The organism is Paenibacillus aceris (assembly GCF_017874035.1).
GTDB lineage: Bacteria > Bacillota > Bacilli > Paenibacillales > NBRC-103111 > Paenibacillus_E > Paenibacillus_E aceris.
On record NZ_JAGGKV010000003.1, the window covers coordinates 230,685 to 459,687 of the forward strand.

Genomic DNA, 229,003 nt, shown 5'->3' on the forward strand with positions numbered 1-229,003 from the left:
TCGTCATCGCTTTAGTTGCTATTCGGATTATTGACCATTTAATCATATCCGCCTAAGTCCTGTCAACACTAGCTTGCGGCTTGAGAATGCACACCCTCCTTCTCCTTGCGGAAACGCAAACGAAGCAGTCGCAGCCATTCATAAGCGCGGTCAAGCTCTTTGCCCTTCAGCTCCTCCGTACCGCCCATGCGCTGCAACACCGGTTTCAAGTAGCGGTCTCCTTCTGATTCAAAGGCATTCCAGGCTTTTATCTGTTCCTCCTCCGGGATCGAAGTGAGCTCCGCTTCCACCAGCGGATCCATATCGTAGCCTTCACGGTCCAATTCCTCCACCCACAGCAGGAGTTCTCTGCGAGGCATCGTTAAATCAGCTTGGAGATCCGCCAGGCTGCCTCCCCGGGAGGCAATCTCCAACAGCTTGCGCTTGCTGACCTCACGGTCCAGCTCCATGCGCAGCTTCTGTTCCTTTTGCGCGAGGAGCCATGCCTCGAACTTGACGTTGTCAACGCCCTTGGCAACCCAATCCAACGGGAAGCTGTTCGTCCGCTTGATCTCCGCGGTTAGCTTTAGTACATCCCCAGCATACATACTGGTCTTCTGCTCGCCAAAGCCGGGAATCTGCTGCAGCTCCTCCTTGCTTTGGGGCAAAAAGACGGAAATCATGCGCAGCACCCGATTCGTTGCGAGTATGTACGGTGCCTTTCCTTCGCGCGAGGCTTGTTCGCGTCTCCAGGCGCGCAGCTGCTCAAATACCTCCTCGTTGGGATGTTCCTCACAGTAATAAGTAAGCATCTGGGTCATCCTGGCTTTGCCGGAAAGTGCTTGGGCAGACTCCAAATCAGAGCTCACGATCGGTCGGAATCCGCCGCGAACCTTCTCTCGCAGGCCCTGCCGAAAAGTGCTCAGCATCTCATCCCAGCTCATTCCCTGATACCATTGCGCTTGCTGCGGCTTGCCTGTGCTGTCGGGCTCATTCCAAAAGACATTCCAAATGCCCTGTTCCTCAGCAATCGATACCTGTGCCGATACTACGCGATGCTCCCCCGTTTCTTTCTCCAATGTGTTTAGAAATACAATGTTCATGCTTTCCTCCTCCAGACATTCACGAATAATTATGTCAGAAAAACGAAAAAGCACCTCTTCAGCTATATGCTGAAAAGGTGCTTCCCTTTTTTCAATATCCAAATCATACCATGTTTGTCAGATGGGCGCAACCTATGTTTTGTTGACAAGCCCATTTGGGTTATAATGAGAGACATACCAGAATGAAATGAGGGCCCTTATGTCTGATTATGACTTTTTATACGACCATCAAGAAGAGACGACAACGCGTTTTGTGTGTTTCGTCGGTAACGCGCTGCACCGTTTTGATCTTGCCATTATGACAACGACCCGTTATTACGGCAAAAAGCTTGTTATTGATTTGCAATCAGGACGCAGCGCTGTTATTGGTCCCGATGACTTGGCGGAAGAAGGATATCTGGAATATGTGTTCAAGCTCAACGAAGAACAAGCACTAGAGCTTAACGAATTCTTATCGCAAATTATCGGTTCCATTCATTTCACGGATATTTAGTGAAGCGGCGGGGGACACTGGAAAAAGCATGCGCAACCCAAATGAGGAGGCATTTTCCATGAGTGTTGAAGAATCCGCGAATGACAAGTATACCGAAACAAAAGGGTTCATACCCGAGCAGAGAGATGTGTATGCCGATTTGGAGACGGTCGAGTCACAGCGAAATGACCTGATTCCAGAGGAATTTCCCGAAGGTCCCTATGGCACAAGCCTAAACACGGAATCGCTGGGAAAAAGCACTCCATGGCGGAAAGATCAACGCCCGCCGAACCAATTTTCCTATGAAAATCATGAGCTTCATGAAGGCATCAAACGGGACTATCCAGGCGCAGACGATACCAGGAATGAACCCAACAATCAGCAATAAACGAAAAAAGGGCTATCCACGAGTAGATGAACCTACTTGTAGATAGCCCCTCTTGTTTTTATTTACCCAGCAGCTCTAAATGTCTGCCAATATGATGGCGAAGACCTTCGGCAAAAGTATCTTCTTGCTCCGTCATCGTTTGGAAAAACTCGTCAGCGAATACTTTGCTGCCATCGGCATTTTTCGCCTGCAGCAGCAGACCGTACGTGATGTGCAGCAATTGGCGGGCATTGTTCTCTTCCATGTAGTCAGGCAGCTGCGCATCGGAAACTTCGGCAAGCGGAGCGATCGCCTCAATGTCTGTCGTAACATGGTAATACGCTGTCGCTTCTGTAAAATGATCCAATGCAAATTGGTGCATGCGGCGGTAAAGAGTTGGATTCACCTTCGCGATGACACGTACCGCTTCAAGCCAGTTTGTGCCGGCTGTTTTGATATGGAAGAGTCCGTTCGTGTATTGTCCGATCAGTGGGAATACACTAAATTTGTCACTGCCGGAGTGGATGCTTAGTTTGTATTCAAAATGCACAGCAATCGCTGCATGGCTCGCTAGCTCACGCTCAAATTGCGCGATATCGCCGATATAGTCGATGCCTTTTTGGAATTCCCCGCAGAAGCGTGGCGCCATACTGAAAATCGTAACTCCACGGTCACGCAGCTCGTTCGCAACCAAATAATGGGCTTCCGGCGAAGTCGGTGTTGCTGTTTCATCAATGGAAATTTCGAAATCAACAGCACGATCCAGAGGCGCGATATATTTGCGGAAAATCGCTTCCATGAAATTAATCGCTGCGTCGTAGATCAGCACATCCTTTTGGAGCGCTTCACGCGTATAGTTCAGTGTTGCGCCTGGAACGTTCGCAGGCGTTTCCAAATAGCGCTTCTCATAGTGCTCACGCAAGCTGGCTGGCAGAGCTGCATACTTCGCTGCGACTTCATCTGCGGACATCGTTTCAATCGTGTTGTCGATATTCTCGGAGCAATCGAGCGTCAACATCGTAAAACCAAGACGCAGCGCATACTCGATGTCTTCCTCTTTCTTCAAATGGTCGCCATCTGCGCCATAGCCATCTTTGTAGCCTTCTTGGAACACCGCAAATGCTGCTGCGTCCAGAACATCCTCATACGTTCTGCCTGTAAGCGCGAGCTCGCGAATACTTTGCTGTGCCAGTACCGGACGAATGTCTTTGCCGCGAATCGTTTGAATATGTCCAGGGCTTGCAATGCCAAGACGATCGCCTAGACCCATCGTAGCAACCTGTGTGCCAAATGCCTGAGGTGCTGTGTAAGGCAGATATTGATTAAGTGTCAAACGATTTTCGTGGGATAACGGGGTAACTTTAGCGCCGTCAACGACTTCCCCTTTCAATTGCTCGTACAAATCACTTTCGCCAACCGCAAGAAGCCGTTTTCCAGCTTCCGTCCGCACCATAAGAAGTGTTGTGTTCCCAACTTGTGTCAAAGATGATGCATATACTTTAACGCCAGGTGCCGATAGCGTCGATGTATTGCCTGATTGGATTGCGTTTATAAGCTCTTTCAATGTGTGAACCTCCCTTAATTTGCAAACGTTTGCTAAATTCCTATAAGTTTATCATATCGCAAGTTAGGAGCGTTTTCTCTTCATCTATTCCTATTTTCAGCTAAAACTATTCATATTTTTCACTCACTTTATGTTATACTTCCTTTAACTACGTTGAGAAATAAAGGAGTACTCCTATGCCCAGCACCGTCACGTTCGGCAATGAAGATGAAGGTCCTTTTTATATTCAGCATATTCATCGGTCCGGATCGTTCGAGAGGACTCAACACATGCATGACATGTACGAGCTCTATTATTTGTACGAAGGAGAGCGCATGTATTTCATTCGGGATCGCTCGTATCTTATCCTGCCAGGAGATTTGGTGCTCATTAACCGGCGCGAGCTTCACGCCACTTCCGATTCAGATAAACTGGGTCATGCGCGTGTCGTCATGAATTTCAGTGACACCTTCTTGGAGAGTGTGAAAGATGACGCCCCTTTCCTGCTCGATGCCTTCACGCATGCTACGCCTGTGCTGCGTCTGGATCTCCCAACCCGGCGATTTGTCGAAGACATTCTTGGCAAAATGATTCTAGAAGCGAAAGAAACCCATCTTGGGCAAACATTCGCCTTACGCCATTTTCTGATCGAACTACTGCTATTCACCGCACGGTTTGTCCGTTTGCATCCTGTCACATCGCCCGAGCACGTCTCTCCTTTGCATCGGAAAATATCGACGATCGTGCGTTTCATCAATACTCATTTTGCTGAATCTATGCGGTTGGAGGAGCTTGCGGAAAGGTTTGAAATCAGTCCTGCTTATTTAAGCCGAATGTTCAAGGAGATCACTGGATTTTCTCTCGTTGAGTATGTAAACCTCGTTCGTGTGCAGGAGGCGCAGAGGCTGCTGACTGAGACCAAAGTGAAAGTCATCGTGATTGCTGAGCAGGTCGGTTTCGGCTCCTTAGTCCAATTCGGCCGTGTCTTTCGGCAGATTACCAAAACGACGCCCCTTCGTTACCGGCAAACGGCAGTAACTTAACTATATGTAACTAAGTGTATAAATTGTGCGTCATTGTCAGCCATCCTCCCCCCCTCTTATAATGGCAGTAAAGCAGCAGAATAAGAGAGTGAGAGGATGAGAACGGTGAAATATAGAAACGTTGGCAATAGCGGATTAAAAGTGAGTGAAATTGCGCTCGGAAGTTGGCTAACTTATGGTACAGCCGCTGAGCAAAAAGCAGCCGACGCCTGTATTGAAAAAGCGTTCGAGAGCGGCATCAATTTTTTTGATACCGCCAACGCTTACAATCGAGGGGAAGGCGAGAAAGCGATGGGGGCGGCATTGAAGCCGTATACGCGCTCATCCTACGTGCTTTCGACGAAAGTTTTCTTTCCCATGGGCGACGGTCCGAATGATCGTGGTCTCTCTCGCAAACATATTTTTGAGCAATGCGAAGCAAGCTTGAAACGACTAGGCGTCGATTATATCGACTTGTACTTCTGTCACCGCTTTGACGCTCAAACACCGCTTGAAGAAACACTTCGCGCTTTGGATGACCTGACATCTCAAGGCAAGATTCTGTATGCCGCCGTCAGTGAGTGGACAGGTGCTCAAATTACCGAAGCTGCAGGAATTGCTGAACGTTTGAACCTGCGCCCGCTGATCTCTAATCAGCCGATTTACAATATGTTTGAGCGCTACATTGAGCGGGAAGTGCTGCCTGTCTCGGCAAAAAAAGGCTTAGGACAAGTGGTGTTCTCCCCCCTTGCTCAAGGCATTCTAACCGGCAAATACAAGCCGGGCGCACCATTGCCGGCTGATAGTAGAGCTGCCAACAATTCCGTCAACAGCATCATCACGAGCTATTTGAACGATCAGGTGCTCCATGTTGTTCAGGAGTTAGAACAGGTGGCCCGCCAGCTAGATATCTCCCTGGCACAGTTAGCACTGGCCTGGGTACTCCGTCAACCGGGGGTGAGCACAGCTCTCATCGGAGCGACCAAGCCTGAACAGATCGAAGAGAATGTGAAGGCAGTCGACGTTCAGCTTACCTCCGAGACGGTGGATCAAATTGATGAAATCCTGAAGCAAGTCGCACATTTCTCGCCAAAACGGTAAATGAGAGGGAACTATGGTCCCGCAGTCGTGGAAATAACAAGGGACTGTCTAAGAAGTAATAACAACTACTTCTGAGACAGTCCCTTCACTTTTGTTAACCGATTAATTTGATTAAACCTTTATAAGCGATTTCCTCGAACTTCGCAATAACCTTCTCTCGCTCCATCGCCCAACCGCAGTCTTCCAGCGCGCAGGCAACAGGCGCATCCAAGCGAATCGTTGCCAAATCACGGGATAAATGCAGCATGTCAAGCTCCGCTTCGATTTTCGCGCGAACACCTTTCGGCAGTGCCGCCAAATTTTCCAAAATGCCTCCGATATCCTGATATTCGTTCAGCAGTTTGGTCGCTGTTTTCTCTCCTATCCCTTTGACACCCGGATAGTTATCTGCCGTATCGCCGGTTAAGCCTTTCAGATCAATGATCTGCGCTGGTGTCAGACTTTTCTCTTCCATCAACGTTTCCAGTGTATACACCATATAGTTGGAGTGACCTTTTTTCATAATAATGACTTCCGTATTCTCATTCACAAGCTGGAGCATATCATGATCTCCTGTTAAAATCTGCACCTTCGTCAGAGGGCTGTATGTACGGGCAAGTGTTCCGATACAATCGTCTGCTTCGTATCCGACTACACCGATATTCGGGATGTTAAAGCTGGCTGTAACCTCTTTCACCAAATCGAACTGAGGAATTAACTCCTCCGGGGCAGGTCCGCGATTCGCTTTGTATGCTTCAAATTTCTCCGTGCGGAACGTTTTGCTCCCCATATCCCAGCAGCAAACCACGTGGGAAGGCTTGAAGGTTTGAATCGCATCGAGTAAATATTTTAGAAAACCATATACGCCATTAATCGGCACGCCGGTTTCTGTTCTCATGATGTAACCGCTGGATGAAGTCGCGTAATAACCGCGAAATAATAAGGCCATGCCGTCTACAAGCAGCACTGAACCAGATGAATTCTCTGACAACATAATCGCTCCTATCAAATAAATATATGTTCAGTATAGCACGGGAGCGCTCTCCCCGGCACGAAAAACCGCCATCAGTAAAAGTTACCAATGGCGGCTGTGTGATATCTATTCCCTTTTAGCGGCTGGTATGCCAGTTAATTTCTTGTACAAACTGCGTCAAAGACTCCTGCAATCGCGTGGAGATTTCATCATCCAAAATGGCTTGTCCCTGATCGCCCCAAGTCACTTGTTTATCCAGCACATACACGCCTTGCAAAATATTTTGCGCGCCTAGTGCGGACAGCACCGGCTTGAGGGCATAATCGATCGCGAGCAAGTGGGAAATCGTACCCCCTACGGCAAGTGGAAGCACAATTTTGCGTTCCAGCCCTTTTTGCGGGAGCAGGTCGAGGAAAGCTTTCAGCACACCCGTATAGGACGCTTTGTAGATTGGCGTTGCTACGAAAACAGCATCCGCTGCCGCAACAAGCGCATTCGCGTTCACAATGGCTTCGCTGTCAAACTTGGCATATAACAAGTCCTCTGCAGGGATATCGCGTACTTTGATCCAGTCCACAGTAAGTCCTGCTTGTAACAGTTCGCTCTTCGCTACTTCAATGACTCCATGCAAACGGGATGTGGGGGTTGGACTTCCTGAGATAATCACTACTTTCGCCATTTCATTCACTCTCCATTAAGGTTTTGATGAAAAAAGAGACCCCGCTTCCTTTGTTCGATAAAAGGTGGGAGTCTCCTGCTGTTAGGTCGACTTTTTAATTCATAGTAATTTACTTGGGATTATATTACCATTGCTTTTTGGGAACGTCAATAGCTTTCTTTAAAAGAAGTTCCAACCCGGCAGCCACCGGAGGAAAAAGGAATAGGTCGATGGAATAATCATCCCCGAAAGAATCGGATAGAATAGAGCAAACATCACAAACACGGCCAATAAATAGCCATAAACCCATCTTCTTTTATGAAGCGGTCCCTCTTCCAAATACTCTTTGATGTAGTAGGTCAGAATGAGCACGAGGAACGGCACCATGGCAAAATAGTGATAAATGAAAGTGAGCCTAGGCACCAGCATCCACGGCAAATACTGCGAGCAATAAGCGATCAGCAGCATGCGCAGAAGCTTATCCTTCCTCTTAATAGCGATGTAGAACGAGAAGAGCACAGCTACAAAGCCAGGCCACCAAACGAGCGGATTACCGAACGAAACAATGCTTGAAAGCATGCCTTGCGGCATGAATTTAGCTTGATAATACCAGATCGGACGCAGCATCATCGGCCACTCCCACCAAGGTGAGGAAAACGGATGCGTCGCTACCAAATCCTTATGATATTTGTACATGTGCACCTGATAGGTGACAACATCCTTCAACTGGTGTCCCGGTCCCGGAACCATCATGAACGGAATATAAGACAACGTGTAGATGCCTAAAGGGATGATGACAAACATCAATACACACCACATCAGTGTAAGGACGGTATTTCTTGCAAACAACTTCTGCACAAGCAGCAAGCGGCTTCGCTCCGACTCTGTGAGCGCTGGCTTCGCTTCCTCGGGTTCTGGAGGAGCCTCCTCCTGCAGCAACCGCCGAGCGAAGCGGTATTCGCTGAATCGTTCCAACAGGGATAAGAGCAGCAACAGCGCAAGGCCTGCGCCGCCATAGATCACAATCCATTTGGAAGCGGCACCGATCCCGAAGAAAAGACCGGACAACCCTAAAGGAATTAATGTGGTCCATAGCTTTTCGCGATAAAAGCTGAGTGTCGTGTAGCGGTACATGAAAAAAAACATCAGCATGATAAAAAATACGCCGTATACATCGATGGTCGCTATACGAGTCTGTGCAAAGTGCATAAAATCAAACGTTAAGAGGAAAGCGGCGATAAAGGCATATTCGGAGCGGCCAAACATCCGCTTCGCAAACACATAGATTACGGGAATCATGCCGATTCCAAACAGTGTTCCGACTATACGCCAGCCAAACGGATTAAGTCCGAAAATGTAAATACCGATGGCCATCAGCACTTTACCCAGTGGCGGATGCGTGCTTTCATAGGGCTCTATTTTGTGAAGATGCTCGTAGGCCGTCCTTGCGTGGTAAATCTCATCGAAATAAGTTCCGTTCATGTATGTAGGCGTGTACGGTACTACGCTGGATTCATCGAATAAATTCGCTGTTTTCCCTTCATCCGCCGAGTTTACATCCTGCTCCTTAACTTCCGTAACCGGTAAAATAGCCGGGCTGCCATCTCCGAAAATACCGATTTCATGCAGATGAAGCGGTGCGCTTTCCTGCCCGTCAATTACCATTTTAATATAGCGCGCATCCTTCTTTGGTTCCACTGTGTTCCAAGTGAAGACCTTGGTATGATCCGATTTCACGGCGATTTGATCCTGCCACTGCTGGCCGTCCTGTGAAAACCAGAAGGAATAAGAGCCTTCCCCAACACCTGCAAAGGTATTAATTCTTGTAATATTATGAGAGCTGCCCAAGTCAGCGATGACCGTTTCTCCCGCATTCGTCGGCTTCCAAAACGTTGTAGGCGCTTTGTGCCCGCCCAGATGGAATAAAGCGACGATGGTATAAATGACCACCAGCAGGCCGAGATACAGCACATCTTTTTTTGAGAAAAAACGTCCCTTCGGGCTTCGTTCTACCCCGTCCAAGCTTGGTTTGAAAATGGCATTCCAGCGCTCGGTCCACTTATCCGTGGTCGTCGAAACTATGGGTATCGGAACGGGTTCCTCTTGTAGTTTCTGTTCTTGTTGTGATTGCACAAAAAGCCTCCATCCCAAAATACATGCATAAACAAATAATATAACATTGATGGCTGAAACAGCCAGCATCAAAGGATCATAACGCGGAATATGATAATCTTGATGAAAGCTTCGCAGCAGCACATCCGCGATATTGATGAAATGTGTCAAACTAAACCCAATAAAGAGGCCCAGAATGCGGCGATCTTTAATATAAATAAAACTCATGAGAGCCAGCAGCAAGCCGTAGTGCAAATAGCGCTCATGCATTTTGGTCATGCACATAAAAACAGCCGTTATAAATAAGAAGGCCACATATAAAACAGCACCGCGCTGACCTTTGCTGCGGATATATAAATAGCAAGTGTACAAAACGGAAAGTATCATGAGCACTACACCCAATCTTTCGTAGGAAAGATACAGGAAGCTCGTTTTCATATCGATAAAATTGCCACCCAAAAGCGCCATGAGATTAAACGCATTCAAGGAAGCATAAGGATATGAGGCTAAAGTGCCTGAGTAAAGCTCGATCAACCACCCATACCCTCTTCCTATGGCAAAAGGCAGCGATACGACCGCGACCGTCGTCAAGCCGCTGAGCACACTCAGCAGGAATACCATCAGGTTGCGTTTGCGTATAACATCAATGAGCAGAAAAACACCGAAAAGAAGCGCCTGCGGTTTAAGCAGAAGAGCTAACGCAATAAACACGGATGCCTGAGGAAGTTTACCGCGCTGCTGCAGTAAAAATGTCGCTGCAATAAACAGCATGAAAAAGGAATCGACCTGTCCCCATATCGCCGAGTTCGACCAAATCGCAGGATTAAAAGCAAACAATGCAGCAATTCCTAAAGCTTGCAGCCATGTGCGTGCTCCGCCTTTCCAACTTGAAGCCAATCGAAACAACACGTAAACGGTTACGATATCTGCCAAAATGGCAGGAAATTTAAGCAGTAAAAGAGACTGGCCGCTCTCCCAAGGAATAGACAGCTTATGGTGCAGCCAACCTACGATATACAGGACATACATGTAGCCAGGCGGGTAATCCAGGAAGTAGTCCTTGGCATTGGTATACATGCCGGACAAGCCCACGGTATAGGCACGATCCGCCCATGCCAGGAAGGTTCGGACATCCGTATCGTAGCCCATCCAGATCGGTGCTAGATAAAGTCTTAGTAATAGCGCTGTCAGAAGCAGTAAACCCAGAAGTAAGAATTTATAGGGCGCTTCGCCCACTTGCTTGAACCAGCTTACCATGCGGCATCTCCTTAAAAATAGACTATTACCATTATACTCGTCCACTCTCTAGCAGAAAAGGAAAAAAGCACCGACCCTCTCGGTCAGTGCTTCGGTTCAATCTTTTCGATGCGCTCGCATATTTCGTGCAGCCAATCATAATCTCCGGTAAGCGATGCGCAAAGCGATAAATTTTCTAGTTTTAATCGGTTCCATACATATGTCGCGTTAGCTTCCATGCACAGCATTAACTCATCCTGCTCTGCTCGCGTCAACTCCCGCGCTCTGCGTAATGTCCATAACTCCGCCATGCGTTGATGAACGGCCAACATGGTTCCAAGACCCTCCTGCTTGATAAGTTGCTAACATTATGCAGTATGGTCAAAGTTGGGAAGACTGAAACAACCGGACTATCATAAAAATGTGTACCTGTTTTTGCGTTCGCTTTCGTCCGTTAGAAAGGGGTTGGGAATCATGTCCATTGTGATCGAGGCCGTCTACCATCGTCCAAAATTAAATTGGTCTTACGCCTATGACGAGAAAACCGTACATGTACGAATACGTACCAAGCGGAATGACGTGAATCAAGTGTTCGTACATGCAGGTGATAAATATGCCTGGGAGCGTACGGCTTCTTATGTAAAAATGCGTCTTCTCACAAACGATGCATCCTTTGACTATTGGGAGGCTGCCATACAGCCGCCTTACCGGCGCCTGCGATACGGCTTCAGGCTGGAGTCTGGCAAAGAAAGGCTGTGGCTTACCGAGCAAGGCTTTCAACGTAAGGAACCAATCGATTCGGCAGGCATGTTTGAGTATCCCTTTCTCAATCCTGCTGATATTCTAAAACCTCCGTCATGGGTAAAGGACGCTGTGTTCTATCAAATTTTTCCTGAGCGCTTCGCAAACGGCGATTCCGCTATCAATCCCCCGCAAGTGGAATCATGGGGCGCACAGCCGACAGCGACCAACTTTTTTGGCGGAGATTTGCTTGGCGTGATGCAGCATCTGAATCATCTCGTAGAGCTGGGAGTGACTGCGATTTACTTTACGCCGCTTTTTGAAGCGACGACCAATCATAAGTACGATACTCGGGATTATCTGAAGGTGGATCCCCAGTTTGGCACGAACGAGACATTAAAACAGCTTGTAGAGGCTTGCCATCAACGTGGCATCCGCGTTCTGCTAGACGCCGTATTCAATCATTGCGGCAAAACATTTCTACCCTTCATCGATGTGATGGAAAAGGGGGCTGACTCCCCTTACGCGGATTGGTTCCATATCAAGGAATGGCCGCTGCGGGTAAAAGACGGCATTCCAACCTATGAAACATTCGCTTTTGAGCCTATCATGCCTAAGTTGAACACGGAGAATGAAGAAGTGAAAGCCTACTTACTCGAGGTCGCGGAGTTCTGGATTCGAGAAATCGGCATCGACGGCTGGCGGCTGGACGTAGCCAATGAGGTCGATCACCGTTTCTGGCGGTCGTTCCGCGACAAAGTGAAGCGCATGAACCCTGATGCCTATATTCTAGGCGAAATCTGGCATGATGCCATGATGTGGCTGCAGGGCGATCAATTCGATGCTGTTATGAACTATCCCTTCACGACAGCTGTGCTCGATTTCGTGACAACCGGCAAGCTGGACGGCGCAGGCTTCGCAGATGCAGTTGGAGCGCAGCTGGCCAGCTATCCGCAGCAAGCGAACGAGGCTGCTTTCAACCTGCTGGACAGCCATGACACCCCCCGCCTGCTCACACAGTGTGACGGGGATAAAAGGCGTATGAAGCTGGCCGCGCTGCTTCAGTTCACGTTCCCCGGGACGCCGTGCATCTACTACGGCGACGAGGTTGGCATGAGCGGCGGCGGGGATCCCGATTGCCGCCGCTGCATGGTGTGGGACGCGTCCCTCCAGGACCGCGACCTGTTCGAGTTCTACCGCAGGCTCATTGCCCTGCGGAAAAGCAGTGAAGCGCTGCGCACAGGCGCATTACGCTTCTTGCACGCCAAGCCGGGCGATGCGCGGCTTGTGTTTGAGCGCGTTAACGAAAATGAGCAGCTGCTCATTTTCGTTAACGCAAGCAGACGCTCGGCGCAGCTGAGCGTCAATGCGGGCGCCGCGCGCAGCTGGCAGAGCGCGCCCCCCGGCGCAGCCGTGCCGGCGATGGCGCCGGCGGGCGGGAAGCTTCAGCTGAAGCTTCCGCCGTTCGGCTACGCCGTGCTCCGCGCGGAGTAGGCTGCGGCATGCCTCGCGCGCATGCGACGCTGCTCGACTCGGGAGCTCCTTCTCCTACTCCTTCTCCTACGCCGCCGGACGATTGCTCCTCTATGACACCAACTGCATCGTAAAGTTATTTTCAAAAAAAGAGACTATCCATTAGATCATTTCTGATCTATCAAGACAGTCTCTTTAAAACTTTTTAATTAAGGGATGTGGATAACGGCGATTCTATCAATCGGAAAGAAGAAGACAGTACCGTTATTACTTGCAAGCACGACGTTACCATGTTCAATACCAAGAAATCTACCAGTGTGGTTCGGAGTAGTACCGGCATGAATAGTAATGACTGTGCCAAGGCTGATACGAGACAATGTAGCAAATACGGAGCAACTCATCGTTTTCTCCTCCTCTCAAGCTTTATAGTATATAGTATTCTAGCGATAAGTTCTGGTATAGACGAATGATGGAAGGAATTCGTACATTTCGTAGATTAGGCTTTATGAAAAACTAGCAGCAATAACGCTGCAATGACGAACTTCGAACTTCCGAAAAAATACAAAAAAGCCTTTCTACTCTCAACATTCATTGAGAGAGAAAGGCTGGTATTCGAAGATTTATGCAGTAGATTCTTCTTCCCCTGATGCATTATCCGAATCTGTACCTTCGAGGAAAAATTGGACGAGCTTCGCATGCTTTTTCAATGACTTCTCATGAATAAGGTTGATTTTACCATTATCCAAAGCGCCGAAGACATAGATTAATTCCTCATTCTCATGCGACCAGTCAAAGCCTTCAAGAATTTGGAGACAATCTGTCCATTCCTCGTTATACTGCCCATTTGGGAATAAGAAACGGTTTGAATAAAGCGCGATACTTTCTTGGATAACCCGATTCGCTGACGTGTATTGCGCTAGTCCCGGCTGCTCCGGCATCATCGGCAATAAGGTATTGAAAAATTGGTGCAGAATCTCCACATACGTCGAAGGATCGTGGCGTATTTTACGCTGAAGCTCGTAAGACGGCTGCATTCTGCCTGAAAACAACATCGTTGCTGTTGCATATAACCAGCTGAAACATGTGAAATTCCGGTTAAATGATGTCAGGTTGCTGCGCCGCTCCACGCCGACAGCTTTGAGATACACGTTGTGATCAACAACCTGCTGAATAACCAGATTAAGCGGGTCGATGGAATCGAAGGAATGTCCAAGCTCCTTGCTCACCAGCTGTACTTTGGAGTTGATATCCCCGAACAACTGCTGCTCTTCTTCCTCCGTTAAGCCAATATAGATTTGAACAGCAAGCTGTGTCTCCATCAAATCAAGTCGTCTGCTCTCCAGTTGATTAATCGTGCCTTCCGTTTCCTCAACTTCTTGCTTAATATCCGCGTCTTGTGGCATTTTACGCTGTTTTATTTTCAGGAGGACAAGCTTCTTCTCGTAGCGTCTTACTTCCTTCTGCATTTGCTCATTAACATAACCAAGCGCCAGAATACGGTGCTGTCCGTCCAAAATAGAAAGTTTCGAGCCATGCTTCAGCAGAAACTCCTTCTCGCCTTTGGACAGTTGATTCACTTCGCGCAGCGATAGCGTAACAGGTCCGAAAAACACGTGATCCAACTCACGTTCTTGCAGGTAGGTGGAAATTTTGCGTCTTTGCATATTGCTAAGTTTCCGCTGCACCATTGGGTCGATCATCGTATAATTTAGCAAATCCTGGACACGCAAGGCAACGGTTGAAAGACCGAATTTCTCGCAAAACGGATGAATCGTCATTTTAAGGCGTAATCCTTCCATTAGCCAACGTCCTCCTTATCGCTAATTAGGAATGCATTCTGTTCGGTATAAAAGTTTTTGATGAAATTGTACGCTTTCATGATACGGGTACGTCTTGGTAAACGATCTTTCTCGTCACCCGCATAGATCCCGTTCCAGTTCACATGAGGAAGTATTTTCAGAGCATGTTCAAGCGCATAGCGATTGAACTTACCTGTTTTCGTAGCTTCTTCATGAATAAACAAGGCTAATGCAATTTGGATATTTTCTGTCCATACTAATTCGCCTTTAGCTGGGGCCTCTAAATAATTCAACAAGCCGTTGAAGTAAGTCCCGGCTAAGGACACAAGATCCTGCAGATCTTTATCCTCATATTGATAACCGTTATTCCGTGCAGCTGATTTCATTCTGCCTTCAAACAAAGCCACCAAAATTTCAATCAGCAAGTGATAGGAGAACAGATACTCCGGCGACTTGCCGCGTTCAGAGAACATATCAACTGTCAGCTTCTGCATGGCAGGCGCTTTGGAAGCAAGCTCCGTTGCAGCCACATGATAAAATCTGCGTTGATCGCGAAGTACAGCCAGATTACCGCCCAGTTTCCGTGGAAGCTTGTTAATGTCTGAGAACAGTTGGCGCTCTTGACGGGCGTTAATGTCCAAATACGTCATGGTCGAAATCGGGAATGCATACAGACGGCGCAACTTCTCCGTGATTTCTTCCATTTTGTCATATTCCCGGCGATCTTTGGCGCGGGCCATCTGACTTTGCAGCGTTTCCATAATACGCTGGAATGCCGCCAGCCTGTGTTGGCCGTCCACCACATACAATTTCTCAATCGGCTGCAAACGAAGCGCTTGTTGATCATCATCATATTGTCCTGCGCCTCTTGCCGAGAAAATAATCCCTGGGAAATAGATGGGTTGACGATTTTCTAAATACAGATTAACATAATCGATTAATTTAGAAAGATTGCGTGGAATAATCGCACGCTGAACTTCTAAATCAACTTCATAGAGTGAAAACAACTTGCTCATAGGTAATGTAGCTGCAATTGTCGCTTGCCCAAACGTCTGACCCAAGACTCCTGGAATTTCTACAAACGATGAAGGCTTCTGCTCAGCTAAAAGCTCTGATAATGAGGAAATGGCGTCCATATGCTTACCCCTTTCAACTATTAAGGTTTAATTTTACTGAAATGATTTAATATATCTCTCATTCTCCTATTTTTACCAAAATCTCTAACTTTCATTCTACGGTTCGAAGCCAATCGCCTATGCGCCTTGCTGCCTCAAGTAATCTGGCTTCATCTTGCACCAAAGCAATTCGCACAAAGCCTTCTCCTTCTGCTCCGAAAGCGTCTCCAGGTATAACGACTACACCTGCGCGATACAGCATTTCCCGGGAAATTTGTCGAGATGTCCATCCTTTTGGAATGGGTGCCCAGATGAACATGGTTGCCTTGGGGGGCGGTATCATCCAACCCGCATCCTTTAAAGCCGAAATAAATGCATTACGTCTTCTTTCATAAATGTCGGCAACAGAATGATCGTGTTCCATATCTTCCTCTAACGCTGCAATTCCAGCCGCTTGAATGGCTCCAAATACGCCATAATCAATATTTGATTTGAGCGTTCGAAGAGCCTTTACCGCAGAAGCATTACCGGTGAGGAAAGCGATCCGACAACCTGCCATGTTAAAGCTTTTGGACAGAGAATGAAACTCGACAGCAACCTCCTTAGCGCCTTCGATCTCCAAAATGCTGATGGGCTTATAGCCATCAAAAGCCATTTCAGAGTAGGCTAGATCGTGTACGACAAGCAACTCATGCTTTTTGGCATAGGCAATCAAATGCTCAAAAAAAGCACGATCTGCAACAGCAGACAGCGGATTGCTCGGATAGTTTAACAGGATGAACTTCGCCTTGGCAGCCACGTCTACTGGAATGTCATCTAGTTGAGGCAAAAAATCATTTACAGCGCGCAGTGGCAATAAGTAAGGCTCAACTCCTGCCAGCACGAGACTTGCCGAATATATAGGGTAACCCGGATCGGGAACAATCGCGATGTCCCCAGGATCACAGAGTGAAAGCGCCAAGTGAGCAAGACCATCTTGTGAGCCCATTAACGTCAAAATTTCATTTTCAGGATTAAGCTCTACACCAAATCGGTACTGGTACCATCTGGCCACCGCTTCCCGAAAGGCTAAGCTTCCTTCCGATGTTGGATATCCATAGTGCGCCGGGTTGCGCACAGCCTCGGTGATGGCGTTAATAATGCGTTCAGACGGGGGTAGATCAGGACTTCCTATACCTAAATCTATGACATCTACCCCTTGGTTCATAACCTCTCTCTTCCAATCTGCCACTTCCGAAAATATGGCCGATCCTAGCTGACTAAGCCGTTTTGATCCTATAAATGTCATGATAGTTATCCTCATTATGATGTATTGAACATTTAATCCATAATTCCTGCTTGATGAACCAGCCTAATCATAAAAAGCAGGAACAACACAAGTCCCAAATAAGCGGCTCCGAATTGCCAGCGTGTTTTGGCCGGAACCTCATAGTAACGCTCCCCATTGCCGATAGGTGAAAAATCGACCTGAACCTGCAGACCCAGATAAAATCCGCTTTCTTTCTGCACACGGTCTACTTTGACGAGCTGCACTCTTCGGATCAACGATTGTTGCGGTAAATAAGCATGACCCTCAAACCCAATCCCCTGCCAGTACATCACGATTGTTTGCCGTCCATCGCCTGCGCCCTGCAAATCCGTATATGTTGTAAAATCCAGCTCGCGAGTATGATTTTCTCCCGGGATTATGTACCCTTGCTGGAGCAAATGGTCAGCAGCAAATTCAAAGCGGGTAGAAACCGAAACTAACTGTTCTCTTTTTCTGTATTTCACGTATTTCTTATACAAATCCCAGGCAAACATCGCCCAGATGACAAAGAAAATAAGTTGATTGACATAATGATCCAAATAAAAGATAAAGACTAAACCGCCTATTAAGCCCACAATCCATAGCCATCGGGTCACTGCGGTAGCGATTCTCCCGCCATCCAGCGGATGAATCGGCAATAAATTAATTAAATTCAGGTAGAACGCAGCATAGGCTACTGAAACAATGACGGGGGAATTTGTATATACGCCCAAAGCAAAAGCGGCAACACCCCCAAGAGTTCCTAGAATGGGGCCTCCAATCCCGATGAAAGCTTCAGTTGCTGCATCGGTCGGATTCTTTTTCATTGTAATTAATGCGCCAAGGAACGGGATAAAGACAGGCGCAGAGACGGGCAGCCCTTTCAACTTTGCCGCAAAAACATGACCGAGTTCATGAATCAGGATCATCACAACAATGCCAATGGCAAAAGGAAGAGGGGCCAGGTACGCGTATGCCCAAATCGTAATAAACATCGATATGACAGCACCGCCGACTTTGCCAACTTTTAAAAATGCCAAAAGCAGCTTTCCTTGCGATAGCAAGACAGCCAGGAAGCCGCCTATGGCTAGAGGTGACTTTTTGCGTGATGGTTTCTGCTTCTCTTCCAACCGCACCTCACCCCTTTGCCCATGCTTCCTCAAACTCTGCTTCCTTAAAGCCAACCGTAACCTTCATGCCATCCGTCACAATTGGGCGTTTAATCAACCTGCCGTTTGAGGCTAAAAGATCAAGCATTTGGTCCTGCGACATGCCAGGCAGCTTGTCTTTCAAATTCATTTCCTTGTACACCTCACCGGATGTGTTAAAAAACTTTTTGATCCCGAGTCCGCTATCGCTTACCAGCTTGGCCAATTCTTTGGCGGAAGGCGGTGTCTCGAATAACGGTACGTTCTCTGCCACCTCTACGTTATGGGCTTTCAGCCACTTCAACATGCTGCGGCATGTCCCGCATTTATCATAACAATATACTTTTACTCCCATGATGTAAGGACTCCTTTATGTAAGTGTAAAGCTTATTTCATAATTAATTAAAATTTTGGGCTAATTCAAATGGAAAGTCAAGTTATTCGAAACAAAAACCACCCTAGAATTTGGATGGTTTTTGTAAAACTAGTCATTTTATTGTAACCAAGCTTGTAAAGCGGCCAAATCTGCCGGAAGCGGAGCGTTAAACTCCGTCCATTCCCTCGTACCTGGGTGAACAAAGCCCAGTTTAAAAGCGTGCAGCGCCTGGCGAGTCAGCCGTTCACCAGCCTCAGCCGCATCGGGGCTTGACTCAAATTCAGGCAATGTATACATCTTGTCCCCAATCAGCGGATGACCTAAGTGCCTCATATGCACGCGAATTTGGTGCGTTCTCCCTGTCTCTAGCCATATACGGACTAAAGCAGCTTGTGAGTATTGTTCCACAACCTCGTAATGAGTAACTGCCGAGTAACCCTCTGGCGTGACAATGCGCACATGCGGCTGCTCGGGATCCCGGTCGATAGGTTCATTTATCGTTCCCTTCGTATCCGTGAAACGCCCCCAAACAAAGGCCAAATATTCTTTTTTTACCTGGTGCTGAATCATCTGCTCGGATATTTGCTGGTGAACATAAGGCGTCTTAGCGATTGCCAATACGCCCGAAGTTTCTTGATCAAGCCGATGCACAGGGCGGAAACGGCAAGTAATGCCGGCCTGCTGCCAGTGATACACAACGGCATTGGCAATCGTATTCACGTAATGCCCGTGCGTGGGATGTACTATTACGCCTGCCTCTTTGGCTAGAATCAGCAGATGCTCGTCTTCATGAAGAATATGCAGAGGAAGGTCTTGAGGCAGTATATCCTCAGACGTTTCCTCCTCCATGCGGATCTCCACGCGGTCGCCGGCTTTCACCTTGATGTTAATGTATTGCCGGACTCCATTGACCGTTATCCCCTGCTCCGTCAATTTGATGCGTGACAGCAGCTTGCGCGACACCATCAATCTCTTTTGCAGCACCGTCTTCAGAATAAAGCCTTCTTCCTCCGGCGGTACGATATATACTAGCGGTTCATAATAGCTCATGATTTACGTCTAAACACCTCGGCGCTGCGCACATACTCCACATCAGCAATCCCTTCGCGGTGGTTCGCCGTGCGGGCAATCGTAAAGAATAAGTCGGACAGCCGGTTTAAATACCTGCGCACTTCCGGATTAATTTCCTGCGTGCGGGCCAGCGTGACGACCCTGCGTTCTGCTCTGCGGCACACTGTGCGGCATACATGAAGCGTAGAAGAAACACTTCCGCCACCCGGCAAAATGAATCGCGTAATATCCGGCGTTTCCGCATCGTATTTATCGATCCATGCCTCTAGCGCATCCACCATCGCTGCTGTAACTTTGTAGGGACGCAGCTCCTGCTTCAAAAGGGCAAGGTCCGAACCGCAATCGAACAGTTCATGCTGCACTTGAAGCAAATCCGGCAGTAAATCCGGATATTTCGCCGGGTCCATAAAGCTCATCGCCTGACCCACATAACAATTCAATTCGTCTGTCGTTCCGTAAGCTTCAACACGAGCATCGTCCTTATCCACACGACCGCCAATTACACCTGTCTGACCGGCATCCCCGGTGCGAGTATAAATTTTCATTCTTTGACGTCCTCCCTTTGACAAGGCTGTGATACCTTCATCATCTCATAAACGCGCTGCATATCCAAGTGACTTCTAACATGGTCAGCCAGCCTATCGAATGCGGCTTCTCTGCGCTCTTTGAAGCGTAGACCTCCGTCGACAGGCGCAAGCCCCTTCATTTTCCGAATGCGGTTTAACCAAGCCCTCCGGAAATCATCATTATGCAAAATCCCATGAACATACGTCCCCCAGACACGTCCCTGATCTATTGCCGCACCGTCTCCGTGCAGATCCTTATCTGAAGCAAATGCCTCATCATTGGTATACGCCTTGATTTGGAAAGGCATGACGATATCTTTCAGAAACCTTGTCCGCCCCATGTGGATTTCATAACCATCTATGAGAAGTTCAGGACTGCCTTCTTCTATAAAAAGCGACGAGCTTCCCCGCACTTGAACCGTGCGTTTGCTAGATGTAAACACCGTCTCCGTCGGCAAAAGACCTAATCCCTCAAGTTCAGGATGATCGGATTCGTAACCTTGCGGGTCAAGCAGCTTCTCGCCAAGCATCTGATAGCCTGCGCAAATGCCGGCGACCCATCCATTCTCATCCTGTGCGAAAGATTTAATACGCAGTGCCAAACCGGATTCGTTCAAGTATCGCAAATCATCCATCGTATTCTTGCTTCCCGGGAGTAAAACGACATCCGGTGTCCCCCAATCGGAGAGATGGGCAATGTACCTGAAATGAACATCCTGTTCTTCCTGAAGCGGATCGAAATCCGTAAAATTAGAAAGACGAGGCAAGCGGATCACGGCTACATCCAATTGATCCTGCGACTTCTCTGGCATACTCTGTGCCATCTTCCGCATGCGCTTTGAGTCCAAAGAAGCAGAATCTTCATCTTCGATACCTAGCTGAGGCAAATAAGGAATAACTCCAAGTACCGTCTTCCCTGTCCGCTCCTCAAGCCAGTCCAGGCCAGGCTTCAGCAAGCTGACGTCTCCACGAAATTTATTAATAATAAAGCCCTTCACGCGTTCTCTTTCTTCCGGCGCCAAAATCTCCATCGTCCCGACGATCGAAGCAAAAACACCTCCGCGATCAATATCCGCGACGAGTAGAACAGGAGCATCCGCCCACCCGGCTAAGCGCATATTGACGATGTCTCGATCTTTGAGATTTACCTCAGCGGGACTCCCTGCTCCTTCCAGCACCACAATGTCATATTCGTTGCGCAGACGATCTAAGGCATTTTTGACAATCACTTCCGCCTGCGGCAGGTACGATTCCCGATAGGTCCTTGCGTCTAAATCGGAGTATGGCTTACCGTGCACGACAACCTGTGCCACCATGTCCTGCTTCGGCTTCAGCAAAATCGGATTCATATCCGTTGTGGCCAAAATGCGGCAGGCGTCTGCCTGTACCCCTTGCGCCCGACCGATCTCTTTACCATCGAAAGTAACGTAAGAATTGAGGGACATATTCTGCGACTTGAATGGCGCAGTATGCCAGCCATCCTGAACGAGAATACGACATATAGCTGCCGTTAGAATGCTTTTGCCTACATCCGAAGCTGTCCCTTGAATCATCAGTGTTGCTGCCCGTGCCACCGCTTTAGTCATGATTTTGTCCTCGATTCTGCGCCAAAAGCTGCCAGCATGAGGCGCAGCCCTTCGATTAACCGCACATTGTCCTCGCGAAGCCGGATAGCAACACGGCAGTATCGTTCACTCAAGCCTTCAAAAAGAGAGGCGTCTCTAATGAGAATGCCCTGCTGTCCCATATACTTTTGCGCTTGTTTCACAGTTAAACCCATTGGCTCAGGAAATGAAAACAACACGAAATTCACTTCAGTAAACACAACATCTAAGCCCAATTGCCGAAGCTGCCCAGTGAGCCAAGCTTTCTCTTCCTGCAGCCAATGACGGCTGTTCCGCTCAAATTTTTCATCCTCCAGCACAGCCGTACCGATGCGCTGAGCCAAGTAATTGACGCTCCACTGCACTTGCTGCTGCTGGATTTCCCGAATCGCCTCCGGGTGTGCCACCATGAAACCTAACCGAATTCCAGGAATGGAATAAAATTTCGTCATCGACCGAATGACGAAGAGCTGCCTGCTCGTTGAAGCCAGTTTCAAGAGAGAGTGCTCCTGCTCATCCGCCACAAAATCCATGAAGGCCTCATCGAGCACACAGCTGCGACCGCTCTCTATAAGATTACTCAGAATGTGCCGAGGAATCAGCTTTCCTGTTGGATTATTGGGATGACCTAGAAAAAAGAGATCCACTGCCGAATATGCAGCTTCCATATCCTGTTGCTGCAGCTCAAATTGATGAGACGATCTCAGCGGAATATTGTAGATACCGCCGCCTGTTTTATGAATAGCTTCCTCATATTCGCTAAAAGACGGCCTCGCTAACCCCGTTACGGAAGGCTTCAGTACTCTCGCGATCAAATCAATCAGCTCTGCCGCCCCGTTGCCGACCAAGATGCTCTCCATCGGAATTTCATATTTCTGTGCGAGCTTGCTTCGCAATTCACGGACCGCAGGGTCAGGATACTTGACGATATCCCGCCATGCATCGCTCAAAATTTGTTGAACGACAAGAGGGGGACCTAAAGGGTTCATATTCGAACTAAAATCGAGAAATTGGTCCTTCGGCCAGCCGAACGTTTCTTCAGCAGTCCAGAGATCTCCACCATGTCCATAGCGTTCTAACATGAGTTCCTCCCCTTTCTTTATTGAGTTGCAAAAATGACGACGCCCAGCAGCAGAACAGCTTCAAGCAGCTCGTTTAGAGCGCCGTACGTATCTCCGGTCAATCCACCTAATTTGCGGCTTATGTAGGTTGCCATTAGCCAACCGGTTATAAATGTGCAGCCTGCAAAGCAGAGTAATACAGGCCAGATGGCAGTGGCTAAGCTTATATGTGTGAGCCCTAACACTATAGTAGTAGTTAACAGGGCTACTAAAAATGAGATTAGAACATGCCCCCTGCTCACTCCCTGAAAAAAACTGCCTAAGCCCGATTCTTTCCGAGCATAGGGCCATCCCTGAATCGCTGCCGTCATAAACCATCGACTCCAGATCGGAACGATGGCGAGCAGGAAGAAGCCGTCTCCGCCTCCATCCTTCTTATTGATCTCCAACATGGTGTAAAGGAGCGAAAATTTGAGCAGCAGGTGAAGGACCGCCACGATGACCCCCATGGCTCCAACTCTGCTGTCTTTCATGATTTCAAGCATTTGCTCACGCGGCCTGTGGCTAAGAATACCGTCAGCGGTATCCATAAGCCCATCCAGATGCAGGCCGCCTGTTAAAATGACCCAGAGCCCCAATAGCAGCACCGCTGCCGGCATAGCGGGCAAAAACAGGCTCAGGCCTTGCCCCGCCAGGACCAACAGTAGACCTATCACGCAGCCGGCTAACGGATAGAAGACCACGCTGCGCCGGAAAACAAGATTGGTATAATTAATTTGCACCGGAATCGGCAAACGGGTAAGAAATTGAAAGGCTGCGATGCAAGCACGCAGCCAGTCTAGAACAATACGAGCAGTACGCACAGCAATCCTCCCATTACTACAAAGCTGACGCCGTAGAGCATTCTAACGGCGTAGACAATATCCTGCTGCGTCCGCGGCCGCAGCGGCCAGCCCAGGCGAGCGCGCTCGCTCGCCACGCCGCCGTAGACGTTCAGCCCGCCAAGCTCAATTCCGAGTGCCCCGGCGACCGCCGACTCCGGAATTCCGCTGTTCGGGCTGGGATGCAGGTGCGCGAAGCGGCGAATCGCCGCCGCTGCGCGTTTCGCCGAGAGTCCGCGCTGCAGCATGGCGACGAGGATCAACAGGAGGCCGGTCAGCCGGGCCGGGATCCAGTTCATGACGTCGTCCCAGCGGGCCGACGCCCAGCCGAAATGACGGTAACGGTCATTTCGGTAGCCGACCATCGAATCCAGCGTATTCGATGCCCTATACAGCATCGCAAGCGGCGCTCCGCCGATCAGCGCGTAGAAGAGCGGCGAAATCACCGCGTCTACGATATTCTCCGCCACGGTCTCCACGACCGCACGTGTCAGCTCCTCTTCGCCGAGCGCATCCGTATCACGGCCTACGATGTAGCCCGTGTACTTACGAGCGTCGGCAAGATTGCCTTTACGCAGCGGATTGTACACGAGATAAGCGGCATCCTTTAGCCCTTTGATCGCAATCGTGGTTGAAATCAGCCATGTGCAGACTGCGTAGCCCAGCCATTCGTTGACCGCTCGTGCGGCCAGTATGATGGTTAGCACACTGCAGAAGCTTATCAACACAGTAGTAGTTGTAAGAAGAACTCCTTTAAGCCTCAAAGCTGTCTGCCGATCATTTTCTTTGCGCAGCATGCCTTCCATCCAGCGAATCCAACGTCCAATGAGAATAACCGGATGTGTCGGCCATCTCGGATCGCCAATGATCCAATCTAGTGCAATGGCAGCAGCCGTCATCCAGACGATCTCCTGCCAAGTATATATCCACATAGTAATCACCGTTCCATGGTCTTAAGACTACTTGCCCTCATCCAGATCAAATCGATAAGCCCGGCTTTTTAGCTCGATTGGGATGCCAACCGTTACCAGAAATACCTGCTCGCAAACCTCAGCTAAACGCTGATTCATGCGTCCTGCCAAGTCGCGAAAGCTGCGGCCGAGCGGATACTCCGGTACAATGCCGTCTCCGACTTCATTCGTAACCAGAATGAGCCGGCCGCTGTATCCGGACACGCCTTCTACCAGTTCCTCAATACGTTTCATGACCAGCGCAGAAGCCTTGTCATCTCCCTCATATTGGAGCAGCCAGTTGCTTAACCAGAGCGTTAAGCAATCGACCAGGACAACAGCCTCCTCGCCGCTCTCATCCAGCTGCTTCAAGAGCTCGCACAGCCGGAACGGCTCCTCCCGGGTATCCCACGGATACCCGGAACTGAGCCTCATCTGCTGGTGCAGATCAACCCGCTCCCTCATTTCCTCATCGTAGATGTGGGAGGTGGCAATATAAACCCCTCGCTCGCTGCCATGCATTGCGAGCTTCTCAGCAAAAGAGCTCTTGCCGCTGCGCGCGCCGCCCGTTACCAAAACCGCCATGGCGCCTTCGCCTCCTTCTCTTGCCGCCTACTCTCGCGACACGCCTGCGCTTTCGAATGTCGCCATCTCTCTCATGATCTTGCCTGCCGCCTCGATCAAGTTAAAGACAAGCACCGCGCCTGTTCCTTCGCCTAGGCGCATATCCATCTGCAGCATCGCAGTGAGGCCAACCGTCTCGAGCATCTTCGCGTGCCCCTGCTCCTGCGATAAGTGCGAGGCGAGCATGTAAGACGCGCTTAGCGGTGCTAATCGGCTCGCCACGAGCGCCGCCGCCGACGAGATGTAGCCGTCGACGACAACGGGACAACGATTCTTCGCTGCGCCAAGAATCACGCCAACTAGTCCGGCGATCTCCAATCCGCCGACCTTGCTCAACACCTCAAGCGCGTAATCGCCGCTTGACGTGTCTGCTGCGTTGTCCTTCGCCGGGCGAAGCCCGTTCACGTCCAACGCCTTATTGACAACCGACTGTTTATGCAGCATTTTCGCATCATCGATACCCGTACCACGGCCGACGGATATTTCAGCGTCTACGCCTGCCAGCGCGCATAGAATAGCTGCACTAGCCGTTGTGTTGCCGATTCCCATCTCGCCGGTAGCAAAGAGACGGTAGCCCTTTTCAGCGAGATCATCCACAATTTGGACACCTGCCTCGATCGCTTGTACCGTTTCTTCCAACGTTAGTGCTGCTTCACGCGCCATGTTGCGCGATCCTTTTCTGACCTTGCACGAAACCAGGTTCGGATGCTCCAGATCCGCGTTAACTCCCATGTCTACGCAGACTACGTCTGCTCCCGCGTGCCGGGCAAGAACGTTAACCGCCGCGCCGCCGTGCAGGAAGTTCAGCACCATTTGCGGGGTGACTTCCGCCGGGAACGCGCTAATGCCTTCTTCGCAAACGCCATGATCACCAGCCATCACAATGACTGCTTTTTTATCAAACAGAGGCTTTACCTCACCAGTAATCCCAGCAACTTGACGTGCAATATCTTCTAATTTGCCTAAGCTTCCCTGCGGTTTGGTTAATTGATTCAAATGATCATTCGCCTGATTCACCATCTCTGAATGAATAGGTTCGATAGCTCCGATAATTGCTTGCAAATTACTCACTTGTCATTCCTCCGTTGCCTAATCATTATTTTTCAGGCTGTAATAAAATCTGTGGTGCTTGGTTCACAGGGTGCTGAAGAACAATCGGCTCTGTTCCATAAACCTCTGTAATTAACTCGCTTGTAATGATCTCGTCAGGCGTTCCTATGGCTGCTAGTTCGCCGTTATGAACCACCATGAGTCTAGTGCAATATTGTGCTGCCAAATTCAAGTCATGCAGGACGGCAACTACCGTTAACTGTGATTCGCGCTGCCATTCCCGGATGTAATCCATCATTTGCACTTGATACCCAATGTCCAGAAAGGTCGTAGGCTCATCCAGCATGAGCAAACGCGGCTGCTGAGCCATGACTTTAGCAAGCGCTACCCTCTGGCGCTCCCCGCCGCTGAGGCGCTCAATCGTTCGTTCAACAAGCGGTTCCAAGTGCAGCTTCCGGATGATGCCCTCGATCAATTGCTCCGCCTCCGCCGTATCCTCACCCAGCCAATTTTGGAAAGGATAGCGGCCCATTTCTACGACTTCACGAATCGTAAAGCCAATCGGCGGCAGCGCATCCTGCTGCAGGACCGCCAGCCATCTTGCCAGTTCTTTTCGAGAATAGGAGGACGCCGGCCGGCCCTCCAGCTGGACGGACCCCTCTTTTACCGGATCAATCCCGGAAAGAAGACGAAGTAACGTCGATTTTCCGCTGCCATTAGGCCCAATAATGCCAAAAAATTCACCGTGTTTGACATCAAAGCTAATATTTTCAAGTACCTGCTGTTCATGAAAGCTTTGGGAAAGCTGCTCCACTTTAATCATTTTGTTCAACCTCTTAACGTTTTCTTATCCTTATGAAGCAAATAAGCAAAAAACGGTGCGCCCAAAAACGCCGTGATGACACCAAGCGGAATCTCTGTCGGACTAAGCAACGTACGAGCGAGCGTATCTGCCCACAAGACGTAGATGCCGCCGCCAATCGCAGACAAAGGAATAATGAGACGATAATCCGGACCCGCCAACAGACGCACCAAGTGCGGAACGATAAGTCCTACAAAACCTATAACCCCAGCTACGGATACAGCTGCAGCCGTAATGAATGTAGCGACAACCAGCACAATCAGCTTTGTACGCTCTACATTCACCCCAAGATGAGCCGCCTGCCGCTCTCCAAGCGCCAACAAATTCAATGATCTTGCATAACTTAGCAGCACTACTAATCCTATGATTAAATAAGGTGAAATAATCGTTATGTAAGGCCAACCCCGCATCGCCAGGCTGCCCATTAGCCAAAAAATAATCTCATTGATCACCTGCTTGGAAATGGACACCATGAAGGATACAATCGCCCCTAGAAAAGCCTGCATGACGACACCTGATAAAATAAGCGTCTCCATCTTCAGCTTTCCATCGATCTGAGCCAATCTAAGAACGAGAAACAATGAAATTAGCCCTGTCGCAAAAGCAACAATCGGGACAGACCATTGCCCAAACAAGGCCATCTGTAGCCCGAAGTAGATGAGAAACGCCGCTCCGACCGATGCACCCGAGGAGACGCCTAACGCATAAGGATCAGCAAGCGGATTACGCAAAACGCCTTGGAAGGCAGCCCCCGCTACTGAGAGGGACGCCCCAACGAGAATCCCGAGCAAAACGCGGGGAAAACGTACTTTGTTGATAATTTGCTCCGACGATTGCTGCCAATTGACGTCGATAAAGTCACCCACCCATGGAATATGTTTACCCAGGATGCCCGCAATTTGGAGAACCGGAAGATTGGCCGTCCCCAATGATAAACTTGCCAGAATAGAAAGAAGAAGGAGTATACCTCCTACTCCTCCCCACAGCATTAGTTTTCTTGTCATTTATTTCACCAGTTCAGGATAAATGCCTTTCGCCATCTCCAGCAATCCATCCGTCAGTCTTGGGCCTGGACGGCTCAACAGGTTCTGATCCAGACCGATCACCTGTTTATTTTTCACAGCGTCAATGGCATCCCAGCCGCTTCTTGTGCGAATAATTTCGTCAAGTGATTTCTTGCTTTTACTATCAACAACACCATTCGCGAAAAGAATCACCGCCGGGTTTTGACCGATGATTTTCTCTTCGCTGATCTGGTACCAGCCTTTCCCGTCGCCTGCTACATTAATACCGCCGGACAGCTTGATCAACTCATCCATGAATTCACCGCTGCCGACTGTCCAACCAGGGCTGAATTCAATATATACTTTTTTCTTATTTTCTTGTTTCACGTCTTTCACGGCATTGACAACCTTCTCGCGGTCAGCCTTCATCTTGGAGACCACTTTCTCCGCTTGATCTTGACGATCAGTAATTAAACCGTAAGTTTGAATGTTCGCAATGGCGTCATCCAATGTTTTGGGCTCCACTTTAAACACGTTGATATTCAGTTGTCGCAGCTTTTCCACCGTGTCAGTTTTCATCGAGACACCTGTAAATACAATATTCGCATTGGAGGCGATCAAGGCTTCTTCGTTCGGCTTCGTAATACTGCCTAATTTCGGCTTCGACTTCGCGGCTTCCGGATAATCATCAAAATCAGATACACCTACAATATTAGCATCTAGACCAAGGGCGAACAGACCTTCCGTTTCTGCCGGAGAAACAGACGCAATCCGCTCAGGCGCTTTGTCAAAAGTAAACTCTTTCCCCGTAGCATCTTTAATTTTCAAAGGATATGCCGTCTTTTTCGAAGCAGCAGGCGTTGCTGTTGCGGCAGGCGCCTTCGTCCCTTCTCCGCCGAGCTTAGACGGATTCGTTATCTCCGCCTCTTTCTTACCGCATGCCGTTAAACTGATGGCAGTTGTTAAGGCAACCGTAAGGATTAACGCTTTCTTCATCCATTTTTTTTGCATCAAGTAAACCCTCTCTCTAACATTTATTTCGATTGATCCTAATAAAAAAGCCCCTCTGCTCCTAAGGAACAAAGGGGACGATAAATCGCGGCGCTCAGCAACCTGTAAGTTGCCTCCTGATTTAACGCGATCCTTTTCCTCGAAGGATGTCGTAACGGCACCATGGCAGGTATCCTGGCTCTCCGGCATACGATGACCTTCCGGATTACAGTGGCGGGACCGCGCCGGACTTTAACCGGCTTCCCTTTTAAGCGGCAATTTTCTTTGCCGACACCAATGGCTGCAAATTTGACTATCAATCTATTTGTCGATTATAGACGTCTTACTACTTTTGTGCAATTACTTTGAGTACTTGTTTCGCTTCCTCCAGCTTCGGCGCATTGACAGGTATGAAAGCAACGAGCCCTTTCCCTTCAAAGCCTTGCTCCTTCATCCACTTATTCCCTGCAAGCGGAATCCCATACAGATGCTTCTGTGCGGGCTTGCCCTCTTCCGTAATCTCGATGACCCCATCCGGGTAATCTTCAGGCTTAATCGTTTCGTCCAATGAAACGAAACCTGCTTGATTGCTCAATGATTTGAATTGCTCATCAGCAAGAATAAAGATCCCGTTGCCTCCGGCCGCCAGCTCAACGATCATTTTCTCCATGGAGAAAATAGGTGATGTATTCAGCTTGACGGTAGGAACCTCACCGATCTTCGATTTTAACGATGCCTCCAGCTTCTCTCCGGCATCACTCGGGAAACCATTTTGACCCATAACAAATATAGAAACATCAGGCTTCGGTCCGCCGCAACCTGCAAGCATTACCATAAGCGCCGACACCAGCATTACCAACAACAATTTCAATTTCATGTTGTAAAAGTACCTCCGTATATGATCTAAATATATCGATAGTCGCGAGAAAAGTCGGTTTTCACCGACTTTTCTTTCCGTTATTCATATATTCATTTATTTTGAGATCAAGCATCGTGCTGAGCTCCACAACGGAGTCCGATGTCATTTCTTCCCCGTCAAGAACCATTTGCTCCAGCCTACGCCGCAGAGAATGTATCTCTTCTTCTAGTAAGTTTAGGGAGTTACGTTTCTTAGCATGCTTAGTCAACCAACGTTGTCCGAAATCTTGTTCATTAATTTGCATATGTTTTCGATAGGTTGATAGTTGGTATTCCAGAAAAGCCATGCTCATCCCTCCTTACTACAAGAATACCAGTTTTCAAGCATAATTAACATAGATTTTTCGAGCAGAATTACAATTTTCTCAGAAATTTTCCTATTCTCTCCAATGCTTCGTTCAATTGAGAAACGCTATAAGCATAAGAGCAGCGCAGGAAGCCTTCTCCGCCTAAGCCAAACACATCACCAGGTACGGCAGCGACCTTAGCTTCGAACAAAAGCCTCTGAGCAAATTCATCTGATGTTAGTCCAGTAGCAACTATACTTGGGAATGCATAGAACGCGCCCTGTGGTTCATGGCACTCAAGCCCAATGTCACGGAAGCCTTTGACGACCAGACGTCTCCTTTGATTATAGGACTCTATCATACGGTCCTTCTCTTCCAAACCATTCGTCAAAGCCTCGTGTGCGGCTACTTGACCCATAACCGGTGCACACATGACAGTGTATTGATGGATTTTGGTCATAGCCGAAATAAGTTCTTGATGGCCGCAAGCATAGCCCATTCTCCAACCTGTCATTGCAAAAGCCTTGGAGAACCCGCTAACCAGGATCGTGCGGTCTTTCATGCCAGGGACAGCCGCAAAACTCACATGCTTCTGACCGTAAGTTAATTCCGCATAAATTTCATCCGAAATGACAATGAGATCATTCTCTTCCACTACTTTTGCAATCGGCAGCCAATCCTCATAAGTCATAATTCCGCCTGTCGGATTGCTAGGATAGCATAGGATTAAAATTTTGGAACGCGGTGTAATCGCATCGCGGAGCGCCTTCTCCGTTAGTTTGAACTGATCCTTCGCGAAGGTTTCGATCCCAACGGGAACACCGCCGCTAATACTCGTAATTGGCGAATAGGAGATGTAACAAGGCTCCGGAATCAGAATCTCATCCCCGGGGGTGATCAAGGCACGCAGTGCCAAGTCAATGGCTTCACTGCCTCCGACGGTCACTAGGACTTCATTCGACGGCTCATATTTCACCTTGAATGACGTATACAAATACTCGGCAATGGCTTCACGAAGCTCTGGGATACCTGAGTTTGGCGTGTATTTTGTTCTGCCGCGCTCCAAGGAATATACCGCTGCTTCGCGGACGTGCCACGGAGTTGAGAAATCCGGTTCGCCAACGCCGAGAGAAATAATATCGTCTTTGCTGTTGCTCACCAAATCAAAAAACTTCCGAATACCTGAAGGCTTCATTTCGCGTACGGCAGGAGCGAGATAATTCTGCATCGATTTTTCTTTGCTCGGTTGGATTGTTGTCTCATTATTGATCATGGCGTTACCTCTTCCTTACGGAGAGACCAGCATCCGATGATCATCTGCTTGATCCTCGAAAATGATGCCGTCTTGTTTGTATTTTTTCAAAATAAAATTCGTTTTGGTTGAAAGCACGCGATCAATCGGTGATAGCTTGTTAGATACGAAAGAAGCGACTTGTTTAAGCGAATTTCCTTCGACTTCAACAAGTAAATCATAAGCGCCAGACATAAGATACACTGATTTGACTTCGGGATATAAGTAGATCCGTTCCGCAATAGCGTCGAACCCGCGTCCGCGTTCAGGCGTAATTTGCACTTCAATCAGGGCGGTAACCTTTTCGTCATCCACTTTACTCCAGTTTACAACTGTGGCGTACTTGACGATGACCTTATCCGCTTCCATCTCGCTTATCGCTCGCGCCACCTCGGCCTCCGCCGTTCCTAACATTGTGGCGATGAGTTCCGCACTCCGGCGGGCGTCTTCCTTCAGTAGTTCGAGAATTTTAAGCTTCAAAGCATCCATGGTTAACCAACCTTTCTGAGATCATAATCGTTCATCCTTTAATCTTACAATGAATTGCTGTCCTAATTCAATTACTCCGCTTATCTAATTTTCAGATAATTTGTGTATAGACGAAATTTCCTGGCGTACAACAAAGAAAAGCCGCCTGAGACACAGGCAGCTTAAAATTTTAAAGCGTTAGGATTGTGCGTCAACCATACCAAACTTGGATTCGGCTTTCAGCAGTTTGGACACCATATGCTCGATTTCACGATGCTCATACGTAGGACGCACATGAATATTAGGCTCCCCAGCCATACAGCCAATTCCGACAAGCGTATTTTCATCATAAACTGAAATTACATTCTTGGACTGTAGACGGTCCCAGTTAACTTGACTTTGTGCCCCTGACGATATGCATTCTTTTGTATATGATTGTATGAACTCATGTAATTGTTCATTTTCCGGATATGCATTAATATAGGCTAATTTCAAGATAATCCACCTCTCTGCATGCGTGTTATTACTTCTATAATTATACTCAAACATGAATTTTTATTCAACATTTTTCTTGATTTGTATAAAAAAAATACGGCCGCCGGATGTTAAATCCCTTTAGCCATATTCTATGCATACCGATTATTCAAAAAGGTCCATACTCAAATATCTTTCACCTGTATCCGGTGCGATGCATAGCACCCTTTTTCCTGCTCCCAGCTTGCGGGCAACCTGCAGCCCCGTCCATACCGATGCACCGGCAGAGGGCCCAACCAGGATGCCTTCTTTGCTTGCCAAATCTCTCATAATTCGAATGGCGTCTTCATCGGCCACTTGAACGATTTGATCGTAGACGCTTGTGTTCAAAATAGCCGGCACGAAGCCAGGGCTCGTACCAACAAGCTTGTGAGGCCCCGGGCTTCCTCCAGATAAAACGGGAGAACCCTTCGGTTCAACCACATAAATTTGGATGTCCGGCAGCTTCTCACGGAGCACCTCCCCCGTTCCGGTGATGGTTCCTCCGGTGCCTGAGGTTGCGATGAATGCATCCAACCGCCCCTCCATTTGCTCCAAAATTTCAGGAGCGGTCGTGACTCGGTGAATGCTCGGATTCGCCGGATTCTCAAACTGCTGAGGGATAAAGCTATTCGGTATTTGATCCCTCAGCTCTTTCGCTTTGGCGATGGCGCCCGGCATTCGCAGCGCAGCGGGAGTAAGATAAACCTCTGCGCCATAAGCCTTGAGCAAATTAATTCGTTCTTTGGTCATATTATCCGGCATGATGAGAATGGCTCTATAGCCTTTGGCTGCGGCATTCATCGCCAAACCAATGCCAGTATTGCCGCTCGTTGGCTCAATAATAGTTGCGCCAGGACGGAGCAATCCATCTTTCTCCGCCTGCTCGATTAGATTAAAAGCCGCCCGGTCTTTCACGCTGCCGCTTGGGTTAAAATATTCAAGCTTTACATACAATTCCGCATCGCCAGGCTCAACCAAGCGATTAATACGCACCGCAGGCGTATCACCGATTAGCTCGGTTATGCTTTTCACCATTTTTTTATGTGTCAAGGGTTTCCCCCTCCTCTTCCCAATGACCGACTCTATCCACATTTTTATCGGGAAGCACTTGAGATGTCAAGGTTTAATTACAGATAACTGCTTTTTCATAAAATACCAACTAAAAAGCGGCGAGCTGCCAATTATCAACAAAAGCACATTAATGACAAATGGCGCCTTGCTCCATGAAATCACACTAATGAACAGGAGAACACCACAAACCCTGCCAACATTCAAGGCAAGCTCACGGAGCACAATGTACTCCTCCCTTTGCTTAGCGCTTTCTTCCGTCGAACCAATTAGATCGAATACGGCTGAAACCATAGGCACGGAGTACATCGGAAAGAAAAGCGCAGAACCCAACCCGAAAATAAGCAAAGTGCTATATCCCATTTTCCAGAAAAAAGGAAGAATGATCGCTACAACCATAGTTGAACCGATAAACATGCTAACTTTGCGAAACCGCGGTTTTATAAACCGGCCCGCTGCCCAAAAACTAACTAATGACACCGCAGAGGTAATCAACACAAAGTTCCCTAAGCTCGCTTCACTCGATGTGGATATATAGACGAGGAGTGCAATCATGAAACCGAAGACTCCCTCTCTAACACCTTGAAAGACCAAAGCTAAGCTTACGCGCTTCCATGGTGTTTCCGCTTGCCGCAGGCTTCGAATGGGGAACATCCACTCGTAACTGCCTTGAACTTTTCTCTTTTTCAAGAAAAAGCTAATGATAACACCTAACAGAAAGATGCCCAATGAGATTGAAAAAATCAATCGGTAACCCGCCACGTCCCCCAAGCTTACGATGAGTAAGCCAGAAATCCATGGGGCGATAATGCCCGCGCAAGCACCAAGCAGTCCGACTGAGCCGTTAAATCGATCGCGGTTGTCGGGGTCTGTCACTTCAAAATAAACAACATTAAAAGCAACCCAGAACAACCCCGCTGAAATTCCTTGCACGATCCCCAACCAAACAAAATAATGAAAACTGTTAGCACCCAGCCACAAAACCAGCATATAAAAGACAGCTGAAACCGCGACACCGATCCGCAAACAGTTCATTTTATTATGTTCCTTCACCCATTTCCCTGCTAGCCAGAAAGTGATGGCCATAGTCAGGTGGGTCGCTAACGTAAACCAGCCGATTAAAGCGTAGTCATTTTTTGCCTTCCACAAATAGACCCCTACGAAAGTTCCTGACAGGGCATTTGCGCTGCCAAATAGCGTATGAACAATAAGCAGGAGAATCGCCTGTGAATCTAGTCGGCCTTTTTTTTGCGGTTTATTTTCCTCAGCCGTTGGTGTATCGCGACCCTCAAAATAGTTATTTTTATCTGATTTTAATTTACCTGGATGCGTTCTCTGCATGCTCTGATCGTTATGCATACTTCTCCTCACCTTTCCCCGTGGATAGGAAACAGCTCTAGTTAAGCTTCCCCAATCGAGTGAAATTATGAGGTTTTTCCATATAAAAAACCGAATCCCTGAAGGACTCGGTTCTCGGCTTACTCTGATTTAATGCGTTCAACCATAAGTAAGCGGTCTGTATCAGATAAGATTTTTTCGACTTTGAAGCAAGACGGGCAGACATACACATTCATCGTGAAGGGAGCTGTAAGGAAAGCACTTCCCAGTGTTTTTGGGATTGTAGGCGTGAACGTAGCTTCACTTACAACCTCACTTCCCGCAAGAAGCAGCAGTTCGTGACAGCTCGAACATTCAGGTGCTTCTTCTTGCTCGTCAGTGATATGCTGCACTTTTTCGCCGTACTTATCAAGCGGCTCATCCGAGTCATCCCAAGCCAAAGATAAATCCTCATCGGAATCAGGATATTCCTGTTCTTGGAAACGGAGTGGTTGGCCTGTTAGTTTCACCTTTAAATCAATACTGCGATAATCATTCAACTCATTAAAACAATGTGGACATTCATCCTCAGGTCCAATTTCAGGATCCCAAACGATCTCCGTTTGACACCAAGGACAAACAATTTCTTCATTCGCGCTCATGTCATAATCCTCCACCTATTGCACTCAAGCAAATTTCATTAAATAATAAATCCCCGCCGCCATAAAAACAAATGCAATGGCAAACAAGGTGCCCCACAGGTATTTCATGTTCAAGCCTCCAAGACTATGTATGATTCTAAGTTACGCATGCACCCACTACATAAGAAAGAGAGACAGATAGCGTCAAGGACAAGAAACCTACAGCACGATTATCTTTTTTGATTTCTTCATCAATTTTAAAATAAGGCGTTAAGAACTCAAAAATAAAGTAGGCTGCCAGCAATAACAAAAATCCATAGCCTGCCCAAATGAGAGAATGCATCATCGTGTCATTGTTCAAAATAGCAAACCGGAACAAGTTACAAATCCCAAAAATCTTGCCGCCTGTTGCCATTGCGACAGAAAGGTTACCTTTCTTGATTTCTGCCCAGTCATCATATTTTGTGACCATTTCGAAAATCGTTAAAAATACGACCAGCGCGATGACCGCAACTGCAAAAAAAGCAAGCGTCGATAAATACGGATTACTCAGCAACACATCCACCTCTTCGTTCATATCGTCTCCTGCCTTCCTTCAATGTAGAGAGTTTAAACTTCGTTTAAAAATCCCTATATACGGTAGAAGAGACTGAGTTAGGCTCAGTCTCTCGCAGGTACTATTAGTATATCATTAAGATTGTTTTTTTTCAGCAAGCTTTGCTTTCAGAGCTGCCAATTCATCATCAATGCCGCTTTTACTAGTGCCAAGTCCATCAAGCTCGTCGTCTAAGCTGCGGTTTTTAGCGCGAATCTCACCGCTTGCCTGCGCTTCAGCTTCCATCTGAAGTACTTTCTCGCTCATGCGGTCAAAACCTTTAGCAGCGTTGTCCGTACCAAAACCTGACATCGCTTGATTGATTTGCTTTTGCGCTTTCGCTGTCTCAGCACGTGCAATCAGCAAATCTTTCTTGTTTTTCATTTTGTTGAACTCGTCTTTCATCTCCGATAACTGGCTGCGAAGTTGATCCGCATTCGTTTTGGCAAGATCATATTGACGTTTCAACTCATCAAATCGAACTTGATGTTCTTTCTTATCTTCCAACGCGCGGCGGGCCAAATCTTCATTACCCGCTTCAAGAGCTTTCATCGCTTGCTCCGTACGTTTTGTAACCATTTCTTCCGCTTCTTCGAACTGAAGCTTGAATTTTTTCTCGATTGCAATTTGCTTAGCTACAGCGGATTCTGCTTCCAAAATATCTTCTTCCATGTCGCGCAAAAACTGATTTAACATTTTAACCGGGTCTTCTGCTTTGTCCAGCAAATCATTGATCGAAGCCATAGTCATATCGCGAAGTCTTTTAAAAATACCCATTTTTGAATTCCTCCTAAGGTTTATCCATATTCTTATTTTTATAATTGGTGTTGCGTTTTCTTTTCTAATCACCGGTGCTTACACACATTAAATACGCAATCCCAAAGAATGAGTTTCAAAAAGTTGAAAATATTTTTAAAAGTTATTTCAGTTCGACAACCGTAACGCCGGCTCCGCCTTCATTGTAGTTCCCCATCCGGTAACTTTTCACGTGTTTGTGACGCCGCAAATATTCCTGCATCCCTGTGCGCAGCACGCCTGTTCCTTTGCCGTGAATTAAATACACTTGGCCCAGATTACTCAGAAACGATTCATCAAGGAATCGGTCAGCCTCAATCAACGCTTCCTCCATGTTCAGACCGCGCATATCCAGTTCCATTCGGATGCTGTCATCCCGTGTCCGTTTAACCGTTGTCGCCACCTGATGAACAGTCTTTTTCTGAGCAGGACTGCCGATTTTCTCGAGATTGGACAACTCGACCTTCATTTTCATAATCCCTAGCTGCACGGTAGCTTCCGTGGAGCTAACGATCTCAACAACGTGACCCTTTTGACCGAGGCTCACAACACGGACTTCATCACCGGCCTCAATTCTCTCAGGCCGTTTCTTCGCCGCGCGAACCTGCTTCTCGCGCAGTTCAGGTGCCGCCTGATCCAGGCGGCGCTTCGCTTCAACCAGCCGGTGGTCCTTGACCCCTCCGGCTTCTTCTTGCGCCATGCGCCGCAGGTCAGCGATGACTTCGTCCGCCTCGCGGCGCGCTTTGGCGACAGCCTCACGCGCGTCGCGCTCGGCTTTCTCGAGCAGCTTATCGCGCTGCTCGTCGAACTTGAGCTGCTGCGCCTCTAGTGCTTGTCGCATCTCTTCCGCCTCGCGCCGCAGCCTCTCCGCGATTTCACGCTCCGATTCGGCGATCAATCGGTTTTCTTCGAGCGATGCGATCATCGATTCTACGCGTTTTTCTTCTTCGCCAACCTGAGTACGCGCATGCTCAATAATACGCCGTGACAGACCAAGCCTTTCCGCAATCGCAAAAGCGTTGCTTCGCCCTGGAACGCCCACAAGCAAGCGATAGGTTGGACTTAGCGTTTGTATATCAAACTCCATACTCGCGTTAATCGTGCCACGTGTTTGGTATGCATATGCTTTAAGCTCTGAGTAATGGGTTGTAGCAATGATTCGGCAGCCGATTTGATGAATATAGTCTAGTATCGAAATCGCCAAAGCAGATCCTTCGGCAGGATCCGTACCAGCCCCAAGTTCATCAAGCAGCACTAAACTCTTTGGCGTCATATCCCGTAATATGCTGATGATATTCTTCATATGACTTGAAAAAGTACTTAAATTTTGCTCAATGCTCTGTTCATCCCCAATATCCGCGTAAATAGCATCGAAAACACATAATTGACTGCCTTCCTCCGCAGGAACAAACAAGCCTGACATCGCCATCAAACTTAACAGACCTACCGTTTTGAGAGAAACAGTTTTCCCTCCTGTATTCGGTCCAGTCACTATGATCTGCGAGAAATCATTGCCTATCTCCAAATCAAGCGGTACAACAATATCCGCCGCGATTAGCGGGTGCCGCCCCCGTTTAATTTTAATAAATCCACGGTCATTCAACCTCGGCATAGTTGCCTTCAGTTCCCTGGCCAGCCCTGCTTTGGCAAACGTAAAATCCAACTCAGCCAACTGATCCACATCAAACACAAGTACATCTGCCTGTTCAGCTACGAGCTCGGTTAAAGCACGCAAAATTTTCTCAATTTCCGCTTCTTCCTTAAACTTAAGCTCACGAATCTTATTATTCAGTTGAACAATTGCATCCGGTTCAATGTACAATGTCGCTCCCGAAGCTGATTGGTCGTGAATCATCCCGCCAAAGTTAGAACGATATTCGGCTTTTACTGGAATTACATATCGATCATTACGAATGGTGATTAGCACATCTTGCAGCATCTTCTGCACGGATGAATTGCGAAGCATTTGTTCCAGCCGCTCACGCACCCTGCTCTCGCCTGTGCGCAGTTCACTGCGTACACGACCAAGTTCAGGGCTTGCACTATCGACTACAACTGCATTCTCATCAATACAGCTATTAATTTTATCTTCCAAAGGCTTATTCTCTGTAAGCAGTTCAACCTGCTCCTTGAGCATCGGAATCGTATACTCTTCGTGAACAGCCAAAATAAATCGTTTTAATCTGCGGGTTCCAAACATCGTCGTGGAAATATCCAGCAATTCCGTCGGGTTCAACATTCCACCAATTCTGGCACGATGTAAAGAGCCTCTTATATCCCTGATCCCGCCGAATGGAGCATTTCCCTTTAAGCGTTCCACATTAACTGCTTCATCTGTCGCTTGCAAACGTAGCTTTACAAGTTCAAAATCACCGTTTGGTTCAAGTTTCTGGGCTGCATCCTTGCCCAGCGAAGTAGCTGCATGATGAGCAAGTTTATGTAAAATCTTCTCATATTCTAATGTTTTAATTATTTTTTTGTTCAACTGTCCCAACCTCATTTCTCTATCCTTTATTATAAACCAAATTGAGCATGATTAGCTACGGAGACAATTGTTATATGGGAGATGCTACCTGCCATAATCTTATCGACTGTTGGATACACTAAGTTGTGCACCTATTCCTTCTGCCAAAGGAATCGAAATAACAACACACCAAGCATTAAATTCAACAAAAAATCATCTTTTCTAGTCATGAGAGAGTTTTTCTCATAACAGAAAAAAGGAGGTTCTCGAATGCATCTTCTGGGACATCTGGTTAGGTTTATTGTATCTGCTTTGGTATTAATGTTTGTCAGCTGGCTAGTGCCTGGGTTTCAGGTCGGTGGATTCTGGAGTGCGTTTTTCCTTGCATTGGTCATTGCCGTTGCTGCTTGGATCATCGAAGGAATTTTTGGCAAACAGATCACTCCCTTTGGCAGAGGAATCGTTGGCTTTCTGGTAAGCGCACTAGTCATCTGGGCGGCCCAGTTTGTCGTAAGTAATGTATCGACGAGTGTTATAGGTGCGATTTTAGCCGCTTTAGTCATTGGAATAATCGACTTGTTCATTCCTGTGAAAACCCCTTTTGAACAAGGGATCACAGGAAGAGAAGATCGTCGATAACCTTATCAGTCTTTAACCTGATATCCATGATAAAGCCAAAAAAGATCGGTCTGCTGCGTATCCAATCGCCGGGCCGATCTTTTCTTTGTGTTCAAACCGTTTCGAACTCTTTCACTAGTTTGTCACTGTTTTTTCTAAATGGGTAATGTACAATTATTAAGAGGAAAACAAATACAATTTATATATCGGAGGGTAACATGAAAAAACTACTCGTTCTTTTAATGGGAGTTGCCATAGTCATTGCAATAACCGCATGCGGAAGTAAAGAAACAAAGCCTGTGGAAACAAATACTCCTGCCGCAACAACACAGGCTGCCGGTGGTCAAAACGTTGTTTTGAAAGCAACTAACTTCAAATTTGATCAGGCTGAATATCGCGTTAAAAAAGGCGAGCCTGTTACAATTACACTCGATAACTCACAAGGCATTCACGGCGCATCGATCAAAGAGTTCAATATGAAACTAGATAACAGCAATAAAACGTTTACTTTTACACCAGAAAAAACGGGCTCATTCCCAATTACCTGCTCCATCATGTGCGGAAGTGGCCATGCAAATATGAAAACAACATTGATTGTTGAATAACGAAAGCTATTCATTGCCTTATCGCGATAACCCGCGGTAAGGCATTTTTAATAATTAGAACAATTGGTGATACCTTAAATATACGGGATACAAATAGACGGATAAGAAAGCATTCATCCACTTCCTAAACAAAATTTCCTCATCGTACTTGATATTCTTGGAATTTACGAAAATGAATTTACAAAAATTCGTAATTTTTTTGCTTGTACTTCCTTGACTCTTACTTAGACGCTTGAACTGCTTATTTAAAGCTTGTTGGATTTTCTCCAACATTAACTTAGCAGTCCGATAATTTACATTTAACAGGCTCGCAAACGATCCAATAGTGTGCGTCTCTTTTTCTTGAATTAACGCTCTTATAGCTTTAAACCATAACATTAAGGGGAGCTTGGACTTATGCATAACAGTTCCAGCCGTTAAAGATATTTGAGTGCGGCATTCTTTACACTCCAATAAATTTCGGGTTTTTACTTTATAAAATAAATGATGGTCGCATTTCGGACAGCAAAAGCCATCCCCCCAACGTTTCTTCATCAAAAATTGCTCACAATCTTCCTCGGTTTTGAAGGTAACGTCCAAAGATTCAAAAGTAAATAGATTCACGGATTCCACCTCCAAATATTAAAACGAACATTTGTTCCTATTTATTATTATACAGAACATTTGTTTCCATGTAAAGGAAATTCTGTATTTTGGAGTTAGATATACCTTAGTGAGCTATTTTCTGTGTTATCTACAAAAATGGTAAAGGAGTCACGTACAGGCACGCGGGTTTGAGACGTTGGCTGTGCTCAGGGTCGAGGGTGAGTGTGCTGTCGGGGACATGATTGGGTCGGGGTGCGGGATTCGCAGGCAGTGGCGGGGCGGCTCACATTCGGGGTTCAAGGTCAGAAGCGCGGTCCGGTCGGGTTCGGAATTCGCAGGCAGCCGGCTTCGGGATTCGCGGGCGGGGGCGGGGCGGCTCACATTCGGGGTTCCCGGTCAGGAACGAGGTCCGTTCGAGGTCGGTATTCGTGAGCTGGAGGGCGGGGCGGCCCAAGTTCGGGCGGGGTTCCCGGTCAGGAACGAGGTCCGTTCGAGATCGGTATTCGTGAGCTGGAGGGCGGGGCGGCTCACGTTCGGGGTTCCCGGTCAGGAACGAGGTCCGTTCGGGGTCGGTATTCTTGGGCCGGAGGGCGGGGCGGCCCAAGTTCGGGGTTCAAGGTCAGACGCGCGGGCCGTTCGGGTTCCGAATTCGTAGGCCGGAGGGCGGGGCGGCGGGACTCTAGTTCGGGGTTCCCGGTCAGGAGCGCGGTTCGTTCGGGTTCGGAATTCGCGGGCGGCTCGGCTTCGGGATTCGTAGGTGGGGTTAGGTCGAGGGTAGTGTAATAACAGCGTGGTCGGGTATTTGTAGATACTTCAGAAAATAGGTTTTCGATATATAGAGGGGCTCAGGTTGGGTGGCTCGGCTTAGGGGCTCGGCTTCGGGACTCGGCTCGGGGGCATAATAAAAGCCACCTCTTTCTAGAGAACTAGAAATTGGCGGCCTTTATAGGGGGATTCCTTGTTTCCAAAGCTCTTGCAGTTTACCTGCAATATTGGGCAGTTCATTAATTAGGTATGGAGCTAATGTTGAACTTGAGAGTAGTTTTTGAAGTCCATCTGATGGAATGATGGTGATGACGTTTACTGCAATGATAATGATTAAAAGTGCTTCAGCTAATCCTAGTAATGCTCCACTCCAGCGGTTGATGAAGTTCAATCCTGGCGTTTTAGCTAAAATATTCAATGCTCTTCCTATGAATACCAATGCGAATTTTACACCAAAAAACAAGATCGCAAAAGCTAAAGCATTCAAGATGTAGGTGTCTAGATTGAGCCCTTTTACGATAAATTCGTACTTCTGATAATTCTGATAAGTGGGCAAGGAGACTGCGTTACGAAGCAGCGGCGCAAAATCCTTGTAGAAGTAAAAGGCGACTAAGTAAGCCAGTACAAAGCCTGAAATAGAAACAATTTGAGCTATAAAACCTCTAAAATAACCAAGCAGTAATCCCAAAGCGACTATAGCCAATAAGACATAATCCAATTTGTTCATTATCACTCGGATTACCTGATAGGGCTGTCTGTTTCAACTAGCTCGATCCATTCATTGTACTCATTTTGCAGTTTAGCGTATTCCTCGCGCAATTCTCTATACTCTTCTTTTATCTGTTGAAGTTCCTTTTGCTGAGCTTCATCATTCAAATTCTGACTCATTAATTCTTCTTTTTCTCTGGCGAATTGATCGAAAAGGCGCTCTTTTTCTTCTTCAAAATGTTGGTTCAACAACGTTTTTTCCTGCTGCTGCTGCTGAACTAAAGTTTGCATTTGAGTGTGGAAATGCTGAATAATAGATAATTTTTGCTCTTCATACTGCTGAACAATGTTTCTTTGTTGTTCCTGGAATCGTCCGACAAGGTCCTCTTTTTCTAGCGCTATGCGTTGAACACTAGCTCGAAGCTCCTCTTTATGCAAGCTTTCCGCAGACTCGATTTCCTCTTGATGCAGTTTGTGGACGGATTCTTTTTCCTGTAAATAACGCTGTACAAGCGCTTCTTTTTCTTGATGAAACTGTTCATTTAGCTTTTCTATAGCTTGTTCGTGGCGCTGAGATTCCATCATCGCTTCTTCATGATGCTGTTTATTCAGAGCTTGAACTTGCTGTACCAATTGTTGCTTTTCCTGCTCGAGTTTCTGTCTAGTTTGAATGTGCTGCTGTTTCTGTTCTTCGAATAGCTGACCTTCTTGCTGCTGCAGCTGTTTAATTTTTTCTTGCTGTTGTTTTTGTTGTTCAATCAGCTGCTTTTGTTGCTCAATCTGTTGTTTGTATTGTTCATTCTGCTGTTTGTATTGTTCATTCTGCTGTTTGTGTTGTTCAAGTTGTTGTTTAGCTTGTTGCAATTGCAGCTTTAGCTGTTCTTGTTGTTGTTTTTCTTGTTCGGATTGTTGTTTAATCTGTTGATGCTGCTGTTTTTCTTGGTTAAGCAGTTGCTGCACTTGCGTTGCCTGTATTTTCTCTTGTTCAAGCTGTTGTTTGATTTGCTCTTGAAGAAGAATAACTTCCTCATTCTGCTGACTAGCTTGTTGTAATTGCTGATCCAATTGTTCTTGTACTTGCTCGTATTGTTCTAATTGTTGTTGTAATTGTTGTTCCAATTCTAGATGCTGCTGATTTGCTTGCTGTAGTTGCTGTCTCAGCTGTTCTTGTTGTTGTTTCTCTTGTTCGATTTGTTCTTTGGCCTGTTGATATTGCTGCTTTTCTTGATCAAGCAATTGTTGTATTTGTGCAGTTTGCTTTTTCTCCTGATCAAGCTGTTGTTTGATTTGCTCATGTGCCTGTTTAGCTTGGTCTTGTTGCTGTCTAGCTTGTTCTTGCTGCTGTTTGGCTTGTTGTAATTGCTGCCTCAGCTGTTCTTGTTGTTGTTTCCCTTGTTCAATTTGCTGTTTGGCTTGTTGATTTTGCTTCTTTTCTTGATCAAGAAGTTGCTGTACTTGTGCAGCTTGCTTTTTCTCCTGATCAAGCTGTTGTTTGGTCTGCTCATGTACTTGTTTAGCTTGATCTTGCTGCTGTCTAGCTTGGTCTTGTTGTTGCTTAGCCTGCTCCTGCTGCTGTTTAGCCTGCTGCAATTGCTGTCTCAACTGTTCTTGTTGTTGTTTCCCTTGTTCGATTTGCTGTTTTGCCTGTTGATGATGCTGCTTTTCTTGATCCAGCAGCTGCCTCGTTTGTGCTACTTGCTGTTTCTCCTGATCAAGCTGTTGTTTGATTTGCTCTTGAAGTTGTTTAGATTGGTCTTGCTGCTGTTTAGCTTGTTGAAATTGCTGTTTGGCCTGCTCGTTCTCTTGTTTACTTTTTTGTACTTCCCGCTGAAGCTGTTCCTGCTGTTCTTTGGTTTGGTCTAGTTTTGTTTTTTGTTCAGTTATGACTGTTTGTTGTTTATCAAACTCATGCTTCAATTGGTTGTATGTAACGTTCACTTTCTCATAGGCGGCTTTGATCGCTTCTTGCTCTTTCTGCGCTGCGCTCAACTCTTCCATAACTTCGTTCATACGGAAGCACTCATCGGCCATGTTCACGGCAGCAAGTACAGCAATTCTCTGCGAATCTAGCCGCGGATACCCCTTGGCGATGCGGAACATTTGGTCATTCACGTATTCAGCGACACGCTTCATATAGTTGGTACTGGTGTCTGCTTTTAATTTGTATTGATTTCCATATATGTCAACGGTAATTTTCGTTTTGTCTTCAGCAGTCATATTATTTCCCCCTTAGATGAAAAGGCTGGCCTTATCGAGGTTAATTTCGATAAGACCAGCCTGTTTTCCTGCAACTTACGTGAAAGTTGCTCTATTTTCTTAACTCTGCCTCGTATTGCTGTTCAAGGGTTTGAACCACTTTGGCATGGAGCTCCGTTACCTCTTCATCTAGAAGCGTTCTTTCAGCGTGACGGTACACAAGAGCTATAGCTACGCTCTTGCGATTAGCCCCAAGACGCTCTCCTGTATAGATATCAAAAACTTGGATGGATTCCAACAAATCCCCGGCAACTTCAGTGATCGTTTGCTCCATGAGACCGACCGGTACGCTTGCGTTGACAACAACGGCAAGATCACGTCCAATTGACGGATAACGTGGCAGCAGCTTATAGACAATCGCATCGCCTGCGGCTTCAAGGATAGGCTCTAACTCAACTTCCAGCACATACGTATCATCCAAATCACGCTGCTGTTGGACAGTTGGATGCAGCTGCCCTATACGTCCAATAACCTTCTGACCTTCAGAAGAAGCTAACTGAAGCTCAGCTGTGCGCCCCGGATGGAAACCATCTGGCGACGCAGAAGTGTAGGTAAGTCCTTTGACACCTAAGTAGCTAATAAGGCGGTCAAAGATTCCTTTGATGTCATAAAAGTCAACATGCTCAGACTTCTGAGCCCAGTGCGCCCCATGTCGTTTGCCTGTCAATGCGATGGAAAGGAGAAGCTTCTCTTGAGGCAAAGCTGTAAGTGCAGACTCATCTGTGATAAACGCCTTGCCCATTTCGAAAATAGCTACGTCATCCATTGTACGGTTGCGGTTGTAGCTCACAACTTCCAGCAAATGCGGCAGCAAGCTGGTACGCAGTTGGCTGCGGTCCTCGCTCATCGGCATAGCGAGAGAGATCGGCTTCGCTGCTGGATACAAACCTGGCAGCGAAACGGTTTGATCCGGGTGCGTGAAGGAGTAGGTGATGACCTCATGCAGCCCGCTTTGGGTCAAAAGATTCCGAGTTATGCGACGAATCGCCTGCTCTTTGGACAAGGACCCGGGCGTTGTCACACCGGTCATCAAGGTTGTCGGGATGTTGTCGTAGCCGAAGAGGCGTGCCACTTCTTCAATCAAATCGACATCCCGTGTGATGTCTCCGCGGCGGCTCGGCACATGCACGAGCAGCTTGCCTTCTCCCGCTTGCTCGAAGGTGAAATGCAGGCGTTCGATGATTTGGCCCATCTCGGCCAGAGAAAGTTCTGTGCCGAGGTAGTTGTTCACGCGGTCTGCAGCAAGCTCGATGCTGACCGACTTGTGTGAACCGGCAACGGCTTCTACGATGCCGTCTGCGACTTTACCGCCAGCGTACTGCGCAATTAACGCAGCAGCACGGTTCAATGCCGGAAGCACCGCTTCCGGGTTTACTTCTTTCTCGAAGCGAAGACTCGCTTCGGAACGAAGACCTAGCTGGCGCGATGTACGGCGCACTGAGGAACCTGCGAACTTAGCGGATTCCAGTAAAATGCGCGTAGTACCATCGGTCACCTCAGAATTCGCGCCACCCATTACTCCAGCAATCGCTACAGGCTTCGTACCGTCCGTTATAAGCAGCATGTGCGGTTCAAGGGTACGTTCTACATCATCAAGGGTAACGAGCTTCTCGCCGGCCTGAGCGAGGCGTACGTCAATGTGACCGTTATTCAATTGCTCTGCATCGAAAGCATGCAAAGGCTGACCGTATTCCAACATCACGAAATTCGTGATGTCTACAATGTTGTTGATGGGGCGGATACCTGCCGCCATTAAGCGATTTTGCATCCACAGCGGAGAAGTACCCACACGCACACCTTCGATGAGTCGGGCTGCATAGTGCGAGCACTGCTCGGTCGCTGTGATCTTCACGCTAATGCGGTCTGCAGCTTTCACACCGGCTGTTCCAGCCGCTTTAAGCGCTGCTTCCGCATCAGGAAGCTTGACACTGCGGCCAAGGATAGCAGCGATCTCATAAGCTGCTCCGAGCATGCTCAAACAGTCAGAACGGTTAGGTGTCAGGTCGAGCTCCAGCACTTTATCATTGATGGCCAGAACATCAAGAATCGAACTACCGATTTCCGTTTCTTCCGGAAGCACCAAGATACCTTCTTGGATTTCTTTAGGCAGCAGCTTATCATTCAATCCAAGCTCTTTGGCTGAACAAATCATCCCTTGCGATTCAACGCCGCGCAGCTTGGCGCGTTTAATTTGCAGTCCGCCCGGCAGTACAGCTCCGATCATCGCGACAGGCACCTTTTGACCCGCATCGATATTTTTGGCACCACACACGATTTGCAAGTCTTCGCCTTGACCGGCATCAATGACACACACGCTTAATTTATCCGCATCCGGATGCTTTTCACGGGATTTGACAAAACCCACAACAACGTTCGTTACACCTTTATTTCGATCCTCCACGATATCCACTTCAATACCGCTTCGGGTTAATTTTTCTGCTAATTCTTCAGCAGTGAAGCCTGATACATCTACATATTCGGATAACCATTGGTATGAAACATTCATGCTTAACCCCTCCTTTTCCTGTTGCTTACAAATGTAAGAATTGCTTTAAGAAACGCAAATCATTGGTATAGAAATGACGGATATCTTCGATTCCGTATTTCAACATGGCGATACGCTCGACGCCCATACCGAATGCGAAACCTGTATATTCCTTCGGATCATAGCCACCCATCTCAAGTACGCGCGGATGCACCATACCAGCTCCGAGAATTTCTAACCAGCCTGTTTGCTTGCAGGTACGGCAGCCAACGCCTCCACACATGGCACAGCTGACATCGACTTCAACGCTCGGCTCTGTGAACGGGAAGAAGCTTGGACGCAAGCGGATTCTTGTTTCTTTGCCGTACATTTCTTGCACGAATTGCAGCAAGGTGCCTTTCAAATCGCTCATCCGTACATTGCGGTCAATAACCAGACCTTCGATTTGCGTAAACATATGAGAATGTGTCGCATCATCGTCGTCGCGGCGGTATACTTTGCCCGGACAAATGATTTTGATCGGAACTTCTCCTTTACGCTTCTCCATTGTTCTAACTTGAACCGGAGAAGTTTGGGTACGCATCAAAATTTCTTCCGTGATATAGAACGAGTCCTGCATGTCTCGGGCCGGGTGATCTTTGGGCAGATTCAGCGCCTCGAAGTTGTAATAGTCCTGTTCAACCTCAGGACCTTCCGCAACGGTGTATCCCATCCCGATGAAAATATCTTCAATCTCTTGAATAACTTTGCTTAAAGGATGCACGGCGCCTTGCTCAGACGGACGTCCCGGCAGTGTAACGTCGATCATTTCAGCACGAAGCCGGTTTTCCGTTTCTTGTTGTTGGTACGCTGCTTGCTTCTCTTCGATAACCGATTCAATTGCGGCGCGAACATCGTTCGCCACTTGCCCGATAATCGGTCTTTCTTCCGCACTTAACGCTCCCATGCCGCGAAGCACCTCGGTTAACGGCCCCTTTTTCCCCAAATACTTAATACGTAAATCGTTTAGCTCCTGCTGACTTTGTACGTCGCTTAGCTCTTGCAGCGCTTCCTGCTTTAAAGCTTCTAACCGCTCTTTCATTGCAATCCCTCCTGAATTAGGCCCCTCAATCAACCAAAATGAAAACACAAAAAAGACTTCCCGCTCCCTCGCAAGGGACGAAAAGCCGTGGTACCACCCTAATTAGATTCAATTCCTGCCTAATCGGCAAAGAAATGAAACTCACTTCATTCCAGATAACGGACGATGCGTCCGGTTCCCTCTACTTAAGAAGAAGCCAAATTGGACCACTTCTGTTCAAAGGACTGCTCGGGAGCGAACTTCTGCAGCCTGATTCTTGGGGCCAGCTCTCAATCATCGGCTTACCCTCCCTGTCAAGAAGCACTGCGTACTCTTCTCCGTCAAAGCATTTTCACGTATATGTACCAGTTATTATATGCAAGATATGACCTATATGCAAGTACGCACGCCACAGATCACGTATTTTTCCAGTTGACTTGGTAAGCAGATGAGCGTATATTTTGTTAAACAGTTTAAATATTAATATTCATAAACATTTTATTATTTAATATTTATATCATTTAATCAACCAAAAGGAGAATTGTCGATGGAAGATGAATTGATGGCCTACACCAATCGTTTCCGCACAACTTTTGAGACGGCCCATCGAAAAATCAGCAACATTGTACTCGCAGAATTGAAATCGGAGTTAACAGGACCGCAAATATTTATGCTCTTCATGATCGCCAAAATTGGAACTCCCAAACAGACTGTTCTCGCTGAAAAGATGGGCGTTAAACCCAGTGCGATTACAGTAATGATTGATCGTCTTGTCCAAAGTGGGCATGTTATACGTAAGCACCATGAAACAGATCGACGCATCGTATTGGTGGAAAATACGGAACGCGGAAATGCTGTTCTTTCCAAAGCGGAAAGTGTTCAAAAAGAAGTAATGGCACGCGGACTTTCCAAGCTTCCGCCGGATGAGTTGGACGTCCTTGTCAATGCTTTTGAAAAGCTGACAACCTATTATTAATTCATTTAATTTCTTAAAGGAGTGATTTACAAGTGGAAACTATTCAAAAAACAGCCTCTGATGAGAACCTCACCGAATCAGCGGCACCAGAACTTAAAAATCGCGGACTCCTGCTGACAGGACTTATCATTGCAATGCTATTTGGTGCTCTCGATGGTACGATTGTCGGAACTGCCATGCCGCGTATCGTGGGTGAGTTAGGTGGACTTGGACTCATGGCTTGGTTAACGACAGCTTACATGCTGACTTCAACCGTAGTTGTGCCAATTGCCGGTAAACTGGCTGACTTGATCGGGCGCCGCGTAATTTATGTAACGGGTCTTATTATATTTATCGTAGCTTCTGCGCTCTGCGGAATGTCCCAGAACATTACAGAGCTAATCTTGTTCCGAGGTTTGCAAGGTCTTGGCGGCGGCATCATGATGCCGATGGCGATGATTATTATCGGGGATTTGTTCACCGGTAAGCAGCGCGCCAAATGGCAGGGTGTCTTCGGTGCGATTTTCGGCCTATCCTCTGTGGTTGGACCTCAAATCGGCGGTTGGATCGTTGACGCATTAGACTGGCGCTGGGTATTCTACATCAACCTTCCGGTGGGTATCATTGCTGTTGTCTTAATTGCCATTGCTCTTCCTAAACACAAAGCTATCGGTAAAGTGAAATTCGACATTCCGGGTATTGCCACTATGGTAATTGGTGTGGTTTCCTTATTGTTGGCCTTGACTTTCGGCGGTAAAGATTACGCTTGGTTGTCTTGGCAAATCATTAGTCTTTTTGCAATAGCCATCATATCGTTGGTGTCCTTCGTTGTCATTGAAAGCAAAGCGGAAGAACCAATTCTTCCCGTTCGATTGTTCAAAAATAGAACTTTTACAACTATTAACGGTGTAGGCTTCCTTATGGCTGTAGGGATGTTCGGTGCGATTATGTTCGTTCCTCTCTTTATGCAAGGCATTGTGGGGATCAGCGCTTCCGCATCCGGTACTGTGATGACGCCTCTCATGATTACGATGATTGCAGCCAGTGTAGTTTCCGGTCAATTTATTCATAAAATCGGTGTGCGCAAACAAATGCTTACCGGAATGATCATCATGGCTGTCGGCTTCTATTTCCTCAGCACGATGGGCATAGACACAACGAAACTGACTGCTTCTGCCTATATGCTGCTTTTAGGACTCGGTATGGGGCTTGTTATGCCGATTCTGACACTTGCTTTGCAAGAAAGCTTTCCGAAATCTGAGCTTGGCGTGGTCACCTCTTCCAGCCAATTTTTCCGTCAAATCGGCGGTACATTCGGTATGACGATTCTCGGCGCGATTATGAACCACAAGTCAACTGTGCTCTTGGAGCAGGACCTGACGCCAGTCGTGAAACAGCTACCCGCGGAAGCGAGCGAGTTGTCTACACAGATGACAAACATGATTCATACCAACCCTCAGGGCTTGTATTCTTCATTGCTCAGTCCTGAAGCATTGGCCCAAATGCCAAAAGAATTCGTACAGCACATGCTTCCTATTTTGAAAAATGCATTGGTCTCATCTCTTCATCAAGTCTTCATTTTCGGTCTCGTATTCGTATTGCTCGGAGCCATTCTTACGCTATTTATCGGCAACATTAAAGTATCTGGCCGTAAATCCAAAAAAACAGGCACAGAGGATGAAAAAGACCTTTCCCCTGGGCTCGCTTAACCTATAATCCCAGCTCCCGCCTTTCCTACAAGGTTGGGAGCTTTTCTTATGCAAATGTTGGATTTATTTTTTTTGACATCAATCGGTCAATAGCGTTTAATGAGGTTGGATACTATAAGAGGAGAGTGATCGCCATGAAATATCGCAGACTTGGGAAAACAGACTTAAAAGTTTCCATTGTTGGTGTTGGAACTTGGCAATTCGGAGGAGAATGGGGACTTACGTACACACAGGCAGAAGCAGATGCTATTTTGGATCAAGCCGCTGATCTTGGCATTAATCTAATCGATACCGCAGAATGCTATGGCGACCATCTTTCCGAATCATTTATCGGCAATTATTTATCCAGACGCAATCGCGAGAATTGGGTTGTAGCCACTAAATTCGGCCATCACTTCCACGATCTGTTCACCCGTACGGATGAATTCAATGCTGACAGTGTCATCAAACAGTTGGATGCTTCGCTCAAAGCTTTGCAAACGGACTACATAGATTTATACCAATTCCATTCCGGACCTGATGCCGTGTTCGACAACGATGACTTATGGACAACATTAGATAAACAAGTCCAGGCAGGGAAAATCAGACATCTGGGAACGTCCATCGGCAGCAATGCCAACATTCATCAAACTGATGCTTCCACCAAAGTCAACTCCAAGGCGATTCAAGTCGTTTACAATCGTTTGGATCGAGCGCCTGAAGAGCTTGTCTTCCCTTCCTGTGTGAATCAGGATCTTGGCGTACTGGCACGCGTGCCTTTGGCGAGCGGCTATCTGAGCGGCAAGTACAAGCCTGGAGCGGTGTTTAGCAATACGGATGTCCGTCATCGCCATGACGCGGATAGCGTGAGACAGAAGCTGGAAGACGTGCAGCGCATTCAGAAGGAAGAAGTACCCGAAGGAATGGATATGGCGAAATGGGCGCTTGCATGGTGCTTAAAGCATGATGCCGTAACTACCGTCATTCCAGGCTGCAAAAATCCCGAGCAAGTCATCGCAAACGCAAGCGCAACGGAGCTTATCAGCGACAACCATCCGCAAGCCTGGAAAGCCTGAGCAACAAGGAAGGAATGACTTCTAGATGAATCAGAGCGAGCATACAACAACTTGGAAGCAGCTTAACGATCATTTGGCTGAGTGGGTTCTGGCAAGCAAAGCCCATACCGCAGATGGCCATGTTGCTTCCTACATTCCTGAACTTGCGAATGCTTCCGCTGATGTTTTGGGTATCTGCATCATGGATATGGATGGGAACACGGTTGCAGCCGGCGACACCGGCTATCACTTTACACTGCAAAGTATTTCGAAAGTGTTCACGCTCATTCTGGCTTTAATGGATAATGGCGAAGAAATCGTGTTTTCGAAGGTAGGCATGGAGCCTACAGGAGACGACTTTAACTCCATGTTGAAACTGGAGCTTGTAGAGCCTGGGATTCCGTTCAATCCGCTTATTAATGCCGGAGCCATCGCGATCTCATCTTTGATTGCGGGGAATACACCTGCGGAGCAGATTGAACGAATTCTAGCGTTTTTCCGGAATATCGCGGACAACCCGGCGCTTGATATCAATAAGGATGTATTCAAATCAGAATCGGATACCGCTCACCGCAATCGTTCACTTGCTTACTTTTTGAAAGACAACGGGGTACTTGACCAAGAGGTTGATGATGTCCTTCGGGTCTATTTTAGCCATTGCTCCATTCAGGTCAATTGTACGGATTTAGCCAGAATGGCCTTAGTTCTCGCCCATAACGGCGTCGATCCAATCCGCAACCAGCGCCTTATTCCGCGGCGCTTCGTGCAAATCGCGAAGACGTTCATGTTTACCTGCGGGATGTATAATGCGTCAGGCGAATTCGCAATGAACGTAGGCTTGCCAGCCAAGAGCGGCGTGTCAGGCAGCATTTTGACGATGGTGCCCAGACGCTATGGCATCGGCCTTGTCAGCCCTGCACTGAACCGCAAAGGCAACAGCACCGCAGGTGTTCACCTGCTTGGCAAGCTGTCGCAAGAATTTGATTGGAGCTTATTTTAACAACAAACAGCGGTATTCGTATGGAAACGAATACCGCTGTTTGATATATAAATCACAGGCTATTGGATAGCTTGTTTAATCCGCTGCAAGGCTTCGATCAATTCATCGATCTCATTTTCATTAAGGCGAATCGTCACATAGTTAGGCGATATTCCCCCATCGTTGACCTCCAGCAAGGCCATCTCATCCTTGTTATCCAATTTAACAGTCAATTGTTCTCTTTCGAGCATATTAATCCAAGCCATGACGGGCACCTACCTTCGGGCAATGTTTTAATAAACGATGAACTCTTTGCTGTATACCGTTTCATTATCCTCCGTATCCATCACACGCATTTCCAGCTGCCAGTTCCCTCTGAAAGGAAGATACGCTCCCTCTGCTTTATAGCTGAACTTGGCAAAGCCGTAAGACTCCTCTTCTTCCTTATCCTCATATGCCGCGATAGGCACATCAATAGGAGCAATGTCTTTATCGTCCAAATAATGCAAAATCATAAGCACTTGCTTCGGTTTCCCTGAATTTTCCGGAAGGAATACTTTCGCCGTGAAGGAATTATTCCCTTGAATTTTCGGTGTGATGTCCGCTGACACATGGACTTTCTCTCCCATCTGGTGCCACTGCAGCGGCTCATTGGCCGGAATTGGCGCCACATAGGTGATAATGCCGACCAGCAGCACTATGATCACCATCAGAGTCAGATCCACCCTCACTAACAGGAAGGATTGGGCTGCCTTCTTTTTGCGCATCATGAGTCGAATGACAAAAGCCGTAAGCACAACAAGGATAACGGCACCGATTTTAACAAGAAGCAGAATTCCCCATGCAGAGTATAGCAAATAGTGCAAATTCGGTAAAAATAGCAAAACGGATAAGGAACCTGATAGTGTGAGCACCAAAATGGAAATCAAAGCCATATTCGAAAATTTTCGCATATAGGTGTTAATCTCGTCATCCTTCTGGCGCCACTTCGCATAGAGCAGCACCAAGCCGCCCACCCACATGGCTGCGCCCACCAAATGAATCCAATCAAGCCCGATCGTCGCCCATACAGGTGAAAAGGAAGCGGCGTGGCCGCTAAAACTTTTGGCTGCGAGTAAACCTAATGGCCATAACCAATCTAACCAAGCCAGTCTGCCGATAAGGACAAACCCAAGGAAAGATAAGCCCAGTAGGATCAGCCAGGAAATACCGATATTCGTCGCACTAAATAGCTTCGCTATTTCTTCCACACCGCCGCCGCCAAGCAGATCCTCGATATGAGTAAAAATAAGCAGCAATAGTGCAACTAGTTGAGCACGCTGCAGATTCAGCGTCCATGAAGATAATACTTTTCTTGTTTCTTTCCCGCCATCCGTACCAAGTACTCTTAACCAAATCACCCATCCTGTCAATGTGAGCAGCATGAGATACCATAGACCGCGCGACGCATACTGCAGCAGGACCTTCGTCGTAAGCGGGCCTGATCCATGATCGTGATTGGCATGAGCAGAAGGTAGATCGAGTGCATCTTCTTGCGGCGGATTACCGATCGTCAGAGGATAGCTTCCGCCAATCGGGTGGCCGTCAGCCGAAATGACATGATAGCTAATCAAATAAACGCCCTCAGTCAGTTTCGGAAGATCTAGAAGCACACTTGTCTGTTCTTTGTTCAAATAAGCTTTGTTGCTCGTCATTTCGTCGCCGTCACGATTAAAAACTTTGATATAAAAGAGTCCTGAATCTAAAGATTCATTAAAAGTAATCGCGACTTGTGGCGGTGAGCTTTCCAGCTTCGCCCCCGCCTCTGGAATTGCCTGTACGAGTGATGCATGTGCCGAAGCGGATTGCGGGGCGACGAATGCGCTTAAGAGCATCATTGTTAATATACACACAAAAAATGCAGGCAAGAACCAAAAGCGTTGATAACCATTTTGTTTCTGTTTATTCATTGATAAGTTCCTCTAATCCGCAATCGGTCTACGCCCGGCAAAACCATCTTCTTTGCCGTGGTAGTAACGGATTCTGTCCTCTCCTTGTTTCCAACAGAGCAGTACCTCCTGGTCTCCGATTCGTGACGGGAAATCCACAAGACCTGTTTCTATATCCTTAAGCTCTACGCCGGTTTGCTGAAAATGCTGAATCAACCCGCGCGCTTCGATTTGCATAAATTCAAGCTCTGCTTCCTGCATAAAAAACGGATCCTTTTCCGAGCTGAGCTTCTCGGCCAATTCATTTTTCTTCCTGCGAAGCTCGGTGTATTTCTCCTCAAAAGCGCGCTTCATAGCTTGCATTTTCTTTAACTCCTGATCAACAAACGGAAGCATTTCATTGGCTTCCTCTAAGCTAAACCATTTTTTATCAGACATCTCGCACCTCCATGCCTAATTTTAACAAAAAAAGAGATCAACTTCGAATTCTACGCATGAGTATGCGGTTGCTCGTGAGTATGTCCATGTTCATCAACATGCGTGACTGACAACTCGGCATAACCGACACCTTTCAGCACCTGAATCCGCTGCTGCAGCTCTCTAAGCTTTTGTACCTTGCCCCTTACGACTAATATTTCCAAGCATTGTTGATGATTCAAATGAATGTGCATCGTTGAAATGATGGCATGGTGATACTCATGCTGGAGCTCCATCAACGTAATGGGCAAATCGCTGATATGATGGTCATACACCATCACAATGGTTCCCGCTACCGTTTCATCCGGCTGCATGCTGCTAGAGGTTAACAGCGCTTTGCGTGTGAGATCCCGGATCGCCTCAGAACGATTATCATAGCCCTGCAAGGCAATTAACCGGTCATACTGCTCAATTAACGATTGCGGCATAGAGATGCCGAAGCGTACTAGCGCTTCTTTCTCCGACATAGGACCACGTTCCTTTCTATCCAACCTTGTCCTTTACCTTTACCTTTACTCTACCAGAAAGTGACGGTGTCGCAAAATCTTTGCTCTAATTTAGGTTGAGACGGGCACTACAGCAAAAGGGAGCGGACATAAGCCCAACTCCCCTCCTGTTATATAAAGTTCATTAGTTTTTTCACGCGAACTTCCAGCTCAACGAGCGAAAAAGGCTTTGTCATATAGTCATGGGCGCCCATCTGATAGCCTTTGAGCAAATCGTCTTCCTTTTTCTTGCCGGAAAGCATAAGCACCTTCATGTCCGAATTCACTAAACGGGGATCCTTCTTAATCTGATCCAATAAGGAAAACCCGTCCAATTTCGGCATCATCCCATCGAGAATACACGCATCGTAGTTCTTGTCCTGCAGCAAACCGAGCGCCTCTTCGCCATCGGAGGCATGCGTAATGACAATCGGCAAATGCTCCAAATGAGAAGTGAGTATCGCCCTTAGAATGGGATCATCGTCAACGATAAGCAAATTCTTCTTCTCAGGAAGCGGCAGCGCTCTCCGCTTGCTTTGCTGAACCTCATGATCTGAAGATGACCCTAGAACTCGGTTCCTGCCTTGCTGCTTGGCTTGATACATTGCTTCATCCGCTTTAGAAACCCAATCGGCCACAGTCATCCCTTCCTGCCACTGGGCAATGCCTGCTGAGAAAGTGATGGAGAAGGTTTTCCCCTCATACTGAGCAACCGGGTTAGAACGAACTTTATTCAAGATGTTCTGCATGGTGGAGTGCGCCTGTTCCAACGAGGTATTCGGAAGAGCAATCACGAACTCTTCGCCGCCGAAACGGGCCAGCAAATCGGTCGATCGCAGATTGACTTGCAGCAAATGAGCCAAACCTTGCAGCACCAAATCTCCCACATGGTGTCCGTACGTATCATTAATTTTTTTGAAAAAATCAATATCTATGAAAACGAGCGAAATCGGCGCAGGATAGCGCTCAATCCGCTGCAGCTCTATACCAATTTGGAGGTCAAAATATCGCCGGTTGAATACACCGGTAAGCGGATCGCGGAAAGCAAGCTGCTCGAAATTTTTCGTCCTTTTGAGCACCCCATAGATCCTGGCGGCTAATTCTTCATACTGAAAAGGTTTCGTGACATAATCGTCAGCTCCCAGATGGAAGCAGCGAACTTTATCGTTCAAATCATTTCGTCCTGACAAAACGATGAGAGGCAGCCACTTCAACGTAGGATCTTCTTTCAGGTATTCAAACAGTTCATACCCCGATTGCGGATGCATCATAAGATCCAGCGTCACGAGATCATACGTATGGGTACGCAGAAGTTTTATGGCGGACTCCACATTAGCGGCCTCATCAACTATGCAATCATCAAGCTGCAGGCGTCGGGTCAAATAAGAGCGGAGCACTTCATCATCATCGACCAGCAGCAGACGGCTTTTCAGCGTTCTCAGCATGGAACCTCCGCTTTGATCCTTCTGTTCATCCATCTGGATTTCCGTTATGCCGATATCATATTCCATACTCATTTCGAGAAGAAGCTTTACACTTCGTTCTACACTTTCTTGAACCGGATTTGTAGTAGTAAACGACGCATCCTGCTCTTGATCGATAGCCTGCGTCCATTCCCACATGCGCACCAGATCTTCCGCCAACCTGCCGATCCGTTCATAATGAAAAATTGGCGCACTGCCTTTAAGTGTATGGATTATGCGATAAAACCGATTCAAGTCATCCACGGCCGGCATAGCGCGAATTGCATCCAACAAAGCTTCAAGCTCTTTCAGCTGCTTTTCGAACTCCCGGATGAACAGTTTTCTGCCTTGCCTAAGAATTCTTGCATCTTTATCCGATTCTGATCTGGAGCTCTTCCATGGCTCTAGATTCGTATTATTCATGACGGACAATCACCCTTTTTGCATATAAAATGAATATCTCTATAGGTTTCGAATCAACCTTCTAATAACTGTCCGACCGTATCTAGAAGTTGAAGCGGGCTGAATGGTTTAACAATATAGGTGGTGACGCCAGCGGCTTTGGCCTTCTCTTTATCTTTATCAAGGGCTTTGGCCGTTAAAAGAATGACGGGCAGCTCCCGATTCCCATTATCGCTTTGGCGAAGCCACTCACAAACCTCAACACCCGTGCGTTCAGGCATCATATAATCAAGGATAACCAAATCAAATGATTCCTTCTGAAGCTGTTCGATGGCTTGCTGGCCGTCTTCCACCTCTGTGATTTCATATCCTTCATCGGACAATGTTTCCGTCAGCAGAAAGCGGAGTGCGAATTCATCGTCAGCCAGCAGTATTTTATAAACAGACATAACGGTTCTCCTCTAATAAAATAAATTACTTTAATTATAACATCATGCCCTTAGGCGGGATAGAAATTTGTCGAAAAAAGTCAAAGTAAATCACTTGTTTCGCTCAGCATTATATTCTTTCCATGATGAACCGTTAATTACTTTGAGCCCTTCCACAGTGGGGTAGATATACACCCATCCTTCACGCAGGCCGCTCACATCGCGGATCCAGACACGGTCATATTCATTCGATCCGCCAGGGCCGTGATATCCTTCCAGGACGTCCATCGCTTGCAAGCCTTCTTCGTTTACTTCCAGCCACTCTCCAACCACGTGCCAGTCTCGATTCTCTTCGGTTAACAAGAGCGCAGGATAAGGCCCTACATCAAACAAACGTCCAAAAATCGCCCCAGGTTGCACCGACTGCACATAAGGAGCAGCTACCGAGTGGTTACTCTCTCCAACAAGCAATGTGCCATAGACGAATACAGATATCATAGTAACTCCCCCTGTCGAATTATGTAATCTCTTGATCCCTTTTATTTCGCTAACCCCTTCTTTGATCCCTTTTTGATTTGACCAACATTTTACAATTCACCGCAAAGAAAAAAGCAACATCGCAATGGATGCTGCTTCTATGCTTGATTAGCTGTTAGTTCGCGTGTCTTTACAATAATTTTGCGGATGCTGTCTTCCGACAGATGGAAAGTCTTGATCAATTCCATGACTGTGGAACCTGTTTGATACAACCGGAAAATTTCTTGATTTCTACGCTCAATAATAATACGTGTTCCGTTATTTTCTCCCCATCCGGCGCGTTTCTGCTCCTTCTTAGGGATATATACGATTTCACCTTGGATATATTCTTGTAATTGTTTTAATAGGTTAGGGGGAAGAACGTCTTTCCCGTTCTTGTAACTCATGGATGAAAACCTCCTCAAATTGTCGCAAAGATTAAACTTTGTTCGGATTTGCAGAGAGTAATCTCATCGCCCCTAAACCTCATACCATTCTTATCAAAATGGAATAAAAAAAACACGACCTAATCGTGCCTGTCGGTTGTATATGCATTTATACAAATTCAGGTGAACGGTTATTCCACGAATGATATTCAGTTAGGAGACGATTACCTCTGCGGCGGCCGCAACATTCATCGCTACTGTCATTGTCATTGTGTTCATTAAAAAGCACTCCTTTCACCTAATATTGGAATTTTTAAAAGTTGGGTTGGAGAGCAAAGCCTCTCCTTGTTGCCTGTGTTCACTTCGTGTTCACAATTCTCATTATATGTAAAAAGCTTCTCGCTGTCTACTCGCAAAGTTAAGAATATGCGGGGGCCCAGGAGCCCCCGGTTGTAACGATGATCTCTGCTTACGCAGAGACCACCTCCGCTTTTGTTGTAATCACCTTGATCACTCCTTTCCGAAGTCATTAGCCGGCCGGCTACATCTCTATTTACTCATATTCCCAATCCAGTCTCAAGTGAAAGAATCATTATAAGGATTCTTTCCTAGGCGGAGTTAATTTCCCAGCGCCATCACCGCGATGCCGCTGCGATCCAGCAGCTCGCGGATATCGCGCGCGAACGCCACGGCGTGCACACCGTCGCCGTGGATACAGATCGTGTCCGCGCGCATGCTCAGGTCCTCTCCCTCCTGGGAGAGGACCTTCCCCTCGCGGACGAGCCGCACTACCTGCGCCGCCGCATCTGCGGCGCTCTCCAGCAGCGCCCCGGGCTGATCCCGGGGCGTTAAAGCGCCGTCCCGCCGGTAGGTGCGGTCCGCGAACGCTTCGCTCGCGGTCCGCAGCCCCGCGGCGGCGCCCGCCCGCAGCAGCTCGCTGCCGGGCGGACCGAACAGCGTCAGCTCCGCGCTGACGCTGCGTGTCGCAGCCGCAATGGCCGCGGCGAGATCATGGCGCTTCGCGGCCATGTGATAGAGCGCGCCATGCGGCTTGACGTGCTGCAGGCGTCCGCCTTCGGCGTGGACGAACGCCTGCAGCGCCCCGAGCTGGTACAACGTCAGCTCGTAAGCCTCAGCCGGCGTGATGGCCATCTCGCGCCGGCCGAAGCCCTGCAGATCGGGAAGGCCCGGATGGGCCCCGATCGCGACGCCCTTGCGCAAGCACAGCTGCACCGTGCTGCGCATGGTGGCCGCATCGCCTGCGTGGAATCCGCAGGCGATGTTGGCGGAGCTGACGAAGTCCAGCAGCTCCGCGTCGCGTCCCAGGCGGTAGGCGCCGAAGCCTTCGCCCATATCGCAATTCAAATCTATACGCAGCAAGCTCACTTGCCTATCCCCTTCCGTGACTCCAACGACCTTTTTTGAGTTTATCGTTTGTCATATTTTTTGATCCTCTGGTTTTCTTTTCAGCTATGATCTTGATACCAAGCCTGCATGCCTGCTTCTAAAAGCCGCATATCCATTGCCTGCAGCAAAAGCTGCCCCTGCGCCTCTCTCAGGCTCACCTCACGGAAACGAAGCTTGCCTCCGGGTTTCACTTGAGCAATTATCGGTAGATGCGCCGTGATCACATGCGCAATTCGAGGATAACCTCCTGTTGTTTGGCAGTCGGAAAGCAAAAGAATAGGCTGACCGTTCGGCGGTACTTGAATCGTCCCTGGCACAACCGCTTCCGAGATCATCTCATAGGCAGTCCCGCCTTGCCTGACAAGGGGCTCCCCTTCTAAGCGATATCCCATCCGGTCTGACTGCGGAGTGACCTTATAGCTTTGTGTCAGAAAGCTGCGCTTCTGGGATTCCGTAAAATGGCCAGCCTCTTTGCCCCACACAACGCTTACAACCGGATTGTCTTCGTAGCTCGGGCGAATAAAAGCGCTCACAGCGGCAGAGGAAAACGGGCTTCCGGTGTTCACCGTTAATTTGCTCTCACTGCTTAGATTCAGTTCATCTCCGGCTTGAAGCGCTCTTCCTTCATAACCGCCTATTCCCGCTCGTAAATAAGTGCTTTTACTGCCCATGCTGACATTGGATGCGAAGCCCCCATGCACCGCTAAATAGGCTCTGCAGCCCTTCACCGCGTAGCTTATGTTCAGATGTTCGCCTTTGCGGATGAGAAAAGGCCGCCACAGAGGCACTTTTCTTCCCTCCACATCAGCCGCCATATCGGCTCCGCACAGCGCCAACAGCATATCCATCTGCGCAACCATACGAGGTCCGTGCAGCGTTATTTCTAAGACTGCAGCGTCCGCCGTATTCCCTACAAGAATATTAGCGGTCCGATGGGCAAAAAAGTCCATAGGACCTGAGACAATCACGCCATATTTACGGTATCCATAGCGTCCCTCATCCTGCAAGGTCGATAATAATCCCGGCTTGATGATTTTAAAGCCCATGTCCTTGATTCCTTTCAGCGATAAAATGGAATTGCTCCGGCGTGATGGAGACAAATTTCACTCGATCACCTGCTCGGAGTAAAGACGGCGGGTCGGAATCCGGCCGAAACAAAGCGATCGGCGTTCGCCCGATCAAGTTCCATCCGCCTGGCGTTTCAAACGGATAAATGCCGGTTTGCGCGCCGCCAATCCCTACTGATCCGGCAGGAATACGGGGCCGGGGCACCGATTTCCTTGGCGTGACTAGCCTTTCATCCATGCCTCCCATATAGGGAAAGCCTGGTGCAAAACCAATCATATAGACCGGATAAATTTGTGCGGTGTGCCGCGATACGATCTCTTCAACGGTCATATGGTGGTAAGCCGCTACATCCGCCAGATCGGGGCCGAACTCCCCGCCGTAACAAACGGGAATTTCGACGGGGGCGACAGCTTGGCCGGATTGGCTATGATTTTCGAGTTCAAAGCCCTCTAAACAGTGTTGAATATGTTGAATAACTTTGTCGTAAGGCAGCAGATAGTTTTCTTCAAATAAATACTTAATCTTGCGGATGACCTCCGCTTCTGAAAAGTGCTGATATACCGCGACGCTGTCATAATAAATCGTTATTGTTGTATAAGCGGTTACCATTTCTGTGAAGCCGGCAAAAGGATGCTTCTCCAGGTAGGCTGTTACCTGCCTCACCAGATCAAGTGTGGACGGCTCTATGCTCGAACCTAGCGTAAGCACAATCGCCGAATCTCCGAGGTGATGGCAATCGTAATGGAGCTTAGTCATGCGAACTGCTGCTTCTTCAGCCAATTTGCGCAGAGCTCCGGCCATAGATAAGCCTCGCCATGATCAACAGCCATCCCGATTCCATGGCGACCACTCTCAAAAATGTGCAAATCATACGGCACCTTATGGCGGCTTAGCGCTCCTGCGAACAGCAGGCTATTCTCAACAGGCACGGCCGCATCGTCTGCGGTATGCCACAGGAAGGTCGGCGGCGTGTCATCTGTGACCTGTTTTTCGGTGGATAACAGGGTAACCAACTGCTCATCCGGTGCCTCGCCCAGCAAATTACGTTTGGAACCCACATGTCCATACTCGTAGAAGGATATGACCGGATAACAAAGGATTAGAGCATCTGGACGGCTGCTCTGTCTCTCGATAAGATCGGCTGAATCTTGGTTCCCTGAATCGTAAAGTGTACCCGCCGAGGAAGCCAAATGTCCGCCTGCCGAAAAGCCAAGAATGCCCACTCGGTTCGGATCAATGCCCCATTGCTCCGCATGATGTCTTACCGTTCGAATTGCTCGTTGAGCATCTTGGAGCGGAACCGGATGTTCGTATGGAGCTACCCGGTAGTTTAAAACAAAAGCGGAAATACCCAATCCATTGAGCCACTTTGCAACGGGCTCCCCTTCGTGGGGCGCACGCCTAGCGTAGCCGCCGCCGGGACATACTATAACTGCAGAGCTCAAGCCTTCGCTTGCTACAGGATACAAGGTCAAGCTCGGACATCCTTGGTTTTCCTCACCGATGCTATCCTTGGATGCTCCGGGCCATAATTCAATCGTGGTTGCAGCAGTACTCAATTCAAAAAACCCCCTTCTTCAATGTCGTACTACGCTAATCATATCGAATCAGCACCCAGTTCGCATAGGTAGGATTTTACAAAAAAAAGAAAGTGGTCAAAGATATTGTTGATACAACAGAAATCGCAACTTAATCAAGAGTCTGCCCCTTGCTCATATCCCTCGACTGTAGTATCAATTTCCTGCAAAATAAGGGATCACAGTTCCCACTGGCACAATTTCGCCTATTATCGCCAAAAAATTAAGGCGATACAGGATTAACCCTGCACCGCCTTTGACTTATCATTTTGGCTCAATATCCCAAATAACTTCCCAGTTCGCATTTACTGTAGCTTCAATCGTGCCTCGCTCCATAATATACCCGGCAAGCAGCTCCGCTACATCCGTCGGAATATCCTTGATGACCGGCTTATCCTGGAACATGGCATAATTGCCCCCGCCCGCAGCCCGGTAATTATTCATCACCACGTCGTAGGACGCTCCAAGGTCGAGCGGTTTCCCCTCATAGTCGAGTTGTACGACCCGCTCGCCGATCGGACGAGAGATGTTCAATTTATACGTAATGCCTTCCCACATATCATAGTTGTAATGCTGCGGCTTCGGCTCTCTAAATTTGCTGCTGACCTGAACTTCACCCTCAGGTGTAAGTTCAAAATACTCCGCAGACTGCTCCAACGCTTCCTTAATGTCTTGTCCGGAAATTCGAATTACTTTGAGCGTATTCGGATAAATGTAGTTGGATACGATGTCTCTCATCGTAATATCGGAAGGAAAGCCCGGAGAAACGTTATCAAACAGCGCCGTATTCGATATGGACGCTCCGGACAACTCCATTTGCACTCGGTTGATGAACTCAATGAGGGCACTGTCTTGCAGACGCGTCTGCATGGGATCTTTCACTAGCATGTCGCCGGTGAGCTTACCGATAGGCTGATCCAGCCACTGCTGTGTTTTCTCTTCATATGCACTTACGAGTGCTATGAGTTTCTTGTCGGCTTCAACTCCCGCAACCGAGAGCAATTCCGAAGTTTTGTTGTCTATTCGCCATTTGCCATCAACCATAGAAAGCTCCAGCTTCACTTTCCCAAGAGTGACGCCTGCCGTTCCTGGTTGAACAATAGTGACGCCGCCAATGGCTTGTCCAGCAATGCTCCGGTGCTGATGCCCCGTTAGCAGCACATCCAACCCTTCGACTTCCATACAAAGCTGATAGCCTTGATTTTCCCCCGTCAAAGGTTCTGTCGGCTCGCCAGTCTCCAGATGTCTTTCGAAACCGCCATGATAAGCGATCACAACAACATCCGCCTGCTCTTCTTCCTTAAGCACCTTCACCCATTTCCGGGCTGCGCAGGCGGCATCTACGAACTGCAAGCCTGCGATATGAGCGGGATTCTCCCAATTTGGAATATAAGGCGTTGTTAATCCCAGAATGCCGATGCGCACGCCTTCAGGAAGTTGTTTAACGATGTAAGGCTTCCCTAAGAACGGCTCTCCGTTACCTGCATCAACGATGCTTGCGCATAACCAGGGAAATTCGGATTCCTTAACCGCTTTACCGAGCACTTCAAGGCCATAATTAAATTCATGGTTCCCGATGACAGCTGCATCATAGCCGATATAGTTGAGACCAAGCACCATCGGATCGATCGGCTCGTTATCCAGTCTGGCGTGATGATAAGCGAGAGGAGTTCCTTGGATGAGATCACCATTGTCGATTACAATCACATTGGTTTCCTTTTCCCGCTCATCTGCTATCAATGCAGCTACTTTGGCTAAACCTACATCGTTAGGCAAATTATTCGCGTAATGCAGAGGCATCATATTGCCATGTAAATCGCTTGTTTCCAGTATGGTTACTGTACATTTATGCACCTTACCAGGTTGAGTCAAGTTCCCCACTCCACAACTCTTATTTTGTTAATACATACATATCAATTGTCAGTTTAACAAATACTTCACACTATCTTCCATATCGTTTATGTTAATGTTATATTACATCTTAGATAAATAGCAAATTAAATTAAACGGAGGTCAAAAAGAAATGAAAAAGTTAACAGTAATCTCCCTTTCCATGGTTGTTGCAGCAGGTTTACTTGCAGGCTGCGCAAAGAAAGAAACACCGGCTCCAGCAACTTCCGCTGGTGCAGCAGCTACGGCTTCTCCGGCAGCAGCAGCAGGATTTGTTCCAAAAGAACTTAAAGTTCAATTCGTTCCATCCCAAAATGCTGAGACGCTTGAAGCGAAAGCAAAACCACTTGAAAAACTTCTCGGAGACAAGCTGGGTATCCCGGTTAAAGTTTCCGTTTCAACTGACTATAACGTTGTAATCGAAGCCATGGCTTCCAAACAAGTTGACGTAGGCTTCCTGCCTCCGAGCAACTACGTAGTTGCCCATGACACCCGCAAAGCGGCTGATCTGGTTGCGCAAGCGACACGTTTTGGTGTTGACGATGCAACAGGCCAACCAACCAAAGATCTCGTAAATTTCTATAAATCCGAAATCCTGGTTAAAGCAGATTCCCCTATTAAATCCGTTGCTGATTTGAAAGGCAAAAAAATGGGCTGGCAGGGTGTTACATCCGCGGCCGGTTATGTTTACCCAGGACTTTTGTTGAAAAAAGCTGGTGTTGATCCAGTGAAAGATGTAACAGGCGTACAATTCCAAGGACATGACAAAGCGGTTATCGCGCTTCTAAACGGTCAAGTTGATGCAGTAGGCGTATTCCAAGATATTCGTACGAACATGATCAAAGATTACCCGGACATCTTTAAACAAACCAAAGTTCTAGCTTTCTCCGATAAAATCCCTAATGATACAATCGCTGTTCGCTCCGATATGGATGCTGCTTGGAAAAAGAAAATCCAAGACGCTTTCATTGCGATTGGTAATGACCCAGAAGGTCAAAAAGTAATTTTTGATGTTTACACACATAAAGGCTATGTTGTTGCCAATGATGCAGATTTCAATATCGTTCGTGACGCTAACAAAGAAATGGGCTTGAAATAATCCATAGCCACCCCTTTTTCTAAGCAAAAACCTCTACATGAACTCTTTGGAGATCCTGTAGAGGTTTTTTCAATTCTAGCCTGTTTTACTATTGCATACTATGAGTGTGGCACGTCCGTGCAATTTTTTTTTACTTTTGCATGACAAACGTTTACCTGGACTTGTCATATATCATAGTGGGGTGAAAAGTCGATGTTCGAAAAGCTAATCAGCTGCAAAAGCGAAGTTTCCATCCGGTGCGGCCAAGATGAGATTAAAGGAATTATTACAAATTACTATTCAGCTTTTCGACTTTTGAAAATACGCAACATTTTGATTCCAATTGAGCTGATCGAACAAATTGAAGTCTTGGAACCGCCAAGCAGCTCTGCCGGGTTATCATCCATTAGGCGTGGATCGCTTCGTTTAGTGGCTCAAGAGAAAGTTTCCAACCAGGTGTAATAGATTTGCCTACATAACAAAACAGACGCCGCAGATGCGGCGTCTGTTTCTTTTATACGATGCGTTTACGAAGCGTCCCCGAGATGTAGTCAATGATAGAGACAGTAATGATAATCCCAATGAGGATGATGCCCACACGCGGCCATTGCCTTGCATTAAGGGCGAAAATCAGCGGCGTACCAATCCCACCTGCACCAATGACACCAAGAAGCGTAGCTGAACGAACGTTAATCTCAAAGCGATATAAGGTGTACGAAATGAAATCAGGAATAACCTGAGGCACGACGGCAAAGGCCATCCGCTGCCAAATGTTCGCACCAACAGCGTTCATCGCCTCTGTAGGCCCCATATCCATATTTTCGATTGCTTCCGCATAAAGCTTTCCGAGCATCCCTACAGAGTGTAATCCTAGTGCCATAACCCCGGCATAGGCGTTAGGCCCAACAGCTTTAATGAAGATCAAAGCCATAATAATTTCAGGAATGGTTCGAACAACGCTCAAAAACAATTTCCCTGTCCCCGAAACGGCGCGGAACCGGCTCATATTTGCTGCAGCCCAGAAGGCGAACGGCAAACACACAATCGCCGAAACGAAGTTACCTAAATACGAAATCGATAACGTTTCAAGCAAGGAGCGGAGCAAATCTTCGCCGTCGGGAATATAGACATAGGCCCAATCCGGATGAAACAAACCTGAAATCATCGCTTTTGTCAAAATCCAAGTCGTCGGCTGGAAGCCCGTCAGCTCCAGACCTGTCAACGACCAGATGAACAAAGCGATAACAGCAACCCATCCCACGATTTTGAGCGTACGTGCACGGGATACTGACATAGGCTTCGCGCTGCCTTTCAGCAGGTAGGAACGGAAACGTGTACTTACCAAATCGATAATGACAACAACTAGCAAGGTGTAGATAACAATCGCACAGGACTGATCGTAACGGAACAGATCCAGGGTGTTTTTGAGCAGCAAGCCAATACCGCCGGCTCCAACCAATCCAAGAATGGCAGATGCGCGGATACTGACCTCAAACGTATACAGGAAATGAGCCAGATACGTGGGAGCTACTTGCGGAAGGACACCGAAACGAATCAACTTCAGCTTGTTGGCGCCGACGGCAGTCATCGCTTCCAGCGGACCAGGGTCAATCGCTTCCGTTGATTCATATGAAAGTTTAGATAAAATGCCGAACGTAAAGAAAATCAGCGCAAGTGTACCTGCTGTTGGGCCAAAACCCACTAGCACCGCAAACAGTGCCGCATACAGCAGATCCGGAATCGTACGGAGCAGGTTCATGATCAGCCTAGCCGGATAAAAAAGCCATGGCGACGTTGTTACGTTACGCGCTGCAAGAAGGGCCATCGGATAAGCGAAAATAGCTCCAACGGTTGTACCAATAATGGACATTTGGATGGTTTGCGCCATCGGCTTCCAAATATCCGCGAAAAATGCCCAATCCGGGGGAAACATTTCCCCAATGAATTTGAAAATTTCCGGCGTACCCGTAACCAGCTTGGTAAGTGTCGCATCCGTCTGATAAATGCTCCCGATCAGGAAAAGCACCATGATGACGGCAGTAAGATAAAGCTTCGTTTTAGGAGGTCTTTTGACGGTCGTCACACTCATCCCTCCTGCACCCCCAACAGCTCATCCTTCTTAATGGCACGGCCATAAATTTCGGAGAACACTTCATCCGTCGCTTCTGCAACAGGTCCGTCATAGACGACTTTGCCGGCGCGAAGTCCAATAATACGGGTTGCATATTCACGTGCAAGATCGATAAAGTGAAGGTTAACAACCGTTGTGATACCCAGTTCCGTATTAATGCGTTTCAGGTCATCCATAACCTGTCTAGTTGTTAACGGATCCAGAGAGGCAACCGGTTCATCCGCCAAAATGATTTTGGCTTCTTGAGCAAGCGCCCTCGCGATGGAAACACGTTGTTGTTGACCGCCGGACAATTCATCGGCGCGTGAATAGGCTTTCTCCCGAATATTCACTCTTTCTAATGCTTTCAGGGAAAGCTCGATATCATGTTTTGGGAACAAGCCGAGAACGGTACGCAGAGTGGAATGATAACCTACACGTCCTGACAATACGTTGCGAAGCACGGTTGAACGCTTGACCAAATTAAATGTTTGGAAGATCATCCCGATATCTCTGCGCATTCGACGTAATTCAGCACCATTCGCCTTTGTGATGGATTTGCCATCTATTAATATTTCTCCGTCTGTCGTCTCATGTAAGCGATTGATGGAACGCAGCAAGGTCGATTTCCCGGCGCCTGAGAGACCAACGATCACAACGAATTCTCCTGGTTTAATGGTCAGGTTAATGTCGTTAAGACCCACAGTTCCGTTGGGATAGACCTTGGAAATATGCTTAAACTCAATCATATAAGTCCTACTTTCTTTAAATGGTATCAAAAGTTCAGACCAAATTAATTCAACGAATTTCGGCAAAATCCTTCTTTCTAGGATAACCTTTAGAAAATATTCATATTCCATTGTTCACCATAACAAAAAATGGCCCAGAAACTAGTTCTAAGGCCATCCTTCTTATGACTTATACTTTTGCCCGCCAGCGTTCCTCGATTTTCAGCCCTTTCCAGACCGCAATGGAGACGATCCACGCGACGACGAACAGAGCAACGAGAATAAAGCCTAAGGTTCCAAAATCAATGGCCTGCAACCAAGTCCAGAAGGAGCCTTCCATGCCGAATTCTTCCGAGAGAACTTGCCCAAGCTCAATGACGCCGATAATCAGCGCGGCAATTACAGCCAAAGCGGTTACAGTCAAATTGTAATAAAGCTTACGAACCGGCGTATGGAAAGCCCACTTGTAGGCCTTGGTCATAAACATTCCGTCCGCTGTGTCAAACAGACTCATCCCAGCTGCAAATAGCAGCGGTAGTGAAATGATACCGATGAACGGAATAGCTTCCTTTGCCGCATGGGCTGAGATCGCTAACAGCGCAATTTCGCTAGCTGTATCGAAACCTAGGCCGAATAGAAAACCTAACGGGTACACATGCCAGCTTTTGGTGATAAAAGAGAAAAGCGGTTTGATCATGCGAGCAATAAAACCCCGGGATTCCAAAAGCTCTTCAAACTCTTTGTCATCGTGCTTACCACCGCGAAATTTCACGAACAGTTTATATAAACTTATCAGGATAAGCAAGTTAATAATTCCGATGATCACAAGAAAAAGTCCGGATACCGAAGCGCCGATAACGCCTCCGAAACGCTGCATCCATGGAAGCTCCCGTTCCGCCCATTGCACAGAAAAAGCGGTCACGATTGCCATCAGGAAAACAACGGAGGAGTGTCCCAGCGAGAAATAGAAGCCGACGCCTAAAGGATTTCGCTTCTGCTGAACAAGCTTACGGACCGTGTTGTCAATTGCCGCAATATGATCGACGTCAAAGGCATGCCGCATGCCTAGCGTATAAGCAAGCAGCCCGATCCCCCAAAAGGCAGGAGACGATTTGGCTACCGTATAAAGTCCAATTAATCCTAATACATGGAGAAGCAGGATAAAGCCAACGTATCCTCCCCAGCTTTTTCGCTGCTGCAACAATGATTTCCACATGCGGTATACACACACCTCTCTCATTCGTGCTACGATTTATTAATAATGTAGCACACGTGTGCATGACTTGAGAAGCCTTTTGCCCATTTTTTTGTGAAGATAGCTAACATTTATTTGGTATAATAGTATCCGTTCCAAACTTTTGAGTCTTCATAAGGAGTGAAGTTATCTAATGTCTCTGCGCGTTTTTAAGCTTTTTACTATTTTCGTACCTGTGATCATCATTGGCGGCTTTGAATATATACGCCATGAATTTCTGCTAAATTATTTAACGATGGAAGCCGGCAACTTCTCCATTACCGTCATTACGCTGCTGCTCTCCTATTTATTTGCTTCATGGATGTTCCAGAGCATTGAACGCAGCAACGAACAGCTCACCATAGGAGAAGCCCGCAGAGCTGTCTATGAAGAGCGGGAACGTCTTGCCAGAGAGCTGCATGACGACTTAGCTCAGACGCTATTTTTTCTCAACGTCAAGCTGAAGCAAGGTGATTTGGAGGAAGCGAAAGCAGCCGTCTCAGAAATCGACAACTCGCTCCGGCAGGCGATTTTCAATCTTCGGACGCCGCCGGAGGAAGGCACAAGCCTTGAGCAGCGTATCCGTAAATTTCTGAAGGACTGGCGCTTGGTGACAGGCATTGAACTGCAAGAGCAGCTGGAGATTGAGGAGAGCAGCTTTTCCCCCGCAGAGGAGGTTCAGCTTTTCGGCATCATACAGGAAACCTTCACGAACATACGCAAGCATTCCATGGCAACAGAGGCTGCGATCCTGCTGGAGGCTCAGCCCGATTACTGGGTGCTGCAAATTACCGATAATGGTCGTGGACTCCAGCATGCGGAAGCCAAAGGCAAAAAGTACGGCATTGAGCTCATGCAAAAAAGGGCGGCTGAATTGGGTGCTGTATTCGAACTAAAAGCAAGGGGCCTCGGTGAAACCGAAGCCGGAAGCGGAAACGAAGCCCCTGCCGGAGCCGGAACCGTACTTACGGTACAAGCCGCAGACAGGGGGAACTAGCCATGATGAACACTCAACCTTTCCGCGTCCTCATCGTAGATGATCATCCTTTAGCGCGAAAAGCGATCCGAAGCATGCTGGCGAATGTAGCCGACTTCGAAATTGTGGGGGAAGCCAGCAGTGGTGAAGAAGCCATCCTCCTGTGCGGTGAAGTCGCGCCGGATGTCGTGTTAATGGATATTCACATGTCTCCCATGGATGGACTCGAAGCGACGCGCCGTATCAAACAAGCTTATGGGACGATCCGGATCGTCATGCTTACGGTTTCCGACGATGTTGCCGACCTCTTCACCGCGCTTCAGTTCGGAGCCCAAGGCTATTTGCTCAAAAATATGGATCCCGACGAATGGCTTACTTACCTGCGCGCCCTGCTCGACGACAACTCCGAGGTGGCCAGAGGGATGGCGGATAAGCTTTTTCAAAGGTTTCGCGCCCCTGTGGGCTCACGTACGGAAGGTCCGACACCAAGCATGCTAACTTCACGCGAGCAAGAAATTACCGCCTACGTTGCTCAGGGGCACAACAATCGGCAGATTGCCGAGAAGCTGCTGATTTCCGAGCATACGGTAAAGAATCATATGAAAAATATATTGGTGAAGCTCGGACTTGAGAACCGAGTCCAGCTCACCGGCTTCGCCATCAAGCACGGCCTGACACGAAAAGGACAAAACTAGTCGAAAAAATAGCCCAGTCGAGTCATACTCAGATGCTTACCAAACAGGTAACATGGACAACATGAGAAGAGTTGATTCGAAAGGGGAAAATGTTCCATGTTCAAAAAATTCATGTTAAATGCAGGTATTATGCTGATTGGTTCTATGCTGCTGGCTAGCGTCGCCAGCGCTCACGTAACGGTTTATCCGAAAGAAGCTACACAAGGCAGCTATGAGAAGTTTACCGTTCGTGTCCCATCAGAAAAAGATATTCCTACGGTAAAAGTGGAAGTGAAATTCCCGATGGATTCCGTTGCGATTTCCCGCTTTGAGCCGAAAGCAGGCTGGACTTACGAGCTCGCTAAAGATTCCGCAGGTAAAATTACAGGCGTTACCTGGAAAGCTAGCGGAGACGGACTTGCCAGCACGGAATTCGGCGAATTCAATATGCAGGGCAAAGTAGCGGATACAGCTACCCAAATCGTGTGGAAGGCATATCAAACTTACAAAGACGGCAGCGTCGTGGAATGGGTCGGCGCAGACGGTTCCGACAAGCCTGCTTCCGTAACGACGGTGAAAGCTAACGCTGGCGCTGTCACGGACAGCCACGGAAACGTAACAGCAGGCCAAGCTGCCCAAAGCAGCGGCTCAGGCTCCAAAACGCCGCTCTATCTCTCCATTGCGGCCGTCGTCCTTGGGGCATTATCTTTGATCGTATCGCTAACTAGAAAACGCAGCTAAGCTCATAAACAAGGATAAACGACTTCGTCGTCCTTTAGGACGAGCGCGTTTGTCAAGAAGGCCATGAGTTCTATGTCAAACTTGACGTAGAATTCATGGCCTTTGTTAATCTTATTTTCTTTGGTAAATGCGGAAGTAATATTCGTAAGGATTTTTCTCGTTCTGCTCCCCTTGCTCGCTGGAGATCAAGGTCCAATCCGACAAGTCCAGCTCCGTCATGAACGTGTCGGCTTCAAATTCATGCTCGATGAACGTAATGTACATCCGATCGACCTCCTGTGCGAACAGCCGGAATATTTCCGCCCCGCCGATCACGAAAAGCTCCTGATTCCGGAATTCTTCGGTCGCTTCATGAACCGAGTGAATGACTTCACAGCCCTCTGCCTGAAACTCAGGATTCTGCGTAAGAATGATGTTGCGTCTGCCCGGCAGCGGCTTCCCGATAGACTCATACGTCTTGCGACCCATGAGAATCGGGTGACCCATCGTCACGGATTTGAAAAACTTCAGGTCGCCGGGCAAATGCCACGGCAATCTATTGTTTACACCGATGGCACGGTTGCGGTCCATGGCAAAAATAAATGAAATACTCATTGTGTCAGCCTTCCTTTCGTCACGATACTAAACAGCTACCGGCGCTTTAATGGATGGATGCGGGTTGTATCCGACCAATTCAATGTCGCTCACGTCGAAATCGAAGAGGGATGCGACCTCTTGATTCAACTTAAGCGTCGGCAGTTCCTTCGGTTCCCGGCTCAGCAGCGTATGAATCTGGTCGATATGATTCGTGTAGATATGTGCATCGCCGATCGTATGGACGAACTCCCCGACGCCTAGTCCGCATTCCTGTGCGATAAGGTGCGTTAATAACGCATAGCCAGCGATATTAAATGGCACGCCCAAGAACGTGTCCGCACTGCGCTGATATAATTGACAGCTCAGCTTGCCCTCCGCCACATAAAACTGAAACAACGTGTGACAAGGCGGCAGCGCCATGCTCGGCACATCCTCAGGATTCCACGCGGAGACGATCAGCCTGCGGGAATCGGGGTTTGTTTTGATCATGTGAATCACATCTCTGAGCTGGTCGATGGTGCCGCCCTGCGTCGTCGTCCAATCCCGCCACTGCTTCCCGTAGACATCCCCGAGCTCTCCGTATTGCTTGGCAAACGGCTCATCATTCAACACTTTTTCCACGAAAATCGCCATTTGCTCCTCATACTGAAGCTTGAATGCTTCATCCTGTTGGGAGCGCAGACCAAAATTGCTCATATCCGGTCCTGAATAATCGGTGCTTTCAACCCACTTCTTAAAAGCCCATTCGTTCCAAATATGGTTGTTATGCTGGAGCAGATACCGAATATTCGTATCGCCTTTAATGAACCAAAGCATTTCGCTGGCGATTAACCGAAAAGGAACCCTTTTCGTTGTCACTAACGGAAATCCCTCCGAAAGGTCGAAACGCATTTGTCTTCCGAATACGGACAGCGTCCCCGTTCCCGTTCTGTCTTCTTTTTTAGTCCCATTCGTAAGAATATCTTGTAATAAATCCTGATAGGCTTTCAAAGCTAAAGAACCTCCATTCCATTTCAAGACACATATCTTTTCATTTTACCATTCATTCTGTGGTAACTACAATGTGCGGACAATTATCTCCACCAAATCCCAATGGCTCCAGAGATGCATTTTCACGGCGTATATGGTACTATTTGCTCCTAGAAGAGGTTCGCAAACTCCCTCTATAAAAAACTATGAAATGAGGATTTTTACAATGGCAGGTAGAAGCAATGAAGATTTAAAAGAAATCACTCTACTCGGAAATCAAGGAACGAAGTACGTGTTCAACTATGATCCTACGGTGTTAGAGGCATTCGACAACAAGCATCCGAACAGGGATTACTTTGTTAAATTCAATTTCCCAGAATTCACGAGCTTGTGTCCCGTCACTGGGCAACCGGATTTCGCCACCCTCTACATCTCCTATATTCCGAATATCAAAATGGTCGAGAGCAAGTCCCTCAAGTTGTATCTGTTCAGCTTCCGTAATCATGGCGATTTCCATGAGGACTGCGTCAACATTATTATGAATGACTTGATCAAGCTCATGGAGCCTCGCTACATTGAGGTTTGGGGTAAGTTCACTCCGCGCGGCGGCATTTCGATCGATCCATACTGCAATTGGGGCCAACCAGGCACAAAGTTCGAAGCGATCGCTGAACACCGACTGATGAACCATGATCTTTACCCGGAAAAAATCGATAACCGCTAATTTTGCTTTAAAGGAAGGGTGATCGTCACTGTCGTGCCGACCCCTTCTTTGCTTTCGTAAACAATTTTACCGTTCATTGATTCAATAATACGTATGGTTACAGCTGTCCCTAATCCTGTCCCGACATCCTTCGTGGAATAAAACAGGTGACCGATGCGGGACAACTGCTCTTTACTCATTCCTTTGCCGTTATCGCTGATTATTATTTGAACCTCCCCTACCAGCCTCATCGAACTAACCTTCACTTCGCCATTTGCTTGCGTCGCTTCAATGGCATTTTTAATGACATTTACGAGCGCTTGCTGTAACTGCCCCCTATCTGAATAGATATAAATGTTGTCTTCCAGATGGCAAGTAAGTTCCACAGCATTTTTCATCGCCATCGGTGTTAGCAGGATACTAATATTCGTTAATAAGTCGGAAAAAGAGAACGACTCCAGTTTCGTTAATTTTGGCTTGGAGAAATTTAAGTAATCGCTAATGATCGTCTCTGCCCGTTCCAGTTCTTCCATAGCTATCGTCAAGTACTGTTGATTTTTGCCGATCTCGCTCGGACGCATAAGCTGAAGAAATCCTTTCACAACAGTAAGCGGATTACGAACTTCATGGGCTATAGAAGCAGCGAGCTCACCTAAGGTCTTCATTTTTTCAGCTTTCTGAATTTGTACTTTCATTTTGGTATGTTCTTCATTAATTTCTTGCAGCATGGCTGAAAACCATGTTCCTAAGATGAGAAGAATGCCAAACACAATGACCGCTGGCATCAATTTAAATTGGAACGGTTCGTGCGCATATGCCGAATAGCTTAATAAAATCGCAAGCATGACGAGCAGTGGGCCCAAGGAAACCAATATGGCAGCTTTTATTCGTGCGGTTCCTGTCAGCGTTTTGATCTTGAACGAAGCAAGAAACGGAATTAAAAATCCAAGCGTCATGCTTAGGTAACCAAACCAAAGGGCATCTCCACCGAGATACGTACGCGTCATAATAATCATAACATAATTAATTACCCCTGCTACCGGCCCCACATAAATGGCTGCAATGATCATAGGAACGTATCGCAAATCCCAATATAAGTTAAGATCTCTATAAGAAAATAACAGACATAGGCATGATGCGATGCCATACAGCAAGCCCATTACGAGGGGAGACTTCGCATAACGCCAGCGCTCTCCAAATACACTTTGCAATAAGACGGGAGCGAGGACGATCAGGATATTCAGAAACAATTTTTCCACCAACATTGTCCTTTTATCGCCCTCTCCTTCAAAAATTCAACTCTTTGTATCTTTCTGCAAACACTAGGTTTTTCCTTTATTTGACCTTTGGATTTATTAAGACATCTCCGTAAAAAAAGCTATAACAAGATCGCCTCTCTCGAAGCCTATCCCGTCATAGCTTAGTTATTTTTTAACAAATACATGTCTTCTTCTTTTTCCCTACCCTGTCCATGGACTCCACTTTGTGAATATACGCCGCGGCGAGCGGTACTTTGCACGCTGTCTGGCCCACGTCGACATGCACCTTGCCAATCTCCTTCGCCACATCCACGGCTGTATCAAATAAGGGATGGCAGTACGACCCGACTGCAATGACAAAGTTGTTCATCGCATATTTTACGCGGTTACGCTCCGCATGAATCGTTGTTCTTACTTGTTCCAGCAGTCCGGCAATCTCATGCAAATCAAGCTGCTCGTCCGGCGTGATGCTGATATAATTCGTATACGTGCTCCATCCGCAGGTCGCCAGCAGTTCATCAGAAGATAGCAGCCACTCTCTCGCCATATCAAGCGCGTACCTGCTCTCAGCCGCCACGCCTGCCACCGTGTACTCAGCCAGCATGTACCAATAGGCCCGCTCAGCCCAGTTCTGAAGCTCTTCCTTCGTCATCGTCTTGGGATTAATCGAAAGTCCCGCTAGGTACATGGCATCCGTGTTTCCCGACTCATAGAGTGCAAGCGCCAAGTCGCGATCTTTCTTGACATATTTGACCAGTTTCTTCAGATCCCCGACTTTTACGCCGAAAAAAGGTTCCTGGGCTCCATGCCGGAGAAATGTTTTTTTCGTTTGCTCGCTGCCGAGCTCTTCCAAATGTCCCATTACCTCTTCAAAAGTCATCGCTTCACCAACTTGGCCTCATTTTTTCGTATTGTATCATAATTGCGGCACGGGATGCGAAGTTGGTGATTGATGACGAAAATAAAGAATGGCTGAAAGCTAGTTTGTAAAAGTCAGCTCCTGCAGCAGCCGCTGCAGCAATACAGCGCTCTGTGCCCGTGTAGCTTCCATACCCGGATCAAACGAAGTCGAGCTTGTGCCATCCATTAATTTCAATTGTCCAAGGCGGTTGATCGCCTCTTGCGACCATGGCTTGATTTGCTTTTGATCATCGTAATTAGGGGCTTTGCCTGCCTTCTGCTCCTGATAACCAGCTGCTTTCAAGGCGCGGTCTATCATTACGGCCATTTCCTGACGGGTAATCGTTTGCTCCGGACGGAACGTCCCGTCTTCGTAGCCAGTGACAATCCCCGCTTCAACGGCGGCATTTATAGCCTCATTGTACCATTCCTGCTCGCTCGTATCTTTAAAAGGTGCGTTAGTCGTCGTGGACCTGATACCTAGTGTCCGTGTAATCATTGCAGCAAGCTCTGCTCGCGTTATGGGTTGATCCGGGCGGAATTCATCTTTGGAAACGCCTTGAACGAGCCATTTATTAGCCATTCGCTCAATGCTGTCCTTCGCCCAGTGATGCTCTGTATCCCCAAAGGAAATCTGGTTTTGAATTAACATAAACGTACCGTTAGTGTGACTATACAGAACGACTTCTCCATCTTTCATCGTAAAAGGAACTGGCTCATAGGCCGTGTTGCCTTTGTCATCTTGAACAACCCTTACAGTAGCCAGGCTCCGTTCACTGATATTGCCATTCTCTACTTTCATCGTATATGGCACATATTGGGTGAAACTTGCCATGTCGACGGATTTGCCATCGCTTGCAACTGCTTGCATGAAGAAATCCATCGACGCGATAACTTGAAGTCCGTTTACTTTGGCTTGTGCAGACACGGATTCATTAGAGCTGATTTCTACCACTAATTGTACGTTCTCGACTTTAGTTCCGAGCTGTGCCGCGAATGGAGAAAGATCTAACTGCTTCACAGGGAGCTTCACCCCTCCCAACTGCGACTCAATGCTCACCGCAGGGACTTTAAGCAGCTTTTCAAGCGCAGATTGAGTTATGGTGACCTGTACCTGCTCCGTTCTCTTCGGTGTATCAACCGTTAGAGTGATAGGTCCGTCCCCTTGCGCTTTCATGATGCCATCCAGGTCCTGTGTGTCTACTTTCGTTGTGACGACTGTTTTGCCGTTTACTTCTGTTACTTTGTTGCTCAGTTTGCCTGCTGATGTGTTGCTTGTTGAATTCGGCATCGGGCCTGCTGTGGGCGGGTTAGATGAGTTGCCTTTGTCATCATGAACTTTGTTTTCACTTCGCGTTACGGTCAGCTGATACCTCTTCGTTGAGTTGTCTTCTGCGGTAACTTCAATCTCAATAATATTCGCACCAACGTTAAGTTGGATGCCGGTAGATGCTGTTCCGCTGTCTGCGGGCGTTCCGTTTACGGTTACTTTTGCTCCAATGTTTGAAGTGACAGGTGTGAACTTTATTTCTCTTATACCCGCAGGTATTGCAACGGTATATTCTGTTTTAGTCGCGTCGAATGCGGGACTCAATGTTCCAACGTTGGTTGTTAGGCTGCTCAAAGTATTATCCGTAGAAGGCCACACCTCGGTAGCTGTTACACCATTCGCTTTCAAATAGTTAATGCCTACATTGTTTAAAATATTTTTGGTTACAGATATGTTTGAACCCGTTTGAAGCTGAATGCCATTGGTGTTACCAGTAATCATATTTCCTGCGATTTGTACATTTTGAGGATCTCCTGCTCCAATATTACCGGCATTTTGATCACCGTTGTCGTGTTCAAGCAAAATTCCCCAGTAACCGGAAGCTGTGTTATTTCGAATAATATTATTCAATACGCGCGTACCAGGGCCGTTTAAAATATTGATTCCTGCACCGTTGTTGACCGTTGTTGTGTTCTCGATAATATTGCGTTCGATCAACGTATCCGGTGTGCCCATTGTTACGACAATTCCTTCACGCGCATTGCGTATCACATTATCGTGTATATGATTTTGAGGACCTGATTTACTATGGTTACTCGGTGCAGTACCGCCAGTGTTACCAAGCCCTACACCGCCGCCGGTCAAAATATTTTCAACGGTATTCCCGTAAACTTCGTTTAAATACTCCAACTCGCCATGAAGATCGATCGCATCTAACTTCGTTCTCGAATAGCTATTATTTCGCAGCACGTTGTTGTGCGCGACGTTCTGAATCAGGGAACCGTGCCGCAAATACGGCCCTTCAAAGTTGGAGTTCTCAACCACATTCCAATACGTATCATTGTCAAAACCGAGCCTGTCGACCTTCGGCATTCCTTGGATGGAAGTCCCGTAACCGGCTCCACCGCCGCCTAAATCGGTTGCATTCCGGAAGGTCGCATGACGAACTACGACATCATGACTATTTTCAATCCGAATGGCCATACGTCTGAAACGCTCCACAGTAACATGATCAATCGTCACATGATAAGAAGGATCCTCCCCATAATTGGCGATGGCAATCATGCTGTCAGGACCACCGGCATCCGGATTATTCAGAACGTGATCTAACGAAAAATTACGATTCCACGTGGAAGTCACTGTCAGATTTGAAATTAAAATATCATGTTGATTCGATGATTTCAGCACAGAGCTATTTTTGACATCATCAATACTTGATTTCAAAATGGTATCCGTTTCGCTTTCGCCACGCAGGTTCACGCCGGACTTCAACTTTAAATTGATAAATCCGTCTGGGGATGTCTTTAGGTTATAAACGCCTTTTGGAATAAAAACTTCATCACCGGCTGTTGCGGCATCAATTGCATTTTGGATCGCTGTACGGTCATCTTGTGCGTTATCCGCCGGATTTGCGCCAAAGTCGAGCACATTGAGCGTAGCGCCAGTCACCTGATTAGGTGTGTGCATAAGGTGTTCAGACCCATCTGGATTCGTCAGCCCCGGCTTTGTAAAAGGGACCGTTCCCGGCGGCGCAGTCGGTGTAATATTCGGGACAATCGCAACCGGTGTGTCTCCAGATGGGAACGGTGGATATATCATGACTTCTGTTAAACTTGTGAACGTGCTGCCGTCTGAGTTCCCGTGTCCCACAATCCGAACGAAGCGCGCATTCGTATCTGGAATATCAAAGGCCTGCATGTCTACCGTATTCGGGCGGCTGTTTCCTGTAAATACATTCGTCCAGGACTGCGCGTCGTTCGATGTTTGAATATCAATCAGTGTCGTACGTAGATCTCCTTTATAAAAGGCTATGCCTACGTAGCCAATGCTCTTAGATTGCCCCAGATCAAACATGACGTATTGCCCGTCACCTGATGCTGACCAACGGCTGAATAAATTGTTGTCGAGCGTATTGCTTTCTACGTTTCCGTCACTGCTGCTCGCATTCACTTCAACGACTTGTAAAGGTGTAACTGGGGCTGCTAATGTGGTTACATTATAGGTGAGTGGTAGCAAAGAATAGTTTCCGACCGCATCTCCTGCGTAGACGCTATAGGTAACGTTGGTATTCGGCAATAGTCCCTGAACTGTGTAAGTATTTCCTGTTACACTGCTTAGCAGCATATTGTTCTGATACAGCTTATAGTTTGTTACCGCACTATCGTCGGTCGCTGCAGGCCAGGTCAATTGCACGAAATCCATGCCCAGGTTGATAGACTTTAGTGCAGCGCTTGGCGCCCACGTTGGAGGGGTGGTATCGCCTTGAACAACACGTCGCACAAGGAGCTGCGGCTCAGGGTTGGAGGCCGATGTGTTCTCTTTCGAATATACGTTAACGGAATTGGAAGAGTTGGATGCAATGATGAAAGATACTGCCTGATCGGAAAGATGCTGCCTTACGTAATCCGTCACGTCTACAGTATATAAGACCGGTTTAGCTGAATTTAGCTGGGTTACCATGAATTGCCCCAGTGGATTCATTGCCGACAAATCCGTTTGAGGAGCTGTATTCCAGGTTATCGTCGATTCTTGCCATGAGTTATTCAGCAATCCATACACTTGAAGGCCCGTATCGATATCGCTGCTCCCTTTTTTGGCAGAGACTTGCAAATAATATTTGTATGTACTATCAGAAACGGTAGACACATCAAACTTGAAATAAACTTGTGTTTTTTTCGAACTGCTCGTTGAAAGACTGTACAATCCAAGCGTCGAACTGCCTAAATTCGTTCTATTGTCGTAGTTCGTATCCGCAACTTCCGGCTTAGCGCTATCCATAACAATAGCGGCATCTGCGCTGGTTGGGAGCGCAGCAACATCCACCTCGACATCCGCCGCCATACCTGGAGCAGGAAGGAGGAGGAGGGAAACAACCATTGAAAAGATTAACAACTTCGCTAGCTTTCTTTGAAAAAAGTGAATTTTCATATCGCCAATGCTCCTTGTTCAGTTTTAGTCTCGTAGCAAAGCCACGCTTTGGGGGACCGCCTCCATGAAGTGCCGCAATATAAGCTCATGGGTCGATGCTACCACCTTGTAAGCGCATACAAATATCTGCGATTCCATCATATTACCCCCTTTTCCAGCTATTTCATTGTCATTTATTTAGGTTGAGGAGGGTATTTATTAGGAATGGATTAGATTCTGCAAAAGTAAGCCAAAAAAGAAGGTACCCATCCGATTATGGGAACTACATTCCGCTAATTGGGTGAAATGCGAAGGTTTGGACTTCGGAGGGGAACTACAGGACCTTATTGGGCCTTGGATAGCTGTTTTCAGCTAACAGCAACAGAATAGCGGATCATAGTTCCCTCTCCCAAGCTCGAAAGGCCTTTTTCGGCGAGATAGCGCCCTGTAGTTCCCTCTAACTCACGGGGCGTTATCCTACGTGCAATTTCGTAAGATTTACAGGTGCTATCCAACCTCGCATTCCCATAAAATCGCAAAGAATAAGCTCGTAACCCCATACCTCGCAAACCACAAAAAAACCGATCCAACGGGGATCGGCGGCTTACTTCTCCTTCAACAATCTAATACATCGGTTTTGATTGATACAGCACTTGCGGCTGCGGGCATTGCGGAAACGGGAGAATGTCCCGTATTTGATTGAACGCATAATGTTTTGTCGCAAATTGTGTATGGTATAAGTATTCGATCAGATAGATCGACCCGCCTTGTATACTGCACAAAATTCCCGAAGCACCGGTGCCGTCCATGAGGGATACACCTACCGGACTGCCGATCCAGGCGTATGCTTTTTGCTGTAATGACATCGGCCATCACCTCCTGCATTACTTTATGCGAGGAAGCGCCCATGGGTTCAGCTCAGCTCAGTACACTACTGTTCATTTCATCTGAGTAGACTTCACGCTTCTACAGCTTCTACAGCTTCTCCGGCCTCTCCAGCTTTTCCACTCTCACACGGCCGGAGAAAAAAGTTGCCCCTCCGCCCATATCCGCTACACGATCCGGCGTAAGCGCGTTAACCAAGGCTTTGCTCCCGCTCCCCGGCAAATCCGCCCACAGCCCTTGGCTTACAACAACGCCCGGCAGCACGTCAGAACCCGCAGCTACGGTTAATTCACACTCACCGCGATCATTCCAAACGCGAACCATTTCGCCACTCGCGACCCCTAATGCAGCAGCATCCGATTCATTCATGTGAAGTTTCGGCGTTTTTTCCATGCGGATATGCTTCTCATTATGAGCAAACGTCGAATTCAGGAAGTTATGATTCGGCGCGGGAATGAACAGGAAAGGCAGGTCGCCTTCATCGTGAAGCGGAATATATGTCGGCAGAGCCGGATAGCCTTTCTCCTCCATCTCACGAGAGAGCAGCTCGATTTTGCCGCTCGGCGTCCGCAATGCCCCCGGAAACAGCGGCCTCACCTCCGCCTTCATGAACTGTTTCTCAATCAGGTTTTCATAGGTAATGTTCGCTAACGCCGGATTGCCGGGATGATTCAAAGCTTGCCGTACCAAATCTTCATCGGAATCCTGCAAAGCTTCATCCTCGTAGCCCATCTCTGCGGCAAGAAGACGAAACACATCGACATTCGCTTTGCTTTCGCCGTAAGGTCGTACGACAGGACGCTGAATCTGCACGTACTGATGCCAATAGGAGCGGTAGAAGTCCGTATTTTCAAAAGAAGACGTAGCCGGAAGCACGATATCCGCATATTTCGCTGTCTCGGTCATAAAGAGATCATGCACAACCGTAAACAAATCCTCCCGTTGAAGCCCTTCCCTCACTTTATTGGCATGGGGGGCAACTAACGCCGGGTTCGAGTTATATACGTATAACGAACGGATAGGCGGATCCAACTCCAGCAATGCGCTGCCGAGTAAGTTCATATTGATCTGCCGCGCATCCTTCTCCCGTAAATCAGGCCGCTGCAAGGCAGGGATGTTGTGTTCCAAGTAGCCGCCATTCCCTTTGATGGCACCGCCTCCGCGACGCAGCCATTGCCCTGTCAATGCGGGCAAGCAGGCAATCGTCCGCACGCACATCCCGCCGTTATCATGATGCTGAATTCCATTGCCGATTCGGATAAAAGAAGGCGATGTCTGACCGTACAGTCGGGCTAAGCGGTAGAGGTCCTCTACCGGAACTCCCGTGATAGTAGATACCACAGAAGGTTCATACTGCCGAACATGCTCCCGCAGCTCCTCATGGCCAACCGTATACTGCTGCAAAAAGGCTTCATCCACGCTATTTTCGGCAAACAAAATATGCATGATTCCCAGCGCCAACGCAGCATCCGTTCCGGGCAGAATCGGAATAAACCAGTCCGCCCAGCGGCCGGTTTGGTTCTTGTGCGCGTCAATGACGATGATTTGCGCACCGTTTTTGCGTGCCTTCTCAGCCAGCATTACCTGATGCATATTCGTGCTGACGGCATTGATTCCCCACATGATGATGAGCTTAGCATGCACAGTATCCTCCGGATCGGTGCCAAAGCTGCCTCCCATCGTATACTTGTAGCCTTCGGTTCCTGCCGACTCGCAAATCGAATAAAGCAGCCGACTGGCGCCCATCCGGTTAAAGAAGCGGCGATCCATCCCTTCGGTCCCAATCCGCCCCATATTGCCATAGAAGCTGTAGGGCAGAATCGATTCGGCGCCTTCCTCTGCGATCAGCTTTTTCCATCGGCTTGTGATCGTTGCGATCGCTTCTCTCCAGGAAATTCTTTCAAACCGGCTGCCCTCCCCTTTGGGGCCCACGCGTTTCATGGGATACTGCAGCCTTTTATCATCATATAGCCGAGCTGTCATGTTACGAACTTTATTGCAAATCGCCCCTTGTGTCACCGGGTGGTTGGGGTCTCCCTCTATTTTAACGATCTTGCCGGCTTCCTTATGAAGCAGCAGACCGCATTGATCTGGACAATCCAGTGAGCACACTGCAGGGAAAATGCCATTTTCTTCCTCGATCATCGATGTATGCACCAGCTATTAGCTCCCTTCCATCACTTCAACCTCTTTACTATATACCGAAATGCCGGGAAGGGAAACATTTGCCCGTTAATACAACTGCTCATCCGCCCACTCTCCTTCTAATAAATCATTGCTGTGATGAGGCAGTTGAAGCGCCTTAATCGCTTCTTGTAAATATTGGATTTTGAAACAGATCTCATTGGAAAAAGGCTGTGCCATCACGGTCGTCGTTGATTCTGGATTCTCCTGCTGCAGCAGTTCTAAAACTTTCATATCCTTCTTATAAAATGCTGAATCCCATCTAACCTTACCTAGGATTCGAGCAATGATTTCTGCCGGAATCCCTTTGGCACAGGCAATGAGCTCAACAACTGCTTGAGGTTGATCTCGAATGTAGGCATGCACACGTACATGTGCTTTTAAATAAGCCACCGTATCCTCTTGATGATGATGCAGCCAATTCTCTTCTGCCACAACGCCGGTTAAATAATCCTCCCCCATTCCCTCTTGATTAAACATCTGACCAATTCCCTGGTAATGAGCCAAGGCTTTCCCGTCAAAAGCTAGCAATACAGGTCGAAATGAAGGCAGCATCCGCCTTAGCGATTGACTTAGTACAATCGAGAAATCGCCTAAAGAAGCAATCTGAATGCTTCCCCCGATCAAGCCCTGCAAAAGCACAGTCCCGTTGGCGGCATCGAACCAGTCGACACGAACCGTGCGTCCGGGCTTTGCTAAGGCGAGTTCTTCTTCGAACCAACCGAGCTCCTTCATAAGGAGCGATGTCCACATATGGGCTGTGCCGCTCTGATAACCAACCTTGATCGCCAACTGCTCCTGAGGTGTGCGGATCGATGCCGCACCTGCTGCAATCACCGGATTGTTTGTACCTGAAGCGTGATGGCGAACCCACTTTTCCAGCTCCTCCTTATCAATTAAGATTTCTTTTCCTATTTTCACATAAGGAAGCTGCTTCAATTTCCGCCATCTATCGAAGGTTGAGCGGCTTACACCGAGCAAATCGATCGCTTCATGCAAAGAAATGAGATTGAATCGCTGTAAGGACATGATTTCCCGCCTCCTGCCTAGGTCGATATGGTCATTCATTGTCATTCATGTTCATGTGTTTCCAATTTATTGACAGTTTTCCGGGTCGAGATTATATTTCATTATAGAAACAAATACACAGTAAGTCTATAGGAATTATGTAATTAACGACCAGTCCTCTGGAGAGCATTTGGTTCGCAAATGAAACAATCAAATCATCCTTAGGGGGAAATGAAGATGACCTTTTCAAGGCAAAAGAGCTTAACGAAAGCCATCGCACTACTCATCGCTTGCACACTCCTATTAACAGCCTGCGGCAGCAAACTACAGACCGTTTCCGCCAGTGGCGGCACACCAGAAGTCACCGAGCTGCGCTATCAAGGCGGAGTGGGTTCCGTTACTTTTCCGGAACTAGCCGAGGATTTGGGATACCTGGCCCCCTTGAAGCTGAAGTTTATCGGGAATACGATCAGCGGGCCTCAGGATATTCAATCCGTTGTAACCGGGGATACCGATTTTGGCGGAGCTTTTAATGGAGCTATTGTGAAATTGATATCAGCCAAAGCGCCGATTAAGCCCGTTATTGCTTACTACGGTGTTGATGATAACACATGGACGGGATACTACGTTTTGGACGGCAGTCCTATTAAAACCGCGAAAGATTTGATCGGTAAAAAGATTGCTGTAAATACGCTCGGTGCTCATCACGAGTTCGTCATTAAAGAGTATTTGCACAGAGCCGGTTTAACGGCTGAGGAAATTAAGCAGGTGACGCTTGTTGTCGTCCCGCCAGTAACGACAGAGCAGACGCTGCGCGCGGAGCAGATTGATGTAGCTGCGCTTGGCGGTGTACTGCGAGACAAAGCGCTGGAGCGCGGAGGTATTCATCCATTGTTTAAGGATTCCGACTTGTTCGGCATTTTTAGCGCCGGCAGCTATGTGCTGACCGACAAATTCATCAAGGCCAATCCCAATGCGTCACGAAAATTTGTAGAAGCCACCGCCAAAGCGATTGAATGGGCCCGCACCACGCCGCGTGAAGAAGTTGTCGCCCGTTTCGAGAAGATCATCAATGAACGTGGCAGAAAGGAGGATACTTCCACCGTGAAGTTTTGGAAAAGTACGGGCGTTGCCGGGAAAGGCGGACTCATCTCCGACAAAGAGTTCGGTACTTGGATTCAATGGCTTGTCGATGAAGGCGTCATTAAGGACGGACAACTGAAGCTCCAAGGCTTGTACACGAATGAATTTAACCCATATGCCAATGAGAAAAAGTGAGTCAGATAGGGAGGTAGTTCAATGACGACGAAAATCAGCATTCAGCATGTGCAGAAAACTTTTCGAATCCAAAGAAATTTAGGGCATCTGAAGGAAGATTTGCAGCCTGTATCTGCTCTGAAAGATATTAATTTGGATGTGAAGCAAGGTGAGTTCATGGTTATCGTAGGGCCTAGCGGCTGCGGTAAATCAACCTTGTTGGACTTACTTGCGGGCTTGACGAAGCCCAGCAGCGGCCAGATTTTATTAGATGGCAAAGCCATTACAGGACCTAATCTGGATCGAGGCATCGTGTTTCAGCAGTACGCTCTCTTTCCCTGGAAAACTTCGCTAGCCAATGTGGAGTTCGGTTTGGAAGCCAAAGGCGTCCCTCGCAAGGAACGTCGCGAAAAAGCATTGGAATTCATTCATCTGGTCGGGCTAAAAGGCTTCGAAAACCGATATCCGCATGAGATATCCGGAGGCATGAAGCAGCGGGTCGCGATTGCGAGAAGTTTGGCTTACGATCCCGAGGTGCTGCTGATGGATGAACCCTTCGCGGCGTTGGATGCACAAACCCGTGAAACGCTGCAAAGCGAGCTGCTGCGCATTTGGGAGGCTACGAAGAAAACGATCATTTTTATCACCCATGGTATTGAAGAAGCCGTTTATTTAGGCCAGAGGGTCGCTGTGATGACCTCTCGTCCAGGAAGAATTAAGAAGGTGCTTGAGATCCCTTTTCAGGCGCGAAGGAATGAAGAGGATCTGCGATCCAACCCGGATTTCGTCAAGCTGCGCCATGAAGTATGGGAGCTGTTGAAAGATGAAGTATCGAAGGCCCAAGAGCAGGAAAAAGCCAACACGCTGGATAGTTTCGATGCCAGTAAATCATCGTTAAAAGGGGGAATCGCCCATGGCTAGCATGAATGCCGGGAAAGCTTTGGTTCTGCGAGAAAAAGGCAGTATTCAAGCCTTCGGTTGGTCTTTAACGAAGCTTAGAAAGTTGTTCAAGAATACCATTGTCATCGTCGTTTTGTTATTCGTTTGGGAGCTCGCACCACGCCTGGGGCTTGTAGACATTACATTCTTCCCCCCGATCTCCGAAATTGCGGCTGCATGGTGGCAACTGCTCCTTTCAGGCGATCTTGCCGAACATACGATCGCAAGCTTATCGCGTTCTCTGGGCGGTTTTGCGCTGGCGATCCTCATCAGCATCCCGCTCGGCCTCGCCATCGGTTGGTGGAAGCCGGTATCTGAATACCTCAGCCCGCTGCTCGAACTGCTGCGAAATACGGCTGCTCTTGCCATCCTACCTGTCTTTATCCTTTTGCTTGGGCTTGGTGAAACCTCGAAGATTGCCATCGTACTGTATGCTTGCGCCTTCCCGCTTCTGCTGAATACCATCAGCGGCGTGAAGAATGTCGATCCTCTTTTAATCAAATCCGCACGGTCTATGGGCTTATCGCCTGTAAGTTTGTTTCGCAAAGTCATTATCCCAGCGGCTATTCCGACTATTTTCGTGGGTATTCGTCAGGCTGGCGCAAGCTCCATCCTTGTCCTGGTAGCCGCTGAAATGGTAGGCGCAAAATCAGGTCTTGGATACTTAATTCAGTACGCGCAGTACAGCTTTCAAATTACGAATATGTATGCAGGCATCATTTCCATTTCGGTCATTGGCTTAATCATTAACTATCTGCTTGTCACATTGGAGAAACGGTTAACAGGCTGGAAGCAAACGTACAGTGAATAACAAATTTGAAAAGGGTGTGTGAGTTCCACATGGGTAAATCGAAAAGACAGCTGCATTTGAATGTATTTATTATGAATACCGGACATCATGAAGCATCTTGGCGGCACAAGAATACAGAACCGGAGAATATTACGGATATTCGGTATTTTCAGCGGATCGCGCGAATTGCGGAGCAAGCGAAGTTCGATTCCCTTTTTTTGGCGGATGGGCTCGCGGTTAGTCAAAATATTAAGCACGGCGCGTTTGTAGGACTAGAGCCTTTTACATTGCTATCGGCACTCGCCTCCGTTACGGAGCATATCGGACTTATCGGCACCGTCTCCACGACGTACAACGAACCCTTTCATGTTGCCCGAAAGTTTGCCTCTCTGGACCACATCAGCAAGGGGCGCGCCGGCTGGAATATTGTTACTTCCGGGAGCTCTTTTGAAGCTCATAATTTTAGCAAAGAGGCTCATTTAGAGCACAGCAAGCGCTACGAACGGGCTAAAGAGTTCCTTGATGTAACAACGAGCCTATGGGACAGCTGGGAGGACGAAGCGTTAGTTATTGATCGAACATCAGGTATTTTCGCCGATCGGAGCAAGGTAAGGGAAATCAATCATATCAGCGATACATTTAAAGTGCGCGGACCTTTGAACATCCCCAGATCTCCGCAGGGCTATCCCGTGCTTGTGCAGGCTGGTTCTTCCGAGGATGGCAAGGAATTTGCCGCACAATATGCTGAAGCGATATTTACCGCGCAGCAAACGCTGGCGGAAGCGCAGCAGTTTTATGCCGATGTCAAAAAAAGACTGGCAGCTTATGGCCGTTCCCCGGAGCAGCTGAAAATATTGCCTGGCATCTGCCCGATCATCGGCAAAACCGAATCGGAAGCCAAAGAAAAAGAGCAGGAATTAAACGAATTAACCGTCCCTGAATATGGTTTAAATCAGTTATCCAACATGTTAAACGTCGATTTATTCTCTTACCCTTTGGATGGGCCTCTGCCTGAACTGCCCAGCTTGTCCGACATCAATGGCAATAAAAGCCGCTTCCAGCTTGTCGTTGATTTAGCCAAACGCGAGAACTTGACCATTCGCGGGCTGCTTCATCGCCTGGCTGGCGGGCGCGGCCATCGCACATTTGCCGGTACGCCCATCCAAATTGCCGATCAGCTCGAAGAATGGTTCCTGCATGGAGGCAGCGACGGCTTTAATGTCATGCCGCCCTATTTACCAGCCGGATTAGAAGAATTTGCCCAGTTCGTCATCCCGGAGCTGCAGCGCAGAGGCTTGTTTAGAACCGAATATTCAGGATCTACACTGCGCGGACATCTAGGTTTGCCAAGACCAGTTAATCAGTATGCAACTGCTGCCGCTAGCGGTGCCGTTAGCGGCGCATTCCAATAAAATTGAGGAGGTTTTTTATGAGTACAAATGAACAAATCGGGACATTTCCTGGGAACATTAAAATTTTGCCGGTAGCAGGCAGAATCGGCGCAGAAGTTAGTGGCGTGAGCCTTCAAGCTGATCTTGATGCTCATACGCTCGGGGTCATCCGTGAAGCATTACTCAAGCATAAGGTCCTCTTCTTTCGTGAGCAGCATCAGTTGGATGACGCGGGGCAGGAAGCTTTCGCCCGCTTATTAGGCGAGCCAGTCGCTCATCCGACGGTCCCTATCAAGTCAGGCACAGCCTATGTGCTTGAGCTTGACTCAGCCCATGGCGGGCGCGCCGATTCCTGGCACACGGATGTAACCTTCGTGGATGCCTATCCGCAGGCCTCCGTTCTTCGCGCCGTTGTCGTTCCGGCTTCAGGCGGCGATACCGTTTGGGCGAATACAGCCGCAGCATATGAGTACTTGCCCGCTGAGCTGCGCAATCTGGTGGATCAGCTTTGGGCGCTGCACAGCAACGACTACGACTATGCCGCGCAGCGTTCCCAAGTTTCTGCCGAAAAGGAACGTCATCATCGGGAAGTATTCGCATCCACGGTGTACGAGACGGAGCATCCAATCGTTCGCGTACACCCTGAGACCGGTGAGCGCAGCTTGCTGCTCGGCCATTTCGTAAAGAAAATCATTGGACTTTCTTCAGCGGATTCGGTCCAGCTGCTGTCTTTGTTGCAGAATCATATTACAAAGCTTGAGAACACGGTTCGCTGGCGCTGGTCTGCCGGTGATGTCGTGATCTGGGATAATCGGGCCACGCAGCATTACGCCATCAATGACTACGGCGATCAACACCGGATTGTGCGCCGCGTCACGGTTGACGGCGATATTCCTGTCAGCATCGACGGCCGGCAAAGCGTATCTCGAAAGAAGCAGCCTAATGATTCATTAGCCCAAACCGGATCGTAATAAAAGAAATGCCCCACTGCAAGCCGCCTTATTGGCTGCTGTGGGGCATTTCTTTTTCCGCTATTCCAGGACACTGCCCCCCAGAACGAAGCGGTACTGCAGATGTTTAAAAAACATATGATCGATCCGTACGCCTCCTGTTTTTTTGGAAGCAGAGTGAATGATTTTACCGTCACCCAAGTAAATTCCCATGTGGGTAATCGTTTTCTGTGAGGGATCGAGACTGACATAATCAGCTGCCCGGTTGCCCCGAAAGCTCGTAAAGAACAATAAATCTCCCCGCTTGGCCTGCTTGAGATCGGTGTATTTTCGTTTCGACAAGGCCTCTACATATGCGGCCTGATTTTTCGCATCCCAAGGCAAATCCATCCTCAGCGCAGACAGGTATACCCAACGCGTGAAATCCGAGCAGTCAAACGACGTTGGATCCAAACGGTCCGATCCGTATACATAAGGGGTTCCGAGATAGCTTTTGGCCGTCTCAATTACGTTCTCGACGTATCCGCCTTTTCTCGGAGGGATGTCCGGGTTGGGAGAGGCTTTGATTAAGGGGAAGCCGTTAGGCAGGAGGGTCTGCTTGTTACTTTGTGCAGCCAAACTCCTAACTTGCTGCGGGGCGTAGAACTGTTCCACGCCTAAATCGCCGATGTACAGTTCCGCATCACTGCTGGTCAAATTCCAGTCTGACATCCGGTTATCTGTCTCCCGTTCTGGGATTAGTATCTGCTGTTCTCCCGTGCTTAGCTGCTTGATTGGGTTGGGTTGGTGCGAGCATCCGAGAAGCAGTGTAAGCATGGAAGCCATCGCGATGCTCATTACTATTATGCGCATGATCAAACTCCTTGGCATGTGATGAAGTTAGGATGCCATTTTTTTGTGAAAACAAACCTTGGAGTTGGAGGGGATGGACTACTGTGGGGCTGGATGGGATGGGTATCCGATGTTGTAATAAGTGCAACGTTATGAGGAGCCTTGGCTGTTAAGGCTCGCTTTCATTGTACAAAGTACAACGAAATTGCAGGATATGTGCTGAAATGCTAGCTTTAGAGGTCAAATGGTTGCACAGTGTGCAATGTAGCTCACTCAAACCTGACAATTAGGCTCATATGGTTGTAAAAAGTACAACCTAGGAGGACTATGCCACGGGAAGAAGTGCGGAGTTCGGTTAAGGGGCGACGTGGCTTTTCCCACTCGACCCTAAACATAAAAAGCCCGCAGACTATAACCCCCTGCGGACTTAATTGATCTATCGCTTTTTGCCCAAATTGAGCTCCTTCATTATTTGCCGGCCAGTTGGCGTCTGGGCCAAGCCGCCTTTGGCAGTTTCCCTATGCTTTTCGGGCATGGCGGTTCCTACCTCGTACATGACCTGGACGACTTCATCCGAAGGGATGACGGATCGGACTCCGGCGAGCGCCATATCAGCTGCGGCCATCGCATTCACAGCACCGAAGCCATTGCGGACGATGCAGGGAATTTCGACCAGTCCGCCGACCGGGTCGCAAATGAGCCCAAGCGTGTTCTTCAGCGCTAGTCCAACCGCATGCATCGCCTGCTCCGGTGTGCCCCCGCGAAGCTCAACGAGCGCCCCCGCTGCCATCCCAATGGCGGAACCGACTTCCGCTTGGCAGCCGCCTTCCGCGCCAGAGACAAAAGAATTGTTCGCGATGACGTAGCCGATAGCACCGGCACTTAGCAAACCTCTCACCATATGATCATCATCCCAGCCGAACCGCTGCTGGCTGCTGATGAAAACACCGGGAATAATACCGCAGGAACCCGCGGTCGGCGTAGCAATAATACGCCCCATCGAAGCATTGACTTCGGATACGGCCAGCGCATATGCCATCGCTTTACAAGCTTCCTCGCCTAAGGAAGCCTCTGTCGTTGTCATATAGCTGGCAACACGCTGGGCATCCTTACCCGTCAGCCCGCTTCGGGATGTCGTATCTTCTGTAAGTCCTTTGGCCACGGCCTCTTTCATAATTTGATAGTAAGCCCGCATTTTTTCAAACACGTATTCCGGCGTCTTGCCCGATTCTTGGCTTTGATCTGCAAGCATGACTTCCGCAATCGTCATTCCTTCTGCGGCACATACCTCTGTTAGTTGTTTTAAGGTTCTGAATCTCATTTTATTCGCCTCTTTCTGCGAGATCCACTCTTTTAATATCAAATATCATGCTTAAAGCATTAAGCTCCCCCAACAATGCATCCGAAATCGGAACGTCCGTTTCGATGACGGTCATCGCCTCCCGATCGCGTCCTTTCCGATCCAAATCCATGAATCCGATATTGATTTGGTTTCGCCCGAGCAAGGTGGTAATGTCCGCAATCATACCCGGACGATCGTGATGGGAAATAATTAACGTAGGATATACCGCTGTAAATTTCACATCGAATTGATTCACATTTACAATCTCGACGTTGCCGCCCCCAATGGATGCCCCGGTCATACTCACTTCTTTGGCGCCGGATGAAATGGTAAATTTGACGGTGTTCGGATGATCCGCTTTATCTTTACTCGTCAGAAAAGCGATCTCCACCCCACGAGCCTCGGCCTCTTCGGCTGCATTCGGAATCCGCGGATCATCCGTTTCAAAATCGAGCAAGCCGCCAATAAGCGCCAAATCGGTGCCATGCCCCCGGTATGTATCCGCAAATGAACCATAGAGCGTGATTTCGACTTTCGTCGGCTGCTCGCCGAGCAGTTGTCTGACAACACGTCCCAAACGGACGGCTCCCGCCGTATGAGAGCTGGATGGACCTATCATGGAAGGTCCGATAATGGAAAATACATCTTTAAAGCGCATCATGCAGTTCCCCAATCTTATGAAGTTATTGCTAAATATCATTGCTGTATATTTCTATTGTATGAACCGCTTTCGCTAATGACAAGGTCTTTTATCTTGTCCTTATTTTCCCAAGTATGCACCTGTCTCATTCGATCGGCAAAATAAAAAGCCTCCATACGCTTAAATCGCACATAGAGGCTTTAGTTCCTTATGTAAAACTTTATACAGTCAACGCTTCTACTTCCCTCATATCGAAGGCCTGCTCCTGCTCACGAACTTTCCTGCCCCTGCCGAAAGGGATGCAAAGCGGAGTGCCAAACAACGGATCTTGGATAATTTGGCAGTCCATATTAAACACAGTGCGGATCGTATCCTCGGTGATGATATCTTCCGGCTTCCCTTGGATGGCGATCTTCTTATTATGAATAGCTACGATGTGATGGGCATAACGACAAGCAAGATTAATGTCGTGCAGGACCATTACGATGCTGCGCTGCTGCTCGGCATTCAACTCGAACAACAGGTCAAGCACTTCAATTTGGTGCGACATGTCCAGGTAGGTTGTTGGTTCGTCGAGCAAAATCGTATCCGTTCCTTGCGCCAAAGTCATGGCAATCCAAGCTCTTTGTCTCTGCCCGCCCGATAAAGAGTCCACGGAACGATCCGCATATTGCTGCATATTTGTAGCTTTCAGCGCTTTCGTCACCATCTCTTCATCTTCTGCAGACCACTGCTGAAGCCAGCTCTGGTAAGGGTATCTGCCTTGTTTCACAAGCTGGAGCACAGTCAATCCTTCCGGGGCTACAGGTCCTTGAGGAAGAATGGACAAGCGTTTCGCAATTTCCTTCGTCGGAAGCTTGGCGATTTCTTGTCCGTCTAACAAGATGCTGCCATTAGTAGGCTTGAGCAGCCTGGCCAGCGAACGAAGTAACGTAGATTTACCGCAGCCGTTGCTGCCGATAAAGACGGTGATCTTCCCTTTCGGGATGGCAATATCCAAATCTTCATAGATACTGGTATCTCCATAAGTTAACGTTAAATGTTGGGCCTCGATGGCGTGCATCGGTCATCAATCCTTCCTGGGCTTTATAAATGAAATGAATGCGTTGCATATACTCATCAATGTGATTAGTTAGTTGAATTAGAAACGGAACTTTATGTTCTAAGTGTATAGTTGATGAAAAATATTGTCAATGATTTTGAGAATCATTTTCAATAAAAATTAAAATGCAAGCTCCAATTTCATCCATTCCGGGCAAAATCGAAAATGCAGGTTGCGTTGGAAATCATCACCCTAATAAAAAAACCCAGCCTAGACGGCCGGGTTCAATCCTTTCATGCTACTTGCTCTTTAATTCCGCTACTTTTAATAACACAATGACCGCCTCTGCTCTTGTCGCATTGTCTTGCGGAGCAAATTCGTTCTTGTCTCTGCCTTGCACAATGCCGGCTTGCTTCACGAAAGCAACGCTCCCTTTGGCCCATGCCGGAATGCGCTCGTCATCCGAGAAGCCCGTTGCCGTGCCAGTTGTAGCAGCGCCCATCGCATTTGCGACGATGACAGCCATTTCAGCGCGTGTAATTTGTGCATCCGGACGGAAGCTGCCGTCTTCATAGCCATGAATAATGCCAGCTTTGACCGCTTGTGCAACCGCTTTTTGTGCCCAAGTACCGATTTTGGCCGTGTCGGTGAAGGTCAGTGCTGCTCCTTCTCCTTGCAGTTTCAACGCATTCATGAGCATAACTGCAAACTCTGCACGTGTTACCGTAGCATTCGGTTTAAATGTGCCATCCGGATAGCCGCTGACAATTCCGCCACTAACCGCACGCTTAATTCCCGCCTCAGCCCAATGTCCAGCAGTATCACTAAAAGTGAGGCTTCCGGAAGGTTCCTTCGTTGGGTCGGATTGCCCGACAGCCATTACCGCAAACTTCGTAAAGTGGTTAACCTCTACCGTTATACGATTCCCGGCTACTTTGCCTCCCGCAACTTCCACCCATGCTTTTTTCACTTCGTCAAAATAGAAAATAGATGGTTTTTGATCCTTTTGCAAAAGTGCCGGGTTAAAAGCCACGCTCAACGTGACCGGTTTACTGAAGTTCTCTGATATGTTTTTCAAAATTTCAAAGATGGGGCTAACAAGAACCTCATTATTCTTAATCAAATTTTGAGTGTTCACTACTTTTTCAATCGATATTTTCAGTTCTTTACTTGCTGCACCCGCCGGAATGAAAATAGTGACCTCATCGCCAAAACTTACTTCTCCAAATTGGCCTACAGAAAGCGTCAAACGGCCATCTGTTCCGATCACTTTGTTGTCGTTTGATGATGACACAGATCCCGATAATCCTTTATCCTCATGATCTTTTACCGGAGCAGTACGATTCACGTAGATTGTGTAGGTCTTTGACGTCCCATTCTGCGCTGTCACTATAAGCGTTATTACATTTGGACCGACACTTAAATTGACATTTCCGCTTGCTTGACCATTCGTTACCGGAGTTCCGTTTATCGTCATCGTCGCTTGGTTATCAGCCGTATTCCCAGTTACAGTAAGAGAAGATATCTCATTTGCTACATCGGATGTATAGCTCGTTTGTCCAGATGTAAACGCCGGGGTTAACGTACCGCTCGAAAGCGTCAATTGACTCAAGTCTGCGTTGCCGCTTAAAATGGGCGCTCGATCGATCGTTAAGCTATACGCATTATTCGTCGTACCGTCCTGAGCGGTTACCAAAATGCCAATCACATTAGAACCAATGCTCAAGTTCGAAGCACTGTAGGCATATACATCTCCTGTTACTGAGCTGTATGTCGCCCCAGTTACGGTAATCGTCTCATTAGGTTCCCCTTTAACAAAGAACACATTGAGACTTGAAACCATGTTAGGTACATCAACTTGGTAGTGAAGCTGCGAAGTCGAAAAATCCGGTGTTAATGTGCCTTGATCGACAGACAAGCTTGTAAGCAGCGCGTTGTTACTAATTCTCGTAACAACAATCGTATAGGTTTTCGTCGAGTGATCAGCAGCCGTCACAACGACTTCGATACGATTCGCGCCTACGTTAAGCGGAATGGCTGTGCTTGCTTGACCGCTTAGTACCGCACTACCGTTTACACTCATACTCGCTGCTGCATCTGATGACGTTGGCGTAACTGTCACGTTCTCAACGTTATTTGCCACACTCATTGTGTAACTTGTCGTAGCAGCTGCGAAAATCTCGTTCAACGCTCCGCCGCTTACGCCCAAGGCACTCAAATCAGCATTCGAGCTTAGAGCACGTGTGACCTTGACCGTTAACGATCCCGAAGAATTGCCAATGGTATCAACAGCCGTGATCACAATATCATTGTTGCCCATTGCCAGCTTCGACAAGTCGATGGGAAGAACCGCTTTGCCGCTATCAGCTGGAACGCTATTACCTGATTGAAGGACACTTACACCGCCTGCTTTCGCAGTCACCACAGCTCCCGCTTCGGTGTCAACAATAATGTTAAAGTTGGCGGTTTGTGTTGTGTTGTTTTTGTCAGCTGACCCATCCTCAATGGGTGTTGCCGGTGAGGATGTATCCTTGGTTACAGAAACTGTCAATGTACCTGAAGCAGCTCCAAGAGCATCTGTCACGACGACATTAATGCTATTTAGCCCTTCTGCGAGCAGCGATAGATCAATCGGCAGCGTTGCTTTCCCATTAGCTGCTTTGACTTCAGTTCCAACTTGCAGCACATTCGTACCGCCTATTTTCGCTGTTACCTTGGCATCGGTTTCCGCATTCACAACGATATTGAAATTCGAATTCTGCGTAGTTCCGCCTTTATTCGCGGTTCCGTCTTCCGTTGGTGCAAGAGGTGCAATCGTATCCTTTGTAAGCGAAACCATTAATTCTTCGGAGAAATTGTCATTCACATCGGTATAAGCAATCACAACATCGTTGCTGCCTTCTGTAAGCTTCGTGATATCAATGGGCAGCGTCGCTTTCCCGCTGGCAGTCGTAACGCTGGTTACTGACTGTAAAACGTTACCAGCTCCTACTTTCGCAGTCACTGCGGCTCCATTTAAAGCATTTACTTTAATGTTGAAATTCGCATTTTGTGCGGTTCCTGCTTTGTTCGCTGTTCCGTCCTCCGTTGGTGCTTTAAAAATCTCCCGAATATTAGAAGGACCTGATTGCTGTCCATCTTTGTAGCTAACCGTGTTACCCTTTGCCTTTACTTTAAACGTGTACTTGCCTGCGCCTGCTGAACGCATCGCAGCTAAGAAATCTACATTCGGTGCACTGGCAATCACTGAAACTGCGCTGCCCCACACCGATCCGTTACGGTATAACTGTACTTCATAACCCGCTGCGCCAGGCACGCCGTCCCAAGTCGCAACCCCAGTCTTCGAGAGCTGCAAGTTCGTCGCCTGATTGAGTACCGGTGAAGTGTTATTTACATTCACAGCCAAAATCTGCGAAGCTCCATTACCCGAATGAAAAGTAAACGTCTGCCATCCTTCGACCAGTTGAGACAACATCTCTTTTTTTAGCGTGACAACTCCAGCTGACTCCGTAAAATCAATGCCTTGGATCAACGCAGTGCCTCTGTTGCTGACACTAATGCTTTTCAGCGCGTTGCTGGGCGTCACCGGAATATCCGCTTGAAAGTTAGCATTGATATTGAAGGAAGCTGCAGTCGGAACCGCTGAAGATGCGACGGTATGCCAACTTGCCCCATTATCCGTCGATTCGAGATAAGTACTATTATCTCCGACTGCATAAAACTTTCCATTCATGTAGGAAACGGATTGCAAAGAATAATAGTTATCCGTATCCTCTCGAACCGATGTCCAGCTTGCCCCATTCGTCGTTGACAAATAAATCGTACCGATCTCGTCTACTGCGACGAATACGCCATTGCCGTAAGTGACCGAAGTAAGCTTATACTCCGAAATCGCCGTGGAATTTATGCTCCAATTCGTGCCGTCACTCGAAGTGACCACAGTCCCTGTATCGCCAACAGCAACATACTTGCTGTTACCATAAACAATCGCATTCAACGCAGGAACCAGATTTAAATTAACCTTAGACCAATTAATGAAGTCGGTTGACCACTTAATAAAGCCATCGTTCCCATTTTTCCCAACCGCCAGATAACGATTTCCAGCATAGATGACATTGGTAAATGATCCGCCATAAGGGTATTGCCAAACTGTACCATTATTTGAAACCACCATACCGTCATTGCCAAGCTGCATGTAAACGCCATTTGCGAAGAAGGCATTTTGGACCGTCATCGTGGAGCCTTTGGCTTGTTGTTGAAAGTTTATACCGTCCGTCGACGTAAAAATACCGCCATTTGCCGTCCCATCATAGCCAAACAAATAATATTTGGAATTGTCGTACAGGCCTCCAAATATTTGATTCGGCGTGCTGCTGGCTGACGTTTTGAATGGAGCGAGCAGTTTGGACCAGCTATAGCCATCCCCGGACGTATAACTCCATCCAAGAGCGTCGTTCGCATAGAAGCGTTTGTTAAGACTCAGCACAGAATTGATAAAAAAAGCATCCTGAAGCTTCGTATGCGTCGCCCAATTCGTTCCATCTGTAGACGTATGTACATATCCACCTGTACTCCCAATAACGATCGCAGTATCGCTTACTGCTATGGAAGTCAGATCGTTGTTCATGCCAATATTCATCGTCGACCAAGTAATACCATCTGCAGAGGTGATCACCTTGCCAGCTGTGGAGGTCGCATAGAACTTGTTGATTCCGTTCGTTCCAACATAGGCAACTCTACTGATTCTGGTCGATATCGTAGAATCGCGTTGCGTCCATGCTTCTCCGTCCGGCGAAGTCATAACCGTCCCCTGCTCCCCGACAGCAACGAATTGATTGTTGCCAAAAGCTACGCCGGTATACGTGTCGTCAAGCTTCGTTTTATCGGCAGTTACTTGCCAGTCGAACCCATTACTTGACTTCAAAATTTTGCCGTAATAGCCTACCGCGATATATACGCCTTTCCCAAAGGCAGCGCCTGTAATAGGCTCGTTAGGAATTACGCTGCGCTCATCGCCCGGCTGCTGCGGCGGACCTGCAGCCATGGCCTTTTGTCCCAGTGCCGTTCCAAAGACGAGCAAGAAACAAATAAGCATAAGGCCGGCTCTTTGTAAATTTTTTATCAAACAATCACTCCCTAGCCATCTAGTAAATTATAAACAAAGACTAATCAAGCTTATCATGCAGTCAATTTTTTTCACATGATAAAAAGATTAAAATTAACTTATATTTACTCAATCAAATCAAACACAGATTCCCACTAAAAATTGTATAATTTATAAAGGATATACATAGTTAAATAGGAAGCTAATGAATTGGGAGGTATCTGCTATGCGCGTTGAGGAAGCTATCAAAGAAAAATTCAAATGCACGAAATGCAGCGGCACAGGCTGCCGAATAAAAGAAGTAGCCATGACGGGGACGGGACTAAGCAAAATGTTCGACATTCAGCACAATCATTTTCTCTTTGTCTCTTGTGAAAACTGCGGCTACGTAGAGGTCTACAACCCGAACATCCTTGAAGGCAAGACACGCGGTCAATTAGGGACAGTATTGGATATTCTGTTTGGATAGCAAAAAGGGGCTAGCTTTAAAGTAGATAATTCTACTTGAGAGCAGCCCTCTTTTCTTTCAATTAGACCTATTCCTTGCCCTTCCCATAGCAGAAAATCATCTTGAAGGTGTGCAAAAGGGAACTGGGCGTTATTTGAGCTAGATGGGGGCCACAGTTTCCATCACTCTAACTTCGCACTCCATGGCATATCCACTTCACCGAAGCCTTCTGCACCCTTCAATTGTTTCTGCCTGACAAGCCCGACTTCCTTAGCATAGTCATCCAACATTTCAAAAACGGTAAACCGATGAAACGCTGCAGAATCGAAGGACGGTTCATTTCGGGCATCCATTCTAATTCTCCTAAGCGTCACTGATACTTTTCCCTCGCCATTTCCATGCTCGTTTACAGGCACATCAAAGTTAATAAACTCATTAAATCCATCCGCCACAGTAATCACGGTCACTACCCCCATTTTCTTTGATGGAAACCGCGGATCAATTGGGGTGTGCAACCTGATGCTCCATTCTCCTTTACTGTCTGTTAACCCTGTCGCAGTGATACTGCCTCTACGATCAATGACAATTAAACGCGCATTAGGTATAGGCTCAAAAGATTTTTCACTAATAGGGTTCTCCTGCGTTCCGTAACCATCTAACAAAGTAGAAACCTTAACATGCAAGTTTACCTCAGCACTATCACTTGCCATAGTAGCTTCTGCATAATTATGTGTAAATGCAAGAAGCATAAGCACGAGCACCAGCTTAGTTGTAATAAAACGAATAGGCCACTTCATCCCCTTTTGCGTTACACCTGCATGCAAGAAAGCATCATTCGCGAAGCTCGAACATCTATATTTTCCCTTTTACTTTGTGAAATAAACAAAAGACGCTTTTCAGCGCCTCCATCATATCCATCATTTGCCCCAAACAAAAAAAGGAACCCAGCCAACGGGGCCGGGTTCAAAAAGTTTATATTAAAAAGGGGGTCTTGTTTATTATATTACCCTCCAAACATTATGGAACCATAACAGGAATATTTCATTTATGTTACAAAATAGAAAACGCTTTATTCTTTACCTCTTTGAGCTCTTTTATACAACCCAATTTATCCCCCTCTTTTACACACTCTTTTGTACTCTTCTCAGAAAATGTAATAAATGTGTAAATCGCACTAAAAGTGTTGCACCTTCCGCTTCACTAGCATATAATAATAATTACATTAGAATTATTATAAATAAGGAGGGATCGTATGAACATAGAATACGACTACCACCATCTTCATCACGTAAAAGAACAGACGAAATCTCGAAAAACATTATGGGTGACCCTTCTGCTAACCGCTTTTTTCACGATTGTTGAAATTATCGGCGGGGTGCTTTCGAATTCACTTGCGCTGCTTTCAGATTCGGCCCATATGATCTCGGATGTCATCGCGCTAGGTTTAAGTATGATCGCTCTGCACCTCGCAACCAGGCAGCCGAATGCACGGTTCACGTTCGGGTTCCTGCGGTTTGAAATTATTGCATCATTCCTCAACGGGCTCGCCCTTTGCGTCATCGCATTAGGAATTTTCATTGAGGGAATTCAGCGTATCATCCATCCGCAGCCCATTCAGCTAGGGCTCATGCTAGGCATTGCTTCAATCGGTTTCATCGTCAATCTTGTGCTCACGTTAGTTCTCCATAACAGCGTAAAAGAAGAAGACAATCTGAATGTCAAAAGCGCTCTGTGGCACTTTTTTGGCGATCTGCTCAGCTCGGTTGGCGTCATCATTTCTTCTATCATTATTTATTATTCAGGCTTGCTCTGGTTCGACCCGCTCATTTCCATGGTGATCGGCGGCATTATTTTTACCGGTGGAAGCAAAATCATTCGCGAATCATATCTGATTCTCATGGAATCAGTGCCTGAGCGTTTTAACCTGGATGAAATTCGCAAACAGATTGCACTTGTTGAAGGTGTTGAAGATGTGCACGAGATGCATCTATGGGCCGTTTCGACGGATCATTACTCCCTAACCGCCCATGTGTTCATCAGCCCCAACATTCAACCGTTCTGCGTGATTCTGGCCATTAACGAGACGCTCAAAAGCAAATACGGCATCGAGCATTCCACGATTCAGATTGAGCATGCCGAAATTAATCCTCATGGGGAGTATGGCAAAGAGTTCTTGAAGCACCAAAAGCGCATTAACTCGGCTTCCGGTTCTTTACCCATCCTTTAACATCCATTGAACAAAGACCATCGATCCCTCAGCCAAAGTGATCAATGGTCTTTTTTAATTTCCCGTAGATTTCCGTGCGATCATCTCTAAATCAATAAAAAGCTCATGTCCCGCCAGACGAGGCAAATATTCCTCTAACAGCAGCGTGTTCTCCTCGTCCAATTCTTCGCCAATCTCCCGCATGAGAAATGCTGCAACCAAGCTGGTTTGCAAATCAACAGGCATCTCGAAGCTTGTGATGGATGGAAAACTTGCTTTCGAGTAAAATTCATTGTCCATCCCGATGAGCTGTACTTCTTCAGGTACTCGGATGCCTCGTTCATGACACACAGCAAGAAGCTCAAGCGCCAACGCATCATTGAACGTGTAAATACCGATAGGCCGCAGATCGCCGCTTAAGCGCAGCGCTTCATTCAGGATACCGACGACTCCAAGCTCACCCGCATCCAAAAGCGCATGCACGGTGGATTGTCCTTGGTCGCCAAGCCCTGCTATAAATCCTTGGATGCGCTGCTCGTTAGCTCCCATCCCCAAGCGTCTGCCCGCATAGACGACCGAGCGGCAGCCATTTTCAAGAAAATGCCGTACAGCTTCCGAAGACGCTTTCGCAAAATCCAAATTTACCGCCAGTTTGACGATTTCACCAGGCCATCCCCAGCCATTGAAGATGACGAGGGGCGTGCCCTCTCCGACCAATTGCTGCGTAGATTGCATGCTCATCGCCAAGCCATGGCTCACTAAGCCGTCAACTCTGCGCTGCAGTAAGTGCTCCAAATGGCGCTGCTCAATCTCCGGATCCATCCCTGCCGCAGAGAATACGGATAAATGATAGCCGAAATGGTGTACTCGCTGTTCCAGCCTCTCCGCAAAACGCCCATAGTAGCCTCCAAAATGGGGAATAATCAATCCCAGCTCATAGGATCTGCGGCGGCTCAAATTGGTCGCCATGACATTCCGGCGGTAACCAAGCATCGCAACCGCTTCTTCCACCTTGCGTATCGTCTCGGGCGCCATCGGCACTTTTCTGCGATTAATGACATTCGACACTGTAGCAATGGAAACACCGGCAACTGAGGCCACATCGATAATGGTAGGCTGTTTACTTTTGCTCATAGGGCTTCCCTCATTCTTGAATTGTATAATTCATTTTATCGATAAAGCCAATCGCTCGTCAATTGGTACAGTAAAAGTAAATTTCCCAAGGAATGTCCAGTTACAACAAAAAACTTGACCGTTATAACGGCCAAGTCCCTATTTACTCCTCATGATTCCCTATCAGCGAAACAATCTGCTTTTTCAATTTAAGGAAAGCTCCTGAATCCTTTACGTCTTCCACTTCCCGCAGCCCGCGAGGAATCATAATTTCTTGCCGGATCGTACCCGGATGAGCCTGCATCACATACACCCGCTCAGAGAGGAAGATCGCTTCCTCGATATCGTGTGTAATGAAGACGACGGTCGTCTTCTCTTTCTCCCAGATGCGCAAAAGCAGCTCTTGCATCGCATTTTTGGTCTGAGGATCAAGCGCCCCGAATGGCTCATCCATCAGCAGCACTTCCGGATTGTTAGCCAGTGCCCTCGCAATGGCTACGCGCTGTTTCATCCCGCCGGAGAGCTCCTTGGGCAGCGCTCTGGCGAACTTGTGCAAACCGACAAGTTCCATGAAATGATCGGCGATAGCCCTTTTTTCGAATAAGGGAACTCCTTTCAGCGTTAGTCCGAACTCAATATTTTCCCTCACAGAAAGCCAAGGAAATAATGTGTACGACTGGAACACCATTCCGCGATCCGCACCAGGTCCATCAATTTCATGTCCGGAAATGCGGAGAGATCCGGTCGTCATCGTCTCTAACCCTGCAAGAATTCGCAAGAGAGAAGACTTGCCGCAGCCCGAAGGTCCAACAAAGCTCACAAACTCATGAGCATCGACATGGAAAGAAACTCTGTCGAGCGCAACAAACTGGGATTTCTTCGAGCTGTATACTTTTGATACACTCTCAGCCTTAATTTTACTTATAGCCGTGACTTTATCAGTAAACGACTCGCTGTGCAGGCCGCGTTGTGCATGCATCATTTAACGACCTCCTTCCAGCCAAGGGAAAAATCTGCGGTGACAGTAAGCAAATGTACGGTCTGTCAGCAATCCGAGCAATCCAATAGCGATAATGCCTACGAAAATCTGATCCGTATTCAGAAACCGCTGCGCCTTCATAATGGAGAACCCGAGTCCGCTATTCGCCGCAACCAGCTCTGCGACGACGAGATACGTCCAAGCCCATCCGATAATCAAACGCAAAGTATTCATCAAATCCGGCAGCAGTGCAGGGATCAGCACCTTCTCAACCGCTTGCCAGCGATTCGCTCCGAGTGTGTACGAGGTTTGCAACAAATCGCCCGATACCGAACGTGTATTATCCGCCACCATCAGCATGAGCTGAAAGAAGCAGCCGATAAATATGACGATAACCTTCGCCCATTCTCCAATTCCAGCCCAGACCATAATCAGCGGGATGAACGCGGTTGCCGGCATATAACGGATAAATTCGGTCGGTGGAACGAGCAGCGCTTCCGCAAAGCGAAATGTCCCTGCTAGAATCCCCAGCGGTATACCGAGCAAGCAGGCCAACATGAAGCCTGCCCCTACTCGGAAAATACTCATGCCTACATGGTGCCAGAAGACAGAGCTCTGCAGCTGAATGGCAAACTGGCGAAGCACTTGATCCGGAGTAGGCAAAAATGTTCGATTAACCAGATTGCCATAGCTGAGCACACTCCAGGCGCCAACTGCCAACACTATAATAAGTACAATCCCTGAAATATACGTTCTGCTATTGATGTCGCCCCGTATGGCAAACAACGTGGATTTGCGTCTTTTTTTCAATGCCGTTTCCATAGAGCACCTCACTCACCTGTTATTTCTTGCGCTCTTTCATCACTTCTTCGACAAAGTGTCCGTCCAAGAAGCTTTCCGCTTTCGGAATGGTCGTCAGCATCTCCAGCCCTTTTAAGAACTCCGCTGTTTTCTGCGATGTGAAGTGCAGAGAACTGTAGGAATCGCCTTTTTGGAAAGCTTTCACATTATCTTGTAGCTGAAATATTTTCACGCTGTCGACACCAGCTTTGTATTCGTCCACCGGCGTCTCCGCCGCCTTCGCCATAATTTGTAAAGATTCTTCCGGATTTGCTTTCCAATAGTCCAACGCATCAAACCAGGCATTGAGGATTTTTTTCACATCATCCGGACGATTTTTCGTAATTTCTTCTTTAAAAACGAGCAGATCAGGAATAAGTCCCGGTGTATCCTTGGAGGAAAATAGCAGCTTGCCCTTGCCCTCTTGTATCGCTTTGCTTAAGAATGGCTCCCACAGCACCGCACCGTCCAGGTTGCCTGAGATGAAAGCAGGTCCTGCATCGTTAACCGTCATATTCGTGTATGAAACGTCCTTCTCGGCAAGCCCTGCTTTTTCCAGTGCGGTAAGCATGAGCAGGTGATCAACCGTTCCCAGCTCCGTCGCCACTTTCTTGCCTTTCAATTCCTGCAAGGAATTAATGTTAGGCTTTACGACAACACCGTCTCCGCCGTTGGAGTTATCGTTCACAAGCACCGCTTTAAGCGGGATCCCTTTGCTCGCAGGAGCAAGCGTATCGCTTAACGTTTGACTGTTCGCATCGACTTTACCAGACGCAAGGGCTGATAAAGAATCGCTATACACTGGAAACCAAACGAGATCGACCTTCACGCCATTTTTCTCAAAGAAGCCCTTCTCCTTCACCAAATACCAAACAAACCAGCCCGGCCATGGACTGAGCGCCAATTTAATCGGCTGATCATTTCCACCTGCTGCCGTGCTTGCTGTCTCCTTGCTTGAGCATCCACTGATCACCACCGTAAAAGCGAGTAACAACGCCATCATCAGAAATACCACTTTTTTTCTCATCCTGATTCTCCCTCTCCCTTTAAACTGGTAAAAAGAAAAACCCGGAACGATATCATATTCTGATATCCTCCCGGGCTTTTATCCCTCCGTGTGCACGATGACCTTCACCGTGTGTCTTCTCTTGGACCAGACCGGCAGCCTTCATCTGCCGCGGAACCCTAGAAAACAAGTTTGCTATGAGGTTGTTTACTAACTCTTACATTTGTCTTTATCATACTTACATCCTAGTTATATGTCAATATATATGACACAAATAATTATTTCATTGTCAAAACCCTTATATGTGTAATAATATATAACATAATATAAGACTTATATGGAGGTGAAGGCGATGTACTCTATCCATTTCCACTTAAGCATGTTAGATATTGCTTTGACCCCACCAACACCAGAAGCAATTCCATTTACGGGACCTATACTGGAAATCCCGGACAACCAGCATCCTCTTCAGACTTCCCCTATAGATAACGCTGAATCTACGGAAACGAGTGCGCTTCCCCAGCATTTTAGCCCCTTTACGTAAAAAAAGCCCGATCCCTGTCACTCAGGGAATCGGGCTTTATTCTTATTACACACCTAACCATTTCTTGAACAAATGTTTCGTTGTGTCTGCATTCAATGCTGCGATGGAAGTCGTCAGCGGAATGCCTTTCGGACAGGAGCGTACGCAGTTCTGCGAGTTACCGCAGCCTTCGATACCGCCATCTGTCATCAACGCATCCAAACGCTCGTCTTTGTTCATTTCACCTGTTGGGTGAGCATTGAACAAACGAACTTGGGAAAGCGCAGATGGTCCGATGAAAGAGTTCTTGTCATTTACGTTCGGACAAGCTTCTAGACACACGCCGCATGTCATACATTTGGACAACTCATACGCCCATTGACGCTTGGACTCGGCCATACGCGGACCAGGTCCAAGATCATAAGTCCCGTCAATCGGAACCCATGCTTTGACTTTCTTCAAAGCGTTGAACATACGACCACGGTCGATGACAAGGTCACGCATAACAGGGAACGTGCTCATTGGGGCTACACGAACAGGCTGCTCCAGCTTATCGATGAGAGCCGAACAAGCTTGGCGCGGCTTGCCGTTAATGACCATGGAACAAGCTCCGCACACTTCTTCCAGACAGTTGGATTCCCAACAAACCGGTGTTGTTTTATCGCCACGCGCGTTCTTTGGATTACGCTGTACTTCCATCAAACCGCTGATGACATTCATATTGGGACGGTAAGGAACTTCGAATTCCTCGGTATAAGGCTTTGAATCCGGACTCTCTTGACGAGTCACGATAAACTTCACGGTTTTTTGTGCGCTTAGTGTCTCAGCCATGATTAATGTCCTCCCTTTTTCTTCTCCGTGGAGTAATCACGTTTCCGCGGTGCAATCAAAGATACATCAATGTCTTCATAGCTGATTTTCGGGCCGTCCGGCGTCCAATCGGCAATTGTTGTTTTCATGAAGTTGTCATCGTCACGTTCCGGGAAGTCAGGCTTGTAGTGCGCGCCGCGGCTCTCGTTACGCATCAACGCACCAACCGTCATCGCTTCAGCCAGCTCGAACATGTTCCAGAGTTGGCGTGTGAACGCAACTCCTTGGTTGTTCCAACGAGCTGTATCTGTAATGTTGATGTTGTTGTATCTTTCTTTCATATCCTTGATTTTATTAATGGTATCTTCAAGACGATCATTGTAACGAACAACCGTCATATTAGCATTCATCATGTCGCCCAATTCTTTATGCAGAACATAAGCATTTTCTGTCCCGCTGTTCATTTTGAGCAAGCTCTCATAGCGATCTTGGTGACGTTTCTTCTCGCGATCGAAGACGATCGAGGATGTATCGTCCGCATGCTTCTCTAAGCCGCGAATGTACTCAACCGCTTTAGGACCGGAAACCATACCGTCATAGATAGCCGAAACAAGGGAGTTCGCGCCCAAACGGTTTGCACCGTGATGCTGATACTCACACTCGCCTGCAGCGAACAAGCCCGGGATGTTCGTCATCATGTTGTAGTCAACCCACATACCGCCCATGGAGTAGTGAACCGCTGGGAAAATCTTCATTGGGATTTTACGCGGATCATCGCCCATGAATTTCTCGTAAATTTCCATGATACCGCCAAGCTTAATATCAAGCTCTTTCGGATCTTTATGAGAAAGGTCGAGGTAAACCATGTTTTCGCCGTTAATACCAAGCTTCTGATCAATACAAACGGAGAAGATTTCACGTGTTGCAATATCACGAGGCACCAAGTTTCCGTACGCCGGATATTTCTCTTCAAGGAAGTACCAAGGCTTCCCGTCTTTGTAAGTCCAAATGCGGCCGCCTTCACCACGTGCAGACTCTGACATCAAGCGAAGCTTGTCATCGCCAGGAATCGCCGTCGGGTGAATTTGGATCATCTCACCGTTCGCATATTTAACACCTTGTTGGTAAACAGCGCTTGCTGCCGTACCTGTGTTAATGACCGAGTTCGTTGTTTTTCCGAAAATGATACCAGGGCCGCCTGTCGCCAAAATAACAGCGTCAGCCGGGAACGTTTGAATCTCCATGCTGCGCAGATCCTGCGCTGCAATACCACGGCAAACATTTTCGTCATCCAGTACGGAACCGAGGAATTCCCAGTGCTCGAACTTCGTTACGAGACCAGCTGTTTCCCAGCGGCGTACTTGCTCATCCAGTGCGTACAGAAGCTGTTGCCCTGTCGTTGCACCTGCGAATGCCGTACGGTGATATTTGGTTCCGCCGAAACGACGGAAGTCAAGAAGACCCTCTGGCGTACGGTTGAACATAACCCCCATACGGTCCATCAAGTGAATGATGCCTGGAGCTGCATCACATAATGCTTTAACTGGCGGTTGATTCGCTAAGAAATCTCCACCGTAAACTGTATCGTCAAAGTGCTCCCAAGTGGAGTCACCTTCACCTTTTGTATTCACCGCACCGTTAATGCCGCCTTGCGCACACACGGAGTGGGAACGTTTCACAGGAACCAAGGAGAACAATTGTACGTGAACTCCGGCCTCCGCCGCTTTAATTGTCGCCATGAGTCCCGCAAGGCCTCCGCCAACGACGATGATTTTCGAATTAGCCACTTCTGTTCACCCTCCCTTAATGCCCCGTATGCGCTTCTACCGGAACTTGAAATTGAGTATCTGTAAATGCAGTCAAAGACATAATAAACATCACGGACATTACCACGAACAAGACCATCCAAATAATGGAGGAATAGCGCTGCGCACGCGGTCCAACCGTAATACCCCAGCTAACGAGGAACGACCATAAGCCGTTGCAGAAATGGAATGTCGCCGAAACGATACCAATCACATAAATCGTGAACATGACTGGATTCGTTGCAATGTCATGCATGGTCATACCGAGATTTTCGTGCGCTACATTGCCAAGAGCAACCTGCAGACGAGTCTCGAACAAATGCCACGCTACGAACAGGAACGTAATAACCCCAGTTACCCGTTGAAGCATAAACATTTGGTTACGGAAATAGCTGTAGTTTGAAACGTTATTACGTGCTTGATAGGCCACATACAGTCCATAAACGGCATGATAAAGAAGCGGAAGCCAGATTCCCACGATTTCCAACAGCAGGACCAAAGGCAGACCGTTCAACCAGTTAATTTGATCCACAAAAGCCTGAGGACCCTTCGTTGCTTCATAGTTAGTGAGCAAATGCTCAATAAGGAAGAAGCCCACCGGAATTACACCAAGCAAAGAGTGGATCTTTCGAAAGTAATACGAATTACCCATAATGTAACCAATTCCCCCCTCAACAAAATTTCATTGAATAACATCCGACATGTTCTGACAAAACAAGCCACATACCATTCTACTCTCGCCGCAAACGAGCGTCAACCCATATTCATCCACGCCTATTTTACGCCTAATTAGTGAGCGAATATACACTGTCGTCCAATAAATGTGAATAAAAAGTGACATGTACATCGTACCTCTTTCATGCTTATAATGGAAGTGCCGTTTTTTTATATACACTTATAACTTTTTTGCATATAAATTTGAATGCGGAGCTGAAAAAAACATGGAACTCTTGGATGTTTTCGCTGTTGTTGTCGAACAAGTAAGCCTTAATAAAGCCTCTCAGCTGCTAAATATCTCGCAACCCGCGCTCTCTCGCAAAATCATGAAGCTGGAAGAGGAGCTGGGCGTGGAATTATTTATGCGGAAAGGGAAGCGTCTTGAACTGACCAAAGCAGGCCAAATCTGCTATGATCATGCGCTTGAGCTCCGCCATCTGGAACGTAAATTCAAGCAGACCCTCCAGATGTACAAAGCAGCGGGCACCCACACTTCAATTACGATCGGCGCCAGTTTGACAACCCTGCAAGCGACATTGCCTGATCTCATCACAGATTACCTGCAGGTCTACCCGCTCACAGAAATTAAGCTGCTAACGGGCAAAACGCATGAAATCGTGACCATGGTCAAGGAGAACAAAGTCGATATCGGCATCGTCGCGTCCCAGATCAATGCGTCCAGCCTGCACTGCGAGCCTCTTTTTGATGATCATCTCTGTCTGGTGCTGCCGCTGGGACACCCTTTTATCGATCGTGCCGAGATCACCATGAACGATTTGAACGATCTGCCGATGATCCTCTTCTCAAAAGGCACCTGGTACCGCATTTTGATGGATGAGCTGTTCCACAGGTATACTATTCTCCCTAATGTCCAAATGGAAATCGATTCTTTCGAGGCCATCATCCGGCTCGTATCTACCTGCAAAACCGCGACACTTCTCCCCAAATCGTATTTGCGAGAAGACTTGATTCAGAATAATGAGTTAATTCTGCGTTATTTAGATGAATTAGAACAGACCAAACGAACCACTTCCCTGATTTACTCAGACCAAGCGACAGATAGCCCGGAATCCGTCAAGTTCATCGAGCAGGCGATCAACTATTTCGCCAAACACAAATAAACCTCTAATTCGCTCATTTGAAAGAGCAAGAATCAGAGGTTGCAACCTAAACTAATAGACAAACTTATTGCCGACGCCCCATACCGTTCGGGTGCGCCTAGGCTCTTTGGGATTTTCTTCGATTTTTTTGCGGATATTGGCAATATGCACATCGATCGCCCGGTCTGTAACATAGGAATCGAAGCCTCGGACGGTTTGCAATAAGTCCTCCCGGCTGTAGACACGGCCAGGATGGTTAATGAAGCACTTCATAATTTCAAACTCCGAATAGGTTGTTTCCACGATTTGCCCCTGAACAATCATCGAACGAGTCTGGGGAGCCAATGTCGCCGATCATCGGATCATCTTCGATTATTAGTACTTTATACATTCGGCGTCCACCTTCGCCTCGAAATTCTCTCGCTGAGACCTACAAGACGGATTCGTGAGATTCCGACCCGCCCGACTTCACTTCAAGCCCCAGCTTTTTCGCCACAAAAGCCGTTGTGCTGGCCTGGAACAGGATCGTGATTAATACGGCCATAAAAGTAACGCTTGCAATAAGATCACTGTTTTCGATTCCCAAACCGGCCACCATCCCGCATAAGGCCGCAGGAATCACACCTGTTTCACGAACCCAGAACATGAATATGATTTCATTCCATTTCCACTTGGCCTTGCGGTCCAGCCACGTACAGATCAGAACCGTCAACGGGCGCGCAATAAAGATGAATACCAAGATGACACCGAGGCTCGTCCAGACATGTTCGAGAATAACCGGGAAATTCACCTGGCTGCCGAGCAGAATGAAAATCAGCATGCGCATGATGACGGTAATATTTTCTGAAAAATGCTCCATTTCGTGCCGTTTATCTGCCATATCGAGCTTGAATGTACCGGCATTCCCCCAGATTAGTCCAGCTGTAAAGGTTGCCATAAAGCCGCTAACGCCAAGGATTTCACCGGCCATATAAGCCCCTAACGATGTAACAACCATAGCGATCGTCGCATAGTCTCTTAACATGCCAAGCTTCAAATGCGCGGTCAGGAAGGTCATCGCATAACCAATGACGGCTCCAAGCAGAAGCCCTCCCAGTGCCGTTTTCACAAAATCCAATGTCCCTGAAAGCAAGGAAACTTCTCGCGTACCCAAAATGATAGCAATTAACGAGAATGTCAAAATGGAAGCTGTCGCATCATTAAATGCCGACTCACTTTCCACCGTCTCTCTGACTTTCGTGCGGATCTTCACTTGTTTAAAGACAGGAATGAGAGTCGCAGGATCAGTAGAAGCAATAATAGCGCCAAGCAGCAAAGCATACAGCCACGGTAAACTTAGCAGGGTATGAGCAGCCACCGCGACAACCCCGCAGGTGATGATGACACCAGGGATACTGAGCATGCCTACGGTAAGCCAAACTTGCCGCAGACCAGCGAGCTTGATGTTACGGCCACCGTCAAAAAGAATTAGCGCGGAACCGATCACGAGAATGAATTGATTCGTAAATGAAGTACTTGGCTCATAAATCCAGTGGAAGGCTTGACCCGCAATCATGCCAGCCATAAGAAACAAGGCAACATCCGGCAGTTTAAGCCAGTTTGCCGCCTTGCCGAATAACATCCCTAGTCCGAAAATGAGCACGAGCAGCACGATAACGTGTTCAATGAGAAGGGAAGTCGAATTTTCCATTATCGGATAACTTCACTTTCGAATTCTTCTATTTGATCATTCGTACCGATGATAACCATGACATCATTTTCATTCACGACATCCGTTGCCGAAGGGGCGATAATAACGCCTGTTTGCTTGTTGACTGCCACAACGCTGCAGCCGAATTTGGCACGCGGATCTAATTGTTTAATCGTTAACCCGCACAGCCGTTTAGGTACGGAGAGTTCTGCAATGGTATAATCTTTGGAAATTTCAATATAATCCAATAAATTCGGTGAATTCAGTTGATGAGCGACACGAATCCCCATATCACGCTCCGGATAGATCACGCGATCAACCCCAAGTTTATGCAAAACTTTCCCGTGCAGCTCAGAAAGAGCTTTGGCTACAACCTTTTTAACCCCTAAATCCTTAAGCACAATAGCTGTTAAAATGCTGGATTGAATGTCGTCCCCGATCGCTACGACCGCGCAGTCGAAATTACGCACCCCCAAAGACTTCAGCACATCCTCATCGGTGGCATCGGCCACAACGGCATGCGTAAGCTCATGACTCATCTCATCTACTGCTTCTTCATCCTTATCAATCCCAAGCACTTCATTGCCCAGTTTAACGAGCTCCTTGGATACGCTTGCTCCAAATCTCCCAAGCCCGACAACTACATATTGCGCCTTCTTCATCTGTTCGGCTTCCCCTATCCAATCGTGATTTTACCCTCTGGGTATCTAAATAATTCTTTCTCTTGTTTCGGCTGCAGCGCATAAGCGAGAGTGATCGGACCGAGACGCCCGGCAAACATCGTCAAGCTAATGAGAATTTTTCCGAAAGTCGTTAAATCCGGCGTCAGCCCCATCGTCAATCCCACTGTCCCGAACGCGGAGGTGACTTCAAACAATATTTTCAACAGCTGCGAATCTTCGGTCGTCGATAACAGCATGGTAACGATAATAACTAGAAATAACGCGATCATCGTTAAGGTAATCGCCTTAAGAATGCGATCCTTCGCCAGCCGATAGCGGAAAATGACAATGTCCTCTTTCCCGCGAATCATCGTCACAATGGCGGAGATCAAAATAGTGAATGTCGTTGTTTTGATACCGCCCCCTGTTGAACCTGGAGAGGCTCCAATAAACATCAGAATCACAATGAAGAACTGGGACGCTTGACGAAGCGCGCCAATATCCACCGTATTCGGACCAGCCGTCCTCGGCGCAACGGATTGAAAGAAGGAGGCCAGTATTTTGCCGCCTAGATCAAGCGAACCTAAGGTTCTGTTATTTGTATATTCGAATATAAAAATGATAAGAGCTCCTGCCACGATAAGTAATCCGGTCATACTTAGTACAACCTTAGAGTGAAGGGAAAGCTTTTTCGTTTTGCGATAATCCATCAAATCAGCCATAACTATGAAACCGATTCCGCCTAGAACGATCAGCGCCATCGCCACAAAGTTAACAACAAAATCATTCGCATAACCCGTGAAGGAAACGAAAGGAGCATCGACAGTCCCGAATAAATCAAACCCCGCGTTGTTAAACATCGAAATAGCGTGCCAGATGCCGAAATACAAAGCTTTAGAAAAACCGAAATCAAAGCTCCAACGAATCGTGAAGATGACTGCCGCTATCGCTTCTATGGATAAGGAATAAATAATGACTTTGCGGATCAAACGTACAATGCCTTCCATGCTTCCTTGATTAAAAGCCTCTTGGAGGACCAATCGCTCCTTAAGGGTAATTTTCTTACGAAACATAATAGCGAGCAATGTCGCCATGGTCATGAAACCTAAGCCGCCGATTTGAATTAAGCTAACGATTACGATTTGACCAAACATGGTATAAGCACTTCCTGTATCCACAACGACAAGCCCTGTCACACAGGTAGCGGAAGTCGACGTAAAAAGCGCATCCATAAAAGAAATGGACTGGCCGGTCGCCGAAGCAATCGGAAGACTGAGGAGCGCCGCTCCGACAAAGATGATGACTGCAAATCCAAGAACCAGAATTTGTGGTGGTGTCATCTGCCAAATACTTAACTTTTTACTCATAGGGCCTCCTGATTATATGTACAAAAAAACAGCCGTCACGTCTGAGTGCTCTCAACGGTTATCGTTCCCCGTTAACCTGAAGTCATTCGGCTTAGCTTGCAAATATAGGTATTATATAACTGTTTGAATTGTATTTCCACTAAAATTCGCATTCTGATTAAACTCATGGTAACGTGGAATTTATGGTTTCATATTTATGAATTCAGAAGGGAATTTAATGATGCCAAGGCCGAAATTAAACCGATTTCTTATCCTCCTTGCCTGCATAGGCATAGCCCTCTATGTGGGTATAACCGCTTTGTACGGATTACAAACGGAAGAAGCTCCGGCAGGCGAGAATCCTACCATTACGAAACAACAAGCTGCAGAACACGCGTCGAACTTTATCAACGGGCGGTACGCCATAAAGGGAACTAAAACATTTGTAGCGTATCAATCTAAGAAAGAACGCAGCGGTTACTTGCAAAAGGAACATTTGTCCGAAAGCTATAATGAAGCATACGGCAAACCATACCCCCTGGACTACTATCAGGTAAATGTGAACGATCCCCAGAAAGGCCGTCAGTTTGACGTTGAAATTAACTATACGGACGGGGCAGTGATCGGCTGGCGGGAAACGTATCATGAGGGCGGAGATCGCGCACTCATCAGCAAGCAGAAGGCCGATATTTTGGCCAAGCAGGAAATGCGGGCGCAGGGGCTGAACCCGGATGACATGAAGGAGATCGATAAAAAGGAAGTGGCCGATCCGCAAGCTTCTTCCGGTCTGGTCCTTTATTATGAAAAGCAATCTCAGCCTATGGGAGAAGCCAAATTACAGGTCCGCACCCAATTCGATGATCAAAGCTTAGTCGGCTACACCGTATTATTCAACTTGCCCGCTTCGCATCTGGCATGGCTCGACGATCAGGATCATTCCGCTTCGGTAATGACCTGGATTTCTATGGGCTTCTCGCTCCTCATGACCCTTGCAGCCATCGTTTTTGCCATCATCTATCGAAAACAAATGAAATTCAGCAGCGGCTTGCTGTTAACCGCTATTTTCTTAGCCATTTACATCACAAATAACTTCAATATGTACCCTGCATTCCGATCAATGAGCGGCGGAGGGGCACAGGCTGAGCTCGCCACATGGTCAGCGATTATTTTCATGAATGTGCTCGCGCTTGCCCTAGGCATTTCGCTCTATCTTTCACTGGTAGCAGGCAATGGCTTATGGAACTCGATTGGAAAGCCGAAATGGCCGTCATGGAAGGAAAGCAAATTTGGCGCGGAAGTGTTTCACGGCATGGGGCGCGGTTACTTGCTGGCTCTCTTCATTCTCGGCATTCAGCAGGTCCTGTTCTATACAGGTGATGTAAAGTTCGATGTTTGGGCGGTCAACGATCCATCCGATTCGGTGCTCAACATGGTAGAGCCTCACTTCTTCCCTTTGATGGCCTGGGTTGCGGCGATCTCGGAAGAAGCCACCTACCGGCTGCTTGGCATCATGTTATTCAAAAAACTTTTCCGTAATAACTTTATCGCGATACTCATTCCTAGTGTGATTTGGGCGGCCAGCCATACCCAATATCCGATCTATCCGGTTTACACGCGATTAGTCGAAGTAACCATCATCGGTATTATTCTTGGTTATGTGTTCCTAAAGTACGGATTCATTACCGCCATCTTCGCCCATGCCTGTATGGACAGCATCCTGATGGGTATGTCTCTCTTCTCCTTAGGACATGTGAGCGATGTGCTCGCCGGCATCTTCTACCTCCTGCTCCCTGCTCTCGTCGGCTATCTCCTTGCCTGGCTGCATGGAAAAAGGCGGGGTCCCCTTATTCCTGGGGAGCCGCCGCCTCGCCTTGAAGCGCTTTGATAATCTCGCTTGCTAGTTTTCCACCTATACCCAGAGGCTTGAAGTCTTGGACTTCGGCCTCTTTTATTTTGCGCACGGAGCCGAAATGCTTCAAGAGTGCCTTTCTCCGCTTCTCCCCAATACCGGGGATGGCGTCCAGCTGGGACACGACCATGGACTTCGCCCTCGTTTCCCGGTGGAACGTAATCGCGAAGCGATGGACCTCATCTTGAATCCGCTGAAGCAGGTAAAACTCCTGGCTGTCGCGCGGCAAAGGAATGACCTCTGCGGGATCTCCCATCATGAGCTGCGCCGTCTTGTGCTTTGCATCCTTGACGAGACCACAGATTGGAATGAACAGTCCAAGCTCATTCTCCAGTACGTCGACAGCAGCGGAAATTTGCCCTTTCCCCCCGTCTACGACAATAAGATCAGGCATCGTCAAATTGTCCTTAAGCACGCGCTCGTATCTGCGGCGAATGACCTCGCGCATCGTTTCGTAGTCGTCCGGGCCGACGACGGTTTTGACTTTGTATTTGCGGTATTCTTTGCGGTCAGGTTTTCCGTCCACGAAAACGACCATCGCAGATACCGGGTTCGTCCCTTGGATGTTCGAGTTATCGAAGGCTTCGATTCGGCGGATTTTGCCCATCCCGAGCCATTCGCCGAGGTTTTCCACGGCTTTGGTCGTGCGGCTCTCGTCGCGTTCAACCAAACGGAACTTCTCTTCCAGCGCATTGCGGGCGTTATCCTTAGCCATATCGACCATTTGCTTTTTCAGACCGCGCTGTGGGATGTGGACCTTGACCTTTAACCATGATTCCAACGCCTCGCGGACATCCTTCATTTCAGCCTCAGCTTGCGCAGAGGACTGCGCGGGTTGATCAGCCGTTCCTGCGTCTGCCGCAGGAACATGGGCCGGTTCCGCCTCAGGCATGCTGGGCAGGAAGATCTCCTTCGGCAGCGCCGGATTATCGATGTACACCTGAGTCACATAAGTCATGAAATCATTGTACTCATCGCCGTAATACGGAAATAACGAGACATGCCGCTCGATCAGCTTGCCTTGGCGCATATACTGGATGTGTACGGCCATCCAGCCTTTGTCTACCGCGTAGCCGAACACATCGCGGTCCTGCGCATCGACGGCATTGATCTTCTGCTTCTCCATGACCGCGTCGATGCTCATGATATGATCGCGCAGTTCCTTCGCGCGCTCGAAGTTCAGTTCTTCGGCTGCGGCCAGCATTTTGGTCGTCAGCTCTTCTTTAATGACGTCGTGTCCCCCGTTCAGGAAACGGGTGATCTCCTGCACCATCCGCTCGTTCTGCTCAGCGGATACTTCGTACTCGCAAGGCGCCAGACACTGCCCGATATGATAGTATAGGCATACTTTATCGGGCATCGTCTTGCACTTGCGCAGCGGATACAACCGGTCCAGCAGCTTCTTCGTCTGCTGGGCCGCAAAAGCGTTCGGATAAGGGCCGAAATACTTCGCCTTATCCTTGTACACCCGCCGCGTGACTTCCAGGCGCGGCTGCGCTTCATGTGTAATCTTAATGTAAGGGAATGTCTTATCATCTTTAAGGAGTACGTTGTACCGCGGATGATGCTGCTTAATCAGATTACACTCAAGAATGAGAGCCTCCATATTCGAGGAGGTAATGATATATTCAAAGTCGCGGATTTCGCTGACTAGTTTTTGCGTCTTCGCGCTGTGGCTTCCTGTGAAATAGGAGCGCACCCGATTTTTCAAAACTTTCGCTTTTCCCACATAAATAATCGTGCCTTCGCGGTTTTTCATAATATAACAGCCCGGCTTATCCGGTAATAACGAAAGCTTATGCTTAATCATTTCCAGACGCTGTTCACGGGCGGCCGCGTCCTCATGCTCATGTTCAAACTCCGTCATGATTCCTATCTCCTTTCGCGCACAAAAAAAACTCATTTTCAGCATAGCAGAAAATGAGCTTTTTCTCACGAACAATTGTTTCTAATTGAAACAACTTATTGATGACGAGCTACTACATTTTTCAGAGCATCTTTGGATTGGAAACCAACCACTTTATCAACAGGCTGTCCGTCTTTGAAAACGATCAGTGTCGGGATACTCATAACACCAAAGCGCGCAGCGGATTCTGGATTGTCATCCACGTTCACTTTTGCGATTTTCAAGGATTCCACTTCTTTATCAAGCTCTTCCAGAACAGGAGCGATCATTTTACAAGGTCCGCACCAAGGTGCCCAGAAGTCTACAAGTACTGTACCTTCGCTTTCAACTTCAGCTTTAAAGCTGTTATCAGAAACATTCACGATTGCCATGATAGTTCCTCCTTCTAAGAATGGATTTATAACATCAAGTAGTTAATTGCTACCGATGAACGTCAACATGTAAAGTATACCACACCCATAGGCCATTTCAACCAAACCATAAGTTAGCAATCTGGCCTGCTGGAACCTATTTGGCCGGCATACCTACTGGCAGCCCCTGAAGCCTTTGCTGCTCAATATAAGCAATACGATCCTTCAAATTCGCTTGCAGCATCTGCAGCATTTCCATTTGCCGCTCAATGTCCTGCAGCTTCTCCGTGTAGAGTGGCAGCAGATCATCGCATTGCGACTCCTGGTTTTTCATGACACAGTTTAGAAAGCTTTCAATTTGCTCGGTCGTAAAGCCCAGGCTCAAATAAAATTGAATGGTTTTCACGCGCTCAACAGCCATTTGATTGAAGACCCGGTATCCGTTTTCTTCGCGCTGCGTCGCGATAAGCCCTTTAGCCTCGTAGTACCGCAAGGAACGAATGCTGGCACCGGTAAGCTTGGATAATTCACTGATCCGCATGGCTTTCACCTTTTTCCTTTTCCTTGATCAAGTAAGGATGACTTTATTGTAAACCATAACACTAATGTTAGAGTCAAGACTTATTTTATACTTTCCGCTGCTATCTGTTATTGTTTGCATAATTGTCACTTCCATTAGCTTTACAAGTTTCGACGAATTTGGGTATACTAAGCTTAAACTTCGAATGTCGGACGTTAGGGGGTAACCACATGAGCGATCCTAAACACCCTGAGCTTCACGTGTATGAAGAACCGCGCAACGATTTCATGGATGTTGGTATCGGATTTGGCGTGTTCTTCGCTATCTTGTTTATCATTGCAGCCGTTGCAACTGCTATCCAAGTAATGAAATAGGGCCAGTACAAGCCTATAAGAGAACCGCTTTGCACTGTTGTGTAGAGCGGTTTTTTCATTAGAACATTTCTCATTGCAAAAGGAGACTATCGACTCACATGATTAAAGTTCACCCAGATCGCCAGAAACTCATTTCTTACATCGGCCTAACGGACGCAGATTTACAACTTTTGAAAAGCAAAGAAGAGGCCTTCAAACACATTGTAGACAAACTCGTTGATCAGCTCTATGCAGAAATCACCCAGGTACCTGAGCTGGTAGCCATTATCGGGCAGCACAGCACGATCGAGCGTCTCAAAGAAACACAGCGTTGGTATTTTCTATCCATGGCATCCGGACTTATTAATGATGAATACATAACGAAGCGTTTGTTCATAGGCAAGGTGCACTCGCGTATCGGCCTGACAACCTCCTGGTATTTAGGCACATACTTAAAATATACAGACATCGCCACACAGCATTTTAAAGAAATTATGCCTGATGAGTGGATGCATGTGCTTCATGCGTTAAGCAAAATGTTTAACTTGGACAGCCAGCTTGTGCTGGAAGCCTACGAGCAAGATGAGAAGCTGAAAATCCAAACGCTTGTGAACGAGCAGGATATCATGCTAACGACCATCTCCCGCGCTGTGCAAGACCTTGCTTCCATGATGGTTGAGCTTGGCGGCAGCAGCCAAACTGTGGCTGATACAGCGATCAAAACAGCGGAATCGCAAGATCAATCCAATCTTCGCATCGACGAACTCCAGCACGAAATTAAAGATATTTCGAAAATGGGCTCTGTCATGAAAGAGATTTCCGATCAGACGCATCTGCTTGGCCTCAATGCAGCCATCGAAGCTGCCCGTTCTGGCGAGCATGGCCGCGGCTTTGAAGTTGTCGCTAATGAGGTGCGCAAGTTGGCTACGCATTCCCGCGAAGCGCTGGACACGATTCAAACAAAGCTGAAACTGATCACTCAGAAGCTGGAGCTGGTTCAGAAGGGTTCAGAGGAAACGACCCATTTTGCACGTACCCAAGCTGCCAGTGCACAGGAATTAACCTCATTCGTTCAAATGATTGAGACCGTAACCGCCCAATTGGAGAAACTAAAGAAATCATAACATTCCTAATAAAACAAAGACCCTTCCGTCCACGATATCCGTGGTAGAAGGGTCTTTTTGTTGATGAAACTGGCGTCAATCGCGGTCCATCCTCTATGTTCTCCCGCGCTTGTTCGTGCCTGTCACCTCAACCACATCAACAAAAGGTCGGATACGGTCCATAATCCGTTGTCCTTTATACTCCTCGTCGCCATCCTTGTTCGTGAAACTGAAATGCTTCTCCAGATCGTTAAGGGCATAGTTCGACGTGAAAAAAGTCGGTTTCCGGTTCATCCGGTGATTCACGATGGCGCCAATCACATGATCCCGGAGCCATGGATTTAAATTTTCCGCACCGATATCGTCGAATACGAGCAGATCCGTTTCTTTCAGAAGATCTATCGTCTCCTTCAACTTGGACGGTTCCTGGAACATGCCTTTCAAATCCTCGGCAAAATCCGGCATATACACAATAGCGCCAGTCATGCCGACTTTGGCCAGTTGATGCAGCATATAGCCCATTAGGAACGTTTTCCCCGTACCGAACGATCCGCACAGGTAAAGTCCTCGCGTTTGAAGCCCGGTTTCCATTGTTTGGTTGACATAGTCATTGATTTGCATAACGGCTTTCGCCCGGTCCAAATCCGCTTCCAGGATGTCGCCAAATGAAAAGCTGCGCGAAATCATTCTTGGATCTACGTGGAAAGTACGGATGCGAGACGAGATCGCATCCTGCAGCTGCTTCGAAGTGAACTTCTTGCACGCGACCTTTTCCTCATGAATATACGTTCTATCATTGTCGGCATCCGCTGTGAGTATCGTATAGTGGCCCGTCATATCATTCGGGCAGCGATCTAGGCCCGGGCAGTTAGAGCATGTTTTGTACTCCGTCACATATTGGTACAGCTTATTCATATTAATTTTGATCGTATAGTCATCAACAAACGGATACTTCTGGCGAAACTTGTGAACTAAAGCGTCATCCATGACCGCTTTGATCTTGGCTTCCGCCTTTCGTCTCCATTCCGAATCAGGCATGGATTTAAGAATGTGCGACAGGGATTCCATGGTTGCGGCACCTCCTACAATTGATATCTTAGCGCGGCTATTTCACCCTGGCTGGGTATCTCAGCTCTTCCGGTTAAAGCGCTCATCCAGCTTCTGCGCCATTCTTCTAGCAGCTTCCAGCTCTTCTTCCGTCAATCTGGAAGAAGCCGCAGCGCCGGCATCCGGCACCACAATCGGAATATGCGGCTTTTGCGTTTTGCCTTGCCGGCCTCTGGTAACAGAACCGCCACCGGCTTTGGCGGCCTCGACTTTGGACGCAGCCTTCTGTTTGTAGCTGATTTTCTCGCGCACATACTCCACGGCTTGCTCGTAAGTGATAATTTGCTTGCCCAGCATATCCGAGGCAACAGCTTCAATCGAAGACTTCGCCCAAGAGCGGCGGTCGATGTGCAGGAAATGGATCAATACATTGATCACTTCTTCATTTAACTTATAATTCAGATCAATTTTCTCAAATATATTAAGTACGCCGTCTGGAATTGAGCCCTGCGTAAAGAACATTTTCAGGACTGCCGTATACGGCTCGTTTCGCATAATGTAATTGTATTGATGATCCGTGCATTCGCCGCGCAGCTGCTGCGGTACTTCCAAGTAATACGCCATCTCAACAGATTTCTCGCCAGCCTGTTCTGCCGAGTCGCCGGCTCCAGTCTCTTCCGATCTGGACATCGTGCGCTCTCTTTCCTCGTCCCGCTTCTTGCTTTGCCTGTAAAAGAGATTCGCGTTGTACTGCATGAGATCCATCTGCAGCTCACCTTCTTCGCTAAAAACACCATCTTCGTCCAGCAGCCTGCAAGTTTCCTGTAGAGAAAGGTTATACTTCTTGGCCACGATATTAATGGCCGCCATCTGATCCGGCTTATGCTTGAGGGCCTCGACATAAATCCGATTGCTCGCTCCGCGCGGAAACCTCATAATAATGTCTGCATATTGGAAGCCCTTGGTGGTAACATCCATACGAGCTTCGCCCTGCTTACTGGCTGATGCCTCGTACAAGGCTTGCTCCAACTCATAATCAACTACCTGCGTATTCAGCCTGAATAGCTCATAGAAGGGAACTGATAGATTCTCTTCACTGGCTTCCCTGCACTCCTCCGGCTCCGGAGCAAGCAAATCTTCCCGGAGAGAGAGCAGCATGAACTTCCCGACCTTATCGCGAAGCAGCAGCGTCAAATGCTGATTCCGGAAAAATTCATTAGGTCCTAGCGGCTGAAACAAGGTATAAACAAAAATATAATCCTCTTCATCCGGTAAAAATTTGCGGGTTGTCTGCAAGAGACCAATCGCCTCAAGCTTGGAGGATTGCTCGATCAAATACTTCCGACCCCGTTCTCCCTGCTCAAGATCCAGCAGCAGAAATAGCTTGCGCTGCTGCTCCAGCGGCGAATATCCGACTTTTTCCGCACTCATTTGCTGATAAAGAGCCTGATAGAGACTTATCGCCAAACCACCGATCATCGGCTGATACATCATCGCCAACATTTTAAAATCCAAACTGCTCAAAGAAAACTCACGGCCTACACAAAACCTGTGATTTTCCGTGAAATGCAGTATATTCGTCATTCTCATCCGATTACAGCACCATCCTGCCTAGGCTCAACCGATTGCTATCCTTCAAATCAAGCATCTCGGTTTCTCTCTATTAGTCTACCACAAAAATCGACACGCTTGGTATCTACTAGAGAAAGATAATATTACCTAAAATGAAAAAACCAACCTTTTGGCTGGCCTGGGTCGGCTCATATTTGCCGTTCAGTTTTGAACAGAACATTCTGACTTTTGTTTGTGTTTGCTTCCCCATTCCTTCATTAGCAAAATAATCGGGGTCAATGTTTGCCCGAATTCTGTTAATGAATATTCCACCTTAGGAGGCACTTGATGATACACCTCGCGATGAACGATGCCGTCCTCTTCCAGCTCACGCAGCTGTAAAGTCAGCATTCTTTGTGAAATGGTTGGACAAATTCGTTTGAATTCATTGAACCTTTTGGTTCCATCGATCAAGTGATAGAGAAGTACGCCTTTCCATTTGCCTCCGATAATATCCAATGTATATTCAACCGGACAGCCATCCATATTCCCCGTGCTGCCATAGCCGCTTTTGCGATCGCGCATAATTAAATGGCGCCTCCTTAGTATACAAATTGATACTACATCACACGAATGTGCGTACTTTCCATTTTAGAACGAATGGGCTACACTGACAACATTAAAACATTTATTGAAGGAGATGAGCTTATGACTTCCCAAGAAACTATGAAAGCCGTGGGACTTTACCGCTATCTTGATATTGAAAATCCAGAAAGCCTCATCGACGTAGAAATTGAAAAGCCTGTGCCCGCAGGCAAGGACCTTCTGATCAAAGTAAAAGCCATTTCCGTAAATCCGGTAGATACCAAAGTACGTGCTCCAAAAGAGAAAACAGAAGCTGTACCCCGTATTTTAGGTTGGGATATTGCAGGTATTGTGGAACAAACCGGACCGGAATGTACGTTATTTCAACTGGGGGACGAAGTTTATTACGCTGGCAGCATAACGCGCCCTGGCGGGAACAGCGAGTTTCATCTCGTGGACGAACGTATCGTCGGTGCGAAGCCGAAATCGCTGAATTTCGCCGAAGCGGCCGCGCTGCCGTTAACAGCTATTACCGCATGGGAAGCACTGTTCGAGCGGCTCGGCCTAACCCGGAATAAAGAAGAAAATGCGGGTAAAACCATACTGATTATAGGCGCTGCCGGAGGCGTAGGCTCAATTGCCGTACAACTGGCGAAACTGGCTGGACTAACGGTCATCGGAACCGCGTCACGCCCGGAATCTTCGCAGTGGGTGAAGGAATTGGGAGCTGATCACATCATCAACCATTATGATGCTTTTCTGGGTCAATTGAACGCAATCGGATTGCCCAGCGTTGATTATATATTCTGCTTAAACAGCACAGGTCTCCACTGGCAGAACATGGCCGACGCCATCGTGCCGCAAGGGAAAATCTGTACTATCGTAGAAACAGATCAGCCGCTAAATATGAATGTGCTGAAAAACAAAAGTGTCACTTTCTCCTGGGAATTCATGTTCACTCGCGCGATGTTCCAAACACCCGATATAATCGAACAACATAAGCTGCTTAACGAAGTAGCTCAGCTCGTCGATAGCGGAACACTGCGTACCACAGTGACTGAACGCCTAACACCGATCCATGCGTCAAACCTTCGCAAAGCGCACGCCATGCTTGAAGCAGGACGTACGGTGGGCAAAGTAGTTTTGGAACATTTTGAAGACAACTAAAAAAGCGGGGTTGCCTTCAAAAGTCGGATACGACCTTGAGACAACCCCTGTATGAGATGCAGCCCTGGAGTTCCCTTATGTGTCTCTCTTGCAATTGGATACGTTCCTTAGTTCGATGGGGATCATTTTGAACTGAGGCCAAGCTCTTCACGACCCTGAGTGTCCTCTCCATACATAGCAGGATTTAGTTGCCTTGCTATGGCCAAGTCAAGCAGCACCCGCTCTGTCTGCCGATCTTCCAGGCTTTCTACCCACAAACGGATCAAATCGTTCATCCGGGTTGCACTTTTAAGCGGAATTGGATGCTTCGCATCCTTAAGGAAATAGAGCGAGCTGTGAGGCAGACCTTGATGAAGCAAGTTAGCATACCGATGAAACGAGCCATCTTTCTGACCGTACATCAACAGCATCGGATGGTGGATGTTATGAAGTCTCTGCGTACATGTGTAGCTAAGCGATTGTTTAAAATACATACACACATCATTGGCCGTATCACTTAGCGAACTCTCGTATAGCTGACGATAGGTCGAGGAATTGTCCGCATTTCCGTTCGTGATGGCTTTACTCAGTAGCTTCATTAGCAGATCGGAGCCGGTAAGATTACAAGCCATCCACGCTCTAACTTTGTTATAGACATCCGTCAATTCCGACATGCCGCTTACCACGATTCCCCCAAAGAAACGTTCAGGGTACTTAAGCAGTGCTTCCAATACGACCATTCCGCCCGTAGAATATCCGCACAGAAACACCTTTTCAATGTCCAGAGCGTCAAGCAGCATTCTAGTATCCTCTGCCACTACTGAAATGCTGAGCGGGCGATCCGATGCCTTGCTGGACCCATGCCCGCGAATATCAAAGGTAATCACTTGGAAATGCTGAGATAGCTGCTTTTTTTGATAAAAGAAAACCTCTGAAGTCAACAGAGGTGAGTGAATAAACACGATCGGGGTGCCGGTTCCTGAAATCTCATAATTCAGAATCGTCCCATTTAAAGTGGCGAAAGGCAAAGTCGCATCCTCCGTTAGGTCAAGTTCAAGAACTTCACCTTATCGTGACCAACTCTGCCTTCTTTTATGACACTAGAACATTTTGAAGCCTTTGATGCGCAGCGTTTTAATGGCTGACCCGCTAAGAATAGCGCCAACCAAGCCACCGATGGCCGGAACGATGTCCACAATCGTAAAGCTCTCACCGCTCGATAAAAAAGAGGCGGACCCCATCGACCCGTAAATCACAACTCCGATAACCAACGCGATGAACGCATAGAGCGGAAACCATGTGGTCTTCATCAGCATGTTCAAAATAAAACCGATTCCAAAAAATAACACCATCATTAAGACAGTGGCGATGATCATTTGCAGCAACGTCTGTTCCTCCCTGGTAGAAACTCATTCCTTTTCTTCTCATTGTAATCCACCAAATCCCACAGGTAAAGTGTACACAAATTGAACATTTACCTCTTCACCCTTTGTTCATTTGCCCTTTCTCCATGAATTGGATACAATGTAGGGGATATTAGCCTTGAATGGAGGAACACTCATGAGTGAAGCCGTACAAACGCTGGAAGGCTGGTATGCGCTCCATGATTTCCGTATGATTGACTGGAACGCATGGCATGCCGCAACCCCGCAAGAGCGTAAGCATGCAACGGAAGAGCTGAATACATTCCTATCCGAATGGCAGCAAATTGAAAACGATAAACTAGGCAGCACTGCCGTATATAGCATCGTTGGTCAGAAAGCTGATTTTGTATTCATGCAATTGCGCGAAACACTTGAAGAACTTAATGATCTGGAAAATGCTTTTAATAAATCCAGCTTCGCCGCTTTTACAATCCCGGTATATTCCTACGTTTCTATCGTTGAATTAAGCAGCTACTTGGCTAAGCCTGGCGTCGATCCTTCGGAAGATCCAGAGATCCAAGCGCGCTTAAAGCCTACGCTGCCAAAAGCGAAGCACATCTGCTTCTATCCGATGAACAAACGCCGCGAAGGCAATGACAACTGGTACATGCTTCCTGCGGACGACCGCAAAACAATGATGCGCAGCCACGGCATGATCGGCCGTACATACGCAGGCAAAGTGAAACAAATCATCACGGGCTCTGTTGGGCTGGATGATTGGGAGTGGGGCGTAACACTTTTCTCCGATGATCCTCTGCATTTCAAAAAGCTTGTGTACGAAATGCGTTTTGACGAAGTGAGCGCACGTTTCGGCGAATTCGGCGATTTTTACGTGGGCAATCTGCTTACACCTGAGAAATTCACTAAACTTATTACAGTTTAAAATAGCACGTAGAAGGATAGACCTCTGGTCTATCCTTTTTTATCGGCTTTATCGGTGGCAAAAAAAAGAAAGCTTACTCTTCAGAGAGCAAGCTTCCTATCTTTTAGTCCTCATCCTCGTCGTCACGAAGCGCAGCGGCAAGTTCGGCTTCCATCTGCGCTTTGCGTGCGAGATACTCTTCCGTATCCCTGTCACGCTGACGGCTTTTTTCCTTCAACCTTTCAATGGCTGGAAGAATGAGAATATCAATTTCCTTTTGTACAACAGCAACATGATCGTAACGTTTCTCAGCTTCTAGAAAGTGACCGACCTCGATCAGTGCATTGTAACGATCCAGTTCATCCCGGGTAAGAAGTCCTCTTACTTGGACACTGCAGTGCCGCATGGCGATCCCCCCGATTACATATGATGACTAGAAACGCCCTTTACGAATAACTAGCGGAATTCCGCCGATAATGTAGAGGTACCTCATATCAACCACTTTTTTCATCATGGCTGCAACATTACCTTTGAGCTTGCGGGAACCAACGATACCGATCGCTTGACCTTTACCTAGGGAAGCAACTGTACCTTTGTTCGAGAATTTGAAAGTCTTCATTTGCGAACCGCGAATGGAAGCAATCAAGTTATGAGCAACAGCTTCACCTTGCTGCATCGCGATTTGCGCCGTTGGAGGGAATGGTCTTCCTTCATCGTTCATAACGATGGAACAGTCGCCTACAACATAGATGTTGTCGAATTGAGGAGCACGCAAGAACTCATCAACTTTAATTCTGCCGCGCATTGTTTCAAAACCAGCCTCGTCCAGCATGTGGTTACCGCGGATACCGCCTGTCCAAACAACGGTTGCAGCTTTTATGAACTCATCGCCGGCGATAAGAACACCTTCCGGTGTGCATTCTTTAATCGCTGTACCGATTTTGAATGTGATGCCTTTGTCTGTCAGAACTTTCATCGCATACTCAACCAGCTCAGGATCAAAACCTGGCAAAGCAGTTGGAGCAGCTTCAATATTATAAATCTTCACGAGGGAAGGATCAACGTCAAACTCTTTGCAAAGCTGCGGAATACGATCAGCAAGCTCACCAATGAATTCGATACCGGTAAAACCTGCTCCACCGATGACGAATGTCAGGTAATCTTTGCGATCCGGTTCACGCTTGTACTTCGCGAATTGATACTCAATGTGCTCGCGAATGAAGCGAACGCTGTTAATACTGCGGATATTGAGTGCATTTTCTTTAAGTCCAGGGATACCGAACGTTTCAGCTTCGCCACCAAGACCGATAACTAGGTAGTCATAAGAAAGCGTACCGTCTTCAAGGATAACTTTCTTCTCATGCGGACGGATTTGAGTAACAGTCGATTTCACGAAATCCACTTTGAACTCATCGATCAATTTCAAAATGTTCACGCGTGCATTTTCAGGATTATCTGTCCCTGCCGCTGGCATATGGAGATGCGTGGTAATATAATGATAATCATGTTTGTTTACGAGTGTTACATCAGCTTCATTGTAATTTAACTCTTTTTGCAAACGAATTGCAGAAAGAATCCCGCCGTACCCGGCTCCTAGAATAACGATTCTTGGTATTCTACTCATGTTTCTCTCACTTCCATATCCGATTTTATTGTCCCATGGTTTCTCTATCTTGTGAAAAATTACACAAACAGCTTCAAAAGTGATATACTGCTTCTAGTTTGCTCTCACACGTAGTGATTTATGATGAAACAGGATGAAATTAGTCACAACATGCTAAAGCGATTCTCATGATATAATATAATTTTAATTAGTAAAGATCAAGTGCTATTTTGGCTTAAAATCAGGCTTACAGCCCCTTCTGGCCTGTCCAACCATTGTAAGCATTACTTATCATATTTATAAGCGAATTATATAAAGAAATCACACTTTTCTGTTTCCTTCATTAGAAGAGGCGTTTATAATGGAATAATGATTGTGGCAGTTCTCAGAATTATCGCACATCAAAGGAAATGAATCGGAGGAGTTTAACAATGATCGAGAGAGAAACGAATCAAGACATCGTCGATATTATTGTCATCGGTGGTGGGCCAGCTGGGATGTTCGCATCCTTCTACGCAGGTATGCGTCAAGCATCCGTGAAAATTATTGAGAGCATGCCGCAGCTCGGTGGACAGCTTGCAGCTCTTTATCCTGAGAAGTACATTTATGACGTTGCCGGATTCCCTAAAGTAACCGCGCAAGATTTAGTCAATAACTTACTAGCTCAAATGAAACACTTCCCAATAGATGTATGCCTGGAAGAGAAAGTACACCAAGTTGTGAAGAAAGAAGAACGCCTTTTTGAGATTACTACGGACAAAGGCACCCATACCAGCCGGGCAGTTATTATTACGGGCGGAGTTGGCGCATTTGAACCGCGTCGCTTAGAGCTTCCGGAAGCTGCGCAATTCGAGAAAAAGAACCTTCACTATTTCGTAAGCGATCTGAATGCTTTCGCCGGTCAAAAAGTATTGATCAGCGGTGGTGGCGATTCCGCGGTAGACTGGGCGCTAATGCTTGAGCCGATCGCTGAGAAAGTTACGCTTATCCATCGTCGCGATAAATTCCGCGCTCACGAGCACAGTGTTGAGAACTTGATGAATTCCAAAGTAAACGTTGTAACGCCTACAGAAATTACTAAGCTTCATGGCAGCGACCGTATTGAGCAAGTTACGCTTAAAGATATCAAATCCGGCGAAGAAACCGTTCATGATGTCGATGCCGTCATTGTTAACTTCGGATTCGTATCCTCCCTTGGACCGATCGCCGAGTGGGGCCTCAACATCGAGAATGGCTCCATCGTCGTTGATTCCAGAATGGAAACGAACATTCCGGGTATCTTTGCTGCCGGGGACATCACCACATATCCGGGTAAATTGAAATTGATTGCTGTTGGCTTCGGTGAAGCACCTACCGCGATTAACAATGCCAAAGTTTATATTGATCCAAAAGCAAAACTTTCGCCAGGACACAGCTCAAATTTGAAATTTTAATCTTTCTACATAAAAAGGGGTATTCTATACCTAATCTTCGGATTAGGAGGAATACCCCTTTGTCTTATATATGTCCGGTTTGCAATGGCCTGCAGGAATTAACCACCGAATGCCCCGTTTGCTCGCATGCTATGTGTGATGGCGGCAGACTAAGCGACTACCTCGGTCCCTACTCCCCCTATCGGGAGATTGATGAGTACTCGATGTCGGATTCGGACGGCACACTGTCGGGTCATGAAGATCAATGCCTACATCTGCTCAATTGCCCCGATTGTAATCACAGTTTAACCATCCAGATACAAAATCTATGAGAAGAAGTCTCTCGTAGATAAGTCATGTAGAGATATAATTCTTATATGCTCTAATTCAGCGGAGTTTCATCCTTGATGTACACTTGCAACTTCAAATTCCGTCTCTGAATTTCGGCGAGCAATAAATCAACAAAATCTGATTCCAATCTCAAATCCAATGCTTTGTAATAAGAGTCGATCAATGTTTCGTCGCTAATTTGTCTCACTGAAATCACCTTTATTCTATAATTTGTAATTATATTATCACGGGGTCAAAAATAGAACAACTGTTCCGTTATCCACAGAAAAGTGTGTATATCCTGTGGGTAATTTGTTGATATCCCCCCTAAACGGTATGAATGCTCGGAGGATAATGTGCATAAAGTTATACACACGCCAGGAAGCTCATCTTGCGATAAAAAAAATTGATCACTATTTTCGAGGGAAATGTTGTCATACTTAATATTGCCTTAACTTAGTTCACAAATTTGAAAAGAAATTTTAATCGCCAGTTAATATTCATCGCATACAATGTTAGTAGATAGTTAAACAAAGGAGAGATTACATTGATCGTCTACGATATTGTACTGAATGGTGAAATTAAAGAAACGATTAAACCCAAAAAGAACCGTTTGAAAGAAATCTATTCGTTTATGCTGGAACAAAGCAAGCTTATGAAAGCTAAATATGGCGACAACGTCAAAATTAAAGGCCGCATCGTGTACTAGGAAATATTCCCCGTCACCTGCGGCTCTTTTTTTTCAACTATGCGATTTTAGATGATGCTTTTGCGATGCAGTACCGTTAATAATCGGTAAAAATCATAGCTTCCGTCTTTGGGCGTATCGATAAGACCTGCCTTAACCGCCGCATCCACCGCATCTTTGGCCCATTCAGGCACTTCTTTTAGCGCTGCTTGCCCCTCTAAAGCGCTTACTCTGGTTTGTAAGGCTGCTATTTGTGCCTGCAGCTGCTCTAACATCTGAATAATCTCCTCATCATATCTTGTCAATCCATTCGTTTGAACGTCGCGTACCCGCTGTTTTGCAAAGCTTGCGTTTGTTCTCCAGGACTTTTGGCATTACGAACACTTACATAACGGGAGGACTGAAAGAGAAGATCTTGATCTCTGAACCCTGCCTCGATCGTGGGATACGTGCGGAAATCACTAGGCACATTATCGTAACGCGTTCCGTTTATCAGCTCCCAGGTCGATGCTGAAACTCTGTCTCCTTGCCAATAAGGCGTAAGCACACCGCTACCGACCTTATACCCCACCAAATTGTTCCACGCGTTTACATTTCCACCTGTCTCCAAAATCGCCTGCGCGATTCGGACTGATGGAAAAATCGGAGAATTGTCCAAGCGCAGCTTGACAGCAATCGGCGCAATCAACTCGATAAATGCTTGTCTAGTTACCATGCACTCACCTCCTCCTCTTTCGTTCAAACTAACATACTCTCAATCTATCTTATTCTTCTATGAGAAAAAAGTTCCCTCACGTTTACAATTCATATCCACTTTACTTTTACCTTAGGTTAAGGTTTATTAAGTGAGGGAGGGTGCCTTTTATTATGAAAATCAAAGAATTAGCAGCTAAACTTAACATTTCACCAAGAACCATTCGCTTTTATGAGCAAAAAGGGCTGATCTCCCCGCACAAACAGGAGCACAATTTATATCGAACATTTACAGAAAGGGAAGTATGGCGTTTGCAGACGATTATTTCCCTTAGAGAAGCTGGGATGACGATTGAAGATATTAAAAAAGCCTTGCCTCAAACTGACGAAGAAGATACGGAACAACTAAAGTACTATTTGGACATGCAGCGTTCCATCATCTTTTCCCAGTGGCTGGAGTTAAAACAAATTATTGAGACAACCGATACGATGATCGATCTTTTGAACCATCAACAAACACTGCCATTAGACGATATTTTCTTGCTCGCCGAAGGATCCAAACGGTTAAGAGAGACCAGGAAAAATTGGAGCGATAAATGGAACTTCGACCATCAAGCCTTCACACATGACAATAATGTAGCTAATAATGATAGAGAATATAAGGACTATGAGAAAGCTCTTCAAACAACGGTCAGCTGGGTTGCTCCAAAGGCAGGTGAACGAGGATTGGACATTGGTACAGGAACGGGGAATTTAGCCGCGAAGTTTCTCGATAAGGACATTCACATGGCGGGCATTGATCAATCCATAGAAATGCTGAAGCACTGTGGGCGCAAACATGCCCAAATGGAACTAAAGTTAGGGAACTTTCTTGCGATTCCATACTTGGACGGACAATTTGATTTCATAGTGACCAGCTTTGCTTTGCACCATATTTCCGATGATCAAAAGAAACTGGCTTTGGGCGAAATGCGCCGCGTATTAAAGCCTCACGGTCGGATATGCATTACGGATTTAATGTTCGTTAATGAAGTCCACAAAGAACAGTACATGGCTAGCTTGGAACAGCAAGAAAAAAACGATGACATCCACAGAATTCAAAATGAGTACTACGCGATGAGCACCTCGCTGCTGAATTGGTTCGAAGAAAATAGTTATATCACTAAACATATACAACTAAATGAGTTGCTGACTATTGTTTATGCTGTTCCGATTCGATAATTATTCTTGACCTTCTCCTTACGTCAATCCTTACGATGTTCGTGTAGCGTTAATCTAAGGAGGAAATTGAACAATGCCCAACCATGAAGAAATATATCAAACACAAGCGGATACTTATGATCTTCTCATTTCTAAGCAGCCCAGTCTCATCGATGTTATCGAAACCATTCATCCGGTTGAAGGTCTGGACATTTTAGATCTGGGAGCCGGTTCAGGGAGACTGACCTGTATGTTAGCTCCAAAGGCGAAATCGATCTTAGCGCTTGACGAATCCGAAGCCATGTTAAAAGTAACCGCAGATAAGCTGCAAAAAGCCGGTTTGCACAATTGGAGCACCAAGGTTGCCGACCACCGAACTCTCCCCGTTAGTTCGCACAGTTATGATTTAATTGTATCCGGCTGGAGCATCTGTTATTTAGGGAACAGCGACCTTCCTAATTGGAAACAAAATATCCATAAGGTAGTGACGGAAATTAAGCGAGTTCTTCGCCCAGGCGGCTGCGCTATTATTATCGAGAATTTCGGAACGGGCTGGGCGGTTCCCAATCCTCCAAGTTTTTTGCGATCGTATTTTGAACTGCTAGAAAACGAATACGGTATGTCGCATACATGGATTAGGACTGATTATGATTTTGAAAACTTAAGAGAAGCTGAGCGCCTTTGTAGATTTTTCTTCGGGGATGATTTGGCTGACAAAGTTGTCAAAGAAGGATGGATACACCTTCCGGAGTGCGCAGGGGTTTGGTGGCTGCGTTAACAGGTAACGCAACTTTCTTGCTGGGCTGCGGGGCTGCGGGGCTGGTGAGTTATTGGGGAGCTACAGGGCGTTATTTGTACAAATTTGGCCTTTTCTCGCTTTGTGCGGAACTACAGGGCCTTATTGGTCTCAGCGAAACCTCATTTTTGCCGAAAACGGCAAATAGAGGACCGTGGTTCCCTTCCACCGGCCAAAAACCTGGTTTTATCCAAAATAGAGGATCACAGTTCCCACTCCCTAGCTCACGCTACCTATACTTGCAAATAAGACACGAATAAAGAGTAGCCAGAATAGCAGCCTCTCGGTTTCTCGGTCACTCGCTTACAAACAGCAAAAAAAAGCAGCAAATTCGCTGCTTCTTCACTATGATAAGACTCCATTCATCTTTGTACTATCCATTAACCAGAGAACGATTCAAGGATAATCTTTACCAATAAGAACGGAAGTGCGCCAATCGAGATAAAAGCATAGAAAAATCCTTGAATAAAATTTTTGAATAGTTTCACAAAAATCACTCCGATCTACTTTTGTCTAATTTGTGAACTAACTCAATTATACTCCTACTGAACTGAAGTTTTATGAAAATAAGATTAATTTTTTGCATACTAGTCCGAAAAAGGCTTAGGAAAACAAAAAAGAGAGCAGCTTACGCCGCTCCCAAATCCACAAACCCTTATTAAGCTTCAACCTTATCGTCGCACTTCTCAACCAAGCCCTCTTCGTCCTTCACTTTGAAGGAAGAGCCGCATCCGCAGGAAGCTACGGCATTCGGATTATTGATGGAGAATCCGCCGCCCATACCTGCCTCTGTATAGTCGATCTCTACGCCGTACAAATATTTGGAACTATCTGCATCCACCACAACCTTCAGGCCGTGAATGTTAAATTCTTTATCATCATCCTTCTGATCATCGTCGAAGCCCATGCCGTAAGAAAAGCCGCTGCAGCCACCAGCTTTAACGCCTAGTCGCAAGAATAAGTTCGGTGATTCTTCAGAAGCCAAAAGTTCTTTAATTTTATCAGTCGCTGATTCACTAATGTTAATCATAACGGAAATCCCTCCTTGATGTTTTCCTATGAGGAAAACTGGCATTATCCATAAGTTTCGTAATGCTTACTATCAAGTATACTCCTATTCCAAGCATTGCTCAAGGGCAGCTGTATATACATTCTAGCCATTGTTGCCATAAGCTTACTGCTTCCGTTGTATCGCATAATATTGCAGCAGCAACTGATCGAGCTCTCGACTGCACTGCTGTACGTCAGGATGCATGAAACCAAATTCAGTGCCTAAAGTCACCATTTGGTCTCGAAGCTGTTCGATAGCTATATCCAACCGTTCCTGCGGTTCGGTCACGAAATATGTTGGCACGATTTAATCACCTTTTAACCCTACGTAATCACATTGCAATAGTATACAGGAATTTGTTAATATTGGGAATAACCTTTTTGTGAATTTGATAGCAAATCTTGTAGATTAGCAAGATTGTCAATTTATGTCCATGTTCATCATATTGCCCCTCCCTACGCGGAGGTTTATAATGGTTAGGATAGTTTGTACGTTTACTGCAAAAAAGTTAGGTGTGAATTCCTGAACCGAACTGGCAGACAGGTAGGCGAGCCACTCACACCGCAAAGGCGCATGTTGTCTACTTCAGATGGATGCGTCGATTCTGTATGAGCTTTATTTTGAATTCATAGGAGGAATAATGATGAGTGTTATAACCACGGACCCGATCAAACGGATGGCGGAAATCGCCGACAAAGTTGAGCACGGTCAACGTCTATCCATGGAAGATGGATTATTTTTATACGAATCGGATGATCTTCTGAGCATAGGACAAATGGCAAACAAAGTAAATACACGATTGAACGGAAACAAGGTTTATTTTGTGCAAAATATGAGTTTGTATTTCACGAATGTGTGTGAGGAGCATTGTGCTTTTTGTCATTTCCGCCGTGACGAAGGCGAAGAAGGTGCCTACACGCTGACGCCAAGCCAAATGTTAGACTATGTTGCCGAAAATTTTAACCCAGAAATTAGAGAATTTCATATTAGTCAAGGGCATAACCCTCATCTGCCTTTTGAATATTACGTTGACTGTATTCGTCAATTGAAAAACGCCTACCCTGATGTGACGATCAAAGCGCATACCGCGGCAGAAATCGAATTTTTCTCTCGGATCAGCGGCCTAAGCTACCGGGATGTTTTGAAAACATTAATGGATGCCGGTTTATCGACACTCCCTGGCGGCGGAGCCGAAATTTTAACTGAACGCTACCGTTCCAAAATGAAAGTTGAAAAAGCCTCCTCAGAGGAATGGCTCGACGTTCATCGCAATGCGCATTTGCTCGGCATGAAAACACACGCTACAATGCTGTACGGTTCGATCGAAACAAAAGAAGAGCGCATTCGACATATGATGCTTCTACGTGAACTGCAAGACGAAACAAACGGTTTCTTGGTCTTCATTCCGAACTCCATCCAACCAGCCAGCAAAAACGCAGGCCTAAAAAGGCGCGTACCTGCTTGGGACGAGCTCAAAACCATCGCGATTAGCCGGTTGATGCTGGATAACTTCCCGCATATCAAAGCTTACTTCATTAATATCGGTACCAAATTGACCCAGCTCTCCTTCACCTTCGGTGCTTCTGACGCACACGGAACGATTGTGAAAGAAAAAATTTCGCACGCAGCTGGCGCACTATCCCCGGAAGGTCTTACAAGGGACGAGCTTGTTTGGTTGATTCAAGGGGCTGGACGTACACCAGTTGAACGCGACACCTTTTATAATGAAATCAAAGTGTATTAGTCATACTAGAGAAGAGAGATCAGTGCAGAAGGGATACCCAGTGTTATGAAAAAGTTTGTAATTCTCGGAGGAGGTTATGGCGGTCTGACCATAGCCTTGAACATGTTGGAGAAAGATTTACCGGAGGATACCATACTGGAAATGGTTGACCGCAGCCCTTTTCAAGGACTAAAAACGGAATATTACGCGCTTGCTTCCGGCACGATTGCTGAAACGCATATTCGTGTCGCTTATCCGGACGATCCTCGTTTACTGTTAACTTATGGAGAAGTATCCGCAGTGGATTTGGAAAAAAAGGAAATTCGTTTCGAAGATAGAGAACCTTTGACGTATGATTGGCTTGTAATCGGGCTAGGCTGTGTAGATAGCTATCATGGCATTATCGGAGCTATGGAGCACTCCTCCAGCATTCAAACGCTGGCACAGACCCGTGCGACGTACCAACGCATCAATAACATTGCGCCATACGGACAAGTATCTATCATCGGAGGCGGATTAAGCGGAGTTGAGATGGCCTCAGAGTTAAGAGAAAGCCGTCCTGACCTGAACATTCGACTCATCGACCGTGGGCCAAGTCTTCTGTCTGCATTCCCAAGCAACCTGCAGCAATATGTGCGGGAATGGATGATTGAGCATCACATTGAGCTTCGTCCAAATGTTTCTTTATGTCGTCTGGACGGCGGAGATTTGTACAACGGGGATGAGATCATTCGCACAGATGCTACAATCTGGACAGCGGGCATTCAGCCGAATCCAATTGTTGAAGCATTGAATGTTCCCAAAGACCGTCAAGGCCGTATTATGTTAAATGAGTACCACCAAATTCCGGAGCATCAAGACGTGTTCGTTGTCGGCGACTGTGCTTCCCTTCCATTCTCGCCTAGCGCGCAAGCCGCGCAAGCGCAAGGCAAACAAATTGCCGAGGCGATGCAAGCGATCTGGAAAGGCGAAACACCGCGACTCGGTAAAATTAAACTCAGAGGCACACTCGGTTCACTCGGTAAAAAGAGCGGATTCGGCATCATGGGCAAACGCACGCTGATGACTGGAAAAATCGCCCGTATGCTCAAAAGCGGCGTTTTATGGAAATCGAAGCGACACTTTGGGTAAGCTCTATACGCTCAGCAAGATGGCAAAATCAATCGCCTAGCAAATCGTACATCGCTTCAATCTCTTTTATTTTCGCTAGGATGAGTTCGTGAAGCTGATCTGCACTTTCTGCAGCAATGATTTCGCCATTCAAAAGCGCATATGGCTCCATATAACACTGTCCGCAATTGCCAAGACAGCCGTATTCAATGACATCATAGTCGGGATTTTGTTCTAAAGCTTTCATGACTTTCTCGGTTCCATTGTGCATGTTGCTGGCGCAAAACTCTATGATTGGTCTCATAATAAAAATTCCACCTTATGCTGATATATTCAAGTTGAAAACCATTTTCATTTAATCATTATTGTAATATAATATAGAAAGAAAGGAGATGAATCAAATGTCTGAAAAAACGAAAGAAGCTATTTATGATGAAGTCCTTGAGGTTTTAGATAAACTTCGTCCTTTTCTACAACGCGATGGCGGTGACGTGGATCTCGTTGACGTAGAAGACGGAATTGTGAAGTTGAAACTGATGGGTGCTTGCGGAAGCTGCCCGAGCTCGACGATCACGTTGAAAGCCGGTATTGAACGCGCACTGGTTGAAGAAGTTGAAGGTATAACAGAAGTCGTGCAAGTGTTCTAATACGACTATATCATAAGAAAGAGCTTACCTCTATGGTAAGCTCTTTTTGCTAAGTTATTTGCGCTGATTGAGCACAGGCAATGGTTGAATCGGATCCAATCCTCCGGATATATCCATAATGTTGCCCGTAATGAAATCGGAGGCCGGTAAACACAGGAATTCTATGACCCTGGCCACATCCTCGCCAGTCCCCGGTCTTCCCACTGGCGTCTCTCCATCGACCTCCAGACGAGCCTCTTGCATCGTCTGCTCTTTATGTTTGCCCCGAATATCGCCCGGACAAATCATATTAACGGTAATCCCATGGCTGGCTTCTTCTTCAGCCAACGTCTTTGTGAAGGAAACCAAGCCAACCTTCGCTGCCGCATAAACGGCGCGATGCGTCCACCCTCTGGCTTCAGCAGCTTTCCCAAATCCAAAATGGATAATACGCCCCCACCGCTTCTCCCTCATCATGGGCAGAACCAAATGGTCGAGCTCCATGACGCCGAGCAAATTACCGCGCATGAGATATTCGATTTCATCGACGCCATAGTCAGCAAAAAAGCGCCGCTCCCGAAAAAAAGGTCCCGCATTATTCACAAGAATATCAATGGGGCCAAGTTCAGACGCCGTTTGCTCCACCATCCGTGTGATGTCTTGCCTCTTCGCGACATCGCCTTGAACCGCAATGCTGCGTACTCCAAGATCTTTCAAGTGATGGACGAGCTCCGCGGCTTCCTTCTCACTTTTTACATAATTGACAGCTACTTGACAGCCCTGTTTAGCCAGGGTGATGGCGGTCATTTTGCCGAGTCCCTTCGCACTGCCTGTAATAAGAACCGTTCGGCCTCTTAATTCCATGGTCCTCTTACCCCTTTGCAATACTAGCCGTAATATAAGAGAAAGCTATTGATAAGGTTCGGCATACCATTTCAAATCCCTGCTGGAGATCAGCAACATTTGATTTTACATTCTCAACATGAATTCGATCGCCCGGAAAAGGTTCCTTTTGCATCAGATCATCCAGCATCTCGGCATTAATATAATGAATTTCCATATTTCGTTGATTGCGCAGCCGGTCGAGCGGAGATTTATAATCCATTTTGAGATTGTACAGTTGAACCTCGAGCGCGCCGTGAATCTTTTTTTCATGCATCCGGCGCAGTACAGTAAAGTACGAATAACGCGACTTCAGCACCTCTGTTTTCAGCTCAAATAAATCATTCATGAACGTGCCTAGTTTGTCCAAAATGGAGAACAACCGAATGAAAGCATTTTTGAAAAAGTATACAAAAAGGCGGTAGGCTTCCATCTCCTGCGGGTTCATGTCCTCTAGAAAGGCTTTATGGATATGTTCAGCATAACGCTCACAGCAGTATTTGCTTTGCTCTAGCTCATCGAGCGCATCTATGAATCCTTTGCTCCAGATCGCTTGCCGGTGATACTTCGAATAATCCGAAGCAGCTCGGTTGTGCTCCTTCGATTCCAGATGCTCAATAAACGTTCTCACCGCATTGCCGGCTTCCAGCAGAAGCCCACTGTCTATTCGTCTCGGTTCATGGAACAATACTCGCAGCATGGGTACACCCCCCTTTTCTTCCTACTTGCCGTCTGTTTGTTTGTATAGCGGTGGCTTCCTCCACCCAGGATCGATAATAGAAGTAAGTATAGACCCAGAGGGTCGGAAACATACAAATGAAAATAAAAAGGAAATAGCCCTCTCAGCAAGAAGGCCTCCTCTCCCACAAAAGCAGCTCTGCCTTGCTTCCAAGGGGCCAGCCCGCCAGGGCCTCATGCTTTGCGGTCATATAGCGTAAGTACGCATAAATAACATAGAAATCCAAACATACAAGAAACGATAACCGCATGCACCATGCCGGTAAATAAATAAGCGACTTCATTCCCCATCGACCAAGTAACCACAGCTCCGCTGATGACTTGAAGGGAAACCAGGATCAGTGCCCATTTGCTGCCGAAACGCAATTTGTCTGAGCTCGGGTAGTAACGCTTGGCTTGCAAGTAAAGAAACAGAATACATACAAAGAGCAGCAAAGCCGCTATCCGGTGGGTAAAGACAATGCCGGTTGCGCCGCTAAGCTCAGGGATGACTTCTCCGTTGCACAATGGCCAGCCTGAACATCCGCCTGATGAAACCGTGTGACGGACAAAAGCCCCCAGATATACAACAACGTAGCTGTAAATCGTCGTTATCCATACGATCGCTTTAAAGGAACTGCGAATGACGGTATCCCTTTGAAATTGGCCCCAAGGTGTAAACACAAGCGCAAGCAGCAAGGAAAACGCAAAGGCCAGCAGGGATAAGCCAAAATGCAGCGCCAGTACGAGGGAAGATTGCGGCCATACGACGGCCATAGCGCCCATAGCTGCTTGGACCAACGTCATAAATACGGTTCCGGAGATAAAAAACTTCGCATCTTTCCGTTTTACATAACGAAATACTAGAAAGAATGTAGCAATCAGGATGAGCGTCACAATACCGACTACCAGTCGATGACTATATTCGATAAACGACGATATCGTATGCGCCGGGACGAATTTCCCATGACACAGCGGCCACTCGTCTCCGCAGCCTCTGCCTGCATCAGCCTTCGTAACCAAGGCGCCCATTGCAAGAATGAGAAACATGCCGATGGCGGACAGATTCGCTAGCCTTTGAATCAGTTTTTGCATGATTGCACCTACTTTTATGTCGTGACTTCGGTAGATCTTGCCCTAATTAGATGGTTTCGTTTTCAATTATAGCTTTAAAAAGTTGGCAAATCCATTCGCAATTGTTACAAAGCTCCGAAACCGCGGATGATCGGCTAAACTCGTGTCAAAGTTGTGATATTCGAGGAGTTTGGACAGATTTCAGTAAAAAAACGACTCTGCTTAGAGCCGTTTCTTTTCCTTTTATTTAAGGTGCCAGCGCGCCGGAAACCTCAAGAGCCCGATCTAGGAACTGTTCAATTTCTTCACGGGTTTTGCGTAATTTACTAACGAAACGTACGAGCTCTTTGCCATCGCGGAAAGCGATAAAGCTTGGAATACCTAGAATGTTCAGCTGCTCGCACAAGTCGGGCACTTCGTCACGGTCTAATTCAACAAAGGTAATGCGCCCTGCATATGCTTCCTCTAGAGCCGGCATGAAAGGATTAATATAGTGGCAGTCTTTGCACCAAGTTGTTTTGAAAACGGCAACAGTCAGCGTAGACTTCGAGATTTGTTCTTGGAAAGTTTGTTCATTTGAAATTTTTAACATATGAGCACCTCACTGCTTAGGAATTTATTAACTTATAGCATGCCCAAAATCGAGTGTCAAGATTTATGGATGACATCATCTTCCACTTTGACCTTATTTACATTATTAGTAAAAAGTGATATCATATAAATATCAAAATAATATTTAAATGAATGTGATTATCCAACTTGAAAGGGTGTTGCTTACATGAAAGAAACCAAAGCTTGGTCCATCAACGGATTTCTTGGTATTTTGTTATTTATTATTGGCGGAGGGTTTGGAATTCTACTCCTTACGCAGGAACGTTTTGTGCCGGGCGTGATTCTTATTGTACTGGGGTTGATTTTTGTTTCGACGATTACGGCTGTGCAGCCGAATGAAGCTTCAGTTATCACTTTCTTCGGCAGTTACTTAGGTACGATTCGGAAAAGCGGCCTATGGCTCATTGTCCCTTTTTCGACCAGAAAGAAAATTTCGTTGCGGGTTCGCAATTTTAACAGCGTCAAGCTGAAGGTGAACGATATCGAAGGCAATCCCATTGAAATTGCTGCTGTCGTCGTGTTTAAAGTGGTTGATACGTACAAAGCGCTGTTCGATGTAGATAGTTACGAGAAGTTTGTGGAAATTCAAAGTGAAACCGCGCTTCGACATGTAGCCAGCAAGTATCCGTATGACCGCTTCGACAGCGATGGTTATTCACTGAGAGGAAATGCGGATGAAGTTGCCGCTGAACTTAGTCTTGAGCTGCAGCAGCGCCTTTCTGTTGCCGGCGTTGAAGTCATGGAATCGCGTCTGACTCACCTAGCGTACTCAACGGAAATTGCAAGCAGCATGCTGCAGCGCCAACAAGCTTCCGCGATCTTGTCCGCCCGCCAAATCATCGTAGACGGTGCTGTCGGCATGGTTCAGATGGCTATCAACCGTCTCGAAGCCGAAGGTTTGCACCTCGATGAAGAGAGGAAAGCGGCCATGATCAACAATTTGCTGGTAGCGATAGTATCGGACCGCTCGGCAAGTCCGGTCATTAATACCGGCACGCTGTATTAACGGGCTCCGCTATGGCTCCTAAGAAAAACTTTGCGCTCCGACTCGATCCCAAGCTCTATGAAGCTTTGGAGCGCTGGGCGGAGGATGAGTTCCGGAGCGTCAACAGTCATATCGAATATTTGCTTCGGGAATCTCTGCAGCGTGCGGGGCGGTTGCCGAGGCCAAGTGCAAGTCAACCCCCTCCAGAAACCCAGACTGAAGGCTAGGTAACCCAAAAAAACATCTCACTAAGCTTACGCTTAGTGAGATGTTTTTTTTACACGACAACCGTAATTGTTGGTGCAGAAATCGTCGGCTCAACAGTAATCGTAGAGCTCGCTGTGGAGAAATCGGCGACTTCGAGAACAACCGGCGTACCGGCTACAGCTGCTGTTGTTGCTAATACCAGGGATGCTGTTGTAAGGGTGGACAATCCGCCCTCTTGCAGCACACCGTTGACATATACGTTGTAATAGCCATCTGTCGGCGGTGCTGGAAGAGCAACTACCGCGTTGCCACCGTCATCCAAGAAGCTTGCTGCCTCTCGTATACGATATAGGGTTCGTGGCTGCAGGACACCGTTTACGAAGACTTGTCGATAGGAGGTTGATTTTGGGGTTAGGAATGCATTTAAACCCATAGCCGGGGGTCTGAACTTCTTTGGTGTACACCCTTTTCTCACCATCGGAGACCGTATAAAAAAAATAGGCCCGCGCCAAATATTTAAGTCGTCGCCGATGTTTACATTTCTTCACCAACCGCTTCTTTCGCCGTTTGTTCGCGTGCTTATGACGCGAACAACTTGTGACATACAAATTGACACTGATGTGAATCACCCCGCAAACGATCGCTTTCAGATGTTTCATTTTATACAGATGCCCATTCCAATAATTGGATATTATTATCAGGACTTTGCCCCAATTATAGAAATCGTAGCCAAATTCCGGAATTTGCTTCACATAGCTGCGACTGAATGAGCGAACAATAAAGAAATGAGGCAGGTGAAGGTCGAGGAGGTCATGATGAAAGCAACAAGTTTAGACGCCATCCCTCTGTCAAAAACGATCGCAGAAAGAGTAGAGAAAGGCTTAGTACAGCAATTAGAAATGCTTCGTGGCGGTGTAGAGCCGTTCCCTATCACTTCTGATGAGAAGTCGCTCGTGGAGCAAATCCGAATGAGAACGCGACAAGAGAACCGTAATAATGTGACCCGCACAATGGCTTATTGGGCCTGCTACCATGCGTACCCCGAGCTTCACTGGGCTTTACTGGCCCACATGGTTTCCCGGTGCGGTGGCTGGAATATGACCGATCTGCGGGGCGAGCTGCTGCCGCACCTCATCGACTCGGATCAGGCTGAGCATCTGTTTGCTTTTCTGGAGCGTGCCAACAGCCTTATTTTTCAAGATGCTTATCCCCAACTGCTGCTTTATGAGGAAAGTAAAAAACGAAAGAAAAACTTGTTTCACCTGCTCCCCCATCTGGCTATCTCCATGTGGATGGTTCCTGTTTGGCAGGCATTTTGGACGGATCAAGAATCCGCAGCGCTTACAATTGCCCTTATCGTGAACGAACAAAATTACATCGAACAGCGCGTTGTCCAAAAAGAGCAGTTCCAGCAGACTGTTCTCAATAAGACGCTCTTTAAAAGCCAAGGATGGCTGCAGTTAAATCAAGTCGCGTTCCCCTTCTGGTCCTTGTCCACACAAGGAGACTCCCCCCAGCCTCATTTGGCTGGACTTATCCTTGAGAATTTTGCCAACTTAACAGAACGCATCGAATTCGGGAAAAGCCTCTATGCGCTTCTGTTTGGAGCGCCTGAGGTGCTGCAGGGTGTACTTCGTTATGCTGACGCAACGCCACACACCGGTTCACGTTCCGATTACTGGCCTCACTTATTCTCCCCCATACGAAAAGCCCCTCCCGATGATCTTTATCAGGAGAGGCTGGATGGCTGCTTCCTCAAGAAAGGAAGCTTGCCTTTATATAGTCCTACGCTTGGAGCTGTATGGCCGGATAGACCGCTGATGCCCGTGGAGCCCGGCGACTGGTTTCAGGAAGCCAGCGAGCCTTTGAAGCATATGCGTCCCATCTCAGTGCCGCAGTCCTATGATTTAACTCAAGCCATGTACGCCGGGCTTAATAAGCTTGAGCTGGCCATTCTGACTGCGCAAGCTATGAACGTCCGATAAGACGACTCGCTTTGCCAATCAGCTTCTGTACAGGCGCTGGGAAATTCTTCACATCGTCCTTCGTAACTACGCGCGTAAGCATCAACATCAGCGGATATAAAGCAGCCGTGAAGCCACAAACGAGTACAGCATTGATGCCTTCATTGATCCGGTATAAGCCGGTTGGCTGCACATACGTATGCGTGAGCCATTCAGCCGCAACTCCAAGACCCGCGATGACGACAATCGAAATCGTCAACCCAATGAAGCGCCTTCCGAGAATCGTGAAGCGCACTTCTTTGCGCAGCGTGCGCAAATTGAGCCATGACATCGCGATAAAGCAAAGTCCTGTGGAGCCGATGATGCCATAAATGCCAAGCCATGGAGCAAGCAAGAAGCTTCCTGCCAACTTGACCGCAATCCCAACGGCAACATGCAGCATCAGTGGTTTCATACGGCCCATGCCCATTAATACCGCACCGGAGGTCTGCATGACAATTTGGAACATCGCGCCTAAAGTCAGCAAGGAGATCATGTATGGCCCGTGACTCATACCATAGGCAGTATCTTCATGTCCGAACATAAAGAAATCAAGCGGACGGGCAGCAATAGCGATAACGAGCACCGCAGGCAACCCGGATAGAATGGAGAGCTGAAGCACCCTTGTTGTCTGGTGGCCAACCTGCTTCATATCTTTACGGGAGTAAGCTGCTGAGATGATCGGTACAACCGATTGACTGAGCGCGATGGCCAAAATAATCGGGATCCCGGCCAAAGATTGCGCGCGGCCTCCGATAATACCGACCAAACCAAGCGCTTCGCCGCTGCCAATGGTTCCCTCTAGAAGTGGAATGATAATCGACGTATCGATGGCATAAACCAAGGTAACCGTCACCGAGAAGATGACGATCGGAATCGACAGCTTCAGCAGGCTGCGATAAATCTCGCTGTAACGCGCAGGTGTCGCTGCTGAAGCCGTTGATCGTCCGGCTGCTGTTTCCTCAGCTGCAGCGCGAGACACGTTCTCCTTCAGAGAAGCGGCATCCCTGCGTCTGAGCTTCATCGCATAGTAAAGCATAACGGCAAGTGCGGCGATTCCACCCATAACCCCGCCGAAAGATGCTCCCGCAACTCCCCAGCCTAGGCTGATATTTAATAAAATAAAGGCAAGACCAATCGAGGTAACCAATCTGAATATTTGCTCCACCACTTGCGATACCCCGTTGGGCATCATGTTTTGTCTGCCTTGGAAGTAGCCGCGCATAATCGCAATTAGTGGAAAGAACAGCATCGCCGGCGCAATCGCGCGAGTGGCTAGCGTAGCATCCGGTCCACCATGTGAAATTCGTTCCGCATAAATAGGCGCAAAAACATACAACAGCGCAGTCATGAGCGCACCCGCAACGATGGCAAACCAAATCGCTGCTCGATAAATGCGCTCTGCTTCCGCAGGACGGCCGATCGCGTATTTCTCCGATACCATTTTGCTTAGCGCGCTGGGAATACCCGCGGTGGCGACAACAAGGAGAATGGAATATAGATTAAAAGCTATGGAATAACTGCCCATTCCTCCCTCATGCAGCAGGTGGACCAGCGGAATACGCTGGAAAACGCCGAGAAACCGCGCTACAAGCGCGGCTACGGTGAGAATGAGCGTCCCTTTTACAAGAGAATCTTTGGTTTCCTTCGTCAAGTGTGTTCCTACTCTCTAATCCCGTATTCATACCAACATCATGTTCAATTATAAAACCCAAATTATAAAGAGAATAATCATCGCCAGCTGCAGCACAATTTTCACTGCACTGCTTGCAAAGAAACCGACGACGGAGCCGACGCCCGCGCTGATGGCTTTCTTCCAGTTGGTGCCGATGATGATCTCGCCAATTACGGCGCCTAGGAAGGGACCGATGATTAACCCAAATGCAGGTATGACAAAAGGCCCTATGATCAAGCCGATTGTGCTCCCGATCACGGCTGCCTTCGAGCCTCCAAACTTCTTGACTCCCATCGCACTGACAGCGTAATCCGCGACCATAATAATAATGACTATCAGGGTTTGTGTCGTCCAGAACACCCATCCGAACGGTTCAAAGCTAATCAGCCAGCCATAAATGAAATAAGCTGCGTATATCGCTAAAACACCAGGCAGCACTGGATATACCGCGCCTATCATGCCTACGACAAATAATAGAATGACCAAACTCCAGGCTAGCGTGATCATATGCTCATCTCCGTCCGTGATTGTTCTGGTTTAAAGTTTTATTGCGTTTGCAGCATATACGTATGTATGATTTTGGCAACCGCACTTTCTTCGTTCGTTACCGTCGTAATATCCGCAATCTGTTTCACTTCATCCTGCGCATTGCCCATGGCAACACCTAGACCCGCTTCACGAATCATCGTGATATCATTCTGGCTGTCTCCCATCGCAATAACATCCGACATCTGAATGCCCAGAAGCTGGCAGACAGCCTCCACACCGCTAGCTTTGCTGATACCCAGAGGATTTAATTCAATATTCGAAGGATGGGAATTGGTGATTTCCAGTGTTCCCCAGCCTTCTGCGATCTCGCGGATACGCTGCAATTTTTCTGCATTTTCTGTGAAAAATCCGAACTTCAGCCACTCGCTGTTCGCGATGTCAAGACCTTCGCGCTCGCGGTTGAAGACGCCTTCGACCGAGTAAGCCCACCACCAACAGTCATGCTCCTGCGCTAGGGCATGCAAACGACGAACCGTTTCAACCGGGAGCAGTGTCCGCCGAAGCAATTTGTCCGGCGTTTCCCACACTTCGCTGCCGTTTACCATAACCATGGGGGTAGACAGCCCCAGTTCCTGAATATAAGGCATAGCGCTTACCGCGCCGCGGCCCGTCGACATGATAACAATTTTGCCTGCTTCCGTGGCTTGCCGTATTGCGGCTTGATTCTCAGGAGATATTTTCTTCTCCTCATTCAGCAAGGTGCCATCCATATCGAGGGCGATTAACTTAAATGGTCCCACGTTCCCCATCTCCTGTCTATCCTTATGTCGTCATTCCAAGACCTAGTAGGCAGCGAGCACTTTCTTAGGCAGTTCTTCCATAAATGTCATATGCCAGAGGGCAAAAATGTAGATCGTCCAAATACGGCGCGCATAGTCGCCCTGCCCGGCACGGTGTTTCTGCAGCATGCGTTCTACCGTGTTCATGTTAATATAATCTTCAATCCCGCTAGCTTTAATTTGCTCCAGCAGCACATCGCCCATCGAGCCTTGCACCCATTGGCGCAGAGGTACTGGAAAGCCCAGCTTCGGACGGTTCAGAATCGGATCCGGGATGATGCCTTCCATCGCTTTACGGAAAATATATTTCGTCGTGCCATTCGCGATCCGGTATTTGGCCGGGATGCGGCGTGCCACCTCGAACAATTCCTTATCCAAGAACGGAACGCGCAGCTCAAGAGAGTGAGCCATGGTCATCTTATCTGCCTTCATGAGAATATCTCCGGGCATCCAAAGATTCATGTCGATGTACTGCATACGGCTCACTGGATCAAGATGTTTCGTCTTGTTGTAGTAGTCTCCTGCGATTTGCACCGGATTCTTGTACGCGCGCAGCATCTCATGATCGAGGCGCAGCACTTCTGCTTTCATATCCTCCGTGAAAATCTTCGCGTTGCCGAGGAAGCGCTCCTCCAGCGGCGTTGTCCCGCGCAAGACATAATTGCGCCCCTTCACACTGCTGGGCAGCATCCGGGCGAAGCGGTTCAGCATGCGCTTGATCGTATGCGGCAGCTGATCGATCGGCCGCAACGACTGCGGCTCGCGATAAATGCGGTAGCCGCCGAACAGTTCGTCCGCGCCTTCGCCGGACAGCACAACCGTCACGTGCTCGCGCGCAAGCTGCGCCACGTGATAGAGGGCAATGGCCGAAGGATCGGCGACAGGCTCGTCCTGGTGCCAGATCGCCTTCGGCATCGTGCTGAAGAAGTCATCCTTCGTGATGACTTTGTCGTAGTGCTCTGTGCCAAGCGCCGCAGCCGTTTGGGCGGCGATTGGCGTCTCGTTGTTGGCGCCTTCGAAGCCAACGGAGAACGTCCGGATCGGCTCAATGTTCCGCATATGGGTGGCGATGGCCGTGGAGTCGATCCCGCTGGACAGGAAGCAACCGCGTTCCACATCGCTGACCATGTGGTGCTTAACGGAATCTTTCAACGTTTCACGGATTTGTTCCACATAGTAGTCGAAAGGACGTTCTTCCGGCTCGAACATTGGATCCCAATACTTATGTATGGACATTTCGCCGTCGTAAGTTACCTTCACATAATGGGCTGGCGGCAGCTTATGGATGCCGTGGAACATCGTGTTTGGCTCTGGAACATACTGAAATGTAAGATAGTTCAGCAAGCTGTCCGTATGGATCAACCGGTTCATGCCGTCCGCAGCAAGCAAGCTCTTAATTTCAGAGCCGAACAAAAACTGGCGGTCATTGACATGATAATAAAACGGCTTTATGCCGAAATGGTCTCTCGCTCCGAACAGCTGCTTCTTTTTCTTGTCCCAGATCACGAACCCGAACATGCCGCGTAAATGCTTGACACATTCCTCTCCAAACTCCTCATAAAGGTGAACAATAACCTCCGTATCGCTATGCGTGCGGAATTGATGCCCGCGTTCCTGCAGCATTCCGCGTAATTCTTTGTAATTATAAATTTCCCCGTTAAAAATGATCCACACGGAATCATCCTCATTGGCTAACGGTTGATGTCCTTCTTGAATATCAATAATGGACAACCGGCGAAATCCAAGACCTATCCGATTATCCGTCCAAAATCCGGAATCGTTTGGCCCCCGATGCACAATCACATCTGTCATTTGCTGCAGCATTGCTACCGTTGGTTCTCTATCTTCAAAATACATTACACCCGTAATACCACACATGGTGAAACTCACTCCTCCGTACCATTCATCAAACTATCTCTTACGCGACTACCGATATATTAGTATACCATATCCGTCCGTCATACTGGAAATAGGATGAAAGTACGCAATCAGCCCTCAGTCACAGGAAAATGAAGGTAATGATCAGTCTTTTTAAAGAAGCCGTTAATCTCGTCGTTTTCATGCAGTACCCCACCTTTCTTTTCTTCGTGCATAAAAGTTTACCTCGCGCAACTTTTAGGGTAAAGGAGGGTTCACCTCCTTACATCAGCATATGCTTATGGACGATAAACGGTTCCGCCTTTTATGTACTGCTTGCGATAGGCGAGCGGTGAAAGACCTATTTTGGCACGAAAACAGTTTGAGAAGTAAGCGGCGTGATGAAAACCTACCTCCTCCGAAATGCGTTCGATGGACCATTGCGTTTTGAGCAGCAAAAGCTTGGACTGTTCGATTCGGTAAGCGAGCAAATATTCAAGCGGCGTGCAACCGTAAACACTTTTCATACAACGGCTCAAGTAATTCGGATGAAAATGGAATACGTCGGCCAGACTCTCATTGGTCAGATCCGCCCGATAGTACTGTTTGAGATGGGCTTCAATTCGCTCAGCCAGCATGTGCACTTTCGTCTGTTCACCTGGCTTATTTCCCGTGTCTAACGAACGTATGATTTCTGTAAAAATACGCTGCTCTTCCCAGAACGATACCGATCTCGCAGAGACGGAAAGCTCTTTTAATTGGCGCCAAAGATGCTGAAGCCGTTCGGTGTCCGAAACTTCGCCCTGTTGATGCAGGGTAATTTCATTTTTTTGCGGGAGAATGAATTCACTGCGGGGTAAGAGCTTGCTGTCTCTCATTATGTAAGGAGTAGCAGTTTGAAAATGCAGCCAATAAAAATGACACTCCGCTTCGCAGGGACGTACGGAATAATGATATTTATCTGGCAGCAGCAGCACGTACTGGCCCTCGGTCAAGCTCCACGTCAGCTCCTCTTCTCCCAAATGAAGCGTACCCTTCGTAATGAAAAGAAGATCGTACATCCCTAACCCTGCGCGATCTGGATGCGTGTCCCCTGCGTTATACACGCTAAGTCCGCTTTCCAAATAATATGGCAGAGGAGGTGCGGCTAGCGATATTTCCTTCATCGGGTGGACTCCTTTAATAAGTTGTGTGAAATCTTATAAATAATTGGTTGCATTCCTACCTGTTGCTTCCCCAGTATCCCTCATATAATTGGGGAAAGTAAAGCCTATTTCGCAAATTCGGGAGGTTGCTTCATGTCAAATGCACTGCTGCCGGCAAAGCACAAATTATCTTTGAATCAGATCCAAATCAACGATGACTTCTGGAATCATTACGTCAGCCTTGTTCGAAATACGGTTATTCCGTATCAATGGGAAGCGCTGAATGATCGCGTTCCGGAGGCCGAACCAAGCCATGCGATCCAAAATTTTCGAATTGCCGCAGGCTTAGAAACAGGGGAATACCACGGCTGGGTGTTTCAGGATTCCGATCTCGCCAAATGGCTCGAAGCCGTCGCCTACTCTCTTCAACAGCACCCTGATGCAGCGTTGGAACAAACCGCGGATAAGACAATCGATCTCATCGTCCAAGCACAGCAAAGTGACGGTTATTTGAATACCTACTTTACGATCAAGGAACCCGGCAAACGCTGGACTAACTTGTATGAATGCCATGAATTATATTGTGCAGGACATATGATTGAAGCTGCCGTCGCGTACTTTGAGGCTACAGGGAAAAGGAAACTGCTGGATGCGATGTGCCGTTTTGCGGATCATATTCAGGATGTATTCGGACCTGAGGACGGAAAGATTAGAGGCTATGACGGGCATCAAGAAATTGAACTGGCCCTGGTCAAATTGTATACAGTAACGAAGCAGGAGAAATATCTCCAGCTTGCCTGCTATTTCATCGATGAGCGAGGACAGCAACCTGATTTCTTCGATCGTGAGTGGGAGCGCAGGGGAAAAACCTCCATCTATCGGGCTGGTGAAACCCCATCACCGAGTCAGAGCAGCATCTATAATCAGAGCCATCTGCCTGTTCGCGAGCAAGATACGGCTATCGGGCATTCGGTTAGAGCTGTATACATGTACACGGCAATGGCTGATTTGGCTAGGCTGACTGGGGACGAGAAACTGCTTGCCGCTTGCAAGAGACTTTGGGCGAATATGACGCAGAAGCAAATGTACATAACTGGAGGAATCGGTTCGACGCACCATGGGGAGGCGTTCTCGTTCGACTATGATTTGCCTAATGATACGGTGTATGCCGAGACTTGCGCTTCCATCGGTTTAGTGTTTTTTGCTCAGCGTATGCTGCGTCTCGAAACACGGAGCGAGTATGCCGACGTGATCGAGCGGGCGCTATATAACATCATCATCGGCAGTATGAGTCAGGATGGGAAACGATTCTTTTATGTGAATCCGCTCGAAGTATGGCCTCAAGCTTCGGCGAGCAATCCCGGCAAGCGTCATGTGAAAGCCGAGCGCCAAAAATGGTTTGGGTGCGCGTGCTGCCCTCCCAACTTGGCGCGGATTCTCTCTTCGCTTGGGGAGTATATTTATACGACAGAAGCAGGACGAATCAATTCCCATTTGTTTATTGGCAGCGAAAGCACGATCACGTTGGATGATGCTGCGCAAGTTGGGCTGAAACAAGTATGTTCGTTGCCTTGGAGTGGGGAAACTTCGCTGGAACTAAGTTTGGCCCAGCCTCGCTCGTTCACGCTTGCTTTGCGTGTGCCCTACTGGTGCGACAGCCAGCCCCAATTGCACATCAATGGCGAGAAAGAAAATAAGTACACTGTTGAGAATGGCTACGCGATTATCGAGCGAATTTGGACGGATGGCGACATCGTCACTTGGCTGCTTCCGATGGAGGCACATCTCATGCAAGCTAACCCACTCATTCGCAGCAATGCCGGAAAAGCTGCGATCCAAAGGGGGCCTCTTGTGTACTGCGTTGAGCAAGCCGATAATGGGGCTCCGCTGGCTAGTCTCAGTCTCCGGAGTGGAACGAGGCTGAAGGTTGAGCCTGACGCAAATGTGCTTGGCGGCACAGTGAGGATCGAAGCCGAAGGCTTTAGGGATGCCACACCTGAGGCTTGGGCTTCAGCTTCGGCTTCGGCTGAGCCGTACCGTCGTTGGGCGCCATCGTCTGAGCCAGTTGCCTTGCAGGCAGTTCCCTATTTCCAATGGGGAAATCGTGGAGTTGGCGAGATGGCGGTGTGGATTCGGGTACGCCAGTAATAGGCAAAGAGGCTGCTTTGCTGGGCAGCCTCTTGTAAGGTCAACCAGAGTTTTACTGGTTGGCCTTTGGGTCGTGGTCGGATGATTGGAGAGTGAGGGCGATCAGTAAGGAGTGTGGAAGGGAACTAGAGTCCGCTATTACTCCAATAATCCGTCATTTGAAGATAAAGTGGGAACTACGATCCGCTATTCGGCGGTTTTTCGCTCGAATATTAGGTTTGCGAGCAAATAAGGTCCTGTAGTTCCCTCTAATCACGGGAATCCGTCTTCCTCGCAAGAATAGCGGACTTATAGCTCCCTTTCGCGAACAGGGGAGCTGATAACCAAGCCTAGTGTACATGTGTGCCTCCATGTCACCAGTGTCCCATATCCCCACATCTCCGTGCCTCCTTTGTCTCCGTGTCTCTATGTTCCAGACCCTCGCGTGTATCGGAAGCAAGTCGCGCCGACTCAGCCACTCCTACCAAGGCCGCTTTCCGCCGCCAAGCTTCGTCAAAATACCGTCGTTAGCAGCGTCATAAGCTTGAAAGATTTTCGCCGCAATCGGGGATGCGCCATACCGCCCGAAGCCGCCTTCCGGCACGACAACCGCAACGGCAAGCTTCGGGTTCTCGACGGGAGCAAAGGCGATGAACACCGCATTTTCAACCGAGCCTCCCGACACACTTTGGGTGGAAGTTCCTGTTTTGCGTGCCACATTAAACGGTAACTCCTCGATCCCTTCTGCCCCGCTTTTCATCCCGTGGATAATCGTGTTCCAATCCTCCTTGGCAAACTCAGCGGAGGAATCCTCCAGTACTTCAGGCTCTATTTTTCTAACCAACTGGCCCTGGTAGTCGCGAATTTCATCTAGAAACAACGGCTTCATCCGCTTCCCGCGACTAGCCAAAGTAGCTGTGTACTGAGCAAGCTGCAAGGTTGTCGTTTTCTCATTTTGTCCCCATGATGCGTAGACCATTGCTGATTGATAACTGTCTTTCTCCGCGTTTTTGGTAAAATCATTAGATCCTGCAAGCTCACCCGGCAGGCCGCTCCCTGTTTTGATACCCATTCCGAATTTCGCCATATATTCTGCCCATTTAGCAGTCACAGCGGGATTCTCTCTGCCGTATTTGGCCCAGAAAGGAATACCGACTTTTTCAGACATGAACGTGTTAGAGGAGTGTTCAATAGCTCCGGCAGCATCCATATCCCCGTAAGCCGCTTTCCCCGAATTGGTGATGGTGCTATTGCCTCCCTTGCCAAAGCTAAACGATCCCGTATCGTAATAAACCTTGCCGTACCCGCTGAAAAATTTCTCTTTAAGCCCTATCAACACAGACATAGGCTTGATTGTAGAACCCATGAACACAATCGAAGATGGATGTTTCGCATTTTCTTTTTCATTCGGAAATTTAGCTTTAGCTGTTCGAATGCTGCCATTCGGTATAAATGTTTCGATTTCTTTATAAGTGCTGGCCGACATGCCGCCAGTCCACGCGTTAGCATCGTAATCTGGATAGTTCGCCATCGTAACCACCCGTCCCGTATCCACTTCCATAGCAACTGCAAACCCGGAAGCTGCCTGCATCCCAACACTCATATACAAATCATTGGCGTGCGATGGGCTACGCAGGTAGCGAATATGATCCTCCAGCATTCGTTCTGTCGCTTTTTGGATATCTTTGTTTATGGTCAAATATAAATTATTCCCTTTAATTGGAGCCGTGACTTCGGCTCTCCCAATTATTTTGTTAACGGCGTCGACGGGATACGTCTTACTGCCGTTTCTGCCGCGCAGCTCATCCTGATACATGCGTTCGATACCATCGAATCCCACATTTTCCGAACTTAAATATTCCTGAACCATAGGGCTGTCTTTGTAGATATCCTTAGCTGTCGGCGATGTAAAAGAGTTCGTATATCCCACTAAATGCGTAGCAATAGTAGTTTTGCCGTCATCATCCAATTCGTAGGTGCGGATGCTTTCCTCGGTTACGTCTAACCATTTAAATTCATCCCTATGCTCTAAAATATAGGCGATCTCATCGTTGGACAAGTCCGCTTTAATTCTTCGCGGAACCCAGTAATAGCTTGGTTTCTTGATTTCAACCTTATGGTAATCGTAGCCAATATCCATGGCTAAAATAATTTCTTCCGGGGTCGGACTTTTCGAGTTGGGTTTGGCATACTTGTCGAAAACATCGGCTTTAAGCCGATCCGCTATAGCAATTAAGTCATCTAACTTCTGAGCGCTGGGATCAATTCGAAAAAATAAGGACTGCATGGGAATGGTGTACGCAAGTGGAGATTTCGAGGAGTCATAGATGTTGCCGCGAATGGGAGCAATTTGAATCGTTTGTGTGCCATTTCTATTTTCTGCGGCTTTATGTATTTTCGTTTGAACAAACTGCAGCATAGCCAATCGCACGATTAGTATGGAAAATAATACAAAGGTTACAAAGAAAAAAAGATTAATCCGCAGCGAAAAATGCCTCTTTTGAGCAAGCTCTTTTTTCCTCGGATCATCCGTAATCGGCGATTTCATCACTTAAAACCCCCTTCTGTGTCAGGATGTATCCTGAAACAGACGAAGGAACACCTCAATTAGTTCACTAAAATATGGAAAATTTGGTTCATTTCCCAAGACAAGTTCTTTTAAACGTTTACCACAATCAAAAGAGCTAAGCGAACAATCCGCTTAGCTCCTTTTTCATTCTATGGCTGCCTCTACCAAGGCCTCTTCCCGCCGCCAAGCTTCGTCAAAATGCCTTCGTTGGCCGCGTCATAAGCTTGAAAGATTTTGGCCGCAATCGGGGATGCCCCATAGCGCCCGTATCCGCCTTCCGGCACGACGACCGCAACGGCGAGCTTCGGATTCTCAACCGGCGCAAAAGCAATGAACACAGCGTTGTCGATGGTACCGCCGGAGACCGCTTGCGTCGACGTCCCTGTCTTCCGAGCCACATTATACGGCAGCTCCTCAATGCCTTCCGCACCACTCTTCATCCCATGGATGATGGTGTTCCAGTCATTTTTGGCGAACAAAGCGCTCGAATCCTCCAGCACTTCAGGCTCTACTTTTTTGACCAGTTCGCCTTCAAAGCTTCGGATCTCATCTACGAACAACGGCTTCATTCGTTTGCCTCGACTGCCTAACGTAGCAGCGAACTGCGCGAGCTGCAGTGTTGTCGTTTTTTCGTTCTGACCCCACGAAGCGTAAACCATCGCAGACTGATAACTATCTTTCTTGGCGTTCTTGCTAAAGTCATTGGAACCTGCATTTTCGCCGGGCAGTCCGCTTCCTGTTTTGACGCCCAATCCGAATTTCGCCAAGTATTCCGCCCATTTATCGGTTACCGCGGGATTCTCGCCACCGTATTTCGAATAAAACGGAATGCCGACTTTGGCTGACATGTACGTATTGGATGAGTGTTCGATAGCGCTGGAAGCATCCAAGTTTCCGTATGCCGCTCTCCCTGAGTTAGAAATCGAGCTTGAAGAATTGGCCTTACCGAAAGTGAACGTACCCGAATCATAATAGTATTGATTGGAAGGTGTAATCAATTTCTCCGTTAGACCAATCAGTACAGACAAAGGTTTGATCGTGGATCCCATGAAAACAATGGACGAAGGATGCTTTGGACGCTCCTTATCCGTGTATTTCGGATACGCAGTAGTAATCGATCCATTGGCGATATAAGATCCTATCTCATCTAAAGTCGCTTGCGAAATACCGCCCGTCCAATCATTCGAATTGTAATCAGGGTAGTTCGCCATAGTCACAATCCGCCCTGTGTCCACTTCCATAGCAACCGCATAACCAGCCTGTGCATTCGCCCCATACTTAATAAATGAATCATTCCGTGCATAAGGAGTATGCAAAAAAGCGATCTGATCGGCAATCGCCTTTTCAGCTGTTTTCTGAATATCTTTATTGATGGACAGATACAAATTGTTGCCCTTGGTCGGCTTCGTAACGGTCGCGCGGCCTATAATTTTCATCGCGGCATTAACGGGATAAATTTTGTAGCCGTTTTTCCCGCGAAGCTCGTCTTGGTACATGCGCTCGATGCCATCGAAGCCTACGTTTTCTGTATCGAGATATTCCTTGCTATTCTCATTGTCCTTGTACATATCTTTCGCTTTTTCAGTGGAATACGATTTCAAGTACCCGATTAATTGCGGAGCAATCGTCGTTGTGCCGTCGTCGTCCATTTCATAAGTTCGGATGCTTTCCTCCGTGACTTCCAGCCACTTGAATTCATCCCGGTGCTCTAGCAAATAAGCGATTTCCTTATTGGACAAATCGGTCTTAATTTTCCGCGGAACCCAGTAATAACTTGGATCCTTCACTTTGTTTTTATTGATATCATAACCAAGATCCATGGCAAGCACGATATCCGCAGGCTCCAGCTTCTTGGCGTCCGGTTTGCCGAATTTATCAAACACATCCGTTTTCAACTTAGTAGCCATGCGAATAACTTCATCTTTATCCTGCTGGGACGGCTCGATCCGGAAAAACAAGGACTGCACGGGGATGGTATAAGCAAGAGGAGATTTCGTTGAGTCGTAAATGTTGCCGCGGATAGGAGCAATCTTATTGGTCTGATTCGTATTGGTATTCTCAGCCGCCTTCAGATCCTTGGCTTGCACGAATTGTAAAATGGCCAAACGCACGATGAGTACGGAAAATAATAAGAACGTAATAAAGAAAAATATATTAATCCTAAACGAAAAATGCCGCTTCTTCGTGATTTCTTTTTTCTTGGGATCATCCATTATGGATGGCTTCATCACACTCAGATCCTTTCTTACACAATTGCTTGTTGTTCATCAAAAAGCTCAAGAAGGGATCTGATTCCCCTCCCGGTATGGTAGTCGTAACGGATGATGCGAACCGCATCAATACCGACCTGGGCCGGCGCCCAAACGTCATTTGTTTCATGATCACCGATATATAGCACGTCTTTCGCTGCTACTCCCGCCTTCTCTAAGGCCAGCAGAAAAATTGCCGGATCCGGCTTCTCAAGGCCCACCTCTGTCGACACGAGCACAGGATCAAAATAATGCAAAATTCCTTTATCCTCTAAAATAGCTTTCAACGTAGGCGCAAAATTGCTAATAATCCCAATCCGGTAGCCTCCTTCATGAAGCCGTTGCAGAAAAGGTTTAACGTCATCAAACAATTCATAGTACTCGGGAGCCGTATAAATGTCGTACAATTCATGGCAGCAGATGAAAATCTCTTCCTCTGTCCATTCCTCATGGATGCCTAGCTTATGTAGCACATATTTATATAGGTTGACCCAGAATTCACGATCTGACTCTGGAGAGCACACAATGAAATTATCCTGTTTATTTACATAATAAAATAGACGGAAAGCTTCCGTAAAAAGTTCACTGATATGATCTTCATCACGCTCAACGGACCGCAGTTGCAGGTACTGCTTCAAAATCGTTTGGGCTGCAGGAATTGTCAATAACGTATCCCCAGCATCTAAGTATATCATTGGGTATTCATGAATTGGTTTTGACATACAGACTCCTTCATCATCTCAAAATAACACCCCTTTAGTTTACCACATTTACTATGGGATGAGAAAAGCCACCGAATATCTCCTCAAATTCCCTTTTCAAGCTTATACAAATAGAAAAAGCCTCCCCTCGGATCTCCAAGAGAAGGCTTCCTGCATGTTAACTTGCAGAATAATTAAGCATCTTTAATATGTGTTTGGTCAAAGTTTGGCGGATTGAACCAATTCCCCCCACTGGCTACCCAAGTGGAATCGAGCGGGACCCAGCGATTGGACTCTTTCAGGTACACCTCATTCCAAGCATGAGGCCCATAACCGCCCTGCCCGTCATAGCCAAGGCCCGTTACAACTTTCACATCCAAGCCTACGGCTCTAGCCATTTGGGCATACAGTCTTGAGTAGTCGATACATACGCCTTCTTTGGTATTGAACGTATCCTCCGGCGTCTGTTCCTTCCAAATACGCTGTTCTTCATACAGCTTCACTTTATCCCAATCGTACTGGACCCTGCTGCCAACCCATTTGTACAACAGTTTCGCCTTCTCCTCGTCCGTCGTACCGCTGGCCGTCACTTCTTTGGCTGCATCTACGATATTGCCGGGAACCTTCGCATCCAGAACTTCATATTTCCGCTGTAAAATATTCGTGAATTCCTGCTCCACCGCACGAGTGAACACAGGCGCTTTGTCGGCGATGAAATCTCCCGTGAAGGGAGAAATCACTTCCTTCGCCCCTTTTTGATACATCTGAGAAGATTCAATGTAAGGCGCTATCAGGGAGTGCGGGAATAAAGTCACGTAAATGAACAGTACGGCAATAAGAATGAGCGCTCTCGCGAAACCGGCGACAGACCCGATGGCACCGCCTGATATAGAGGAGATTATCGAGCTGCTGCGCTCCCGGTAAGGATCGCGATGGGCCAGCCATGGACCGATCAAAGGATCAATCAACAAGTTCAAGAACTGCTTCACAATCAGATAGCCGAGCAGGAATAAAACGCCGAAACGCAGCAGCGGGAAATCACGTATGCTTGTTATAGCCGTATAATACGCTTGTTTAAGAGCGCTAATGTCGACAGAGGGTACTTGCAAATTTTGACCTTTTAGCCAGGTTTGAAGCAATGGCGAGACGAGCCCAACACCTTTCCACGCAATAAACATGGACACGATGACGACGAACGCCTCCACAAGCATGGAGAGCAGATGTTTTGCGGACCCTGAACCACCCCGGAAAAAGCCTTGAATGACAGAGCCTGCAAAAGTGAGCACAATCACAATGGATATGAAATTGATTGAACTGGCTTTGAGCCATGTGATATCCGTCATGACTGCTCACCCTCCTTACGAATAATCTTTTCTATTGGCCTGCATTTTTCTTCGCCTGATCGATAAAAGCATTTATCGCAGCATTGGCATTCATTTTGAATGTTTTGCCAAGAAAAGTGACCTGGACTTCATCCGTTCCAGCTTTGCCTTCCACCTTCAAGCTCTTCGTCGTAATAAGAAAAGAACCGTCAGGATTTGCTTTGAATTGCGCTTCTTTCGCTTCCGAAGTCAAGGTGCTGATCGCTTTATCTTTGACTTCATCGCCAACTTGGGCTACCACGCTTGCCCCAATATCCTTTATTTTATCCTTATAACTTGCTCCGTAAACGATGAGTGCGCCAACAACTGCAATGACGACAATCCATTTTACGACAGTTTTCACAATCCCAATGACAATAAATAAAACAATAATAGCGGCAACAATCAAATACCAACGATCCTGTGCAAATGAAATCCACTGATCCAAATGAACCCCTCCTATTTAATCCAAAAGTCCTTACCTATCATACTACAGGGAATCCTCAGTCTTCATCTCTTTTTTTCCTTAACTGCGCTAATTTCCGCTGAATTTCTTCCGTTTGATCGACTCTGCCTCGCGTTTTGCGAAAGGACTGCCGCAGGCGGAATACTAGAAAAACAGCAACACAAGCTAGTAAAACAATGACATAAGCATCCATAGCTTCCTCCCAACAGAAATGTGTCATTTGCATGGAAAGGTCATATCCATCGGACGAGCGGCGTACATCTTAAGAAGAGACAAGTCTAAATAATTAAGGTGGTGAGTACATGCGAACAGCCCTTTGGCTGTACTTATTTATGTTTGTTGCTTTTTTTGATTTGCACGCGCAGTATCCGATTCTTTCTCCTTTCGCCTTATCCTTGGGGGCGGCACCTTCCTTTATAGGGTTAATTATGGGCGTATACTCGATCACGCACTTACCGGGCAATCTTATGGCTGGCTATGGCGTGGACAAATACGGCAGCAAATATTTTATCGTCTTTAGCCTGATTGTAGCAGGGATCATCTTACTTTTTCAATCCAACGTCAAAGACCCGTGGCACCTGCTTTACATTCGGTCCATTAGCGGCTTCGTACTGGCCTTCTTGTCTCCCGCCTGCTTATCCCTGCTGGCGCGCATCGCCAAAGACCGCATCCAGCAGAGCAAACTGATGGCAGGGAACGGTCTTATCCATACCCTGGCATCGGTGGTTTCTCCAGCGGCAGGGGCCGTTCTCGTTGCCAAGATCGGCTTTACAACAGCTTTCTCCGTTCTTGGCTGGATCCTCATTGTAACGGGCATCCTCGCCATTTTTGGCGTAAAAGAAAAGCAGCTGTTAGGTCAATCCGCTGACAAACTTCAAACCTTAGACCATCACGGTCACGGCATGTTAAATGATGAATCCGATCTGCCAACGGGTCTGTCGATCCCTTGGTTATTTTTTCTTATTCCAATGGCGCTCTCTTGCTCGCAAGGCATTCTGTTTTTTGAACTGCCGCTTATGAAGTCTGCGCAAGAATCCATTCTCACTTCCGGCGTCTTTTTCACCTTAATCAGCTTGGGTGCCCTGCTAAGTATCTCGTTCTGGTTTCTAAATAAAGTTCCGCCTTTCATCCGCACGGTGTGCGGAAGCTTATCGCTGGCGGCAGTTTTCTTTGGATTAGCCATCCAGTGGTCGATCCCGCTGCCTGTTTCACTCTTCCTTATCGGAATGGCCAAAGGCGTCATCTATCCAGCCCTCGCTGCCCTGCTGGCCAGTATCACCAGCAGCAATCGTTATGGACGGGTCTTTTCCTTACTTTCGATCTCTTATTCCATTGGCGCTTTTATCGGTCCTATGGTTGCCGGTCAGCTTCGCGATCATATTTCTTCTTATTTCATTGCATTTTTCGTCCTTATGCTGGCGCTATCCCTTCTGCCCCTGCGTACGTTTAAAACGCCTGTTACGACATAACGCTGCATGTGTCTGGCGGCTTGAAAAGATCAAGCCGTCTTTGCGCTGTCAATCTCTGTCATTTCCCGGGAAATGGCCGCATATTATTTGCTCAATCGTCGAATGGAATCCTTGGATCGCACGTGAAAACGGGTTATACTACAAAAAAACCTGATGGAGGATATCCCATGTCGATCACGATCATTGTAGAAGGCAAAAACGACAAAAGCCGCTTAAAACGCGTTGTGGATGAGAGCGTTCAGATCCTTTGCACCTTCGGTACCCCCAGCTCGCAAACCTTGGAAGAATTAAGAAAGAAAGCCAGCGACAAACAAGTTTATTTATTTACGGATAATGACGCTTCCGGCAAAAAAATCCGTTTTCTCCTGCGGGATACGTTTCCGGATGCCGAGCAAATTTATACACGCAAAGGGTATGCCGGCGTCGAAGGAACGCCCGAAGAATACCTCATTCAGCAATTAGAAAAAGCAGGTCTGGAGGAGTATATCATATACCCTTTACCAGATCCTGCTTTTGAATAGTTCATACCATTAAATTATTTCTCTTTGGACAAGGTTACCACGTCTTTAACAATATGGTCCGCATCCAGTTCAGGATTGCTTGCATCATAATAATTGCGCAACTTCCCTTTTTTATCAACAAGTAAAATAGCATTAGAGTGAGAGAAGTTTCCGTCCTTCTCCTTAATCACCATGATTCCGAAGTCCTCAGCAAGCTTGTGGATCTTCGCTTCTTCGCCGCGGAGGAACATCCATCCGCTTGGGTCAGGCTTGGATTCGAACTTGCTGCCGAACTCTTTGAGCACCGCCGGCGTATCCCTGTTCGGATCCACCGTTATTGAAATAATTTCGGATTTCGTACCGAATAACTCTTTTTTCTTCAACTCATCCTGCACTTGTGTCAGTAAAAAAGTTGTCGGCATACAAACGTCAGGACAGAAAGAATAGAAGAAATACACGAGTCTCACCTTGCCATCCGTATCAGCGGAAGCGACTGTTTTCCCATCCAAGTCTTGCAGCTGAAAAGATGGCGACTGCTTCATCGCCGTTAAGCGTTGATCAGGCTCGCTGCTGTTCACCCAAAGCTTATAAGCAAAAGAAGCAATCATCGCAATCAAGATAGCGCCAAGCGCCAGCTTGAACCAATTTTTTTCGAAAAATGTACTCATTCTTAATCATCCGTCCTTCATTTAGCTAATCTTCACCGTATCAATGACCATGAGGATCGATAAAAGTGTTAGGTACATAATGGAGAAAAGAAACATGCGCTTTGCCCACACCACTTCAGCCTCACCTGTTGCTTTGAAACCCTTCACGCTCATGAACACCCAGATCAAGCCGAGAATCGTGGAGCCTATCAAAAAGAGGTAGCCTACATATCCATAAGCCGTTAACATAACGGTTACCGGCACAAGCAGTACCACATAACGAACCATCGAAATCTTGGTTACGTATGATCCTTTCACAACCGGTAAAAGCGGGAATCCTGCGGCGCGATATTCTTCCATACGGCGAATGCCCAGTGCCCAGAAATGCGGCGGCTGCCAGAGGAATAAGAAAAGGAATACCAAGATAGCTCCTAGATCGACCGTTCCGCTAACTGCGCAGTACCCGATGACCGGTGGCGTCGCACCGGAAAATGCGCCTACGAACGTGCTCCACACTGAGGTTCTCTTGAACCATGCCGTATAGAGCCATACATATAAGAACAATCCGATTAACCCGATCAAAGTGGCCAGCGGGGACTGCGCTCCAAAGTAGAGAACAGCCAATCCGATCGTTCCCAAAATAATGCCGTACCATAACACCACATTCGGTCCAAGTCTTCCGCTAGGCAGCGCTCTGTTCTGTGTCCGCTCCATCTTGGCATCCATTTCACGGTCCAAGTAATTATTCAGCACCGTACCGCCAGCCATTACAAGCGCTGTTCCGAGCATCGTAAAAAATAAATGCGCCCAGCTTACGTCCCAGCGTGCTGCCATCCAATAACCGGCAAAAGCCGTCATTAGGTTTGAATAAATAATGCCCGGTTTCACCAAGCGATAAAAATCTTTTAGCGTCACAGGCTCTGCAGATGATGACTTACTGGTTGCATCTATGGCTTCGTTCCCCAGGGAACCTTGTGGCGAACCGTTAGAAATGCTTTCGTAACTTGCTTGATTTTCCACGTCATTGCCCTCCTCTATATCGAACTTCCGTGCTAACTGATTTATGAACACATTTATCATACCAACCCCTACACCGTTTGACAATGAAGTGAGGGCAGTTGTCATGATATTGTCGATTCTCTTTCCAGTATGCGTGGAAAATAAACTTACCATTCTCTCCCAACAAAATATTAGCAATTCTCCTTAGCAAAAGAAGAGGCTGAACAGTGAATGGCATCGTACAAGCACTAAAGAGGGAACAACGATCCTCTATTCTGGTAAAAAGAGGAGCTCTGAACACTATAGGGGAACGCCGGTCCCACCACTCAATAAATGTGAACCCAAAAAGGAGCCCTGAGGGCTCCTTTAGCAACTATTTATTAACCATTAATGGGGTTAATGCTAGTAAGCTGCGGCGTAATTCATGCCAAGCTTTGGCTAGGACATGCTGCAATTTCCATGCATGCCGTCCCATCACCGTAATGATCATCCCGTGTTTATAAGTAAGGCTGGCTCCAATTCGTACATCTTCCATGCCAGCAAGCTTTTCCAGACACGCCAGCATGTCATTAAGATGCTGCTGCTCCAAACGATCTGAGAAGACGAACAGATTCCCCAAATGGGTTTCCTGCTCCCAGCTCCCCGGTGCTGAAAGCTGCATAGCATGGGGTTCAATCCTCTGGTTCTGATAATAAATCAGTTCCGTACCGTACCACACCTGCATGCGATTCGTATATCGCGAGTATTGGAAGACTTCCCCGCGCTGCGTACGTCCCGGACAGAGGACTTCCGAGTATATGCAAGCAGCCCCTGGTGCGAGATGTACCTCCGTTTCCGAAAATAAACGGGCATCCTTATACAACATCAGCGGCTCGGGGATATACTCCAGTAAAGCATCTCTTTCTACATGCAGCGACTGGCGCTGCGAACTGCCCTGATCCGCTAATGACGGATGAACCTTCGTAAACGATTGGTTCGTTAGAAAAACACGTGCGCCTTCTTCTAGGCGCACGTTGATTTCATAATGATCCCCTGACATCAGTCCGGGGGAGCAGTCCATCATATAGACGCCCAACTGATCTGCGGGCTGGGCACCTGTGAACGTTTCATTCTCATAGCGGAACGTCTTGGCGATTTTGAGCGGGGAGGCGTGATATTTGTGGACGAGCTGCGTGATGCCGCTGCGTATTGCAAATGCTGCCGTGATCTCCCCGGTCACCCTAGGCATGGCTGTACTCCTGCTCCACCCATGTCACAATATCGTCAAGCCCTGTGCCACCCATCAGGTTGGAGAAAATGTAGGGGCGGTCGCCGCGCATTTTCTTCGTATCCGAATCCATAACTTCCAGACTTGCGCCTACATACGGGGCCAAATCAATTTTGTTAATGATAAGCATATCCGATCGCATAATGCCTGGGCCGCCTTTGCGCGGAATTTTCTCTCCTTGCGCAACATCAATAATATAGATGAAGCGATCCACTAATTCCGGACTGAAAGCCGCAGCCAAATTATCTCCGCCGCTCTCGATAAAAATAATATCGAGATTGTCAAAACGCTGCTCCAGCTCTTCGATAGCTTCGAAATTCATGGAAGCATCTTCCCGAATCGCCGTATGCGGACATCCGCCTGTCTCCACCCCGATAATGCGTTCCTCCGGCAGCGCCTCAGAGCTTATCAGAATACGAGCATCTTCCTTCGTATAAATATCATTCGTAATTACCGCGATGCTGTAGCGATTGTTAAGCTTGCGGGCTAGACGCTCAACCAAGGCTGTTTTGCCGGAACCAACGGGTCCCCCGATACCAATGCGCATCGGGCGGGTCCGATCGACAGCCGGCTTCTCCCACTGATGATGATGATGACCTTGTCCTTGACACATAGCCATTCCTCCTAGAATAAATTTGAGGCACTTTGACAGGCCCGAGTATGAGTTAAGACATAAATAATCGCGAATATAGCGTTTCGTGCTGCATCATAGCCAGATCTGCCGCGGGTGAATTCGTGTAGGCGTCCATGGGATCTAACTGAGCGACGCGCTGCCACTGACTTCCGATTAACGGAATCACTTTGGAAAGCAGCATTTGGCCCTGAGTCTGCCCCATAGACATGAGTCTGAGCGCACTATTGATGCAGGTCATTACGCAGCTGTACAAATATCCCTCCACTGCTTGATAGAGCGGCACGCCAAGGTGATAGCTCACCCATCCGTGAACAATGGGATGATTGCAGCTGCACAGCCCGGCCTTCACCGCTTCATCTAAAGGCTTCCAGTTCAACTCAGGGTACATCGCCCGCGATATCTGCAGCAGCCTGCGCCCCATCTTTTGAACACCGCTTCTTGCTTCACTGGATACCCGCTGCACATGCAGCATGTGGTCGATTGTCCATAGCTGATTCCATTCCCCGCAGGGTATATGGATGTAGGCTGCTTTGATCACCATCGCATCGGACGAAGCCCAGCTGTGGAGGAGCATGGTGCCGATATAAGCTTCAAGCTCGCTTACGGTTTCCAACCGCCCTTGTTGAACGAGTGTTTCCAATCCAAAGGAATGAGAGAATCCTCCGATCGGCAAAGCCGAATCTAGAAGCTGCTGGTAGGCAAGCCAGTGAAACCCCGGAGCCATTTCCGCTTGACGTACAGCTGTTGCTGGTTTCATCCCATCCATGTTCATCACCTGCATTTTAAAATAAGAAATATAGCTGCGCCATCGGCAGCTTCGTCGCCGGTTCGCATGTAATGGCTTCCCCATCTACTTTGACTTCATAGGTTTCCGGGTTCACTTCTATAGAAGGTGTGCCATTGTTATGCACCATATCTTTTTTCGAAACCGTGCGGCAGCCTTTCACAGCTTCAATCCGCTTTTGTAACCCCAACTTCTCCGCAATGCCCTTGTCAAAAGCTGCCCCAGAAACGAACGTAATCGAGCTTTGTGTCAGAGCCTTGCCGAAAGCAGCAAACATAGGCCGGCCGAACACCGGCTGCGGCGTTGGAATGGAAGCATTCGGATCTCCCATTTGCGCATAGGCAATGCTGCCGCCCTTGAGCACCAAATCCGGTTTGACCCCAAAAAACATCGGGCTCCAAACCACCAAATCCGCGAACTTCCCCGGTTCGATAGAACCAACCAGATGCGAAACACCATGCGTAATCGCTGGGTTAATCGTGTACTTGGCAATGTAACGCTTGATGCGGAAATTATCGCTGTCCTCCGTATCCGGATCGAGCGGTCCCCGCTGTTTCTTCATCTTATCCGCCGTTTGCCAGGTGCGAATGATGACCTCGCCCACACGACCCATAGCCTGGGAGTCGGAGCTCAGCATACTGAACACCCCAAGATCGTGCAGAATATCCTCTGCAGCAATCGTCTCCGGGCGTATCCTCGAGTCGGCAAATGCCACATCCTCAGGAATCCGGCTGTCCAAATGATGGCAAACCATGAGCATATCCAAATGCTCTTCAATGGTATTGATCGTGTACGGCCGCGTCGGATTGGTCGAAGACGGCAGGATATTCAACTCGGCAGCTGCCCGAATGATATCCGGCGCATGTCCTCCGCCCGCTCCTTCTGTATGATACGTGTGGATAGTGCGGCCTTTGATGGCTGCCAGGGTATCCTCCAGAAATCCCGCTTCATTTAATGTATCCGTATGAATGGCTACCTGAACGTCGTATTGATCGGCCGCTTCCAGACATGTATCGATAGCCGCCGGGGTTGTTCCCCAATCTTCATGCAGCTTCAAGCCGATTGCACCCGCTTCAATTTGTTCAATTAATGGCGGCAAGAAAGAGGAGTTCCCCTTCCCGGTAAAGCCTAAGTTCATCGGAAACGCTTCAGCGGCTTCCAGCATCCGCTGCAAGTGCCAAGCGCCAGGCGTACACGTTGTCGCATTCGTGCCTGTTGCCGGTCCTGTACCGCCGCCGATCATCGTCGTCACACCGGATGACAGCGCTGTTTCGATTTGCTGAGGGCATATATAATGAATGTGGGAATCGATTCCCCCTGCGGTCACAATTTTACCTTCACCAGCGATAACCTCCGTGCTTGCCCCGACAATCAGGTTCGGATGTACGCCATCCATAATATCTGGATTGCCTGCTTTCCCAATCCCGACGATATGTCCATCCTTGATGCCGATATCGCCTTTCACGATGCCCCAATGATCAATAACGACAGCATTCGTGATCAGTGTGTCCAGTACACCTTGATCTCGGGTGGCGCCGCTGGACTGCCCCATCCCGTCTCGTATCACTTTTCCTCCGCCAAACTTGCATTCGTCCCCATAGACGGTGTAATCATGCTCAATTTGGGCCCATAGCTCCGTATCCGCCAAACGAATGGCATCGCCTGTCGTAGGTCCGAACATCAGAGCGTAGCTCTTACGATCTATTTGACTCACCGGGTTTCCCCTCCCATGCCTGCCATCTTTCTCGCGTCTCATTCGACATTCGATCTTTCACCGCGGGCCCTTTGCTCAAGTTGTTGAGCCCATAGGATCGTTTGGCCCCGCCCAGCTCGACCAGTTGAATCGGCTTTTGCTCACCTGGCTCGAACCGGACAGCCGTCCCTGCAGGAATATCCAATCGCATGCCATAAGCAAGCTCTCTCGAAAATGCCAAGGCGCGGTTCACTTCAAAAAAGTGGAAATGGGACCCTACTTGCACAGGACGATCACCTGTATTCGTGACAATGATCTGGGTCGTTTGTCTTCCTATATTCATTTCGATAAAGCCTTTGCTAATTCGATATTCCCCCGGAACCATCTTCTCGCCCCTTCCGACTCTTCTTGACAATGATTAAGTAATTGGTTCGTGAACGGTCACCAGCTTCGTGCCATCAGGGAACGTAGCTTCTACCTGCACCTCATGAATCATTTGAGGGACACCTTCCATGACCTGCTCTGCTTTCAAAATGGTCGTGCCGAAGGTCATCAACTCAGCAACCGTCATACCATCCCTGGCCCCTTCCATAATCTCAGATGTGATCAGTGCGATGCTCTCGGGATAATTCAGCTTTACGCCTCTGTTCAATCTTCGTCGCGCTAAGTCTGCAGCTACTGTAATGAGGAGCTTTTCTTTCTCACGCTCAGTTAAATGCACATCATCACCTCTTCAAAAACCGAATAATGGTAATCCTTTACACTCATTATATTCGGGTATTTCAGGATTGTAAATCTTTAATGTTATATATTATTACATGATAAACGAAAAAATCGCTGTAAATTTTGCTCTTTTGCACAATTCGCACAAAGTTTCGGCAACTTTTTGTGCATGAATAACAAAATAAAAACAATGTATGTCATATACATTGACATCACCCTTTTGCCCACTTTATCATAAGCGTTGTAATCCAAATCTTGTAAGTAAGGGAGTGGGACGGAAAATGAGAGAGATAAGAAGCAAAGGGAAACTCACAGTCGCTTTAAGTATGGCAATGATGTTGGTCATGGCTGGCTGTGCAAAGTCGGAGCCTACTGCATCCACTGCAACAACTACACCTATGGCAACTAAGGCGGCAGAAGCAAAAGCGGAGACGAAGGATGAGACCGTACCTGTTGGTATTCTTCACTCTCTGACGGGCACGATGTCCATCAGCGAAGTATCTGTAAGAGATGCGGAGCTAATGGCGATTGATGAAATTAATGCAGCTGGGGGACTCTTAGGCAAGAAACTGAAGCCCGTCATTGAAGACGGCGCGTCCGATTGGCCTACTTTCGCAGAGAAAACTAAGAAGTTACTGCAAAAGGATAGTGTTGTTACGATTTTCGGTTGCTGGACATCCGCCAGCCGCAAAGCCGTACTTCCGGTCGTCGAGCAGAACAAAGGACTACTTTGGTATCCGGTTCAATATGAAGGCGTTGAATCTTCTCCTAACATCTTCTATGTAGGTGCAACAACGAATCAACAAATTATCCCCGCAGTAACCTGGCTCCTTCAAAACAAAGGAAAGAAATTCTACCTCTTAGGTTCAGACTACGTTTTCCCAAGAACAGCCAACAAAATTATTAAAGAGCAGCTGAAAGCCGAAGGCGGCACACTTGTCGCAGAGGAATACACGCCGCTCGGACACACCGATTACAATACAATCATTAGCAAAATCAAAAAAGAGAACCCGGATGTCGTTTTCAATACGCTGAACGGTGATAGTAACGTAGCTTTCTTCAAGCAATTGAAAGACGCTGGCATTACAGCCAAAGATTTAACGACGATGTCCGTCAGCATCGCCGAAGAAGAGGTTCGCGGTATCGGAGCTTCTGTCCTCGATGGACACTACACCGCTTGGAACTACTACCAAACAACGGATACACCAGAGAACAAAAAATTCGTTGAAGCTTACAAGGCGAAATACGGGAAAGACCGTGTTACCGACGATCCGATCGAAGCCGGTTACACAGCTGTCTACCTATGGGCTGAAGCCGTCAAAAAAGCAGGTTCTTTTGATGTAGAGAAAGTAAAAGCCGCAGCCAAAGGCATCGAATGGAATTCACCGGAGGGCAAAGTCACGATTGACGGCGAGAACCAGCATATTTCCAAAACAGCACGCATCGGCCAAATTGGCGCTGACGGTCAAATCAAGGAAATATGGAATTCCGGTCAAGCGCTTAAACCGGATCCGTTCCTCAAAACGTACCCATGGGGCGCCGAAGTAACGAAGAAATAAAAATACTACCGATAGGCTCGTTCTTGAAGCCAGGTCTGCCTAACGGCAGTCCTGGATTTCATTATTTTACTCGGGGTTCACTAGGAGGGAAGCAAAGTTATGAGTCTGCTGCTGCTTCAATTATTCAACGGCCTAAGCCTAAGCTCCATCTTGCTCCTGATCGCCATTGGGCTCGCCATTACGTTCGGTCTTATGAATGTCATGAATATGGCCCACGGCGAGTTTATTATGATCGGAGCGTACATGGCGTATCTGGTCCAGCATTGGTTTCAAAAATTTCTGCCGGCCTCAGCCTTCGGCTGGTACTTTATCGTTTCGCTGGGCGTCGCCTTCGCCGTAGCCTTTCTCATCGGCTGGCTGCTCGAAGTGTGCCTCATCCGATTTATGTACGGCAGACCGTTAGACAGCCTGCTTGCAACCTGGGGTGTCAGCCTAGCCCTGCAGCAGCTTGCCAGATCCATCTTCGGCGCACCCAACGTCGCTGTGAAAGCTCCCGAATGGCTGGAAGGCGGACTCCACCTTACAACTGATCTCATTCTTCCATACAAGCGGCTATTCATTATCGCGCTAGTCGCCCTATGTATCTTCGTCATCTACATGTACTTATACCACTCTGCCGGCGGTAGACGAATGAGGGCTGTCATGCAGAATCGTGAAATGGCTGCCTGCCTCGGTATTTCCACACGCAGAGTTGACGCGCAATCCTTTGCATTCGGCTCCGCGATGGCCGGCATTGCCGGATGTGCTTTAACGCTGGTTGGACCTATTGGGCCAACCATAGGCACTTACTACATCGTTGACGCCTTCATGGTCGTTGTGCTTGGCGGCATCGGGAAGCTCATTGGCACGGTTGCCGGAGCCTTGGGCATTGGCGTGTTCAATACGGCTCTGGAGTATACGACCAGTGCAACGATTGGGAAAGTACTCGTCTTCACACTCATCATCGCTTTCTTGCAATGGAAGCCGATGGGACTCGTGACGATCCGCTCAAGATCCTTAGACTGAAGAAAGGATGTGACCTCTTCCATGCTCTTAGCCGGAAAATCCAAGATGAAACTGATGGTTTATACCGTTTTTCTGGTTGCGCTGGCTCTAGCGCCGTTGTATTTGTCTGATTTCCGTCTTTCGCTTCTCGGCAAGTTTCTCGCCTATGCCATTATTGCCATGGGGATTGACCTCATTTGGGGCTACACCGGCATTTTAAGTCTCGGTCACGGCGTTTATTTTGGACTTGGTGCCTACTGTATGGCGATGCATTTGAAACTCGTCGCGAGTCCCGGGGAGCTGCCTGATTTCATGTCCTGGAGCGGTGTAGAAAGCTTACCCTGGTTCTGGGCTCCTTTTCACTCGGCAGGCGCAGCTTTTCTGCTTGCCCTCATCATACCTATGATTGTCGCTTTCATTTTAGGCTATTTCACATTCCGCAACCGTATTAAGGGGGCTTTTTTCTCCATCCTGTCGCAAGCGCTTGTCATTATTACGGTCACGCTGTTTGTCGGCCAGCAAGGATACACAGGCGGAACAAACGGACTTACCAATTTTGATTCCTTTTTAGGCTTAAACCTGCAAGCACAGTCAACGAAGCTGCTCTTTTTCTATCTCACCTTAGCTGTCGTTCTTGTCGTCCTAGTCCTGTGCACTCTGCTCGTCAGCAGCCGTTTAGGAAATATTCTCACTGCCATTCGCGATGGGGAGAATCGAGTACGCTTCATCGGATACAATCCCGTCACGTACAAAGTATTCATTTACTGTGCTTCCGCAGGATTGGCCGGACTGGCTGGCGTGCTCTTCGTTCTGCAAGAAGGCATCATCTCCCCAGCGCAAATGGGAATTGTGCCTTCGATTGAAATGGTGCTTTGGGTCGCCATCGGCGGTCGCTCCACGATTGGAGGCGCTGTTCTTGGTGCTTTGGTCACCAACGCAGCCAAGACAACATTCAGTGAAGCCTATCCGGCTTGGTGGCCAATCATGCTCGGCGCCATGTTCATCATTGTTGTGCTGCTGCTGCCTAAAGGCATTGTCGGCACCATCACCCATTACACGTCCAATTGGAAAAAACCCGTGCTTCCAAAGCCCATTCCGTCATCGCAAGAAGCCAGCTGACCCTGCAAGACGATTGTTTGATGAACAAAGGAGGAGGAACATCCCATGCTTGGACAATTAGCAGAGCAACAACCTGCAACCGGCGCAAAAATATTAAGCGTAAATGGGCTCGAAGTGAGCTTCGACGGCTTTAAAGCCTTGCGCAATCTGGACTTTTCCCTGGAATACGGGGAGCTTCGGTTTCTCATCGGGCCGAATGGTGCAGGCAAAACAACGCTTCTCGATGTCATTTGCGGCAAAGTGAAGCCTTCGCAAGGTCAAGTCTATTTCAAGAATTCCATTGATCTTACCAAACACCAGGAGCATCAAATCGCACAGCTCGGTATTGGACGCAAGTTCCAAGCCCCCTCTGTTTTTTCAACTTTAACCGTATTTGAAAACCTGGCTTTGTCCATGAAGCAAAAGCGCGGCCTTCTCAGTGCGCTATGGGCCAAAACGACAAGTGAGCAGCGGGATCGGCTGCACCAAAGACTGGCCATGATCGGCCTGCAAAACAAGGCCAAAGAACGGGCCGGCTCCCTTTCTCACGGAGAAAAGCAGTGGCTCGAAATCGGCATGCTGCTCATGCAGGAGCCTGATCTTCTGCTGCTTGACGAACCCGCTGCGGGAATGACCGATAGCGAAACGGAGAAAACAGGCGAGCTTCTCCACGAAATCGCGGCGAACCAAACGATCATCGTGGTCGAACACGATATGGAATTTGTTCGCCAATTTGCCAAGAAGGTCACGGTGCTTCATGAAGGCACCGTCCTTCGCGAAGGTACGATGCACGATATTCAGAATGATGAGAAAGTTGCTGAGGTTTATCTCGGAAGGAGAGTGGAGCGCGGTGCTTAATCTTCAAAACATAGAGGCTGGTTATGGTGAAAGCATGGTTGTTCGCCATGTGAATTTGCTTGTGAAGCCGGGGCAGATCGTTTGTCTTATGGGACGAAACGGGGTAGGAAAATCTACGCTCATGAAAAGCATTATGGGGCTCATTAAGCCGAGATCCGGCTCTATTCAATACAACGAACGGGACATCACGGCTCTTCCTCCGGATCAGCGAGCCAAAGCCGGCATCGGCTACGTGCCGCAAGGCCGTGAAATTTTCCCTCAGCTGACCGTTGAAGAAAACCTGCTGCTCGGCCTTGAAGCGGCGACAGACGGGAGAAAGAAGCTGCCCGATTCCCTGTTCGAGACTTTCCCGGTGCTGCGCCAAATGCTTCACCGCAAGGGAGGAGATCTAAGCGGGGGGCAGCAGCAGCAATTAGCCATCGCCCGCGCTCTAGCTCCCGGTCCGAAGCTTCTGCTGCTCGATGAGCCTATGGAGGGCATTCAACCATCCATCGTCATGGAGATCGAGGCCATTATCGAATCCATTAAAAGGAGTAGAGAGATAGCCGTCTTACTGGTCGAACAAAGCCTTGAATTCGCAACGAGTATCGCTGATTACTACTATGTCATAGACCGGGGTACGGTCGCCGCCGAAGGTCATGCCGAGCAGCTGAGCGAAGACCAAGTACGAAAGCACTTAACGGTATGATTTTACATGCTTATGCTCACTCTACAATAGGAAGCTGGATCACTTGACCTAAACATTAGGCATCAAGTACCATCCAGCTTCCTTTTTTTCTTGGCATGACAACTAATTTTATTACTTAAAAACTGGACGGCACAAAATGGATAATGATAACATGTTAGATATAGGATCGAATGTTGCGTCCGGCATATCGAGCACCGAGCCTTTTGAAGGAAAAGGAGGGGAACGTTTATGTCTAAAGTTTTAATTATTGAAGATGATTTAAGTATTGGTGAAATGATGTCCATTTATTTGTACGAAGAAGGTTATCAAGTCATGCGGGCGGAGAACGGTCGTCAGGGAGAGACCCTATTCCGAGATTTCAATCCTGATGTAATCGTTCTTGATCTCATGCTGCCCGATGTTGACGGGATCCAGCTTTGCACATACTTCCGAACCTCATCTACCATCCCTATTCTGATGGTTTCAGCAAAGAGTGAAGTGTCCGACCGAATCAAGGGGCTGCAGACAGGGGCGGATGACTACTTATGCAAGCCTTTTTCCATGAGAGAACTTGCGGCAAGGGTACAAGCTTTATTGCGGCGTTCAACTGCCTTTACGCACGTGGCGGCAGCGGCGGCGGAAGCCTCAACCAATCAAATCGTCCACTTGGATCTTGAGAAGCGTTGTCTTTTTGTACATAACAAATTGATTGAGACCACTTTCTCCGAATTCGAGATTATGAAGCTATTATGGCAAAATCAAGGCCGCGTATACAGCCGCGAAGAGCTTTTGAACCGGGTCCGTGGTTTCGATTCCTATGTAACTGAGCGAGCTATTGATGTACATATTGCAAACCTGCGCAAGAAAATAGAAACCGATCCCAAAGAGCCGAAATATATTAAAACGGTTTGGGGTGTCGGTTATAAGTTTTTACTGAATTAAGCTCCTTTTCGGAGCTTTTTTATTTTGTGAAAAGGAAGGGGAAATCAGTCACCAAATAGGCAGATGCACAATATGATGAGGTGTATGCTTCACAAGAAGAAAGCTTCCACAAGGAAAGCTCCAAGGAGGATTTACAGTTATGTTGAATAACCCTTACAAAATTGGCAACCAAGCGCAAATGATGCCATCATTCGGAGGCACTCCCTACCCGGCCTATCCCGTTCCGACAGCAGTCACGAACAAAATGGTTCCCATGCAGCCTAGCGGCTCCACACTGCCACCTACAGGGACCGGTTTACAAACTGGCGTAAACGTGCCGGGCCTTCCGATGGAAGAATCTTATATCGAAAATATTCTTCGTCTGAACCTTGGCAAAATGGCTACCATCTATATGACATACGAAAATAACTCGGAATGGAACGCCAAAATTTTCAAAGGCAAACTGGAAGCAGCAGGACGCGACCATATCATCATCAGCGATCCAGCTACAGGCATGCGCTTCTTACTACTTATGGTAAACTTGGACTACATTACATTCGACGAGGAATTAAATTACTACTATCCCTACTCGGGCAGAAGATAAGACAGATGCTCCGGCTTGAAAACCGCTGACCCCATCCGGACAGCGGTTTTTCTTTCGTTAAACAATCGGTGAGAAATGCCACATATGCAATTTGCGCAAACCTCCTTCAATCCACTCCTCCCACGTCCCTTGATCGCCCCCTGCCTGTCCGCCTCTATTCACTCGTTCTTCCTTCATTGCGGTATACTCCTCATAAGTCACTTCATTCCACACTTCTACAAAAAGTCCAGGCTGATCCGTTCCTTGGAGCAGCTCCAAACGCCCTTCCCGCCTTTGCCATTCCTGCATATAGATGAGATAGGAGTCCCGAAAATCGGGTTTTATGGCATACTCTACAAAAACTTTAGACATTTTTAGATCTCCCTCTGATTTATTTTTTGCTCCAAAATGGTAAACTAATAAGAAGACGGAAAATGACCTTAGGAGGAGAAACCCACTTGGACACAGGTACACATCTTGTTATTGGCTTAGGGTTAGCAGGACTGTCGCAGATTGATCCCAGCGTTTCCGCAGATTCAGCGGCTACCACTGCTGTCTTCATCGGAACCGTCATCGGTTCACAGATTCCGGATGTGGACGGGCTGCTTCGCTTTAAAGGCAATGCCACGTACATTCGCAATCATCGCGGCCGCTCCCACTCTTTGCCTGCCTTACTCATTTGGACGCTGTTGATAACTGGAGCACTGGCTCTTTTCTTTCATGGAATCCCGCTGCTGCATCTAGGAATGTGGGTGGGGATCGCCGTTTGTTTTCACGTATTCTCGGATTGTTTTAACACATACGGTACACAAGCCATTCGGCCTTTTTCGGAAAAATGGGTGTCGTGGAACATTATCCACATCTTTGATCCCTTTATCTTTTCGAGCCACATCGCTGCCATCTTCATGTGGTCCTTCCACGTGGCAAGTCCAAAGCTTGTTTTTCCATCCTTATATGGTATCATCGCCTTGTACTACATTTGGCGAACACTTGACCATTACATCGTAGAAAAAGGACTTTATCGAAAAGATCCGACCTTTCAGCACGGCGATCAATACACGCTTATTGTAACATTCAATCTCTATGTCTGGAATGTTGTCAAACGAAGAGCCGACGGCACCTTCCAACTGGGAGAACTCAAGAATTCAAAACTAAAATGGTTAGATACAGTTAGATGCGAGGACCATCCGGCCGTCGAGGCATCCAAAAAGAATGAAGATATTCAAGCTTTGCTCTACTTCTCTTCCTTCACCTGCGCTGAAGTCAAAGAACACCGCTGGGGTTACGAGGTTAGATGGGCCGATGTGCGTTATCGCCACCGTAAGCAATATCCATTCGTAGGTGTTATACACATGGATCATAATTACAAAACACTCGATTCTTACGTGGGCTGGGTCAATGATACCAGACTAGAAAAGAAACTTCGGGTAGATCTTTATTAAAAAAGAGACGCGTGCAATATCGCGTCTTTTCAAATATTTGTTTTCACGAAAAAAGCCCAGAGGTTTTTTAGGCCTCTGGGCTTTATATTGCAACAATCGGGAAAAGCTATTAACGGGTCAACCGCTTTTAGCTGCGGAAGCCGGATTGACCAGCCAACGTTTGCTCAGCGATTTGCACCAGACGACGAGTAATGTTACCCCCGATTGAACCAGCATCGCGAGTAGCCATATAACCCATGTAACCATCTTGAGGAATTTGGATGCCCAGTTCTTGAGCTACCTCATACTTCAATTGATTTAAAGCTGCTGTAGCTTGTGGAACTGCCAGTGTGTTGCTGTTACGAGATTGTGCCATAAGGATCAGACTCCTTTCAGTCAGCTATGATCTTTGATGTATTTGCAAGCTTGCAAACATAGTATGTGGAGGAAATGAATTTATATGCACAGCGATTAAAAAAGTTTAAAATAAGAAGACAATGTTCAAACTTCTAGAAAGTAGGTCACATTATGAGTAAACCGCTCGCACTTCTATTCGCTGTTGTCGGCACACTGCTGCTGGCTACCATCTCCTTATTTATCGCTCTGCGGCAGCCTTGGATGATCCTCGTTTGTTCGATCATCGCTTTAGGCTTTATCGGATATGGCTTTGCCGTGAAGGCAAAAATTCGCAAAAAAAATTCACGGCCGTAACCTGCAACGGCTCAAGGATAAAACGACTTCGTCGTCCTTTAAGGACGGGTGCGCTTGTCAAGGTAGATGCGAAGCAAAAGTAAAAAACTTATACTTTCATATCTACGAACAAAAAAAGAGCTCAAACAGCATAGCCGCTGTTCGAGCTCTTTTCGCTTTCTTTTAGATGACCACGAAGCCCATCCGTTTCTTCACTTCAAGCAGCGTTTGGTCAGCCACCTCAGCGGCTTCTTTCGCGCCTTTTCTCAAAATATCAAAAATTTCTCCTGACTTGCGAATCTCTTGATACCGCTGTTGAATCGGTTCAAGAACCGCTACGATCTGCTCCGCCAGATCCTTTTTGAAAGGACCATAGCCCTGCCCGTCATATTTGGCCTCAATCTCAACTACGCTCATCTCAGCAAAGTGCGAGTAGATGGAAATCAGATTGCTGACTTCCGGTTTATTCTGAGGATCATACTTCACTTCACGGCCAGAATCTGTGACAGCACGACTAAGCTTCTTACGGATGACAGCCGGGTCATCCAACATAGCGATGTAACTGCCCGCATTCGGGCTGCTTTTACTCATCTTCTTAGAGGCATCATCCAGAGACATGATTCTCGCGCCAATCTCAGGCATATACGGCTGTGGCATTACGAACATGTCGCCAAAACGGTTGTTAAACCGATTCGCCAAGTCGCGCGTAAGCTCTAAGTGCTGCTTCTGATCATCCCCAACAGGGATCAAATCGGCATTGTACAGAAGAATGTCCGCCGCCATCAGAGATGGATACGTAAAGAGACCGGCACCTACGGATTCTTTGCCTTCCGACTTATCTTTAAACTGCGTCATGCGCTCCAGCTCGCCCATGTGCGTCAGCGTCGTCATAATCCAGCCAAGCTCCGCGTGTGCGTGAACATGGGATTGCAGGAAGATAGAAGCCTTATTCGGGTCAAGTCCTGCGGCAATATAAAGCGCAGCGATCGATTCCGTTTGTTCTTTAAGCGCTGCCGGATCCTGCGGAACCGTGATGGCGTGCATATCCACTACCATGAAATAACAGCGGTGCAAATGCTGCAGCTTGACATAGTTACGAAGAGCGCCAATATAATTACCAATCGTCAGCTGACCGCTGGATTGCATGCCTGATAATACTCGTTTCATTGTGAAAGTCCCTCCGATTTCATAGTGAGTTCGCTTGTGTATAGGTAAAAAAGACAACAAAAAGGCCTCTCCCCGCAAGGGACGAGAGACCGTGGTACCACCCTAATTTGTCCATGCATACAGCATTGTCACACAGACCTTCAGGCTCTTGTAACGGAGAGCAGCCGTTTGGCATACTTGACAGTTAGCGGATATTCTTCCGGCCTAGGTTCCGGCAATCCCCATACTGTGTTCAGCCTCAAGCTCAAGGATCCATTCGGTTTGATCGTTTCACCGGTTCGCACCAACCACCGGCTCTCTGAGAAACGGAGACAAACGTACTTGTTCCTGTCATCGCTTATTGATTTTATATTATTATACACCTTCACTTTCCATTGTCAACCAAGGTCTTTGTCCTATCTTGCCCTGCATGGACATAGGATAGGTAACATACAATCCTTCTTATCAATGGACAAAGGGGTGTCAACGAATTGTCATCAACATTGTACCGGTGGAGCCTTCCGATCTCCACGGTGATTTGCGCATTTCTCTTCATCCTCATTGTAACAACGAGAGAGCTTCCTCCGGCGGGGCTGATCCTGACAGATACCAAGCTCGTGTTTGCCGCCTTTATGGACATTTTTCTCGACGCCCTCCCCTTTATGTTCATGGGTGTCATTCTCTCCACTGTCGTTGAAAATTTCATTCCCGAAGCTTTCATTCGGCGTATGACACCAAAGCATCCGGTTGGAGGCATCTTGTTCGCCTGTGTGCTGGGGATCATGTTCCCGCTCTGCGAATGCGGCATGATTCCTTTCGTTCGCCGGCTTATGCGCAAAGGCATGCCCGTGTACATCGCCGTCATTTTCATTCTCGTCGGACCGATTCTGAATCCGATCGTCTTCGCCTCGACCTTCATGGCCTTCCGCAGCGAGCCGGAAATGGCTTATTCGCGTATGGGACTTACCTTTGGCGTCGCGCTTATCGTCGGACTACTGTTGACCCGCTTTCTAAAGAGCAGCCCATTGCGTCACACCACTGGAGGGCACGCGATAGAACACGTCCACACCCACGACCATCATCATCACGAGCATGAACAACAGGGCCACACTCATCATCATGACAACCACAATCATGACCACGACCATGCTCATTCGCACGGTCACAATCACGCCCACGGTGACGGCCGGTTGGCAACGATGCTCAGTCACGGCACATCCGAACTGTTCGAAATGAGCAAATACTTAATGCTTGGCGCATTCTTAACCGCTTTAATCCAAACCTTCGTCGCCCAAGACAGCCTTTCTGCTATCGGCCAAGGTGCGGTCCTCTCTCATGTCTTTATGATGGGTTTTGCCTACTTGCTCTCTCTCTGCTCTACAACGGATGCTTTCGTGGCCGCTTCTTTCGCCAAGACGTTCTCTCCAGGCTCCCTGCTGGCTTTCCTTGTTTTCGGCCCGATGATCGATGTTAAAAGCACGCTGATGCTGTTGTCCATCTTCAAAGCCCGTTTCGTGCTTACGCTCTCCATCGTTGTAGCTGTAACGGTATTGACAGGTTCATTGCTCATTATGCATTTCTTTTTTTGATTATAAAAAACGGCCAGAGCTGCACGCTCTGGCCGTTAAACATGTTAACAATTAGATTTTCAAAATAGCTCCGGCACTTGCATTCGTCACCATTTTGGTGTAACGCGCCAAATATCCGGTTTGGATTTTCGGTTCAAAGCCTGTCCAGTTCTCGCGGCGCTTCGCAAACTCTTCATCGCTGATTTGCAATTCGATTTTGCGGCCATCCATATCCACATCGATAATGTCGCCATCTTGTACGAAAGCAAGAGGTCCGCCCTCTGCCGCTTCCGGAGACATATGGCCGATCGAGATGCCGCGGGATGCGCCTGAGAAACGTCCGTCTGTAATCAAGGCTACTTTCGCGCCCAGACCCATACCAACGATTTGGGACGTTGGAGCCAGCATTTCCGGCATACCAGGTCCGCCTTTAGGCCCTTCGTAGCGGATAACGACAACATGGCCTTCTTTTACTTTGCCATTGGCAATGCCGTATAGCGCCTCATCTTGGGAGTTAAAGCAGATCGCAGGACCGACGTGACGTCCACCTACGGATTTATCTACAGCTCCGACCTTAACGATACTACCTTCAGGAGCAAGGTTACCGAACAGAACAGCAAGTCCGCCTCTTTCGCTGTGCGGGTTGCTTAGCGGACGAATCACGTCCGTGTTTTGAATTTCGCGGCCTGCTACGTTTTCGCGAATCGTTTGAGCAGTAACGGAAAGACGTTCGCCATCGAAAGCGCCCGGCTTTTTCAGAAGCTCATTAATAATTGCGCTGACACCGCCAGCTAGATGCACATCTTCAATGTGATAATCGGAAGCCGGAGCGATTTTGGCAAGGTGAGGAACACGCTCTGCCACTTCGTTAATACGAGCGATCGGGTAATCGATGCCTGCTTCAGCAGCGATAGCCAATGTGTGAAGCACTGTATTTGTGGAACCGCCCATCGCCATATCTAGTGCAAACGCATTGTCAATTGCTTCAATGGTCACGATATCACGAGGCTTGATGTCTTTCTCGATCAAAGTCATCAGCTGCTTCGCGCAATCTTTCACGAATTGCTTACGCTCTTCGGCAACAGCCAGGATCGTACCGTTACCCGGCATAGCAAGACCAAGACCTTCTGCCAAACAGTTCATGGAGTTTGCTGTGAACATACCGGAACAGGATCCGCAAGTCGGACAACCGTATTGTTCAAGCTCTTCCAGACCAGCTTCGTCCAATTTACCTGCTTGAAAAGCACCTACGCCTTCGAAAACGGAGGATAGGGAAATGGATTTACCGTTTTTATCTTTACCGGCTTTCATCGGGCCACCGCTAACCAACATCGTAGGGATGTTGACGCGAAGAGCACCCATGATCATGCCCGGTGTGATTTTATCACAGTTAGGAATACAGATCATGCCATCGAACCAGTGTGCGTTTACGACCGTTTCCAGGGAATCGGCAATAATTTCACGGCTCGGCAAGGAGTAGCGCATACCGATGTGTCCCATCGCGATACCATCATCAACACCGATCGTGTTGAACTCGAATGGAACGCCGCCCGCTTCGCGAATCGCTTCTTTCACGATCTTACCGAATTCCTGCAAATGAACATGCCCGGGAATAATGTCTATATAAGAGTTACAAACCGCAATAAACGGCTTGCCGAAATCTTCCTCTTTAACGCCGGCTGCACGCAGCAAGCTGCGGTGAGGAGCGCGGTCGAATCCTTTTTTAATCATGTCGCTACGCTGTTTTGGATGAGCCATTCTCTATTCCTCCTAAATTACATACATTAATTAAAAATAATGAATCTATCATATCATACTTTTCGTCAAATTTCTCCCTTTAGTGTACTAACGCGTCAATGTAAAAGCAAGAGCTTATTTTCTGCCAAAATCGGCCTTGATTTCGCCCCACTTTTTGGTATCCCATTTCACGATTTTATTCGTGTAACTGTTGGTCCGCAGCCATTTCAACGCCCGATCTACAAGCGTCCAAATTTCCTCCGTCGAGGCGTCGCGGACTAAATTGGTCGAAACTTCCTTTTTCCGAATCCAGCTTAAAGCCGTAACGGAATCGGTATAGATGGTTTTGGTGCTGCCCTGCTTTTGCAAATACGCCAATCCGTGCACAATCGCTAAAAACTCTCCCAAGTTATTCGTGCCCTTCGAAATAGGACCTTGGTAAAATAGAATCTCACCTGTACGCGTATCAACGCCTTTGTACTCCACAATACCTGGATTCCCGGAGCATCCAACATCGACGGATAGACTATCATAGTCCACTTCCGGAGCGGTTTCAGGAGTAGCTGATTTGCCCCCGGAAGCAGAAGCAGATGCCGTTTTTCCTCCGAAATTCAGCGACTTCTGCCAGCCCTTTTCCAACGCCTGACGAGCTTCCGATTCCGATTCATATGATTTAAATCTGGCTTGCGGGTACCCTTTCGTCTGCGCCTGACAATCTGCCCACGATCGATAGATCCCAGGCTTATGTCCTACCCAAACGACATAATATTTCACTGCTGCCATCCTATTCACTCCGTCATTGTTGATGTAATTGATGTACGAGCCCTTCAACCACTTTCACCGTATCAGCAAAATAAGGCTTATAATCCAACCCATTGATAAATGCCAAATAGGTTTCGCCGATCTCTAAGACCTGCTTCCTATAGTGATCGGCAGGTATGTTGTGAGTCTCGAGCTCGCGGTATGTGCCATTCGTGCGCTCTTCAACGGATATAAGCTGCACTTGTTCCTCCGGCAAATGATGAACGACAAACGAAAATCCTCTACACTCCGGATCTCCGCAGCCGCATACAAAGAAAGGCATCTGCTCCCACTGGTCCGGCGGTGCAAAACGATTCGGTGCCGTGTCATGCAGCGCACTGTACAAGAGCGCAGGGAGCCCTACATCGATGCATAGCGGCTCTTCGATAAGGATGCTATCTTCGACCGCCATGCGGACATCCGCCTGTATAATTTGTAAATCCTTATCCAGAGACCATCCTTTTACAGATAGTTCAAACATGATTTCCGCCTCCGTTCTCCGTTGCTTTTCCTATTATAACAAAGACTGTCCAATCCTGCTTTCAGCTTTATATTTACTTGGACAAAATTTCCAGTATAAAGCATGAGTATATTTTACAAAAGAGATAATACTACCTACTACTGGAGGTGATATCAGATGGCAGGACAATCTCGCAGCAGCAACTCTTTAGTTGTTCCACAAGCTACAGCAGCTTTGGATCAAATGAAATACGAAGTTGCTCAAGAACTAGGTATCCAGATTCCTCAAGACGGCTACTACGGCTACATGACGTCTCGTGATACAGGCTCCATTGGGGGCAGCATCACACGTCGCCTTGTTCAAATTGCTGAACAACAACTAGCTGGCGGCAGCGCTAACAGATTTAGCAGATAACAGTCTCTCCTATACTTAAACGAGAAAGGGCTTTCCTTCAAGTAGCTAGGCTACAGAAAAGGAAGCCCTCTTTTTTGCGTCAATACAAGGATAAACGACTTCTTCATCCTTTTAGGACGAGCGCGTTTGTCAAGGTAGATGCGAAGCAAAGTATAAACCTTATACTTCTTATCTACAGAAAAAAAGACTGCTCGCAATAAGCAGTCCTCTCCTTTATTAAGGCTTTACATCGTAGATCTTGTACAAATCATCCAACATGATATTCGCCGCTTTCACACCGCCGGCTGTGTTCCATGTCGCATCATTGACTTTCACTAACTTATTGTCCTTCACGACTTTGAGGTTTTTCCAGAGCGGATCATTCATCCATTCCTGCTCTTGCTTCGTACCTTTACCGTCACCAGTCTCATATGTGAAGTAGAACACACGATCTGCCGCATCAAGCTCAGTCAGACGCTCCTTGGTAATGTCTTCGAACGACTTCTCATCGCTTTTCGCATCCGAACGACCAAAACCGATTTGTTTAAAGATAACGCCAGTGAACATATTGCCGTAGTAGTAACGCGTTTTACCGCCCATGAAACGAACAACAGCGACTTTCTCTTTCAGCTTATCGCCCGCTTTGCTTTTGAAATCGTCAATTCGTTTATCGAAGTCCGCGATAATTTTATCGCCTTCTGCTTTCTTATTCAAAGCTTCTGCATATAATGCGAAGTTACTTTTCCACTCACCGCGCAATGTCTCCGAATAGACCGTTGGAGCAATCGCTTTTAGTTGGTCGTACACTTTCTCATGACGCATTTTGTTACCGATAATTAAATCGGGCTTCAGAGATGCGATTAACTCAAGGTTTGGCTGTGACTCTCCACCAACGGTTGTAACACCTTGCATATCTGCTTTAATATGGTCAAACCATGGATTCCCATAGTAAGATTCGACAGCGCCAACTGGTTTAATGCCTAAAGCTAAAAGGGCTTCTGTCCCTTCATTCGTCAAAATAACAACGCGTTGCGGATGAGCAGGTACAGCGGTTTCCCCCATTGCATGCTTAATTGTACGAGGACCTTCCGACGTTGCTGTCTCTTTCGGTGCTGCGGATGTTGAAGGCTGTGCGCTGGGCTTTTCCCCACAAGCTGTTAAAACAATAGATACTACAAACAGAATGGCAACAAGAGTCCAAGCTCTTCTTAGTTGTTTACTTTTTCCAAACATCTTACTGCGTTCCCTCCACACGGTCAATTGATGATAACGATTATCATTATCTTAAACATATGGTACTTGGTTTTAATCATTCTGTCAATTGAAATTGATAATGATTCTCAAAATCGTTGACTTCAACTGCTGTTCTCATTAAAATATATGAAGCAGCTAATAAGGAAGCAGGCATTTATCATGGATCATTCAATCAAAAAAGGTCAATCTCAATTGTTTAGAACTATCGGACTGATTGCAGCTCTCATCGTACTTGCTGGCATGATGGTTTGCAGCGTCAGATTCGGCCTGCATTCCTATTCATGGGCACAGGTCTTGCAGTCTTTCGATTCTGTAGCGAAGCCTTCGAACGAGGCTATCATCATTCAAACCGTACGTATTCCAAGAGCGTTAATTGCCGCACTTGTAGGCGGAAGTTTAGCCATTGCAGGGGCGCTCATGCAGGCAATGACAAGGAACCCGCTCGCATCGCCAAGTATTTTTGGCATTAATTCAGGCGCAGCCTTTGCTATCGTGCTTTCCGTCGGATTTTTCAATGTGTCCAGCCTCTCGCAATTCACTTGGATCGCTTTTCTGGGCGCTGCCGTGAGCTCATCTCTTGTCTATGGACTTGGCTCATTGGGCAAAGACGGCTTAACGCCGATGAAAATTACGTTGGCAGGCTCGGCCATGACGGCCTTCTTCGGATCGCTTACTCAAGGCATCTTGCTTGGAAATGGTAAAGCGTTTGACCAGGTTCTTTATTGGCTTGTCGGATCCGTCGAAGGCAGGACAATGGCTATGCTCCAATCCGTCTATCCTTATATCCTCGTCGCATGGATCGGCGCGTTTCTTCTTTCACCGCACATCAACATCTTGTCTATGGGGGATGATGTAGCGAAAGGGCTTGGACAACGAACCATTTACGTGAAATTCATTACCGCCATCGTTATTGTATTATTAGCCGGAGGCTCCGTCGCCGTTGCAGGTCCGATTGTTTTTGTAGGGATCATCATCCCGCATATCGTGCGATTTCTCGTCGGAATCGATTATCGCTGGGTCATTCCTTACTGCGCCGTTCTCGGCGGCATTTTACTCGTTGGCGCAGACATCATCGCCCGTTTCATCGTCATGCCGAAGGAAGTTCATGTTGGTGTAACGACAGCCATTCTCGGAGTTCCCTTCTTTATTTACATCGCTCGCAAAGGGGGACTGCTGAAATGAGTCATTCCAATCGATATGTCACGCTTCGAAGCAAAAGCTTCTCTTATATGGTCAGCAAGAAATCTGTCCTTGTATCACTGTTATTACTCCTAGCCGTTATTATTGTCATGATTCTAAGCACTGGAATCGGCAGCATTTATATCAAGCCTATTGAGGTCGTGCGAGCCGTATTCGGTTATGGAACTGATCCCAGCACGATGATTGTCAGATCTTTACGTCTGCCTAGGGTGATTGTTGCGGTTTTGATCGGGGCATCGCTGGGCGTTGCCGGCGCCATTCTGCAAGGGATCGTACGCAATCCGCTAACATCGCCGGATACCATCGGCTCAACGGGTGGAGCTACGCTCGGCGCGGTATCATTTTTCTTCTTTTTCTCAGATAAAATTAGCATTCACTGGCTGCCTGTCGCCGCTATTTTAGGAGCATTCGCCGCCACCTTGCTGGTCTACTTCTTCTCATGGAAAAATGGTATTACCCCGCTTCGGCTCGTTCTTATCGGCACAGGCTTCACAGCTGCGATGAGCGCTGTCTCCTATCTGATGATGATTTCAGGCCCGATCATTCTCGCCAATCAGTCATTGACTTTTATGACAGGCAGCATCTACGGCGTTTCATGGCAAAAGGCCGTTTATCCGCTTCTTCCATGGGTCGGACTTCTGATCCCGATTATTTTCTTGTATGCGCGGCATATTAACGTACAGTCGTTAGGCGAAGACATCGCCCGGAATGTGGGAAGCAGCGTACAGCGCCAGCGCTTTCTACTCATTATGTTAAGTGTCGCATTGTCCGGTGCGGCAGTAGCATTCGGAGGAGCCATTAATTTCATTGGTCTCATGGCCCCACATATAGCTCGCAAATTTGTAGGACCCAGCTTCGGCTCGCTAATTCCCGTTTCTGCGTTGACTGGTTCCTTACTCCTACTTCTTGCGGATTTGGCGGGACGTTTCGTGTTCAAGCCACTCGATATTCCGGCAGGCGTTTTCACAGCGGCCATCGGAGCGCCATTGTTCATCTATGTCCTGTATCGCAGCAGAAATCGCGGCTAATACTCCCGATATGCAAACACCCCCGGTCACGTAACATGACTGGGGGTGTTTTTCGCTTCAGGGATGAGTGCTAAATCGTTTTGGCCAAGCTAGCCATATTATAATTGCTTTCAAATGTAATACTTGCCGACAATATACTTTGTCTGACCGTAAAATCAAAGAAAATTTCACCATGTGTCCAGCTTTTCTTACGCTTCAGGGATTCAAGCGCCATTTGGCGAAAAGCTTGAAACTGCAGCTCGGTAAGCCCCTTAACTACAATCTCCGGCAGCACGCCGTCCTTGCTTTCGAACGGGAGGTGCCTCACACCGAATTTACCGATTTCATTGTTGCGAATATGCACAAACACCGTACCTGAACTCACATGGGATAATTCATCCTTAATCCTTCTAAATACCAAATCAATTTGTCTTGCAAGTGACATTTGATCCAAACTCATCATTTTCCCCCTTAAGATATATTTTTTTACTTATTATGTAAATTGTGAGTGTAGACCTATTATATCGATACTTTTTACACATTTCAACAATTTATTTAAATATTCATACAATTTTTATTATTCTTGACATTCCCTTTATATTTAGTACTTTTTTAGTTCGAATGTGAGCGATATTTGTCGAATTGGTGTAGAATGTTTCCGAATTCAATGGTATAATTTTCAAACATAGTCCATTATTCCTGCATACATAACAAATTTCGCGAGGAGTCGGTCAGATTGGATAAAATGTCATCCCTATCTTTTAGAAAGAAGTTACAGTTAGGCTGCTATGCACTGATTGGTTTAAACTGTGTATTTATGCTAATTCTTACGTTTGCTTCTGATTGGAACCGCTTACTAGGAATTATTTTCCTGATTATGCTTCTCGCTTTAAGCTACCCCTTCATTAAATGGTTCGAGAACCAACTGACAGAGCCTGTGGCGGATTTATCCCGTATTGCACTCAATATTTCCAAAGGCGACTTCTCCCAAAAAGTGACGGTTACCTCTGATGATACGTTGGGTCAGCTCGGCCAATCCTTTAACAAAATGATTGATAAGCTTCGTGAAATTCTTCGCGATACCGGTTCTATTTCGAAACAAGTCTTTCAAACCAGCCGTGACATTTACTCCAAAAATGAAAATTTTCGCACGGTCCTGGAACAGGTGAGCATTTCGGCCCATGAACTAGCTGCCGGTGCAGGCCAAATTTCAGAAGAAGTATCCGGAGTTTCAATCACCTCCAAAGACATTGAAATGAAGATTGTAAACTATGCTGGCTCGGCAAAAGAAATGAAACAACGCTCGGACCAGATGATGACCCTTGTCGAAAAAGGCCGCACCTCCGTTGAGAGCCAAGGCGTCGGCATGAAGCGAAATGTGGAAGTTACACAGCAAGTTTCCGAAACCATTGATATGCTGGCCCGTCAAGCGGCAGGCATCACCAACGTAACCCGCGCGATTTCGGAGATTGCTGAGCAAACGAATCTATTGTCTCTTAACGCATCTATTGAGGCAGCCCGAGCAGGCGAACACGGCCGGGGCTTTGCTGTCGTTGCGCAGGAGGTGCGCAAACTTGCCGAAGAGTCCACTTCCCTTACACGTGAAGTTTTCGGTTTTGTGAAGAGCATCGAGCAGGGCATCCAGGAAGCGATTCGCAGCATTCAAGTCAACGAGGATGTCGTCAAGAAGCAAACCGTGCTTATCGATCAAACAGAAATTGTTTTCTCCCAAATTGTCGACAGCGTTGGTTTTATTTCAGAGGAAATCACACGCTTTGCAGAAGAAAGCGAACAGATGCTGGTTAGCTCCGAACAAATTGCTGCTGCTATGGAGAATATCTCGGCAATCACAGAGGAATCAGCTGCCGGTACACAAGAAGTATCGGCATCTATGAACGAGCAGATTGCTACCGTACAAGGAATCGTCTCCCAAGCGGAGGAAATGACACGCGTCGTAACGCACTTGCAGCAAACGATTCAAGTATTCAAGCTATAAATGCAACCCAAGAGCAAAACCAAAAAAAGGGATGCCCTCATGTAGATAATTCTACACTCAGGACATCCCTTTTTTTTACACTTGAACTTTTGCTTCTGTCAGCTTCATGAATTCCTTCACATCTTGAACAGCCATATCGACAGCGCTTTGCCAGAAATCCGGCTCCGTCAAATCGACGCCGAGATGCTTCTGCGCAAGCTCCTCCACGTTCATGCTGCCTGTATCTCTAAGCAGCGAGATGTACTTATCTTCGAAGGCTGCGCCTTCTTGCACGGCTCTCGCATAAATACCCGCACTAAACATATAGCCGAATGTGTAAGGGAAGTTATAGAAAGGCACGTCGGTTGCATAGAAGTGCAATTTAGCTGCCCAGAAATGCGGATGATAGCTGCTTAACGCATCTTTGTAAGCAAGCTTCTGAGCATCCACCATAAGCTCATTTAAACGCTCTACGCTCACGAGACCTTGACGTCGTTCTGCGTAGAAGTTCGTTTCAAAAATGAATCTCGCATGGATATTCATGAAGAAGGCGATAGCCCGTTGGATTTTATCTTCAAGCAAAATAATACGCTCTTCATCGGTAGAAGCGCTCTTCACAACCGCGTCCGCAACGATCATTTCTGCGAACGTAGACGCGGTTTCCGCGACGTTCATCGCATACTCTTGCGCGAGTGCCGGCATATCCGTCATAACGTGCTGATGGTAGCCGTGGCCAAGCTCATGAGCAAGCGTTGAGACATTGTTCAGCGTGCCGCCGTACGTCATGAAGATACGTGTCTCTCCTGCCACCGGGAACGATGTACAGAAGCCGCCTGGACGCTTCCCAGCGCGATCCTCAGCTTCAATCCAGCGATTCTCGAAGGCCATCTCCGAGAAGGCCGCCAGCTTCGGACTGAAGCGCTCGAATTGCTGGGTGATGAGACTTGCGCCTTCGTCGTAAGATATTTTCTTGGACGAGTCGCCAAGCGGGGCGTCCACGTCAACCCACGCCAATTTATCGACGCCAAGCAGCTTCGCTTTACGGTTCAAGTACTCCACGAAAATCGCTTTATTGCGGTCAATAACTTCCCACATCACATTCAGCGTTTTCTCTTCCATTCGATTGATGGCCAGCGGCTCTTTATGTATGCTGTTCCAGCCTCTGTATTTGTACACTTGGAGACGGAATCCGGCCAAATGGTTCAGCGCCTCTGCACAGTAATCTTCTTTGTCCGTCCAGGCATTTTCCCATTTCTCAAACAATGCCAGACGCTCTTCACGATTTTCTGTATGAAGCTTATTAAAGGCTTGCCCAGCCGAAAGCTCGACCGTCTCTCCGTCTACCTCTACAGGCATACGGAATTGACCTACGGTCGAATTATACAAGTCGCCCCACCCGTGATAGCCGTCTACAGCCAAATCATTAATTAAAGCTTCCTGTTCAGGCGACAGCTTTTCTTGCGCCAAAGCACGGCGTTCATGCAGCGGAAATGCGATAGCTTGGAACGGCTCTTTCTTCAGCAGCTCTGACCATACACCATCCGGAATGCCGGTCAGCACTTGATCAAAATGCGTGAGCGATGACAGATGCTCGGCGTATAAGCTTTTGACCTGTCCGTTCAATACAGGCGCTTTCTTATCCTTCTGATTATCGGCGAGCAGACAGCCTACAAAAGAATCCGCCTCATGAATTTGTTTCAAATTATGTTGAAGCAATTCGACCAGCTTCGCAAGGCCCTCTGTATCTGCTGCTTGCTGTGGCGATGGTGTGCTCCGCACCTGCTCTTGGAAAGCCGCAATCGAAGCTTGAAGCTCTTTCAGGTGAGCTGCGAAAGCTGGAGACTCACTTCCGCCAGGGAAAAAGGTTTCTAAATTCCATGTTTGATTAAGAGGTAAATGAAGCAAAGCTATCACCTTTCCTTTCCATCTTTTATTAAATCATAAACGGCGTATCAGGAGCAATCGCCGTAATCTTACTCATTGCTTCTAGGTAAAAAGTATGATTCAATGAAGTAAAGTTCCTGCAAAAAAATCGGAACAGGATGGTGTGATCAACAACAATGAAACCGTTACAAATCTCTCCCGAAACAGCCGTCAAGCTGGCTGAACAGCTTAAAGTGCCATTGGAACATCTCATGCATATGCCACAACATATTTTACTTCAAAAATTAGCAGAACTCGCGAAATCTTCCGCTTCGGAAAATAGCGAGCCGGAAACAAAGTAAGCTGTGCTGTTTCCTTTTGCAAACACATGGCCTTATGACATTGTAATGAAGGACGTTTATGTGGCCGAATGTCCGTTTTGCCATAGCCCCAATGTGCTGCTGCCGATTAAAGTCCACGAATTGAAATCTATTCACGAAGGTAAAAAAAAGCTACTCGTGTTTCCTTGCTGTCATAACAAGTTGACGCTCGTCGACACAGACCGCGATTACTTATTGGCGGACACCGCTATACGAACGAAACAATCGTAGCTTTCAAGCGCAAGGAGTAGAAATAGCTCTAATGAATGAGTATCTCGTTCCTTTGACAAGTGCATGCACGTTAGTCACGCTGAATTACGTGGCGATGAAACTTCGCGGCAAGATGCTGACCGATTCCTTCGAGCAGCTTCTTGCCCCTTTACTCACTGGCCTCGCTTGTATCATCATGATGCTGGAACCTCTGCCTGAGCCACTCGGTTTGATTGATTTACGCTCCCTGCCCATCTTCATGGCCGGCCTCCGTTATGGACTGCCGATTGCCCTTCTGTCAACCGTATTACCGACCGGCTTCAGCTTCATTTCGCATGAAAGCCATGCATGGTTCAACATCGCACAAGATCTGCTCGCCCCTGCTCTCATAAGCTCCTTCTTTCACAATAAAGAATACCGTTACGGCTTCTTGGACATTCCTATTCGTCACGGGCTCCAAATATGTACTTATGTCTTTCTCATGCGCCTTCTGATACACGGTATTTCCATAAGCAGATTGTCCTGGGTTTACGTAGGGGATCAGCTTTTCATGCTGGCCATCATGTCGGCTGCTTTCATCACGATCATCATCATGGTGAATGATGAGGATAAGAGCTGGCGGATGCAGCGCCAGATGGAGCTGCAGGCCAATCAAGACAACTTAACTAAGCTTCCAAATCTCCGCAGCTTTATGCCGATAGCAAGCAATGCGCTCCTGAAACGCAAAATGTCCATCATGATGATTGACTTGGATAATTTCAAACAATATAACGACCTCTTTGGACATCTGGAGGGCGATCAGTCGGTCCCAAAACCTGTTTCCATCTCTATCGGCATTTCCACCGCGGAGTCGACTCAGACTGAATTAACTCAGATGATTTATGAAGCCGACCAAGCCCTCTACGAATCCAAACATCAAGGAAAAAATCGCTTCACCCACTTCATTGAAATCCAAGCTCAGAATCAAAAAATGAACGCTTAACTATGCAAGGGATCACCATCACCCCAACACATAGATAAACGTTCATTTGATTTATATCGTAGAACTTAAGTAGCTTGTTTCATTTCCTCCGGCAGCTCCATACGAATAGCCATCATATCTTCCCGGGTGATGGTCCACTGTTCGCGGCTCGCTCGAATCATCGCGGCATCCATAATTTTACGGTCATTAATAATGCGTGAAAACCATTTGACCGCCTCATTGTAACGACCCAATCTGCGATTGAGCTCACCCATTAAATACATGAGCCTGGCATTATTGAGATCCATACCCTCATTTTCATAAACGTGAATGTAGGCTTCCAGTGCAAAGGTCAAGAATCGTTTCTCTTGCTCCCAATCACCTTTGCTTCTATACAGCCATGCCAAATGATGTAGAAGTCCTGCGATAACACGGGATTTCTCCTCTTTTATCTGTGCGCTGAGCAGTGCCAGTTTATAACTTTGAACCGTTTCGTCCCACGTTCTTTCACCGCTATAGCTGCGCCTCGACCAGTTTTTGGTGACTTTTTCGTTAAAAGCTTCCCGTTGAGCCGGTTTCCACTTATCTGAGAAGTTTTCGGTATGCGCATAGCCGCAGTACGGACAGATCCTCACCACATAGTAGTCGGGGTTGATGTCCTTATAATGAACGCAGAAATCTGCGTCGGTTTTGCTCGCTTTTTTGAAGCTGGGGCGAACCTTCATCGATTTGAAGGAATTGTCGCAATACGTACATTTCACAGAAATCTCATACAAAGGTTCAACCATCTTGAAACCCCGCCTCTTCTCTAAAAAAATGTAGGAAAGAAGAACTATTCATCTTCAGGTGTGTTCACAAAGTGATAAGCGGAGCCCTTCAGTCGCTGCAGTAAAAAATCCCTGAGATCGCCTGGCAGACCTACTTCCTCCATAGCTTCTGCCATACAGCCTAACCATGCATCCGCACGCTCCACTGTAATGGGAAAAGCCATATGCCTTGCTCTCATCATAGGGTGCCCATGGACATCCGAATACAAAGTCGGACCTCCAAAAAATTGGCTTAAAAACATATATTGTTTATCCATAACAGGTCCAATGTCTGAAGGGAACAGCGGTGCCAGCAAGGGATGCTTCAGCACTCTCGGATAGAAAGCTTCCACAATCCGGCGAACCGTCTCTGCTCCCCCCATCCATTCAAACAACGTACTGCGATCTTGCTCTGACATGATGAAAACCTCTCTGCTCGTAATGACTTAATAGTTTTCTATATCCTCATCCCCTGCGTGCATGAGCGTTTCTCGAATGACATACACAAACATGCAAACGACCAAACCGGCAATGACACCTGTCATTTGAATCACTCCCGCTGCCTAGGATTTAAGACTATTACTAGTCCTATTTTACCATAAAACCAACTACATAACAGTACCAAAGCCTAAGTTTTTTAGGCCGGCATGTATGTCCCATCCTTTTCATATAGTTGAGGGAGGAGGTGTAAAGTTCCTTGGAGAAACGAAACTTTACCGCGGCGTTACTCATGGCTTTTGTCGTTATTGCCATTATTCTATGCTTATTTGCGTTCCCGCATGCCGGCCTTGGGGCAGCCTTACGCGGTGTTTCTATCTGGTGGGATGTGCTCTTTCCCGCACTCTTTCCCTTCTTCGTGATCTCCGAAATTCTGCTTGGCTTTGGCATCGTTCATTTCTTCGGCACACTTCTTGATCCGATCATGCGCCCTGTGTTCCGTATCCCTGGTATCGGCGGCTTTGTCGTGGCTATGGGCTTCGCAGCCGGCTATCCTGTCGCTGCTAAATTGACCTCCCAGCTATGGACGCAGCGACTTGTGAATCGCGAGGAAGGTGAACGGCTCGTCGCATTTACAACAAGTTCTGATCCGATCTTTTTGATCGGGGCTGTTTCAATAGGCTTCTTCCATGATGCTTCATTGGCCATCATTCTGGCTGTAGCCCATTATGGAGGCTCCCTCCTGATTGGGCTAATGATGCGATTCCACGGCAGGAAAAGCTCACCCACCGAGCAAAAGACCGTCAACAAAGGGAAGATGTGGAAACGAGCATTTGACTCCATGCACAATGCAAGATTATCCGATGGAAGATCCATAGGCGAGCTCCTCAGCCAATCGATTCTCCAATCGTTCAATTTAATTTTCGTCGTAGGTGGACTTGTTGTCTTCTTCTCCGTCGTTTTGGAGGTCTTGACGGAAGCAAAAGTCATGAATGCCATGTACCTGCTCATCGATTCCATCTTACGTTTCACGGGACTGCCCCTTGAGCTTTCTCAAGCAGTCATGAACGGCCTCTTCGAGGTGACCATCGGTGCAAAGGCTGCGGGGAACGCTCCGGCCGCGCTGGCGCTTTCCAGCAAAGTAGCCATTGGGGCTTTAATATTGTCATGGGGCGGCATGTCGGTTCATGCGCAAATTGTCAGCCTTTTGAGTCACACCAACTTACGCTATATGCCTTTTCTCATCGCCCGCTTGATCCATGCCCTGCTCTCCGCAGCTATTGTGCTCGTTATTTGGGAGCCTATGCAGGTCTTCCGAGACTCAAAACCTGTTTTCCTGCCACAATATGACCCGTCGTCTCCAGTTCTCAGTTATCTCAGATTAATGCTCCCAGTGAGCGGAACAGTGATTTTAGCTGCTTTTACAGTCATTGCTGGGCTCTTTGCTGCATATTCCTTACTTAGACTCGTGTATGAAAAGGTTGGTGGAACAAGATAATATGGGTAATTACAATCATGATCATAAAGGGAGTGAACATCCAGAATGCAAAACGCCATCCTCAAAGTAGCAAAACCGTTGCCTCCTGCGATTGAGCGCTTGTCTGAGCTGGCCATCAATCTATGGTTCAGTTGGAACCCTGATGCCTTGCAGCTTTTTGCACAAATGGATCCTGCAAAATGGGCTCAAACCGGCCATAATCCCGTTCGCCTCCTTTACGATTTGGACGATGCTACACTCGAAGCGTTAAGCAACAATACGGATTTTCTAGTTCAATATCGACAAGTGATCAGCAAGTTCGACGCCTATTTGAACGATCCTACCTGGTTTCAAGACAAACACGGAGATCGAGGCTATGTGCAAGTTGCTTACTTCTCCGCCGAATTCGGCTTCCACGAATCTTTACCGATCTATTCGGGTGGCCTCGGCATCTTGGCAGGCGATCATGCCAAATCGGCAAGTGATTTGGGCATTCCTTTAGTCGGTGTTGGCCTTCTCTATAAAAAAGGATATTTTACACAAAAAATCGATGCATCCGGCGGACAGCATAGCGAATTATATGATTACGATTTCGCAAAACTGCCGATCGCGCCTGTTCTTCATGAAGGCGCTCACCGCACGGTCTCGATTGATATGCCTGGCCGTGCCATCACCTTGCAAATTTGGCAGGTGCAGGTCGGCCGCAATCGGATCTATTTACTAGACGCCGATCATGAAGCGAACAATCCGGCAGACAAAGAGCTGACCGCTCAGCTGTACGGCGGAAATCAAGATACACGGATTGCTCAGGAAATCGTGCTTGGTATAGGCGGGGTCAAAGCGCTCCGCGCACTGGGCATCTACCCTAACGTGTACCACATTAACGAAGGTCATGCAGCTTTCCTCACGCTGGAGCGGTTAAAGGAGCTGCTGCATCTGGGCCTCCCTTTCCATGTGGCAGTGGAAACCGTTCGCTCCGCTACGGTGTTCACAACCCATACACCTGTTCCTGCGGGGCATGACACGTTCTCCATCGGGATGGTGGAGCACTATCTCGGACCGCTCTTCCATGAGCTGTCGCGCCACAAGCAGGCCATTATAGCGCTTGGTCTTGACCATCATACAGGCCAGTTTAATATGACTCATCTGGCCATGAATACAGCCGGACTGAGGAATGGCGTCAGTAAACTCCATGGGCAAGTTTCGCGTGAAATGTTCAAAGAATTTCACGGTCACATTGATGCTAATGAGGTCCCTATCGGCTCCATTACGAATGGGGTTCACTTGGATACCTGGACAGCTCCAGAGTGGAAAGAACTGCTGGATCGCTTCCTTCCCGGTACTTGGCGGGAAGAACAGGGCAACAAGCATCAATGGCAGCAAGTTGAAGTCATCCCGGATGAATCCATTTGGAAAGTGCATCAGCAGTTGAAAGATGACCTGGTACGCTTCGCTCGCCAGAATATAATGGAGCAGCGCAAACGCAATGGAGAATCGGAGGAGCGCATTGCAGAAGTCAGGCAGTATTTGAACCCTAAAGCCTTGACCATCGGTTTTGCCAGAAGGTTTGCCACATACAAGCGGGCTAATATGATTTTTAACGATTTGTACCGGCTCAAGAAATTAATCAGCGATCCCGACCGACCGGTCCAATTTATTTTTGCCGGCAAAGCTCATCCTGCCGATTATCCTGGTCAGGAGCTTATCCGCGAAATTTACCGCATTTCGCAGATGAAGGAATTTATAGGCAAAGTCGTTATGCTCGAGAACTATGACATGAATATGGCGCGCTACCTCGTACAAGGCGTAGATGTCTGGCTGAACAACCCTCGGAGACCCCTTGAAGCCAGCGGTACGAGCGGACAAAAAGCGGCAATGAACGGGGTACTTAATTTTAGCGTGCTAGACGGCTGGTGGGAAGAAGGCTACAACGGGATGAACGGTTGGGCGATTGGTTCAACAGGTACGGCCGACTGGGCTGTGCAGGAGAAAGAAAATACCCAATCGATCTATCACATACTCGAGAAAGAAATCATTCCCTTGTACTACAATCAAGGAAATCTCCCGCATCAATGGATCAACCGGATGAAGCGCTCTATCCAATCGCTTAGCCCTGTTTATAATACACACCGTATGGTACAGGATTACACGGAAGAGACCTACTTGCCGACAGCAGATCGCGCACGACTGTTTGTAGCTAATCATTACGAAATTGCTACAAAGGTTGCCGATTATAAGCAGTTCATCCGAAACAACTGGTATCAGGTAAAAATTATTGGCATCGATGATCGCTCCGCCAAATTGTCTACGGAAGTTCCATTAAGTGAAATCAAACCATCAACGAAGGAAGTTTCCGCGCAGGTCCACTTCGGCCCTATTTGGCCGCAAGATACGGCCGTAGAAATCATTTATTACGAGGACAACGGCGAAAAATGGGAGCAGAGAATCATTGCCATGGAGCCTACTGGTGAGCTGGTTGAGCACATACAGAGCTATAAAGCGGCCATTCCCGGGCATCTCATCCATGGACCCCACTTTTCCATCCGAGTTCGACCTATTTCGACAAACTTCGCCCACTCTTTCGAACTTTCTTTAGTTACCAGCACCTTATCATGGCAATAAATGTATGATTTCCCCGATAAAGCCCCGTTAGGGGCTTTTCTTATTTTCTTTTATAAATTATTATGAAAAGAGAACTTACGGTATGTGCATGCGTTCATGAATGCAAATCTAACCACTTGGTGATGCTATGGATTGGAATAAGGCACTAGAATTGGCATATATCGCACCGAATGCAGACTGTCATTTGATCGTTGTCGGTGAATGTAAAGATGGACAGCCGTTTTGCTATGAAGATAATTTCTCCATCGATAAAATTGGTGAAGATTCCTTCACCGTTTCGTTAGAGGTCTCAGGATTGTTTCCATTCGACAAACTTGAACATGTTTCATTTATTGAATTTTCTTTTAAAGCCCGTGGGATTTTATATTATACGTACGTTGAGTTCCTGCAACTTGAGTTGAAAAAGACGATTTGTTACCTCACGCTATCTATTCCCGAAGATCTTCAGCAGCATCAGAACCGACAGCACAACCGGGCAAAGCTCTCCCTTCGAACACCTATTACCCTTCAAATTGTCGGCATTCGCGGCTTATCCTCACGCAAGGGCGTCGCTTTCACAGGACAGCTGCTTGATATTAGTGCGGGAGGTCTTTCTTTTGTTACGACGAATCGGCTTTTTTATCCCTTATTTCTGGAGTTCAGCTTCATTCTGTCAGGGTTTCCCGGGCCGATTACCGCCTATGGCGAAATTATTAGGGTGACAAATTTCAGCAACGATTCATACCGCGTCGCTGCCAAATTTCGGCATATGCCCGAATCCATCCTGCAAGAAATTGACAAATACTGCACGCTTCAATAGGAGGAAAACGATTGAAATACAACGTTATTGAACGAGGCGATGATATCTCCAAAGAGTTGACAGCGCGGTTCCATGCGCTCGCAGCTAGCCAAGGCATGCCTAGGGATGAAGTCAATCCCGACATTGTCCTTTCCATTGGTGGGGATGGCACGATGCTTCAAGCCTTTCATAATTACGTACATCAACTGGATCACATCGCCTTTGTTGGTATTCATACGGGGCATTTGGGCTTTTTCGCAGATTGGAAACCGAACGAATTAGACCATCTTGCTTCGCTAATGTTCAATGTGAGCACCCCTGAGGAACTTCATGTCGTTCAATATCCCGTTGTAGAAATCGAGATTACGACTGAAAATGGCGTGGAGACGCATCTGGCTCTCAACGAATTTACGCTGCGGGGCATTGAAGTCTCGCTAGTTGCACGTCTGCACATCAATGATGAAATGTTCGAAATGTTCCGCGGGGACGGTATCTGCATTTCCTCGCCGGCCGGCAGCACGGCTTACAACAAAAGCTTAGGCGGAGCGATGGTCCATCCTTCTTTGGAAGCCATTCAAATCGCTGAGATTGCTTCAATTAACAATAGAGTCTACAGAACGCTTGGTTCCTCTATGATTTTGCCAAAGCATCATCATTGTGACATCTACCCGAAAGCACAGCAGAATATGTTGCTTTCCCTTGATCATTTGTACATGCAGCGCAATGATGTCGTTTCAATCCGCTGCCGCGTTGCCTCCCATGTCAAAGTAAAGTTTGCAAGATTCCGTTCTTTTCCATTCTGGAATCGGGTTCGCGAAGCTTTCGTAGGATTAGAACTCAAATAAGCCATAAAAAAGACGCCCCCTTTCTATCATGAGTTGGAGTGGCGTCTTTTTGCGTACAGTTTAGGTCGTTGTTGCCGAAGGTTCTGATGGCACTTGCTGCTGCTGCTTGTTTCCGTTTACTTTCTCAATTATGAAATACGCGCAGCCAAAGTTACAGTACTCATTCAAGTAATCCTGAAGAGCGGCAATGGAAGTTTCCTTCGTTGCTTTAGGATGGATTTCCTTAAAAAAACCTCTCAGCCTTAACTGGCTGTAACCCCAATCGCCAACAATATAATCATAACGCTCTAATACTTCGCTGAAGCGTTCTTTGAAAACTTCAAAGTTCCAACCATTTTTATGGTCAGTAACGAGCTCATACGTTTTATTAGCAATATGAATCATGATGTTAGGAAGCTCTCCTTTCTATGATCCGTTCGTTGTTCTACACATTCGATGCCGCTTGAACCTGCTCATGGGCATGATAGGAGCTGCGCACCAAAGGCCCTGACTCTACGTGCTTAAATCCACGCTTCATTCCCTCTTCTTTAAGAAGGGCGAACTGTTCAGGCGTATAATATTTCGACACGGCCAGGTGGATGGTGGACGGCTGCAAATATTGTCCGATTGTCATAATATCGCAATCAACCGCACGTAAATCGTCCATCGTCTTAAGCACCTCGTCCCATTCCTCACCTACGCCAATCATAATGCTGGATTTGGTGGGAATGCTTGGAGCAATACGTTTGGAACGCTGAAGCAGCTCCAATGAGCGGTGATATTTCGCTTTGGAACGGACGCGGTCTGACATGCGTTCAACCGTCTCCATATTATGATTTAAAATATCAGGCTTCGCCTCGAGAACAGTGGCCAAAGATTCTTCACGGCCCAAGAAATCGGGGATCAGCACTTCTACGGTGCAAAGAGGCAGTTTGCGGCGAATCGCTTTGATGGTTTCCGCAAAGATCATCGCTCCGCCATCCTGCAAATCATCACGTGCAACAGAAGTTACAACACAATGGCGCAGGCCCATTTGTAAAGCGGCGTCAGCCACGCGTTCCGGCTCTTGCAAATCCAACTCAGTTGGCAGCCCTGTCTTAACCGCACAGAAACGGCATGCACGCGTACAAATGTCACCCAAAATCATGAAAGTAGCGGTTCGATTCGCCCAACATTCATGAATATTCGGGCATTTGGCTTCCTCGCAAACCGTATGCAGCGTCTTGGAACGCATCATTGATTTTATTTCTTTGAAATTTTCATCCGTTTTGAGATTAATTTTAAGCCAGTCTGGTTTTCTCTCTAATGGTTTTGTAGGCATTATATTTCCCGCCTTTTATTTGGTTTCTCAATGTTGTTATTATATCATGAATGCCTGACAAAACAATCCACTTTGCCAGTCAGTTGTGATACACTTATCTAGATGGACCAAAACAGCTCAGCTTTTTACATATAGGCTGTATGGGAGGAAAGAAACATGAGCATACAAGAAGTAACGCGCGAGAAGGATCGTAAGCTTGGCGAAATTTTAAGAGGCATGGGCCGCGTACTGATTGCCTTCTCCGGAGGTGTAGACAGTACATTCGTCCTCAAGCGAGCACAGCAAGAGCTCGGTGATCAAGTCTTGGCCGTCACTGCCGCATCCGAGACGTTCCCGACAAGGGAATTCGATGCAGCCGTCGAACTTGCTGAACAAATCGGTGTCCCACTGTACAAAACAGAGGTCAAAGAATTGGAGAACGCTAATTTCGTCGCCAATAATCCTGACCGCTGCTACCATTGCAAAACGGGTCTTTATTCACATCTTCAGCAACTAGCCAAAGAATTAGGATACCCCTACATTCTGGATGGCTCTAATATGGACGATCTCGGTGACTACAGACCAGGGCTGCAAGCCAAGAACGAGCAAGGAGTCCGCAGTACTTTGCAAGAAGCAGGGATGACCAAGGACGAAATCAGACAGCTTTCCAAAGAACTGGGTTTGCGTACTTGGAATAAACCGTCTTTTGCTTGTCTGTCCTCCCGTATCCCTTATGGAACGCAAATTGAGAAGTGGAAAATTGATCAGCTAGACGAAGGGGAATACTTCCTGTCACAGCTTGGTCTATATCAAGTGCGCGTGCGTCACCATGAGAAAATTGCCCGGATCGAAGTCATGCCGGATGAGATACATAAAGTGGTGGAGCACCGTGACGCGATCTACGAAAAGTTCAGTAAGCTCGGCTTTACTTACGTAACGCTGGATCTGCAAGGCTACCGAACTGGCAGCATGAACGAAGTGCTGTCTAAGGAAACCAAAGAAAAGGTGAAAGAAGCATCCTTATGATGGACTTGGAGAAGATATTAAAGCTCGTCCAGGCAGGAGATCTGGACGTAGAGGAAGCCAAAAGGCAAATCATTAAGGATGGCGGCGGTGAAGGCCCCGGTAACCTTGATCTTGGATATGCCCAGCTAGACATCGATCGCGAGAAGCGCACTGGCTTCCCCGAGGTCATTTTCGGGGAAGGCAAAACCGCCGAGCAGATCGAGGGAATTTTTCGGCGGCTGATGGAGCACACCGACCGCGTGCTGGCTACGCGGGTCGACGCGGCTAAAGCCGCCCATGTTATCGCTACCGTGGAAGGTGTCACCTACCACGAAACCGCAAGGTCGCTCACTTGGTTCAAGCGACCGATGTTGAAAGTCCACGACGGCTACATCGCCGTCGTGTGTGCGGGCACCTCCGACCTCCCCGTGGCGGAGGAGGCCGCTCTTACGGCAGAATGCCTGGGCAGCCACGTCGAACGCGTATTCGACGTCGGTGTTGCAGGCATTCACCGCCTCTTCCGCCGACTGGACCTCATTCGCGGTGCAAACGCGATTGTCGTCGTGGCCGGCATGGAAGGTGCGCTCGCCAGCGTGCTTGGCGGGCTCGTGTCCAAGCCCGTCGTCGCAGTGCCGACGAGTATCGGTTATGGCGCGCACCTTGCAGGCGTGGCTCCGCTCTTGTCGATGCTAAACAGTTGTTCGCCTGGTATCTCTGTCGTGAACATTGACAACGGCTTTGGAGCCGGCTATTATGCAGGGCTCATTAACAAAAATATGTCGAAACGAGCGTGAGATTCGTACCATGCGTATTCTATATTTGGACTGCTTCTCCGGAATCAGCGGCGATATGACACTTGGCGCTTTGGTTGATGCAGGAGCAGACCGGACTTATATTGAAGATGAGCTTACCAAAATCAAGCTTGAACCTTACATGCTGGAATGGAAGCGCGTCATTAAGCGTGGAATCTCCGCCCTTAAACTTGATGTTATTCTAGATCCTCAGCATCCTCCGAAGCATCACCGTCATTATTCGGAAATTGTTAAAGTCATTCAAGAGGCTGGATTTAATGAGCGCGTCACAACACTCAGCCTCGCCATTTTTGAAAAGATTGGTATCGCTGAAGCGAAAATCCACGGTATTCCAGTTGAAAAAGTGCATTTCCATGAAGTCGGAGCTATCGATTCCATTGTCGACATTGTAGGTGTTGCCTTGGCTATTGACTCTCTGCAAATTGAACGTATTTTTTCTTCCCCAGTACCGCTAGGCTCAGGGACAATTCATATCGATCATGGCACTTATCCTGTACCCGCTCCGGCAACTTTGGAAATGATGCGTGGTTTACCCATCGCTTCAACCAACTATAGCCTAGAGATGACCACCCCAACAGGGGCAGGCATCATCTCCGGAATCGTTGACGAATTTTCCAAAAGTTTCCCTCCGATGATCGTAGATACAATCGGATACGGTGCAGGTACACGGGATTTACCAAATCAACCAAATGTGCTTCGCGTTGTAGTCGGGAAAGTGGACCCTTTCATTGGGAAATGGCAAGTCGGCCATGATCATCTGGCACATGAACATAGCCATAGCCATGGGCATACACATGATGATCACCATCATCACCATGATCATGATCATGATCATGACCACTCTCATTCACATGATCACTCGCACGCGCATTCTCACGATCACCAATAACAACAAAACGCCTCTTCCTTTTAAATTAGGAGGAGGCGTTTTTGTGCTGCTGCATAAACTGCAGTCTAACTTCTTCGTAAACCATTTTCAAAGGTACTCGATGCTCTTTAGCAACTTGCTCACATTCTTTAAACTCAGGTGCGAATTGGACTAATTTGCCTTGGTGATAGCCAACTTTGACCGTTAGCATTCCCCACTTGGTCTGCACTTGTTCGAATTCTCTAGCCAATCTATGACAGGAAGCATGCATATATCGAATGCCCAATGTCGTTGTCTCACCAAAAATAACGTCCTCAATTACGGAAAGCCGTTCCCCCTCGACCAACACATTCAGCATAATGCCTGGCCGCCCTCTTTTCATAATAATCGGGACCACAAAAACATCATTTGCACCTGCATCAAAGAGCTTGTCCATAATATAAGAAACCCACTCCGGGTTCATGTCGTCCAGATTCGCCTGAATTAACAGCATCCCGTCGTCCACATGTTCTTCCCTGTGATTAAAACTCACGATTCTCACCTCATACACGCATCATAGCAAAAATCGAATAACAACGAAAGATGTGAGGATAAACATCCTGCGTTGAGTACATCCTAAGAACTAACAATTCAGGAAGGATGATAGTGATGAAAAGCAAACCTTTTTGGTCGCGCGTTCTAGTTTGTTGCCTCCTCCTATCAGCAGCCGAATCAAAAACTCAATCAAGCATAGCGGCAACCCAATCTGTTACCTCTGGTCAATCTTTAGCCCCTTCACCCTCTAAGGTTAACCCTAACCTGAACGCTGAGAGGAAGGAGCTATTTGAAAAAACGAGTATACTTTCTGATATTCCATGGTCTTACCTGGCAGCTGTTGATCAATACGAAAGAACAATGAATATCGTCAAGAAAAGACCTGTGCACAAAGGAATTACCAGTATTTACTTTCCAGAATCGGATTGGGCAGGTATGCTAAACCCAGACCAGCAGGATACGAATCCAAAGAGTATCTCCTTCTTTCACGGCTTCGGCCGAGATGGCTCGGGGGATGGAATTGCCGAACGAAATAACGATTTGGATATATTGGCCTCGATGGCCTTCCTTATGAGCAGAAATGGGACCAAAGAAGAGAATTTGCTTATTAATTTATGGAATTATTATCAAAATTCGCGCAGCGTAGAACGGATTAAACAATTCGCTACTATTTATGCCACACAGGGCACACTTGACCTTGGAGAGCATGCATTCCCGCTGCCAGTGACCGCAGATTACTCTTATCGCAGCACTTGGGGAGACAGCCGCGGCTGGGGAGGACATCGCTCTCATGAGGGAACGGATTTATTTGCCCGATATGGAGTTCCTGTCAGAAGCACTTGTTATGGCATAGTAGAAGTAAAAGGATGGAATCCATACGGCGGCTGGCGAATTGGGATTCGAGATGTGAACAATATTTATCACTACTACGCCCATCTGTCCGGCTTCCAAAAAGGCATCAAAGAAAATGATATCGTCAAACCCGGCCAAACCATCGGTTGGGTCGGCAGTTCGGGCTACGGTAAGCCAGGGACGTCCGGAAAATTCCCGCCTCACCTCCATTTTGGCCTCTACCGGGATAATGGATTAGCGGAATGGAGCTTCGACCCTTACCCCTCCTTGCGTAAATGGGAACGAGAAGATCTAAATAAAAGAAAAAAATAAGCCGCTCTCTTATGGAGTCGGCTCTTTTTGTATGGTTTCCGGTGCCTGAGTCCCTTCACCTTTAGGTGTTGTTGTTCCAACATTCGGAATCTGAGGAAGCGACAGGCTCGGTAGACCTGCATCTTTATTATTTCCTACAGGATTGCCTTTGTTATCGTAGTAATAAGTAGGAACATCCCCTACAACTAAAGAATAGGAGATAGGGATTTCTGTTTCAACAATTTCCGTATCCGAGTCAAAAGGAATAATGACCGATACTTCAGCAATAATGCGAACATACACTTCAAATATCACCATGTTTATCCCCGCATTTTGCGAACGCGTATTTAAATCAACCTTCACGTTGCCAACCGGTAGAAATCTAATCGGAATATCTGGACCAAACGAAGAGAGGATTGCGCTATTCATTGCCTGCCCTACCGGAACATGCTCGGATATTGATTGTAAATGATCCAGCTCGCTCTGCACGGTTTTTATTGTGTCGGAGGTGATGCGCATATGTTCGTTATAATTTAACATGAACCCTGTAATCTTTCCGTTTTTGTCCATTTTCCAGTCAATTAACTGCTCTGCATTCGCACTCCCTGCCACATGATCCGCAATAGCACTATTAATCGCTTGTGTAGCTATCTGCTTGATGCGGACTTTCGCTAAATTCATCAGTGGAGGCCTGAGATTGCGTTCAACATAAATAAAAAACTGCACACAAAATAAGACAAAGATGAGAAGACTGATCAACAGCACCTTTTTGCGGTTCGATTTCCCTGTAGGTCTGCTTCTCCACCGTCGCCTTTGCAGCATCCGATTCCCCCCTAGCCCCGCTTGTCATTAGTACTACCTTATGCGGACATGAAGTGAAAAAGAAGCCTTTGGACACTATCCCGGTCTCGATCCAATCATAGAAAAACCACCTTCAACGAAGGCGGTTTAGGGAGCTACTTCACAATGTTAATATCGATCCATTATGAGCTGAGTTTTTAAGGAATCTTGGGCTAAAAACCATCCTTTTGCCTGCAAATAGGCGATTAGTTCATCATGCTTGGCTGAGGCTGTCGATTGACTGTTCGTTTTGAAAGATGCTTCTACTACATACTCAGTACCCGTACCTGCAGCATTAAGAATTGGCCACACTTCAATATATAATTGCTGACCACTCCAGGTACCTACAGAGCGCTTTGCTAAGACAGGGCCGTAAATTCGTGAGGATGACAGCTTGCTAGTCCCCCAACCGCTCGAAACCCAGTTATTAAATTTATCAGGCGAGTTATTTATTAGAAGACTGCGTGAATCAGCCTGATTAGGAAGATCCATCCCGCTGTATCCCGATTTACTTCCACTTTTGGTACGCGTGATACTTAATGTCTTCTTTTGGTAGCCCCATTCGATTTGAGCCTCATATCCGGTATCGCCGGAATTAAAGCCTTCCTGGTTGGCTAACGTTAAAGCACCATTGATGTCACTGCCTGTAATGGCATAGCGCTTCTTATAACTGAGTTCGAAGTCATTCTCTCCCTCTGTCTTGCGGATACGAGGACTCCATCCATTGTTGTAAATATCCTTAGCATTTGTGTCCATAAATTGGACATTCATTTTCGTCACGGTATCAGGCATGCCGAATGCAGTCTTCACGCTGCTTGTAAGCTTGAAGTCCGAACCGAGAACGACATTCGGATTAAGGAGAAGCTTGACCTCGTAATCCGGAACCATGTTGCTTGCTGCCGATACGGGCTGCGGTGCTCCACCAAATCCAACCAGTACACTCGTTCCAACGACCGCGGCCATAACCATCTTTACAGCCTTTTTCTTAAACATCAATTCATCTCCTCTTATCCATTTGGTAAGGTTTCCCTCCCAGAAATGAGCATAAAGAAGATTTGTCATTGGATTGTCAGATGAGCATGTGTTTTTTGTAAAAGAATTTACTCGCTCTGGACGGAGTCACGCAAATATTCAAAAAAGCTATCAAAGAAGGAAGAACGAATACGATCCTCGTTATATGTGAAATAGATGTAGCGTTTAAAGGGATTTTGAGGAATTTCACGATACACCAATTCGTCTCGTTGCATCTCCCTGGCAATAGCTATCTTAGAAATGACCGAGACACTGTCACCGGTTAAAACTGCTTGCTTAATAGCCTCTAGGGAGTCCATTTCCATGACGGGTTTAAGTTCAATACCTAAGTTTTTGGCCCATTTTAATGTCATGGATCGGGTACTTGATTCTTGTCCATGCAAAATAAACGGAACGTCCTTCAATAACTCAGGATGAAGAATAGCCTGTCTAGCCAAGCGATGCTGCGGGTTAAAAAAGAAAACTAACTCGTCATCACATAATGTTTCTCCAATCAATGGAGCCCATTGAAAAGGTTCAGCCGATATAATGCCAATATCGATTTCATGATTCAGAAGCATTTCTTGAATGACAGGAGAGGTCCTGACGGTGAGGGAGATTGAGATTTGTGGATATCGTTTGGAAAAGGCGCTGAGTATGCTCGGAAGCACATAAGTGCCTGGCACATAACTCGCCCCAATTTTCAAATGCCCGCTCCCTCTCTCATCGAATTCTTTCACGACTCTCTCAGCTTCCTGCGCCAAGGCGTTAATTTTCTTCGCGTAATGGTTAAGGGATTGACCCGCGTCCGTCAAATGGACTTTCCCAGCTTTAGCATAAAATAGCCGGACTCCTAGCTCCTGCTCCATGCTTTTCATATGAAACGACACCGTCGGCTGCTTCAGTCCTAGTTGGTCAGCAACTGTGGTAATTCGTTTATGTTTATCCAGTAATTCAATGATTTGAAGCTTAATTAGGTTCCAATTCATTCTAAGATTCTCCTTATCGTTTCTTGCTCCCACCATTATAGAAAAAATCTATGCAGAATAATAGTTTACCAACAAAAACTTAACAATAGCTTTACCTTAAGTTGATACTCCGCTGATTTTGTTCGCCTAAACTAAATTTGAGTTCCTAAGTACGGAAGGAAGCATGTGATGACTTTACAACTTCGCGGTATCAACAAATCCTTTGGCGCCTCGCCAGCGCTTAAAGACATTCAACTAACCCTGACGAAAGGGAAATTCACAACGTTATTAGGTCCATCTGGATGCGGCAAAACAACACTGCTCCGAATCATTGCAGGCCTTGAGTCTCCTGATGAAGGCGAAATCCACTTAGGTGATGTATGTCTTTTCTCCAAACAGCGTAGAGTGAATCGTCCTGTTCATCAACGAGATTTCGGTATGGTATTTCAAGACTTTGCGCTTTGGCCGCACTTGACGGTTCTGGAGAATGTTGCATTCGGGCTTAAAGCCAAGGGCGATACAGCCAACTGGCGTCAACGGGCAATGGAAGCCATTGATTTGGTTCAACTTTTGGGAATGGAAAAGCGATATCCCCATCAACTTTCCGGCGGTCAGCAGCAACGTGTCGCGCTTGCCCGAGCCATTGTTGTCCGCCCTCAGCTTGTCTTATTTGATGAGCCGATGAGCGCATTGGATGCACTTTTACGGGAAGAAATGCGCATCGAACTTATGAACCTGGTGCGTAATATCGGATTCACTGCGATTTATGTGACGCATGACCAAACGGAAGCTATGTCCATGTCAGATGAAATCGTCGTTATGCAAAGCGGGGTCATTTTGCAAAAAGACGTTCCTGAAGTTATTTATCGAAGGCCTGCTCACCCCTTTACGGCCCGCTTTATTGGCAAAACCAATTGGCTGGAAGCGGACAAGAGGCTCATTCGGCCTGAGCATATCCGATGGGAACGGTTGACGGACCAAGACCTTGTTTATTCGGGCGTGGTTCGATCTGTAAGCTATATGGGTGAGCGCTACGAAATCAACGTGGGCATTGGTGATCATGATGTTTGGATGGCTTATCATCCATCACGTCTGTCCATAGGTGAAAACGTAAAGCTGTATATCTCACAAGAGCAAATTCATGAACTGTAATGAGAAGTAAACAAACTTAAATGAGAGGGTGTATTTCCAATGAAAAACACAATAAAAAAAACGTTACAAACGAGTACTTTAGCCCTGATATCTGTTCTTGTAGGGGTGGGCTTAACAGCTTGCGGTACTGCTAGCAAATCTTCCAATGCAAGCCCATCTGCAGCTACTCCGTCTGCTTCGACGGCCGCCACTGCGACACCAACGCCTGAAGCCAAAAAGCTAAGCGGAAAAATCGTTGTATACAGTGCAGGCCCAGCTGATCTTGCAACAAAAATTCAAAAAGGCTTTCAGGCTAAAACAGGCGTGGAAGTGGAAATGTTTCAAGGTACAACCGGTAAAATCTTAGCGCGTATGGAAGCCGAGAAAGCCAATCCTGTCGTTGACGTTGTAGTACTGGCCTCTCTCCCCTCAGCTATTGGTATGACAAAAAGCGGATTAACGCTGCCTTTTAAAGAAGCCAAAAATGCTGACAAGCTAATATCTGATTACTCCGATAAAGAAGGTAATTATTTTAGCTACAGCCTATCGGCACTTGGTATTGCCTATAACACCAAAACCGTTACGATCCCTCCAAAAGAATGGAGTGATCTGACAAAACCAGAGTGGAAAGATAAAATCAATATTCCTGATCCCGCTCAGTCCGGTTCTGCACTCGATTTCATGACTGGCTATGCGAATAAAAACGGCGATTCCGCCTGGGACTTATTTGGTAAAGTCAAAGCGAATGGCGCTATTATTGCAGGAGCTAACCAAGAAGCTATGGATCCTGTTATTTCCGGAGCAAAAAGCATCGTGATGGCGAGCGTTGACTACATGACTTATGCGTCCAAAGCAAAGGGTGAACCTATCGATCTAATTTATCCGGCAAGCGGAACGGTCATTTCACCAAGACCTGCAATGATTATGAAAACGAGTAAAAACGTAGATAGCGCTAAAGCATTTATTGAATATCTGCTTTCAGACGAAGCTCAAAAAATGGTTACAGATTCTTACCTGCTTTCCGGCCGCAGCGATATCCAAGTACAAGGAAGAGTAAGCGCGAAAGACATTCCTGTTATTAAAGTCGACTGGAACTGGATGAATGATAATCAAGCCGGTGTCACACAGAAATTCACACAATTGTTCAAAAAGTAAGCTCCGGACGGGGATGACGACCACATGACTTTCAAACGCACAGGGACGTTCCTAGCATTGCTGCTACTAGCGGTGCTGGTCGTCCTTCCTCTTTTAATTATATTTTTCAAAAGTGTTTGGGTGAAAGGCTCACTCGACTTATTGGCTCCCATAAGAGTTGTGCTTGAGAAAGATTTGACGGGTGTATTCAGCCATTCCTTGATGCTCGGGGTATGGGTTGTTGTAGGATCTTCTTTGCTTGCACTACCGCTAGCTTGGATCATGGCCAAAACGCCTCTCCGCAAGCATCGCTGGCTGGATATCGTCCTGCTCATTCCTTTCATGACTCCGCCGTATATCGGCTCTATGGGATGGATTTTATTTATGCAGCCGCGCGGCTATCTCGAACAATTATTCTCAGGTGCAACCTGGATAAGCAGCCATTTCTTTAGTTTATTCGGGATGGTTACGATCATGAGCCTCCATTTGTTTCCGTTTCTGTATTTGATTCTGCGGGGTGCAATTCTCCAAATTGGCAGTAACAAAGAAGAGGCTGCCGCCGTGCACGGAGCAAGCTTTTTGTATTCACTTCGACGCGTCATGCTGCCTCTTGTTTTCTCTAGCTATGTGATGGGCGCACTGCTCATCTTCGTCAAAACATTAGCCGAATTCGGTACACCCGCTACATTCGGCAGACGCATCGGTTATTTCGTGTTAACTACCGAAATCCAAGCATCTATCTCCAGTTGGCCGGTAGATTTCGGTAAAGCAACGTCGTTAGCATCGCTATTGCTGCTGGCTTGTCTTGTCCTTTGGTACATACAGTCCGTAGTTGTACGCCGGAATTCTTATAACCTTGTCAGCGGCAAAGGCTCTCGCGACAAAGTCGTGGGTTACCTAGGCTGGCAGCGTGCGCTAGCTTGGCTCTACGTGACTCTGCTTCTCGCCACATCCATCGGCATCCCGTATTTCTCCATCATTTCAGCTTCGCTGATGAAGCTTCGAGGAGGCGGGCTGGCGTGGAACAACCTGACGCTGCTTCATTACGGCGAGCTGTTGAAATGGGGCTCACCGAGCATGAAAGCGCTGATGAACAGCCTGGGTCTCGCCGTGTTCGCCGCCTGCTTAGCAGCCGTGCTTGGCACATGGTTCGCCTTAACGATAGGCCGCGCCAAACGAATGCCGCAGCGCATAACCGATATGTTCAGCCTGCTGCCGAACACAGTGCCTGATATGGTCCTAGTCGTTGGACTCATTATGTTATGGAATGCTCCTTGGATGCCGCTGCATCTCTACAACACCTACGGCATGGTCGTCCTCACTTACGCAGTGTTCTTCCTGCCGTATACCGTGCAATACGTCAAGGCGCGCAACGGCCAGCTGGATGAATCCTTGCGGCAAGCCGGCCAAGTCTTCGGCGGACAGCCCTGGTACGTGTTTCGACGTATTATCCTGCCCCTGCTGCTGCCGGGTATTATCGCCGGCTGGATGATGACCTTCACCATCTCGCTTAGAGAGCTTGTCGCCTCTCTGATGGTGCTGCCGCCGTCAATGCAAACGTCGGCCACCTATATTTTCGCTCAATTTGAGCAAGGTCAAATCTCGCTCGGCATGGCGATGGCCGTCGTTTCTGTCGGTCTAACAACCGTGCTGCTGCTTATCGTGAACAACATGAATACGAACAGAAAGTGGAATGTGGAATGATGCAATTGAACGTATGGGGCGGTGCCGGTGAACACGGCCGCTCCTGTTATTGGATTGGGAATGAACAGACAAGTATTTTACTCGATTGTGGCGTGAAACGTGAGGGATGTGGAGCATATCCGTTGATCGATCCTACCAGGGTCGCGGAATTGGACGCTGTTTTTCTTTCTCATGCACATGAGGATCACTCCATCGCAATCCCTTTGCTATATAAACTAGGTTATTCCGGCAAAGTATGGACAACCCGAATAACGGCTCAGCAGCTTCCCGCTTATTATGCCGCTTGGGGGAATTACGTCAAACAGCAAGGCGGCCAACTCCCATATGATGAAACGGATATCAATCGTATCCAATTTGCGTACATCGAAGACGAGGCTCCGCCTCAGCAATGGATCGAACTATCCCCTACGCTTCGTATTTATTGGGGGCGAAGCGGACATATGTTGGGTTCGGTATGGCTGCTTATAGAAATAGAAGGAAAACGGTTATTCTACTCAGGAGATTACAGTGAAGACGGCCTACTGCTAGAGACCGATACAACAAAAGATATTACGAACGGAGCTATTGTTCTAGATGGTGCGATTATCGATTCAGCTTATAGTACCGATATGGAGTATCAATTAGATAAATTGGAGAAGCTTTTCTCTGCAGCCGAAAGGATTCTAAATGACGACGGTCAGCTACTGCTGCCCGTACCTGTTTGTGGCCGAGGGCAGGATCTGCTGCTGCTTATGAGAGATCGTTTCCCTGAAACGCCGATCCGAGTCGAATCAGAGCTTATTCAAACGATGGAGCTTATGCTTGAGCACCCTATTTGGCTGAAACCAGGCATTGAAAGTAGCATCACAGAGGCATTAAGCAGCGGCCGTTTTGAAGTGATCCAAAGCGAAGATCAACGTCTGCAACGATTAACCGAGGATTTGGCCCTTTCCCGGGCAGCCATCTGGTTTACGAGTGATGGGATGATGCAGTCTTCCAAATCCCAGTGGTATTACGAGAAGCTGCGCCGGAAATCAACCAATGGCATCCTTCTGACCGGGCATGTCGCTATGGGAACGACAGGGCAGCGGCTGCTAGCTATGAGCGATGAAGAGCGCGGATGCCAGATTCAATTGATTCGTTACAAGATCCATCAGGGCATGCCCGACGTACGTAAAATGACTCAATCGTTGAAAAGCCATTTTAAACTTCTTGTTCATGCACCAAAAAAAGAAACAGATGCCCTGCTTAAGCAGCTGGCATCTGAAGGTATCGATCATTTACTTTCTATTCAACCTGGTGACACGGTGAATCTATAATTTACGATTTCAGCTCTTCCAGCAGTTGTTCCCAGGATGTTATCCGAGGCAAATCAAGCTGCTGATTATAAGACCGGTCTTTCACATATGCTTTCACTGGTAATTGAGATAAGGTCTCGAGTACAGCAGGCTTATCATCGAAATAGTAGTCCAGCTCTAATTCCTCGATAATATGCACTTTCTCGGTATCACTCATCCCGCAGAAAAAGTGACCATCCGTAACGGGAAATCCATTGTGGATAAGCCAATCTCTCGTCCGTTCCGTATGCTCTTTCGCTCTTGCCGTAATATAGTAAACCTCGTGGCCTTGCTTAACTAGCTCATGTAAGATTTCACGTGCATGTGGGAAGGGAGCACAGTCCGAGTAGTAGATATCATCACGGAGGCTCGTCCAGAGCTTCCCTCCCTCTTCTTTAGTCAGCCCGAATGCTTCGTGTATTTCCATCGTGGTTAAAGCATGGAACACATCCAAACTAATATTTTGATTCAATTTTCGATTGTAAATATGAAAAGCATGTTCTCTTAAATTAATAAGTGTATCATCAATATCAAAACCAAATTTCACGGCTGCCTCCTCATTTCACTGTTGCCCTATTCCTTTAGTATAAGCCCAAAGAGACTTGCAAATACAGAAGCTTGTCCTCTCGAAATGATGCAACCGCGCAATTCCTCTACACCTACACCCAGACTGGTGAAATCACAGGAACTGATATCGATCCCTGTCAGCTTGGCGCCCGTGAATTGAGCTCGATCCAGCTTACAAGTTTCAAAATAAACCTTCTGCAGCGTTGTCTCATAGAAATCGGCACTCAAGAGCGAACACTCTTGAAACGCAATTTGTCTGAAATTGGCCATGCGAAAATTGACATAATCCCCCAAGCAGGAATCAAAAAGAACATTTCGGATCGTTGCCCCTGTCATATCCATTCCAATAATTTTGCAATTTCTGAATTCAGTTCTGTGAATCGTAGCTTCACCAAAATCTACATTTGATAAATCACATTTTTCAAAAATAACATCGGTCAGTTCAATGTCTTTCATAGCAATTCGCGTAAAGGTTACATTTCGAAAAATAATCTTATCAAAAGCAACTTTCGAGGCTTTCTGATTATCAATCGTACAATCGCTTATAATTCCTGTATGAAAGCTATCTTCCGAATTCATCCCTTCATCGGGAAGTGAAATTACCGGTAACTCTTTCGGCATTTTTGGTACTTCAATTTTAGAAGTGCTCATTAGGTTACTCCTCTGTCTGCTAGAATGAATATGTTTAAAAAATAATAACCGAAGTAAGGCTTTGCAGCATGAAGAATAGTGAACCCCATTTACGCTTGATGTAGTTCCGGCCCCGAAACAGCCTTGTTTTGATCGTTGTAACCGGTAAGTTCACTTCTTTACTAATGTCTTCTAATGACATATCTAGAAAGTACTTATATACGATCAAAGTTTTATATTTATCCGGCAGATCGCGAATCATTTGCTCTACTTGTTCGGCAGTTTCTTGCTCAATTAATTGAAGTTCAGGTGTTTTCTCATGGCTGGTCAGCTTATCATAAAAAGGCAGCGCATCCTGAAACGGATGTGGATTCGTATCCATAGACAGCTCCGATTTCTTTTTGCGTAAAAAATCAATGGTCACGTTCTTACCAATGCTAAAAATCCAGGTAGAGAAATTTTTGCTCGCGTCAAAACGATGTGAGTGCTGAAACGCCCGAAGAAACGTCTCCTGTACGACATCCTCCGAATCCGATTTATTACGCAGCATTCGAAAAGCTAATCGGTAAATCTTGTCCTTATACAGCTCAAGCAGTCGGTTAAATGCTTTGGAATCCCCTTGAGACCACATTGTTGCAAGCTGGCTATCGCTTAGTTGCAGCATGTTACAGCTCCTTTTTCTTAACTACCGTCTTTTCTACTCTATCTTATATTCTACCAAATCGGATCAAAAAAAAGAAACCTTAACAGGTTTCATAGGTGACTATTTTTCGATAAATTTGGACACAGATTCCGCTTTTTCAGAGGCTGTAACGACAATGAGCACGACGATGATTCCAAAAAGTATAATACCGCCTATCATCATGCTGTGCACCTTCTTTGAATAAATTGATCACCTTATTCAAAGATATGATGGGCAGCTTAATTTATTCTCCTTTTAATCGCCCGTGTCAAGAAGTCACATAGTTACAGTATCTCAATCCATTTCCTTCCCCTTCGAAATAAAAAATCCCTCCGTAGAGGAGGGATTTGTATGAACTAATTCGTAGATTCTGATTTGTTTTTATTGCGCAGCAGACTGAGAACAATCGTACCGACAAATAAAACAATAATCACGGAGAAGAAAAGTACATGGGAGACTTCGAAACCAAAAGCGCCTGCAATCATCTTAAGACCGATAATGATAATAAGAATGAAGGCCGTTCTTTCCAATTCCGGAATTTTGTCGATCAGCTTTAAGAAGACTTGGGCCACGCCTCTCATCATAAGTACTCCCAGGATACCTCCAAGGAACAACACCCAAACCTTCTCACTGACGCCAAACGCAGCAAGCACGCTGTCCACACTAAATGCAATATCCATTACTTCTACCGCTAATACCGTACGCCAGAAGGAAAGACCTTTATTTTTAACTTCGCCGTTCTCGTCTTCTTCATGCTTCTTGAAAAAGAGATTGCTGATCGCGATCCAGAGAAGATACGCACCACCAAGGACTTTAATCCATGTAATTTGGACTAAGAAAGTACCCACGCCAATCGCTACAAATCTAAAAATATAGGCACCGATAAGTCCGTAAAATAAAGCTTTTTTCTGCTGTTCCTTAGGTAAATGTTTAACCATAACTGCGAGTACTAACGCATTATCAGCGGATAGCAAACCTTCTAAAATAACAAGTGTACCGATAATCCCCCAGTTTACGGGATCTGTTAGCGTTTCTGAAAGCACTTCCCAGCTAAAAAAGCTAAGAAAATTATTTACAAAACTATGAAAAAAATCTGTCATGCCTTGACCCTCCTGTAATATCCCCTAATTATTTACTGCCTGTAACCCATCTCATACCCCATCCGAATGCTTCATCGAGCTGTTTATGTCCGGAGAAGTACTGGACAAGCCGTTCGATACTGAAAGTTTCGTTATTCTGATTACGAATAAGGGCTATGGCACACATGCCTTGACGATTGTCATGCTCGTTCAATTTCACCTCGATGTCAGGTCCGCCATCCTGTTTAATGGACACAACGCCATCGGCCTCAGACCAAGTCGTTGCCCCCTGGTAAATGAACGTGAAGACAAGAATTCGTTCAAATTCTGAAAGCTTATTTCCATTAATCCGGATATTTTCTCCGGTTTTCACAGAGCCTGTCCGATCATCGCCGTCTAAAGAGATGAAGGGCGTGCTGCTCAAAGAACCGAACCGGTTGCCAAGCGCCTGGATAACGCCTTTCTCGCCGTTCTTCAATTCGTATAGGCATGCCAGATCCAGATCAATGCTTTTGCTTTTCCCGAAAAATCCATTGGCACTCTTCTGATTCCAATTGAGATTAATCAGTATTTCCCCGAGTCGACCTGGCGGCTTCTTCTCCAAAGAAATGCGATCACCCTTCTTTTTCAATTCAATCTTGTTTAGATTGATTGGACGTGGAGGGATGAGCGGGGGTTTACTCGCTTCGGGAGTAGGCGTAATCTTTGGCATCGGTTTTGGGACTGAACTTGCTGTTGGTTCATCCTTAACCTCAATTCCAAAATTACCGCATAGCGCTTTAAGTCCGCCGGAGAAGCCAGATCCAATCGCGCTAAATTTCCACTCGGCGCCATATCTATATAATTCTCCTACAACAATAGCTGTTTCAACGGAGAAGTGATTTCCCAGTTCATATCGCAGCATATCTTGCCCAGAGCTCGGATGAAAAATCCGTATATACGCCTGATTTACTTGGCTGAACTGCTGCTTAAGCTTCTCACCCTCATGGATGGTAAGTGTAATTGCAATCTTCTCAACACGTGCCGGCACGCTCGAAAGCTGAACCGAAAACTGCTTCTTATCTCGCCCCTCAGAGGGTTGATGGATGAAATTCACACCGCTTTGGGTGGGATTATTGTAAAACACAAGTTGCTCGTCGTTATCTACCTTCCCATTGGCGCCTAACAAGAATGCGGATGTATCCAGATCCAGATTCGCTGGAGCATTCCATCCAAGTCCAATACCGAGCTGAGTTAGTCCCGGATTTGACTTTGTCACATCGGCCTTCTGGCCTTTGACCAATGATATGTGCATGAGGGCAGTACCTGTCCCTTCCGTCATTCAATTGAAGGGTGATGCTGTACCAGCACCACCCCATTTCATTCAATTACTGGGCATCCAGTCCATAATTTTTGCATAGCGCTTGAAGTCCACCCTGGAAGCCGCTTCCAACCGCTTGGAACTTCCATTCCTGACCTTGGCTGTCCCGGTAAAGTTCACAAATGACAACCGCAGTTTCAATCGAGAAATCTTCACCTAAATCATACCGCAAAATCTCCCTGTTTGTCATTTCATCTACAAGACGAACGAATGCATTGGAGACTTGTCCGAAATTCTGATTGCGGCTAACAGCATCGTGGATCGTAACAGCAATACCGACACGGTGGATATGCGCTGGTATTTTCGAGAAGTCGACTTTAATTTGCTCGTCGTCCCCATCTCCGTCACCCGTCCGATTATCTCCCGTATGCTGCACCGAACCATTGGCTCCAACCAAATTGTTATAAAAGATAAAATCCTCAATATCTTTGGCTTTGTTATCTGCATGAAGCAGAAAAGCCGAAGCATCTAAGTCAAAAGAATGACCACCAGAGTATTTATTCGTGTCCCAGCCTAAACCGATGATCGCCTTCGCTAAACCGGGATTTGATTTGGTTAAGTCAATCCGTTGACCTTTGGACAAGCTGATTGTCATATCTGCAACTCCTTAGCGTTTATTCAACGATTAATTGGTTTGTAAGCCATAATCGCGCGCTAGTCCAGCAAGACCGTCTTTGTAGCCGCTGCCGATAGCGCTGAATTTCCATTCTCCGCTGTGACGGTACAATTCACCGATAACAACGCCTGTTTCAATGGAGAAATCTTCGCCAAGGTCGTAACGAATCAATTCAGCGCCCGTGCCTTCGTTAAGAATACGAACATACGCATTCGACACTTGTCCGAAGTTTTGGCTTCTTGCAACTGCATCATGAATTGTGATACAGAAAGCGATTTTTTCTGTTTCAGCTGGGATTGCGTTAAGGTCGACGCTCACTTGCTCGTCATCCCCATCTCCTGCGCCTGTACGATTGTCGCCGTTATGAACTACGGAGCCATTCGCATTTTTGGGATTGTTATAGAAAATGAAATCGGATTCGGAACTTACTTTGCCAGTTGCATTCGCGCAAAAAATGGAAGCATCCAGATCGAAGTCCTTACCGCCATCGTATTTGTTCGTGTCCCATCCTAGGCCAACAACCACTTTCGTTAAGCCTGGGTTTGTTTTTGTCAAATCTACTTTTTGACCTTTAGATAATGAAATCGCCATGGATAATGACCTCGCTTTATTTAGTGGTTTATGTGTAGCGCTTAACTAATTGACCAATTGTCGTATCGGAGCTGCCTTCACCAATCGCATTGAATTTCCATTCACCGCTATGACGATATATTTCACCAACGATAAGGGAAGTCCTTCCTGCATAGCTATCAGTTAAATTAAATTTAACCAATTCTTGTTTATTGGAGTCATTCAAAATTCGAATATAGGCGGATTGAATGAGACCGAAATCCTGCTTTCTATTAACGCAATCGTAGATATTTACGACAAAAATGATTTTGCTAACATCCGCCGGCACTTGATTCAAGTTAATCGAAATTTGCTCATCATCGCCATCGCCTTCACCTGTACGGTTATCTCCAGAGTGAACGACTGAACCATCAGGACTTTGTAAATTCGCGAAGTACACGACATTTTTCTCTTTTGTTAATTTACCATTAGCATCCAATAAAATAACAGAAGCGTCGCAATCAATCTCCACGGATGTTTTTTTCGTTCCAAAAAAGCCCTTCTTCTCAATCACGGCAGGATCCCAGCCAAGACCTACAACCACCTTGGAGAGACCAGCATTGCCTTTTGTTAAATCGATTTTTTGACCTTTGACCAAATTGATAGTCAATCAGGTCACCTCCTTCACAGCTTGTTTTGAAGAACACTCTTTACTTTGATACGGATGAGTGCCCATCGCGTTTCACAAGTTTCGATTAATTTTTTGTGCATGCTACATATTTTTACTTCTATGAACAATTTTATCCAAAATTCGCTAAAACTTAAGTTCATTCTATCCCCGATCTCATTGGTTTAGCAACCGCCTTATTTGGACAAACAGATAATTATCACAACTAAGGAGCGTTCTTATGGATGCAAGTTTGTCGAATTCATTTGGAAGCTGTTTCCTCCTCACTCGATGATAACCTTCGAACTCTTCAGGTTATTTATTATAAATGCAAAGACGTCAATTTCCACGATTTCATCATCGGAGGAACGACAAAAGCGCTCGTCATTTATATCGAAGGGATGGTCAATCTTGAAGCATTGGATCGAAGCGTCCTAACCCCGTTATTGGGCGAGTCAATAGAAGAATGGAACTATACGGAAAAAGAATTATCATCGATTATTTCCATTTCAGATGTCAAGGAGATTTCGACATTTTCAGACGTGATCGCTCATCTTTCCAAAGGAAATGTCGGGCTTTTTATCGACGGACTCCCCGTGGGATATTCGCTCGGACTTGCCCAATGGGAAAAGAGAAGCATTGAAGAACCCTCCGCAGAGTCCATTATCCGCGGTCCGCGTGAGGGATTTACCGAAACCATGTCCGTTAACACAGCCATGCTTCGCAGAAAAATTAAGAGCCCCTCCCTTAAAATGGTGTCAAACAACATAGGAAAGCATACACGCACAGAAGTCGTCATTATTTACATGGAAGGCATCGCCAATGAGAAGCTCATCGAGGAAGTCGAAAAACGGATCGCCGAGATCGAGGTCGACGGCATTCTGGAAAGCGGCTATATCGAGGGCTTAATTGAGGATCATCCGTTTTCACCATTCCCGCAAATTCAAGTGACGGAACGTCCAGATGTGGTTTGTGCCGCACTTTTGGAAGGACGCACCTCCATTTTAGTTGACGGGACGCCTTTTGCCTTGATTGCGCCGGCAACGCTGTTCTCCCTTTTGCAATCGCCCGAGGACTATTATCAAAGATTTATTATCGGCACCCTTATCCGGTGGCTGCGCTATTTGTTTTTTTTCATTACGCTTTTACTTCCATCTTTGTATGTGGCTATTTTGACCTATCATCAAGAGATGGTTCCGACATCCCTTTTGCTCAGCATCGCGAAATCCAGAGAAGATATTCCGTTTCCCGCACTGGTTGAAGCGCTACTCATGGAAGTTTCTTTCGAAGCGCTACGCGAAGCCGGCGTCCGGCTCCCCAAGCAGGTCGGTGCTGCTGTAAGTATCGTGGGAGCGCTCGTCATCGGACAGGCAGCAACATCAGCGGGCTTGGTATCGGCTCCGATGGTTATGGTGGTAGCGATCACAGGCATCGCCTCCTTTATGATGCCGCAATACTCCACAGGAATTGCCTTGCGTATGCTCCGATTCCCTATCATGTTTTTATCGGGAATATTGGGGCTGTTGGGGCTCATGCTTGGATTCATTGTCATTGTCATCCATCTTTCCTCACTGCGGTCACTTGGCGTCCCCTACCTTCAGCCGCTTGCACCGCTTAAAGAGAATGAGCTGAAAGATGTGCTCGTTCGTGCTCCGATCTGGTCGATGAGGACCCGCCTTAAATTAACCGGAAGAAACAATCGAACACGACAGCCATCAGGACAAAAACCAGAACCGCCCAAAGGGGATGACACTCATGATTGAGAAAGGAAGAATCTCCCCCTTTCAATTAGCTATCCTCATGCATCCGACTGTCGTGGCAACAGCTGCCTTATCGGTTCCCTCCATCACTATGAAAACCGCCGGCATTGATATGTGGATGACGCCTATCATTGCGGCATTAGTTGGGATTTTGACAGTTGTTGTCATGTATCGCCTGTATATGAAGTTTCCGGATTTCACCTTTATCCAATATACAGAGTCCATTCTAGGCATATATGCAGGGAAAGCGCTCTCCGGCTTTTTCATCCTATCCTTTATCTTCACGAATGGCATCATTTTGCGTGAATACGGGGAGTTTGTAATCGGAAGCTTTCTTCAAGAAACGCCGATGGCCCTCGTCATTTTTTGTATGGTGGCTGTATGTGCATATGCCTTGTATGCAGGGATCGAAGTGCTCGCCAGAGTCTCGCAAATCCTTGTGCCTGCGGCAGTACTCATTATCTTTACGATGTTAGTTTTGATGATACCCGATCTTCATCCGAAAGAAATGTTTCCTATCCTAGGAGACGGCCTGCTCCCTCCACTTGTGGGATCACTTGTGCCTTCTTCTTGGTTTTCTCAGTTTTTTCTGTTGTCGTTTCTTTATCCTCTTCTGAACAACAAACAATATGTTTTGCGCTGGAGCTTCATCAGTGTTGGCATCGTGATGATCACATTGTTAGCGATCAACTTGACCATTTTATTGATATTCGGATCGCTTGCTACCCAGTTCTACTACGCTTTTCTCATTGCCGTACGCTATATTTCCATCGCCGATTTTCTAGAGCATGTGGAATCGCTGCTTATGGCCATTTGGATCATTGGAATGTTCGTCAAAGTAGCGCTGCTCTACTATGCTACTGTTCTTGGCACGGCTCAGTGGTTGGGGCTTTCTGATTACCGGCCTCTAATCATTCCGATCGGCTTCCTCATTTCGCTGTTCAGCTTTTGGGTCTCTCCAAACTTTGAGGGGCTGATGCATGCTTTAGGAACAACCATTCCTTTTTTGGCTCTGATCGTGCAGCTCGGTATTCCGACTATGCTTCTAATTGTGGCTGCTTTCAGAAAGGGGCAACCCGGATGAATGCCATGACGAAGCTGGCTTTAACAGCCAGTGTCCTCTCCTTGCTGCTGACTGGCTGCTGGGATCGGACGGAAGTTAACGATTTGGCGCTCGTCACCGGGGCCGCCATTGATAAATATGACGATACTTCGATCGAATTGACGTTACAAATTTTTATTCCGAGAGGTCCCGGGGGCGGCGGGGGCGGATTAGAAAACAGCAACAAAGGAGGGAGCACTCAAACCTCCCTTGTTAAATCCGCAATTGGCGTGAATATTGCTGACGCGGTTTCCAAGTTGCAGGAGAAAATGCCGCGCAAAATTTTCTGGGGACATACGGAAATTATTATTTTCGGAGAAGCTGTAGCTCGAAGAGGAATTCGAGACGACATCGATTATTTGATGAGAGCGCCTCAGCCGAGAGAGCGGGCTTTTATGTATGTTTGCAAGGGGAGCGCGCGGCAAATTCTCGAGATGAACACAAGGGTGGAACGCAATTCCTCTGAGACCATGAGGGAAATTGGCAAGAGCAAAATCATACTTAGTGTCACGATAGTGGATTTTGCACAAATGCTGGCCAATCAATCCGGCGCTGCCGCACTGCCATTTATTGAGCTTTTACAGCCAACCACCGCTAAAAATCACGACCAAACCGAAAGCTTCATTAATCAGACGGCCGTGTTCAAAGACGATAAAATGGTCGGCAGCATCGATGACCCAACGACACGCGGCCTGCTTTGGCTGAGAGATGAGATTAAAACAGCCGTTGTCACCGTGACACCAGCCGGCACCAGTGGAAACGTCTCACTTCGGCTTCTGAAGAGCCAAACGAAGCTGAAGCCGCTCATTGAGAACGGCAAGTGGAAGATGAACGTCTGGATTCATACGGAAGACGATGCGCTGCAAAATACGACTGAGCTCGATCTGGTCTCCGATCCCGAAGCCGTTAAAAAGGTGGAAGCAGCCATGGATTTAGATATCGAACGACGTGTTGGGGAAGCCTTGCACAAGGTGCAGCAGGTCTTAAAGGCAGATATTCTTGATTTCTCTGGGGAATTCCACCGCGCCTACCCGCAAGAATGGAGACAAAACCAAAAGCGCTGGAACGAGATCTTCCCGAACGTTGAGGTCACTGTGCAGTCTGACGCCAAAATGCTGCGTCCCGGATTATCCAGCGTCAAATCCTCTAAACCCGAAGAGGAAAGAGTAAAGGAAGTGGATTGAAGAAATGACACCCAAGGATATTCCCATGTACATGGTGGCATGCTTGTTAATTACCCTCTTTCAGTGGTTTCGGTTAAAAAAAGCACCGAAAAGAGAGCGGGTGGCTTATGTCTCGATCATAGCCCTATGTTGGATTCTAGCCATCTCACTCGTGATGTATCCTGGCCTGCCGGGCCCGACACAGTTAGTGAATGTTATTTTCCAGCCGTTTGGTAAACTGTTAGATCATTAAAGGAGCTTTTGTGGACATGCGGATCAGCGGCAAACAACTATTCTGGATGATATTGACGATGCAGCTCGGCATGACACTGTTGCTGACCATTAATCCAGCCATCCAGACAGCGAAACAAGACGCATGGCTTTCAACCGTTTGCGCAACCGGGATAGGCGTATTTATCGCGTTTGTTTGCTCGCGGTTAAGCCAGCTTTATCCGGGACAAACCCTTATTGATTTTTGCAAGAGCTTATTCGGCCGATACATCGGATATTTGGTCATATTTGTCTACTTCATCCTCTGGTACAGTGTGCTTGCCATCATACTTAGGCAGTACTCAGAGTTCATCGCCGCCACCATTCTTCCGAGAACACCTATCATTGTCTCGATTCTGGGCATGCTTCTCGTTGCAGTCTATGTAACCTTCTCAGGCATAGAGGTAATTGCCAGATGCTGCGAGATTTTGGGGCCTATTACCCTGCTCGGCATTGCGATTCCCCTACTCCTGAGCCTAAAAAATATTCACGTTAGCAACCTTCTTCCCATTTATGTGGATGCCGGTGCGATGACGATCTTGAAGGGTGCTCTTCCAACCTCAACGTTTCTTGGGGATTGCATCCTTCTTCTCGTCGTCATGGGCTTTATTGCGAAGCCCAAAACAGGAATGAAGCCTGCTCTACTCGGGGTAGCCGCAGCAGGTTTGTTAACCAGCGTTTCGACTTTCTTAATCGTTTCCGTCTTTGGATACCGTTCAGCTTCAGGCCAAACCTATCCTTACTTTAATTTGATTCGTTATATTTCTTATTTCAATTTTTTCCAAAATTTGGACTCCTTTGTTATCGCTATTTGGATCATTAGTGTTTTCACAAAAGTCTCTCTCTACTTTTTCGTCTGCACGTATGGAACAGCTCAATGCTTCGGCCTTCAAAAATGGCGGCGAATGATATGGTTCGTAGCACCGATGGTGGTGCTGCTCGCCTTGATTCCACGAGACTTTATGGATAGTTCAGTATTTTTTCCGCAAAAAATCGCAATACCATATATGTTCCCTCTCCAAATGCTCAGCTTGCCGCTGCTGATGTGGGGGATCGCGAAATGGAAACATAAATAAAGCCCTTGGAGTTCCCATTTCTGGGAAATCTCAAGGACTGCAATTTCAGTCTGTTAGTTGCTGATAAATTCCTGCACCCACTCGCCATTATAATAGGCAACGCCTATCTTCGTGTAGTTGGGGCTCAAAATATTTTGTCGGTGGCCTGTGCTGTTCATCCAAGCTTTCATGACGTCATCTGGCGTAGGTTGACCTTTGGCAATATTCTCACCAGCATAGGAATAACGAATGCCATAAGAGCTCATCATATCAAAAGGTGACCCATAGGTCGGCGACGTATGATCAAAATAGCCGTTGTTGTACATATCTTTGGCTTTGTCCAAAGCCATAGCTGTCAGAGCGCTATCACTCGTTAACGCTTTAAGCCCTGCTTTTGCCCGTTCCTGATTAACTAAGGTTACAACTTGGCCGGTAAAGGCCGATTGGGCTGGCGCAGTCGGTGCTGGTGCAGATGGTGTTGGTGCTTGGGAACCGCCCGTGCTGCCGATACCGCCAGGAATGTTCAACTTCATTCCCGACCAAATCACGTTTGGATTCGCTACCTGAGGATTTGCTTGAATCAAAGATGTGAGGCTCACGCCGTATTTCTGGGAGATCAACCACATGGTATCGTTGCCTGACACCGTGTACGTTGCTGATGCGGCCATAGCCGCGCTAGAGCTCATAAGGACGCTCAATCCAATGGCGCCTGTAACCACTAACTTTTTGTATCGTTTAAACATAAAACCTCTCCTTTTTGCGGCCTGCGAGGTTAGCTGCCGGATTCGGGTCAAAGAGTAATCACCCGGCCGCTTAGATAGCGGCTTCACCCCAAAGAGTGGTTCCCCCGTGCTTCCTAAGAAGCTTCGGCCTTCTAAGTTTTTTGATCCAAAACGGATCTTTCCGATTGTAACACGTGATATTGTTGAAAACATGACTTAAAATTTTCCAACCCAATTTGAAAGCGCATACAAATTAACCTCACATCCTTTATTTATCTCAGAAAAATCCAACGAAACCGAGCTTTCTAGCCTATAAAAATATTTTCCAAAAAAAGTGAATAAAAAACCATAATTTCCACAAAATACTCATACACCAAATAAAGGAGTGAATCCAGATGGCTAGCAGTAGAAGCAGCAATTCCTTAGTTGTGCAACAAGCAAGATCAGCTCTTGAGCAAATGAAATATGAAGTCGCGCAGGAGCTAGGTATTCAGATTCCTCAAGACGGATATTACGGCTACATGGCTACTCGTGATACCGGTGCAATCGGCGGCAACATTACGAGAAGATTGATTCAAATTGCCGAGCAGCAGTTGAGCGGCGGCAGCAACTTCAGACGCTAGAAGACTGAGTTGCACGCAAACGCAAGACAAAGCAAAAAGACTGTACCACCACTTCCTCCTTGGTGATCCAGTCTTTTTTGTTTTCATTTTCACATCACAAATTCCAGAAAAACCGGCGAACGAAGCCTCCCGTTTTTCGTCCAGTTCCTTGTCTTGATTTTCGCCATAAGCCGTGGTTCCATATAAGCAAAATGGTTGTCTTCTTTGAAGACTAACCGACGTTTGACTCCATCCAGCGCCTTTTGATGCATAGCCGTTACCCCTGTCTCAATCACCCCAACCGGGATCTTGGATCCGTTAGCTGAATCAATCGAGGCTAGTAAAGCAAAATTGTTTTTCCGATAACCGGAAATGTACACATCCGCATACGTCCAGTTGATCACCTTTTGCCACTGCCTGGAGCGTTTGTTGACTTCGTACTTGAAATTCTCTTGCTTCGATTTCAGCACGATGCCCTCAAGCCCGCGTTGGCAAATTTGCTCAAAGTAATCAACGGCTTTGCCCTCATGCATCTTCACTCTTTTGTAATTAGCATTTTCGATGAAAGCTTGGTCGAGCAGTTCCTTACGTTTAAGCAAGGATAGTCCGGTGACATCAATTCCCTTGTATTTTAAAATATCAAATGCGTAAAATATAACAGGTGTTTTGTCTGTCTGCGATAAAAATCTGGCTGACATCGCTTCGAAATCCGGTTTATCTTGATCATCCAAAATAACTAATTCACCATCAAGTATCGTTCCTTCTGGCAGTGGACACTGAAACAACTCAGGAAATTTATGAGTAACCAGCAAGTTGTCTTTTGTATATACATAGAGTTTGTCCATATTTGAAAGAATACATCTAAGACCATCTAATTTCAGTTCTGCCACAAGATGTTTGCTGTTATAAGGCCTATTATTTTTGGCATCTTGCAGAAGCATAGGAGAAATAAACATGTGAAATCACCCTACGTTAGATGATACTGTACAGTTATTCATCTGCCTATAGGAACTTGGAGGAAATCGAGCGCTGTTTGCTCCATTTTCGACAAAACCTGTTGTAAATGTCCTCTACAAAGCGACAATCAAATTAACAAATCCCGTTTATAATGTGAGTAGATGAATGGGAGGGATGTTCGCATGGACAAGCTGTTTATCAAGAGATTACATACTTTGAATCGTCGCGACGAACTGAGATCAATGCTGCTAATCGAAGGTATTAAACTCACTCTCAAACGAAAAAAAGAAATGGGCTTGTTTTACAGATTTTTTCATAAAAGCAAAAAGAAAACCACTGTCGCCAAAGGATGGAACTGAACATCAGAATGATCTTTGACCATTAAGTAAGATTGGTAAATAGAAAGAATCCACCCAAAGGCAGAATCCATAATAGCGGTATGCAGTTCCAGATGAGCGCTGCCTTGTGCCTCCGGCGGGAGAACATCATCCAACCCGCGACGAGCGCGGTTAACAGACCAACTGGATACAGCAGGATTGCGATGAAAAAGAGCCAGGTTGTTACTTTACCAGCCGCATCCGGGGTGTCGAACATCATCACGGACATTCCGGCGATAAACAGCCATAAGAGTATAAATAGGATGTACACGAGTTGCGTTAAAATTAATGTCCAAAGCGTTGCTTTACGGTTCATGGATTTTCCTCAATTCTACTTTGTATGATTCTATTTAATAGAATGACTGTATCCCGTGTCAATAACAAACAAAGGTCCATCCCGAAGTAGAAAATCTACTTGCAGGATGGACCTTTTCAGCCTTGCGCCACTTTACTTCCCGCTCTTCGCATATTGCGCGCTGAACTCCTCGAT

The 229,003-nt window shown here is 47.2% G+C and carries 229 protein-coding genes, 1 pseudogene, 4 riboswitches and 3 other annotated features (2 of these 237 only partly in view); of the genes and pseudogenes, 80 read left to right on the plus strand and 150 right to left on the minus strand.

The window, feature by feature from the left end:
- Positions 1-16 (minus strand) — a binding site (T-box leader); it reaches 258 nt to the left of the window's first position.
- Between the two features lie 52 nt (positions 17-68).
- Positions 69-1,082 (minus strand): HRDC domain-containing protein, encoded by a 1,014-nt coding sequence (locus J2Z65_RS07790; protein WP_167061907.1) that lies wholly within the window; start codon positions 1,080-1,082, stop codon positions 69-71.
- 199 nt (positions 1,083-1,281) lie between these two features.
- Here J2Z65_RS07790 and J2Z65_RS07795 point away from each other — a divergent pair, with 199 nt between their 5' ends.
- Together J2Z65_RS07795 and J2Z65_RS07800 are read left to right on the plus strand one after the other, a co-directional pair.
- Entirely contained in the window at positions 1,282-1,575 is a 294-nt protein-coding gene (locus J2Z65_RS07795) for a DUF3055 domain-containing protein (protein WP_167061910.1), read from the plus strand.
- A gap of 58 nt (positions 1,576-1,633) precedes the next feature.
- Positions 1,634-1,942: a hypothetical protein gene (locus tag J2Z65_RS07800; RefSeq protein ID WP_193580994.1), complete on the plus strand. Its 309-nt coding sequence runs from the start codon at positions 1,634-1,636 to the stop codon at positions 1,940-1,942.
- A 58-nt stretch (positions 1,943-2,000) separates the two neighbouring features.
- On the opposite strand, the gene J2Z65_RS07805 is transcribed toward J2Z65_RS07800, so the two are convergent.
- Entirely contained in the window at positions 2,001-3,485 is a 1,485-nt protein-coding gene (locus J2Z65_RS07805; RefSeq protein ID WP_167061913.1) for a tagaturonate epimerase family protein, read from the minus strand.
- Positions 3,486-3,661: 176 nt separating this feature from the next.
- Here J2Z65_RS07805 and J2Z65_RS07810 point away from each other — a divergent pair, with 176 nt between their 5' ends.
- Both J2Z65_RS07810 and J2Z65_RS07815 read left to right on the plus strand, forming a co-directional pair.
- Positions 3,662-4,507, plus strand: coding sequence for a helix-turn-helix domain-containing protein (locus J2Z65_RS07810; RefSeq protein WP_167061916.1), 846 nt, complete (start codon positions 3,662-3,664; stop codon positions 4,505-4,507).
- A 105-nt stretch (positions 4,508-4,612) separates the two neighbouring features.
- Positions 4,613-5,587 (plus strand): aldo/keto reductase, encoded by a 975-nt coding sequence (locus tag J2Z65_RS07815; RefSeq protein ID WP_167062776.1) that lies wholly within the window; start codon positions 4,613-4,615, stop codon positions 5,585-5,587.
- A gap of 94 nt (positions 5,588-5,681) precedes the next feature.
- Here J2Z65_RS07815 and J2Z65_RS07820 read toward each other — a convergent pair whose 3' ends face one another.
- The 4 genes from J2Z65_RS07820 to J2Z65_RS07835 all read right to left on the minus strand — a co-directional run bounded on the left by J2Z65_RS07820 (position 5,682) and on the right by J2Z65_RS07835 (position 10,877).
- Positions 5,682-6,560: a 5'-3' exonuclease gene (locus J2Z65_RS07820; protein WP_167061919.1), complete on the minus strand. Its 879-nt coding sequence runs from the start codon at positions 6,558-6,560 to the stop codon at positions 5,682-5,684.
- Positions 6,561-6,675: 115 nt separating this feature from the next.
- Positions 6,676-7,218, minus strand: a complete 543-nt coding sequence (gene ssuE / locus J2Z65_RS07825; RefSeq protein ID WP_167061922.1) for an NADPH-dependent FMN reductase — start codon at positions 7,216-7,218, stop codon at positions 6,676-6,678.
- Positions 7,219-7,377: 159 nt separating this feature from the next.
- Positions 7,378-10,566 (minus strand): glycosyltransferase family 39 protein, encoded by a 3,189-nt coding sequence (locus J2Z65_RS07830; protein WP_167061925.1) that lies wholly within the window; start codon positions 10,564-10,566, stop codon positions 7,378-7,380.
- Positions 10,567-10,649: 83 nt separating this feature from the next.
- Positions 10,650-10,877, minus strand: a complete 228-nt coding sequence (locus tag J2Z65_RS07835) for a DUF7667 family protein (protein ID WP_167061928.1) — start codon at positions 10,875-10,877, stop codon at positions 10,650-10,652.
- A 148-nt stretch (positions 10,878-11,025) separates the two neighbouring features.
- Here J2Z65_RS07835 and J2Z65_RS07840 point away from each other — a divergent pair, with 148 nt between their 5' ends.
- Positions 11,026-12,780: an alpha amylase N-terminal ig-like domain-containing protein gene (locus J2Z65_RS07840; RefSeq protein ID WP_167062779.1), complete on the plus strand. Its 1,755-nt coding sequence runs from the start codon at positions 11,026-11,028 to the stop codon at positions 12,778-12,780.
- A 188-nt stretch (positions 12,781-12,968) separates the two neighbouring features.
- Here J2Z65_RS07840 and J2Z65_RS07845 read toward each other — a convergent pair whose 3' ends face one another.
- The 28 genes from J2Z65_RS07845 to J2Z65_RS07980 form a co-directional block, all read right to left on the minus strand.
- Entirely contained in the window at positions 12,969-13,160 is a 192-nt protein-coding gene (locus J2Z65_RS07845; protein ID WP_167061931.1) for a hypothetical protein, read from the minus strand.
- A gap of 219 nt (positions 13,161-13,379) precedes the next feature.
- Entirely contained in the window at positions 13,380-14,558 is a 1,179-nt protein-coding gene (locus tag J2Z65_RS07850) for a DNA sulfur modification protein DndB (RefSeq protein ID WP_167061934.1), read from the minus strand.
- A complete protein-coding gene (locus tag J2Z65_RS07855) occupies positions 14,558-15,694 on the minus strand; it encodes a DNA sulfur modification protein DndB (RefSeq protein ID WP_167061937.1) in 1,137 nt (378 codons plus the stop codon). Before J2Z65_RS07855 ends, J2Z65_RS07850 begins: the two co-directional genes overlap by 1 nt.
- 91 nt (positions 15,695-15,785) lie before the next feature.
- Positions 15,786-16,961 (minus strand): aminotransferase class I/II-fold pyridoxal phosphate-dependent enzyme, encoded by a 1,176-nt coding sequence (locus tag J2Z65_RS07860; RefSeq protein ID WP_167061940.1) that lies wholly within the window; start codon positions 16,959-16,961, stop codon positions 15,786-15,788.
- A 32-nt stretch (positions 16,962-16,993) separates the two neighbouring features.
- Positions 16,994-18,097, minus strand: coding sequence for a site-2 protease family protein (locus J2Z65_RS07865; RefSeq protein ID WP_420850848.1), 1,104 nt, complete (start codon positions 18,095-18,097; stop codon positions 16,994-16,996).
- A gap of 1 nt (position 18,098) precedes the next feature.
- Complete coding sequence (locus tag J2Z65_RS07870) at positions 18,099-18,464, minus strand: arsenate reductase family protein (protein ID WP_167061946.1); 366 nt, start codon at positions 18,462-18,464, stop codon at positions 18,099-18,101.
- Between the two features lie 138 nt (positions 18,465-18,602).
- Positions 18,603-19,535, minus strand: a complete 933-nt coding sequence (locus tag J2Z65_RS07875; protein WP_167061950.1) for an RluA family pseudouridine synthase — start codon at positions 19,533-19,535, stop codon at positions 18,603-18,605.
- Positions 19,532-20,101, minus strand: coding sequence for a cob(I)yrinic acid a,c-diamide adenosyltransferase (locus J2Z65_RS07880; protein ID WP_127457300.1), 570 nt, complete (start codon positions 20,099-20,101; stop codon positions 19,532-19,534). Before J2Z65_RS07880 ends, J2Z65_RS07875 begins: the two co-directional genes overlap by 4 nt.
- Entirely contained in the window at positions 20,098-21,708 is a 1,611-nt protein-coding gene (locus tag J2Z65_RS07885; protein ID WP_167061953.1) for a cobyric acid synthase, read from the minus strand. The genes J2Z65_RS07880 and J2Z65_RS07885 overlap by 4 nt, the downstream gene beginning before the upstream one ends.
- Positions 21,705-22,808 (minus strand): threonine-phosphate decarboxylase CobD, encoded by a 1,104-nt coding sequence (cobD, locus tag J2Z65_RS07890; protein WP_167061956.1) that lies wholly within the window; start codon positions 22,806-22,808, stop codon positions 21,705-21,707. The genes J2Z65_RS07885 and cobD overlap by 4 nt, the downstream gene beginning before the upstream one ends.
- A 17-nt stretch (positions 22,809-22,825) precedes the next feature.
- Positions 22,826-23,650: an adenosylcobinamide-GDP ribazoletransferase gene (cobS, locus tag J2Z65_RS07895; protein ID WP_167061959.1), complete on the minus strand. Its 825-nt coding sequence runs from the start codon at positions 23,648-23,650 to the stop codon at positions 22,826-22,828.
- Entirely contained in the window at positions 23,626-24,600 is a 975-nt protein-coding gene (cbiB, locus tag J2Z65_RS07900; RefSeq protein WP_167061963.1) for an adenosylcobinamide-phosphate synthase CbiB, read from the minus strand. The genes cobS and cbiB overlap by 25 nt, the downstream gene beginning before the upstream one ends.
- A 27-nt stretch (positions 24,601-24,627) precedes the next feature.
- Positions 24,628-25,203 carry a bifunctional adenosylcobinamide kinase/adenosylcobinamide-phosphate guanylyltransferase gene (gene cobU / locus J2Z65_RS07905; protein ID WP_167061966.1) on the minus strand — a complete coding sequence of 192 codons (576 nt, stop codon included), beginning with the start codon at positions 25,201-25,203 and terminating at the stop codon, positions 24,628-24,630.
- 27 nt (positions 25,204-25,230) lie between these two features.
- On the minus strand, positions 25,231-26,313 hold the full coding sequence (cobT, locus tag J2Z65_RS07910) for a nicotinate-nucleotide--dimethylbenzimidazole phosphoribosyltransferase (protein ID WP_167061968.1): 1,083 nt from the start codon (positions 26,311-26,313) through the stop codon (positions 25,231-25,233).
- Positions 26,314-26,338: 25 nt separating this feature from the next.
- A complete protein-coding gene (locus J2Z65_RS07915; RefSeq protein WP_167061974.1) occupies positions 26,339-27,115 on the minus strand; it encodes a heme ABC transporter ATP-binding protein in 777 nt (258 codons plus the stop codon).
- A gap of 5 nt (positions 27,116-27,120) precedes the next feature.
- Entirely contained in the window at positions 27,121-28,158 is a 1,038-nt protein-coding gene (locus J2Z65_RS07920; protein WP_167061977.1) for a FecCD family ABC transporter permease, read from the minus strand.
- Complete coding sequence (locus J2Z65_RS07925) at positions 28,159-29,169, minus strand: ABC transporter substrate-binding protein (protein ID WP_167061981.1); 1,011 nt, start codon at positions 29,167-29,169, stop codon at positions 28,159-28,161.
- 148 nt (positions 29,170-29,317) lie between these two features.
- Positions 29,318-29,462, minus strand: a riboswitch (cobalamin riboswitch).
- Positions 29,463-29,494: 32 nt separating this feature from the next.
- On the minus strand, positions 29,495-30,025 hold the full coding sequence (locus tag J2Z65_RS07930) for a hypothetical protein (RefSeq protein ID WP_167061983.1): 531 nt from the start codon (positions 30,023-30,025) through the stop codon (positions 29,495-29,497).
- Between the two features lie 61 nt (positions 30,026-30,086).
- Positions 30,087-30,353, minus strand: coding sequence for an aspartyl-phosphate phosphatase Spo0E family protein (locus J2Z65_RS07935; RefSeq protein WP_167061986.1), 267 nt, complete (start codon positions 30,351-30,353; stop codon positions 30,087-30,089).
- 67 nt (positions 30,354-30,420) lie between these two features.
- Positions 30,421-31,626: an aminotransferase class I/II-fold pyridoxal phosphate-dependent enzyme gene (locus J2Z65_RS07940; protein WP_167061988.1), complete on the minus strand. Its 1,206-nt coding sequence runs from the start codon at positions 31,624-31,626 to the stop codon at positions 30,421-30,423.
- Positions 31,627-31,641: 15 nt separating this feature from the next.
- The gene (locus J2Z65_RS07945) at positions 31,642-32,133 is read right to left on the minus strand and encodes an Lrp/AsnC family transcriptional regulator (protein WP_167061990.1); all 492 of its coding nucleotides are present in this window, start codon (positions 32,131-32,133) and stop codon (positions 31,642-31,644) included.
- Between the two features lie 177 nt (positions 32,134-32,310).
- Positions 32,311-32,607 carry a hypothetical protein gene (locus J2Z65_RS07950; protein ID WP_167061992.1) on the minus strand — a complete coding sequence of 99 codons (297 nt, stop codon included), beginning with the start codon at positions 32,605-32,607 and terminating at the stop codon, positions 32,311-32,313.
- A gap of 144 nt (positions 32,608-32,751) precedes the next feature.
- Positions 32,752-33,663 carry a cysteine synthase A gene (gene cysK / locus J2Z65_RS07955; protein ID WP_193581028.1) on the minus strand — a complete coding sequence of 304 codons (912 nt, stop codon included), beginning with the start codon at positions 33,661-33,663 and terminating at the stop codon, positions 32,752-32,754.
- Positions 33,664-33,744: 81 nt separating this feature from the next.
- Positions 33,745-35,055, minus strand: a complete 1,311-nt coding sequence (locus J2Z65_RS07960) for an MFS transporter (RefSeq protein ID WP_167061998.1) — start codon at positions 35,053-35,055, stop codon at positions 33,745-33,747.
- Positions 35,056-35,174: 119 nt separating this feature from the next.
- Complete coding sequence (locus J2Z65_RS07965) at positions 35,175-35,675, minus strand: hypothetical protein (protein WP_167062001.1); 501 nt, start codon at positions 35,673-35,675, stop codon at positions 35,175-35,177.
- 136 nt (positions 35,676-35,811) lie between these two features.
- The gene (locus J2Z65_RS07970; protein ID WP_167062004.1) at positions 35,812-36,231 is read right to left on the minus strand and encodes a DUF350 domain-containing protein; all 420 of its coding nucleotides are present in this window, start codon (positions 36,229-36,231) and stop codon (positions 35,812-35,814) included.
- Between the two features lie 114 nt (positions 36,232-36,345).
- Positions 36,346-37,026: a PspA/IM30 family protein gene (locus J2Z65_RS07975; protein ID WP_167062007.1), complete on the minus strand. Its 681-nt coding sequence runs from the start codon at positions 37,024-37,026 to the stop codon at positions 36,346-36,348.
- A 142-nt stretch (positions 37,027-37,168) separates the two neighbouring features.
- Complete coding sequence (locus J2Z65_RS07980; RefSeq protein WP_240159831.1) at positions 37,169-39,529, minus strand: endonuclease MutS2; 2,361 nt, start codon at positions 39,527-39,529, stop codon at positions 37,169-37,171.
- A 249-nt stretch (positions 39,530-39,778) separates the two neighbouring features.
- Here J2Z65_RS07980 and J2Z65_RS07985 point away from each other — a divergent pair, with 249 nt between their 5' ends.
- Both J2Z65_RS07985 and J2Z65_RS07990 read left to right on the plus strand, forming a co-directional pair.
- The gene (locus J2Z65_RS07985; protein WP_167062013.1) at positions 39,779-40,147 is read left to right on the plus strand and encodes a phage holin family protein; all 369 of its coding nucleotides are present in this window, start codon (positions 39,779-39,781) and stop codon (positions 40,145-40,147) included.
- A 197-nt stretch (positions 40,148-40,344) separates the two neighbouring features.
- Entirely contained in the window at positions 40,345-40,731 is a 387-nt protein-coding gene (locus J2Z65_RS07990; protein WP_167062016.1) for a cupredoxin domain-containing protein, read from the plus strand.
- Positions 40,732-40,785: 54 nt separating this feature from the next.
- Here the strand turns inward: J2Z65_RS07990 and J2Z65_RS07995 are convergent, their stop codons facing one another.
- The 5 genes from J2Z65_RS07995 to pheS form a co-directional block, all read right to left on the minus strand.
- Entirely contained in the window at positions 40,786-41,334 is a 549-nt protein-coding gene (locus J2Z65_RS07995; protein WP_167062019.1) for a transposase, read from the minus strand.
- A gap of 925 nt (positions 41,335-42,259) precedes the next feature.
- Entirely contained in the window at positions 42,260-42,808 is a 549-nt protein-coding gene (locus tag J2Z65_RS08000; RefSeq protein WP_167062022.1) for a CvpA family protein, read from the minus strand.
- Positions 42,809-42,819: 11 nt separating this feature from the next.
- Positions 42,820-45,006: a cell division protein ZapA gene (locus tag J2Z65_RS08005; RefSeq protein ID WP_167062025.1), complete on the minus strand. Its 2,187-nt coding sequence runs from the start codon at positions 45,004-45,006 to the stop codon at positions 42,820-42,822.
- A gap of 91 nt (positions 45,007-45,097) precedes the next feature.
- Positions 45,098-47,551 (minus strand): phenylalanine--tRNA ligase subunit beta, encoded by a 2,454-nt coding sequence (pheT, locus tag J2Z65_RS08010; protein ID WP_167062029.1) that lies wholly within the window; start codon positions 47,549-47,551, stop codon positions 45,098-45,100.
- A 25-nt stretch (positions 47,552-47,576) separates the two neighbouring features.
- Positions 47,577-48,611, minus strand: a complete 1,035-nt coding sequence (gene pheS, locus J2Z65_RS08015) for a phenylalanine--tRNA ligase subunit alpha (protein ID WP_167062032.1) — start codon at positions 48,609-48,611, stop codon at positions 47,577-47,579.
- A 70-nt stretch (positions 48,612-48,681) separates the two neighbouring features.
- Positions 48,682-48,944: a binding site (T-box leader), on the minus strand.
- Between the two features lie 193 nt (positions 48,945-49,137).
- Here pheS and J2Z65_RS08020 point away from each other — a divergent pair.
- From J2Z65_RS08020 to glsA, 4 genes are all read left to right on the plus strand, one after another.
- Positions 49,138-49,566, plus strand: coding sequence for a MarR family winged helix-turn-helix transcriptional regulator (locus tag J2Z65_RS08020; RefSeq protein WP_167062034.1), 429 nt, complete (start codon positions 49,138-49,140; stop codon positions 49,564-49,566).
- 41 nt (positions 49,567-49,607) lie between these two features.
- Positions 49,608-51,254, plus strand: a complete 1,647-nt coding sequence (locus J2Z65_RS08025) for an MDR family MFS transporter (protein WP_338111741.1) — start codon at positions 49,608-49,610, stop codon at positions 51,252-51,254.
- Between the two features lie 134 nt (positions 51,255-51,388).
- Entirely contained in the window at positions 51,389-52,309 is a 921-nt protein-coding gene (locus J2Z65_RS08030; protein ID WP_167062037.1) for an aldo/keto reductase, read from the plus strand.
- Positions 52,310-52,334: 25 nt separating this feature from the next.
- Positions 52,335-53,288, plus strand: coding sequence for a glutaminase A (gene glsA / locus J2Z65_RS08035; protein WP_167062040.1), 954 nt, complete (start codon positions 52,335-52,337; stop codon positions 53,286-53,288).
- A 59-nt stretch (positions 53,289-53,347) separates the two neighbouring features.
- Here the strand turns inward: glsA and J2Z65_RS08040 are convergent, their stop codons facing one another.
- From J2Z65_RS08040 to J2Z65_RS08100, 13 genes are all read right to left on the minus strand, one after another.
- On the minus strand, positions 53,348-53,533 hold the full coding sequence (locus J2Z65_RS08040; RefSeq protein WP_167062043.1) for a hypothetical protein: 186 nt from the start codon (positions 53,531-53,533) through the stop codon (positions 53,348-53,350).
- 27 nt (positions 53,534-53,560) lie between these two features.
- Positions 53,561-55,216, minus strand: coding sequence for a copper resistance CopC/CopD family protein (locus J2Z65_RS08045; RefSeq protein WP_167062046.1), 1,656 nt, complete (start codon positions 55,214-55,216; stop codon positions 53,561-53,563).
- A 12-nt stretch (positions 55,217-55,228) separates the two neighbouring features.
- Positions 55,229-55,633 carry a DUF2203 domain-containing protein gene (locus J2Z65_RS08050; RefSeq protein ID WP_167062049.1) on the minus strand — a complete coding sequence of 135 codons (405 nt, stop codon included), beginning with the start codon at positions 55,631-55,633 and terminating at the stop codon, positions 55,229-55,231.
- 50 nt (positions 55,634-55,683) lie between these two features.
- Positions 55,684-56,139, minus strand: coding sequence for a nickel-responsive transcriptional regulator NikR (gene nikR / locus J2Z65_RS08055; RefSeq protein ID WP_167062052.1), 456 nt, complete (start codon positions 56,137-56,139; stop codon positions 55,684-55,686).
- Between the two features lie 149 nt (positions 56,140-56,288).
- Positions 56,289-58,043 (minus strand): response regulator, encoded by a 1,755-nt coding sequence (locus J2Z65_RS08060; RefSeq protein WP_167062055.1) that lies wholly within the window; start codon positions 58,041-58,043, stop codon positions 56,289-56,291.
- Positions 58,044-58,096: 53 nt separating this feature from the next.
- Positions 58,097-58,471 (minus strand): response regulator, encoded by a 375-nt coding sequence (locus J2Z65_RS08065; RefSeq protein ID WP_167062059.1) that lies wholly within the window; start codon positions 58,469-58,471, stop codon positions 58,097-58,099.
- A gap of 90 nt (positions 58,472-58,561) precedes the next feature.
- Complete coding sequence (locus tag J2Z65_RS08070; RefSeq protein ID WP_167062063.1) at positions 58,562-58,948, minus strand: gamma-glutamylcyclotransferase family protein; 387 nt, start codon at positions 58,946-58,948, stop codon at positions 58,562-58,564.
- A 137-nt stretch (positions 58,949-59,085) separates the two neighbouring features.
- Entirely contained in the window at positions 59,086-59,373 is a 288-nt protein-coding gene (locus J2Z65_RS08075; protein ID WP_167062066.1) for a CD3324 family protein, read from the minus strand.
- 597 nt (positions 59,374-59,970) lie between these two features.
- On the minus strand, positions 59,971-60,732 hold the full coding sequence (locus J2Z65_RS08080; protein WP_167062785.1) for a LamB/YcsF family protein: 762 nt from the start codon (positions 60,730-60,732) through the stop codon (positions 59,971-59,973).
- Between the two features lie 86 nt (positions 60,733-60,818).
- A complete protein-coding gene (locus J2Z65_RS08085; RefSeq protein ID WP_167062068.1) occupies positions 60,819-61,805 on the minus strand; it encodes a 5-oxoprolinase subunit C family protein in 987 nt (328 codons plus the stop codon).
- On the minus strand, positions 61,795-62,583 hold the full coding sequence (pxpB, locus tag J2Z65_RS08090) for a 5-oxoprolinase subunit PxpB (RefSeq protein WP_167062788.1): 789 nt from the start codon (positions 62,581-62,583) through the stop codon (positions 61,795-61,797). The genes J2Z65_RS08085 and pxpB overlap by 11 nt, the downstream gene beginning before the upstream one ends.
- Positions 62,580-63,386, minus strand: coding sequence for an alpha/beta hydrolase (locus J2Z65_RS08095; RefSeq protein ID WP_193580997.1), 807 nt, complete (start codon positions 63,384-63,386; stop codon positions 62,580-62,582). Before J2Z65_RS08095 ends, pxpB begins: the two co-directional genes overlap by 4 nt.
- A gap of 282 nt (positions 63,387-63,668) precedes the next feature.
- Positions 63,669-65,258, minus strand: coding sequence for a bifunctional metallophosphatase/5'-nucleotidase (locus J2Z65_RS08100; RefSeq protein ID WP_167062793.1), 1,590 nt, complete (start codon positions 65,256-65,258; stop codon positions 63,669-63,671).
- Between the two features lie 169 nt (positions 65,259-65,427).
- Here J2Z65_RS08100 and J2Z65_RS08105 point away from each other — a divergent pair, with 169 nt between their 5' ends.
- Positions 65,428-66,393, plus strand: coding sequence for a phosphate/phosphite/phosphonate ABC transporter substrate-binding protein (locus tag J2Z65_RS08105; RefSeq protein ID WP_167062070.1), 966 nt, complete (start codon positions 65,428-65,430; stop codon positions 66,391-66,393).
- A gap of 192 nt (positions 66,394-66,585) precedes the next feature.
- Entirely contained in the window at positions 66,586-66,834 is a 249-nt protein-coding gene (locus tag J2Z65_RS08110; RefSeq protein ID WP_167062072.1) for a hypothetical protein, read from the plus strand.
- Positions 66,835-66,886: 52 nt separating this feature from the next.
- On the opposite strand, the gene phnE is transcribed toward J2Z65_RS08110, so the two are convergent.
- The 3 genes from phnE to J2Z65_RS08130 form a co-directional block, all read right to left on the minus strand.
- Entirely contained in the window at positions 66,887-68,461 is a 1,575-nt protein-coding gene (phnE, locus tag J2Z65_RS36075) for a phosphonate ABC transporter, permease protein PhnE (protein ID WP_167062074.1), read from the minus strand.
- A complete protein-coding gene (gene phnC / locus J2Z65_RS08125) occupies positions 68,458-69,231 on the minus strand; it encodes a phosphonate ABC transporter ATP-binding protein (RefSeq protein WP_167062076.1) in 774 nt (257 codons plus the stop codon). Before phnC ends, phnE begins: the two co-directional genes overlap by 4 nt.
- A 169-nt stretch (positions 69,232-69,400) precedes the next feature.
- Positions 69,401-70,426 carry a HoxN/HupN/NixA family nickel/cobalt transporter gene (locus J2Z65_RS08130; RefSeq protein ID WP_240159832.1) on the minus strand — a complete coding sequence of 342 codons (1,026 nt, stop codon included), beginning with the start codon at positions 70,424-70,426 and terminating at the stop codon, positions 69,401-69,403.
- 172 nt (positions 70,427-70,598) lie between these two features.
- Here J2Z65_RS08130 and J2Z65_RS08135 point away from each other — a divergent pair, with 172 nt between their 5' ends.
- From J2Z65_RS08135 to J2Z65_RS08145, 3 genes are all read left to right on the plus strand, one after another.
- The gene (locus J2Z65_RS08135; protein WP_167062080.1) at positions 70,599-71,441 is read left to right on the plus strand and encodes a sensor histidine kinase; all 843 of its coding nucleotides are present in this window, start codon (positions 70,599-70,601) and stop codon (positions 71,439-71,441) included.
- 2 nt (positions 71,442-71,443) lie between these two features.
- Positions 71,444-72,115, plus strand: a complete 672-nt coding sequence (locus J2Z65_RS08140) for a response regulator (protein ID WP_420850838.1) — start codon at positions 71,444-71,446, stop codon at positions 72,113-72,115.
- Positions 72,116-72,211: 96 nt separating this feature from the next.
- Positions 72,212-72,835, plus strand: coding sequence for a YcnI family copper-binding membrane protein (locus tag J2Z65_RS08145; protein WP_167062082.1), 624 nt, complete (start codon positions 72,212-72,214; stop codon positions 72,833-72,835).
- A 111-nt stretch (positions 72,836-72,946) separates the two neighbouring features.
- Here J2Z65_RS08145 and J2Z65_RS08150 read toward each other — a convergent pair whose 3' ends face one another.
- The gene (locus tag J2Z65_RS08150; RefSeq protein WP_167062084.1) at positions 72,947-73,429 is read right to left on the minus strand and encodes a dihydrofolate reductase; all 483 of its coding nucleotides are present in this window, start codon (positions 73,427-73,429) and stop codon (positions 72,947-72,949) included.
- Positions 73,430-73,456: 27 nt separating this feature from the next.
- Complete coding sequence (locus tag J2Z65_RS08155; protein WP_167062087.1) at positions 73,457-74,401, minus strand: thymidylate synthase; 945 nt, start codon at positions 74,399-74,401, stop codon at positions 73,457-73,459.
- 149 nt (positions 74,402-74,550) lie between these two features.
- A riboswitch (PreQ1 riboswitch) is annotated at positions 74,551-74,594 on the plus strand.
- 12 nt (positions 74,595-74,606) lie between these two features.
- Between J2Z65_RS08155 and queF the strand changes: the two genes are divergently transcribed.
- Positions 74,607-75,104: a preQ(1) synthase gene (queF, locus tag J2Z65_RS08160; protein WP_167062090.1), complete on the plus strand. Its 498-nt coding sequence runs from the start codon at positions 74,607-74,609 to the stop codon at positions 75,102-75,104.
- On the opposite strand, the gene J2Z65_RS08165 is transcribed toward queF, so the two are convergent.
- The 6 genes from J2Z65_RS08165 to J2Z65_RS08190 all read right to left on the minus strand — a co-directional run bounded on the left by J2Z65_RS08165 (position 75,101) and on the right by J2Z65_RS08190 (position 85,736).
- On the minus strand, positions 75,101-76,348 hold the full coding sequence (locus tag J2Z65_RS08165; protein ID WP_167062093.1) for an ATP-binding protein: 1,248 nt from the start codon (positions 76,346-76,348) through the stop codon (positions 75,101-75,103). The genes queF and J2Z65_RS08165 overlap by 4 nt on opposite strands.
- Before the next feature lie 166 nt (positions 76,349-76,514).
- Complete coding sequence (locus J2Z65_RS08170; protein ID WP_167062096.1) at positions 76,515-77,222, minus strand: DNA alkylation repair protein; 708 nt, start codon at positions 77,220-77,222, stop codon at positions 76,515-76,517.
- Between the two features lie 99 nt (positions 77,223-77,321).
- Positions 77,322-81,659: an S-layer homology domain-containing protein gene (locus tag J2Z65_RS08175; RefSeq protein ID WP_167062099.1), complete on the minus strand. Its 4,338-nt coding sequence runs from the start codon at positions 81,657-81,659 to the stop codon at positions 77,322-77,324.
- A 602-nt stretch (positions 81,660-82,261) separates the two neighbouring features.
- Complete coding sequence (locus J2Z65_RS08180) at positions 82,262-82,504, minus strand: hypothetical protein (RefSeq protein WP_167062102.1); 243 nt, start codon at positions 82,502-82,504, stop codon at positions 82,262-82,264.
- A gap of 109 nt (positions 82,505-82,613) precedes the next feature.
- The gene (locus tag J2Z65_RS08185; RefSeq protein ID WP_193581032.1) at positions 82,614-84,668 is read right to left on the minus strand and encodes a molybdopterin-containing oxidoreductase family protein; all 2,055 of its coding nucleotides are present in this window, start codon (positions 84,666-84,668) and stop codon (positions 82,614-82,616) included.
- An 87-nt stretch (positions 84,669-84,755) separates the two neighbouring features.
- A complete protein-coding gene (locus J2Z65_RS08190; protein ID WP_167062108.1) occupies positions 84,756-85,736 on the minus strand; it encodes a helix-turn-helix domain-containing protein in 981 nt (326 codons plus the stop codon).
- A gap of 216 nt (positions 85,737-85,952) precedes the next feature.
- Between J2Z65_RS08190 and J2Z65_RS08195 the strand changes: the two genes are divergently transcribed.
- From J2Z65_RS08195 to J2Z65_RS08215, 5 genes are read left to right on the plus strand one after another with little or no spacing between them, the layout of a single operon-like run.
- Positions 85,953-86,993, plus strand: a complete 1,041-nt coding sequence (locus J2Z65_RS08195) for an ABC transporter substrate-binding protein (protein WP_167062111.1) — start codon at positions 85,953-85,955, stop codon at positions 86,991-86,993.
- Between the two features lie 21 nt (positions 86,994-87,014).
- On the plus strand, positions 87,015-87,893 hold the full coding sequence (locus J2Z65_RS08200) for an ABC transporter ATP-binding protein (protein ID WP_167062114.1): 879 nt from the start codon (positions 87,015-87,017) through the stop codon (positions 87,891-87,893).
- On the plus strand, positions 87,886-88,722 hold the full coding sequence (locus J2Z65_RS08205) for an ABC transporter permease (protein WP_167062117.1): 837 nt from the start codon (positions 87,886-87,888) through the stop codon (positions 88,720-88,722). The genes J2Z65_RS08200 and J2Z65_RS08205 overlap by 8 nt, the downstream gene beginning before the upstream one ends.
- A gap of 29 nt (positions 88,723-88,751) precedes the next feature.
- Positions 88,752-90,113, plus strand: a complete 1,362-nt coding sequence (locus J2Z65_RS08210) for an LLM class flavin-dependent oxidoreductase (protein WP_167062120.1) — start codon at positions 88,752-88,754, stop codon at positions 90,111-90,113.
- A 17-nt stretch (positions 90,114-90,130) separates the two neighbouring features.
- Positions 90,131-91,063, plus strand: coding sequence for a TauD/TfdA dioxygenase family protein (locus J2Z65_RS08215; protein WP_167062124.1), 933 nt, complete (start codon positions 90,131-90,133; stop codon positions 91,061-91,063).
- Between the two features lie 60 nt (positions 91,064-91,123).
- Here J2Z65_RS08215 and J2Z65_RS08220 read toward each other — a convergent pair whose 3' ends face one another.
- The 5 genes from J2Z65_RS08220 to J2Z65_RS08240 form a co-directional block, all read right to left on the minus strand.
- Complete coding sequence (locus tag J2Z65_RS08220; protein WP_167062127.1) at positions 91,124-91,894, minus strand: C40 family peptidase; 771 nt, start codon at positions 91,892-91,894, stop codon at positions 91,124-91,126.
- 415 nt (positions 91,895-92,309) lie between these two features.
- Positions 92,310-93,194 carry an L-serine ammonia-lyase, iron-sulfur-dependent, subunit alpha gene (sdaAA, locus tag J2Z65_RS08225; protein WP_145666872.1) on the minus strand — a complete coding sequence of 295 codons (885 nt, stop codon included), beginning with the start codon at positions 93,192-93,194 and terminating at the stop codon, positions 92,310-92,312.
- Position 93,195: 1 nt separating this feature from the next.
- A complete protein-coding gene (gene sdaAB, locus J2Z65_RS08230) occupies positions 93,196-93,873 on the minus strand; it encodes an L-serine ammonia-lyase, iron-sulfur-dependent subunit beta (protein WP_167062799.1) in 678 nt (225 codons plus the stop codon).
- Positions 93,874-94,075: 202 nt separating this feature from the next.
- Positions 94,076-94,918, minus strand: coding sequence for an ABC transporter ATP-binding protein (locus tag J2Z65_RS08235; RefSeq protein ID WP_167062130.1), 843 nt, complete (start codon positions 94,916-94,918; stop codon positions 94,076-94,078).
- Positions 94,919-95,195: 277 nt separating this feature from the next.
- Entirely contained in the window at positions 95,196-100,022 is a 4,827-nt protein-coding gene (locus tag J2Z65_RS08240) for a cadherin-like beta sandwich domain-containing protein (RefSeq protein ID WP_167062133.1), read from the minus strand.
- A gap of 205 nt (positions 100,023-100,227) precedes the next feature.
- Here J2Z65_RS08240 and J2Z65_RS08245 point away from each other — a divergent pair, with 205 nt between their 5' ends.
- Complete coding sequence (locus J2Z65_RS08245) at positions 100,228-100,470, plus strand: zinc ribbon domain-containing protein (RefSeq protein WP_167062135.1); 243 nt, start codon at positions 100,228-100,230, stop codon at positions 100,468-100,470.
- A gap of 161 nt (positions 100,471-100,631) precedes the next feature.
- On the opposite strand, the gene J2Z65_RS08250 is transcribed toward J2Z65_RS08245, so the two are convergent.
- Complete coding sequence (locus J2Z65_RS08250) at positions 100,632-101,246, minus strand: hypothetical protein (RefSeq protein WP_167062137.1); 615 nt, start codon at positions 101,244-101,246, stop codon at positions 100,632-100,634.
- Positions 101,247-101,701: 455 nt separating this feature from the next.
- Between J2Z65_RS08250 and J2Z65_RS08255 the strand changes: the two genes are divergently transcribed.
- Entirely contained in the window at positions 101,702-102,676 is a 975-nt protein-coding gene (locus tag J2Z65_RS08255; RefSeq protein WP_167062140.1) for a cation diffusion facilitator family transporter, read from the plus strand.
- A 54-nt stretch (positions 102,677-102,730) separates the two neighbouring features.
- Here the strand turns inward: J2Z65_RS08255 and J2Z65_RS08260 are convergent, their stop codons facing one another.
- From J2Z65_RS08260 to J2Z65_RS08275, 4 genes are all read right to left on the minus strand, one after another.
- A complete protein-coding gene (locus J2Z65_RS08260; RefSeq protein ID WP_167062143.1) occupies positions 102,731-103,789 on the minus strand; it encodes a LacI family DNA-binding transcriptional regulator in 1,059 nt (352 codons plus the stop codon).
- Positions 103,790-103,931: 142 nt separating this feature from the next.
- Positions 103,932-104,750 (minus strand): ABC transporter ATP-binding protein, encoded by an 819-nt coding sequence (locus J2Z65_RS08265; RefSeq protein WP_338111731.1) that lies wholly within the window; start codon positions 104,748-104,750, stop codon positions 103,932-103,934.
- A complete protein-coding gene (locus J2Z65_RS08270; protein WP_167062146.1) occupies positions 104,751-105,569 on the minus strand; it encodes an ABC transporter permease in 819 nt (272 codons plus the stop codon).
- Positions 105,570-105,588: 19 nt separating this feature from the next.
- A complete protein-coding gene (locus J2Z65_RS08275) occupies positions 105,589-106,614 on the minus strand; it encodes an ABC transporter substrate-binding protein (RefSeq protein WP_167062149.1) in 1,026 nt (341 codons plus the stop codon).
- Between the two features lie 65 nt (positions 106,615-106,679).
- Positions 106,680-106,787: riboswitch (guanidine-I (ykkC/yxkD leader) on the minus strand.
- Positions 106,788-106,945: 158 nt separating this feature from the next.
- Here J2Z65_RS08275 and J2Z65_RS08280 point away from each other — a divergent pair.
- On the plus strand, positions 106,946-107,137 hold the full coding sequence (locus tag J2Z65_RS08280; protein ID WP_167062152.1) for a hypothetical protein: 192 nt from the start codon (positions 106,946-106,948) through the stop codon (positions 107,135-107,137).
- Between the two features lie 45 nt (positions 107,138-107,182).
- Here J2Z65_RS08280 and sdhB read toward each other — a convergent pair whose 3' ends face one another.
- The 3 genes from sdhB to J2Z65_RS08295 are packed head-to-tail and all read right to left on the minus strand — an operon-like array spanning position 107,183 to position 110,383.
- Entirely contained in the window at positions 107,183-107,947 is a 765-nt protein-coding gene (gene sdhB / locus J2Z65_RS08285) for a succinate dehydrogenase iron-sulfur subunit (protein ID WP_127452857.1), read from the minus strand.
- 2 nt (positions 107,948-107,949) lie between these two features.
- On the minus strand, positions 107,950-109,713 hold the full coding sequence (gene sdhA / locus J2Z65_RS08290) for a succinate dehydrogenase flavoprotein subunit (protein WP_167062155.1): 1,764 nt from the start codon (positions 109,711-109,713) through the stop codon (positions 107,950-107,952).
- Positions 109,714-109,729: 16 nt separating this feature from the next.
- The gene (locus tag J2Z65_RS08295; RefSeq protein WP_167062159.1) at positions 109,730-110,383 is read right to left on the minus strand and encodes a succinate dehydrogenase cytochrome b558 subunit; all 654 of its coding nucleotides are present in this window, start codon (positions 110,381-110,383) and stop codon (positions 109,730-109,732) included.
- 289 nt (positions 110,384-110,672) lie between these two features.
- Here J2Z65_RS08295 and J2Z65_RS08300 point away from each other — a divergent pair, with 289 nt between their 5' ends.
- The gene (locus J2Z65_RS08300; protein WP_167062162.1) at positions 110,673-111,569 is read left to right on the plus strand and encodes a LysR family transcriptional regulator; all 897 of its coding nucleotides are present in this window, start codon (positions 110,673-110,675) and stop codon (positions 111,567-111,569) included.
- 51 nt (positions 111,570-111,620) lie between these two features.
- Here the strand turns inward: J2Z65_RS08300 and J2Z65_RS08305 are convergent, their stop codons facing one another.
- The 4 genes from J2Z65_RS08305 to J2Z65_RS08320 form a co-directional block, all read right to left on the minus strand.
- Positions 111,621-111,851 (minus strand): winged helix-turn-helix domain-containing protein, encoded by a 231-nt coding sequence (locus J2Z65_RS08305; RefSeq protein ID WP_338111732.1) that lies wholly within the window; start codon positions 111,849-111,851, stop codon positions 111,621-111,623.
- A 127-nt stretch (positions 111,852-111,978) separates the two neighbouring features.
- Complete coding sequence (locus J2Z65_RS08310) at positions 111,979-113,238, minus strand: cation:proton antiporter (protein WP_167062165.1); 1,260 nt, start codon at positions 113,236-113,238, stop codon at positions 111,979-111,981.
- Positions 113,238-113,900 (minus strand): potassium channel family protein, encoded by a 663-nt coding sequence (locus J2Z65_RS08315; RefSeq protein WP_167062168.1) that lies wholly within the window; start codon positions 113,898-113,900, stop codon positions 113,238-113,240. The genes J2Z65_RS08310 and J2Z65_RS08315 overlap by 1 nt, the downstream gene beginning before the upstream one ends.
- Before the next feature lie 14 nt (positions 113,901-113,914).
- A complete protein-coding gene (locus J2Z65_RS08320) occupies positions 113,915-115,267 on the minus strand; it encodes a TrkH family potassium uptake protein (RefSeq protein ID WP_167062171.1) in 1,353 nt (450 codons plus the stop codon).
- A 217-nt stretch (positions 115,268-115,484) separates the two neighbouring features.
- On the opposite strand from J2Z65_RS08320, the gene J2Z65_RS08325 reads away from it, so the two are divergent.
- On the plus strand, positions 115,485-117,131 hold the full coding sequence (locus J2Z65_RS08325) for a CPBP family intramembrane glutamic endopeptidase (RefSeq protein ID WP_167062174.1): 1,647 nt from the start codon (positions 115,485-115,487) through the stop codon (positions 117,129-117,131).
- Here the strand turns inward: J2Z65_RS08325 and uvrC are convergent.
- The 3 genes from uvrC to J2Z65_RS08340 form a co-directional block, all read right to left on the minus strand.
- Positions 117,091-119,022: an excinuclease ABC subunit UvrC gene (gene uvrC / locus J2Z65_RS08330; RefSeq protein WP_167062177.1), complete on the minus strand. Its 1,932-nt coding sequence runs from the start codon at positions 119,020-119,022 to the stop codon at positions 117,091-117,093. The genes J2Z65_RS08325 and uvrC overlap by 41 nt on opposite strands.
- 95 nt (positions 119,023-119,117) lie before the next feature.
- On the minus strand, positions 119,118-119,432 hold the full coding sequence (gene trxA / locus J2Z65_RS08335; RefSeq protein ID WP_167062180.1) for a thioredoxin: 315 nt from the start codon (positions 119,430-119,432) through the stop codon (positions 119,118-119,120).
- Positions 119,433-119,568: 136 nt separating this feature from the next.
- Complete coding sequence (locus J2Z65_RS08340) at positions 119,569-119,952, minus strand: MerR family transcriptional regulator (RefSeq protein WP_167062807.1); 384 nt, start codon at positions 119,950-119,952, stop codon at positions 119,569-119,571.
- Positions 119,953-120,161: 209 nt separating this feature from the next.
- Here J2Z65_RS08340 and J2Z65_RS08345 point away from each other — a divergent pair, with 209 nt between their 5' ends.
- The gene (locus J2Z65_RS08345; RefSeq protein WP_127452878.1) at positions 120,162-120,305 is read left to right on the plus strand and encodes a YqzM family protein; all 144 of its coding nucleotides are present in this window, start codon (positions 120,162-120,164) and stop codon (positions 120,303-120,305) included.
- Positions 120,306-120,403: 98 nt separating this feature from the next.
- On the plus strand, positions 120,404-121,408 hold the full coding sequence (locus J2Z65_RS08350; protein ID WP_167062183.1) for a globin-coupled sensor protein: 1,005 nt from the start codon (positions 120,404-120,406) through the stop codon (positions 121,406-121,408).
- Positions 121,409-121,501: 93 nt separating this feature from the next.
- On the opposite strand, the gene dnaI is transcribed toward J2Z65_RS08350, so the two are convergent.
- From dnaI to J2Z65_RS08365, 3 genes are all read right to left on the minus strand, one after another.
- On the minus strand, positions 121,502-122,455 hold the full coding sequence (dnaI, locus tag J2Z65_RS08355; RefSeq protein WP_167062186.1) for a primosomal protein DnaI: 954 nt from the start codon (positions 122,453-122,455) through the stop codon (positions 121,502-121,504).
- A gap of 60 nt (positions 122,456-122,515) precedes the next feature.
- Complete coding sequence (locus J2Z65_RS08360) at positions 122,516-124,024, minus strand: replication initiation and membrane attachment family protein (protein WP_167062188.1); 1,509 nt, start codon at positions 124,022-124,024, stop codon at positions 122,516-122,518.
- A 183-nt stretch (positions 124,025-124,207) separates the two neighbouring features.
- Positions 124,208-124,570 carry a winged helix-turn-helix transcriptional regulator gene (locus J2Z65_RS08365; RefSeq protein WP_167062191.1) on the minus strand — a complete coding sequence of 121 codons (363 nt, stop codon included), beginning with the start codon at positions 124,568-124,570 and terminating at the stop codon, positions 124,208-124,210.
- A gap of 123 nt (positions 124,571-124,693) precedes the next feature.
- Here J2Z65_RS08365 and J2Z65_RS08370 point away from each other — a divergent pair, with 123 nt between their 5' ends.
- On the plus strand, positions 124,694-125,737 hold the full coding sequence (locus J2Z65_RS08370; protein WP_240159833.1) for a zinc-binding alcohol dehydrogenase family protein: 1,044 nt from the start codon (positions 124,694-124,696) through the stop codon (positions 125,735-125,737).
- Between the two features lie 122 nt (positions 125,738-125,859).
- Here the strand turns inward: J2Z65_RS08370 and J2Z65_RS08375 are convergent, their stop codons facing one another.
- Positions 125,860-126,744, minus strand: coding sequence for an alpha/beta fold hydrolase (locus J2Z65_RS08375; RefSeq protein ID WP_167062194.1), 885 nt, complete (start codon positions 126,742-126,744; stop codon positions 125,860-125,862).
- A 72-nt stretch (positions 126,745-126,816) separates the two neighbouring features.
- Positions 126,817-127,101: a YuiB family protein gene (locus J2Z65_RS08380; protein ID WP_127452890.1), complete on the minus strand. Its 285-nt coding sequence runs from the start codon at positions 127,099-127,101 to the stop codon at positions 126,817-126,819.
- A 175-nt stretch (positions 127,102-127,276) separates the two neighbouring features.
- Between J2Z65_RS08380 and hemQ the strand changes: the two genes are divergently transcribed.
- A complete protein-coding gene (gene hemQ, locus J2Z65_RS08385) occupies positions 127,277-128,023 on the plus strand; it encodes a hydrogen peroxide-dependent heme synthase (RefSeq protein WP_167062197.1) in 747 nt (248 codons plus the stop codon).
- Between the two features lie 103 nt (positions 128,024-128,126).
- Here the strand turns inward: hemQ and J2Z65_RS08390 are convergent, their stop codons facing one another.
- Both J2Z65_RS08390 and J2Z65_RS08395 read right to left on the minus strand, forming a co-directional pair.
- Entirely contained in the window at positions 128,127-128,408 is a 282-nt protein-coding gene (locus tag J2Z65_RS08390) for a hypothetical protein (protein ID WP_167062200.1), read from the minus strand.
- A 27-nt stretch (positions 128,409-128,435) separates the two neighbouring features.
- Positions 128,436-129,626, minus strand: a complete 1,191-nt coding sequence (locus J2Z65_RS08395) for an NAD(P)/FAD-dependent oxidoreductase (RefSeq protein ID WP_167062203.1) — start codon at positions 129,624-129,626, stop codon at positions 128,436-128,438.
- Between the two features lie 410 nt (positions 129,627-130,036).
- Here J2Z65_RS08395 and J2Z65_RS08400 point away from each other — a divergent pair, with 410 nt between their 5' ends.
- Positions 130,037-131,038, plus strand: coding sequence for an NAD(P)/FAD-dependent oxidoreductase (locus J2Z65_RS08400; protein ID WP_167062206.1), 1,002 nt, complete (start codon positions 130,037-130,039; stop codon positions 131,036-131,038).
- 361 nt (positions 131,039-131,399) lie between these two features.
- Here J2Z65_RS08400 and sda read toward each other — a convergent pair whose 3' ends face one another.
- Positions 131,400-131,555: a sporulation histidine kinase inhibitor Sda gene (gene sda / locus J2Z65_RS08405; protein ID WP_167062209.1), complete on the minus strand. Its 156-nt coding sequence runs from the start codon at positions 131,553-131,555 to the stop codon at positions 131,400-131,402.
- A gap of 339 nt (positions 131,556-131,894) precedes the next feature.
- Here sda and J2Z65_RS08410 point away from each other — a divergent pair, with 339 nt between their 5' ends.
- Complete coding sequence (locus J2Z65_RS08410) at positions 131,895-132,056, plus strand: mechanosensitive ion channel protein MscL (RefSeq protein WP_167062212.1); 162 nt, start codon at positions 131,895-131,897, stop codon at positions 132,054-132,056.
- A 47-nt stretch (positions 132,057-132,103) separates the two neighbouring features.
- On the opposite strand, the gene J2Z65_RS08415 is transcribed toward J2Z65_RS08410, so the two are convergent.
- Both J2Z65_RS08415 and J2Z65_RS08420 read right to left on the minus strand, forming a co-directional pair.
- Positions 132,104-132,310, minus strand: a complete 207-nt coding sequence (locus J2Z65_RS08415) for a hypothetical protein (RefSeq protein ID WP_193580999.1) — start codon at positions 132,308-132,310, stop codon at positions 132,104-132,106.
- Between the two features lie 26 nt (positions 132,311-132,336).
- Positions 132,337-132,750 (minus strand): glycoside hydrolase family 73 protein, encoded by a 414-nt coding sequence (locus J2Z65_RS08420; RefSeq protein WP_167062215.1) that lies wholly within the window; start codon positions 132,748-132,750, stop codon positions 132,337-132,339.
- Positions 132,751-132,902: 152 nt separating this feature from the next.
- Between J2Z65_RS08420 and J2Z65_RS08425 the strand changes: the two genes are divergently transcribed.
- Positions 132,903-133,949, plus strand: a complete 1,047-nt coding sequence (locus J2Z65_RS08425; RefSeq protein ID WP_167062218.1) for a MerR family transcriptional regulator — start codon at positions 132,903-132,905, stop codon at positions 133,947-133,949.
- 73 nt (positions 133,950-134,022) lie between these two features.
- Positions 134,023-134,706 carry a class I SAM-dependent methyltransferase gene (locus tag J2Z65_RS08430; protein ID WP_167062221.1) on the plus strand — a complete coding sequence of 228 codons (684 nt, stop codon included), beginning with the start codon at positions 134,023-134,025 and terminating at the stop codon, positions 134,704-134,706.
- A gap of 676 nt (positions 134,707-135,382) precedes the next feature.
- Here J2Z65_RS08430 and erpA read toward each other — a convergent pair.
- A complete protein-coding gene (gene erpA, locus J2Z65_RS08435) occupies positions 135,383-135,754 on the minus strand; it encodes an iron-sulfur cluster insertion protein ErpA (RefSeq protein WP_167062224.1) in 372 nt (123 codons plus the stop codon).
- A gap of 144 nt (positions 135,755-135,898) precedes the next feature.
- Complete coding sequence (locus tag J2Z65_RS08440) at positions 135,899-136,078, minus strand: aspartyl-phosphate phosphatase Spo0E family protein (RefSeq protein WP_338111735.1); 180 nt, start codon at positions 136,076-136,078, stop codon at positions 135,899-135,901.
- 337 nt (positions 136,079-136,415) lie between these two features.
- On the opposite strand from J2Z65_RS08440, the gene mqnE reads away from it, so the two are divergent.
- Positions 136,416-137,519 (plus strand): aminofutalosine synthase MqnE, encoded by a 1,104-nt coding sequence (mqnE, locus tag J2Z65_RS08445; protein ID WP_420850839.1) that lies wholly within the window; start codon positions 136,416-136,418, stop codon positions 137,517-137,519.
- A 45-nt stretch (positions 137,520-137,564) separates the two neighbouring features.
- Positions 137,565-138,629 carry an NAD(P)/FAD-dependent oxidoreductase gene (locus J2Z65_RS08450; protein ID WP_167062230.1) on the plus strand — a complete coding sequence of 355 codons (1,065 nt, stop codon included), beginning with the start codon at positions 137,565-137,567 and terminating at the stop codon, positions 138,627-138,629.
- 28 nt (positions 138,630-138,657) lie between these two features.
- Here J2Z65_RS08450 and J2Z65_RS08455 read toward each other — a convergent pair whose 3' ends face one another.
- Entirely contained in the window at positions 138,658-138,912 is a 255-nt protein-coding gene (locus J2Z65_RS08455) for a YuzB family protein (protein ID WP_167062232.1), read from the minus strand.
- Between the two features lie 97 nt (positions 138,913-139,009).
- On the opposite strand from J2Z65_RS08455, the gene J2Z65_RS08460 reads away from it, so the two are divergent.
- Positions 139,010-139,255 (plus strand): NifU family protein, encoded by a 246-nt coding sequence (locus J2Z65_RS08460; protein ID WP_157319629.1) that lies wholly within the window; start codon positions 139,010-139,012, stop codon positions 139,253-139,255.
- 54 nt (positions 139,256-139,309) lie between these two features.
- Here the strand turns inward: J2Z65_RS08460 and J2Z65_RS08465 are convergent, their stop codons facing one another.
- The 4 genes from J2Z65_RS08465 to J2Z65_RS08480 all read right to left on the minus strand — a co-directional run bounded on the left by J2Z65_RS08465 (position 139,310) and on the right by J2Z65_RS08480 (position 142,499).
- Positions 139,310-140,098: an SDR family oxidoreductase gene (locus tag J2Z65_RS08465; RefSeq protein ID WP_167062235.1), complete on the minus strand. Its 789-nt coding sequence runs from the start codon at positions 140,096-140,098 to the stop codon at positions 139,310-139,312.
- A gap of 7 nt (positions 140,099-140,105) precedes the next feature.
- Positions 140,106-140,816, minus strand: coding sequence for a Cthe_2314 family HEPN domain-containing protein (locus J2Z65_RS08470; protein WP_167062238.1), 711 nt, complete (start codon positions 140,814-140,816; stop codon positions 140,106-140,108).
- 212 nt (positions 140,817-141,028) lie between these two features.
- The gene (locus J2Z65_RS08475; protein WP_167062241.1) at positions 141,029-141,928 is read right to left on the minus strand and encodes a COX15/CtaA family protein; all 900 of its coding nucleotides are present in this window, start codon (positions 141,926-141,928) and stop codon (positions 141,029-141,031) included.
- Between the two features lie 226 nt (positions 141,929-142,154).
- Positions 142,155-142,499, minus strand: a complete 345-nt coding sequence (locus J2Z65_RS08480) for a thioredoxin family protein (RefSeq protein ID WP_167062244.1) — start codon at positions 142,497-142,499, stop codon at positions 142,155-142,157.
- A 186-nt stretch (positions 142,500-142,685) separates the two neighbouring features.
- On the opposite strand from J2Z65_RS08480, the gene J2Z65_RS08485 reads away from it, so the two are divergent.
- Positions 142,686-143,525, plus strand: a complete 840-nt coding sequence (locus J2Z65_RS08485; protein ID WP_167062247.1) for an SPFH domain-containing protein — start codon at positions 142,686-142,688, stop codon at positions 143,523-143,525.
- 11 nt (positions 143,526-143,536) lie between these two features.
- The gene (locus J2Z65_RS08490) at positions 143,537-143,731 is read left to right on the plus strand and encodes a type II toxin-antitoxin system antitoxin (protein WP_167062250.1); all 195 of its coding nucleotides are present in this window, start codon (positions 143,537-143,539) and stop codon (positions 143,729-143,731) included.
- Between the two features lie 50 nt (positions 143,732-143,781).
- On the opposite strand, the gene J2Z65_RS36305 is transcribed toward J2Z65_RS08490, so the two are convergent.
- Together J2Z65_RS36305 and J2Z65_RS36310 are read right to left on the minus strand one after the other, a co-directional pair.
- On the minus strand, positions 143,782-144,033 hold the full coding sequence (locus J2Z65_RS36305) for a DUF4183 domain-containing protein (RefSeq protein WP_167062253.1): 252 nt from the start codon (positions 144,031-144,033) through the stop codon (positions 143,782-143,784).
- 6 nt (positions 144,034-144,039) lie between these two features.
- Positions 144,040-144,189 (minus strand): annotated as a pseudogene (locus tag J2Z65_RS36310) (DUF4183 domain-containing protein); the annotation flags it as partial.
- 334 nt (positions 144,190-144,523) lie between these two features.
- On the opposite strand from J2Z65_RS36310, the gene J2Z65_RS08500 reads away from it, so the two are divergent.
- Complete coding sequence (locus J2Z65_RS08500; RefSeq protein WP_244999142.1) at positions 144,524-145,696, plus strand: DUF2515 family protein; 1,173 nt, start codon at positions 144,524-144,526, stop codon at positions 145,694-145,696.
- On the opposite strand, the gene J2Z65_RS08505 is transcribed toward J2Z65_RS08500, so the two are convergent.
- The 5 genes from J2Z65_RS08505 to J2Z65_RS08525 form a co-directional block, all read right to left on the minus strand.
- Positions 145,680-147,368 (minus strand): putative polysaccharide biosynthesis protein, encoded by a 1,689-nt coding sequence (locus J2Z65_RS08505; protein WP_167062259.1) that lies wholly within the window; start codon positions 147,366-147,368, stop codon positions 145,680-145,682. The genes J2Z65_RS08500 and J2Z65_RS08505 overlap by 17 nt on opposite strands.
- A gap of 48 nt (positions 147,369-147,416) precedes the next feature.
- Complete coding sequence (locus J2Z65_RS08510) at positions 147,417-147,896, minus strand: DUF456 domain-containing protein (RefSeq protein ID WP_167062262.1); 480 nt, start codon at positions 147,894-147,896, stop codon at positions 147,417-147,419.
- A 38-nt stretch (positions 147,897-147,934) separates the two neighbouring features.
- Positions 147,935-148,678, minus strand: coding sequence for an HAD-IIB family hydrolase (locus J2Z65_RS08515; RefSeq protein WP_167062265.1), 744 nt, complete (start codon positions 148,676-148,678; stop codon positions 147,935-147,937).
- 42 nt (positions 148,679-148,720) lie between these two features.
- Positions 148,721-150,595, minus strand: a complete 1,875-nt coding sequence (gene asnB, locus J2Z65_RS08520; RefSeq protein WP_167062268.1) for an asparagine synthase (glutamine-hydrolyzing) — start codon at positions 150,593-150,595, stop codon at positions 148,721-148,723.
- A gap of 278 nt (positions 150,596-150,873) precedes the next feature.
- Positions 150,874-151,740 (minus strand): helix-turn-helix transcriptional regulator, encoded by an 867-nt coding sequence (locus J2Z65_RS08525; RefSeq protein ID WP_167062271.1) that lies wholly within the window; start codon positions 151,738-151,740, stop codon positions 150,874-150,876.
- Between the two features lie 132 nt (positions 151,741-151,872).
- Here J2Z65_RS08525 and J2Z65_RS08530 point away from each other — a divergent pair, with 132 nt between their 5' ends.
- A complete protein-coding gene (locus J2Z65_RS08530) occupies positions 151,873-153,867 on the plus strand; it encodes a glycoside hydrolase family 127 protein (protein ID WP_167062275.1) in 1,995 nt (664 codons plus the stop codon).
- Between the two features lie 460 nt (positions 153,868-154,327).
- Here J2Z65_RS08530 and J2Z65_RS08535 read toward each other — a convergent pair whose 3' ends face one another.
- The 6 genes from J2Z65_RS08535 to J2Z65_RS08560 form a co-directional block, all read right to left on the minus strand.
- Positions 154,328-156,394, minus strand: coding sequence for a peptidoglycan D,D-transpeptidase FtsI family protein (locus J2Z65_RS08535; RefSeq protein ID WP_167062278.1), 2,067 nt, complete (start codon positions 156,392-156,394; stop codon positions 154,328-154,330).
- A 182-nt stretch (positions 156,395-156,576) separates the two neighbouring features.
- Positions 156,577-158,643 carry a peptidoglycan D,D-transpeptidase FtsI family protein gene (locus tag J2Z65_RS08540; protein ID WP_240159835.1) on the minus strand — a complete coding sequence of 689 codons (2,067 nt, stop codon included), beginning with the start codon at positions 158,641-158,643 and terminating at the stop codon, positions 156,577-156,579.
- Positions 158,644-158,660: 17 nt separating this feature from the next.
- The gene (locus tag J2Z65_RS08545) at positions 158,661-159,386 is read right to left on the minus strand and encodes an HAD-IA family hydrolase (protein ID WP_167062281.1); all 726 of its coding nucleotides are present in this window, start codon (positions 159,384-159,386) and stop codon (positions 158,661-158,663) included.
- A gap of 173 nt (positions 159,387-159,559) precedes the next feature.
- Positions 159,560-160,708: a transglutaminase-like domain-containing protein gene (locus tag J2Z65_RS08550; RefSeq protein ID WP_167062284.1), complete on the minus strand. Its 1,149-nt coding sequence runs from the start codon at positions 160,706-160,708 to the stop codon at positions 159,560-159,562.
- Between the two features lie 31 nt (positions 160,709-160,739).
- Positions 160,740-161,174, minus strand: coding sequence for a hypothetical protein (locus J2Z65_RS08555; RefSeq protein ID WP_167062287.1), 435 nt, complete (start codon positions 161,172-161,174; stop codon positions 160,740-160,742).
- A 55-nt stretch (positions 161,175-161,229) separates the two neighbouring features.
- Positions 161,230-161,385 carry a hypothetical protein gene (locus J2Z65_RS08560; protein WP_167062290.1) on the minus strand — a complete coding sequence of 52 codons (156 nt, stop codon included), beginning with the start codon at positions 161,383-161,385 and terminating at the stop codon, positions 161,230-161,232.
- Positions 161,386-161,494: 109 nt separating this feature from the next.
- Here J2Z65_RS08560 and J2Z65_RS08565 point away from each other — a divergent pair, with 109 nt between their 5' ends.
- Positions 161,495-162,661 carry an MFS transporter gene (locus tag J2Z65_RS08565; protein WP_167062293.1) on the plus strand — a complete coding sequence of 389 codons (1,167 nt, stop codon included), beginning with the start codon at positions 161,495-161,497 and terminating at the stop codon, positions 162,659-162,661.
- Between the two features lie 167 nt (positions 162,662-162,828).
- A complete protein-coding gene (locus J2Z65_RS08570) occupies positions 162,829-163,182 on the plus strand; it encodes a toprim domain-containing protein (protein ID WP_167062296.1) in 354 nt (117 codons plus the stop codon).
- A gap of 14 nt (positions 163,183-163,196) precedes the next feature.
- Here J2Z65_RS08570 and J2Z65_RS08575 read toward each other — a convergent pair whose 3' ends face one another.
- From J2Z65_RS08575 to J2Z65_RS08610, 8 genes are all read right to left on the minus strand, one after another.
- Entirely contained in the window at positions 163,197-163,829 is a 633-nt protein-coding gene (locus J2Z65_RS08575) for an SCO family protein (protein ID WP_167062299.1), read from the minus strand.
- Between the two features lie 21 nt (positions 163,830-163,850).
- A complete protein-coding gene (cyoE, locus tag J2Z65_RS08580) occupies positions 163,851-164,774 on the minus strand; it encodes a heme o synthase (RefSeq protein ID WP_240159875.1) in 924 nt (307 codons plus the stop codon).
- A gap of 406 nt (positions 164,775-165,180) precedes the next feature.
- Positions 165,181-166,035, minus strand: a complete 855-nt coding sequence (locus J2Z65_RS08585; RefSeq protein ID WP_167062305.1) for an urease accessory protein UreD — start codon at positions 166,033-166,035, stop codon at positions 165,181-165,183.
- A complete protein-coding gene (ureG, locus tag J2Z65_RS08590; protein WP_167062308.1) occupies positions 166,028-166,687 on the minus strand; it encodes an urease accessory protein UreG in 660 nt (219 codons plus the stop codon). Before ureG ends, J2Z65_RS08585 begins: the two co-directional genes overlap by 8 nt.
- Before the next feature lie 52 nt (positions 166,688-166,739).
- The gene (locus J2Z65_RS08595) at positions 166,740-167,474 is read right to left on the minus strand and encodes an urease accessory protein UreF (protein WP_240159836.1); all 735 of its coding nucleotides are present in this window, start codon (positions 167,472-167,474) and stop codon (positions 166,740-166,742) included.
- 16 nt (positions 167,475-167,490) lie between these two features.
- Entirely contained in the window at positions 167,491-169,206 is a 1,716-nt protein-coding gene (gene ureC, locus J2Z65_RS08600) for an urease subunit alpha (protein WP_167062311.1), read from the minus strand.
- Positions 169,187-169,570, minus strand: coding sequence for an urease subunit beta (ureB, locus tag J2Z65_RS08605; protein ID WP_167062315.1), 384 nt, complete (start codon positions 169,568-169,570; stop codon positions 169,187-169,189). Before ureB ends, ureC begins: the two co-directional genes overlap by 20 nt.
- A 33-nt stretch (positions 169,571-169,603) precedes the next feature.
- Positions 169,604-169,906 carry an urease subunit gamma gene (locus J2Z65_RS08610; RefSeq protein WP_167062318.1) on the minus strand — a complete coding sequence of 101 codons (303 nt, stop codon included), beginning with the start codon at positions 169,904-169,906 and terminating at the stop codon, positions 169,604-169,606.
- A 283-nt stretch (positions 169,907-170,189) separates the two neighbouring features.
- Here J2Z65_RS08610 and urtA point away from each other — a divergent pair, with 283 nt between their 5' ends.
- The 7 genes from urtA to gerQ all read left to right on the plus strand — a co-directional run bounded on the left by urtA (position 170,190) and on the right by gerQ (position 176,599).
- On the plus strand, positions 170,190-171,467 hold the full coding sequence (gene urtA, locus J2Z65_RS08615) for an urea ABC transporter substrate-binding protein (protein ID WP_193581002.1): 1,278 nt from the start codon (positions 170,190-170,192) through the stop codon (positions 171,465-171,467).
- 99 nt (positions 171,468-171,566) lie between these two features.
- Positions 171,567-172,472 (plus strand): urea ABC transporter permease subunit UrtB, encoded by a 906-nt coding sequence (gene urtB, locus J2Z65_RS08620; protein ID WP_167062321.1) that lies wholly within the window; start codon positions 171,567-171,569, stop codon positions 172,470-172,472.
- Positions 172,473-172,493: 21 nt separating this feature from the next.
- Positions 172,494-173,570 carry an urea ABC transporter permease subunit UrtC gene (gene urtC, locus J2Z65_RS08625; protein ID WP_167062324.1) on the plus strand — a complete coding sequence of 359 codons (1,077 nt, stop codon included), beginning with the start codon at positions 172,494-172,496 and terminating at the stop codon, positions 173,568-173,570.
- Positions 173,571-173,615: 45 nt separating this feature from the next.
- On the plus strand, positions 173,616-174,407 hold the full coding sequence (gene urtD / locus J2Z65_RS08630) for an urea ABC transporter ATP-binding protein UrtD (protein WP_167062327.1): 792 nt from the start codon (positions 173,616-173,618) through the stop codon (positions 174,405-174,407).
- Positions 174,400-175,095 (plus strand): urea ABC transporter ATP-binding subunit UrtE, encoded by a 696-nt coding sequence (gene urtE, locus J2Z65_RS08635; protein ID WP_167062331.1) that lies wholly within the window; start codon positions 174,400-174,402, stop codon positions 175,093-175,095. The genes urtD and urtE overlap by 8 nt, the downstream gene beginning before the upstream one ends.
- Positions 175,096-175,323: 228 nt before the next feature.
- The gene (locus J2Z65_RS08640) at positions 175,324-176,016 is read left to right on the plus strand and encodes a response regulator transcription factor (RefSeq protein ID WP_167062335.1); all 693 of its coding nucleotides are present in this window, start codon (positions 175,324-175,326) and stop codon (positions 176,014-176,016) included.
- A 139-nt stretch (positions 176,017-176,155) separates the two neighbouring features.
- Positions 176,156-176,599: a spore coat protein GerQ gene (gene gerQ, locus J2Z65_RS08645; protein ID WP_240159837.1), complete on the plus strand. Its 444-nt coding sequence runs from the start codon at positions 176,156-176,158 to the stop codon at positions 176,597-176,599.
- 57 nt (positions 176,600-176,656) lie between these two features.
- Here the strand turns inward: gerQ and J2Z65_RS08650 are convergent, their stop codons facing one another.
- Positions 176,657-176,950 carry a hypothetical protein gene (locus J2Z65_RS08650; RefSeq protein WP_167062338.1) on the minus strand — a complete coding sequence of 98 codons (294 nt, stop codon included), beginning with the start codon at positions 176,948-176,950 and terminating at the stop codon, positions 176,657-176,659.
- A gap of 86 nt (positions 176,951-177,036) precedes the next feature.
- On the opposite strand from J2Z65_RS08650, the gene J2Z65_RS08655 reads away from it, so the two are divergent.
- A complete protein-coding gene (locus J2Z65_RS08655) occupies positions 177,037-178,020 on the plus strand; it encodes a metal-dependent hydrolase (protein ID WP_167062341.1) in 984 nt (327 codons plus the stop codon).
- 127 nt (positions 178,021-178,147) lie between these two features.
- Here the strand turns inward: J2Z65_RS08655 and J2Z65_RS08660 are convergent, their stop codons facing one another.
- Positions 178,148-178,375: an alpha/beta-type small acid-soluble spore protein gene (locus J2Z65_RS08660; RefSeq protein WP_127453002.1), complete on the minus strand. Its 228-nt coding sequence runs from the start codon at positions 178,373-178,375 to the stop codon at positions 178,148-178,150.
- Between the two features lie 152 nt (positions 178,376-178,527).
- Here J2Z65_RS08660 and J2Z65_RS08665 point away from each other — a divergent pair, with 152 nt between their 5' ends.
- Positions 178,528-178,710 carry a DUF5325 family protein gene (locus J2Z65_RS08665; RefSeq protein WP_167062344.1) on the plus strand — a complete coding sequence of 61 codons (183 nt, stop codon included), beginning with the start codon at positions 178,528-178,530 and terminating at the stop codon, positions 178,708-178,710.
- Positions 178,711-178,872: 162 nt separating this feature from the next.
- On the opposite strand, the gene trpS is transcribed toward J2Z65_RS08665, so the two are convergent.
- A complete protein-coding gene (gene trpS / locus J2Z65_RS08670; protein WP_167062346.1) occupies positions 178,873-179,856 on the minus strand; it encodes a tryptophan--tRNA ligase in 984 nt (327 codons plus the stop codon).
- A gap of 74 nt (positions 179,857-179,930) precedes the next feature.
- Positions 179,931-180,199 (minus strand) — a binding site (T-box leader).
- Between the two features lie 127 nt (positions 180,200-180,326).
- Here trpS and J2Z65_RS08675 point away from each other — a divergent pair.
- On the plus strand, positions 180,327-181,424 hold the full coding sequence (locus J2Z65_RS08675; protein ID WP_167062349.1) for a permease: 1,098 nt from the start codon (positions 180,327-180,329) through the stop codon (positions 181,422-181,424).
- Positions 181,425-181,475: 51 nt separating this feature from the next.
- Here J2Z65_RS08675 and ilvD read toward each other — a convergent pair whose 3' ends face one another.
- From ilvD to J2Z65_RS08690, 3 genes are all read right to left on the minus strand, one after another.
- Complete coding sequence (ilvD, locus tag J2Z65_RS08680; RefSeq protein WP_167062352.1) at positions 181,476-183,161, minus strand: dihydroxy-acid dehydratase; 1,686 nt, start codon at positions 183,159-183,161, stop codon at positions 181,476-181,478.
- A gap of 114 nt (positions 183,162-183,275) precedes the next feature.
- Positions 183,276-183,923: a ribonuclease H gene (rnhA, locus tag J2Z65_RS08685; protein WP_167062355.1), complete on the minus strand. Its 648-nt coding sequence runs from the start codon at positions 183,921-183,923 to the stop codon at positions 183,276-183,278.
- Between the two features lie 13 nt (positions 183,924-183,936).
- Positions 183,937-184,422 (minus strand): hypothetical protein, encoded by a 486-nt coding sequence (locus J2Z65_RS08690; RefSeq protein ID WP_167062358.1) that lies wholly within the window; start codon positions 184,420-184,422, stop codon positions 183,937-183,939.
- Positions 184,423-184,578: 156 nt separating this feature from the next.
- On the opposite strand from J2Z65_RS08690, the gene J2Z65_RS08695 reads away from it, so the two are divergent.
- The gene (locus J2Z65_RS08695; protein WP_127453012.1) at positions 184,579-184,815 is read left to right on the plus strand and encodes an alpha/beta-type small acid-soluble spore protein; all 237 of its coding nucleotides are present in this window, start codon (positions 184,579-184,581) and stop codon (positions 184,813-184,815) included.
- Positions 184,816-185,031: 216 nt separating this feature from the next.
- Here the strand turns inward: J2Z65_RS08695 and J2Z65_RS08700 are convergent, their stop codons facing one another.
- On the minus strand, positions 185,032-186,027 hold the full coding sequence (locus tag J2Z65_RS08700; RefSeq protein WP_167062361.1) for an ABC transporter substrate-binding protein: 996 nt from the start codon (positions 186,025-186,027) through the stop codon (positions 185,032-185,034).
- 180 nt (positions 186,028-186,207) lie between these two features.
- Here J2Z65_RS08700 and J2Z65_RS08705 point away from each other — a divergent pair, with 180 nt between their 5' ends.
- Both J2Z65_RS08705 and J2Z65_RS08710 read left to right on the plus strand, forming a co-directional pair.
- Entirely contained in the window at positions 186,208-187,230 is a 1,023-nt protein-coding gene (locus J2Z65_RS08705; protein WP_167062364.1) for a FecCD family ABC transporter permease, read from the plus strand.
- Entirely contained in the window at positions 187,227-188,276 is a 1,050-nt protein-coding gene (locus J2Z65_RS08710; protein ID WP_167062367.1) for a FecCD family ABC transporter permease, read from the plus strand. The genes J2Z65_RS08705 and J2Z65_RS08710 overlap by 4 nt, the downstream gene beginning before the upstream one ends.
- 70 nt (positions 188,277-188,346) lie before the next feature.
- Here J2Z65_RS08710 and J2Z65_RS08715 read toward each other — a convergent pair whose 3' ends face one another.
- The gene (locus J2Z65_RS08715; protein WP_167062370.1) at positions 188,347-188,718 is read right to left on the minus strand and encodes an O-methyltransferase; all 372 of its coding nucleotides are present in this window, start codon (positions 188,716-188,718) and stop codon (positions 188,347-188,349) included.
- Between the two features lie 282 nt (positions 188,719-189,000).
- On the opposite strand from J2Z65_RS08715, the gene J2Z65_RS08720 reads away from it, so the two are divergent.
- Positions 189,001-190,251: a methyl-accepting chemotaxis protein gene (locus J2Z65_RS08720; RefSeq protein ID WP_338111742.1), complete on the plus strand. Its 1,251-nt coding sequence runs from the start codon at positions 189,001-189,003 to the stop codon at positions 190,249-190,251.
- Positions 190,252-190,326: 75 nt separating this feature from the next.
- Here the strand turns inward: J2Z65_RS08720 and J2Z65_RS08725 are convergent, their stop codons facing one another.
- Complete coding sequence (locus J2Z65_RS08725) at positions 190,327-192,135, minus strand: M3 family oligoendopeptidase (RefSeq protein WP_167062376.1); 1,809 nt, start codon at positions 192,133-192,135, stop codon at positions 190,327-190,329.
- A 155-nt stretch (positions 192,136-192,290) separates the two neighbouring features.
- On the opposite strand from J2Z65_RS08725, the gene J2Z65_RS08730 reads away from it, so the two are divergent.
- From J2Z65_RS08730 to J2Z65_RS08740, 3 genes are read left to right on the plus strand one after another with little or no spacing between them, the layout of a single operon-like run.
- Positions 192,291-192,455 (plus strand): YycC family protein, encoded by a 165-nt coding sequence (locus tag J2Z65_RS08730; protein ID WP_167062379.1) that lies wholly within the window; start codon positions 192,291-192,293, stop codon positions 192,453-192,455.
- Between the two features lie 6 nt (positions 192,456-192,461).
- Entirely contained in the window at positions 192,462-192,704 is a 243-nt protein-coding gene (locus J2Z65_RS08735; RefSeq protein WP_167062828.1) for a hypothetical protein, read from the plus strand.
- 31 nt (positions 192,705-192,735) lie between these two features.
- The gene (locus tag J2Z65_RS08740) at positions 192,736-193,665 is read left to right on the plus strand and encodes a GGDEF domain-containing protein (protein ID WP_167062382.1); all 930 of its coding nucleotides are present in this window, start codon (positions 192,736-192,738) and stop codon (positions 193,663-193,665) included.
- Between the two features lie 65 nt (positions 193,666-193,730).
- Here the strand turns inward: J2Z65_RS08740 and J2Z65_RS08745 are convergent, their stop codons facing one another.
- Together J2Z65_RS08745 and J2Z65_RS08750 are read right to left on the minus strand one after the other, a co-directional pair.
- Entirely contained in the window at positions 193,731-194,432 is a 702-nt protein-coding gene (locus tag J2Z65_RS08745) for a DUF2225 domain-containing protein (RefSeq protein ID WP_167062385.1), read from the minus strand.
- A gap of 44 nt (positions 194,433-194,476) precedes the next feature.
- Positions 194,477-194,869, minus strand: coding sequence for a globin domain-containing protein (locus tag J2Z65_RS08750; RefSeq protein WP_167062388.1), 393 nt, complete (start codon positions 194,867-194,869; stop codon positions 194,477-194,479).
- A gap of 311 nt (positions 194,870-195,180) precedes the next feature.
- On the opposite strand from J2Z65_RS08750, the gene ylbJ reads away from it, so the two are divergent.
- The 4 genes from ylbJ (at position 195,181) to J2Z65_RS08770 (ending at position 200,610) form a co-directional block, all read left to right on the plus strand.
- Positions 195,181-196,386 carry a sporulation integral membrane protein YlbJ gene (gene ylbJ / locus J2Z65_RS08755; protein ID WP_167062831.1) on the plus strand — a complete coding sequence of 402 codons (1,206 nt, stop codon included), beginning with the start codon at positions 195,181-195,183 and terminating at the stop codon, positions 196,384-196,386.
- Between the two features lie 45 nt (positions 196,387-196,431).
- On the plus strand, positions 196,432-198,987 hold the full coding sequence (gene glgP, locus J2Z65_RS08760; RefSeq protein ID WP_167062391.1) for an alpha-glucan family phosphorylase: 2,556 nt from the start codon (positions 196,432-196,434) through the stop codon (positions 198,985-198,987).
- Between the two features lie 127 nt (positions 198,988-199,114).
- Positions 199,115-199,786: a PilZ domain-containing protein gene (locus J2Z65_RS08765; protein ID WP_167062394.1), complete on the plus strand. Its 672-nt coding sequence runs from the start codon at positions 199,115-199,117 to the stop codon at positions 199,784-199,786.
- An 11-nt stretch (positions 199,787-199,797) separates the two neighbouring features.
- Complete coding sequence (locus J2Z65_RS08770; protein ID WP_167062397.1) at positions 199,798-200,610, plus strand: NAD kinase; 813 nt, start codon at positions 199,798-199,800, stop codon at positions 200,608-200,610.
- A 60-nt stretch (positions 200,611-200,670) separates the two neighbouring features.
- Here J2Z65_RS08770 and J2Z65_RS08775 read toward each other — a convergent pair whose 3' ends face one another.
- Together J2Z65_RS08775 and lipA are read right to left on the minus strand one after the other, a co-directional pair.
- Entirely contained in the window at positions 200,671-200,994 is a 324-nt protein-coding gene (locus J2Z65_RS08775) for a YutD family protein (protein WP_167062400.1), read from the minus strand.
- Positions 200,995-201,034: 40 nt separating this feature from the next.
- Positions 201,035-201,910, minus strand: a complete 876-nt coding sequence (gene lipA, locus J2Z65_RS08780; RefSeq protein ID WP_167062403.1) for a lipoyl synthase — start codon at positions 201,908-201,910, stop codon at positions 201,035-201,037.
- A 156-nt stretch (positions 201,911-202,066) separates the two neighbouring features.
- Here lipA and larE point away from each other — a divergent pair, with 156 nt between their 5' ends.
- Genes larE through larC form a run of 3 tightly spaced genes read left to right on the plus strand, consistent with a single transcriptional unit; the run spans position 202,067 to position 204,595 of the window.
- On the plus strand, positions 202,067-202,915 hold the full coding sequence (larE, locus tag J2Z65_RS08785; protein ID WP_127453040.1) for an ATP-dependent sacrificial sulfur transferase LarE: 849 nt from the start codon (positions 202,067-202,069) through the stop codon (positions 202,913-202,915).
- Entirely contained in the window at positions 202,912-203,688 is a 777-nt protein-coding gene (gene larB / locus J2Z65_RS08790) for a nickel pincer cofactor biosynthesis protein LarB (protein WP_167062407.1), read from the plus strand. Before larE ends, larB begins: the two co-directional genes overlap by 4 nt.
- A gap of 10 nt (positions 203,689-203,698) precedes the next feature.
- A complete protein-coding gene (gene larC, locus J2Z65_RS08795; RefSeq protein ID WP_167062410.1) occupies positions 203,699-204,595 on the plus strand; it encodes a nickel pincer cofactor biosynthesis protein LarC in 897 nt (298 codons plus the stop codon).
- A 25-nt stretch (positions 204,596-204,620) separates the two neighbouring features.
- On the opposite strand, the gene larC2 is transcribed toward larC, so the two are convergent.
- Entirely contained in the window at positions 204,621-205,106 is a 486-nt protein-coding gene (gene larC2, locus J2Z65_RS08800; RefSeq protein ID WP_167062413.1) for a nickel pincer cofactor biosynthesis protein LarC2, read from the minus strand.
- 107 nt (positions 205,107-205,213) lie between these two features.
- Here larC2 and J2Z65_RS08805 point away from each other — a divergent pair, with 107 nt between their 5' ends.
- Entirely contained in the window at positions 205,214-206,272 is a 1,059-nt protein-coding gene (locus J2Z65_RS08805; RefSeq protein ID WP_420850841.1) for a M23 family metallopeptidase, read from the plus strand.
- Between the two features lie 9 nt (positions 206,273-206,281).
- Here the strand turns inward: J2Z65_RS08805 and yunB are convergent, their stop codons facing one another.
- The 3 genes from yunB to J2Z65_RS08820 all read right to left on the minus strand — a co-directional run bounded on the left by yunB (position 206,282) and on the right by J2Z65_RS08820 (position 209,091).
- Entirely contained in the window at positions 206,282-207,073 is a 792-nt protein-coding gene (yunB, locus tag J2Z65_RS08810; protein WP_240159839.1) for a sporulation protein YunB, read from the minus strand.
- Between the two features lie 147 nt (positions 207,074-207,220).
- Positions 207,221-208,084, minus strand: a complete 864-nt coding sequence (locus J2Z65_RS08815) for a hypothetical protein (RefSeq protein WP_167062416.1) — start codon at positions 208,082-208,084, stop codon at positions 207,221-207,223.
- A gap of 107 nt (positions 208,085-208,191) precedes the next feature.
- A complete protein-coding gene (locus tag J2Z65_RS08820) occupies positions 208,192-209,091 on the minus strand; it encodes a LysR family transcriptional regulator (protein ID WP_167062420.1) in 900 nt (299 codons plus the stop codon).
- A 168-nt stretch (positions 209,092-209,259) separates the two neighbouring features.
- Here J2Z65_RS08820 and J2Z65_RS08825 point away from each other — a divergent pair, with 168 nt between their 5' ends.
- From J2Z65_RS08825 to J2Z65_RS08840, 4 genes are read left to right on the plus strand one after another with little or no spacing between them, the layout of a single operon-like run.
- On the plus strand, positions 209,260-210,222 hold the full coding sequence (locus J2Z65_RS08825; protein ID WP_167062424.1) for an ABC transporter ATP-binding protein: 963 nt from the start codon (positions 209,260-209,262) through the stop codon (positions 210,220-210,222).
- A 39-nt stretch (positions 210,223-210,261) separates the two neighbouring features.
- Positions 210,262-211,356 (plus strand): ABC transporter substrate-binding protein, encoded by a 1,095-nt coding sequence (locus J2Z65_RS08830; protein WP_167062427.1) that lies wholly within the window; start codon positions 210,262-210,264, stop codon positions 211,354-211,356.
- A 24-nt stretch (positions 211,357-211,380) separates the two neighbouring features.
- The gene (locus tag J2Z65_RS08835; protein WP_167062430.1) at positions 211,381-213,039 is read left to right on the plus strand and encodes an ABC transporter permease; all 1,659 of its coding nucleotides are present in this window, start codon (positions 211,381-211,383) and stop codon (positions 213,037-213,039) included.
- A complete protein-coding gene (locus J2Z65_RS08840; protein WP_167062433.1) occupies positions 213,036-214,337 on the plus strand; it encodes an MBL fold metallo-hydrolase in 1,302 nt (433 codons plus the stop codon). Before J2Z65_RS08835 ends, J2Z65_RS08840 begins: the two co-directional genes overlap by 4 nt.
- A gap of 1 nt (position 214,338) precedes the next feature.
- Here the strand turns inward: J2Z65_RS08840 and J2Z65_RS08845 are convergent, their stop codons facing one another.
- The 8 genes from J2Z65_RS08845 to J2Z65_RS08880 all read right to left on the minus strand — a co-directional run bounded on the left by J2Z65_RS08845 (position 214,339) and on the right by J2Z65_RS08880 (position 220,508).
- Complete coding sequence (locus J2Z65_RS08845) at positions 214,339-214,902, minus strand: 5' nucleotidase, NT5C type (protein ID WP_167062436.1); 564 nt, start codon at positions 214,900-214,902, stop codon at positions 214,339-214,341.
- 26 nt (positions 214,903-214,928) lie between these two features.
- Entirely contained in the window at positions 214,929-215,573 is a 645-nt protein-coding gene (locus J2Z65_RS08850; RefSeq protein ID WP_167062439.1) for a pentapeptide repeat-containing protein, read from the minus strand.
- A 34-nt stretch (positions 215,574-215,607) separates the two neighbouring features.
- Positions 215,608-216,216, minus strand: coding sequence for a sigma-70 family RNA polymerase sigma factor (locus J2Z65_RS08855; RefSeq protein ID WP_167062442.1), 609 nt, complete (start codon positions 216,214-216,216; stop codon positions 215,608-215,610).
- A 374-nt stretch (positions 216,217-216,590) separates the two neighbouring features.
- The gene (locus J2Z65_RS08860; RefSeq protein WP_167062445.1) at positions 216,591-217,334 is read right to left on the minus strand and encodes a TerC family protein; all 744 of its coding nucleotides are present in this window, start codon (positions 217,332-217,334) and stop codon (positions 216,591-216,593) included.
- A gap of 28 nt (positions 217,335-217,362) precedes the next feature.
- Entirely contained in the window at positions 217,363-218,607 is a 1,245-nt protein-coding gene (locus J2Z65_RS08865) for a TerD family protein (protein ID WP_167062448.1), read from the minus strand.
- A gap of 73 nt (positions 218,608-218,680) precedes the next feature.
- Positions 218,681-219,268 carry a TerD family protein gene (locus J2Z65_RS08870; RefSeq protein ID WP_167062451.1) on the minus strand — a complete coding sequence of 196 codons (588 nt, stop codon included), beginning with the start codon at positions 219,266-219,268 and terminating at the stop codon, positions 218,681-218,683.
- Between the two features lie 30 nt (positions 219,269-219,298).
- On the minus strand, positions 219,299-219,880 hold the full coding sequence (locus tag J2Z65_RS08875) for a TerD family protein (protein ID WP_167062454.1): 582 nt from the start codon (positions 219,878-219,880) through the stop codon (positions 219,299-219,301).
- A gap of 28 nt (positions 219,881-219,908) precedes the next feature.
- The gene (locus J2Z65_RS08880; RefSeq protein ID WP_167062457.1) at positions 219,909-220,508 is read right to left on the minus strand and encodes a TerD family protein; all 600 of its coding nucleotides are present in this window, start codon (positions 220,506-220,508) and stop codon (positions 219,909-219,911) included.
- Positions 220,509-220,750: 242 nt separating this feature from the next.
- On the opposite strand from J2Z65_RS08880, the gene J2Z65_RS08885 reads away from it, so the two are divergent.
- The 5 genes from J2Z65_RS08885 to J2Z65_RS08905 are packed head-to-tail and all read left to right on the plus strand — an operon-like array spanning position 220,751 to position 225,876.
- On the plus strand, positions 220,751-222,268 hold the full coding sequence (locus J2Z65_RS08885) for a spore germination protein (RefSeq protein ID WP_167062460.1): 1,518 nt from the start codon (positions 220,751-220,753) through the stop codon (positions 222,266-222,268).
- Complete coding sequence (locus J2Z65_RS08890) at positions 222,261-223,349, plus strand: GerAB/ArcD/ProY family transporter (protein WP_167062463.1); 1,089 nt, start codon at positions 222,261-222,263, stop codon at positions 223,347-223,349. Before J2Z65_RS08885 ends, J2Z65_RS08890 begins: the two co-directional genes overlap by 8 nt.
- The gene (locus J2Z65_RS08895; RefSeq protein ID WP_167062466.1) at positions 223,346-224,551 is read left to right on the plus strand and encodes a Ger(x)C family spore germination protein; all 1,206 of its coding nucleotides are present in this window, start codon (positions 223,346-223,348) and stop codon (positions 224,549-224,551) included. Before J2Z65_RS08890 ends, J2Z65_RS08895 begins: the two co-directional genes overlap by 4 nt.
- A 4-nt stretch (positions 224,552-224,555) precedes the next feature.
- The gene (locus J2Z65_RS08900; protein ID WP_167062469.1) at positions 224,556-224,783 is read left to right on the plus strand and encodes a hypothetical protein; all 228 of its coding nucleotides are present in this window, start codon (positions 224,556-224,558) and stop codon (positions 224,781-224,783) included.
- Positions 224,784-224,799: 16 nt separating this feature from the next.
- Positions 224,800-225,876, plus strand: a complete 1,077-nt coding sequence (locus J2Z65_RS08905) for a GerAB/ArcD/ProY family transporter (RefSeq protein ID WP_167062472.1) — start codon at positions 224,800-224,802, stop codon at positions 225,874-225,876.
- Between the two features lie 53 nt (positions 225,877-225,929).
- On the opposite strand, the gene J2Z65_RS08910 is transcribed toward J2Z65_RS08905, so the two are convergent.
- The gene (locus J2Z65_RS08910; protein WP_167062475.1) at positions 225,930-226,598 is read right to left on the minus strand and encodes a CAP domain-containing protein; all 669 of its coding nucleotides are present in this window, start codon (positions 226,596-226,598) and stop codon (positions 225,930-225,932) included.
- Between the two features lie 3 nt (positions 226,599-226,601).
- Positions 226,602-226,737, minus strand: a riboswitch (cyclic di-AMP (ydaO/yuaA leader).
- Positions 226,738-226,972: 235 nt separating this feature from the next.
- Between J2Z65_RS08910 and J2Z65_RS08915 the strand changes: the two genes are divergently transcribed.
- Entirely contained in the window at positions 226,973-227,200 is a 228-nt protein-coding gene (locus J2Z65_RS08915; protein WP_167062479.1) for an alpha/beta-type small acid-soluble spore protein, read from the plus strand.
- Positions 227,201-227,289: 89 nt separating this feature from the next.
- On the opposite strand, the gene J2Z65_RS08920 is transcribed toward J2Z65_RS08915, so the two are convergent.
- Positions 227,290-228,135: an ATP-dependent DNA ligase gene (locus J2Z65_RS08920; RefSeq protein WP_240159840.1), complete on the minus strand. Its 846-nt coding sequence runs from the start codon at positions 228,133-228,135 to the stop codon at positions 227,290-227,292.
- Positions 228,136-228,318: 183 nt separating this feature from the next.
- Between J2Z65_RS08920 and J2Z65_RS08925 the strand changes: the two genes are divergently transcribed.
- Positions 228,319-228,495, plus strand: coding sequence for a hypothetical protein (locus tag J2Z65_RS08925; RefSeq protein WP_167062482.1), 177 nt, complete (start codon positions 228,319-228,321; stop codon positions 228,493-228,495).
- A gap of 22 nt (positions 228,496-228,517) precedes the next feature.
- Here the strand turns inward: J2Z65_RS08925 and J2Z65_RS08930 are convergent, their stop codons facing one another.
- Positions 228,518-228,829, minus strand: a complete 312-nt coding sequence (locus J2Z65_RS08930; protein ID WP_167062485.1) for a hypothetical protein — start codon at positions 228,827-228,829, stop codon at positions 228,518-228,520.
- Positions 228,830-228,961: 132 nt separating this feature from the next.
- Positions 228,962-229,003: the 3' end of an extracellular solute-binding protein gene (locus J2Z65_RS08935; RefSeq protein WP_167062489.1), read on the minus strand. It continues 1,488 nt past the right edge of the window; 42 of the gene's 1,530 nt are visible here — the last part of the coding sequence; its start codon lies off the right edge, out of view; its stop codon occupies positions 228,962-228,964.

What these genes read in the sequence shown, in the direction of transcription:
- J2Z65_RS08325 (WP_167062174.1), top strand. Translation starts at nt 115,485, where the DNA reads ATGATGCCAAGGCCGAAATTAAACCGATTTCTTATCCTCCTTGCCTGC.
- J2Z65_RS08920 (WP_240159840.1), bottom strand. Translation starts at nt 228,135, where the DNA reads ATGTTTATTTCTCCTATGCTTCTGCAAGATGCCAAAAATAATAGGCCT.
- J2Z65_RS08565 (WP_167062293.1), top strand. Translation starts at nt 161,495, where the DNA reads ATGCGAACAGCCCTTTGGCTGTACTTATTTATGTTTGTTGCTTTTTTT.
- J2Z65_RS07940 (WP_167061988.1), bottom strand. Translation starts at nt 31,626, where the DNA reads ATGATCAATAATGAGACAACAATCCAACCGAGCAAAGAAAAATCGATG.
- J2Z65_RS08570 (WP_167062296.1), top strand. Translation starts at nt 162,829, where the DNA reads ATGTCGATCACGATCATTGTAGAAGGCAAAAACGACAAAAGCCGCTTA.
- J2Z65_RS08665 (WP_167062344.1), top strand. Translation starts at nt 178,528, where the DNA reads ATGAGTAAACCGCTCGCACTTCTATTCGCTGTTGTCGGCACACTGCTG.
- hemQ (WP_167062197.1), top strand. Translation starts at nt 127,277, where the DNA reads ATGAGTGAAGCCGTACAAACGCTGGAAGGCTGGTATGCGCTCCATGAT.
- J2Z65_RS07830 (WP_167061925.1), bottom strand. Translation starts at nt 10,566, where the DNA reads ATGGTAAGCTGGTTCAAGCAAGTGGGCGAAGCGCCCTATAAATTCTTA.
- J2Z65_RS08345 (WP_127452878.1), top strand. Translation starts at nt 120,162, where the DNA reads ATGAGCGATCCTAAACACCCTGAGCTTCACGTGTATGAAGAACCGCGC.
- uvrC (WP_167062177.1), bottom strand. Translation starts at nt 119,022, where the DNA reads ATGACGGAGTTTGAACATGAGCATGAGGACGCGGCCGCCCGTGAACAG.
- J2Z65_RS08805 (WP_420850841.1), top strand. Translation starts at nt 205,214, where the DNA reads ATGATAGTGATGAAAAGCAAACCTTTTTGGTCGCGCGTTCTAGTTTGT.
- J2Z65_RS08200 (WP_167062114.1), top strand. Translation starts at nt 87,015, where the DNA reads ATGACGACGAAAATCAGCATTCAGCATGTGCAGAAAACTTTTCGAATC.
- ylbJ (WP_167062831.1), top strand. Translation starts at nt 195,181, where the DNA reads ATGGCTTTTGTCGTTATTGCCATTATTCTATGCTTATTTGCGTTCCCG.
- dnaI (WP_167062186.1), bottom strand. Translation starts at nt 122,455, where the DNA reads ATGGAATCCCTGTCGCACATTCTTAAATCCATGCCTGATTCGGAATGG.
- J2Z65_RS08360 (WP_167062188.1), bottom strand. Translation starts at nt 124,024, where the DNA reads ATGAGAATGACGAATATACTGCATTTCACGGAAAATCACAGGTTTTGT.
- J2Z65_RS08320 (WP_167062171.1), bottom strand. Translation starts at nt 115,267, where the DNA reads ATGAGTAAAAAGTTAAGTATTTGGCAGATGACACCACCACAAATTCTG.
- J2Z65_RS08860 (WP_167062445.1), bottom strand. Translation starts at nt 217,334, where the DNA reads ATGACAGATTTTTTTCATAGTTTTGTAAATAATTTTCTTAGCTTTTTT.
- J2Z65_RS07820 (WP_167061919.1), bottom strand. Translation starts at nt 6,560, where the DNA reads ATGTTGTCAGAGAATTCATCTGGTTCAGTGCTGCTTGTAGACGGCATG.
- J2Z65_RS08480 (WP_167062244.1), bottom strand. Translation starts at nt 142,499, where the DNA reads ATGTTAAAAATTTCAAATGAACAAACTTTCCAAGAACAAATCTCGAAG.
- J2Z65_RS08275 (WP_167062149.1), bottom strand. Translation starts at nt 106,614, where the DNA reads ATGAGAAAAAAAGTGGTATTTCTGATGATGGCGTTGTTACTCGCTTTT.
- J2Z65_RS08310 (WP_167062165.1), bottom strand. Translation starts at nt 113,238, where the DNA reads ATGGAAAATTCGACTTCCCTTCTCATTGAACACGTTATCGTGCTGCTC.
- urtA (WP_193581002.1), top strand. Translation starts at nt 170,190, where the DNA reads ATGAGAGAGATAAGAAGCAAAGGGAAACTCACAGTCGCTTTAAGTATG.
- J2Z65_RS08895 (WP_167062466.1), top strand. Translation starts at nt 223,346, where the DNA reads ATGAATGCCATGACGAAGCTGGCTTTAACAGCCAGTGTCCTCTCCTTG.
- J2Z65_RS07855 (WP_167061937.1), bottom strand. Translation starts at nt 15,694, where the DNA reads ATGGACGCCATTTCCTCATTATCAGAGCTTTTAGCTGAGCAGAAGCCT.
- J2Z65_RS08500 (WP_244999142.1), top strand. Translation starts at nt 144,524, where the DNA reads ATGATGAAAGCAACAAGTTTAGACGCCATCCCTCTGTCAAAAACGATC.
- J2Z65_RS08070 (WP_167062063.1), bottom strand. Translation starts at nt 58,948, where the DNA reads ATGATATCTGTATTCGTCTATGGCACATTGCTTGTTGGAGAGAGTAAC.
- lipA (WP_167062403.1), bottom strand. Translation starts at nt 201,910, where the DNA reads ATGCCTACAAAACCATTAGAGAGAAAACCAGACTGGCTTAAAATTAAT.
- J2Z65_RS07945 (WP_167061990.1), bottom strand. Translation starts at nt 32,133, where the DNA reads ATGGATGCTTTGAAGCTTAAAATTCTCGAACTACTGAAGGAAGACGCC.
- J2Z65_RS08730 (WP_167062379.1), top strand. Translation starts at nt 192,291, where the DNA reads ATGAAACCGTTACAAATCTCTCCCGAAACAGCCGTCAAGCTGGCTGAA.
- J2Z65_RS08000 (WP_167062022.1), bottom strand. Translation starts at nt 42,808, where the DNA reads ATGAACAAATTGGATTATGTCTTATTGGCTATAGTCGCTTTGGGATTA.
- urtC (WP_167062324.1), top strand. Translation starts at nt 172,494, where the DNA reads ATGCTCTTAGCCGGAAAATCCAAGATGAAACTGATGGTTTATACCGTT.
- J2Z65_RS08840 (WP_167062433.1), top strand. Translation starts at nt 213,036, where the DNA reads ATGATGCAATTGAACGTATGGGGCGGTGCCGGTGAACACGGCCGCTCC.
- J2Z65_RS08130 (WP_240159832.1), bottom strand. Translation starts at nt 70,426, where the DNA reads ATGTGGAAATCATTGTTGCAGCAGCGAAAAAGCTGGGGAGGATACGTT.
- J2Z65_RS08750 (WP_167062388.1), bottom strand. Translation starts at nt 194,869, where the DNA reads ATGTCAGAGCAAGATCGCAGTACGTTGTTTGAATGGATGGGGGGAGCA.
- urtD (WP_167062327.1), top strand. Translation starts at nt 173,616, where the DNA reads ATGCTTGGACAATTAGCAGAGCAACAACCTGCAACCGGCGCAAAAATA.
- J2Z65_RS08315 (WP_167062168.1), bottom strand. Translation starts at nt 113,900, where the DNA reads ATGAAGAAGGCGCAATATGTAGTTGTCGGGCTTGGGAGATTTGGAGCA.
- rnhA (WP_167062355.1), bottom strand. Translation starts at nt 183,923, where the DNA reads ATGGCAGCAGTGAAATATTATGTCGTTTGGGTAGGACATAAGCCTGGG.
- J2Z65_RS08145 (WP_167062082.1), top strand. Translation starts at nt 72,212, where the DNA reads ATGTTCAAAAAATTCATGTTAAATGCAGGTATTATGCTGATTGGTTCT.
- J2Z65_RS08260 (WP_167062143.1), bottom strand. Translation starts at nt 103,789, where the DNA reads ATGAGCAAAAGTAAACAGCCTACCATTATCGATGTGGCCTCAGTTGCC.
- J2Z65_RS08270 (WP_167062146.1), bottom strand. Translation starts at nt 105,569, where the DNA reads ATGGAAACGGCATTGAAAAAAAGACGCAAATCCACGTTGTTTGCCATA.
- J2Z65_RS08040 (WP_167062043.1), bottom strand. Translation starts at nt 53,533, where the DNA reads ATGGCTTGGATTAATATGCTCGAAAGAGAACAATTGACTGTTAAATTG.
- cysK (WP_193581028.1), bottom strand. Translation starts at nt 33,663, where the DNA reads ATGGTGAAAAGCATAACCGAGCTAATCGGTGATACGCCTGCGGTGCGT.
- J2Z65_RS08400 (WP_167062206.1), top strand. Translation starts at nt 130,037, where the DNA reads ATGATCGAGAGAGAAACGAATCAAGACATCGTCGATATTATTGTCATC.
- J2Z65_RS07790 (WP_167061907.1), bottom strand. Translation starts at nt 1,082, where the DNA reads ATGAACATTGTATTTCTAAACACATTGGAGAAAGAAACGGGGGAGCAT.
- J2Z65_RS07920 (WP_167061977.1), bottom strand. Translation starts at nt 28,158, where the DNA reads ATGACAAGAAAACTAATGCTGTGGGGAGGAGTAGGAGGTATACTCCTT.
- J2Z65_RS08650 (WP_167062338.1), bottom strand. Translation starts at nt 176,950, where the DNA reads ATGTCTAAAGTTTTTGTAGAGTATGCCATAAAACCCGATTTTCGGGAC.
- J2Z65_RS07810 (WP_167061916.1), top strand. Translation starts at nt 3,662, where the DNA reads ATGCCCAGCACCGTCACGTTCGGCAATGAAGATGAAGGTCCTTTTTAT.
- trpS (WP_167062346.1), bottom strand. Translation starts at nt 179,856, where the DNA reads ATGAAACGAGTATTATCAGGCATGCAATCCAGCGGTCAGCTGACGATT.
- cbiB (WP_167061963.1), bottom strand. Translation starts at nt 24,600, where the DNA reads ATGTGGATATATACTTGGCAGGAGATCGTCTGGATGACGGCTGCTGCC.
- J2Z65_RS07795 (WP_167061910.1), top strand. Translation starts at nt 1,282, where the DNA reads ATGTCTGATTATGACTTTTTATACGACCATCAAGAAGAGACGACAACG.
- J2Z65_RS08830 (WP_167062427.1), top strand. Translation starts at nt 210,262, where the DNA reads ATGAAAAACACAATAAAAAAAACGTTACAAACGAGTACTTTAGCCCTG.
- J2Z65_RS07880 (WP_127457300.1), bottom strand. Translation starts at nt 20,101, where the DNA reads ATGAAAATTTATACTCGCACCGGGGATGCCGGTCAGACAGGTGTAATT.
- J2Z65_RS08915 (WP_167062479.1), top strand. Translation starts at nt 226,973, where the DNA reads ATGGCTAGCAGTAGAAGCAGCAATTCCTTAGTTGTGCAACAAGCAAGA.
- J2Z65_RS08865 (WP_167062448.1), bottom strand. Translation starts at nt 218,607, where the DNA reads ATGCACATATCATTGGTCAAAGGCCAGAAGGCCGATGTGACAAAGTCA.
- J2Z65_RS08140 (WP_420850838.1), top strand. Translation starts at nt 71,444, where the DNA reads ATGATGAACACTCAACCTTTCCGCGTCCTCATCGTAGATGATCATCCT.
- J2Z65_RS08300 (WP_167062162.1), top strand. Translation starts at nt 110,673, where the DNA reads ATGGAACTCTTGGATGTTTTCGCTGTTGTTGTCGAACAAGTAAGCCTT.
- J2Z65_RS08105 (WP_167062070.1), top strand. Translation starts at nt 65,428, where the DNA reads ATGAAAAAGTTAACAGTAATCTCCCTTTCCATGGTTGTTGCAGCAGGT.
- J2Z65_RS08885 (WP_167062460.1), top strand. Translation starts at nt 220,751, where the DNA reads ATGCAAGTTTGTCGAATTCATTTGGAAGCTGTTTCCTCCTCACTCGAT.
- J2Z65_RS07925 (WP_167061981.1), bottom strand. Translation starts at nt 29,169, where the DNA reads ATGCAAAAAAAATGGATGAAGAAAGCGTTAATCCTTACGGTTGCCTTA.
- J2Z65_RS08705 (WP_167062364.1), top strand. Translation starts at nt 186,208, where the DNA reads ATGGATCATTCAATCAAAAAAGGTCAATCTCAATTGTTTAGAACTATC.
- J2Z65_RS08370 (WP_240159833.1), top strand. Translation starts at nt 124,694, where the DNA reads ATGACTTCCCAAGAAACTATGAAAGCCGTGGGACTTTACCGCTATCTT.
- J2Z65_RS08460 (WP_157319629.1), top strand. Translation starts at nt 139,010, where the DNA reads ATGTCTGAAAAAACGAAAGAAGCTATTTATGATGAAGTCCTTGAGGTT.
- J2Z65_RS08430 (WP_167062221.1), top strand. Translation starts at nt 134,023, where the DNA reads ATGCCCAACCATGAAGAAATATATCAAACACAAGCGGATACTTATGAT.
- ssuE (WP_167061922.1), bottom strand. Translation starts at nt 7,218, where the DNA reads ATGGCGAAAGTAGTGATTATCTCAGGAAGTCCAACCCCCACATCCCGT.
- J2Z65_RS08855 (WP_167062442.1), bottom strand. Translation starts at nt 216,216, where the DNA reads ATGCTGCAACTAAGCGATAGCCAGCTTGCAACAATGTGGTCTCAAGGG.
- larB (WP_167062407.1), top strand. Translation starts at nt 202,912, where the DNA reads ATGATGGACTTGGAGAAGATATTAAAGCTCGTCCAGGCAGGAGATCTG.
- J2Z65_RS08875 (WP_167062454.1), bottom strand. Translation starts at nt 219,880, where the DNA reads ATGGCGATTTCATTATCTAAAGGTCAAAAAGTAGATTTGACAAAAACA.
- J2Z65_RS07965 (WP_167062001.1), bottom strand. Translation starts at nt 35,675, where the DNA reads ATGAGCGCGAATGAAGAAATTGTTTGTCCTTGGTGTCAAACGGAGATC.
- J2Z65_RS08900 (WP_167062469.1), top strand. Translation starts at nt 224,556, where the DNA reads ATGACACCCAAGGATATTCCCATGTACATGGTGGCATGCTTGTTAATT.
- J2Z65_RS08585 (WP_167062305.1), bottom strand. Translation starts at nt 166,035, where the DNA reads ATGCCTAGGGTGACCGGGGAGATCACGGCAGCATTTGCAATACGCAGC.
- J2Z65_RS08060 (WP_167062055.1), bottom strand. Translation starts at nt 58,043, where the DNA reads ATGAATAATACGAATCTAGAGCCATGGAAGAGCTCCAGATCAGAATCG.
- J2Z65_RS07800 (WP_193580994.1), top strand. Translation starts at nt 1,634, where the DNA reads ATGAGTGTTGAAGAATCCGCGAATGACAAGTATACCGAAACAAAAGGG.
- J2Z65_RS08490 (WP_167062250.1), top strand. Translation starts at nt 143,537, where the DNA reads ATGGCTCCTAAGAAAAACTTTGCGCTCCGACTCGATCCCAAGCTCTAT.
- nikR (WP_167062052.1), bottom strand. Translation starts at nt 56,139, where the DNA reads ATGTCGGAGAAAGAAGCGCTAGTACGCTTCGGCATCTCTATGCCGCAA.
- J2Z65_RS08170 (WP_167062096.1), bottom strand. Translation starts at nt 77,222, where the DNA reads ATGACTTTTGAAGAGGTAATGGGACATTTGGAAGAGCTCGGCAGCGAG.
- phnE (WP_167062074.1), bottom strand. Translation starts at nt 68,461, where the DNA reads ATGAGTGTGACGACCGTCAAAAGACCTCCTAAAACGAAGCTTTATCTT.
- J2Z65_RS08395 (WP_167062203.1), bottom strand. Translation starts at nt 129,626, where the DNA reads ATGAGTAGAATACCAAGAATCGTTATTCTAGGAGCCGGGTACGGCGGG.
- J2Z65_RS07835 (WP_167061928.1), bottom strand. Translation starts at nt 10,877, where the DNA reads ATGTTGGCCGTTCATCAACGCATGGCGGAGTTATGGACATTACGCAGA.
- J2Z65_RS07845 (WP_167061931.1), bottom strand. Translation starts at nt 13,160, where the DNA reads ATGAGTTGCTCCGTATTTGCTACATTGTCTCGTATCAGCCTTGGCACA.
- J2Z65_RS08110 (WP_167062072.1), top strand. Translation starts at nt 66,586, where the DNA reads ATGTTCGAAAAGCTAATCAGCTGCAAAAGCGAAGTTTCCATCCGGTGC.
- J2Z65_RS08005 (WP_167062025.1), bottom strand. Translation starts at nt 45,006, where the DNA reads ATGACTGCTGAAGACAAAACGAAAATTACCGTTGACATATATGGAAAT.
- J2Z65_RS08180 (WP_167062102.1), bottom strand. Translation starts at nt 82,504, where the DNA reads ATGTCATTACAGCAAAAAGCATACGCCTGGATCGGCAGTCCGGTAGGT.
- J2Z65_RS08690 (WP_167062358.1), bottom strand. Translation starts at nt 184,422, where the DNA reads ATGTTTGAACTATCTGTAAAAGGATGGTCTCTGGATAAGGATTTACAA.
- J2Z65_RS08695 (WP_127453012.1), top strand. Translation starts at nt 184,579, where the DNA reads ATGGCAGGACAATCTCGCAGCAGCAACTCTTTAGTTGTTCCACAAGCT.
- glsA (WP_167062040.1), top strand. Translation starts at nt 52,335, where the DNA reads ATGAATCAGAGCGAGCATACAACAACTTGGAAGCAGCTTAACGATCAT.
- pheS (WP_167062032.1), bottom strand. Translation starts at nt 48,611, where the DNA reads ATGAAAGAGCGGTTAGAAGCTTTAAAGCAGGAAGCGCTGCAAGAGCTA.
- ureB (WP_167062315.1), bottom strand. Translation starts at nt 169,570, where the DNA reads ATGGTTCCGGGGGAATATCGAATTAGCAAAGGCTTTATCGAAATGAAT.
- J2Z65_RS08450 (WP_167062230.1), top strand. Translation starts at nt 137,565, where the DNA reads ATGAAAAAGTTTGTAATTCTCGGAGGAGGTTATGGCGGTCTGACCATA.
- J2Z65_RS08715 (WP_167062370.1), bottom strand. Translation starts at nt 188,718, where the DNA reads ATGATGAGTTTGGATCAAATGTCACTTGCAAGACAAATTGATTTGGTA.
- erpA (WP_167062224.1), bottom strand. Translation starts at nt 135,754, where the DNA reads ATGATTAACATTAGTGAATCAGCGACTGATAAAATTAAAGAACTTTTG.
- J2Z65_RS07915 (WP_167061974.1), bottom strand. Translation starts at nt 27,115, where the DNA reads ATGATTAAAGTGGAGCAGCTTTCCCAAAGCTTTCATGAACAGCAGGTA.
- J2Z65_RS08890 (WP_167062463.1), top strand. Translation starts at nt 222,261, where the DNA reads ATGATTGAGAAAGGAAGAATCTCCCCCTTTCAATTAGCTATCCTCATG.
- J2Z65_RS08265 (WP_338111731.1), bottom strand. Translation starts at nt 104,750, where the DNA reads ATGATGCATGCACAACGCGGCCTGCACAGCGAGTCGTTTACTGATAAA.
- J2Z65_RS08765 (WP_167062394.1), top strand. Translation starts at nt 199,115, where the DNA reads ATGGATTGGAATAAGGCACTAGAATTGGCATATATCGCACCGAATGCA.
- J2Z65_RS08700 (WP_167062361.1), bottom strand. Translation starts at nt 186,027, where the DNA reads ATGTTTGGAAAAAGTAAACAACTAAGAAGAGCTTGGACTCTTGTTGCC.
- ureG (WP_167062308.1), bottom strand. Translation starts at nt 166,687, where the DNA reads ATGTGTCAAGGACAAGGTCATCATCATCATCAGTGGGAGAAGCCGGCT.
- J2Z65_RS08820 (WP_167062420.1), bottom strand. Translation starts at nt 209,091, where the DNA reads ATGAATTGGAACCTAATTAAGCTTCAAATCATTGAATTACTGGATAAA.
- J2Z65_RS07960 (WP_167061998.1), bottom strand. Translation starts at nt 35,055, where the DNA reads ATGCATAACGATCAGAGCATGCAGAGAACGCATCCAGGTAAATTAAAA.
- J2Z65_RS08350 (WP_167062183.1), top strand. Translation starts at nt 120,404, where the DNA reads ATGATTAAAGTTCACCCAGATCGCCAGAAACTCATTTCTTACATCGGC.
- J2Z65_RS08050 (WP_167062049.1), bottom strand. Translation starts at nt 55,633, where the DNA reads ATGTCTGATAAAAAATGGTTTAGCTTAGAGGAAGCCAATGAAATGCTT.
- J2Z65_RS08245 (WP_167062135.1), top strand. Translation starts at nt 100,228, where the DNA reads ATGCGCGTTGAGGAAGCTATCAAAGAAAAATTCAAATGCACGAAATGC.
- J2Z65_RS08815 (WP_167062416.1), bottom strand. Translation starts at nt 208,084, where the DNA reads ATGTTTAAGAAAAAGGCTGTAAAGATGGTTATGGCCGCGGTCGTTGGA.
- larE (WP_127453040.1), top strand. Translation starts at nt 202,067, where the DNA reads ATGAGCATACAAGAAGTAACGCGCGAGAAGGATCGTAAGCTTGGCGAA.
- J2Z65_RS07970 (WP_167062004.1), bottom strand. Translation starts at nt 36,231, where the DNA reads ATGAACGAAGAGGTGGATGTGTTGCTGAGTAATCCGTATTTATCGACG.
- J2Z65_RS08340 (WP_167062807.1), bottom strand. Translation starts at nt 119,952, where the DNA reads ATGCGGATCAGTGAATTATCCAAGCTTACCGGTGCCAGCATTCGTTCC.
- gerQ (WP_240159837.1), top strand. Translation starts at nt 176,156, where the DNA reads ATGTTGAATAACCCTTACAAAATTGGCAACCAAGCGCAAATGATGCCA.
- J2Z65_RS08550 (WP_167062284.1), bottom strand. Translation starts at nt 160,708, where the DNA reads ATGACGGATATCACATGGCTCAAAGCCAGTTCAATCAATTTCATATCC.
- J2Z65_RS08595 (WP_240159836.1), bottom strand. Translation starts at nt 167,474, where the DNA reads ATGGATGGGATGAAACCAGCAACAGCTGTACGTCAAGCGGAAATGGCT.
- J2Z65_RS08220 (WP_167062127.1), bottom strand. Translation starts at nt 91,894, where the DNA reads ATGCGCATAATAGTAATGAGCATCGCGATGGCTTCCATGCTTACACTG.
- J2Z65_RS08455 (WP_167062232.1), bottom strand. Translation starts at nt 138,912, where the DNA reads ATGAGACCAATCATAGAGTTTTGCGCCAGCAACATGCACAATGGAACC.
- J2Z65_RS08835 (WP_167062430.1), top strand. Translation starts at nt 211,381, where the DNA reads ATGACTTTCAAACGCACAGGGACGTTCCTAGCATTGCTGCTACTAGCG.
- J2Z65_RS08250 (WP_167062137.1), bottom strand. Translation starts at nt 101,246, where the DNA reads ATGAAGTGGCCTATTCGTTTTATTACAACTAAGCTGGTGCTCGTGCTT.
- J2Z65_RS08475 (WP_167062241.1), bottom strand. Translation starts at nt 141,928, where the DNA reads ATGCAAAAACTGATTCAAAGGCTAGCGAATCTGTCCGCCATCGGCATG.
- J2Z65_RS08660 (WP_127453002.1), bottom strand. Translation starts at nt 178,375, where the DNA reads ATGGCACAATCTCGTAACAGCAACACACTGGCAGTTCCACAAGCTACA.
- trxA (WP_167062180.1), bottom strand. Translation starts at nt 119,432, where the DNA reads ATGGCAATCGTGAATGTTTCTGATAACAGCTTTAAAGCTGAAGTTGAA.
- J2Z65_RS08775 (WP_167062400.1), bottom strand. Translation starts at nt 200,994, where the DNA reads ATGATTCATATTGCTAATAAAACGTATGAGCTCGTTACTGACCATAAA.
- J2Z65_RS08925 (WP_167062482.1), top strand. Translation starts at nt 228,319, where the DNA reads ATGGACAAGCTGTTTATCAAGAGATTACATACTTTGAATCGTCGCGAC.
- J2Z65_RS08085 (WP_167062068.1), bottom strand. Translation starts at nt 61,805, where the DNA reads ATGGGCTTTAAAATCATCAAGCCGGGATTATTATCGACCTTGCAGGAT.
- J2Z65_RS08575 (WP_167062299.1), bottom strand. Translation starts at nt 163,829, where the DNA reads ATGAGTACATTTTTCGAAAAAAATTGGTTCAAGCTGGCGCTTGGCGCT.
- J2Z65_RS08530 (WP_167062275.1), top strand. Translation starts at nt 151,873, where the DNA reads ATGTCAAATGCACTGCTGCCGGCAAAGCACAAATTATCTTTGAATCAG.
- J2Z65_RS08030 (WP_167062037.1), top strand. Translation starts at nt 51,389, where the DNA reads ATGAAATATCGCAGACTTGGGAAAACAGACTTAAAAGTTTCCATTGTT.
- J2Z65_RS08020 (WP_167062034.1), top strand. Translation starts at nt 49,138, where the DNA reads ATGGAAGATGAATTGATGGCCTACACCAATCGTTTCCGCACAACTTTT.
- J2Z65_RS08205 (WP_167062117.1), top strand. Translation starts at nt 87,886, where the DNA reads ATGGCTAGCATGAATGCCGGGAAAGCTTTGGTTCTGCGAGAAAAAGGC.
- J2Z65_RS08560 (WP_167062290.1), bottom strand. Translation starts at nt 161,385, where the DNA reads ATGGATGCTTATGTCATTGTTTTACTAGCTTGTGTTGCTGTTTTTCTA.
- J2Z65_RS08420 (WP_167062215.1), bottom strand. Translation starts at nt 132,750, where the DNA reads ATGGTAACTAGACAAGCATTTATCGAGTTGATTGCGCCGATTGCTGTC.
- asnB (WP_167062268.1), bottom strand. Translation starts at nt 150,595, where the DNA reads ATGTGTGGTATTACGGGTGTAATGTATTTTGAAGATAGAGAACCAACG.
- J2Z65_RS08525 (WP_167062271.1), bottom strand. Translation starts at nt 151,740, where the DNA reads ATGAAGGAAATATCGCTAGCCGCACCTCCTCTGCCATATTATTTGGAA.
- J2Z65_RS07930 (WP_167061983.1), bottom strand. Translation starts at nt 30,025, where the DNA reads ATGAAATTGAAATTGTTGTTGGTAATGCTGGTGTCGGCGCTTATGGTA.
- J2Z65_RS08425 (WP_167062218.1), top strand. Translation starts at nt 132,903, where the DNA reads ATGAAAATCAAAGAATTAGCAGCTAAACTTAACATTTCACCAAGAACC.
- J2Z65_RS08215 (WP_167062124.1), top strand. Translation starts at nt 90,131, where the DNA reads ATGAGTACAAATGAACAAATCGGGACATTTCCTGGGAACATTAAAATT.
- sdaAA (WP_145666872.1), bottom strand. Translation starts at nt 93,194, where the DNA reads ATGAGATTCAGAACCTTAAAACAACTAACAGAGGTATGTGCCGCAGAA.
- J2Z65_RS08415 (WP_193580999.1), bottom strand. Translation starts at nt 132,310, where the DNA reads ATGTTAGAGCAGCTGCAGGCACAAATAGCAGCCTTACAAACCAGAGTA.
- pxpB (WP_167062788.1), bottom strand. Translation starts at nt 62,583, where the DNA reads ATGACTAAGCTCCATTACGATTGCCATCACCTCGGAGATTCGGCGATT.
- J2Z65_RS08740 (WP_167062382.1), top strand. Translation starts at nt 192,736, where the DNA reads ATGAATGAGTATCTCGTTCCTTTGACAAGTGCATGCACGTTAGTCACG.
- J2Z65_RS08535 (WP_167062278.1), bottom strand. Translation starts at nt 156,394, where the DNA reads ATGAAATCGCCGATTACGGATGATCCGAGGAAAAAAGAGCTTGCTCAA.
- J2Z65_RS08190 (WP_167062108.1), bottom strand. Translation starts at nt 85,736, where the DNA reads ATGTCCTTACAGCGATTCAATCTCATTTCTTTGCATGAAGCGATCGAT.
- J2Z65_RS08510 (WP_167062262.1), bottom strand. Translation starts at nt 147,896, where the DNA reads ATGATCACGCTAGCCTGGAGTTTGGTCATTCTATTATTTGTCGTAGGC.
- J2Z65_RS07860 (WP_167061940.1), bottom strand. Translation starts at nt 16,961, where the DNA reads ATGACATTTATAGGATCAAAACGGCTTAGTCAGCTAGGATCGGCCATA.
- sdaAB (WP_167062799.1), bottom strand. Translation starts at nt 93,873, where the DNA reads ATGCGCTTTAAAGATGTATTTTCCATTATCGGACCTTCCATGATAGGT.
- urtB (WP_167062321.1), top strand. Translation starts at nt 171,567, where the DNA reads ATGAGTCTGCTGCTGCTTCAATTATTCAACGGCCTAAGCCTAAGCTCC.
- J2Z65_RS07885 (WP_167061953.1), bottom strand. Translation starts at nt 21,708, where the DNA reads ATGACTAAAGCGGTGGCACGGGCAGCAACACTGATGATTCAAGGGACA.
- yunB (WP_240159839.1), bottom strand. Translation starts at nt 207,073, where the DNA reads ATGCTGCAAAGGCGACGGTGGAGAAGCAGACCTACAGGGAAATCGAAC.
- J2Z65_RS08165 (WP_167062093.1), bottom strand. Translation starts at nt 76,348, where the DNA reads ATGTTGGTGGAAAAATTGTTTCTGAATATCCTGATCGTCCTCGCTCCC.
- J2Z65_RS08210 (WP_167062120.1), top strand. Translation starts at nt 88,752, where the DNA reads ATGGGTAAATCGAAAAGACAGCTGCATTTGAATGTATTTATTATGAAT.
- J2Z65_RS08175 (WP_167062099.1), bottom strand. Translation starts at nt 81,659, where the DNA reads ATGAAAATTCACTTTTTTCAAAGAAAGCTAGCGAAGTTGTTAATCTTT.
- J2Z65_RS08295 (WP_167062159.1), bottom strand. Translation starts at nt 110,383, where the DNA reads ATGGGTAATTCGTATTACTTTCGAAAGATCCACTCTTTGCTTGGTGTA.
- cobU (WP_167061966.1), bottom strand. Translation starts at nt 25,203, where the DNA reads ATGGCGGTTTTGGTAACGGGCGGCGCGCGCAGCGGCAAGAGCTCTTTT.
- J2Z65_RS07985 (WP_167062013.1), top strand. Translation starts at nt 39,779, where the DNA reads ATGCATCTTCTGGGACATCTGGTTAGGTTTATTGTATCTGCTTTGGTA.
- J2Z65_RS08720 (WP_338111742.1), top strand. Translation starts at nt 189,001, where the DNA reads ATGTCATCCCTATCTTTTAGAAAGAAGTTACAGTTAGGCTGCTATGCA.
- larC (WP_167062410.1), top strand. Translation starts at nt 203,699, where the DNA reads ATGCGTATTCTATATTTGGACTGCTTCTCCGGAATCAGCGGCGATATG.
- J2Z65_RS08135 (WP_167062080.1), top strand. Translation starts at nt 70,599, where the DNA reads ATGTCTCTGCGCGTTTTTAAGCTTTTTACTATTTTCGTACCTGTGATC.
- J2Z65_RS08485 (WP_167062247.1), top strand. Translation starts at nt 142,686, where the DNA reads ATGAAAGAAACCAAAGCTTGGTCCATCAACGGATTTCTTGGTATTTTG.
- J2Z65_RS08905 (WP_167062472.1), top strand. Translation starts at nt 224,800, where the DNA reads ATGCGGATCAGCGGCAAACAACTATTCTGGATGATATTGACGATGCAG.
- J2Z65_RS08540 (WP_240159835.1), bottom strand. Translation starts at nt 158,643, where the DNA reads ATGAAGCCATCCATAATGGATGATCCCAAGAAAAAAGAAATCACGAAG.
- J2Z65_RS08640 (WP_167062335.1), top strand. Translation starts at nt 175,324, where the DNA reads ATGTCTAAAGTTTTAATTATTGAAGATGATTTAAGTATTGGTGAAATG.
- cobD (WP_167061956.1), bottom strand. Translation starts at nt 22,808, where the DNA reads ATGTTAGAACGCTATGGACATGGTGGAGATCTCTGGACTGCTGAAGAA.
- J2Z65_RS08710 (WP_167062367.1), top strand. Translation starts at nt 187,227, where the DNA reads ATGAGTCATTCCAATCGATATGTCACGCTTCGAAGCAAAAGCTTCTCT.
- J2Z65_RS07850 (WP_167061934.1), bottom strand. Translation starts at nt 14,558, where the DNA reads ATGGAAGGATTACGCCTTAAAATGACGATTCATCCGTTTTGCGAGAAA.
- mqnE (WP_420850839.1), top strand. Translation starts at nt 136,416, where the DNA reads ATGATGAGTGTTATAACCACGGACCCGATCAAACGGATGGCGGAAATC.
- J2Z65_RS08745 (WP_167062385.1), bottom strand. Translation starts at nt 194,432, where the DNA reads ATGGTTGAACCTTTGTATGAGATTTCTGTGAAATGTACGTATTGCGAC.
- J2Z65_RS07935 (WP_167061986.1), bottom strand. Translation starts at nt 30,353, where the DNA reads ATGGCTTTTCTGGAATACCAACTATCAACCTATCGAAAACATATGCAA.
- J2Z65_RS08930 (WP_167062485.1), bottom strand. Translation starts at nt 228,829, where the DNA reads ATGAACCGTAAAGCAACGCTTTGGACATTAATTTTAACGCAACTCGTG.
- J2Z65_RS08465 (WP_167062235.1), bottom strand. Translation starts at nt 140,098, where the DNA reads ATGGAATTAAGAGGCCGAACGGTTCTTATTACAGGCAGTGCGAAGGGA.
- J2Z65_RS08870 (WP_167062451.1), bottom strand. Translation starts at nt 219,268, where the DNA reads ATGACAATCAGCTTGTCCAAAGGTCAACGGATTGACTTAACCAAATCA.
- J2Z65_RS08825 (WP_167062424.1), top strand. Translation starts at nt 209,260, where the DNA reads ATGACTTTACAACTTCGCGGTATCAACAAATCCTTTGGCGCCTCGCCA.
- phnC (WP_167062076.1), bottom strand. Translation starts at nt 69,231, where the DNA reads ATGATTGAGTTTAAGCATATTTCCAAGGTCTATCCCAACGGAACTGTG.
- J2Z65_RS08150 (WP_167062084.1), bottom strand. Translation starts at nt 73,429, where the DNA reads ATGAGTATTTCATTTATTTTTGCCATGGACCGCAACCGTGCCATCGGT.
- J2Z65_RS08075 (WP_167062066.1), bottom strand. Translation starts at nt 59,373, where the DNA reads ATGAGTTACAAGAACGGGAAAGACGTTCTTCCCCCTAACCTATTAAAA.
- J2Z65_RS08850 (WP_167062439.1), bottom strand. Translation starts at nt 215,573, where the DNA reads ATGAGCACTTCTAAAATTGAAGTACCAAAAATGCCGAAAGAGTTACCG.
- J2Z65_RS08045 (WP_167062046.1), bottom strand. Translation starts at nt 55,216, where the DNA reads ATGAATAAACAGAAACAAAATGGTTATCAACGCTTTTGGTTCTTGCCT.
- pheT (WP_167062029.1), bottom strand. Translation starts at nt 47,551, where the DNA reads ATGAATGTTTCATACCAATGGTTATCCGAATATGTAGATGTATCAGGC.
- J2Z65_RS08255 (WP_167062140.1), top strand. Translation starts at nt 101,702, where the DNA reads ATGAACATAGAATACGACTACCACCATCTTCATCACGTAAAAGAACAG.
- J2Z65_RS07975 (WP_167062007.1), bottom strand. Translation starts at nt 37,026, where the DNA reads ATGGGTATTTTTAAAAGACTTCGCGATATGACTATGGCTTCGATCAAT.
- J2Z65_RS08280 (WP_167062152.1), top strand. Translation starts at nt 106,946, where the DNA reads ATGTACTCTATCCATTTCCACTTAAGCATGTTAGATATTGCTTTGACC.
- J2Z65_RS08390 (WP_167062200.1), bottom strand. Translation starts at nt 128,408, where the DNA reads ATGCGGCACTGCAGTGTCCAAGTAAGAGGACTTCTTACCCGGGATGAA.
- J2Z65_RS08065 (WP_167062059.1), bottom strand. Translation starts at nt 58,471, where the DNA reads ATGTCTGTTTATAAAATACTGCTGGCTGACGATGAATTCGCACTCCGC.
- queF (WP_167062090.1), top strand. Translation starts at nt 74,607, where the DNA reads ATGGCAGGTAGAAGCAATGAAGATTTAAAAGAAATCACTCTACTCGGA.
- J2Z65_RS07875 (WP_167061950.1), bottom strand. Translation starts at nt 19,535, where the DNA reads ATGAGCTATTATGAACCGCTAGTATATATCGTACCGCCGGAGGAAGAA.
- ilvD (WP_167062352.1), bottom strand. Translation starts at nt 183,161, where the DNA reads ATGGCTCATCCAAAACAGCGTAGCGACATGATTAAAAAAGGATTCGAC.
- J2Z65_RS08185 (WP_193581032.1), bottom strand. Translation starts at nt 84,668, where the DNA reads ATGATCGAGGAAGAAAATGGCATTTTCCCTGCAGTGTGCTCACTGGAT.
- J2Z65_RS08235 (WP_167062130.1), bottom strand. Translation starts at nt 94,918, where the DNA reads ATGCACGCCATCGAGGCCCAACATTTAACGTTAACTTATGGAGATACC.
- sdhB (WP_127452857.1), bottom strand. Translation starts at nt 107,947, where the DNA reads ATGGCTGAGACACTAAGCGCACAAAAAACCGTGAAGTTTATCGTGACT.
- J2Z65_RS08195 (WP_167062111.1), top strand. Translation starts at nt 85,953, where the DNA reads ATGACCTTTTCAAGGCAAAAGAGCTTAACGAAAGCCATCGCACTACTC.
- J2Z65_RS08910 (WP_167062475.1), bottom strand. Translation starts at nt 226,598, where the DNA reads ATGTTTAAACGATACAAAAAGTTAGTGGTTACAGGCGCCATTGGATTG.
- J2Z65_RS08545 (WP_167062281.1), bottom strand. Translation starts at nt 159,386, where the DNA reads ATGTCAAAACCAATTCATGAATACCCAATGATATACTTAGATGCTGGG.
- J2Z65_RS08470 (WP_167062238.1), bottom strand. Translation starts at nt 140,816, where the DNA reads ATGCTGCGAGTATTGTTCCATGAACCGAGACGAATAGACAGTGGGCTT.
- glgP (WP_167062391.1), top strand. Translation starts at nt 196,432, where the DNA reads ATGCAAAACGCCATCCTCAAAGTAGCAAAACCGTTGCCTCCTGCGATT.
- J2Z65_RS07870 (WP_167061946.1), bottom strand. Translation starts at nt 18,464, where the DNA reads ATGGGAGTAAAAGTATATTGTTATGATAAATGCGGGACATGCCGCAGC.
- J2Z65_RS07990 (WP_167062016.1), top strand. Translation starts at nt 40,345, where the DNA reads ATGAAAAAACTACTCGTTCTTTTAATGGGAGTTGCCATAGTCATTGCA.
- J2Z65_RS08365 (WP_167062191.1), bottom strand. Translation starts at nt 124,570, where the DNA reads ATGCGCGATCGCAAAAGCGGCTATGGCAGCACGGGGAATATGGATGGC.